Genomic DNA, 230,686 nt, shown 5'->3' with positions numbered 1-230,686 from the left:
GTCCTTACTGATATTATCATTTAGTGTCTTTAGATTTTCCAAAAAGTTCTTTAGAGCTTTTTCATCTAATGATCCATCTTTAAGTATAGTATCTATATTCAAGGGCATATATCCTTTTAAAAGAGCTTCTGATGATATTTTTTTCATAATCGGTGCATTGTTATTCTTATTAATATAATCTACAATTTTTTGTAAGTTCACATTTGTATTAACTATCTCATCGTTTCCAGCAACAACGGGTATTGATATTCTTGCTGGGAACTGATATTTTTTACCATCCTTAGTAAAGCTGTCGTTCAAATTCGACAACAATTTGCCAGAATCAATAAGTGGATTTATAATATCACTCAAATCGGTCAACACACCCTTTTCAATATAAGAGTCAATTGGTAACCCATCAAGTATTAGAATATCTGCACCATTTCCAGTAAATAATTCGGTATTCAAGGTCCGAATATAATCTGAGTCAACTCCACCCTCCTTTGAATTTGCGACTACATAGTTAATCTTTACATCCGTGTTTTTAGTCTGATATATTGCTATCGCCTGACGTATTGTTTTATTTTCTTCCATTGAAAAAACAGTAATTTCTTTTTCCGGAATAGAAGATGCGTCCTTATCATAAACATATTTTTTTATTTTTTGAATACCATCTTGTATTCCTAATAAAGCCACCTCCGAAAAAGCAACGTAATAAACGTCCTGTTCTCCATCTTTTACAACAGTTCCTTTCACATCCATAGAAGGCATACCTAATGAATTAGATGACCCCTCAACTACCTTTTCCCATAGTGACAAATCTTTTGAATAACAATGGATACCATCAGGCCCGACCCCAATTACGTTTCCATTATCCTTTGTAAAAAGCTGTAATGAATCTATCACTCCATCAAAATCTAAAATTTGATCATTATTTTTTGTTTCAGTATTATAACTTACTACTTTTTTATCCTGATTAATCAAATAAACGCAATTTCCAGAAACAGAAAAGGAATTTGGATTAATTGTAACAACTTCATCTATTTTTTCTCCCTTCTGGTTGAAAATGACTAGTGAACTATCCTGTGCGGACTCCTTCATATTAAATATAAAATTACCATTCTTTAATACATTTATTTTACTTGGTATTTTATATGTATTATATTCTCCAACATTTGTTGATTCATTCAGACAAGCCATATCCAAAAACTGACCGGTTCCTTCATTCGTTTTTTTAATTATGTTAGCTTTCTGCTCTCCAGAAATATTCTGAAGACATGCATAATAAGATCCGTCCTGTCCCAAGCATATATCAACCATTATCATTTCAGACGTTTTAGAATTATTTAGCCAATCCAAAGAGGTTTTTTCCCAAGAATCATCTTCTTTCAACAAATAACAGTTATATTTCGTTGTTTCTTTTGCAATATATGTATATAATTCTAGTTGATGTTCTTTATTTTCAACAATTTTGACTACGGTTTCATCTTTTTCTAGTTTAGGCATTTCAATATCATGTTCTATATACCTGCCCTTACTTTTTTGTTTTCCTTTCTTATCTCCTGACTGCTGTGTACTATTTGAGCACGCACTTAGAATCATTGATAATATTACTATGAGTAGTATAAATATACTAAACTTTTTTCTCATGAAATTTTCCTCCTAATTTTTATAATATTAATATTCTTTGATATATTTTATCTTAGCAGGCATATCTCTAAATTTTCTTTAAGAAATTCTATTTTTTCCACCGGCATCTGGTAAAATAAAACCAAAAGTAGCTCCTCCCCCTGGTGTATCTTTCACATAAATTTTTCCAGAATGTAATTCTACTAATTCTTTGGCTATAGTAAGTCCCAGCCCATAATGGTTTCTATCTTTTCGAGCTTTATCCTCTCTATAAAAACATTCAAAAATTTCTTCTTTTTTTGACGATTGTACTCCATTTCCGTGATCTTGTACTTCAACATACAGACTACCTTTTTTGGTATAAGCGCGTAAAATTATTATATCTCCATCTTTGCTGTAAGAAATTGCATTGTCAATTAAAATAACCAAAATTTGTTTTAACCGATATTCATCTCCCCTTACTTTCGGAAGTATTTCATCTGGTAAATCCAACTGTAATCTTTTACCTCTTTCCTTACAAACTGAAACAAACGTATCATACGTAACAATTAAAACATCTTCAATATCTACAAATTCAACTTCCAGTGTCCAATTTCTAGCATTTGCATTAGCAAGAAACAGTAAATCTTCAATAAGTTTGCTCGCACGCTCACACTCATTATTAATAACTGTCACAAAATGCTCTGTTTGTGCTGGTTCCAATTGTATTGCAGAAGAGTTGACCCGGATAACAGCTAATGGTGATTTTAGCTCATGTGATGCTGCTGCTATAAATTGTTTGTGTCTTCTATTATTTTCTTCTACTGGCAAAAGTGCTTTTCCAATAATCCATCGACTTATTAAATAAAATAAAAATATACCAATAGCATCCATTCCCACAAAGAACAGACACTGCCTTTCGATTTCTTTTTTACTTTTTGTTATCTTCTTTAGAACAATAATACTTCTATTTCCATTTTCAGTTGATGTAATATAAATTTGCCCTAAATATCGTTCTTGATCTTTTCCATTAACTTCATATATTTTACTTTGAACTTTATTTTGAGATACAAGAACAACATTCGTATTTACATGTTCTTGGGATGCTTTCTTTTTTAGTTTTTTCACAGCGACAACAAAATCCAATTCTTCATTACGTAATTGATTACATATTAATTTATTTCCATTCGCTTCGATCTGAATAAAAATCTGTTCATTTTCTAGCATTTCCGTAAGCCACGCATCACTAATCACATTTGAACTATCAATCCTCATAATAACTGACCAAAAAATATTTTGAAAAGTCAATCGCTGATTATTGATCATTCTTTGCTCAGTATTTATAAAAATAATAACTAATACAATTGTAAATACTACTCCTGTAAATCCTGTAAATAAAAGTATTAGCTTCTTTTTTAAGGAATTAATCATCCGCATTAATCTCCATTCTATATCCAACACCATGTAACGTTTTAATACTTACTTTTGTATTTAAGGCTTTTAATCTTCTTCGAACCAAAAAAATATAATTATCTATATTACCTTCCTCTACAAAGTTATCCAGTCCCCAAACTCTATCAAGAATTTGTTTCCTTGTTAAAATCTGATTTTTATTTAAAAGAAAATACTCCAATAGCTTTTCTTCTTTTTTAGTCAAAGAAACCTTTATCTGACCACAGGAAGCAATAAATGTATCGGTATTTAGTTCCAAATCCATGTACCTCAATATCTTATACTCTTCCATAACTCTTGGTCTTCTTAAAAGAGCACGGATTCTAGCTAACAATTCTTCCGGATCATAAGGTTTCACTAAATAATCATCTGCTCCGCTATCAAGTCCCTCTATTTTATCCTGTTTGCATCCCATTGCTGTTACCATTATCACAGGTGTCTTCATTTTATTATTTCTAATATTTTTTAGTATCGTCATTCCATCTATACCAGGAAGCATCCGATCCAAAATAATTACATCATGGACTGTATTAGACAAGTAATATTCTGCATCTTCACCATTTGTACAGATATCGACTTCATAACCATCGTTCTTTAAATGTAATGTCACAGCCTCACATAATTTCTCATCATCTTCAATAAACAGTAATCTCATACCTCACATATAATCCAACCACCTCTCAGAAAGGTTGGAATTATTTCCTTTCCCCTAACTTTTTTGTTAGGAACTCTATCATAATTTTATTTTATACATATTTTCTCTAATTAATCTCTAATTAATCCATGAGCAAGATAAAACTAAAAGGATTGGACTCTGTGCAATACAGAATTCAATCCTCATTTGTTGCTCTTCTTTATTTAAAACTGTGAATATATAAACTTTGGTGCAGTAGATAAATCAGCATTCATCAAATATAAATAAATGATAAGCATCAATGCATAAAAATATACGACTCTGCTAAGTACTTGAATCCACTTTTTTTCTCTAATCTTCTTCATAAAATTTGAACAGGCTTTCATTTATCATCACCCAACCCTTTCGTCCAAGATGTATGCCATCTTCAAAAAAATATTTTGTATATTCTTCGCCTGAAAAATCCGCTACGTTTGCATGATATTCTTTACCGATGGAACGAATATTCTCATAAAATTTCTCTCTCGCTTCTTGTGGAAAGGCTGTATAATCATACCAATATCCATTTACAGGAAGAATTACTAACATAGGTTCTATACCAACTTCTTTGCAAACATCCAAGAAACAACGTAAATCTCCATATTCGGGCGATTCCCCATATCCATTCACCTGACCTTGGGATTGATTCTTCTTCTTGGACATAAAAGGTTTTAACGCATTATAGCATTTATCATCCATGTAAAATTCATTCTGATTGTATAACTTACCTTCTTGTTCGGCTTTTTTAAGATTTGCATCCCAGTCAATTACCTTATCATCTTTCCCATTTTTACTTTCCCTATGGTTTTTCCCTGAAATAATTTTCTGAGTCGCCATATGGAACATATCTTTTTCATCAAGAAAAATTTTATAAATTTTGTTAAAGATACTTTCTGTAAATCCTAACTTACAATGCTCAAATTCCTTGCTATATGATTTTACACGCTTTAAAGTTGCCTGATCCACATGTAAGAGTTCCTCTGTGCGGGAAATCATATATTCTTTTGTTTCTTTCGACAACTTGCTGTTTTCCAGCATGTCCATAAAAAATAGTTCTGTAAAACGTGAGGCATAAGCCTTATCCACCACTCCTGTTTTCCGGAACCACTGTGGGGATACTAAAAGTACAGCTTTCCTATTTTGTATCCCTCCTTCAATAGCACTTAATGTTATTGCGTGACACAAAGATTGATAATATCCTGCACCAATCAACATAGGCTTTATCTTAGAATCAGCAAACATCTTGCTAGGGTGATACGGTGTGTCTGTTGCATGCTGAAATTCTGAAGATCCAAACACAACAAGGCTGTCTTTATTTAAATGTCTCGTAATCCCCCATAAAGTTTTGGATTTCGCTTCACTTGTCCATAAACCAAATTCTCTGTCTCCCATACCCTTACTATGTATAAGATAAAAATGACAACCAATAATTGTAACAATTAATAACCCGAATGCTGCTATGAAAGCAATAAATTTCTTCACTCTATTAACTCCTTGCTTTAATCATTGCAATTATCTTATTTGGAGTATTAATTTCTGAACGCTCAATCTCAGAAGGTGAAATGAAAACTCCAAATGTAAGTTCTATTTCTGCTAATAATTCAGCAAATCCTAAGGAATCTAATAAATCTGACTCAAATAACTCAACATCCAAGTCTTCCTTTACAATACTATCTTCACAAACCTTTTCTAACAATTCTAATAATTCTTTTTCCATTTTTATCTCTCCTCTTATTTAATTATTTCTAAAAGTCTGCCTGAAAAAATAAAGAATCCAAACATTACCAATTGAATCGTAATAAACCAGGATACAAACTTATATCCTTTTGAATTTTTATATTTCATATGAAATTTGGATTTCTTCTGATAGATTTCTGTTAACGCCAGAAGCACTCCATGGTAGATTCCATATAGCAAATAGGATGGAGTCAGACCATGCCACATTCCCATAATAAACATATTCACAATAAAACCAAACGAAGCTTTCTGAAGTCTTGTATTGAACCACTTTTTTTTCATGCACGTCATTATAAATCTTGAAAATACAAAATCCCTGAACCAATGTGATAATGAAATATGCCATCTATTCCAAAAATCTGTAATATCTTTACTGATAAACGGAAATTTAAAATTATCTGGTGTACGTATTCCCAAAATGTAACTAGTTCCTACCGCCATCAAACTATATCCGGCGAAATCAAAAAACAAATAAAATCCATACATGTAAGCATATCCAATGATACAATACCACGATTTGTCTGCCATCAGAAATTCCATTAACCTAAAAAAACATGCTGCCAAGATGACTTTATAAATGATGCCAACCAATATTTTTTGGATGCCATCCGCACACTGCTTTAAATATTCTTCTCTCTTACATACCCTTACCCAATCATCATGAAACCTGCGGCTTCGATCAATCGGCCCTGAACTCAATGTTGGAAAAAAGAGAATAAAACTTGCATATTCAAAAACAGCAAGTTCCTTTATTACACCATCGTAAATTTCAATAATAATCTGAACATTCTTAAAGGTTAAATAAGATATCCCAACAAAGCCAAATATATTAATATGTATCAATGTTTCCAACTTACATAAAACTAAAGGTAAAATTGTTAATATCAGAAAAATATGATACAACTTCTGATTCCGTCCATATTTTTTTCTTAAATATAAATATCCAGCTGCGATTGAAAGCTGTAGTATAAAATAAAGAATCAAATATAATAATTGTATCCAGTTTTTGCTAAATATAATAATTACAAATACAATAGAAATTCCAAAAGAATATAATTTTAACGATTTCTCAAAATACCCCATTATAATAGCAGGGATTAATAAAACAATCAGTACCAAAAAAAATGCATAACCCTCAAAAAAATTCATCACATCATTCCCTCTAGTGCTTTCCTATCTGCTTTGCCATTATTTGTTAAAGGTATCTGGTCTAAAAATATAATTTTTTTAGGAATCATATAATCCGGCAGAAATTCTTTCAATTGTTTTTTAATTTGCTGCGATACTTTAAATGGCTGATCTACTTCTTTCCGATAGGATACAAACGCCGTAAGACTTTTCACTTTACCATCTTTTTCATTTGGTAATACTACTACATTCGAAATATCTGAAAGTTTCTGCATATTCCATTCTATATCTTCAAGCTCAATTCTGTATCCATGTAGTTTGATCTGTAAATCAATACGCCCGCAATAGTAAAGCATGCCTTGTTTTAAATAACCTTTATCACCAGTACGATATCCACGGTATTCTACTCCGTTTTTATTGCATTTGAAAAACGCTTTCTCTGTAAGATCAGGTTTTCTATAATATCCACAACTAACGGTATCTCCAATTAAAATTATTTCTCCTTTTTCGTTCTCCTGTGCAAGCGTTCCATCCGGCTTTCGAATTTCTATCCATGTACCTGTTCTGGACCTTCCTACAGGCAAAGGCGATTCCGCTTCATTTAATTCTTCTGTCACAATGACCTCTGTAACTGCTACCGTAGATTCTGTTGGTCCATAGGTATTTACAATGATTGCTTTTGGAAAACGTTCCTTCAGCCTTTTTACGGTTTGATTGGTGAGTATTTCTCCACAAAACAAAAATAATTCCAAATCCGGCATTAAATCCTGATTAAATTTATTGTCTGTAAGACAAATATCTGCAAAAGAAGGCGTCGATACCCATACCGAAACTTGCGACTGACCAAGGGATTCCATAAGTTTTGCATAACTTACCTGCGTTTCCTTATTCAAACACCACAAAGTCCCACCACAGGCAAAACTGGTATAAAGATCCATAACGGATAAATCAAAAGAAAAAGGTGCCTGATTTAAAAAGACTTTTCCCTTTTTTTTATCATAATCATTACCTAAATGAATAGACCATTCCAAATAATGATTCAGACAATTTGCTGTAATTTGAACTCCTTTTGGCTGACCGGTACTTCCGGATGTAAAGATAATATAAAAAATATCTTCACCAGCTACCCGACATTCCTCAGTAATTTCATTCATTTTACTATCAATTACTTTTTCAATCGTAATTCTATTCACAACTTTAATATCATTAATATTACATTCTAATTCTTCAACTGCAAGAACAATTGGATTTTCAATTGTATGTAATATTGACTCTACTCTTGGTTTTGGAGTAGAAATATCAATTGGACAATATGAATGTCCAGATTTAACACATGCTAAAAAACAAATCAACATAAAAGGACTTTTATGTCCAAATACTACGATCGGAGTATTATCACATCCAAACTCCTGTTTCAGATAACTCGCCAAGTGATTTGACTTAGTTTCTAATTCTTCATACGTCAAGCTATTTTCTTGATCTATAATTGCAATCCTATTTGGATGTTCAATTGCATTATTTTTAATATTATTAAGTATATCCAAAATACCATTCCTTTTCCGACATTTTTTCCTGCAATTATACATTATTTTACAACAAACATCAAGTTCTTAATTTATTAATAATTCTTAAATGTGAATTAAGAAAACATAGTACAATGTAACTTCTGGTCAAAAATGTAATTTTTCTAACGCAAAAAAGGTGCCGCATATCAGTGCGGCAACCCATAATCTAAAATCAAATCACTAATATCATTTAAAATAAAATAAAAAACTGCACGTTTATTATCTCCACCAATACATCTCATTCGTAAATATATCTGTCGTTCTTTACCAGCACCACACTTCCTTGTATAGATTATTTCCTGCTTCTTGCCGGTTTCAAGAGCAATTTTACACTTTTTTATAATCTTTTTTTGTTCAACTTCATTAACGTTTCCTAATATCTCATTCTCTTTTCCAATATTTTCTCGGGAAATACCCAGAATTTCATAAAACTCATCATTTCCTCTAACAAACTTAATTGTATTTTGATCTATGACTTCATAAATGCCAATTCCTCCGATAATGCTCTGAAACAAAATCGTAGCCTTTGGATCATTTATTGATAAATCTTCAACATTAATATTTTTGTAAATCCCTTCAAACGATTCAACGAACCATTCAAAAGTTTTATTTTCAGCTAATAATAATTCAAAATCTTGTAGAGGTATTGGTCTTGAAAAAAAGTAACCCTGTGCACTCTCACATCCTATTAATCTTAGATATTCTGCTTGTTCTCTTGTTTCCACACCTTCCGCTATTACAGGAAGTTTTAATCGTCTGGCCATTTGAACAACAGATGCCAAAATGCTGCCGGCACGTGTTGATTCTTCAAAACCATTGATAAACCGCATATCAATTTTTAAGACATCGACCGGGACATCTTTAAGCATATTTAGTGATGAATAGCCACTTCCAAAATCATCCATCAAAATTTTAAATCCACTACATTGCAACTGACTCATTATATAAAGCAATTGCTTTTCATTTTCTGTATACGCACTTTCTGTAATTTCTAATTTTAATAAACAAGGTTCTACATCATATTTTTGTACTAATGATAATAACTCACTGCAAAAATTAGAATCATACAAATGAACGCGGGATACGTTTACTGAAATAGGGTATACTTCTTTTCCTTCGCTTTTCCACAGTTGTATCCTCTTGCATACCGTTTCCCAAACATATGTATCCAATTTCGTTATAAAACCATTATGTTCAAAAATCGGTAAAAATGAACTTGGAGATAACATTCCTTTTTCCGGATGTACCCAGCGTACCAAAGCTTCTGCACTTATTATCTTTCCGGTTGATAAACTATAGACCGGTTGAAAATAAACTTCAAATTGTCTATTTTTTAATGCTGTTTCCATATCATTCAGAATGTTCTGTTCTTCCAACATTTCATTTCTTAACGTTTCATCATAAAATGCATAATGTTTCAAATAATTTCCTTTGACCGTTTTTAATGCCATAATTGCACGATCACACATAAAATTTATTGGTATTTTACGGTCTTCAATCTTATAAAATCCAAGTGCAATATTAATATCAAATTCTAATTGATAAGACTTTAACTGCTCTCTGAACTCACTGACTATAGTATCTGCCTGTTCATCTATATCAGGAAAACACATGGCAAAGACATCTACACTTAATCTGCCAACAGTCCCAAATTCTCTTGGTATTCTTAATTTCAACTGCTGCCCAACAAATTTCAGTAACCGATCACCTTCGTCCATACCAAATAAATCATTTATCATACGGAATCTCTCGATATCAGCACATACAATGATATACTTTCTTCCAGGATTCTCCATAAGCATTTCACGTGTTTTTTGATAAAAGGTATCTTTATTATAAATTCCCGTAAGTACATCTACTTCAGCTCTGTCTTTTAATTTTTGGCGAACTGTAATTTCTGCATCTACTATATTGATCGTCGCGATTACTTTTTCAACTTTTCCATCATCACCCTTAACACATGTTGCAGACAATTCACACCATGTATAAGAACTGTCTATCTTTTTCAACCGGACAAGTGCCTTTGCAAGTTTTCCCGCTTTAATTTTACCAAAAAATTCTTTTTTTAAAGTTAAGATATCGTCAGGATGAACTGCTTTTACATTACCACGATTCTCTAAGATCGACCAACTGTCCAAGTGTCCCATTACCAAATCTTTAAATCCCGGGGAACTATAAAATTTATGCTCTATAAAATTCCATTCAAGTACAAGAGTTCCTGATAATTCAACAATAATATGATAACGTTCTTCCTCTGCTTTTGTCAGACTCCGCCTCTTCTCACTGGTAACAATTGCATTATCAATTCTTTTAATCGTCAAAGAACTGAAGGGTTTTACTATTATATCATCTGCCCCTGCTTCTAAAGCAGAAGCTTCCATTTTTATATCCCTGTTTTCTAACATGGCGATAACTGGTATCCTAGAAATAATTTCATCCTCTTTAATCGCTTGTAAAACTTTAAGTTCATTCTTTTTCTTTCCAGAGACAGCAAGAATGATTACGTCAATTTCCTGTCCTTTACTAGAAAGGATTTCCATTGCCTCAATCCTATTTTCTGTCTGAAAAATATTGTACTCATCCTTGAGTAATATTGAAAGATCAATTCCACTATCTCTTGCCTGATCGATCATTAACATATTTCTTTGTACCAATTACGTCCACCTGCCTCTTCGATATGTCAAACAACTATTTATATTTTATTCTAATACAACAAAATTCGCAACATTTTTATTGAATTTTAGAATTATTTTTTTAAATTATTCCAGAATTTGTAATTGTTTTATTACCTTCTCTATGATAAAATATTGTTTGATATTCAAAATAAATAAATATGAAAGAAAATACAAGGAGAATAACTATGATTATCGAACCAAAAGTAAGAGGTTTTATTTGCACGACAGCTCATCCGACCGGCTGTAAAGAAAATGTAAAACGACAGATTACATATATAAAAAATTTAGGTGAAATTAATGGACCTAAAAAGGTTTTGGTAATCGGAGCTTCCACTGGATATGGATTAGCTTCCAGAATTGCTGCTACCTATTGTTTAAATGCTTCTACTATTGGAGTAATGTTTGAAAAAGAATCGAATGGTAAAAGAACAGCTACTCCTGGTTTTTATAATACAATGGCATTTGAAGAATTTGCTGACCAAGATGGTCATTATGCCAAATCCATAAATGGAGATGCATTTTCTCAAGAAGTGAAAGCGCAAGTAATTGATTTGATAAAAAATGATTGGGGAAAAGTAGATATGATTATTTATAGTCTTGCTTCCCCCAGAAGAACAACTGCAGACGGCACAACTTATCAATCTGTATTGAAAACAACAGATGGTGAGTTCACCAATAAATCATGGAATTTAAAGGATAATACAATCTCAGAGGCTACGATAACAGCTGCTACAGAAGAAGAAGTCCAAGGTACTGTTAAAGTAATGGGTGGTGAAGATTGGATTGATTGGATGAAAGCTTTATCTGATGCTGATGTTCTTGCTGAAAATGCTACTACAATTGCATTCTCTTACATTGGTCCTAAATTGACCTACCCGGTCTATTATAACGGCACTATCGGAATGGCTAAAAAACATCTGCAAGAGTCAGCTTCTTTTATCAATGAAAACTTTAAGTCAAAAGGGTTGCATGCATATATTTCAGTAAACAAAGCACTCGTAACACAAGCCAGCAGCGCTATACCGATCGTCCCACTCTATTTTGCTATCCTTTATAAAGTAATGAAGCAAAAAAATATTCATGAAGGCTGTATTGAACAGATTGGAAGATTACTTCATGAAAAATTATTTTCCGATTCTATCCCTGTTGATGAGGAAGGACGTATCCGCTTGGATGATTATGAAATGAGACCTGATATTCAAGAAGAAGTAATGGATATTTGGAATAAAATAAATTCGGAAAATATTGAAGAATTAGCAGATATTGAAGGTTATTGGGAAGATTTCTATCATATGTTCGGTTTTCATTTCGAAAATATTGATTATAGCGTAGACGTTGAATTATAATTTTCTAACTCCGGGCAGTTTTTGAAAACTACCCGGAATTTTTTTCACACGATACTCTCTTCTTGTTTTTTCTTGTCTTTTCTTTTTATTAATTTAAAAGTATAATAAGTTCCGGCTATATATAGTCCCATAATTGGTATATAATCTCCAAATACTTTTACAAATGAATCTCTATCAACTTTAATCGTAATATCATCCTTTTCATCAACAGCTATACCTGCACTGACTTTTTCTTTATATTCTTTCGAAATTTCCTGTACTTTTTCTTGTCCAATACCACATTGAGGCGTCAATAAAGAACAATGTTTTCCACAGCCATCACAATAAAGACCACCTAAATAATCCTTTAATCCTTCTTCTGTTTCTGAGGAAACATCATGATTCAACGTTGTATCCTCTGTTCCCAAAACCTGAGTTTTGTAATATTCAACAGCCTGTTTCTCCTGACGTCTGCCTTTTCCACATTGGGGTTCCAATAGAGTACACTGTTTTCCACAGCCTGTACATATAAGCCTTCCTAAAAATTCATCTTTGCTTTCTCCTTCTTTTACTGTCTCAGTAAATGTTCTTTTTTCATCTTTTTTCCCTGACTGCTTTTTTGATTTTCCTGTATTTTTATCCCCTTTCATATTTGCTGCTGCCATTGTACTTGGAATATATTTTAATGCAATTCCTCGATCAAACGAAGATTTCACGCCCAATACTGCCATTAATAATGCAATCACCCTGAGAAGCATTGTTCGGATCTTATTCTTATCCTTGACAGCAAATACTTTTCTTCCCATCTGCATTATCATATTCCAATGAAGTCCTAAATGGATTGAAATAAGAATAAAGGCAGTATATGCAGTAATTTTATGCATAAATATCCATGGTGCCTTATCAGTAATCTGAATAAAATTTAATATTTCTCTTGACATAAACAACGAACTTATCATTAATGCAATTATATCAATAACTAATAATAAATTTACAATGATCCAAACCATTTGTACAGAAAAAAAAGATATCCTTTTTAATTGAGCCGGCAGCTGCTTAAACCACTTATAATTTAATATACAATGAAATACAAATAAAACAAATATAGTAATTCCTAATACTTCATGTACGAAATTACCTGTGGCTGAATAACCCATTAAAAAAATCATTAAAACTGTCATTACGATATCTATAGCAATCTTTAGTACTTTATTTTTTGCCATACTATCCCTCCTAATATTGTTTTTGATTTATTATATTAGAAAGTTATGTTTACTTTTTGAAAACTTTATGAATATTTTATTATTATTTAATATTTAATTGTTTATCATTTGCCGCATTCTTAATAACGTTTTCTTTTCAATCCTCGATACCTGAACTTGACTGATTTCCAACTTCTTGGCTACTTCCGCTTGTGTTTTCTCTAAAAAATACCGCATATAAATAATGGTTTTTTCTTTTTCTTCCAGTTTATCCATCAATTGTTGAAGGACCAAATGATTTAATAATTCTTCATTTGGGTTTTTATCTTCTTCAATTTTATCCATAAGACTTATGGCACTTCCATCCCCCTGATAAATTGTTTTCTGCAACGATTCTACTTCTCCTACTGCTTCTAGAGCCATTACGATATCTTCACGTTCCATATTCAATTCTTGCGCTATTTCTTCTAATGTAGGTTCTCTATTTAAAGTTCCATTTAAAGAATCTTTTGTAATTCTGACTTTGTTAGCAATTTCTTTTAGGGAGCGACTTACTTTGATCATCCCATCATCCCGTAAGAATCGTTTCACCTCGCCCGTAATCATTGGAACAGCATAAGTAGAAAATTTCACATCAAAACTCAAGTCAAATTTATCAATTGCTTTCATTAATCCAATGGTTCCAATTTGAAAAAGATCTTCCATTTCATGCCCTCTTCCGGCAAATCTACGAATAATACTTTTGACCAATCCCAGATTATCTTGAACTAATTTATCCCTTGCACCTTTATCTCCTTCTTGTGACCGTTTAATTAGTTCCATTACTTTATCCATTTAATTCGTCTCCTGAAACTCGAAAAGTAGATGAATTTTCTATCTTTTTTTTCATTGTAACGGTAGTTCCTATCCCAACTTCTGATATCACATCTACCTGGTCCATAAAAGCTTCCATAAATGCAAAGCCCATACCAGAACGTTCTAACTCAGGTTTGGTCGTAAATAGAGGCTCCATCGCTTTTTTAATATCTGCAATTCCTTTTCCCTTATCAGAAATACTTACTACAATCTCATCCTCTTGCATAATACATCGAATAAAGATCTTTCCCCTTTTTTTCTCATATCCATGTATAATTGAATTGGTCACCGCTTCTGAAACTGCTGTCTTTACATCCGCAACCTCTTCCACTGTTGGATTCAATTGTGTTAAAAAAGCTGCAACAGCAACTCTTGCAAATCCTTCATTTTCTGATTTGCTGTCAAACTCAATCTGCATTTCATTGGTTTGTTTTGTATTCATATTGACCTCCCTTATTCTCTCCTATATTTGTTTTGGCATTTCATCATAAGTCGTTATGATTTTATTGAGTCCTGATAATAAAAAAATACGTTTCACTCTATCATTTGTATGTACTGCAATCACGTTTCCCCCTGAAAATTTAACCTTTTTGTATCTTCCCATTATAGTACCAATTCCCGAGCTATCCATAAAAACAGTGTCTTGAAAATCAAATATAATACTTTGAATATTTTCACGTTCTATATATCTATCTGCTTCCTTCCTTATCATCTCAGCATTATGATGATCCAATTCTTTTGGGACTCGGATAACCAGCCAAGTTCCTATCACATCAAAATTATTATACATTAAATTTCCTCCTATCATAATTTATATAATTTTAAAAAGACGCCAATTATAATTGACGTCTTTTGTGTGAGTGATCTTTCATCTAGTTCATTTTTAAATTATACAATTATTCAGTCGTCGGTTGATTCATACCATTATCAGGACTACCATTTTGAGCACCGTCCGTTTGTTGATTTTCATTTACCTGCAGCTGACTAATATAATCCTGAGCTGTGGATGCCTCTGCAGTACCCGGCATCAATTCTATTACTTTTTGATAAGTAGCAATTGCCTTTTCTTTGTCCTCTAACTTTCTATACGCTTCTGCCAAATGGAAAATCGCATCTCCCGAAGAATATTTCTCATCGATTGCAATTACCTGTTCTAATTTTGCAGCTGCCAGAGAATAGTCTCTCCGGTAATAAGCAGATTTACCCTCTGTATACAAACTTCCTACCAATTTCTCATTAAGTTCTGATTTAAAAGTCTCATAAATCCCTTTACAAGCCTCTGATAATTGATCCGGGTTAACTGCTGTAAGGGCCTGATATGCTGCATTATCATCTTTTCCCATATATGCATTTAATGCAGTAACGAACTGTTCATATGAAGTAACTACAGCTTCACTATCCTGGGCTTTTTTTAAAGAAGCTTCTGCTTCTTGTTTTGCTTCTTCCACTTTCGCTTTCAGGCTACTGATATTAGCGTTCTTTGATGCAATCTGTTCATTTGCTTTCACAAGTGCCTTGGTCGCATCACTGTTTGAAGATTGCTTAATCGACGGTACAATTAAGAACCAGGCAACACAAAGTCCGATTAATATTCCTATTCCTATATTGACCACTATCGATATTCCTGAAAAATCCTTGAGACCTGTAGGTTGTATAATGACCTCATTCCCATTGACATAAGAAACTTTATCGGATTTTTTCTTAACAACAGAAGCACCTTTATGCATCTGCTCTTTCACTTCTCTTAGATAACGCAGTGTTGTGGTATTATTCGTATCTATCTTAATAGCTGTATTTAAAGCTTTTCTTGCCTTCTCCCACTCTCCTTGTTTCATATACAATAAGGCAATTAATTGATGCCCTTGAATTAACTTTGGATTTAAGGATAATACTTTCTTTAATTGTATAATTGCTAAATCTTCACTTTCCTGTTGACAGTACAACAAAGCCTGATTATACTTCTTTATTGTTTGATTAACAGCATCTAAACGTCCCTGATTTGATTGGACTGCTTTCAAATAATCATCTGCCAAATTATGTTGGGACTGCATGCTCTTACTTATCACCCATTCTCCAAGAGCCTTCACTGTTTCGCCCATTTCATTATAGACCAGCCCTAACAGATTACGGGCCTGGATATTTTCTTTATTATATTTCAAACTCTTCTTTAAAGAAGTAACTGCTCCAGATAAATCACGTACTGTGGCTTTTTCCAATCCCACATTATAGTAATGATTGGATAAGCGTAATATTTTTTTGTAAACAGCTACATCTACCCCACACTCTGTACAAAAATCAGAATCAGTCAATGTGGCTTTGCAATTAAAACAATTCATTTTACTCTCCACCTTACTATTGTTGTGTATGTTTCGTCTCTTTCATAAGTTGTACTAATATATCTGTCATATCAGTTAAATCCTGACTATAAATAATCTCTTCTGCCTCTTCCACTTCCAAGCTTGGATGAAATTTTTTCAATTCTTCTTCAAAATCAATCATGATAATACCTCCTAATAACGCCCTTCAATTCTCCTATCATATAAAGGGAACCAACTGCAAACACAATCCCGTTTTCACCTTTTTTTTCAAGAGCTTTTGAAAATGCTGTTTCTATTTTTCTTTCTGCAATAATTTCTGATTCTGTATATTTGCGAAATGTTGTTTCTAACTCATTCATAGAAGCCGCTCTCTCGTTACTTATCTGCGTGACTATGATACATTCAGGTGAAAGACCCGTAGCAATTCTTTCTATCATTTTTTTATAATATTTATCTTTTAATGCGGAAAACAGTATAATAAGTTTTCTACCTTTTACAAGTTCATTTGCTGTTTCCAGAAATGCTTTTACTCCGTCTTCATTATGAGCTCCATCTAAAATGACTCCATCTAAAACCTGCTCCATCCTGCCTTCCCATTTCACATTTATAATTGCACTTCTTAATTGTTCTGTTGAAATTTCACGCGAAATCTCTAAGGTTTCAAGCGCTTTGATTGCTAAGGCAGCATTCATTACCTGATATTTGGCAACAAATGGCACAGTAATACTAGTACAATAATAACTACTCTGGAAATAAAAATCAATATTTTTTTCAGTAATTTTAGAAATCTTAACAGAATCTTTCGTAATTTTTAAGTTTGGGCTAAGACATTCCTCTGCCTTTCTCTCAATCACCCTGGCTGCCGTTTCATTATTTCCATCAAATATGATTGGAATATGTGGTTTAATGATACCTGCTTTTGCCTTTGCTATTTTTTCAATACTATCTCCTAAAATGTCTGTATGATCTAGACTAATTGATGTAATAATAGCAGCAACAGGCTTTTCTACTGCATTGGTAGCATCTAGTTCTCCTCCTAAACCTGTTTCCAAAACTGCATACTCTACCTTTTCTTTACGAAAAACAAAAAGAGACATGGCGAAAATAAACTCAAAAAAATTAGGATAATGATACCCTTGTTCTTCCATTTTGTTTGCAATTTTTTCTACACTTTGAAAGGCCTCTAAAAAGATTTCTTTCGAAATCATTTCACCATTGATCTTAATTCTTTCACGTATATCCTCCAAATGCGGAGACGTGAATAAACCAACTTTTCTTTCTGTCTGCGATAATAATGATGCTAAATATGCACAGACAGACCCCTTTCCATTCGTCCCTGCCACATGAATGATCTTTAATTTTTTTTCCGGACTGCCTAATTCTTTAAGCAACTGCTTTGTATTGTCTAGAGTATGTTTTTTGGTAAATTTTGAAATTCCCATGATATACTCTACTGTCTCTTCGTAATTCAAAAAAAACACCACTCTTTTGTTTGATAAGATTCTCTTACCATTATAATATAGTAACAATATTATGCAAGCAGTTTCTATTTTTGGATTTTACTTTTTCTCATTCTAATTCTACCAAATATTTCCTCTATCTTCTCTGGTCGACGACAGAAATGAATTCAGGGATTGAAATAATAGAATTTTATATCTTTTACTACTTCAATCCCTGTTCTTAGTCATTTATTTTTTTAATTGTGCTAATCTTTCTTTTATCTCTGCCATCATACTTTCATATTTTGCAAGTTTTTCTCTTTCTTCTTGAATTTTCGCTTCCGGTGCTTTATTCATAAATTTTTCATTACTTAACATTCCATTCACGCGATTTAGTTCTTTGGTCAAACGTTCTTCTTCTTTGGTCAAACGCTCCATTTCTTTTTCAAAATCTATCAAATCTTCCATCGGCATATAAATCACTGCATTAGGAATTACAAGAGAAACTGCATCTTGAGAAATTCCTTCCTTCGTTGATTGAATACGGATTTTGCTCGCTAACATAAGAGATTGATAGCTCTGTTTCATATTTTCTAATACTTCACATGTTACGGTATCTTGCAGTACTAAATATACTTTTGCTTTTCTACTAGGCGGTACATTCATTTCTGCTCTCACATTTCGAATTGCACGAACTGCTTCTTTCACTAATTCTACCGATTCTGATGCTAATGAAAAATTCCAATCTTCTTTGTATTGTGGCCATTGAGAGATCATAATAGACTCTTCTTCGTTCTGCAATGTACAAAAGATTTCTTCTGAGATAAATGGCATAAATGGATGCAATAATTTTAATGATTCAATCAGCACTTTCTTTAATGTCCATAATGCAATATCTGCAGAGTCCTCATTGTACTCCCTTTTATAAAGTCTAAATTTTGCAATTTCTATATACCAGTCACAGAACTCTTCCCAAATAAAATCATATACTTTTTGAACCGCAATTCCCAACTCGAATTTCTCCATATTCTCTGTCACGTCTTGAATCAACTGATTTAATTGAGATAAAATCCAGCGATCCTCAGTTTTTAAATGGAAAAGTTCCGGTTCTTCCAGCTCTTTATCCTGAAGGTTCATCATAATAAAACGAGATGCATTCCATATTTTGTTTGCAAAATTCCGGCTTGCCTCAACTCTCTCATAATAGAAACGCATATCATTTCCCGGTGCATTCCCTGTTACCAGTGTAAGACGTAATGCATCTGCACCATATTGTTCAATAATTTCTAACGGATCAATACCATTACCTAATGATTTACTCATTTTGCGTCCTTGAGAATCTCTTATTAATCCATGGAATAATACAGTATCAAATGGTTTTTTCCCCATATGTTCGAATCCTGAGAATACCATACGGATAACCCAGAAGAACAAAATATCATATCCTGTTACCAGTACATTCGTTGGATAGAAATAGTCTAAATCTTCTGTTTTCTCCGGCCAGCCCAAAGTAGAGAATGGCCATAATGCAGAACTGAACCAGGTATCAAGCGTATCTTCGTCCTGTGTCATATGTTCATTTCCACATTTTGGACAAACGGAGGGCTTATCTGCTTCCTTGGCAACGACAACCTCTCCACATTGCTCACAATAGTAAGCTGGAATTCGATGTCCCCACCAAAGCTGTCTTGAGATACACCAGTCCCGGATATTATCTGTCCAGTTGAAATAACTCTTATCCATTCTTTCTGGTAACAATTGAATATCCCCGGTTTTGACTGCTTCAACTGCCGGTTTGATCAACTCATCCATCTTAACGAACCATTGTTGTTTTACAAGAGGTTCTACCGTTGTATTGCAACGATCATGTGTCCCAACATTATGGGTATGATCTTCTACTTTCACTAATAGACCTAATTCATCTAATTCTTTTATAATAGCTTTTCTTGCATCATATCGGTCCATTCCTTCGAATTTCCCGCCTTTTGCATTGATTGTGGCGTCATCATTCATAACGTTGATTTCAGGTAGATTATGTCTTTTCCCAACTTCAAAATCGTTAGGATCATGAGCCGGAGTAATCTTTACGACACCGGTTCCAAATTCTTTATCTACATAGGTGTCTGCAACTACTGGAATTTCTTTGTTCAAAATAGGCAATACTACCATTTTTCCAATCAGATGCTGATATCTTTCATCTTCCGGATGTACTGCAACTGCTGTATCTCCAAGCATTGTCTCTGGTCTGGTCGTAGCAATTTCCACAAATTCATCCGTACCTGCTACCGGATATTTAATATGCCAGAAATGACCTGCCTGTTCTTCATGCTCTACCTCTGCATCGGAAATAGATGTCTGACATATTGGACACCAGTTTATGATTCTGGAACCTTTGTATATAAGACCTTTTTCATATAATTTCACAAATACTTCTTCTACTGCTTTGGAACAGCCTTTATCCATAGTGAAACGTTCTCTGTCCCAGTCTGCAGAAGAACCGATTTTTTTCAACTGATTAATGATTCGTCCACCGTATTCTTTTTTCCATTCCCAAGCCCGCTCTAGGAATTTTTCTCTTCCTAATTCTTCTTTATCAATGCCTTCTTCTTTCAAGGCCTCTATAATTTTGACTTCGGTCGCAATGCTGGCATGATCGGTGCCCGGCTGCCAAAGTGCATTATATCCCTGCATTCTTTTATAACGTATCAAAATATCCTGCAACGTATTGTCTAACGCATGTCCCATATGAAGCTGCCCTGTGATATTAGGAGGCGGCATCACTATGGTAAATGGTTTTCTGCTTCTATCTACCTTTGCACTGAAGAATTTGTTGTCCTCCCATTTTTTGTATATTCTGTCTTCTAACCCTTGAGGATTATAAGTCTTTTCTAATTCTTTTCCCATGATTCCATTCCTTTCTTTCTTTTTTTGAGCAAAGTGTTTCCTACCTTTGATCTTAATAGGAATTGTATAGCAATTTCCTATATCAAAAAAACGCCCTTTACTTCTGTAAAGGGCGAATATATCGCGGTACCACCTTTTTTATATATTACTTCGTATTAAGTAATATATATCTTAAGAGTCTTTTAACGTTGACAAAGCGTGACTGCCTAATAAAGTTATCTTGTTCAGCAATCCGGTTCAAAAGCTACCTTCCAGATACATTTCTCAAAGATGCCTTTCAGCCGGTGAGCATCTCTCTCTTTTAAGTCTATATCTGTACTCCTCTTTCTCATTACCTTTTCATTTTGAATTACAATCTTAACTTTATATTAGTGAAAAATTTTTGGAATGTCAAGCTTTTTGTTCTAGCTTTCTTAAACATGTTATACAAACTTTTCAAGAAAATCCTCTAGCACTCTTTTTGTGACATATCCTTTATTAACCATTCTCTTTTCTACCTCTATTATGATTTCCGAATTTTTTTTCATAAATGAACGTCCTAATTCATTGTCGAATGCTCTTAGAGCATCTATGCACATTTCAAATAATTCTTCATCATCAAAAGAAATTAACTTACATATTATATTTAACTCTTCCACACTCCTTTGATTATCAAGACAATATACTAATTTTTTCTGCCAATCCAAATCTTTATTTAATACTAATATATTCTTTACTTTATCTCTAATTTCCTTTTTACTACAGTACATATTAGAGTTCTTCTTCATCATCCGAAAATCTTCCAATCATTTCACATAAAGCCGTAAAATCCCATAATTTTTTTGCCTTCCATTACACTTCCATCACATAATCATCTACGATTTTTATGTAAAATTTATCACCAATTTTTACTAAGGAGTTCCACTCGTATAAGTTTCCTAAAAAGTCAATATAAATAGTAATATTCTTTGAACCTTTTTCTCCAATTCTTTGTAAATTTATACTTTTGTTACTAATCATATTATTAATACGTTCTGCTAATTCAGCTTCATCTTCTGAAAAACCAATGATACTATTTATAATATCATTAAATTCTAAATACTCTGTTATGCCAAATCCACATTTAAAGTTGTTTAATAATATGTTGTAAAGGTCTTGTTTATTTACTTGTTGTATATTTTTTAATAACTCTCTATCAACATAGCTAATTTCAACAAGCTCTTCGTATTCCTCCTCATCAAACACTAAAGGAATGTACATATAATCATCTTTCAATAAGTACTCTTTCGTTGGTACTGTGATAATAATGTCACCTGCTTTTCTTATCTCAGAATAATAATACAAATCTGTTCCATAATTTAATTTCAACTCTAACCTATCATTAGCATAAGATATAAATCCTATTAAACTACCATTATGAAAAATTGTATCATTTTTTTTCATTTCTAACCAGTCCTTATAATCTCCAGTTACTTTGTAAATATATTTATCCATAAACTTTCTCCTTATTTTAATGCCGGTATATCGTAAGCGCTTAGTTTCCAAGTTCCATTTATTTATATGTTTCATCTTTTCAATTCTTTTTATTTTTGAGTGCTATTATTTCACCTCTACATATTATATGTTCTTAATTCCATTAACTTTCAAGTGGAATTATTGAGTCTAGGATTTACTACTTTATCAGCTTACGATGGGTTTTATCCCTAGTTGTCTTGGCTTTTAAAAGTATTGGTACTATTTCAGTTTTATTCTTCATCATCTACTATCAATATAATTTTAACTAAAAAAATACCGACACTATTGCAGTATCGATATTTCAATTACAACGATATTTCTTATACTTTAGGTTGAAAGGGGGATAAGGTGGTAAAGATTTTACAAAGTATTTTTAGTTTCTTCAACTAGAATTAACTTTTCAATTTCTCCTGCCACTCTGCCCCCTTTTCCCCTACTCACTACTTTATTTAGATTATGCAGTAAATTATTTATATACTTCTAATCACTTATAACAATCATATTTTTATGCTATTAGATTAAAGCTAATTATGAAGTGACTTTTATATATTTGCTTGGTATATTATCACCTAACCATACTTTATCATTACCTAAATAAAACTTAACTCCTTCATCCCAAGCCCTTTTAGCATCAATTTCAAGAATAATTGGCTTATCATCACGTCTTTTACCAACTTGAAGTGCAGTTTCGATATCATTCGATAAATGAACATATTGTCTTCCTTTTGGTAATAGACCTTTATTCTCTATTGACTCTAAAAAACGCCTTGCAGTTCCATGAAATAATATTACTGGCGGTTCTGAACTTTCTTTTACTATCTTCTTCGGTACAGAATGCCCATATAAAGCTCTAATTTTACCATCAACTAATTCATGTCTCTTCTTATCTGAACTCTCAATTATATGCTCTAAATCTTCTATTGTTACACTTTCCCATTTACTATTTTCTTTTAAAGCAGTCAATAATTGTTCTACACTAACCCACCCGTTTTCATCTAACTCCAATTCATACTCCCAAGGAGCATGTCTAAGAGCGTATGATATCTCCTTACTTAATTGCAAATAGTTAATAAGACTCATCTCCTTTTTTATTCTCTATTGAATTCAATCATTTCACTAATGGCGTCTTCTAACCAAGCCCAAAAATCATTATATTCTTTTCTTTGCTCATAACCTTCTGATGCAAAATCATGTATTATTTGGACTTTCTCACCTTTACCTACTTCAAAGCATGCTATATCATCATTGTCATCTCGTCTTGCAAAAGGTATTAGATTTCTATTAGGGTACCTTTCTGTAACTCCTTTTAACCTATTTAACACCCTTTCTTCATCCATTATATACCACAAATCAAAATCTAATAAATTTAATTCTATTGCTTTGATAAATGAATCTGGATATTGAAACCCATCAATTCCTAATTTCTTTTCTAAAATTTCTATATTCATAATTATTTACCTATCCTTTCCATAGTATCTGCTCCAAATGGATTATTATTTCTAAATGATGATTTTTGCTTTCCAATTCTTAATTCAATTGCCTCTCCCCATGTTTTTGGAACACCCTTTTTAGTTGTAAATCTATCAATTAGATTTTCTGGTAGAAGCTCATTAGCATCATGAATAATCGCTTGTGCATCTATTCCTGCCTCTCTTGCTGCAACTACTCTTGTATTATCTATTGTAGTCAACTTACCATCACTCATTTTAATAACATCAATCGGGTCACCCTTCCAACCATTTGCTTTCATGCTACTAATTATTTCATCTGCACCATTAATTGAACTTTGACTAAATCTTATTTCATTTGCACTTACTGATACAGGTTGTCTAACCCCCTTATTAATATTAGAAGTCCCTTCTGCTGCATCATCAACCTTTGACACCCCTTCCACTATCTCATCTGACTTAGCCAGCGTCTTAGCATACTTCGAAATCTTACCAATTGCAAAATCAATCCCAATCAAATCAGTAACAACATAGGCCGCTGCATAGGCTGTACCTTTTTTATCTAAGGTATCACTTGCCTGCTGGCTGATATTCTCTACCAGACTAAAAGGATCATTCAAATAGCCTTTCAACGTATCTGTCATTGCGTTCGCCTTGTCAATGGTATCAATGGACCATTTGGATGGATGATCCTTTAAAAGATATTCCACCGATGCCGGAATCGCCGGAATATAGGTAATGATGATTGCTCCGATTCCCACAAAGAAATCCTTAACCGCATCCCAGGCTCCTTCCAGTTGTGCCAGCATTGTTTGAACTCGGTCAACACTCCAGTCAGTATAGAACTCAATAACATTGGTATATTTTCCATACATAATAGTGGCCTTGCCACTAAAATAAATATCTTTTGCTTGAAACTCCAACGCCGCCTTTAAAATTTTATCCAAACGACATGACTCAACTTCTATAGCGGTTGCACAAGCAGGCATCTTATTCGTTTTAATATCAAGCAGCGTTTTAAAATATCCGTTTTTCTGATTGGTCGCCTCATCTATGATTGCCATTACAACAACGCCGGCAGCAACTGCGATTTTTCCCGGAATATCTTGTACGACAGACAGGCTGTTCCCATCCAGATCTGCCGGAATATCGTAGAACTGTACCGCCCTCAACTTGATCGTTGCAACATTCGCTGCAAGATCCAGAAAATCAATCCGCATATCCAATTCTTCATTTTTTGGAGCGATGATATCATACATGGATAGGTTATAATCCTTGACGCTATTTTTGATATCTTCTAATGCTGATATCATATCTTCATATTTCTTAAGTATTCTTTCTCCCAGATCATATAAGCTGCTCACCGTTTTGGACTCTTGCCTGCGAAGCTCTTTTTGTACTTTTTTTATCGCATCAGCTGCATCGCTTAATGCATGTATATAGCCTACGGTATAAGTATGAATTCTGTCAAGCTTACTATAATTTATTCTTATGTCCAGTTTCATTTTGCGATCTCCCTTAGATTCTTCTCGGAGTCCGCATCAGTATCTTCAAACATTTTCACGACATCCTCTACCCCTTTTTCATATTGCTCTAATTGCAGCAACAATTTCTTATCAAAGATATCACGCATATTGTCTAACACCGCTATCATGGAATCTGCATAACTGCTGTTAAATTCTTCAAATATTCCCACCGTATCGTTGATATACGATTTGGATGCATTTTCCAGTGCTGCTTTCGCCGCCGGGATCTGACTGGCACTTCTTTTTATTCTTTCCGGATTTATCTTGATAACATCGTTATTTCCCATTGATCACTCCCCCTATTCCTCTTTTTTCCCTTCTTGTATCTTATAAGTTTCTCCTGCCTCAAAACTATTTCTGTTCTGTTCCAATAAAAGCCCTCGTTTTATAAGATAGACAAAAGCTTCTTCCTCCTGATCCGAAAATCCTTTAAAAACTACTTTACTAATTAATTCACCAGTAAATTGAATACAATCTTTTCCCCCAAATGCTCCTATCGGATAGATTACCCCGGCATATGTAAAGTAAGTGTCACTACCTTCATTCAACAAAAACCGATGGATGATATTGACTCTTATTTTGTCCACCTTTTCAATTCCGGGGAAATTTTGAAATTTGTCCTTCTTTAAATCTACAACACTTCCGACCGGTAAAATCTCTTCTTTCAGATCTTTCATGTCTCTTACAAGTTTCCGAAGCTTGTCCTGCTCTATCCGCAATTCTTTATCAGAAAAGGTAAGCACCATACATTGATTATCTGATCTTGTACAAGTAATATTTTTATGGGAAAACACAGATTCATTCCCCTTTAAAAACTCATAGAACTCAATAAGAGCTTCCCTTTCTTTTAAACGGTTTTCAAATAATTCTTTCATCAATTCTTTCTGTTCAGATACTTCCTGTTTTTCCAAAACGTCACGGAATAATTCCTGTTCTATTTCCTTCTTTTCTTCCTGTTTCATAATGATAACTCCCTTTATTATCTTTAGATTCCTGACTCATTCATATCACTGATTAGTTGATTACAATGACTATCAATTGCATTTTTTACTTGTTCCAGTTCGTCGTCAAACTCGGTATTTTCAAAGTCCATATCTGCAAAATCATCTTTATAATCCGTCTGTATTTTACCTACTTGTTGGATCCAGCTGTTTAGCAAAAGTTTCGCTGCACCCTGTTCAATAATTTTAAAATCACTCATTTTGAATCTCCCTTACTCTTTATCAGATCTTTCATCAAAAAAAGCATAGCTATTACGGCTATGCACAAATCTTTAAATGAAATAAATATTTACTCTTTCAAACTTTTCTAACAATTTATGCACCCCTACATAAATGCTATTATAACAGAGTTTCCGATTTCTTCCAGAATAAAATTTTAATACTTTCATATTTCATATTTAGATTCTTTAAAACCTTTTTATCCTAAAAGCAAAGTTTAGATCATAATAACTACAATTGAATTTGTACCATTCTCAAACACAAGAGGGGGGACTGCATATATGAAAAATGTTGACTACTATATGAATTTACACCATTCTCAAACTGATTGAGTGTTGTCAGCTTCGCTGTCAATGTTTGACTACCATATGAATTTACACCATTCTCAAACACAAAATGCAGTGGACTATTATTTTTCGCAGTTTGACTACCATATGAATTTACACCATTCTCAAACTTCTAACATAATTTCTAATACATCTAACAAGTTTGACTACCATATGAATTTACACCATTCTCAAACGCAATGGTAGGCGGTCATCCTAGATTTGCAGTTTGACTACCATATGAATTTACACCATTCTCAAACGATGGCTATATAGATGTAACAGCTAAGAAGGTTTGACTACCATATGAATTTACACCATTCTCAAACAGCAAGAGACCAAAATAACAACATATTAGAGTTTGACTACCATATGAATTTACACCATTCTCAAACGAGTTCCAACTGTTTGTCATGGCCTTCCTTGTTTGACTACCATATGAATTTACACCATTCTCAAACACGAGTTATTGTGACTGAACAAAGAATAAAGTTTGACTACCATATGAATTTACACCATTCTCAAACCGAGTTCACTAGTTGTATAAGCATTTCTGTGTTTGACTACCATATGAATTTACACCATTCTCAAACTGTATTACGCTAAATAAAGGTGTTACACTTGTTTGACTACCATATGAATTTACACCATTCTCAAACTCGTTCATTGCCCATGCAATCGCTAGTGTAGTTTGACTACCATATGAATTTACACCATTCTCAAACCTCAAATCGGCAACAGTGCCACCACAACACCGTAAATTCATATAGCAATTACTAACATTATTTCATAAAAAATAAATTCTTTCAATATATTTCACATAAATCTTTATCTATAATATATCTTACTTCATTATTTAAACTTGAAGATAAATGACTTTCTAAGATAATAAGATTCAATTTTTGATAAGCTGCTTCTCTATATAATTGTTCTAACTCATTTATGGATAAATATGCTTTTATATTTACCAAAACTACAATTTTTTTTCCTAAAATCTGTTGCATTATCTTTATATAATCAATAATTCGCTCAACAAGACTTTCTTGGACTTCTTCAAACTTAACATTTAATAATTTAAAAAGAGCATTAGGCTCCATATCTGCTTTGTAAGTCAATGGATATGAAATAGTATCAATGACCTTTTGAATATATTGAAAAATATCTGCATAGATAGAATTATTTTCTAAAAGAAGTTCTGTATTTATAATTTCTTCCTTCAACCTGCTATACAATTTTGTAATAATATTTTTCTGATTAAAATCCAACTCTAAAGGATTGATAATACAAAATATATTATCCTCAATTTTTAACACTTTCCCTTCCTGCGACAATACAAACCTTCCTTCATTCCCTTCAGATTGTTTTAATAATTCTAAAATAATCTTAGAAAAAATAATTGGATTTTCAATAATTAATAGATTTACTTTGCTTTCTTCCAATTCTAATTGAAAAGAAAAATCTGATGATACTAACTTCATATTACCACTAACCTTTCATCACTGTCTAAAACTTCTGATTTAAAATTGCCTGTAATCATTTCAATTTTAGAGAATTGCTTTTCTGTAATTGTTAAGATTTGAACAAGTCCTTCTAGCGGTTTATTTTTCTTCACATTAGTCACAATAGCGGAGGACACTGTAGTATTTAATGCCAATTTACAATATACCGATTCCTGCATCATAAGAAATCCACTTTTCAGCAGAAATTTACGAAACTTCGTATATTCTCTTTTTTCACTAGCTGTTAAAGTTGGTAAATCAAAGAAAACCATTACTCTCATATATCTATAACTCATTTCTATAAAACCTTATCAATGAAATATCATTTTCATTTAACGCATCAAAAATACTTCTACAATAAATTTTAATTGCATTATTAATATAATTACGTTTTCCATCAATAAATACTTCTTGATTCAATAAATCAACAATTTGCATTTTTTCTTCATTCTCAAATTTATCCGGTCTCATCAATAACACCATTTTATCCACCAAAATCCGATATGGTTCCATTAAATCAGAACCTAAATTAAATTGATTAAACATATTATTATGAAAAAGTCCTAATTGTGTAATATAGCCATTCGCAACTATTTCTCTGTTAAATGTTGACAAAATAATTCCATATCCATAATTAAGTGCTGCATTTAAAGGAATATCCAATGTTCTAGTAAATTCCATACCAAATAAAGCATTAAAATAAACTTTAGCTGCATGTCCTTCTCTATTTGTGGTATCACCTATTTCTACTTGCTTAATATACTGTTTTAATAAATTGTGCTCGTCTTTTCCTTGAAATTCAAGCAATTCTTGTTGTTTCCTAATTTTTTCAGTTACTATTTCAGTCCAGACTAGTTTTTTTATAGCGTCATCCCACTCAATTTGTTTTCGCACTTTCATACTTGTATCATGACTTCCATAATATGAAATTAATTCTGAACAAGGATTACGTTTTTCATCGCAGAAAATAACTTTAACTTTTCTTTTATTTAACTCACATAATAAACTTACCGTAATTGATACAGCTGTTGATTCAATTAACAGCACAGATATTTCACTTAAATGAATTTTCGTAGTAACTTCTTCTTTCCGTATTACAATATAATCCATTTTAAAGTCTAATTTTGCACGATTTGAAATTACTACAATCCGCCAGCTCATACCGTTAGCAGGTCGATTTCCTGCTCAAAAATTCCAGTTGGAGATTGATTTATCAATCTAACCATATTACAATTTGATATTTTTTTACTTGTTTTCATTCCACCTGCATTTGAATCTCCTCCAATTGATTTCAAATTAGCTTTTGTTTCAGGTTTGCATGCAAATAACTTCATTATTTCTCCTATTACTATACACTGTTCTTCTAATGATAACTTAATAAATGTCTCTCTCCCTTTCTCCAATTTTTCAATCTGTCCCGCTGGTCGATATTTATATATAGTATATTTATGCTTTTGAATCAGCATATCATAAATTAATATATTCTTTTCAAAATGAATTTTATCAAATTCAGAAATCATTAAATTTTTTCTTTTATCTTTTCGTTTTGAATTTTTTTCTAAATATTTATATACTTGTTTAAGATATTTAGTATTGTCCTCATCCAAACATAATTGAACTGCACCCTGAAAAATTAATTGGGATCCTGTACTTCCTTTTAAATGCATTGGAAAACCATTCATAACTATATAAGAATTTTTCTTTATTTTGGGAATAATAATTTTTGGTTCCTGTAATTTAAATTCCTCTCTGCAATAATTCAGCAATTTTTCAATATCTTTCTCAAATTCTACTGCTAAATAAAGCGGAACAGTCTCTATCGTTCTTTGAATATTTCCTCTTTTATCTAAAGATTCCACAAGCATAAAGTATTTATTTGTCTTTGTTTTATATCCACCATATATATTTACCTTTAATCGATTATCCTTTTTTATCTGCACAGTAGCACCTTTCAATTTTCCTACCATTTGTTGATTAAACAAACCACCATTTTGACCACTTTTCACAGATAACGCATGTCTGGTAAACAATATATTATTTTTCTTCATTGTTTTTCTAACAAGAGATATCGTCCCGTCTTTTCCTCGTTTCCAGGCTAATTTTTCTTTATCCATAACATCATAAGAAAACATTTTATTTAAACTATATTTTTTATCTTTACTAAATTTTAGCCATTTAAGCGGATTAGACGTGAATTTTGTATGATATACGTTACCTACAACAATATTTAAATATGCATCTTTAGCATGATGATAATCATTAATATCACGTACTTTTAACATATCTAACTCATCTTTCCTGAAATCAGATACTGCCTTCGCTTTTACATATACTATTTCAGCAGTACTATATAAACTTTTTAATAAAGAAGCTGTCACTTTTGTTGCTTGTCTTGTTTCAACTAGCTGTCTATTAATGAATCCAGCCAGTTCTTCATCTGTAAGATTCGTTTTCCGAGTTAATCGATTATATTTTTCTTCTGTAATAAGACCTTTATGTTTTAACTGCCTCCAAAATGGTTCCATTTTCTGCTGGATTTCCAATGGTACAATATCAATATCTTTTTGCCAATTTGCTGTTTTATCTACTAATACCAGATTATTTTGGATACTATCATCTTTCGTCTTTGATTGTGGATAAATATGATCTTTATCATACGTAGTTTTATTATATAACTCATCTAAAGTAATCGACTTTCCCGTATACATACATTTTCCCATTTGAGTATAGTATAGATATAATTTTCTATCCTGAAAATCTCTTTCTTCTCTTTGTTCCAGTTCTTTTATCCATTCTCTTTCTTCATTTTTACAATTTTTATATAATTCAATTAATTTATCCTTTCTAGAAACAGTCCTTTTCTTCTCTTCCGTCCCTCTTGCCATTTCTATAAAAATCTTGGTAGGTTCTTTACCACAAACTTTTTTTATTTCTTCCATAACTCGAACAGCTTGCCATAAAGACCTTTTTACCTTAGGCGATATATACAAATCTCTAATCATAGTTTCATACGAAATAAGTTCAGTTATATTCTGTTCTTTTGCGTTTAACTCTTCTATTTTTACACAATAAGTATAATTTAAGCTCAAAAGTTCCATTAAATTATCATTCGTATTACGTAATGCCTGAATTAAAGTCTGCACTACTCCAGTACGTCTATCCATTCCTTCTACTTCTTGCAAAAATTCCCTAGAAAGCCTACCCCATCCATTATATTTAAGTTTGCATATATTTTTAATCTGCGAATCTGATAATTCTTTTCTATATATATTTTTTATTTTTCTTTGTAAAAGTTCTCTATCATCTCCAAATAAAGTAATCCACAATATAATTTGTTCTATCATAACTTGAATTGACTTATTTTTAATAGAATTTCCAAATATTTCTGTTTTCCCAAAATCAATATATGAAGTTAAAGATGCTTTAAAATCACCATCAAAGCCTGTTAATTCATCATCTTTAAATTCACAACCTTCTGAACGTAAGTAATCTCTTAACTTTTTTCTTGTAACTTTTTTATTCTTTTTAAATACATCTTCAAATACTTTTATCTTCAATTCAATAGGAAGTTTTTCCTGTCTAATCTTTACATTATTTAGCTCATTCCAAACCATAAACTCCATATATAATAATGAATACTTAGGAATAACATCTTTATTTACTAAATAGGTACATTTATTTGTCATTCTTTCAATAAATGCTTCCGCTGAAGATTCAATATCAACTTTTCTTTCAAAATTCCAAGGTAATATTCTTCCTGGGTCTTTTCTTACAATCCAGCAATTACTTCCCTGATTTTTATGAAAATCATTTAATGGCCCGACATAATATGGTATTCTAAACTTAAAAATTTTAATTATTTTCTCTTTAACAGTAATACCTTCATCATCTATTTCATTTAAAAACGGAAGATACGTTGATGCATTTTCTAGAATTATTTCAAGTTCCATTTTATGAACCTGATAAGGTATCACTCCATTCTCTCGGTTAACCTGTAGTCTTAAAAATTCTCCATGTATCATCTTTTCTTCAATTTCTTTTATTGAATTATCATCTATATTTATTTTTTTTAATATCCCTTTAATATAACCGTAAAATTCTTCTTTTTTGCATCTTTTTACACTTTGCTTCTTTCCATTCTTCTTATTCATTCCAATATATGCACAATAATTTGCATTTTCTTCGTTACTACTAAACACTTTCTTATAATCTTCTGATGAACAATTCTCTCTAATTACTTTTTTTAATAATTTTAAATCTTTTTTATGATCATCATATAACTTTACTTTTGCTACAGATAAATAGCATTTCCCATCCACTTCTCCGCCTTCGAGAATTTCCGAAAGTATTGCCCAATCATATATAGCTTTTAACTTGTCCAATAAATAAACTTTATCTTGCAATTCATCTTCTAAAAACTCTCTCTGCTTTTCATAGTCTGCCTCTGCAAAACTAATTTTTTCTATTTCATAATTTTTTAATTCATTATCTTGAAATACTTCTGATAATTTACCTTTTAAACCAGCTAAGAGACCAAAGATTGCTTTTAACTGAATATCAGCTTTGCCAACCGAAAACAAATTTATTAGTTTCAACTTTTTTTCCGTACTATTTATATTATGACTTTTTAACACATTTTCTACTTCAATAATTGAATTACATTCTAATCTAATATCATATTCGTCTTCTAAATATTGTATTAATTGTTTGAATACATTTTCAAAAGAAGTTATATTCCCTAAATTTCCTTCAAAAAGAAAATGCCCCCTGTGTTTTACTATATGGTGTAATGCCAGATATACCAATCTGACATCATAGTTCTTTTGGTTATTCACTAAAAGAGATTTTCTCAGATGATAGATTGTTGGATAACTCTCATGATATTTCTTATCATTAAAATCAGCTTCATAAAATAACGTATTGGTTTGCTTTTCCTCTTTATCACCCTTTAAAAATTTACTATCTTTTAATCTTTGATAAAAACCTGGATCCACTTCACTTATTTCTTCTGCAAATAATTCCTGTAATAATTGAATTCTTTGTATTTTTCTTTGCCCACGTCTTCTCGTTGTTCTATGTAATCTTCTATCCTCTGCTGTATCCGCTTTATCAAATAAACGAATTCCCCACAACGATTTTCCATTCTTCTTTAAAAGATTATAGTTCTCATCTGTCACAGCCCAACCAATAGACTCCGTTCCTATATCCAACCCAACATAATAATCTTTGGACACACTTTTCATAAGATAATCTCTCCTTCTAAACTTCTTTATTCCTTGTTGACATTAAAAAATAAATAGTGTAATATTAAATTGACTCAAATGATTGACTACCATATGAGTTTACACCATAAGTTCAAATAAAAATTTATTCAAATCGCTTTTATAGCTTCCACGTGTGTGGATTTAAAACTTGCAAATGCAAGTTTTTTTATATTCTTATTATATATTATTTATTGTCCAATAATCTGTACTAATCTATTAAAATAAATACTACTCTTTTTATTATAAATAGTCAACACTATTCATATTTCAGAATTTAAGTTTTTAATAAGTTGTGAAATATTCGTTCTATTAACATACTCTATTATTATTTAATTCTTTCTGTTCTACTTTATTACCAAACATTTTATCAATTACTTATTTGCTTGGAATTATAAAAATTGCATCATAAAAAAACGCTTTAGATTTGTTTGAACATTCAAATAAAAGCATAGCTTTTACGGCTATGCACAAATATTCATACTTATATATCTCTTATTTATATTATATCATTTTCTTCATTGATTACTATTTTCTTATTATGCACTTCGATTTCTCCATTATCTTTCATCTTTTTCAGTTCTCTAAAAAGCGAAGGCCGCTGAACGCCAAAATAATCAGCTAATTGCTTTTTACTTATCGGTAATGTTATTGTTTTTGATTTTTGTTCCAGCGATAATGCCAAAAAGTAATCCATTATATTTTCTCTCAAAGATTTCTGCGTATACATAACTATTTTTCTGTTCATTCCCTGAGAGTTTTGAGAAATACTTTTTATGAAATTTATCGTAAAATTATAGTCTTTTAACAGTATTTCTATCTGGGACTTCGAAACGTGTAAAAGCTCACAATTTTCTGTACAGTAAATATTCATTGGATAATGATTTGCAGTGCCAAACAAAAGATTGGCACCAATGATACTGCCTTTATTAAAATTAAAAACAACATTTTCGGAGCCATTTTGCGATAACGAATACGCAACCAGATTCCCCGAAATTACAATATCCATGTTAATACATTTATCGCCTTGATTATATATCGTTTCATTTTTAGAATACTTTTTTATCGTAAATTTAATTTTATTTATTATTGATTCATCAATGTCCTTAAAAAACGGAATATTTTTAATCATCACTTTTATCACCCAAATTTATTATAGCAAAAAGAAACCTATGTGTCTATCTGTGGTGAGTAATTTGCTTTATTATTAATTTAAATAGTAACCGTTCAGCCATGTAATTCATAATTTGCCGGAATATACAAATTTCCCTTGGTGCAAGCACTCAGGTTCAGATTTTAACAACATTTCTGCAGGACTGAACAGTAACTTCAAATAAGATAAAAGGAGTAAATTTTATGGATATTTTTACAATTGCTATTTGGGTATTAACCGTAGGACTATTAATTTTTTCTTTTATAAAAAATAAAAGAAAAACAAAAGATGCTTTGAAGAGAGCATTTTTTATGGGCAGAGGAATGGCTCTTTCCATTTTTGCAGTTATTTTCGCAATTGGAATCATTCTAGCTGTTTTACCACCTGATAAAATATCTGAAATTATCGGGAAACAAAATTTATTTGTAGCAACGATTGCTGCTGCTGTTTTTGGAACAATTACCTTAATTCCTGCATTTATCGCGTTTCCTTTAATTGGCACACTTGCCGGAGCTGGGGTTGGTATCATGCCTTCTGTTGCATTTTTAACGACTCTTACAATGGTCGGTGTCGCAACATTTCCGCTTGAAAAAAAAGAGTTTGGAACAAAATTTGCGGTTACGAGAAATGTACTTAGCTTTTTATTTGCAATTGTTATTGCTATTATTATGGGGGTAATTTTAAAATGAATAAACTTATAAATTTTATAAAAGGGAATTTATTTATGGTCATAGTTGTACTTGCATATATAATTCTAACAATCGTCAATCCACAATTAGGATTACAAGGAATTAAAAACAGCAAATATTACATTATTGAAATGTTAATGATCATGCCTGTTATCTTTGTTTTAACAGCACTGCTTGATACTTGGATTCCTAAAGAAACAATTATGAAATTTTTAGGTAAAGATGCCAAAATCAAAGGCGTTATTTTATCCTTTTTATTCGGTAGTGTTTCTGCCGGTCCTATTTATGCTGCTTTCCCATTCTGTGTAATGCTGCATAAAAAAGGGGCATCCATTAAGAATATTATTATTATTTTAAGTTCATGGGCAGTTATAAAAATCCCAATGCTTTTGAATGAAGCCAAATTTTTAGGTCCTAAGTTTATGATGATTCGTTGGATATTAACAATAATAGCTATTTTAATATTTTCTTGGATTGGATCAAAGATTATAAAAGACGAAGATCTACCACAAGAGAACGAAGAAGAAAAAGCAGAAATTTATATTAATGAAAAAGCCTGCATGGGTTGTACCGTCTGTACAAAAAAATATCCTGAGCTTTTTATAATGGATGGTAAAAAAGCAAGCTTAAAAAAATATGTTATTTATGATTCAGAGCGTTTAAGAGATACTGTCATGTCCTGTCCTGTGAAGGCTATCCAATTAAATAATATCTGATTTCTCCTGAAAACAGACAAAAGTTAAGCCTTGAGACTTCATACTCTCAAGGCTTATTCTGACTTGCTTACTATTTTTTATCTTATACTTCATTTAATCGCTTTTATTACTTTTCAAACTTCTGAAACCTCATAGTTTTTGATTCACTATTACGTTCCTACTCAGCATACAATACCTTCGAACGAAGTTTTATAATATGCTCAAGTTTTTCAAAGACGTTGATACATATCACCTCCAAGATTTCATATATTTACGATTGCTCTATCAATACTCTATATCTATCAAAGTTCTATTCTCCTGTTTAATATGATATCCATTAATAATTCCAGTAAACCATATCACATATAAAATAGTAATACATATAGCTAAAAGACTAAAAACAATACCATAATAATTTCTATTTCTAATTGAATCATCTAAAAGAATAAAATATATTGATATAAACCCATATCCTACAATTTTAATTAATTTAGTTAGAAAATTATTCTTTTTTTTATATAAAAAGTCTTTTAGATGCAACTCTACTTCTCTTAAATAAAATAGACCTGTTATACCAGATAGTAAGTTAAGAATTGTAACAATAAAAATAACAAAAGCAATAATCATTGGTATTATAACAATCAACGCTACATTATTTTCACTGCTATCTAAAACAATATTATTTACTGAAAATTCAAATGCATTTTTAAGACAAAAAATATCTATAATGCTAATAGTAATTATCAAACAAAATAATAATGATTTTTTCATGTTTCCTCCATTTAAGTATCGAATAAATAGTTAATTACCTTACTATTTTTACATGTTTTGTATTGCAATGTCAATCCTTACCATTGTATAAATTTCAATTTACATGTTCTTCCAAATACTTCTTTACAAGCGGTTTCGCCTGCAACATCCATTCTCTGATATTCGCACCGACTCTAAAAAGTTTATTTTTTGCATCCGTTGCTATATCCTGTAATTTTCCATAAATAGGATACTTCGTTTTCATAGAATTGTAGACAGATTTTCTAGCCGGCAATAAGTATTGTGGGTACGAATTCTTTTTATCAGGCAAAAGTGATGCTTTCATCGTACGGCAAGAAGTCATAACATTAACTAATTTAATTGCAGTTTCCTGCTTTTCTTTTTCACTGACAGCCTTATTAATACCTACTACATCTCCATAAAAAAGAGGGATATTTGAATTTTCAGATAAAGATAGTGTCTTAAAATTTACTTGGTCGGCAAATCCTTCCATCTTTGACATAGCTTCTGTATAACCGAGATACGCTTTTCCATGACCTTCTTCAAACCACTTTGCACGAATATAGGCATCACTATTATCGGGCCAATAATTGGCTTGTTCTACACCGGCCATTCGCTGAAGAAGTACAAGACTATTTAATGCATCTGTATTCAAATCCGGTAACTCAGGAAGTGTAGCATAATCCGTATAATTTTGGTTTCTATCAATTAGAGCATCTAAAAACATACATACCTTTGATGTGCCCCCGGACATGTCAATCAAAAGCCCTTCATCAGCCTCCGGTATTAATCCTGTAGATTGGCGTGCTCCAATAGCCTGATACAATTCAGGTACGGTCGATACATGATCTAATGTATTATCCCCAGCCCTTGTATATAGCAGATTTGTACAAACGATTTGTGGAATTGCGTAAATTTTACCATTTACTGTGCATCCATCTAAGGCAAAGGGGAGGATATCCGATCTATTCTCAATGACATTTGGATCTAAAGGTGTTAGATATTCTTTCTCTACAAAATGAGAAAGATAAATCGCATCAAAAACAAATACATCTAAATTTTGAGGCGGGTCAGATTCATAACAATCCCAGCTTACAAAATTCAAATCTACTTGCGGTTCTACTTTTTTCCACTTTTCTTCTAATGCATTTTTAAACCGCTCCAAATCTGGTACATAACCATACAATGCAACATTTAAATTGCTTTTTTTGTTTTCTTCATCCGCAGAACATTGCGTGCTAAAATAGCATAGCCCCCCAAATATTACCAGCACACAAATAATAATTGATATCCTCCTTCTATTTAAAAATTTACCCTTCATAGTTTTTCCCTCCTTTATCATTTTTTAACTGCATCAAATATAATGAACGGTGCCTGCTCTTTTTCGTCTTTCCACTCCTTTACATTATATATTTTTTCTGCTTCTTTTCTGGATTCTTCAGATAAAGCATCTATCGTAGGTTCAAAAATTGTAATATTTTTAAAACCTGCTTTATTCAAAAATGATAAATAAAATTCCCTGGACCAAAAATAATCATCTAATATCAGATCATCACTGCCTGGTATATGTAAATATTGTTGTTTCTTATCTCCATCCTTATATTTAAAGTTCTTCAACCCATTTTGAAATGTTGTGAATTCATATCCTATCGCTTCAGGATTAGAGTCTAGAATAAATAATGTGCCATTTTTCTTTAAAACTCGGAACACTTCCTTTGCAACCTTAAGAATACGTTCCTTATTGGAATTATTAATAAAAACAAAACATATAATCGCACAATCTATTGAGCTGTCTTCTAAAAATGAAAGATCATCATTTGCAATGCATTGATAATGAATATTTTCTTTTGCACGCTCATTTTGCGCAATATTCAGCATTCCTTCTGACTCATCCACAGCTATAACAGAATATTCTTCTTTAATTCCAGCTAATCTGTAAGAGACCTTTCCCGGACCACACCCATAATCAAGAATTGTTTTTATACTTCTGTCTTTCTGAATTTGATCAAACAATGTTTGAAACCCTAAGATGTTCTCTAACATATCATTATATTCATTAAATTTCTTGGTGATTTCTGTTTCTTTCCATGATGTTCCCATTTTCATGCCTCCTTAAGCATTTCACTCCATCTGTTTTTTACAAAATGCTGATAAACAGGATATAGATACTTGTATAAATGAAACTCAATTTTATTGTTATAATATATTCCCTGATAGATTGAAAAAAGAAGCAATAACTGCTTCCAATAATTATCAATTCCAATCTTATTTAACTTTTCTATACTTAATTCTATTTTCTTATTTCTTAAAAGTTCTTCATATTCCAATACAACTTTTAAATCATCCCAATTATTCTTATGAGGCATAGTTGGAAAACAAAACTTTGAAACAGTATCATGAATACTATCTACCAATATTCTTTCTACGTGTTGGTTATCAGGTTCATAAACGTGGGTAGTTGCAATATTATGGTAGTATCTTCCTACCTTTAGCCCCATCTGAGTCGCCAGCATTTCCTGAATAAATGTAAATGAAAAAACGTCACTTACAATTCCTCTGTAAGCATCATTTGCTCTCATATATCCGCAAGTATATAATGCGTTTTTTCTCTGAAAGAATTGAAGTCCGATGGTGCAGGATACATCAATATTGGTCAGATGCAAATCTTCGTTTGCATCAAATATTTGCACAAAACCTCTTTTTGTATCCGGATCTTCTTTAAAAATATCAATCAGTCTGTTCCACTGATTGATTGCATTTGATCCAAAAGTAAAAATTTTAGGTCCATATGCAGTACCTTTCAAAGTTTTACCATCTGCTGAATATTTTTTCATATTACTTGCATAGTAATCAATAAATTCAAGACTGTTGCTTCCCGACAAATACCAAATAGCCTCTGCAAAATTAAAAATTATATTTTCTTTTCTGGCCGGTAAATAGCATACACGCTCAATGGGATTTTCAATTTCAATCGTACAGTTCAATCGTTCTCTGCTTTTATAACCCCGTGGACTATTCTCGAACTCCGGATTACAATAAGTCTCACGCAGATTTTCAATATATGCTTCCTCAAAGTTTTTATATTTCATTGGCTCCCATCTCCTTCAGAAATACATCTAATTCTTCCAAATAATCTTTTTTCTCCCTATAAACAATATATTTGACATCCAATACACTATGTAGCCCTCTTACTAAATAGGCATAATATTCTTCGTTTTCAAAAAGCAGCAAAACTATTTTCTTTTTAAATGCTGATGCCCATCCAATTTCTATATGCGTGCCTGGTGAAGCAGGTATACCCGGAAAAGCAACAAATATATCACAATTTTTAATTTCTTCATAATCAATTTTCGTACATTGTTCCGGAGTCATAAATTCTTTTCCCCAAGCTTCTCGCTGATGAGCATTATGGACAACATGACCCCTTTTTTCAAAAAAGTGAATTAACTCTGTTATCTTGCTTTTGGTACCTGATTCTAATAATGAAGTGTCGTGATTAACCAGACCTTTAAATGGCGCAGCTAAAAAAATTTTTTTACTCATATTGATACACCTCCATTTTTTTTAATTCTAACATAAGTTAATTCTTAATTTCCTTGTTTGTCATTTTTCCCTATAATATTGTAATTATTTCATAAAAATGGAGTGTTTTTTATACTTTTTAAACTATTTTTTCAAAAATTTGTCGATTTCCCATTGTATCGCCATTAAAGAACTTCTTTTATTATCATCCGACTGTAGAATCTGATCTATTTGATTCTCTACCATAATCTTAGTTGTTTTATATTTCGGAAATTTTGGAACTGTCCGGGCATGTTCAATAATCCTGCTCAGCAATACATTATCTATAATTCTTGCTCCTTTCTCTACTTCTTTTTTCAATTCTTCATTAACTACTTCAGATTCTGTCACTTCCTTTAAGACAGAAGCCCCTTGCGAATAGCGGTAAATATCTAATTGTGTTTGAGGGTTATAGGTCAAATATTTGATAAATTTCCAAGCCAGCTGTTCTTTGGTCGTCCTGGCACTGATTCCAATCTGAAGAGTACTGATCTGAGAAATATTATCTCCCTTCGGACCTGCCGGCATTGTAATACAATCCCATTCAAAATTCGAATATTTTTTTACTTTTAATGGATAATCCTGATAGCTCCTAAACTCAGAAAAGGGAAAAGGTCTGAAAGCTACCTTGCCAGAATCAAATTCTTCGGATGTTACTTGATGATTCTGATTCAACTGATTTAACTTGTATACAAATTTGACAGCTTCTACAACATTATCTGATCCTACATAACATTTACTTCCTTTATCCTGAAACAACTTCCCTCCATTGGCAAAAACTGCGTTTTCCCAGGAATAGTCATAGGAGCCAAATTGGTCGACTACACCATCTGCATCTGTATCCTTTGTCACCTTTTCACAGATTTCATAAAACTTATCCCAGGTCCAATCTCTGTCCGGAATTTCTATGCCTTCTGACTTCAATAAGGTTTTATTGGCAAACATAAGTACAGGAACGGTTTCATAAGGCAGTGCATACTGGCTCTCCTCATACCGCCCTTCTCCCAAGACAGAAGAATAGAAAGCTTCTTTTTTGAACCCTTTATCGTTGTTTATAAACTTATCTAAATTTTTCAATACACCAATCGAAGAAAATGTAATAAAATCATCTTCCAATACCATAAAAACATCTGGTTCTTTCCCCAATAACAACTGCTTAGAAAACCATTCCGAATAATCTTCTTTCAAAATCCCCGATGAATAATGAATTTTCACTCCGGGATTTTCCTTCTCAAAGCGCTTAATTGCCGAATCAATAATTGCATAGCAGTTACCATTCGGAACCTCCCAATTACTGCCTGCAAACATGCCAAACTCAAGTGTTACTGTTTCTTTTTCTTTATTCATAAAAATCAGAAACACAATAATAAATCCCACTACTGCAAGAAAGAGGAGTTTTATCCTATGTACTTTAATCATCTTCCTCCTCCTTATCCTGCACGCATAAACCTGTCTGTACCGCCCAAATAGCTAATTGGGTTCTATCTCTAAATTCCAATTTATTCAAACTCTGGCTTAAATAATTTCTAACAGTACCTTCTGAAAGCATAAGTTTTTGTGAAATTTCTTTATTTGACAATCCGTATCCTACCTGACAAATGATCTTCCATTCTGTTTTACTAAGCTGAGAAGTCTTCATATGGTCTACCCCCATAGAATAATCTGCTTTTGCCATCTTGGAGAACCAGTGCAGAACCCTGCTTGCTACATCTGTATTTATCATGGACCCGCCATTGTACACAGTATAAACAGCCTGTACGATCTCATTCATTTTGACTCCCTTTAACAGATACCCGCTGGCTCCATGTTTCAGTGCATTGTAAACATATTCATCATCATCAAACGTAGTCAGAATAATAATTTTTATTTCGGGATAATTTTCTTTTATGATTTGAGTGCAATGCACTCCATCCATTTCAGGCATCCTTACATCCATGAGAATAACATCAGGCTTGCTCTTTCTAACACTTTTAATTACTTCTCTTCCATTTTCAACTGCTTCAGTCACCTCAATATCTACTTTTCCTTCTAATACAAATTTAAGACTATGACGAATTAACTCCTGATCATCTGCAACTAATACTTTAATCATAATTTTCTCCCCACCTTATTGGAATATTTACACTGATTTTAAATCCATCTGTTCCATCATAATTAGTACTGCCACGAAGCATCTCTACTCGTTCTTGAATATGTCTTGTACCAAATCCCGGTTTTATCTTTTTACACCCCCTGCCATTATCTTTTATTATTAATTCCAACATTTCATTTTTTTTGGAAATTTGGATTCTAATTACAGTAGCCTTTCCATGACGAATTGCATTGGTAATTCCTTCTTGAACCACCCGGTAAATTGTTTCCTCTTCATCTGCACTGAATTTTAAGTTTTCTATCGTTGATTCATAAAATATCTGCAAATGAGATACCGAAGTAATATCCTCTATCAATTTTTGAATAGCATTCTGCAAACTATATCGTTCTAATGCATCGGCTCTCAACTCATTCACAGACCTGCGCACATCTTTTATCCCTTGTCTGGCTACCTCTCCTATCACGGAAAGTTGATTCTTCGCCATCAAAGGATCTTCTTCTATCATTTCAACACAGGCATCTAACCCCGCAGAAATCCCGGTAAGGGCATGACCTAACGTATCATGGATTTCCCTGGCCAACCGGTTTCTTTCTCTTGTCTCTCCCAGCTTTTCTGTTTGTATTGCGTAATCTTTCAGTTGTACATTTGCAATTTTTAGTTCCGTATTGGCTTTGGTTATTTCCTGATATAACTCTTTTACTTTATTATTTTCCTCCAATTGTTCTAACATTAGAAATATAATAAAGATAATAAAAATAATAATATTGATCGATATAATAATATTTTTCAAACCTAATAAATACATTTGCACCGATGAATCATAATATCTGATATAGTCATTGATCGAGCACATTCGATACCGGATAGAAAGAAAGTCATAGTCTGCCAGCACAAAAATAATTACAGCTATGATCAAAGCCCATAGCATCCCTTTTTGTTCACGAAGGTTCATAATCACATTCGCGATTACTAATAACATAATTCCATTATAACTCATATTGAGAACTCTCATTATAATAATCGCAAATACAACATCAAAGAGAAAGAAATAAAATGGAATAAATGAGCTGTTACACTTCTTTTTTAATCGTTCCCTGACCCAAAATGATATAGCCCAAATCAGGTAACCTCCTGCAGATATACAAAAAATCCATTCTCGTTTCAAAGGAACCGCATGAATCCTATTGATAAATTCCTCTGCTTGAAAACTTTCACAAATTTTTCCGGTCGTTATGTAAATGATTATGGCAAGAACTAAAACAATAACAAAATTAATTACAATCATTAATAACCTTATAAATTCAAGTTTTTTGTTTTGCATACCTTATACCTCTTTCGTTGTAAACATGCTCTCTTTTGTGTCTTACCTCTATTTTAATATAGATAAGACCTTAAGATAAAGAGAAATAATAATAAAAACGAAAAAATTTACAATTGATATCATTTAAGACAGACATCAAAATCTGATGTCTGCCTTACTTTTTATTGCTTCTTTGTTTTCTTTTTTAATAAATCAATATACACAGCTAATAATATGACTAAGCCTTTTGCAATCAACTGCCAAAAAGAATTTACATTCAAAAGGTTTAATCCATTATTCAAAACACCAATGATAAACACTCCGATTAAGGTTCCTCCAATTTTTCCAATACCTCCTGAAAAGCTAGTCCCTCCAAGAACTACCGCAGCTATCGCATCCATCTCTGCTCCATCTCCTGCCGTCGGCTGCCCGGAGTACATTCTTGCACATATTACGATTCCACTCACCGATGCCAAAAATCCTATTAAAGTATATGTAATCACCTTGACACGACCTATATTAATTCCTGAAAACCGCGCAGCATCTTCATTTCCACCTACTGCATATACATATTTTCCATATCTTGTCTTCCCTAAAAGCAAAGCGGTAAAGACAAAGAACACACCTGTATATATGACCGGTAATGGAATGATACCCAGATATCCTATTCCGATATTATTATATTCCGGGACCATGACCCGGATCGGCATACCGTTCGTATATACATAAGCAGCACCACGGGCTATCTGCATCATAGCCAATGTTACAATAAAAGGGGGCATTTGTGTTTTCGCTATAATGAATCCATTGATAAAACCTAATAAAGTACCAGCTAAGATTCCACACAATACAGCCAGGGGCACAGGAACTCCAGAATTGGCAATAAGCCCCGCACATAAGGTACCTGAAAACGCAAGAATCGAACCTACAGATAAATCAATTCCACATAGTATAATAGCAAATGTCATACCAAATGCCAGATTTGCATTTGTCGTAACCTGCCTAAGTACATTACTAATATTGTTACCGGTCAAAAATACAGAAGACCGTAAAGACATAAATACACACATAATTAATAAGCCGATAAGTATTCCTGCATTCTCTCTAAAATATTGAATCATACTCTCGATTAAGTTTTTTCTAATTACTGATTTTTTTTCCATGATTAATTTCCTCCTGTTGCAAAATACATGAGTTTTTCCTGCGCCAATTCACTTTTCGGCAATTCTCCTGTCACTCTGCCTTCGTTCATAACAATAGCCCGGTCGCTCATATTAATTATCTCCGGAAGTTCAGAAGAAATCATAATGATTCCTACTCCTTGTTCAGCAAGCATACTCATGATTCTATATATTTCCACTTTGGCTCCTACATCAACTCCTCTCGTAGGTTCGTCTAAAATAAGAACTTTGGGGTTCGTTGCAAGCCACTTTGCAATTACAATTTTCTGTTGGTTTCCGCCGCTTAGGTTTTTTGCAATGGTCAAAGGGCTTGGAGTCTTAATACCTAACATTTGTATGTATTTATTCACAATACCATCTCTGGCTTTTCTGTTAGTAAAACAACCCTTCATAATTTCTTTTAAAATCGTTAATGTTGCATTGTATTCAACACTTCGTATTAATATCAGACCTTGCTCTTTTCTGTTTTCCGGTACCAGTCCAATTCCGTACCTCATAGCATCCTTGACATTTTTTATTTTAACTTTCTTTCCATCTATATAAATCTCACCGCTCTCATAAGCATCAATTCCAAAAATAGCCCGTACCGTTTCCGTCCTTCCTGCACCTACCAGACCTGCAATTCCCAAAATTTCTCCTTTTCTGACCGAAAAAGAAACATCTTTTACTTTATTTTTTACAACTAAGTTCTTTACTTGGAATACAACTTCACCAAACTCAGATTTGCTTTTTATAAATAATTCATCTAATTTCCGACCTACCATCATAGAAATCAGTTCATCTTTCGTTGTTTTACATGTGTTTTTCGTCCCAACATAAGTACCATCTCGAATGATCGTAATACGATCTGTAATTTCGAAAATCTCTTCCAGTCGATGGGATATATAAATAATAGAAATCTGCTTTTTTCTTAGTTCCTCTATCGTCTTAAATAACATCTTAACTTCTTTTTCAGTCAAAGATGCTGTTGGCTCATCCATAACCAAAATTTTTGCATTTACAGTTAATGCTTTCGCAATCTCTACCACCTGCTGCTGTGCGATGCTAAGCTCTGAAACTTTGGTATTTCCCGATATCATTAACCCTAAAGACTCCAATACTTTCTCTGCTTTTATTTTTAATTCACCTGTATTTACAAAACATGAATGACCATAAACACTTTCTCTGCCCAAATACATATTTTCTGCAACTGACATTTCAGGTACCAGACATAATTCTTGATGAATCACGCTGATTCCTTGTTCCTGAGAATCTGTAACCCCTGTCATTTGATGTTCTTTTCCACTTATATATATTTTTCCGGCATCTGCTTTATATATCCCTCCTAAGATTTTAATCAGTGTAGATTTTCCTGCACCGTTTTCTCCTAACAACGCATGTATTTCACCTTTTTTCAATTCAAAATGAATGTCTTTTAAAGCATATACACCAGAGAATTGTTTATGAATTCCTTCCATCTTTAATATAGTATCTACCATTTCTTTGAACCCCCTTTACAATTTTGGAAAATGCACGCCCGAAAGCGCGCATTCCAAAATTTGCTCTATTCTGATTTTATTGCCATCCATCTGTTCCATATTCATCCACATTATCTTTTGTAATTAAAACAACAGGAACTGAAATGTTTTTTTCAACTGTTTTGCCTTCCAAAAAGGCATAAGCTGTTTGAGCTGCTGTAGTTCCGATTCCAATAGGAGATTGTGCCGCTGTAGCAGTTAAAACACCATCTTTCACCATTTTTTTTGCATCCGGAGAACCATCTACGCCGTATAGCAATACGTCTTTATCTCTGCCGGCTGCCTGTAATGCAGCTAATGCACCTAAAGCAGTAGGATCATTTAATGCCATGACTACATTTATCTCGGGCTGTGCCTGGATGATATTTTCCATGACCGGCATTGCCTGCTCCAATTGACCTTCTGAAGATTGCTTTGCTACAATTTCATATTCAGATTTTCCTTCAATGGTATCAATAAAACTCTGGGTTCTGTCAATCGCTGACTTAGCAGTTGGGTGCTCCAAAACTGTGATCTTGGCGGACTTTAATTTCTTCATCATATCTTTTGCACATTGAACTCCTGCATCATAATTATCAGATGCGATAATACTTGTCACCAATTCTTCATCATAGACCGGAGCATCTACATTAAATACAGGTATTCCGGCTTCTTTGCAAGCATCTAATGCCGGCTTTATTCCTTTCCAATCTACCGGATTCAAGAATATTGCATCAACCCCCTGTGTAATCAGATCTTCTATCTGACTAATCTGCTTTTCTTGGTCTAAGGCAGGATCTAGTGTTATTAGTTTGTCACCATTTTCCTCAACAACAGATTTAATACCATCGTTTAATGCTACAAAAAACGGATTATTCATTGTCATATAAGTAGCACCAAACACCTTTTTCCCACCTTCTGATTTCACTTGTTCTTTTGACTGCTCTGTTCCTGTACCAGTCGATTCTTTTGTTGTTTGCTCCTTCGTTCCCTGACTGGAACCACAACCTGCAAAAGTTGCTGCTGCCATTACGATTGCAGTGAAAAAAGCAATTCCTCGTTTCATCTTCATTTTCCTTGTCCTCCCAACAAATTATTTACCTTCTTGGTATATCTTAAGTTTATTTTCTTTCACATTTAAAATCCACTATACTTTGTAATAAATATTTCATTACAAATGTCACATTTTCTAAAATCATCCCTGTTTTCTCCTTTTAATTTTCCCGTTTATCTTTCCTTCACAACTTTTTCAGAAAAGGAGTTATTTACAACTTCTTCATATGGCACCTTCTGTTTCAATTCTTCTGCCTGCGTCATTACTTCTTGTAATAATTCAAATGAATCCTTTTTTAAAATTGGATCTTGACTCCATACTCCAATATTCTTATATCTTTGTATAACCGTCTTTAATAAATCAAAATCTGTTTCCGGAAAAGCAGGTGTCACTACTTCTGCAATTTCCTCAGCATCATTCGCTTCCACCCATTTCTGACCTTTATAAAGTGCTTTCGTAAATCTTAATATTAATTCTTGATTCTTTTTTATAAAACTTTTCTTTGCAAAGTAAGCAGTATATGATATATCACCACATTCGGCACCAATTGAAGATACGATATGACCCTTTCCTTCTTTTTCTAACATCGATGCTGTCGGCTCGAACAAGGTAACATAGTCACCGGTACCACTGGTAAAAGCACCTGCCATTAAAGAAAATTGTATGCTGTCATTAAATTTAACATCTTTTGATGGTTCTAAGCCATTTTTACGAAGTACATACTGTAAAGTCATATAAGGGACTCCACCTTTTCTTCCGGGCAATATCGTCTTATCGCGTACCTTTTCCCATGAAAAATCTAGATCCTGTTGACGGGATACTAGAAATGAACCATCACGCTGCGTTAACTGTGCAAATACTTCTGTATAGTCTTCTTTTCCTTCATTATATACGTAAATAGAAGCTTCCGGACCTGCTAATCCAATATCTACATTATTCGATAAAATTGCTGACATGACCTTATCGGCTCCCTGCCCATTCGAAAGTTCCACTTTTATTCCTTCTTCTTCAAAATAGCCTAGATTAATAGCTGCATATTGTGGTGCATAAAAAATAGAATGTGTTACTTCACATAGAGTTAACACATCTTTTTTACCCTGTTTTGCACTACAACTATTCAAAGGCGGGATAATTATGAATAAAATCAAAGTAATCGTATAAAACTTCAAATTTTTTTTCATTGTCTTAACTCCTTGCTATATATAATTTTAATGTCCGTATTTTTTCATTACCACTCTTTGTAATAGTGCAACTGCTTCATACATAAGAGCTGCAACAATAGCCAATATGATAACACTCGTCATAACCAAATCGAGTTGAAAGACCTGGCCCCCATAAACAATTAAATATCCTAATCCTGCTTTAGAGACAAGAAATTCACCGGCAATGACACCGACTAAGGATAGTCCAATATTTATTTTTAATGAATTAAATAAAGTTGCAATATTATAGGGAAATACAATCTTCCTAAAGATTTGAAACTTTGTTGCATCAAAGGTCTGTGCCATCTTTATATACTCTTTGTCTGTATTTTGAAAACCATTTAGCATCTCTAAAACAGTAACAATTAATGAAATTGCAAGTGCCATAAAAATAATGGCTTGCGTGCCTGCACCTACAATGATTATAATAACCGGACCAAGGGCTATTTTGGGTAAACTGTTCAATACTACAAGATAAGGTTCACTTATCTTCGAAATAGTACTGCTCCACCACAAAACAAATGCCAATGCCGTTCCTAAAATCACTCCCAAAATAAATCCTGCTAAAGTTTCATAAACGGTTATACCAATATGCTTTTGCAAGTCATTTTGAGCCATGTTAAGACACGTTTTCCATATCCGTGATGGCTGGCTCAAAACAAAGCTATCTATGATCCCTGCTTGGGCTAAAATTTCCCAAAGTAACAAAAAGCAGACCAGAATTCCAATCTGCCATGCAAGAATCTTTTCTTTTTGACGTTTTATTCGTTTTAAATATTTTATCCTTTCTATCGATATTTGTGGATTATCCATCTAACTTAACTCCTTCCAAATACAATCAAAATACTCACTAAACTTTGGAGTTTTTCTACAATTTAATGGAGTTCTATTCTCTAATCCGAATTCAATCGGAATGATATCCTTGATCACAGCAGGTCTATAACTGAGTATCACTACTCTGTCTGCCATGCTGATACCTTCAGGAATATCATGAGTGACCATTAATGTTGTAACTCGTTCTTGCTTTAAAATCTGATAGATATCATTCGTTACGGTTAATCTAGTTTGGTAATCTAATGCCGAAAAGGCTTCATCTAACAGCAAAATATCAGGATTAATTGCTAATGTTCTGATCAATGCAACTCTCTGCCTCATACCTCCTGATAATTGTGAAGGGTATTTCTCCTTAAAATCATACAATTCATACGTCTTTAATAATTGATTGACACGTTGTTTATTTTCTGATGTTAAATTATTCTGAATTTCAATGCCTAAAACTACATTATTATAAATCGTTCTCCATTCCAGCAAATTGTCTTTTTGAAGCATATAACCTATACGGTTGGAAATTCCCTCTATTTTCTCTCCATTTACAACAATTTCTCCCGATGTTGGCTTCATTAGACCCGCAATAATAGAAAGCAGTGTGGATTTCCCACACCCGCTAGGACCAACAATACTTATAAATTCGCCTTTTTCTACAGAAAAATCAATATATTTTAATGCAGTTATCTCACCATTTTCTGCCTGATATTTTTTTTGTATTCTGTTTACATCGAGAACTGCCAAGTAATCCACCTCATTAATTTTAGAATATCTCTACTTTATTTTATGTCATGCAAATTGATTCTGTGCAGACACTTGAACTCACTTCCTATATAACTCCAAAAAACGGCAGACAAGAATACTCTTCTTGTCTACCGTTTTCTATACTTCATTTATTGGAAGAACAAACTGTACCAAAGTTCCCTGTCCTTCAACACTTGTAATCGAAATATTCCCATTGTGCTTTTGTATAATTTCATTGGCAATATACATTCCCAATCCCATACCGCCAGCTTTACTGTTTCTTGCTGTATCACCTCTATAAAATCGTTCAAATATACGTTCTGCTACTTTCTCTGACATACCTGCACCATAATCTTGAATCTCTATTTTTGCAAAAACATCATCTTTACTGAGAGTTAATCGTATTTTTTCACCATCCATACCATATTTTAATGCATTCTCAATTAGATTTCGTAATACCCGGCTAATTCGTTCCCTATCCCAATTCACAATCATTTGCTCATTTGGAAATTGAATTTGCAATTCATATTGGTTTTTTTCTATTATCATATAATACTCAATCAATATCTCCCTGATCAACTCTGCAATGTCAAATTTTTGCTTATTTAGTACCAAAGTTCCAAGATCTACTTTAGAATATTCTAACAACTCTTTCAAAAGTTTATCCATATAAATTGCTTTTCTATGAATAATATCTGTGTATTTTTTTTGTTCTTCTTCGGTTTCATATATTCCATCTCTGAGCATTTCTGAATAACCAAGGATTGAGGATAGCGGTGTGCGAAGATCGTGTGATATATTAGAAACTAATTCTTTACGATTTTGTTCATATCGTTTTTTTTCTTCGTATTGAAACTGAATTTTTTCAGCCATACAATTAAATTTCCCCGCCATAATTGCCAATTCATCCTGCGCATCCGTATTCATTCTGACATCTGCTTTATCTAAAGTGAATTCACTTAATATATCATACATTTTATACAAACGACGCATTGTCCTGCGGCTGAACAAAAACATACACAAGCCTGTTATAATAACAGTTATAATAAAACCAAATACTGCAATTTTTCCTAATATGCCATGCCCCCTTGCCAAATTAAAAGAATATGACATTGCTTCGAAATCACTGTTTTTTACAAAGCAGATTAAGAAGTGTTCAGAACCGTTCATTTCAAATCCACTACCGATCACACGATATTGACTGGTATCTTGATTTTTCTGTTCAAAAGAATCAAGAAGTTCTGAGACAGAGCCAATAGTAGGAATCCTACTAACTGAAATCCACTCATTTTTAGCTGAAAGCACCGCAAATCTCATATTAAAGAAATTGTTTTCTGCTTCCATCAGTTCCCTTTTGATATTATCCTTTGTCCAATCAGTCTTTTCTTCTTGGTACAGTTGCTGTTTTACAGTATGTAATGCATTTTGCATCTCATTTTCTGTTACACCGCTAAAATATCCGGAATGCAGAATATAATAAACACTGAACATAAAAATAATCACTGACATCGAAATCGACAAAAGAAAAACAATCGATATTTTGGTCTTTAATTTCATTTATTCTCCTCCAAAACGATATCCTATCCCACGGATAGTCTGAATCCACTTTGGAGCTCTCGGATTTTCTTCAATTTTTTCGCGCAATCGACTGATATATACCATAACTGTATTGTCATCCTCAAACATCTCATCCCATACTTGATGATAAATTTGACTTTTCGTAAATACTCTATTGGGATTTTCCATAAAAAACTTTAGTAGTAAAAGTTCTTTTCCTACAAGTTCAACTCTTTTGTTTCCTATCGTTACAAGATAACTATTAATATCCATCTTCAATTCTTTATGCTGTAAGATACGCTGCGCCTGTTTTTTTCTACTCACTTGCCTCCTAAGATGCGCTTTCACTCTTGCCATCAGCTCTCCCGGACTAAATGGTTTTGTGACATAATCGTCAGCTCCCAAACCGAGTCCTAATACTTTATCATATTCTTCCTCTCTGGCACTTAGGTAAATCACGGGTATCTCTGTATCCATATTCCTAATATGTCGAAGTACTTCAAACCCATCCATATCTTCCATCATAATATCAAGCAATATAAGATTTACATTTGTATTCTGCATTATCTTGAGTGCCTCAGCTCCATTTGAACAAGGAATTCCAACAATTCCTTCCCTTTCAAGATACTTAATTAATAAATCTCGTATTTCCTCTTCATCATCAATAATTAACACCATCTGTGTATTCATATGTAACACCTCATATTTAGTATATCATCCTTTTATATCTCGGGCAATATACTCATTCAATAGCGAAAACCGAGAAGATTCCAATAGTTAAAAAGAAATATAAAAATAATAGATATCATTAAAAACGTTAAATCAAACAATCTGATTTTTATTCTTCCCTTTCTTTTAACCCACTCATAAATTACGCAAATACCAAATATAATCACACCTACTGTACCGATGATTGGCATCATTAAATTTAATTTCACATCAAGAGGTATACTATAGCGTAATCTTGTTCCCCATCGGAACATACTGTAAATATAAAAGCCTGCATACATAAATGAAATCAAAGTTATTAGTATATATCTGATTTTATTCCATTTTTCTGTAATTTTTCTCTCTTTTCCTAAACACTTGAACACAAAGCACTTACTTACTCTGAGCACAAAAACCAGAATACAGAAGCTATACATCAGTAATCCTGCTAAAAAGGCAGGCATCTGAACTCCACTGGTCTCATACCATGAAAGCTTTTCATAATACCCATGCCAACTACTATCGGACATTGCCATATTAATCACTTTGCTTCCCTGCGTATGAAATACTACATATTTATCACTATCTTTTATCTTATATTTTAATGGTTCCTGTTTCTTTGCTATAAACTTACAAGCTTTACCCGTAAACTCATCTCTACCGGATATTAGGATTTTTCCGCTCTTCAGTTTTTTTATATTAACTTCTCCGACACCACCAAAAGCGTCACCTTTACATAAGGTCGTCTTAGAATAATCACTTAAACGATAGGTCCCAGCCACTTGATAAGAATCGGTTTCTCCTTTCGCCTCATTAATCTTCTGTTTTGACGACTTCATGTTTAAGTAGGAGACAAAAAATGTCCGGAATTCCTCTGTAATATTATTATTACTTCCTTGATTGACAACTATGAAAGTACCAATATTCTCATCCGGATACAAATCCAATTGAGAAAGAAATCCATCTGGTGCATAACCTCCATGACCAACTAAACGAACTCCTTGTTCTTGATATTCACTGAATCCATAACACATGCCCGGCAATATTTCATCATATTCTGCATGTGTTCTGAGAATATTCTCTACCGTACCTTTATCCAGTATCTGCTGGCCACCATAATTCCCATCATTAAGATATGTCTGGATAAAATGCCCCATATCAGTCAAAGAGGAAATCAAACCTCCTTCTGGATAAAGTTTGAAACATCCTTCCAATGTACTCCTTTTCAATTTATTGTTTATACAATTATATCCTGTCGATAACTTCTCATCTTCCATGCTCATAATTGTATCTTTCATTTTAATTGGTTCTAACAAGTTCTTTGCAATATAATCTTTACAGCTCATCCCACTAACTGCCTCGATAATGCAACCTTGTAATACAACACCATAGCTGCAGTATTCAATATGACTTCCTGGTTCGCTTATCACTGTCAAATGCTTTTGATTCATCTCATTTAACAGATATCCACAAGGCATATCCTGTTTTTTATAGGATAATTCCTTTAATGAGCTACTATCAATCCCTGAAGTATGTGTTAATAAATTTTCTACTGTAATCGGTTTATCATATGGGTTCTTAATCTTTAATTCCGGCAGATAAGAACGTATGTCTGAATCAAGTCTTACCTTGCCCTCCTCCACAAGTTTCATTAAAGCTGTAGAAGTAAATACTTTTGTAATCGATGCAATCCGAAATGTAGTGATATCCTTATCAAAGTCCAATTTAGTATCCACATCTGCGAATCCATAAGACTTCTTTATGAACTCTTTACCATCCTTAACCACCACTACGGCAGCCCCAGGAATATTGTTTTTTTTCATTTCTTTTTCAAAAAAAGAATCCAAAGCAGTTTCCATTTCTTTTTCATTTACTACTTTTTTTCCTTGTGCCAATACTGTTAACTCATTCCTATTAACTAGGAATAACATTATAAAAATAATAACACAAAAACTTATAATCTTTGTTTTAGTCATTTTCATCCTCCTTATAGTGATATATTCACTATAATTGGAGTTTTTAAAATGAGTCATAATGGAATCTTAATGTTTTCTTAAACAGAAGAATTTCCTAAATGTATCTCTTTTCCAATAATTAAACACTTGGAATCCTTCCTATGCCCGATTTCTTCCGTCTTAGCAATAGGAATATTCACATTTTCTACTGTCTGCATCACTAACTCCTGTATTGTTGGAATGCAATTTTGTTCTTCCATGGTAAGAAAAGTACCTAATAAAATTCCTCGAATTTCACGAAAGACGCCCATCTGCTTTAACTGGTTCAGATATGTAGTCATCTGCGCCACTTCTCCTCCTCGGCTCTCAAGAAATAAAATTTTATCTTTAAATTCAGGCATATAAGGCGTTCCAGCCAATTTCAAAAAGCATCTGATATTTCCGCCAATAACAACACCCTGCATTTGTTTCCCTTGCAAAAATTGATACTGAAACTCAAGCAGCTCCTTCTTATCTTGAAAAACCAGCTTACAAAAATTTTTAATCTGCCAACTAAATTCTGAAATCAGGTTTCGAATCTGATATAAATATGAAACCTGTCCTGTCTTTGCATAAATTGCATTGATTATCGTGGTCAAATCACTATATCCCCAAAAAGGTTTGGGATTATTTTTGATCTGTTCAAAATCAAGATCATGGAGTAATTCATTTGCTAAATCGCCCCCTGATATATCAAATATTGCTTTTATCTCTTTCTTTTTATAAAACTTCATCAATGCTTCTGCACGTTCTTTTCCTGTACCACTAAAAACTGAATTCGTTTGAAAAATAAAATCACTGCAAATTGGTTCTAATCCTATCTTTCTCAAACATACAATCAAATTTTCAATTATAGGTCTGTAAACATCCAATATTCCATTGGAACAACATACGATACCGACTTTGTCACCTGGTCTTAACATAATTCTGTCCTTTCAAGGTTGTTAAAATATTAAATTTATAATACTAATGGTAAAAACAAAAGCAGCTGCAACAAAACATAAATTTCCAATTATCTTATTCTCTTTATAAATCCTGATTCCATTTAATAAATTCATAACGCTTAATAATAATAATGTAATATTGTTCGTGTTTTTAATTGGCATTATTTTGAGAAAACCAAACAAAGATAATATAATAATAAAACATGCCAAAATTATATTAATAACAATAATAGCTCTTCCAACTTCTGTCTCATTCTTCCATTTTTCTTTAATCTTATTCATATACTCTCCTTAATGGTTTCCAAATTATTAGTTTATAAATTCCTTTACGTCTGTCAACCATTTTTCTCTAATCGAATTGTCGCTCTTTACAATGCCTCTTATAGGCATCCTATGTACACTCTTAACTCCACAAATTTTGAAAATACAAGTATCCCACAAATTTTCCAATGGATCACCGTAAATTTGTTTTTCTACTTCCTCTGGCGTATTTGATGTATTTATAATATAAGCTGTTTCAGCTTTTAATAATCCTATTGATTTTCCTTCCGGACTATATTTATATGCTACACCTCTTCTAAATACTCTATCTATCCATCCCTTTAAGAGCGCAGGTGGTTGTCCCCACCAATTTGGATGAATTATTGCAATGATATCTGCTTCTTGAAGTTCCTTACAACACTTAACAATATAAGAATCTTGAATACTATTAATTTCCATTTCTTCATATTCGCCTTTTGTTAACACAGGGCTAAAGTTATCTTCATAAAGATCGTGATATATGACTTCATGCCCTTTCTTTAAATATTCTTCTTTTATTACATTTGCTATTGCATGATTAAAACTATTTTTATCAAAATTACAAACTACTATTAGTGTTTTCAATATTATTTCTCCCTTCGATTAAACAAGTGGTGATAATATCAATCTCACTTGTTACCTCATACTCTTAATTTCAAAGACCGTTTTTATATCCGGACGATAATCCTCCAGTCTAATTTCGCAAACCAATTCCTCTACCGCCGAAACAGCAGCCACAATACAGACGATTGCACAAACGATAGGAATTCTAACCACTATTATACCATAAGGGATAAGAAAAAGAATTCCGCCAGTTACTTTATTTGAAATTATATGCAATGACGCAAACCGCCGAAATTTTATAGCGCCTACAGTATATGCAGTAATTCTAATGACCACAATTCCAATAATTGCAATTTGACCCCAAACGGGTATCTTATCAATTAATATTGGAGCAATTTTTATGCCTGCTACTATTATAAATATAAGATCTGCAATGCTATCTATTAAAGCACCTGTCTTACTCTCTGCATTCATCTTTCTGGCAACAGATCCATCTACCAAATCTGTTACACCACAGTATGTGTAAATAACGTAGAACAGAATTGATAATGGGGGCGTAAATAATAGTAAACATGCAGAAACGATTCTGCTAAATGTTAAAATATTAGCTAGATTTTTTCCTTGCAAAATAATATACCTCCCGAATTAAAAGCAAACTCATTTTACCATAATAACCTTATTTCTTCAAATATACTGCTGTAAAAGGTTCTTTAATTATGTTAGCGTAAAATTTTATTCGGATTAATGAAAAATAAAAGACAAGAGAACCCCACTTTGTGATAAAGTATTAAGCGACAAAACTAATACAAACAAAGGATAGGAGTTCTCTATGATTAACAATATAAAATATTTTGAAGAAAAATGCATTAACAAATTTGAAAAACTTGAAGACGAATTTATAAAGAATCTACTGCAGTTTGCAGAGTGTTTGACCGGAATCACTGCCCAGCTCCATAAACTTGGTTTATGTATGATAAAGGGCTCACTTGAAAGTATGGATCAGATGCTACAGAAAAGTCCAAAGAATTTAATACGAAAAGCCTTCCACTGGTAGCCTTCTTGAGATCGAGGCGGGCAGAATTCCAGACACAGAATTAATTACACTCTCGTAAAAACATCTTCAACTATCTTTTTTATTTATAGTATCAATTTGTTGCAACATTTCATTTTTATGAGAAATTATATAAATAAAATCATCAATGGGTAATATCATTTTTGAATAAATTTCTTGCATTCCATATTCTTCTCCTATAAAATCAATAATAGTAACCTTATCTTCAAAACATCCCAGTAAATATTGATTTCCTTCTAAAAAAATCCCTTTATATTTATTCCCTTGATAAAGCTCATCTGCAAAATCCTTTTGCTTTTTCTCATCACTACATTTAACAAAATTAATTGTTTCTTCAAAATTATCACTAGCAATTTCTGAAATTAAAAAATCTTTTATTTTAGTTATTGTATTAATACTATATTTTTTTAGTACATCATTAAATTCTATACTACTCAAAACATTAGCCCTCCTTTATGGGATTGGAACAGGATAAACTGTCCAAACATTTTTTAATTCATCATAAACAATTTTTATATATGTTTCTCCTTTTGTTCCTATTACTTTACCTGTATCAATTATTGCAGAATAAGATTGCTGAGCAGCACTTCCTACTCCATTATCAATAATATCCTTAACCGTTCCATTCTCTAAGGCATCTTTTACTATTTTATTTGCTTCTTCAGGAGTAGCTACAGAAAATTTTCTTGCCCTTTTAGCCGTAGAATTCTTTAAATGTTTATTCTTTATTTCAAACTCATCGATATTACATTTTTTTAGCCACTCTTTCCCTTTATCTAAAAATTTATTAACCTTAGCCGACCTCTCAGTAAAATCATCCGCCGAATTAACACCAACCTTAGCCAACTCTTCTTTTGATGTAATACCAAGTTTTGCTAAGTCCTCCATAGAAGTAATTCCTATCTTCTTCAATTGTTCTACGGATGTAATCCCCATCTTTGCCAGATCATCTGCTGTTACACCTAGCTTCACTAAATCATCAATAGATTTGATTCCTATTTTCGCAAAATCATCAAGCGATTTAACTCCGGCATTTAGTAAGTCATCCACAGATCTGACTCCGGCATTTAATAAATCATCTATTGTATTTATTCCTGCATTCAGAAAGTCATCTGCACAGGTGGCAGTCTTTAGAATAGACGCTGTTTTGGTTCCTTGCGCAGCGATTTTAGCAGCTTTCCCAAGCTTGTCCAATCCTTTAGCTCCTGCTAAAGAACCAATCACATAACTTACTGCAAAAAAGATACCTTCTTCTTCCACCGAGTCCATAGCCTGCTGACCTAACGCCGGAATCCATTGGAAACTGAAGAACACTTTGGTTGTTTCCACACCTTCATGAAAGGTATTGGAAGCCCATTTTGGCGGTGAAATATCTAAAGGCTTACAAGCTCCTACAACTACAGCTGACCCCGCAAATGCGATCAATCCGACAGCCATTTTTCCCAGTCCTTCTACCATATCCCATAGAGCTTTTCCAACGCCTCTTACAATCTGATTAATATGCTTTTTGCCTGTGCCGACAATTCTTTTGAACCATTCAACGTTCCCTTCATATGTCTTAAACAGTTTTCCAGCTTTTGATGCATATGTATCATCCATATTTTCAAAAGGAATAACTTTGCTTTCATGGAAGTTGTCTACATCGTCCATGTTTTGTTTTAATATAGTATAACTACTCAGTACTATAGTATTGAAAATCTCGTCTATTTTAGCTCCGTTTCTTTGCTGCTTTTTGATTTCCTCATCATCTTCATTCCCTGTCAGTTCATTCACACCATAGGCATAACCTTGTGAATTTGCTTGGACTAAGACTTTCAAATTTTGTACAATTTCAACTTGTTGGCTAATCTGAAACTTATTCCATGCAATGTCATTACGGTCTACACGCATCATACTGCTTCTATTCTTAGGTTCCATGATGTTCTGCATGTCGGTGTTGTAACCTTGGAACAAATCATAAAGATTTTTTATCTCATTTTTACATTTCTTAATATCTTTCTCTAAATCCTCTTTCGTATCCAGTATCGCATCAATCGATTTCCCTTCACAATGCGACAACTTCTTACACACATTTTTTAATACAGTTTCCATCGTGGTAACTGCTCTTAAATAAGCATTAAGATCATTTGCGATTTTCTCTGTTTTTTCAAAATATAATTTTAAATCTCTTTGCATAACTCCCCCTTACTCAAAAAGTATTCATAAATTCCCTCATTTTTTATTGACCTTACTATTTTTACATAGACTGGTTTATTATGTCAATATTTTAAATATATTAATAATACTTGATTTTTTGTTTAAGTAACTCCCTAACCATCGTTAGTAAATATACTTTCAAATCCGCTTTTGAAAAAAATTAAAATGATTAAAATCTATTATTAATAAAATCTTAAATAAAATCTGGCTCTACCGTTAACATGATTTTTTTACATAATAGTTGGACTTGGTGCTTTTGGCACTGGTGGCTCACCTCTATTTGAAAATTATCGATGGATGATGATTTTTTCTCTGTTTTCATATTACTATATAATAATAAAAAAGGTAAAAAACAAAAATGGTTATTTTATATCTTTTAGCCAACACATATCATAATTCTTTGCACTATTAGTAGATTTTTATAAAATAAATAACTTTTATTTTTGAATCCTGAAGAAAATAACCTTTAGGGTGCTTAATTAAACATCTGTATAAATAGAGGGAAAGCCAGTGGAATTCATAAAAAAACCTCCACTGGCAATTAATTTACATAAAATATAGTATTGTAATAACTTTTAACTATTCTTGCGGTCGGATCTGGGCATCTCCCATATACATATCTTACTCATTTCACGGAAATCGTCTATACTCCAGTCACAGCATTCCCTTAGAATCCTTAATCTGAATCTTCCTGCTCATCTTCATCAATATCTGAATCTAAATCTTCCTGCGTATCTGACACTGCATTGTCATTATTATCCTCATCTATTTCCGGTTTGGGTTTCTTATTTGGTATCTGCTTGCCTGTAAAATCAATATGGTAATCATCTTTAATAATTAATTCTGAGATAGGAACGAAATCATAGCCCTTTTCCTTTAAAGTATCAATTACATCTTCCAATGCATCTGGTGTATATGTGGCCCCATTGTGCAATAAAATGATCGAACCATTTTTTAAGTTCTTATGCTCACATACCTTTTTGACAATAGCATCTGCCCCATAATCTTTCCAGTCAAGAGAATCCACATCCCATTGTATGGTATAATATTTGCATTCCTCCGCTACCTCCAATAACTGATTATTGTAATCCCCGTATGGAGGTCGAAATGGTAAAGAAGTATAATTAATCTAATACAAAATGAAAAGTATCTTTTATAGCTAATTTATAACATATTTTCATAATAATAATCTGCATATATAAAGATAATTCGATATATACATTTATATCAGCATTCTTAGATGCATAAGCAAGTTTTTTTTGTATATTTTTATATTCGTTATTTTTCAGCAATTCAGCTTCGCACCTATTTAAGATATAATTTTCAAATTCTTTATTCATTTAAAATTTCCTCTTTTCTATTGTAATATAAAAAAAATCATACCAAACACACGTTCCTTTTTCAATGCTATTTTTTGATTTTAAGAAATTCTTAATAGATATGACTCAATATTACTACGTTACATATATTTTAACTTACTATTTATCAAATATTGCTAATTTACTATTTTAATAGTTACAAAATAAATAATACCAACATCTACAACAATAAAAAGCCCCCTTGCGTGGATTACAGGGGGTATAATATTCTATTCATGTAATATTAGCTCATATATCACTTTCTACAAGTCACACTTACGTATAGCCTTTTTAAATATAGCTCTATTAACTAAAACATTTTGACAATTGATAATCTTATATGTATCTGTATCTAAAATTATTGTACTTTTCTTTTTATTAATTTCACATTTTTGTATTAAAAATCTTTTTCCATCTGTTCCAAGAATAGCATATGAGCCGTCATTGAATTCAATATAATCAAACTGCTTTTGAATTCTTGCATAATTATTTCGCTGAGTATAAATATAACTTATACAAATTATAATCGAACATAAAATTATAAAAATCAATATCAGTTTTTTTATATTCCAAAATGTAGTAAATTTTGATGATTTTTCTTTTAACATTTTCTTTCTATTTTTTATAGTTAGCTTGCTTTGAAACGTAATATCCAAACAATATCCAAGACAAAAAATTAATACCCAATGGAAAAATATTAATAAGAACGAAGCTTTTACTTTTATTAAAATACCCCCCCACTCAGTCAAGCCATATGATAATAAATAAAAATTTATTATAAACGGAATAAGTATAAAATAAACACCTTTCAAAATCCAGTTACCTTTTGAACCAACTACAATTATAGTATATATCAAATAAACTATAATCACTGTAAAACCAATAATTAATCTATATATATTTAACTCTACAGAAGTCAACATAAACTCATCCGCTACATTAAAATAATCATAATATCCTTTCAACCAAAAATACTCAAATACTTTTATAATATATGTTAATATTGTAAGAATCCCCGGAATAATCACAACCATTTCAGGAATATGCTTTTTGCAGAATAAATATATTACTGCCAGAATATTTCTTTTAGGTTCTATTTTTTCTTCTTTATCCAACCCCATTTATACACCTCAAAGTCCCTTTTAATCCCATTTCATTATTATCAATAATACTCTATATAATAAAATTAACTTTTTCACCTGTCTCAGTATATACAAAAGCCTTTTGATTATTCTCTTCAACTAATATAATATCTGTTCCAATTGGCATATTAAATATTTCAATAATTGCCGGTTCAATTTCAATAATAGTGCCCCAGTCGCATACAACCATATTTGAAGAATCAGATAAAAATTCATCTGTATCTATATCAGATAAAAATCTCCATCCATTATCAACCTCATTTACAGCCTCTTCTCTAACGCACCATTTTAGTTTCCCTTTTCCCTCAAGGATGTTCTTTGATACAACAGAACCTCCCATTCCCATACTTTCTTTTATCATATTTCCTCCAATAAATTCTTCATTTCATCAGTGCCTCTTTCTTCAAGTATTTTTCTTACATTATAACCAAGCTTATTATTTTCATCAACATTAGGCTTACTTTGCAAACATTTACATATAAATTTAATCCCTTCTGTAGATCTACGCTTTAATACTTCTTGGCATAATGTAAACAAAGCTGTATTTCCAAACTTCTTTTCTTTTTTTGATAAATCAACACCTTTATCAAGAAGCTCATATGCTACATCAACTGCACCAACACTATTAATATTAGCAGCTATATAGTGAAATTCATTACATCCTTCAATAGAGACAATATTAACTTCCGCACCACAATCTAATAAAAATTGAGCTATTTCGAACTTTCTGCTTATTAGAGCTTTTTCTAATAAACTTACCCCATTTTTATCTGGTATATTTATTATATCTGAAATAGTTTTATTTTCCATCTCAATTTTACTTAATAAATCTTCTTTATTTCCAAATTTAATAACTGTATTATAATCTGCTTTAATTAAATCCACTACATCATCTCCTTATTCATATAAATGACTTCTATTCGTACTTGGTAATTCAGGTCGATAATTTGCAGGATCTCTATACCATTTTAAGAACTCCTCCTTGCTGATTATCCCATCCATATACAACTTATGCATATCAGAATACTTTTCACCAGGAATGTGCCCCATATCCCATTGTCCTTTTCTAGGTTTTGATTTATCCCATGTAATCTCCTTACCAGTAGGATCATAAACTTTCCCTGTAACTGGGTCTTTTGCATTCTCCCAAACTTGATCAACTTGACCTTTGCCGTAGCTTGGCCTACTATTTGCATATGGTTTCGGAGTGTTCGTGCCACTCTCAACAAAATCATCTGCAGACTTCACACCAACCTTAGCCAACTCCTCTTTTGATGTAATTCCAAGCTTCGCTAAATCATCCATAGAATTAATACCTATCTTCTTCAATTGCTCTACGGAAGTAATACCCAACTTTGCCAGTTCATCTGCTGATTTCACACCCAACTTAACTAAATCATCGATAGATTTGATTCCGATTTTCACCAAATCATCAAGCGATTTGACTCCGGCATTTATTAAGTCATCCAAAGATCTGACTCCGGCATTTAATAAATCATCTATTGTATTTACTCCTGCATTCAAAAAGTCATCTGCACAGGTGGCGGTTTTTAGAATAGACGTTGTTTTGGTTCCTTGTACAGCAACTTTAGCGGCTTTGCCCAGCTTATCCAATCCTTTGGCACCTATTAAGGAACCCACTGTATAACCCGATGCATAAAATATCCCATCTTCCTCGACAGAATCCATAATCTGCTGACCTAAGGCAGGAATCCATTTTAAACTGACAAACATTTTTGCTGATTCTATTCCCTTTTCATATACGTGAGATGCCCACTTAGGCGGATCCATGTCTAACAACTTGCAGACTGCTAATACTTGAACCGATGCGTCAAATACAAGCAATCCTGCTCCCAGTTTCACCGTACCTTCTAACATATCCCAAAGAGCCTTCCTTGCTCCATTTTCAAAATCAGCTCTTGCCTTTATGACTTTCCCGGCAATTCTAACAAACCATTCTAAATTCCCTTCATATGTCTTTAATATTTTTCCAGCTTTTGATGCATAAGTATCATCCATATTTTCAAAAGGAATTACCTTTGTTTCATGAAAATTATCTATATCGTCCATGTTTTGTTTTAATATAGCATAACTACTCGGTACTATAGTATTGAAAATCTCATCGATTTTAGCTCCGTTTCTTTGCTGCTTTTTGATTTCCTCATCATCTTCATTCCCTGTTAGTTCATTCACACCATAGGCATAACCTTGTGAATTTGCTTGGATTAAGACTTTCAAATTATGTACGATTTCAACTTGTTGGCTAATCTGATACTTATTCCATGCAATGTCATTACGGTCAACACGCATCATACTACTTTTATCCTTAGGTTCCATGATATTCTGCATATCGGTGTTGTAACCTTGGAACAAATCATAAAGATCTTTTATCTCGTTTTTACATTTCTTAATATCTTTCTCTAAATCCTCTTTCGTATCCAGTATCGCATCAATCGATTTCCCTTCACAATGTGACAACTTCTTACACACATTTTTTAATACAGTTTCCATCGTGGTAACTGCTCTTAAATAAGCATTAAGATCATTAGCGATTTTCTCTGTTTTTTCAAAATATAATTTTAAGTCTCTCTGCATGACTCCCCCTTACTCATAATAGTATTCATTAATATTTTCCCTCGTTTTTTATTGACCTTACTATTTTTACATATACTGGTTTATTATGTCAATAATTTTAAAAGCATAATTATATTTAATAAGTATAATAAACACAATACGCAGGCGATTTATTTTTCTATAATAAAATACAAAATATGTCTTACAATTTATTATAGAATACTCTTCCAAATTTCAAATAACTCTATAAATAACTTAACAAAATCAAAAACAACCAGTATTGGAAGTATTGATACAATAAATATAATTAAAGGCAAAAAAATAGCAATTCTGAAACATCTTAGAAGTTCTTCCTTTAAAGGCGGTTTTTGTCCTATATGGAACACTCTTCTTCTGCATATAAATTTTATTCTGTCTATTATTATCATTTTAAACTTCTTCTTTATCCAGATTAGATTGTGTGTAGTTCTTATACCTAAAAACTTAAAATCATAAAATTTATCCAAATTTAACACAAAAAAATGTGTTCTTATTTTACGATTTCCCTTAATTTTTATGTCTTTTTCTTCCACTTCATTAAACTTAATTTCTGAAATATAAATATCAAAACCATCCCAAAGAGATATTCTATCATCCATTAATTCATAAAAAATTCTTTCTTTATACGACTTTGTTAAATTATTAATTTCAAAATCAATTTTACTTATTTTTGTAACTCCTTCGTACAATGCAATGTATCCTTTTATATAACGAATATCCATATCACACTCATTAATTATAAGTATTTCAAGTATTTTTCCGTACTTTTCATCTAACTTTCCACGCCACTCAGTTAATAAACCACTAATATACTTTTTTTCAATAGATTCTAAATTAAATGGTTTATGATAACGCTCTATTTCTTCCTGAGCCTTTTTATCCCCTAGCCTTAGAAGATATCTTATAGCCAATATTATACCTACAATGAAAAATATACTAAAGCCATGAGAAAACAATATTAAAAGTGTACGAAACAAAGTTTCTCTAGCTGATGAAATATTATAACAAAACTTTACCACACAGAAGCAACTAAAAAGCAAAAAGATAATTATATAAAGAGGTTTATATTTTTTCCATATTTCGTCAAATAATTTATTAAACATTTATAATTCCTTTCATATTTATTTTTTACTTTTAAAGTTTAGTTCCGTTATTATAATATTGTCAATACTTTCCAGTAAGTTTATGTAAAAAATTGCAATAAAAAAGAGGTGGATTTCTCCACCCCTTCAAATTATGAATTAAATAATTTATCCCACGTATTAGCACCGCATTCACCATCTACGGTCAATCCACTATCTCTCTGAAATTCTCTGATTGCCTTATCTGTAACGTTTCCACAGTAACCATCTAACGTACTTGTATAATACCCTTTTACTCTCAAAGTGCCTTGCACAAGATAGACATCCCTTGTCTTTTTTCCAAGTTTAACGATCTGAGCGTTTCCATATTTGATACACATTGAACCATAGTAGGTATTATTTAAGTCGAATGTATAACCTAACTCTTTATTATTCATTCGAAACTTCCATATACACAAGGATGCATTTCTGGTTTTTAGACCATATATATTATCCTCTACCAGTAATGCACCAAAATGCTTTTTAATTAACTTGCCATAATGCTTATTAATCCATTTTTGATAGTCCACTACTTCAAATGCAAATTTACCCGGCTCATAGATTGAGCTTTCCGTTTTTACACAAGAAGAATAATCAATCTCTTTCACTTTCAACAAATGAGTCCAGGAATTAGACGTTCTGCTGACTTTAATAGTGCCCCAGTCTATCCCCCTGGCTTCTACTACCATACCATCACCGATATAAACTCCAATATGTCCTCGCTTCCAAACTGCCCAGCCTATATGCGAATCATTGATCTGACTAATAGGTAACCTTTCCTGCGCGGTATCGAAGAAGTTAGAACTTCCCCTTAAGACTCCTGTATACCGGCTTATCAACCCACTGCAATCATTTGCAACTTTTCCTATGTATCTCCTAGCTTTCGCCTTGTAAACTGCATCATACACATTGGGACTTTCTTTCGCCCATAAATTTATTAATGACTCTGTGACTACTTGTCCCTTTGCTCCGTATACATATGGAGTTCCCACTTGATTTACTACAAAATTTACTAATCCTTTCGCTGTTTTATCCATGTTTTATTCCTCGCTTTCTTTCAAGTCTTTTAAAAATGCATCTGCTTGTTTGGCTTTTTCTGAAAAGCTGTTATTTTTCCAGAACCCTACAAGCACGATTGCAAGACTAATAAGATTTTCGATTAATTCACCGATTTCACTTTCCGATACGTTTAATACATCTTTTCCTGCCTGTTTTAAAGCCATATTAAGGATTACTACTACTAACATAAGTGTTCTGATAATGGTTCCTTTTGTAATTTTCATTTTATTTTTCCTCTCTTTCTAAATCTGAAATTCTATGATTTGCTACTTTCATCTGCTCTTCTAATACAAATGTTCGTTCAATGACTGTATTATGCTTATCCACTTTCTTCTCTAATTGCTCAATTCTATATGATGTGAGCCTGCTAGATACGATAATTCCACAGAGTGAACCAAAACCACTCCCACACAAAGTGATAAGTGCTACGACAACACCTTCATTCAATTTAACTCCCTCCTTCCTGATATAACCCTTTATAAATGAACATGTGGATTTCTATTTTATGGTCGTATCCCATGTAACTGCTTTTACTTCATCAATCGTTGTAAGACTGTTCATATAAACTTTCAAATTGTCATACCTTGCTGTTTTTACTTCCATATGTCGTTTTAAATCCAGACCTAACGCAAGCATCTGTTCCGGTGTCCATACTTCACAAATGTCCTGGTTAGCATTTTTCCACTTGATTTCTTCTGTAACTAAATTACTTAATCTTAACTGTGCTAAAGAAACAAGGCCATTGATTCTTGATTGATCTGTGATTTTACAATCATAAGGAAGTTGCGTGACTCCATCAAAAGCACAGGAAAGGAATTCATTTATAATTTTCTGTTCGCAAATAGCACTTAACTCCTCTATTTTATTTGCTTTTACTTCCTCCAGTGTTGGAGTATATGGCGTCGCATCCTGCGCTTTCGGAGCTGTACTTCCATCATTGGAAAACTGTACCCCTCCATCTAAAATTTGATATATCGTCGTAAATTTTTGATAATCACCTAGAAGTTCTTTATTTTCTCTATAAGTATGAAATCCACTTGTATTCTTTGGAATGGTTCCATTCAGCTGCACAATATGTTCATTCACCTTTTCAAATTCAACATCAATAAACTCCTGCAAGTCTAAAAATTTTACTTTGATCATGTCTCACGCTCCTTTTTGCATAAAAATAAGACCTTGAAGGTCTCTAAGTCTTCTGGTTGCTTTCCTTATTTATGAATGCCTGGTATTCCTTACGGATCCGTTCCATATACTAAAGTTCCACGCACAATCGCCGTTGAACCCCCTGCTACGTATGCGCGAAAGACACCACCCGTATTTGAAATCAGCCCTTGCACTTCTACCCCTCCTTGATTGGATGCAAGCGGAGGATAGGAAATCGTCTTAGGCTTATAAGCTGCAGGAACTGTAAAAATATCCGTTGCGACACCATTTTCGATTGCCGTTGTCAGCACAAGATTAAAGTTAATCACAACTAATTTTAATCCCGGATAAAAGTTAGCTTCCATTATTGTGGAACGTCTTGCTGCATGAAATATAATCTGTGAGGTAAAATCAACCGGTGTGATCTTCGAAATGATATCTGTATACAGTTCATTGATCACGCTTGCATCTACAAAATAACCTTGTCCCGTAGTTGCCAGCACTTCACTTTTCGTCATTAACATATTTTCTTTATTTATTTTTTTGAACAATTCCGCATCTAAGCTATCCATATTCGAATTGTTGCTGTCAATTGAAAATTGCTCCGCCGGCTCCGGTTTTAACAAGTTATAATTTGACGTGTATTTCATTTACTCACCTTCCTTTCAAATTTTACCTTCTATTTCCGCTATTTTTTTCATAAGAAAATTAGTCTTATCTAAAAAAGCATTGTAGTTATCCGTTACGGTCCGTGAAAGTCTTGTGATTTTATAATTCTGCTCATTATAATGATTCGATACCGTATACTTTAATTCTGCCAATTCTTTCTCATGCTTAGCAGCTAGTGCTGATAACGTAACCATTCTTTTATTCAATTCATTATAATTATTGATGACCGTAGTCGTAAGATTGGTGACCTTGCCACTCAATGCAGTATTTAACGCATTCATATACTCTTCCAGTGCAATGAGCCCCTTCACTAATTGAAATTGTGAACGAATACTTACAATGTTCACGCCCTGCAGTACTACTTTAAATAATACAAAATCTCCATGAAGCGCAACTGCCGGCGTGCTATTACTTCCCTTAATTGGTACAAGCGTAGTTCCTTCGATTCCTGTCGTTGGATCTTTTGAATACCTTAAGACGATCAGATCCGTTCTATTTACGCCCTGCGTCCCATTTTGAATTTTTACATCTTCATAACTGGCAATAATACTATACCTTCCGCCATGCGATATGACACCGCTTTTAATTCTTACTACATTATCACTTAACAATTCTGTTTCCAGCTTATCTAAAACACTGAGCACATAGTCGTTGGTGCCAACAATTCCTTGATTGATATACATATCATCCACTGACTTGATTTGTGCATATCCTGCTTCACCTGTTATTAGTTTCATTTTTCATTCACCTGCCTTATATTCAATGGACTCGTAGTCTTCATAAATTTTAAGTATTTTCCTAGTTATTTCTGTCTCGATTTTAATTCCTGTCCTATAATCTCTGGCCGATACAGTATCATACAGTCCAATGTCTACGCCTTCTATCTCTACCTCAGCCTTTTCATACTCATAGGATTGCAGCTTTTTGATTCCTTCTGAAATTAGAGCACTCTCATTCTCAGCAGAAGAATAATCATACACATCCGCTATTTCATCCAAGCCAAAATAGTGCTTCGTAGTAGATACCTTTCCTGAACCATCTAAATATAGATGAATCACGGTTCTATCTTTTAATTCTCCTTTTCCAAGACAAATTAAATGATTGACTCTAGCATTGTCTCTTGATACCGAAAGATTGATATTGTAATCACTCGAAAATTCTACTTCATTGGAATAATTCTTTATGCGTTCCATATAAATATGTGCTTTTCCATCTTTTTCATAGCGAATAGACATCCTACGTCCATACTGTTTTAACATACGATCCAGACCTGACAGCAAAGTACAGTGACGGTCAAATTGATAATTGGTTACCGTTAAACTGTTCGTTTCACAAATAAAAAAATCATCCATAGAAAAGGATGATAGAAATACATTTATAATAGAAGAAACATTACCACTAACAATTTTATAATCCGATCCCAAAGGCGGCTCAATAATCTTTTTACTAAGTATGCCTCGAAATGTCGGTCCATGATAGGTGACCGAATCTTTAAAAGTCTCCGACATGATCTTCTTTGCAATACCGCCATATTCCGAACCATAACAGCCAATGATGCCGCCTTTTTCAAAATCTTTTACGCAATCCATGGTTAGTTCAAAGTCCTCCGCTCCTCCTATCTCCATATCAATATAAAAATCATGTAAAAATCCTTGTTCTTTTCTCTTTGGATCAGTATAGATCATCTCCATTTTGGTTCACTCCTCTCATCAAACAAAATCAGGTCAAAACCAAATTCTCTGTTCCAGCTTATCGTAAGATTTCCAGCTGGTATTTTATCGAATAAAGATTCTTCTTTATATCTTTGATTGAACAAACTCAAAGAAGTGGAATCTTCAAAATATTGATAGACCGTCTTATTTCTGGAATCAATGATAATATATTCCCCGCGTTCTAACGTCGCAAATACTTTATAGGTATGCCCGGCTATCAAAATGGTAGGATCACTACACGGACCATATAGAATCATTTTAAAATTTGATGCAGCTAAGGTTTCATTATTTATGATCTCATCTACCTCATTTGCTGCATAGCCTCTTGGATACCCATGTGGATACATACCAAGACTATTTGGTTCTTCGTTTCCAAAATCCCCATAGATAATATTTTTTATATTGCTTATTTTCTCTATGGATTCCATTGTTTGTTGGTCTGCAGTCGATAATGGGGTAAAATAACTCTCCTTCAAGACATATAGAATCTTAAGATTCTCATAGGAAGCATTCTTTAACATTCTGACGTACAGTTTCGTGCCATCAATATGCACGAACTCTTGACTTGGAAACAACAGACAACTTCCATCGTCTCGCACATTGTTATAGTATGCTTCTGATTTAAAAGTTGCATTGATAATAGGTAGCTGTTCCGAATCCGTATAGATCATGGTCGTACCTTTAAACGTCCTAAAATTACTTAACTTCCCTTGTAAATCATTGGAAAGTTCCGCGATCACATTGCTTTGTTTTAACTTCCATATCCCATCGATATCTAGAAATATTTTATCATCAAGATATAATGCACCTGTAAACTCAATCAATATACTGCATCTATCAATTCCGGCTTCCAGATCCGCAAAGGAATAATGGCTTAGATTCTCATAAGTATATTGTGATAAATATTCATACGTATTCGTTACAGCATTCTTATCTGTTCCTCTGATGCTCATCAAATGAAAACTGGTAATACCGCCTTCTGTTCCATAAATTTCAACAATCGCAATGGAATCCTGCGCATTTTCACATACAATCTCATATCCATTGCGTGTTGCGATGTCATTTAATTCTTCGCTAGAAATTTCATTCATTCCGGCAACTAATTGATTACAAGATAAAATTCCATTGCTTTCTTTCCCTAGTTCCTTACAATACGTGATATAGTTGCCTTCTCCAATTTTTAAAAAATCAGAAGGGCGAAAGAGTTCGATTTCTATATTTTTTGTAACTCCCCATACCCCTTCTCTTTTGCTAATATAATCATAATAATCATTGATATGGCAAAGCGGCAAAGAAGAAATCGTATGATTCTTAGAGCCATTTGCAGTTACCACAGAAAATGTGACCTTGCCATCTTCTCCTCTGGAATGAAATAACGCATCTGTATGCCCATTCATTACATATTCTGAAAATAAAATACTGACAGTTCCAATAAATGAAAAAGGATTCTCTTTACACCAGAATGGATCTTCTAGAATAAGCTTTAACGTAAGTTCCATAGAATCAAAGGATTCTTCCCATTCCTCCTTATTGGATTCAATGATATAACAACAAATAAAATATTCTCCAACATACAGTGTGCCTTGTTGTTTCTTTAAGACATCATATTCAAAGACATCGTGCAATTCATTAATGGAAGCGTGATATTCCTCCTTGGTTTCCGCAAATATAGAAAGTTTTATGGTGCGTTCCATGATACCTCGTTTAAAACCTATGATTTTACCACCCATACGTTTATTAACACTGCTTTCATAATTCCATGCATAATCAAATAAGTCTGCAGTCTGTAACATATAAGGCCATGACAGAAAATCTATCTTTTTATTTTTTGAGTTCAGATAATATACATTCACTTTCGATCACCTCAATAATCATTCAAAATTCTTCCAAATTCCCGCTTTCCAATCGCAACACTAAAATTAATTTTAGACGCAGCATTCACAAAGCTTCGTTCCATTCTGTCATAGTCTATCGTGGTATCCCCGGTCTTTTCCATGGTTCGTTCCACTGCATTTGACACATATCGTTCCAGATTGCTTATTGGCAGTACAGCCTCATGCCCTGCTTCACCACCACCTAAAAAAGAGCCATTGCCATATCCGAAAATGGTAGGTCTCGTTAAAATTCCACCTTTTGCATACCAATCTACATTTATTTTTGGGACTCCCGGTAATCCAAGAAATTCTGCCGCCTTTCCTAACGTACCTGCTGTATTAAATGAAATGGAAAAATGAGGCAATTTTATTTTAGGCAGGCTTAAGTCAAATTTAAAAAATCCCTTTATCTTTTCGATCGCACCCTTTACAACATTTTTTATGGATTCAAACTTTTCTTGAAAACTATGAAAAACAGCACTTAGTTTTTTACCAGTCATTTGATCGACCGTTCCTAATGCACTGCTAAAAGCCTGCTTAAATCCACTTGTGAATCCACTTACTTGATTTTTGATGGCCGTAAATATATTGGTAAAAAAGTTCTTCGCATCTCCTAAAGCCGCTTTGGCATAGGTAACTGCACCTTTAAAATCTCCGGTAAACAAGCAGACTACTGCTTTCCCTACATTGGTAACAAAACGAATGACATTTCCAAAAGCTTTTATAAGTGGTGCCATGGAATCGACCGCACCCTTTACAAATCCCATAATTACACTGGCCGCTAACATCAAAACGGCTCCCAGTGTGACTCCAAAAATTGTTAAAATCGGTTTTAAAGCTTGGTATAGATCAAAAAAGGCTTGTCCTACTTCTGAAAGAGCAGGCTTGATCTGAGCCCATGCTGCCATTAACACCTGCTTTATGTTCTCAAACATTCCCTGCCAAAATGCCCGGAATGCTTCTGATTGATTCCATAAGACAACAAAGGCGGCTACCAATCCCCCAATCGCCAATACGATCCATGTGATCGGGCAGGCAAGAAACGCCGCATTTAATCCTGTCTGCGCTATTGTTGCACCACTTGTTGCCGCTGCCTCTGCTGTTTGAGCAGCAGCAACCCCTGTCGTAGCTGCTGCGTTCGTTGTAAGTATGCCATTAAAAAAACTCATTAGGCTCATTAAGGCGCCGACTCCCTGTGAAACTTTACCGATTATGATTAGGACTGGTCCGATTGCCGCAACGACCAATGCCATTTTCAAGACCGTCCCCTGTGTTTTTTCCCCAAGGGAATTCCACCAATTTCCAAAACCTTTTACTTTCTCTGTCGCCTCTTCAATCGCTGGCGTAGCAGAAGTTAATAGGGTATCTCCTACATCTGATAAAACTAACTTGGCATTTTGCATGGCAAGTTCTGCCTCATATCCACCATCTACCAGACCATCAAAAGTACCCTCTACACTTCCATCTGCCCCTTTTATTAGGTTTAACATTTCATTAAATTCAAATCGTCCGCCCTTTATCGCATCTGCCAGATCAGGACCCGCTTTTTGGCCAAATACTTCAATTGCTTTTGACGTTGCACTTGCAATATCCGGACATGCTTTGATCTCTTCCAGCGTCTTCTTAAATTCTACCTTTGCATCTTTCCCCTCGGCACTAAAGTTTGAAATCGCTTTTTTCATACCACTAAAAGCAATTTCCGTATTAACACCTGCTTTTTCCCAAGAAGAAAAGATTGCAATGCTTTCACTGGTATCATAGCCCAAAGCTCTCATTGGTGCTCCATATTTCGTGATGTTCCCGGCCAATGTTTCAATGCTGATTCCAGAGGCTTGCGCAGCCTTTGTCAACGCATCTAATACCGTACTGTATTCCTTTGCGTCTATATTCGCATCCCCCATCGCTCTAGAAACCAACTGTACCGCACTTGTAGCATCTGTATTGTTCACTTCGGCAAACTTAACAAATTTCTCCGTACACGCTTCAAGAACCTGACCGGTAAATCCAAAACGTGTATTGACTTCTCCTAATGTACTTCCGATATCGCCAAAATCTCCGACCACCTTGGAAGCAACTGTTTCATAAGATTGTTCTAATTGCCTGGCACTTTCCCCTGCCGCTCCTGTGGCTTTTATTACATTATGTACTCCATCCTCCACTTCATGAAAGGAGGTAACCGCTGCAACTCCAACACCAACGGTAGCAGCGGTTACACCAAGCATTTTTTTCCCAGTAGATTCTATCTTCTGGCCATACGTGGAAAGCTTTTCTCCTGCAGTACCTAAATGAAACGATTGCTCGCTTATTTTTTTATTCGTAGCTGCTATATCATTTTTAATTGCCTGTTCCTGTGTCTGGGCACGTAACAAATCACTTGTAAGGTTTTTGACTTCCCGGCTGTCTTCTCCGAATATTTTCTTGGCTTCTTCCAATTTTGCATTCGTTAAAGATACTTTCTCTTTACTTTTTTCAAGCTCCTTTGCCAGCAGTGATTGCCTTTGTTTTAATAGATCTGTATTTCTTCCGTTTTCCTTCAGTTTGACCGAATTCAACTTCAATTCATTCTGCAGAGTCTTTAAATCTCCATTCATTTCCTTGATACCACTGGAAAATTCACTGGTGACCGCCTTGAATTCTATTTCTGCTTGATTCTTCCTTGCCATCTCCTACCTCCTTTCTCTTTCCTGCATATAATTGACCCAACTATCAAAAGCTGTTTTGTTTTCTACCACTGAGAGGACAAAAGAATAATCTGCGTTCCAGAAAATATCTTCACTGATCCCTAAAATAAGAACATAATACGTGTAATAATCCTCGACATCTTCCAATACAAATTTAGGGATCTTCACCTTACTTTTCACAGGATGCGTCCATTTTTGAAAGGGTTGACGAAATCCTACTTTTTTTTAGGTGCCACCAGCTCTTGAACCATCTCATTGATGTAATTCATGTTATCCGGTATCGACTCAATGAATTGCATTTCTGTCAAACACTTATCTGCATGTTCAAGATTGGCACATAAATATGCTGTATAAAGAATGGTAATATTATCAAAGAGATCTTTGGGTCCATTCATTATGATCTTATTGAACTTCTCATACATTCCTTTATTTTCATTCTTCAGCTTTAATAAAAGAATAAATGCAAGTGATAACGTAACCTTGCTTTCGTCCGTTAATTCAAATTCAATCACTGTATTTTTAAATTTCTGCATTTCTTACCTCCAAAAAAATGGATGCCTTGGCACCCACTATTCTTTTTCATTTATTTTTTCTATCTCTTTTACTTCCTCAACAAAATTCCCTGCCTTTTGAATTTCGGTAACTCTTTTCTTTGTTAACTCCATCAATTCATTTTCTTTATGTAGTTTTCTTGTTTCCTTATCAATAAACCGATTGATTACTTTTACTTTCATATCATCACCTATACGCTTTGTACTCTTACTAATTCAGGAGTAAAGGCTGTCATCCAAGTTGTTTTCACCGTTTCATCCGTTAATTGAGATACAATTGCTTCATACATTCCATTCCCATGTTCATCCGGCATAAAGCTGATTGTCATTTCAACTTCTGAAACTTCTTCCGAACCATTTTCTATCTTAATGGAAGGTGCTTCTTTTACAACACAATTGGGATATGCCTTTAATTTCTGATTCCCATCTTCATCTTCTACCAACATGACCGTAGAAAATACTTTGTGCACAGAATTTTGTCCGTAAGCCATGACACCGGCTTTTAAATCTGCCAATGCCATACCAAGAGAAGTGGTTCTGACATCATACGGATAGTGCGCACTGATTTTAAGTTCTCCTGTTCCGGTTCCTTTTGTTCTTGTTTTCACCTCAATCCCCCGACACTTTTTTGATACTGTTTTGGAATTAAGACTCTCTTCACATGATCCAACACAATCCGTGGATTCATATGCAGTTTCACCTAGGAATTTCATTCCCATCGTTACTAATTCAAAATCTGAAAATATCATTAAATTACCTCCTCGGCCTTTCTTACTAATCTTGTTATCATTTCATCTCTTAATTCATTTGCAACTGCGTCCACTCCACGCTGCATGAACTGTTGGTTTCCTCGATGTCTTTTCGTGTTCGAACCATCATCCGGAAAATAAAGATAGTTGTAATCCGTTTTTGTCCGGACTACAACGGATAAATTGTAAGTTTCTTTGATAAATGGCTGTGTACTACTTGCCGGAGCTGTTTTTCTTGTTTTCCAGCTTCTGTTCGATTGTGGAAGTCTTGATTCGATGGAACGCATCATTTTTACAGCCGCTTCATTATGAAGATAATCGTTGATCACTCGTTCTGCCCCATCTCCATATTCAATAATCTGCTTTTTTAACAATTCCACATCCTGATCGTTCAATTCAAATGTAGTCCGAATCATTTTAAACACTTCCTTTTTCTGATTTACAGAACGTAATCTCGATGGACTCTACGATTGTATTCGTGTTATTTTTCACACCATAGTGATAAGAAAACTCCTTATCTGCAAGTCTCAGCCCCTTAATTTCCAACAATTTATTGATGATCTCTTTTTCATAATCTTCAGGGATATAGTTCTCTCTTACAAGCACGACTTTGTAATATCGATGATAGTCACATCTTGAAGTGCCTCCCTTACTAAGACTATCTCTTGCCACAACCGTATAATTCCAAATATGGTCTAACGCTTTTAACTCCTCTTCCATGGCAAGTCCATAAAATACATGTTCGCCTATTTCCTCTAACTTTTTTGTTATTTCATTCAGCAATCGGCTGCACCCCCTCCAAATAAAAATAAAGTTCATTCCTAGCCTTGTCATGGTCGATATAGAAAATATCATACAAATAATCGGAAATAATTACTTTGTTACTGTTTGAGATACCATTTACAAACGGGGTCACGATTTTTAAGGATAATGTACTGGACATCTGTTCTGCAAAAATAACATCTGACTGCCTCTTTGATTTTTCATCAAACGCAAGCTTAACAATCAACTCCATGTCAGCTTTTTTCTTTACATTGGTCTTCGCTCTAAAATCTGTTTTCATCATTACTTCTTTATAAATGTGAGCAATTCCGTCTTTATAACTATTCTGGTTTTGCATATTGAGCCACCTCGTTCTTGATCCTTATCTGCATCATTTCTCCGGAATAATTCCTGTCAAATTCATCAATACGATCCCACCACTCATACATGCAGTAATTAAAAAACAGATTTCGTTCTTGACTGCATTTCGTATAATCAAAAGCAGCAACCCCCAGCTTGTGATTCAGCGTAGGAATTGCTGCTTCTACAATATCCCTTATTCTGGAATTCGTTTCATCCTCATTCCAAGTGATTTTTAGTTTCGCTTTTACCAGCTCAACTAACTGTTTCATTTTCACCTCATCCATTCCCTTCTCCTTTCTCAATAATAACTAGTATTCACCATGCTTATACGACCGGTGTTTCATAGTTTTTGACTGTGATATAAGCAGGATCTAGTTTTGCAATATTTAATAAGAGTGCAGCTGTATTATCATACGCTTTCCCCTTGCCATACATTTTAATTTTGAATACTCTCTTATCTTCAAGGAATTTGAAATCATCTGAGTATTCGATCACGCCTTCCTTACTTCCACCAATACCCATAAAATACTCTTCCGGTAAGCAAACAATGGCTTCACCGGTCGCTAACTCATTTGAAATGACCACTTCTGTTGGAAACGGAAAAAGATTATTCACATACGCACCTGCTCCATTTAATACGGTGGTCGCCGGCATGATCTTGGTTAAGTAATCCACTTGATTACAGATCATTAATACCTTTTCAAATTTACGGATCTTCCCTTTTTCTGTTTTTACTAACCCAGCTAATAGAGCACCATATTCCTTTGGTTCAAAAGAAGTGACTGCGACAGGAGCTTTTCTTGGGTATACACCATCTGTAACAGATACTCCTTCATGGATATCCCTGCTCAATCCGATCGGGCAGGATTTTCCGGTACCATCTACAATTGCCTTTTCTAATCCACAAAGCAATGCTTCCTTTAAGAACGTCCTGATATATCCGTCAAGAAATGTCGGTCCTAGATCAAGCATATCTTTTTCGATCACCGTAAAGGCGGTCAACTTACATTGATTGATTTCAATGGTCTTAAAACCGGATGTAATTTCTTGTGTAATGGTACTGTTTAATTCTCCCCATACCGCACTCTGTTTTGAGTGGTCATTCAAAATCCATCGGGTAAGATATTTTACATTTTGGAAATTAATCTTTGATAGTAATGGATGCTCTTCGATTAAATCTTTATAGACATCTTCTATAATGGTACTTGGCATGATCTCATTGCTTAAAAGATTTGTCATTGCCTGTTGTGGATTTGCCTCTTTTCCGGCTTGAATCAACTTTTCATAATATCCATGTTCTTCTTTCGTTAACTGGCGGTATCCTCTTTGTGCCAAAATGGTATGATTTCCACTGGCCTCTTCATAATCCTGTCTCACAGAAGCAACGATTGATTCATGGAACTGCTCCCATGCTTGCTTAATTTCATCCTCGGTTCCACCGCTTAATGCTTTTTGTAACGCTGCTACAGAATCCTGTTGCTGTCTTTTTGTAATTGATAACATATTGTTTCCTCCTATTATTTCAAAATTGCATGAAAAAAAGAGTTAAGCCTTTGCTTACTCTCCGTCACTTTGTCGTCTTCCTCTTTTTCTTTATCATCCTCTTCTTCCTGCTTGTCACCTGGTTCTTCTTCCGGCTTTTTTGGTTCCTCCGGCTCATCATCCGTTGCAGCATCCTCTTTTTCCAATGCTGCCTTAACAAAATTCAGTACACTCCTTTTTGCGCTTTGACTGACTTTATCACTTTTGGTCTCACCGACCACAGACGTTACAAATCCTTTTTCCAGTGCATCGTTTGCTGACAACCAGCTTTCATGATCAAGAAGATTTTTTAACTCTTCCTCACTGATCGTTACCGATTCCATATAAGCATGAATGGATGCCTGCGTAATCACCTCCAGATCCTCTGCTGCTTTCCTTAAATCGTTCGCATTTCCTGCTGTGTAAGTCCAAGCATTATGAATCATAAGCAAGGATGCATTTGACATGACCCTTTCATCACCTGCCATAAATATGACCGATGCAATGGAACACGCAAATCCATCACAAACCGTTTTGATTTTTGCTTTATGTCTTTTGAGCGAATTATAGATTGCTAATCCCTCAGAAACCTCTCCCCCATAAGAATTGATATAGACCTCAATGGTATTCACGTCTAACCCTTCAATTTCTTTGGATAAGTTAAAGCTTGAAACATCACTTTCCGACCAAGGAAAAGAAGTAATATCACCGTAAATTTGAATACTTGCTGCCTTAGTCCCTTCATCAACTGCCATAGAATAATACTTATTCATTCCCCATCTCACCTCCTTCCACCATTTGTTTTAATAACTGCTCGATCTTTTCATAGTTCTTCGTCATAAAATGCTGCCTGCTAAAAGGTGTGTTCAATGCCTCATAACCTAATTCCTCTCTTAATTCGTCAATGCACATAGAACCGCAGGCAATCAACTTATCGATGCTCTGCGCTATTTCGAAAATATCCCTATGATTGATCTTACCGGTATCCATTTTATAAAAACTTCCTTTCACCCAGTTTTCAAAACCAGCACGCTTATTCAAAACCTCCGCTATCATATCCGCTAACGGATCCACCGCAAAGGTCAAAAATACTTTTGTTATCTCATTCATGTTCGTAATATTTCCGCTCATAAGAGTCTGCGGAATCTTAAGGGCTTGTCCTACAATTTCGAACATATCTTTTCTTAATTTAATGAGATCATCTGCATTTTTTGGATTTGACTCTTTAAAAGAGGTAAGCTCATAGCCTTCAAATTCCGGATAAATCGAATACTCATTTTCCATAAAGGTGGCTAATTGCTTTTTTATCGTTTCTTCAAACTCCTTATTGAACTCTTTATCACCGGCTTTTGCACCTTCGATATGTAACTTGAATTTACTGCCATTGCTTTGTTTATAAGATTTCGCTGCAGCGGATATCAATTTATTGTATTCGTTTGACATCCCATTTAACAAACCACCTATTTCCGTGTTATCTAACCGGAACAAATAAACATCATTGGCACCCCATGTCTTGGTAAATGTAAAATTCCCCACCGAAATATTTTGATAACTATTTCCGATGATCGGTCTTTCTTCTTTCACACAATAAGAATCTGCGCAATATAAATTTCCATTTGTTTCTATAACAAGTGCCTCACCTCCTCTAATTACTTTTTCAATTACCTTATGCCAGAATTGACTGCTGCTCTCATTTGGATTTGGAGAAACATTTAAGCAATAATAATCTCTATCCTTTACCGGTGCATGATCCACATAGGTCTTAATCTCGCATTTTGCTATCGCGTTCGCTAAAAGAGAAATACCAGTATAGAGTGCAAGCTCTTTATAATATAATTCAGCCGGTATATCTACAATAATAGAACAAGATCCATGGATTTCCTTCATCGGGAACCACTTCTCTAAAAACGTCATAAATCCCAATCTTTCCACCTCCTTAGAATACCAGGGTCGGTATGTTCGACACTTTTGGTTTTGGCTTTATCTCATTGTCAGCAAGTGTCATCGCGGCAGCGAATGCCATAAATCCATCTGTTTTCCGATAATTTGCTTCTATCTTTCCATACTCATAATTCACTCCATTTTGAACGAGCTTTGTATTATTGGTATACCATCTCATGATAGGAAGATCGCCCCATATGATGTTATGGTTGATAAAAGCAGAATTAATGACCGGCTGCACTTTCATCAGATCGCTCGGCCTGATTCTTATTACATTTTTTCTTTCAAAAGCATCAAAGCCAATTTCCTTTAATGCGGAATTTAATAAGGTATACCGGAAGTTATCAATTGCAATTTTCTTGATATTATATTTAGAACCCATTTCATAAAACCATTCCGCAATCAAGACCGGATTAATGTCCACATCATCCACAAATATCAGATCACCTTTCTTTTCCCAGTCATGTAAAGGTGCTTTGATTCCTGGTAGATCTCTTGATTTTTTACACACAAAGGTTTGTTGAATCGCATAATATTTTCCTTCTACTTTAAACACTAATACGCATCCTACAAAATCATTGGTCTTGGCATAATCAATTCCTCCTACACAATCAAACCCTCTTAAATCAATTACTTCTTTATTCGTCTTTAAAATATCTTCCCATAAGGCAACCTCTAAGTCTTTGTTCCCGATCGGAAAGTTGCACCGCTTTGCCATGAACTCAGGATAATAATTTTGTTTAAATGGCATATCCGTAATTTCTTTTTTTATCATTCTCTTAAGACTGGGAAAATCGTTTAAACTTGGAATGGCTTTTACTAATTTTTCAATATCGTCCCATTCTTCCTGCTTTTCAATCCTGCACCAAAAGACCAAAGTTTGATTGTCCGGATTATATTTACTAAGAATCTCTTTATTTTGTTCTTTCTCTACATCAAGGACACCACCCCTTACATGACCATCTGTTGTAATCGTTATGATTCTTCCATGTATTACCTTTCCAAGACCAGATGCTAACGTATTCATATTGGTATCATCTACATATTCATGTTTCTCATCTAGGATAATGCAGCCGCTTCTTTTGGAATCTTTTCCCCTTTTGGAGGAGGTATTAAATTTCAAGGTCGACTTTGTGACTTTTCCTACAATCTCGACTTTGGTCGCATAATAATGAGATTTCAAAACTTTTATATATTCCTTGTTTTGATTATCTGTGATCACATTGTAGACATCTGTAAAGCTTCGCTTTGCCTGCTCTTCTGAATTGGCCAGCAGATCGATATCATAATTTCGAATTCCATAATAGGGGGATAAAAAATAGAAGCATAAGAAAGAAACAAATCCATTCTTACCACTTCCACGCCCTACCAAGATTCGAATATCATTAAAATAAATATCATCGGTATCTTGAAACTTGACTCCAACAATTAAAGCAAATAAAAAAACTTCCCATTCAATCAACTGATATGGAAAGTACTTTTGTAAGGAAAGACCCTCTTCAATTTTCTGTTCATCGATATAAACATCATCCCGTTCTATAGCCGGAATGACATTGTTAAGAATCATCTGCTCTTGTTCTTTACAATGCTCCACTTCATGTTCAAGAATCCTCTGCATATAAGGATCAATATACTTACTATAATGCTTCAATGGTACCAGCTCCCTGCTCTTCTGGTTTTAATCCAAGAAAAAGCAAAATACTTCTCATTTCTTTTGTGATCTGCCTCTTTTCTTTCAATAATTCAATCTCTAAATCCTTTTCTAATTTGGCATTTATCCGGGCTAAATTGTCATAAAACTTCATGTATTCGTCTACCTGGTCTCTTAGATATTTTTCATCTGTATGGTTTAGCTTTAAAGCCTTTAAAATTGTAGCTTCCGTCTCTTTTCGTAATTCCATTTCTTTGGTCGGTCTTGCCATATTTCCCCTCCTTTTTTCAAGGATTTTTCAGAAATTCATTTTTCTTTGGATGCAAGCCCCCTCCCCGTTGCTTGGTTCCCCAATCAAAATAGGGGTTATGGGGGGACGGGGGTACTATTTACATGATGAAATAATTTTTCACTATAAGCACCTTCTATCTCTTTAAATATCAAATATTGATTGCAGCAATCTCTCTTGATCTCTTTTATGGTAAATACTTTATCTTTAAATAATAGGTCATACCGGAATATCTTCGCGATCCGATACGCATGCCCTGTGAACACTACTTTGTCAGAAAGATTCATTACCACTTCTCCTCATTCCATTGCTCTTTCTTTTTATATTGAAATCTTCCATGTGCTTTATCATGACAGTCATGACATAAAGGAAGCAAATTTTCATAGGTCTTGCCTTTGTATGTATAGTATCGACTGAGCGCAAGATATGGATGTTTCTTTACGAACTGAACATGATGTACGGTCACTGCTTTCTTAATGATCCCCTGCTGCTTGCACCAAACACATTCATTGTGATGCTCCTTTAACACTTCATTCTTTAAACTCATCCACTCTTTACTCTTATAAAATTGATACAGCTTATCGATCTTGATTAATTCAATAATCTCTTGTGTTGTCATTTCGTTATCCTTTATTTTATGGTTCTACATCAAGTTTCTTCTTTCCTCGGTATCGTCAATTTACACCTTGACGTAATCGATAATCCCAAATCATTTGCCGCACTCCTGCATTGTTTATATGCTTTGTCTTGAATTGTGGATAGTTTTGCGATCAAACTAATATCTTCACCTTTTGATGCTCTCGCAAGTTTTTGCGTATACGTTAAATAGACCTGCTTGGATAATAAATAACGAGCAAGTCCATCCACATCTAAATCCGTAAATAGTTCAATCTCAGACAAGCGTTTGGCTGTTTCATGAAATTCCTGTTTTAAACTTTCCGGTAAATAATCCGGAACAACAATTTCCTTTGATTCAATCTTTAATTCTTTTTGTTTTCGTTTCTCAATTTCAGCCTTAGTAAGGTGTTTTTTCCCTTTTGCTTGTAATAACTCAACCGGCTGTCTTTGTCCTGCCATCTACACCACCACTACTTTTTGCGCTTTTTCTCCGGAAAAAGATTCCCACCTGTTAATTATGACATCCACATATTTAGGATCCAATTCACAACAATAGGCATTCCTTCCATTTTGTTCACATGCCATTATTGTGGTGCCGCTGCCGGCAAACGAATCCAGTACGATCTCTCCCGGCTTTGTATTATTTTTTATCTGATAATCGAACAAAAGGATAGGCTTCATGGTTGGATGCTCTACATTTCGGTTCGGTCTATCAAAATTTAATATAGTCGTCTGCGAACGATCATTCTCCCATACATGAGGTGCGCCCGGTTTCCACCCGTACAAACAAGGCTCATGCTTCCATTGATAGTCTTGTCTGCCTAATACCATAGCGTTTTTATTCCAGATCAGGCATTGTCGCACCTTCCAATCCATTTCTAAACATGCACCTCTAAAGTTATAACCTTCGGAATCTGCATGCCATATATAAAAAGCTGCTCCCGGTCTCATCACTTTATCTGCTGCCCAAAAAGAATCCACTAAAAACTTGCGGAAGGAATCACTCTCCATACAATCATTTAGTATCTTCATTGCATCCTTTGTCTTTCCCTCATAAGCTACGTTGTAAGGTGGATCTGTTATAAATAAATCCGCCTGATTATCCCCTAACAGTCTCTTGATTACTTCTTGATTGGTACTGTCACCGCATAGCAACCTGTGCCTTCCTAATTGATAAAGATCTCCCTCTTTAGATTTAGGTTTTTCCGGGAGTTCGATTTCATAATCATCTTCTTTTACTTCCTCCTCTTCGCCAAAAATAAAGTCATCCAATTCTTCCATCTGAAAACCAGTAAGATTTAAATCAAAGTTTAACTCTTTTAATTCTTCAATTTCTAACTTTAACAGTTCCATATCCCATCCGGCATCTAATGCCAACCGGTTATCCGCTAATAGGTAAGCTTTCTTTTGTGCTTCCGTTAGGTCTTCTACAAATAAACAAGGGACTTCCTTTCGTCCCTCTTCTTTTGCGGCCTCTATTCGTGCATGGCCAGCTATGATATTAAATTTTTCATCAATCAATATAGGATTAAGAAAACCAAACTCTCTAATACTTGCCTGCAGTTTTTTTATCTGTTCTGCATTATGCGTTCTTGCGTTTCTCGCATATGGTATTAATTTGTTTATGTTTACATTTTCATATTTTCTCAAATCAGTTTTTCTCCTTAGTATTTTAAATATCATTCGTGGTTTAATGTGCTTAAATACAAATATCATTTACTGATTCCAACTCTTTTTAACTAACTTTTCTATATCTATTCTTATTGCGTCCATTTTTCCACCTCCTTATTTTTTAAATTTTATGATATAATGAATATATAATTTTTTATGGGACTAACTATATGAAGTCAAGTAATAATTGACTATATTTTAATAGTATTCTGTCAGATAAAAAAGCGTACAACAAATAAGGCAACTATCGTTGTCTTCATAAAAATGGATATGGAGACAATTACATTTGAGGAACAAATTTAGTATTATGTTCATCCTATAACGATGTATTGTTAGTGACTTTAGCTCTTGTATTTGATATGATGAAGGTGAATAGGATTTTGATTCATCAGAAAAGAGCATAGTTGCAATGACTTTGACATCGCACTTATCTGTTTTTGTTTTTCTAAGGGTTCCAGCCTTACGAAAAGCATTGGTTACTAAAGGATTAAGAACAATAATATTAAATCCTTTCGAATACAGAAAGTTTGTAGTGTTTGTGCTGTATTGACCTGTTGATTCAAGTCCTATTTTTACGTTAGAGAAATCAGCTTCACTAAGTGCTGAGACAATGGTGTTGTAAAGTATATCGAAACCATCTTTTGAATTGGGAATTCTAAGAGAGTCAGTATAGATAACACCGTCTGAATCAATAATACAGCAATCATGTTTAGATTTGTCTACATCGATGCCAACAAATAATATAAAGAATCACTCCTTTGTATAATATTTACGCTGTGGTTCCGCAAACTCTATGTTGAATGTATCCTTGCTATATATAAAACGTCGTGCGTTATCTAACTAATTAACAAATGAACATATAGCTGTGGTTAGAACCTCAAAAGGAAACAGTCAGCTTATAGGGAAGCTGCTGTAGGTGATTGTACTAATCCACAGCGTCTACATTAGATTATATAGAAAAAAAATCAGAAAGGAAAATATGTAGTGAATTTCCCTATGAGTTCATTATATAAGGTGATTAAATGAAAAATATATATAATATACTTGCCAATATTCTTTGGATTATTGGATTACTATTGTTGATACCATCTCTTTTAGGAATAATAACTTCAACACCTTCTATATTAGATAAAATAATATTTGACTTTCCAACTAAAACGAACTCTGTTGATATATTTTTTAATAGGGTAATTGTCATCAATTTTCTAGCTTATATTTTTTTAATTTTTGTATGTATTTTAAAATGCATGTATCATAAAATGCAACTACCATCATTAAAAAAGGGTAAAGTTTCAATAAAATACATAATGCTATTTATATTTAAGTCACTTATGATCGTTATTACCATAATCATTTTGTTGATTTCATTTTTAGCAACCTTGATAGCTTCAATAAGCCTTTAATTAAAGGTGGCTAAGTTATTTAACTCAGCCACCTTCTTGTACTAGCAAATTGGATTTTCTAAAAATGATGCATAAACCAGCGCAAGTGTTTCAGCCTCACTTTTCGTTGGCAAGTTATCTGCACCTGAAGCACTTAATAACTTCTTTTTCCCATAATCAAAATTTTCGAATACCCAAATATCTATCCCATCTGCTAATTTTTTAAATGCATTCTTGACATTTTCTTTTGATAGATTAAATCTTTCCTTATAAAACATTTTAATTCTATTATTTTTGCTGATTTGATAAAGTTCAGTAATCGTTTCCGAGAAACTGTTCTCAGAATTTTTATTTTGCATATGCGCTACCAACAAATATGCATCTGCATCTGCTAATATATCATCATACCCAAAACCTTTACCATCTGTAGCATTTCCCAGATATTTTCTAAGCCATTTTTCTAAATCCTCATTGTTACCTTCTTTTGAGTAAGCTCCCCAGATTTGTAACAAGTCTAATGGCCAGCCACCTAAATCACCTAAACTATAACCGCCCTTATCGTCTGAAATTCCCCAATGAATATAACCCAAAGCTGTAGCAGACATATGAGCAATGTCCAAATTATTAATTTGACCTTTTATATTAGATTGCTTATCACAAGTAGTTTGACACAGTGCTCTAGCTGTAGTTTCGTCACTGATTAGACCGACTTCTGGCGTATATTTAGTCCATAATCCGTTGTAGTTTTCACTCCAGTATTCAGGTTTTCTCAAATATTCAAGTATTGCTCTTCCAACAACATACTTATATCCTATATATGGATTTAAAATGCCTTCAAAATTTTTCAAACATTCTTTTTCTGTTTTCTTTACCCAATTTAAAAAAAGAGTCTCCTCATCTTGGTATTCACTTTTTTCTGTAACTGTACTACAAGCTGAAATTCTACCACTATATGCAACCTTGTCTAAATCCCAATTACCACCATATCCAGAAATTTCATGAAATTGATCATAGTTCCAATTTGTAGGAATCGGGAAACCTAAATTTCCGCTAAAACCTGTTGACATATCAGAAACAAAACTGGAAACTGCATAACCAACATTAGATACCCTTGTGCATACATTTCTAGATGCATAGATTCCAACAGAATATCTGGAATCAATTGCTTCATTAATACCTTTAAAATATGGAATAATATTGCTATCAATCTGGTAGTCATAGATATCCATATCCACAGCAAAATAAATTATTGTTGACGGAACTCCTTTTCCTAATGCCGCTTTACAAGCTTTCTTACCATGTTCTAATCCCTTAGAATATGTGAACTCGCTTAATTCTCTTCCGTTTTCTTGGAAAATAGGAAAATATTTCAATCCACCGGTTACAATGCGTTCCAATTCCCCATCTCTAATTTCTTTAAAGGAACCACCGGTTAAGTATCTGCCTACAATTTCAAAACCATCTGCCTTCAATTTATTTAATAAAGATATAGTAATTTCAAATCTTGTATCGCAAGCTTTCGCATCTCTATCAGGATTACCTTTACTTGTCAATAAAGCCATCCATGTATTAGTATCAAGCTCCTTTGTAACTGGTATCTTATATTCATTTTGAAATTTAGACAGCTGAGTTTCAAATCCATCATCCCAAGTATTACTCTGCACACATGAGTATTTAATGCAGTTTAGCACCGCTTTCGCAAGCCATACCCATGTTCCATACGAATTTGCATTTCCACTTGTAACTTTCTTTAATTTACTTCTTGTACCATTACCAAAATTCCCTGTTGCTTCATTTGGCGAATATCCTTCTAATGACTGCAATATTTGGATCAATGCTTTATTCATTTCTCTTCCATATAAACCATCACAAGGTATAATACCTGTATAATTTTTATAGTTCTGATTGATTGTTTTTTGAATATTGCGCACTACTTCTGTTCCACCATATGCCTTTAACAAAACAAACTGTTGCATAGATAGCAAAGCTTTCATTACATCTAATGTAACTGTGGAATCTCCCCCAATTCCCATATCAGACTTTAACTCTTTAATAGCTCTACCTGTTTCACTGTAAAAATTTTGTGTTATATGGTTTCCTGTAGAATAACCCTTACACCAAAGTGATCCTTGGATAATTGAATATACATTACTTGTTGATTTATCGCTATTATTTTGTTGCTTAATTCCATTGGGATACTTTTCATTAAATTTTGCTTTTGTTCCATTTCCAAAACTTGCTGCTGTCTGCTGAATTCCCAATTCTATCTGCAATGCGATAATTAAACCGTTAATTGTATTCCATCCAGTATGTCCACTTTCTGTCACTTTCTCAAATCTTGGGTCCCTTCCATAAGTTAAATTCAGCCATTTTTGAGTTTCCAAAACCATTTGATCCATTACAATTTCCTCCTATATATTATTAAAGTATTGCAAAGAATATAAAGCAATTTTTACCTAGGATTCTCATTGCACAACAAAAGCCCTGAAGGAAATCCCTCAAGGCTTCGATGTATTTATATTTTTTGCTGATTATATCATAGCACAATTTAGGCTTGTTCTCACTATCCCATTTTGTACCAAAGTGTACCATTTTGTCCTTTTTTTAGATTTGAATCATATCTTCTGGTAAAACAATACTTTCAATCGCATGATCATGCCACCTATGAATCGTTGTTCTCCCAGCATGTAGTTCTCTTGCAATCATCTCCCAGGTATAGTTTTTCTTGTACCTATACATTAAAACCATCTGTTCATCTATACTTTCCACACCAGATATGACTTCTCTTATCTGTTCCTTTAATTCAAGGAGCATTGTGATCTCTTCGTTTATCTTTTGCTCTAAGTCCATTATCTTATTTATGCATTTCACAAAATGTACTTCATTACTTCGTGTTGTCTGAACTCTATCAATATCAAATATTGGAGATGATATACCATAGGCGATTTGCCTTAAGTTTTCTACCTCCTCAAGGTTTGCCTTTATTCTTTTATCAAGCCAGTAGCTTTGATTTAAATATTCTCTAACATTCATTTGCTGAATCCAATTCTTTTTTTACTAGCTTTTCTATATCTGTTCTTACTGCGTTATATATAATTCCTTCGTACAGCGCCCTAATTTTTATTTCTCTCATTTTTACTCACTCCTTAAAATTCTATATTAATTTTGAATTTATTATTTGTATCAGTGTATCAACTCTTATGTAATATCCAACTGCTCCATAATCGTACTGCCACATTTTTTACATTTAATAATCATAATTTACTCCTTTAAGTAAAAAGGCTTTTCCTTAAACTTCCCATATGCCTTTTCATTGCGGTGTTTACACATTTCATCTGCGGTCAATACCTTAGCCACATCTTTATTTAATCTCTTAATTTTCCTATCAGTTTTATGTATCATTTTATCTCCCTTTCCAACTTCAATTCATAAAGACTTCTGTTTTTATCATCTATGTATGCCGTTGCAAATATTTTTCGGCTATCTCCTCCGAACGTTTCCAATACTTCCGGCAAGTTTTCATTCACTGCATCAAACGTCAATCCCCATCTCTCACACCACTCAACTGCTGCCTTTAGAAGTTCCTTTACCCTGCAAGTCCACAATATGACTGCTGCCCCTTTCTTCTTCTCCTCTTTCAAAAATTCTATTAATTCCTCGTTTGGCTCTCCAAGCTCTGGCCAACTACTAAAACATAAGGTTCCGTCAAAATCTACTGCATATATGTTTCTGTTCATGTTTTTCTCCTCCTAATTCCTCCTAATTGAATGGTAATTCTTCCTCTATTCCATCCGGTATACTCATAAAACCATCGCTGTCCACTTCATTGGATCCAAGACTTTTTGTCTCAGAAGCATTTGCAGGACTTTTACTCTCAGCAAATTCATGCTCTTCTACCACAATATCTGTTGTATATACCTTTTGTCCGTCTTTGTTGGTATAGCTTCCTGTCTGTATTCTTCCTGTTATAGCAATCTTTGTTCCTTTCCGGAGATACGTTTCCGCAAATTCCCCATTTCTCCCGAATGCGACACAATTGATAAAATCTGCAGTTGCTTCACCTTCTCTTTTAAATCTTCTATCAACTGCCAATACATATCTTGCAATTGCCATTGCATTGTCTCCCTGTGAATATCTGACATCAGGATCTCTTGTTAACCGTCCCATTAAAATAACTTTATTCATATTCGTTTCTCCCTATATGTTTTCTATTGTTTCAAGGTCAATTCTTGAAATGACATCCATGAATTTTGTTTCATAATTTTCTTCATTTGGTCTTCTTGTACAAACTGCCAGAGCGCATATTTGGTTCTTCCAGTACATTATTGTTCCATTTTCGTTGACTGCCATTGGTCCAAATGGTTCCGTCTCCTCCTCACGGTTCATTGCAGACAGATCAATCAGGCTCATGAAGATTTCATTAATAAGAACACAATTCCCTTTTTTCATATTCTGTAAGACTCTACATGCAATCTCTTTCTGTTTAACGATTACATTTGTGATTCCAAATTCTGTGTCTGCTAATTTCCAATGACTTTCTAAATTCCAGTTATGATTAAATGGTATTTCATACTGATTTCCTGTTCCTTTGATCGCTTTGAATACCTCTCCTGCTGCCGGAAGTTCTCCTACTATCTCAATTAAAGCAGCCTTGTCTTTGTTTGGGATTTTGTTCTCTTTTATCCTTATGACCCAAAATCCTCCCTCTAAGAATATTTCATCCTGATCACGTCCAACGGTTAATCCTGCTCCCTTCCACGCTTGATTTACTAATCTTTTAAATACTGTTGAATTAAAAAACATCCCTTCTCCTCCTTAAAAATCCCATTTCCTATACTTTAATTTACGTTCATCCCAATCCGGATAAACTGATTGCAGGTATTCTTTCATCATTTGCAGCATCTCTGCCCGAAGTCCTTTATTCCCATTGTCTAGGAGGCCGTGATGGTATCGGCACCCCAAGACTCCGTTCTCTTCCATTCCTAGCCCCATGCTTGATTTTGGTATGTAATGCATAATATCTTTTATGTCATACAGCATCTGACTTGTATTGTTCATGTGATATCTTGCTTTGCAAAACAAACAAGTTCCATCATCTCTGAAATAGATTCTTTCCTGTGTCGGTCTGTCAAATTGTAGAAGCTTTGTATAGTTAGGCATCGACTTCCTCCTGAAGCCATTCCCTTATTTCTTCCTTGTCTATGACAAGAACTTCTGATAAAAACGGGATCCAGTCTTCCAACTCTACCGACTTCAGATACGCAAAACGAGTCTGACTTTTTGGAATTATATGAATTCCTTCTTCCGTATGGATGTCCTGCTGCCTTTGGCTTTCCTCTAGCTCCTGAGATTCTTCAGATTCATTTCCTGCATCCGTTTCTTTGGGTACCTCCAGCTGCTCTGTCTCATGAAATCCTTTCTTTTGTGCTACGTCGCAAACCGGTTCATTCATGTAATTTTCTAAAGCGTTGGATACTTCCAAATCTTCCTCAAACTCTTCTTCGATTTCTTCCTTCTCCTCTGTTTCTTCTTCGACTTCCTCTATGTTTTCCTCAATGGATGGGATATCATCTTTTTTCTCTTCGACCGCTCCTACCGGCTCTTGTTCTAACTTTTCCTCATATACTTCATAATAAGATCTTTCTGCATCCTCACCTTGAAACATTTCTTCAAAACAATCAATTAATTCCCGGTATGTATGTTCTTCCTTATCTTCTCCTCTTGGCATAATAGAAAATCTACTTTCGTTGAACATTACATTCGCTTCTGCCATACGGTAAAATCTGAATTTACTTGGTGCAATTAAGATTCTTACTTGTTGCTCCACCGTTTCCGTTCCAAAAATGACCGGACGTTTTATTGTTTCAAATACATCCTCAAATACTTCTTTTCCTTCCTTTAGAAAGAACTCTTTCAGCATTGCTTTCATCCAGTTCTTTTTTGACAGTTCCATTTGTGATACGTCGCACACTGACATTTGTCCCGGTAACTGCTCTTCCTCTTTTTCTTCCGGGAGCATTTTATTTTTTATCTCCCTGATCTCTTTCACGGTAGCCGTTGTTGGTATTTCTGTAATCAAGTCTTCTGGCATATGAAGCATTTCGATTAACTTTGAACTTCCAAATCCTTCGAATTCTTTTTGAATCTCGATTGAATTTCCACCAACTGAATACTTGTCATTAATGCTCATGAACCTGGATGCCGTTGACCGTTCGATATGAAATGTCTCTTTTGCAAAATCGTAAATATCTATAAAATTCTCCTGCCGGTACCACTTGTTATCTCTTACCTGTTTAAGATAATATCCTATCTTGACAAAGCTTTCTGTAGCTACATCCATTTCATATCTGATATTCTTTTTTGTTTGTAGGTACTGTTCTTTTCCTAATTCCTGCATTAACTTGCCTTCCTTTCCTTTGCCTTATTCTTTTCCAGACGTTCTTTTTTAAATTTTTCTACCAGTCTTTTTACATCATCCAACGGAGCCTTATTATTCAAACCCCGCACTTGAATTATTTCATTCTCTCTAACTTCCATGGTGTAATATGACTTTTTCGGTTCTGCCTTCTTTCGGATGAAGAGTATGGTGGTCTTCCCTTCTACTACTCTTTTTACATAAGTTCCTACACAATGATGTAACTGCTGCCCCTCGTGCCTTATTTCGGTTGCACTCTCCGGCATACGAATCAAAAGATCTTCTGTTTCGATTTCATAGAGTGCTCCCAGCTGTTCCCTCTGCTTTTTGATGATTTGATTGTCGTTGTGTTCTTTTTTCTGTTCTAACTCTTCTTTTCTGAGGTTCGATTCCTCTGTCGCATCATCATGTGCCTGTTTAAAATGTCTTGGGAAAATAACAAACTCATTTCTTAAGTCATACTCTAGCTGAGCTGCCATTTTTAAATAGTCGTGATAATCTCCCACATCAAAGTCCTCATCTTTCATTTGCTCTTTGATATATTTGATCATTTTATATGGTGTGGTATATCTGACATATCTTTGAAAATTATGATGCCTGCTGATTTCTGCAAAGAATCTGATCTGCTCTTGTGTCAACACAGTTCCCATTTCATTTGCCTCCACCGTTACGACATATTCTCTACTTGTCACATCCATCTTACATATTTTGTTTCTTTCATCTTTTGGAAGCCTTAACATCGTTTTTAGATTTTTTGCTTTTAAATCTAAATACTCAATAGTTCTCCTGTCAATCAAAGCTCTTGCCAGTTTATTCAATCCCATTTTGACCAAATATTCTAAACTGGGATGTTCCAAGTACGCTTCCATATAATAACTTGGGAAAAATTCATAGTCCCTATTTTGTCTTATGAATAGCTCCCATGCACTGTACTGCATCCTGCTGCCTTTAAAAATCTGTTTCAAATTCCTGTCATATACAATTGATCTTTTTTCCATCACCTTTTCCTTCCATGAGTTATAATCCTTTTTGCACCACCTTATGATTTGTGTCCCATGGAATTTTGTATATTCGAAGGTCTGCTCTCTTCTAAAATCTTCATCATAAACAGTGCGTATCCCTTCCCAATAAAGTAACTTTGGTCTTTGGTAATCTTCATAATCTTTTTTAATGTCAAAATATCGGACCACATATCCTTCCTTCGTTTTCTGTATGATACTTCCTGCCCCCCAGTCTACAATATGGCCTGCCTTTTTAATTGACTTATAAGTGACCTTACTTTTACAATTGGGACAAATTCCAGTTTGATTGTATTTTGGAGCTTCCACCGGTACGGTCTGCCCACAATGGGTACAAAATCCTTCTGTTACCTTTTTTGCATAATGATAAAGAATATATTTACTTTTTATCATTGCATAGTCATTCAGCCATCTTTCAAAACGTTTCGGAAGTTCCGGCACTTGGTTCATATAGTGATCTATGTAATCTATTTCTTTTTGTCTCCTGGTATTGCATTGGAAAAATCGGATTGATGTATAAGCCGTTTTATATTGATTGTTTATATACGTACAGATCTTTATTTCATCTTTCTCCTCAATCCAGTGTTTTATCGTTGCTCCGTATAGGATGTGTTTCCCATAATCTAAGTGATCTATGGTGGCTGTCCTCCATTTATCGATTGCCGGCTCGTATGTCAGAAAAGATTGCTCCTTTTTTGATAAATAGATCATATACTTTGGACCTCTTCTTCCTTCCAGCATATCTTCTCTTGTATACAAGAATATCTGCATCACTGCCTGTCCATCTAAATTCCTTGATGCGACTCTTATGAACCAATGATAATTGGGTTCCCAAGTATCACTTTGGTCATATCTTTGTATCAAGTACCCTTTGTCTTGTTCTACAACGTTCTTCATCTTATCTGTTGCATTCAGTACTTTAAAGGTCTTTAACTTCTTTTTCTTCATTTTCAGCCACCTACCTTACGTAATATTCTTTTGCCCATTGATAAGTGACCTCATCGGGAATAGGACAGCCCACCATTCCCTGCCTTGGTATGTTATTTTCCTTCATCCACTTACTACATTCTTCCTCAATCTTTTCATAAGTCTTTTTCAAGCAGTCATCAAAACTTTTACCCTTATTTCTTACTTTTCTTGCAAACCCTTCCTCCATGCACTGGCTGACCAAATAGGAAAAATAAACCTCTTTCATGCTTCCCATATTGGTCACCTGTTCTTTTTCTACCGTCAGCTTTCCGACTGCTGCCATGAATGGATCCGTTAGTTCCTCCATGGCTCCAGCGTTATAAGCCTGTGCGATTCCTTCTTCAATGCCATTTTCTTTTGCAAGAATCAATATATTTTTGGTATCTCCTTCTTCTAATAGCCCTGCTGCCGCCCGATTCATTTCTTCTGCTGAATCAAATTCACCAAATACTTCATACATGTTTCCTATCCTCCATTAATCTCTTTATTTCATTGTGCATCCAGACCGAATATTCGTTTCTTCTTTCTTTTATGAACTGAATATCATGCCGGTTCCTGTGCGCTGCCAACTGCTGCCATAGTTCCTTATTCTTCACTTCCTCACCTTTACTGTTCACCCATCCTGTAACCTTCCACTTATCCACATTTCCATGTTCTACGTTGTTGATCATGAACGTGGAATCCGTATGTATCTCAACAAAGCACTCCGCATTCAGTAAATTCAATGCTTTGATACTGGCCAGCAGGGTCGTCCTATGATATGTGGTCTCTTTTTCCTGCTCAAAGATCTCTCGGGTCACTACTTCCCCACTTTTTTTCTTATATTCCACCACAGCTGCATACCATCCCTCTTGGATCCGTGGACCTTTTATTGTTGTCTCTATGAAAATCTTTACCTCATACAACGTTATCCACCTTCCCTTTCCATCCTTCTGTATGTATAATGGCGGTACTTGAATCCTGTCACCGGATTGATTCCCTCAATGATGCTGTTCTTATCTATGTAGTAGCCTTTCTTTTCACGTATCTTTAAGAATTCGCTTGCTTTCATAAGTTTTCGTTCCGGTTCCGGTACGATCAGGTTTCTGCTCCTTGAATACCTTTGCTTCATTCCTTTCGATTCCCGAAATGTCTTGGATGTTTCTTTGATCAAATATTCTGCTAAGTCCTTATAGTCTCCGGTATCATCCAACATAACGAATTTCGGTCTTCCTCTGCTCCAATGTTTCTTTACCAGTTTAGGGGTCGATATCATCCCCTGGGTGATATTTTGAATAATTAAATGATGATGAATTGCTGTATTTAAGTACTCCGTAGCCACGATGTATTTAAACTGCAGGTCCAATTTCTTGTATTCCTTGCGCATTTTGATCAGAAACTTGTTCAGCTCCTTTTTCGCTTCCATTTCTGGAAGACGTTCCTCTTTTTTATAGGTCAGTGTGATATGAAGATCATCTGGGTCAAAATTGGCATTTAATATTCTTCTTAACTTCTTCTCTGCCATCCATTGATTTTGTTTTTCTATCTGCTCTGAGGTAGGCTTTTTCTTTTTCTCTCTTTTTTCTCCCGGTGCTCCATATCTTCCCTTATGTTTTTCTTCTACTTCGATCGTTCTTTTCAATCTGTATGTCAATCTCTCGTACGGCATCTGCTATCTCCTAAAGTTAATATTCTAATCAAGTCTTAAATGGGACAAAAAATCCCCATTTTGTTGACTTTTTGCCCCATAGATGCTATACTTTAATTGGTTTATTAACTATGGTGGCGAAAGTCATCTGCACATTCAATTTGCAGTTGAATGTGCTATTTTTTTCCATATCTTTCTTTTAGCTCTTGCAGTTCTTTTATGGTACCGAGATCCTCGTACTGTCCAAGCTCGTCTACCATGTCTCCGAAATATGTAACATCCCCTCCTCTTTCCATGCCCACAATCCGAAACTCTCCTGCTGTGTGCCCTGGTACTCTATAGCCTCTGCTGCCCGGATTCTTTCGTGTTCTTCTCTCTTGCATCAGTTCCCTCCTAATAATCGTGATCCAACTGCATTTTCTGTTATCTATGCTATACAATTATGAATACACATTCTAAGAATCATGGCGATTATCATAATGATTGATACTGCCTTTTACACGCCTTATCCGCCTTCTGGTTTCTACCGCTTGTCCAATAATTCCTATAAACGAACCAGTTAAGGCAATGATTACTTCTAAATATGTTGCTTCACGCTTGGCTAAGATCAATATGAACGCTGATAGACTTAATGTGGCACCTATGCCTAGTGATATGTTTCCTAGTGTTTTCAATTGATTTCACTCCTCTCGTTTTGTGCTATACCGCTATGATTCCTCAAGATGTTTTAGAAATCTTTTACACACAATTGACTTTTCTAATTCTCACCAATCATGGTAAGGCAATTAAATGACACTTGAATTTGAGATTACGTTGATTGGGGAGAAATGTTTTATTTTTTATATTGCCTTTTGCATATTGACATCTTTCTTTCAAGACTCTACAATATATTGTATAGAGAACGTATTTTCTCACTATATCTATGCATCAGTTTGCCAGAGCTGAAATAACAAAGAAAGGAGAATTACTAATGCAACAAGTTAAAATAACTTTTTCTAATAATGAAACGCTAGTTCTTGAAGAAGGACAACGTATTGCTCCAATTTCTCAACTTATACATAATAGTGAAAATATTACTTCACAACAACCTAGTTATAAAATTGGGTATCATATTTCAGCTGGTTTTATTCCTTCTGTAACAGAATTAATATGTAGTTGCGATTTTTTTCGCTTATTAGAAAACGAAAATAAAATATATAAATCCTCTGCGGTCGTAAGTATTGAGAATTTGTAAAACTATTAATTGTGGTTTGTGATAGACAGGCCACTTTTTTCGTTGTTTAATAAAATTTCCACACTTTTCAAAACATCAGATTCTCCTCCGACTTCATACCTATAATTTCACTGTGCTGTAATTTCTTTTACTCTCCTTTTTTATCAAACTTGTCCATCTTAACCGCTTTAGGCGGTTTTATCTGAACGTATATAACCAATAGCTTTCATTGCCTTATCATTTAATCTAACAGCTATTTCTTCCCTCTCTTTCTCACTAAGGGTATCCATTAAAACTTTTTCACCGCCTATTACTATGTAATTTACAAAGCTAATCAATTCGTTTTTTCTCACCAAATCACCCCCAGTAAAACTTATGCAACACTGATTGTACAAATTGACTATAAACTTTTTCGCATATTATGCGACATATTGACTAAAAAAAATATCATTAACCTCACTAAAAGTTAATTTTAATGCTTTACAAATTAAGTCAGCTTCTTTAATAGTAAATGTTTCTCCGCTATTACTTATTTTTCTATAAAGCGTGCTTTTGTCTATATTAATAATATTTGCAAGTCTTTCCACAGTAAGTCCTTGTTCTACTATCTTACCTTTTAATTTATTAATATTTACCAAATTAAATAACCCCTTTCCATTTTATTCGCACTATATGCGACACTTGAATAATAACTCTGAATTATAATTCTGTCAACATATTTTTGCATAATATGCGATTATTTTTTTGTATTAGGCTTTAAACCGTTGCAACATTGCGACATTTATGTTATTATATTTTTTATGGAGGGAAATAAAATGACTATAGGAGAAAGAATTAAACAAAGAAGAAAAGATTTAGATATGTCTGTAGATCAACTAGCGGATATCTTAGGGAAAAATAGGGCAACTGTGTATAGATATGAAAATGATGAAATTGAAAATTTACCAACTACAATATTGGAACCTTTAGCTAATGCTTTAAGAACAACTCCAGCGTCTTTAATGGGTTGGAATGATGCGGCGCAAGATTCAAAACAATCATATAGCCAAAAATATGATTGCGAAATTAATAAACTTACTAAAAAAGAATTCGATTTATTAATGGAACTAACTTCACATTTTCATATGTTAAACTCAGAAGGTATGGAAGAGTCTGTAAAAAGAATTAAAGAACTAACATATATACCATTATATTGTAAAGAAAAAGAAGGTGAGTAATTAATGAAAATAGCAGCACTATATATTCGTGTTAGTACAGATAAACAGGAAGAGTTGTCACCAGATGCTCAAAGAAGGTTATTATCAGACTTTGCAAAAAAAAATAACTATATTATTGACAATGAATACATCTTTATTGAAAGTGGTATATCGGGTAAGTACGCAGAAAAGCGTCCGGAATTTCAAAAAATGATTGGAATGGCTAAATCAAAAAATCATTTATTTGATGTGATTCTTGTATGGAAATATTCTCGCTTTGCTAGAAATCAAGAAGAAAGCATTGTTTATAAATCTCTGTTAAAGAAAAATGGTATAGAAGTGATAAGTATATCAGAGCCACTTATTGACGGACCTTTTGGCACATTAATCGAAAGAATAATTGAATGGATGGATGAATATTACTCCATACGACTATCTGGTGAAGTAAAACGTGGAATGACAGAAAATGCATTACGTGGCAATATGCAAACCAGACCACCATTTGGCTATATTTTAGAAAATGATAAATTAATTATTGATAAAGAAAACAAAGAATTTGTTAGACTAATTTTTGAACGATATGTTTATAATAGTAAATCATTTTATGGTATCGCTAAAGAATTGAATGCACTTAAAATTACAACAAAAAATGGTAACCCATTTACTTCTAGAGCAATTAAATATATACTAGGAAACCCAATTTATATGGGAAATATTATGTGGGGATTACCTTTAGAACAAAGATCCAAAAGAACTAGAATTGATACTGAAGGTGTAATTATACGTAAAGGATCACATGAACCTATAATATCCGAAGAACTATTTAACTTGGCAAAAGACCGCTTAACTAGAGAATATAAATATAAAGCATTGCCGCCTGAAAGCCAAATACATTGGTTAAGTTCAATGTTACGTTGTTCTTCTTGCGGCCGTACTCTAGTATCTAATGGTGGTAAAACTCCATCCTTTCAATGTAGCGGATACAAAAAGCATCAATGTAATGTATCACATTATGTAAGAGCTGCCCAGATAGAACAAGCTGTCTTAGATAGTTTACTTGATGCTACCAAAAATAAAAATTTTGAATATAGCAATCTAATTATTGAAGATAAGTCATTTGAAATTAAAGTACTTAATGATACATTGAAAAAATGTATTAAAAAAGAGGAGCGAATTAAAGAAGCTTATCGAAATGGTATAGACACATTAGATGAATATAAACAAAACAAATTAATTATTATGAAGGAAAAAGAAGAAATACAAAGTAAAATTGATAATTTAAAAAAGGACTTTTCTGTAACTGATAATGCCGAAATGCATAGAAGGATAGAAAATGTATATAAAATCGTATCATCAGAACTGTCAAGCAGAAATGAAAAGAATAAAGCAATAAAATCAATTATTACTGATATCGTTTTTGATAAACAAAATAAGAGAATTGAGGTTTCTTATTTTTTATCCTAATTTTTATACCCTATTACAATTCGGTGGTCGAAACAAAAACATATCAGTTCCCAAAAGCTCTTTTACTCTCTTATGCGCGACCATTATTTCCCTTTTACATTTTTCTTCACTTATCTGAGACATCTGTTTATGATTTTCACTATGGTTTCCAATATCATGACCTGCCTTAGCAATTGCTTTTACATCTTCGGGATATTCACCTACCCATTCACCGGTCATGAAAAATGTAACCCTTACATTCTTCCTTTTTAAAATGTCTAAAATCTCTTGAGTGTCTTCATTCCCCCAGGGAAATAATAAATTGCGTGAAAAAATTAAAAGTCAATGCTTTAGCTTTTCCTATCTTTCTCTGAGTCGTTTGAGAAATTGTACACTATTTCAATGTTTTTATCTTCATGGACAATTATCTTTTCAATCATATCAATTAGTATCCCTCTATCAATAGCATCCACTTTTTTTGTTTGTAACAATTTTTTTATCCATAAGCTGTATTCTCTTTTTAATCTCTGCTTTTCTAATAGTTTTTGAAGTCTTGACTCCCTTTCCATAGCTTGAAAAATTTGTTTTTCATATCGAAGTTTATTACTAATATATTCGTCTTTAATGAAACGTATCTGATTCTGTTCTTTCACTTCATCAAGAACATCGAAATACTCATCTTTCAACCTTTCAGTTCTTCTTTGATACTTTTTTATATCTTCTTTTGCTAATATTATATCACGTTCTATACTTGAAATATTTTCATTCAATATTGGAAGCCTGGTTACTATAGAATTAATATCTTTTACAGCTTGAATCATTGAATTTAAATCCTTTAAAATAATATACTCTAACACATCTAAACGTATGGTGTGAGATGTACATCCTTTTAAACCTTTTCTTTTCCAATTTCCACAACTATATGTAATGACTCCATTATGATTACATTTTTGTAAGAAACATCCACATGCTCCACACTCTAGCAATCCTGAAAACATTGTAGTTTGAGCTTTTTCTTTCACTTTAAAGTCAAACTCTTTCTGTGTCTTTTTTAATAATAACTGTGTTTTTTCCCAAATATATTTTTCTATGATCGCTTCATGTGTACTTTCTACTCGAATCCAATAATCCTTCTCAACCATTTTGGCCTTTCCTCTAGGTTCTTCCCTTTGCGTTTTCCCTTGGACCATATTTCCAATATACATTTCATTGTTCAGAATATTATGTATTGATGAATAAGTCCAATGTCCAGTATTTTTATGGCTATTTTGATAATGCTCTCCAATACTTTGCTTATATGCTATCGGTGACAGCACTCCTTCGGTATTCAATTGGTTTGCTATTGATTGTTTCCCTTCACCATTTGTATACATATTAAATATTCTTCTTACGATAGATGCCGGATACTCATCGATTTCAAGTTTATGCTTATCTTCTAATGATTTTTTGTAACCATAACACGCATGAGCACCAATAAATTTTCCATCTTCCTGCATATTTTTGAAATTATTAAACACATTTAAAGAAATACTTTCAGAATATTGATTATTATACATTAATTTTGTTTTTATCAGTAAATCTATATCATCTTTTATGCTATCAAAATAATCATTGACAGAGATGAATCTTATCCCTTTAATCTTGAAATCACGTAAGCGTTTCTCAGTTTCTATCGATTCTCTCCCATATCTTGAAAGGTCTTTTACAATAATACAATCTATAACCCCTTTATCAATATCTTTGTCTAATTGCTTAAGACCACTTCTATCAAAGTTCATCCCCGTTTTTCCATCGTCTATATAATAGTTAACTAAATGCAGATCATCCTCATTTTCTACATATTTTGTTAGAAAAGCCCTTTGATTAATAATACTATTAGACTCCTCTTTATACTTGTCTTTATCATCCTTGGAAAGGCGAATATAAATTCCCGTTTTATAAACACTTTTCTTTTCAAATTTTTTGCCCCTTAATAATCTCCCCGTATTATTCATTAAATCTCACTCAACTCCCTGTTTAATCTTCATTGGCGTGTGATTTCACTATTTTTTGTATGAATTCTTCCGTGGTAAACTTGTTTCGATATGTACGTTTTATACTATACTTTTTGACTAATTCCTCTACTGGAATTTTTTTACGTCCTCTTTTTTTCACCGATACCTCAATAATACTACTTTTGTGCTATACTATTTATCACTTTGTAAAAATATACTTTTAATTTAAAATAGCACTGCCAAATAAGACAATGCTATTTTATGAAATATACTTTTATTAATTTAATCTTTTCAGTCATCCTGATCGTCTTCAGAATTATCGTCCCTATTTTCTTGTTCTCTTTCAGCTCTTTCTTGGGCTCTTTCTTGTTCTTTTTCAGCTCTTTCTCTCGCTTTTTCTTGTTCCTTTTCAGCTCTTTCTCTCGCTTTTTCTTGTTCCTTTTCAGCTTTTTCTTTCGCTTTTTCTTGTTCCTTTTTCGCTTTTTCTTTCGCTCTTTCTTGTTCTTTTTTTGCTTTCTCCTGCGCATTTTCCTGTGCTTTTTTTGCTTTCTCTTGCGCTTTTTCCTGTGCCTTTTTTGCTTTCTCTTGCGCTTTTTGTTGTTCCGCATTTATATCTTTAGATGTTTGTGGAGATTTGTCTTCATCGTCTACGTCTTCATCTTTTTCGTCTTCATTTTCGTCTTTTTCATCTTCGTCTTTTTCATCTTCGTCTTTTTCGTCTTCTTTTTCGTCTTCTTTTTCGTCTTCTGTTTCGTCTTCTGTTTCGTCTTCTGTTTCGTCTTCTTTTTCGTCTTCTGTTTCATCTTCCTCTGACAAGTAAGCTTTTTTATTACTTTGAATTTCTTTCATAATTTCTTTTACCGGTTTGGTTAACCATTCTTCCAAAACTATATCGTCCGGATTAGATGAACTAGCAATTAACTTTTCAACAAGATTCAATTTGCCAGGTGTAACACCCATCTCTCTTGCTTTTTTTACACGTTCAAAACCTACACTTGATACTTCTACTTCCACTTCTTCTTCAACTATATTTTCAACAATTTCTTCTATCTTATCTTGAAGTTCTTCCACTAACTCCTCTGATGTTTCGTCATTTTCATTTGATACCGTAATTACAATACCACCATCTAGTGTTTCAGCATCATCTGTTAACTCATCTGTTTTATTATCAGTAGTTGTATTTTGATCAGAATTTGTTTCAGTAGTTGATGTATCCTCTGTAAAATAACCTTCTTCTTTAATTTCTTCAATAGTTTTGCTGATAGCATCTTCAATTGACATATTATTTAAATCTTCAATATTATCCAGAACTACTTGTCCATCGTCATTCACAGACTCAATCTTAATAACACGGCCAAAACGATTAATTGTATACTGAATTGACGGATTGACATCCAGACTTACATAAGAATAAGGTGAATAATATGCCCACGACCCTGTAGCTCCTACGAGTAAAAATAAAACTATTGAAGCAACACTTAAAGCAAGTTTTTTAGAAATATGTAACTTTTTATTTTTCATAACAATTTCATCTCCCATGCTATAATTTTTATTTTTGATTTTTACAATACTGCCATCATCAGATAGTACGGCTGCATATTCATCTTTAATTTCAACCACAACTGATTTCATAACTACATCTCCTCTCTGATGAATCGTAAATATTCAGCCAGTAGAGGATACTCTCCGGATAGTATTTCTACTGCTGCTATTATATATTTTCGATGACGTTCTAATAATTTTCGGGGTACATTCATATTTTTTTGAATTATTTTTATGGGAAGTAGTTTCGTCTTTCTTAATTCATAAATCATAACCGGATGAGATAATAGAAAATTGACTGCCTTAGCACAGGTTGATTTGGTCTTTTGAGCTTGAGGTGAACAGCTTGTCAAATCAAAAAAGGTAAAACCATAATTTTGAAACACCTCATTTACGGCACTTATTTCCAATCGAATGGAATCATCATTTTTTTGTAAAATGTTCTTTGACACTTCGTTATGAATTGCATTTTCCGTGTCATCTTCCGTCGTTTCCGTGTCAAAGACAATCGGATCAACAACAATTTCTTTACTATGTCTTCTTTGTTCTCTTAAAAAATCTATCAATCTTCGTCGAATTACTAATTCAGAAAATTTAAGAAAACTACCTTTATTTAAATTGTATTTATTGGTAGATTCTGCAAAAGCCATAACAGCAATGGACCATTCATCATCACTTTTGGTTACATATTTTTGTGTTACTGCAGATGCACACTTTATAATAAAAAACTCATTTTGTTTTATTATTTGCTCTAACAATTCAGAATTTTTTTGAGAATCGACGATTAAAAGATCTAAATCTCTCATAATCTTATCCTCCTTTCAGCAATATGCTCTAATATATTCTGTCATTATTATATACTAAACCATTTTTTTGTTCAATGGGAGGATTTTTCCATCATTTTTCTATTCAATTTACCGCTTTTTTCATGCTCCCCAGGGTGCATAAAAAATGTGCAAAAGTTATAGTTATTTTTCTATATTTCCAATGAAAAATTGTAGATAATCTTAATCCGATTTCCTTCATACACAAATATCTTATCAATCATATCGATAATTAATTCTCTGTCAAGTTCTGTAATTTTATTATTACGTATTAATTCATTTACCCATGGGCTATTGATATTTTTATTTTTAGTTTTTTCTGCCTTGCCAGCCAAATATTCTTTCTTCTTAACTAGATGTTCTTCTTTTTCTTCATAATCTTTTCGATAAGATAAATATTCTTCTTTCGTTAATAATTCTTCTTTATAATCTTCATATACTTCTTTTTTTAATTTCTTTACTTTAGATAATTCTAAATCTATTTTCCTCTTTTCAGCTTCTGATCCATATATTTTTTCCGACACTTGATTCTGTATTTTATCAGCAATTTGTTGTAAATTTGTAAAAGAGGATATCATCTTATTGAAATCCTCTAATAATATCTGCTCTAATAAATCATGACTAATACGATGGGGCGTACAATTTGTCTTCCCATATTTAGTATAAGTGGAGCATACATAAGATACCCCTTTCATACAATTGGAATCTCTATTTATGCCAGGTTTCACATAAGGTAATTTTTTTCCCAAAGCCCGGCCACAATCACCACATTTTAAAAAACCAGCAAATATACTAACATTACGTTCCATATCAAATTGTTTCACTTCTTTTTTTATTAAACTTTGTACTTTATTCCATATGTCGACATCAATAATAGAATCATGGGTATTTTCTACGATTATCCAGTCCTTTGCATGAACCGGATTTGCCTTCCCTTTCATTCTCCGCTTTGTCTTTCCCTGAACCATATTCCCAATATACATTTCATTTTTTAATATATAATTAATTGTGGAATACGTCCAATAACTGGTGGAAACCAGCTTTTTACAATTAGAATAATGAAATCCTTCAGCCTTTTTATATGCTGAAGGACATAATATACCTTCTTGATTCAATATTTTTGCAATTGCTATTTTCCCATTTCCTTCAATATATAATTGAAAAATTCTTCTTACTACAGACGCTGCATACTCATCAATAATAAGCTTATGATGGTCATGTGGAGATTTTTTATAACCATAACTGGGAAATGCCCCTATAAACTCACCGGCCCTTTGTTTTGCTTTAAAAGCGGTCTGAACCTTAGTAGAAATATCTTTGGCATATTGGGCATTAAATATATTTTTAAACGGAATCAGTAACCCACCATCATCTTTAGAACTATCAAAATTATCATTGACAGCAATGAAACGAATCTCTTTGTCTGCAAAATACCTTTCTAAAAAAAAACCTGTATCTATATAATCCCTTCCAAACCGTGACAAGTCTTTCACGATTACACAGTTGATCCGGCCCTCTTCAATATCATTAAGCATACGTTTAAAATCAGGCCTTTCAAAATTAGTTCCTGAATACCCATCATCAAGATATTCATCATATAAAACAAAATTTTCTTTATCCTTTATATAATTTCTAAGCAACTTTCTTTGGTTCGTTATACTGTCACTTTCATCCTTGTCTCCGTCTTCCCGGGATATCCGCATATACAATGCCGTATGAACTTTTTTTATATATTCTACCTTTTCCAAATGAATCACCTTTATAATAAAGAGTTTTTATCTAATGACAATCTGATTTCGGGAAATTGATGTGACTCTTAATCACTCTCTTTACAAATTCCTCTACAGAATATTTACCCAGATATTCCCTTTCTATTATATAAGTGGTTTGATCATTTCTTTTTTCTTTCTTATTTTTCATTCATTCAACCTCCTTTTTACATCTTATTTAAAAGGAGATTGTCCAAATGCAGAGTTTTTTCTTTTCATATGCGTTTTGTGCTAATATCTATTTGTTTTCTTCTAGTAGTAAAAATCTTTTTATGATATATTGAATCCAACATAGAAAATCTTTTGAAAAATTAAATTTCACTATGAGCCTGATTTCGGAATTCACGCGGTGAATAGCCGATTATTTTTCGAAACAAACGGGAAAAATAATTAGCATCATAAATCCCTACGGCTGATGATACATCACTCATAGATAACGTTTCATCTTTCAAAAATTCTATGGCACGGACAATCCGCAGACGATTAAGATATTCAACTGGAGTCAGCCCTGTTTCCGTTTTAAAAACAGATCTGAAATATCCCGGGCTAATATTATGAATACGTGCATATTCAGTAAAATCAATATGTTCCGCCAAATTATTCTCAATAAATCTTTGGCAATCTGTAATAATATCCCGGCGTGGACTTTCAAGATCTTTAGAATCAGCGAATTGACGCAATCTGGCACGTGAAATAATGATTAATATTAAGTTTAAATAATCTTGTTTTACTTGCTGAAAAGCAAAACCCTGCTCTATTTGCTCATTACGCATCGTTTCCAACATTTTCTGAACCTGCTTAGCATCAGGAACAGATAAATGAATAATGTGCTGTCGATTTAAATCAGCCTGGTAGATAGGAGCCTGCTCTTTCGGTTCTGTCAAATTATTAAGTAAGCCGCCGAATTGTCCATCCCACCAATCAGCAATCTGCTCGGGATAAAATTGACAATTGTACATGCTGACGGGAGTTTCTATTAAATAAGCATGCTCCTGATGCGGTGGAATAAGAAATACGTCACCCGGTATCAGAGGCATAGAAATATCTTTATATTTGTGAATACAAGAACCTTTCGTAATCAGAACAAATTCTTGAAAAGTATGACGATGGGCAGGAACAGATTCCATAGTATGGAATACTTCTAAAGCTATCGCACTTTTGTCTGTACTTTTAAAAGAAACATATGGTATCATTGCTGATCTCTCCTTTAGATTGGCACTAAATATATATCATTTATTAGGAGGTAAATAATATGAAAATTGGTTTTAATGAAGGATGCGACCGTTACTGTAAAGAGCATTCTGTATTAAAGGATTTGGAACTTTGTGAACAATATGGCTTCGATTTTATCGATATTCAATCTGAATGTCTTGAGCGTGATCTTGCTGCCGGAATGTACACGATTGAAGAATTAGGTGAGTGGTTTAAAAATCACCATTTAAGTATGCTTTCCTATAACGCTCTATGCTTCTTCAACATGAAAGAAACACAAGAGGAAAAGGATGCTGTTATGGCCGAATTAGACGAAATCATCCGTCGCTGCCAGATTCTGGATTGCAAAATGATTGTTGTTGTACCAAGCCAAAATATAAAATATCATGCAACAAGACAAGAAATCCGTGAAGATGCAGTAGCCGTAATCAAAGAAATGCTAAAAAAAGTAGAACCTCACGGCATAAAATTATCAATTGAATTCTGTGGCAGCCCTGGAATGACAATCAACCGTTTTGAAGATGCCTATGCAATTGTTGAAGAAATTAATTCTCCTTTTGTTGGAGTAACACTCGATCAATACCATTTTCATGCAATGGCCTCTGACTGGGCTGCACTAGAAAAAGCAGATGGCAAAAAAATCTTCATCTGGCACTTAAATGATATGGAAGATGTTCCTTGTGGCGCAGCATATAATACAGATGAAAAACGTTTATGGCCGGGTGACCCACGAGGATGTCTTGAACACAAACGGTACGCAGATATTTTCAAAAAAATCGGTTTCGAAGGAGACTGCTGTACAATCGAAGTATTTCGTCCTGATTATTATGAACTTTCTCAAGAAGAAAATGTTCGTACTGCAGCAGAAGTTACTCGTGCTCATGTAGAAAAATATTGGGATTAATCCAAAATACGCCCGCGGCATTTAAGCCGTGGGCAATATTTTTTAATTCCCACTTTCTTTACAATTATGGCATTCCTTTTTATAACTATCTTCCGTCATTAGAGATAAAGATTGGATTTTTTCATTCACCATATCCCACATACAATAAGGTAAGTGATCTCTATGCCCTCTATGTATTAGAACACATTCATAACAATTACCATGATGACGACAGGCTTGTGGACAATTACAATGATCAACGCCGCTTTCTTCCACTTGTTTCAAAAATTTCAATTTGTATTTTAATCCTTCTTCCGGTTTTCCCTCTTTTCCTAACTCCAAATCTTTTTTGCATAGTTCATTTCCATCAATTTTCATAAATTTCCTCCTTTATTTATAAAAAACCTTATACAAATCATACTATATTTTCATTATTTTGTATATATTAAAGGATTACCATTTAGGAAGCATGCTAAAAGGACTGAACTTGTGCAAAGCAAGGTTCAATCCTTTATAGTTAGTTATATATTTTTTGAAATTATTTCAAATACTAGTGCACTGATACTCATCGCAACATGAGTCAGCGGCTCTCTCACCTAAAATGAATTTATCTATAGCGTAAGCTATATTACTATTTGTGCAAACCAGGATTTCTGACTTGTCAATTCCTATTATCTTACCTAATTTAACAATAGCTGATCTTTTACTTGTATGAATGGAATGAATCTCCAGACCCTTCTTTTTGTTTAAAGTCACTCTTATATTCTTATACTTTAGTAAGTCCTTTTGTATTTTTATCCTTATATCTTCGGTACTCGTTGTTACTGAAATTCCCACAATTTCATTTTTGTATTTTTTTACAAATTCTTTAAGATTATTTACTTCCTTTATCGCTATTTTCAGTGACGTATCTTTGTATTTATTTTTAACTTCTTTCATATGATTACTTTCTACATAAATCATTCCATTCATAAATACTTCGATTTGTACCTCTTTCATCTTAAAAAGATAATCAAGAATTTGGATAACCACTTCATAATTTAAATTCACAGTTACTATATCCGTTTTACACTTCGCAACTGTAGTAACGGCTCCATTAGAAGTAATCCAATAGGAATTTTCAAATAATCTTTGTATTTTCTTTGGTATATCACTTTTGGGAAGTCCCGTAATCGGTACAACAATAACCCCTTGTTCCATCGTTTTTCTAATTGCTTTTTCATCAACTATTGATATCTCTTGCTTATTATTTAATAGTGTTCCATCTAAATCAATACCTAATAAACGAACTATAGCTGACAATGCTCCACCTCCTTATAATTATATAATTTTCACTCCTTTCACTTACCATATATTTCCTATCTTTTTTGTATGGTATAATATTATTATATTTTTGTCAATACAATTTTTTACAAAATTTATCTACTTAATATTTACTTAATAGTTAATAAGAGCCATTACTCTAAAAGATTTAAAGTAAAAGCTCTATGCTTTATGTAAACATTTCTATAAGTTTACATTTACTCACCTTTATCATCAATTTATCTATTTTGGGATTTATTGCTTTCCATAATGGTCTCTCTACCAAAGAGATACGGATTTTATCTATAGCCATACATACAACAAATATAATTATAATTGCCCCTATCGCATGAAAAACAAGGAATTTGGAATTTAAAAACGTATTATTTCTAAATATATATTTCCAAATATAGTTTCTAACAATCGGATTATCATGAATTAAATAGACACCCAATACGGAACCAGCAAGCCAATTAATAATCCTGTTATAAGAAATATTCATATTCTTAAATGCCAAAAATAATGATAGTGAACACACGACCAACGGCAAACTATGAGCTCCCATAAAATAATTGTAAGAGATAATCCCAAGTTTACTATATATTATTATAGGTAAAATTATAATGATATAACTAAGAACGATCATTATGATATTTAACTTCATATGATTAAAATAATTAGTTGCATTTGGATATAAACGTATATAGGCAGCAATCAAATATAATGTAATAAATAACATAATATTGCTAGACCCAGCAATTGTGAACATAGTAAAGGTAGGTATTAAGATATAAATTGAAAACAATACCATAATACATAGCAAATGCATTCTTTGTGATAATGATTTTATTAATAAGTTAATAAATGGTGATAACATATACAATAATATGTATGCAGACATAAACCAGTACTGTCCACTAAGCGTCGGTAAACAAGCCTTAATCATTTCTTTCATTCCTATATTTCCATGACTTACTACATAATAAATGATTGCTATCCCGATGGAATACAATAAGACTTCTAATTCAAGTTTCAATAATTTTTTAAAATTAAAAGTAGAATTGACTAAGAAATAACCACTAATAAAAATAAAACAGTCAACACCAATTTCTCCAAGCCCTGATGATTGGATAAAAAACTTATTGAATGGTATTGACGCAGCATTTATATTAAAGTCACCATGAACAGAATAATGAGACAATATTATGATTAATATACAAATGATACGTAATAGTTCCAGATTTGAACTCCTCTGTTTTTTATACATATAACCTCCTTCATTGATAAATCAAACTAGCAAAATACTTTTAAGTTATGAAAGAGAATAACAGTATTATATTAACAGGATGTATTAAAATTGTTAAATTTATGAAAATTTATTTTTTATTTTCATCTACCATACTCACTTTCTGTATGGAATCAATTCTATATAGCATTTCTTTTTGTTTCTCACCTTTTTTGTCTAAAATACAACATTTTAACCATTCATCATCTATATCTACTACTTCACATTTAACCTCTGATAATTCGGTATCAATTGCTATGGTACAAACTTTTCCTTTTAACTCAGATATTAATTTAGACATTTCATTTCTCCCGTTTTTTTTCTTTTCCATTTTCTTTATTCGTTTTTCCATTTTATTTATTTTATCTGGGTAAGACCAATAAAACGCTAATATGGCCAAACTAATTAATCCAAACATCTCCAAATAATTTATTCCTCCTTTTCATTACTTCAAGATTTAGTTATTTTAACATATAGCGTTTTAAATTACCACAAAGATTTTGCACACTTAGCATGCTCCCCATGCTGCATCAAAAGATAATGCCACTTTTTTTTCATTTGTTTCCACACAATAAATAGGCAGCTTCTTTTTTCCTGAACTCAACTTTATATTCATAACGGTAGCTGTTGGTATATACAAAAATCCACCAATCAGCATTAAAATAAATAAGGCAAGCAAAGCTGACTTTTTCATATGCTTTTCCATATATTGTTGATTTGCATTTTTATTTTGAGACATAATCATCCCCACATAAACGTTGCTTTATGTAACTATATGTATAATAATTTTAAAATAAAACCGTTTTAGTATAAGAATAATTTACATTGTTTTGTTGATAATAAATTTAGATTTTAATAAATGATACAATAAATACGAATACTGGAGAAATAAAATGTTACTTATAAAAAATGGAAAAATATTAACAATGACTGGAAAAACATTCGAGCCCGGAAGTATAGTAATTGAAAATGGAAAAATTAAGGAAGTAGGAAAAAAACTTAATGTTTCTGTTCAAAAAAATGACGTTGTAATTGATGCCGAAGGTTTATGGGTGTTGCCCGGAATTATAGAAGCTCACTGTCATATTGGTATCACCGAAGAAAAAAAAGGAATGGAAGGTGATGATTGTAATGAAATTACCTGCCCTATTACTCCACAATTGAGAGCACTTGATGGTGTGAACCCTTTAGATCCGGCATTTCATAATGCAATACAAGCCGGTATTACCTCCGTAATGGTTGGTCCTGGGAGCACAAATGTGGTTGGTGGACAATTTATGTTTATGAAAACTCATGGAAGAGTTGTCGATCAAATGACTCTTCTTGAACCTGCTGCAATGAAAATTTCCTTTGGAGAAAACCCAAAAAACTCGTATAAAGATTTAAATAAAGCACCCTCTACACGTATGTCGATTGCTTCTATGCTTAGAGAAGAGCTCTTTCTTGCTTCTCAATACAAAAAACGTAAAGATACTGCAACGGAAAATAACGAAACTTTTGAAACTGATTTCAAATTAGAATCCTGGCTACCTGTTCTAAATAAACAAATCCCCCTAAAAGCGCATGTCCACCGTACCGATGATATATTAACCGCAATAAGAATTGCTAAGGAGTTTGATCTTAGATTAACATTAGACCATTGTTCTGAGGGGCACATTGTTGCAGAACAAATAAAAGCTAGTGGATATCCTGTTATTGTTGGTCCTGGTCTCGCTTACCGAAATAAACTGGAAACTCAAAATGTCGATTTCAAGACTGCCGGAGTTTTAGCCAATCATGGAATTAAAGTTGCAATTACTTCTGACCATCCTGTTACATTAATTCAATATCTCCCTATTTACGCAGGACTTGCCGCAAAAAAAGGGTTAGGAATTGAAGAAGGTCTAAAAGCGATTACCATAAATGCAGCTTCAATTTGTGGTACTGATGATAAGGTAGGAAGCATTGAAGCAGGAAAAGATGCTGACATTGCTATTTTTGACGGAAGCCCCATGGAAGTATTTACACAAACTATTTATACCATTATTGATGGCGCAATCGTTTATCAAAAATCTGATGATGACTCCCTATCATCTGGAACAAACAACTTCTCGGAGGATTATCCACAACCACCAAGTTTCAAATAAAATGGGGGGCATAAATTTTATCTCCCCATTTTATTTAAGGTTTTAATACTACTTTTATACAATCGTCTTGTTTTTTATCAAATATTTGGTAAGCATATTCTCCTTTTTCTAAAGCTAACTTGTGTGTAATGATATCAGTAGCATCAAATTTATTATCTTTAATCAATTTTAAAATCGGATCTACATAGGATTGCACCGGACATTGCCCCAGTTTTAATGTGACATTTCTAGCAAAGAAATCTCCTAAAGGAAAATTATTATATCTGGCTCCATAAACTCCAACAATTGATACCGTTCCACATTTTCGGACTGCCTGAGTAGCAATTTCTATCGCCGATTTGGAACCTCCCTGCATTCTTAACGCTGTTTCTAATAACTCAATTTTCGTCATCTTTCCATCCATTCCCACACAATCAATTACTACGTCTGCACCACCTTGCGTAATCTCTTTTATATAGGCTCCGGCATTATCATATTGTTCAAAATTCACAACTTCTACTCCATAAAATTTTTTTGCATGTTGAAGCCTATAGTCAATATAATCTACAGCAATAATTCGTTCTGCTCCCATAAATGCAGCCCATTTTATTGCTAAAAGACCAACCGGCCCACATCCTAATACAACCACGGTATCGCCACTTTTAACCCCTCCATTTTCCACTGCCCAATAGGAAGTCGGTAATATATCCGTTAAAAATAGAACTTGTTCATCTTCTAACTCCTCCGGTATCAATGTCGGTCCGACATTTGCATAGGGTACTCTAAGATATTCAGCCTGTCCACCGTCATATCCACCGAACGTGTTACCACATCCAAATATTCCGCCAATTTCTCCTTTTGGATTGGAATTATCACATTGACTAAAATATCCGTGCTCACAAAACCAACAATGACCACATGATACTGGAAATGGTACAATCACTCTATCTCCCTTTTTTACTTTTTGAACATCTTTACCGACTTCTTCTACAATTCCCATTGTTTCATGTCCTATGACAAATCCATGAGGCATATTCGGAACCATACCATGCACAATATGAAGGTCGGAACCACAGATTGCTGTAGAAGTTACTCTTACAACAATATCATCACTCTTTTTAATGTTTGGGTCATCTACCTTTTTTACTTTTACTTTTTTGAAACCTTCATAAACAATTGCTTTCATGATTTCCCTCCTTAATAACTAAAATTAGTTTTACCATAGAAATTCAATCTATACAGACAAATAATCCGACAATTGAAGCATGACTCATCTCGCAAGATTATTTGTGCAATAAATCCTGCAAAAAGGAGTGCCCAAAATAGGCACTCCTTTAAGTTTATAATTTATATTAAGTTCCAGGTATTGTTATACAAATAATATGCCTTTTTCCCCGTCTCACAGTATTGCATTAATGGATATTGATTTGATGAACTAAAAAGAAACCTTTGAACGGATCCACGCACTTTTGCCTTATATACGCAAAAAGAGCCATCTCCCTTGGTTCTACTTTTAATAATGTCCATACGTCTTCCATCTGTTAAATCTGTGAGATAAAAACCATCAGTTCGCGCTGCCGGTAAACCTACCGGAAAATTATACGGCGGTGTATAATTAAGACCTGCATGATCACTTTCTACCATGCCGACTTTATTCACATAAATCCAATAAACAGGGTCAAAAGCCGCTTGGATGGAACTATTCCAATTAGAATCTCCTAATCTTAAATTATCACGTGAATTATTTAAATTCTTTAACAATTCATTTGCACTTGAACATATTTTATTGATATCTCTTCCACCACGTATTTCATTTAAGATTTCGCCAATAAAAGTTATAGCTCCATTATAATATCTTGCAAAAACTCCTCCTGGATTTCCATTAATATAAGTCGCATCTTTCATTCCCTCTAAATATCTCTGTAACTCAATATCCGTTTTTGTCCCTGCTAAGCAAGCATTAATTGGTGAACAAATACCTTCACAAAGGGTACTATAACTAACTGAATGGCATCTAGCCTGCCCCGGAGGACAAATGATAGCATCTGTAATTGCCTTTTCAAAATTTTCTCTGCCAGCGATATTTATACCTAATGTCCTGTTATCATAAGGAAAAAATCCGGTAGCAAGTAATGTAATTTTCTTTTTGGTTTCCTCTCTTGCTGCAGGTCCTCTAACCCAATGCTCATACAGAATATCCCTCATACAACTGGATCCTTCAATAAAAAAGGCTTCTCGGTAAAAATTATCATTTCTGGCTCCAACAGTCTCGGTATTGGTATCTGAAAAAATCAAATTAGCTGCTTCTAAATCTCTACCGTCGATATACCGTGCGATTAAACTACCATCGAAAATATGAGTTGTTGTTAATGTTCCATCTCCTGTCACTGCTAAATAATGAAGATCAATATCCTCAAGAGGTTCAAATGCGTCTTTTCCAATCACTTTAATCTCTCTGAAATACATTGGTGGTGGAAATCCTTCCTCCCCTGCTTTAATGAATGGCATTAGGGAATGTATACTCATAATTTTCATCTGATGTCCATTCAAATGACAATTATTGGCTATAATTAAACTACAATCCAGACAATTTACTAACAGTCCCGGCTCTGCCTGATAAGCTGCCTCAAAGCGTTCACTATCAAAGACAGGCAGATCAGATTCATCATTAATTTCAGAATATTTAGGCTCACAATCCTCAGGATAGCTAAACTTTCCAGAATGAAATAGCATCTGCATGGTCCTTGTTGCAATCGTTTCTAAAGTCTCTCCTACACCTTCATAAAAATTCTCTGTAAACAACATAGTATCTGAAAAAATCTCCAATGCTCCTATTGTCGGAAATTTTTCAGGATATGCGGATTCAATGCTCCATGGTTCAATAGGAACTTGATCTATAGAATAAATTTTGTGATAGCTTGCACCGATAAATCCTGTTAAACTACATTTCCAATTTAATTGATCCAGATACCTGCCTAGTGACCTGCCATTTATAGACTGATTCGATAATGGTATTTCAACATCATACTCTCCTGTTTCCTGGAAATTCACATTTATTCCTACTATATTTCCCAAAATCCCATCAGAAGAACAATTGGCACTGATAATTCCATTCACTACATCCGTATAATTCGTTTCATAGTAAAGCTTCACAAATATGGATATATTTGTTACCGCTGATTTTATATAGGCAGCAAGAGATGGATCTTTCATACTGCTGTTTACAACATCTACCCATTCAGGTATTGGAATTGTCTCTTGTGCATTTTTCCGGATATTCACTCCACTTATGCTGTGATCATCAGGAGCATGGTTAAATGTAATCGATTTAATAGAAACAAAACGATATTTAATTTCAGGATCATATGGCGGTGTTGGAGCTGGCGGCTCCTTTGTCTTCGTTTTCACTACTACAACAGTAACTAAAGCGATCAGCACTCCCCCGGCAATATAAAAAGCAACCTCTTCCTTCACAAAGACTCCTGTAATTGCAGGCACGACCAATACCTGAAACCCACTTGTTTTTCCATAAAAGGAAAATAGCAATTGATTTAATGAGCCTTTATCGTAAAGGACCTTCATCATATTTCTTACCTGTGTTTCAGTTAGCGTATTATAAGAAGCTAATAGATCCTGAACTTCCGGTTGCGGCAAAACTTCTTTGACCATAAGATCCATAATTTTCCCTGCTGGTTCTCCATTTTCTAATATTCCTGCTGTTGGTTCCAAACCAGCCTCTGCTTTAATGTATGAAGTAACAGCGCTAACAATTGTCATCACCTGCCACTTTTGAAACTCTGTATATTGTTTGCTACTTATACCATAATCATAGTTTATATTTCCAATATTCTCACTAAATACTGTGTTCTCGATAAAATCCATCTTTGCATCATCAGAAAATGCAATAAAACTTCCTGTCAGGTAATCACATGCTTCCTCTTCCCAGAAACCATAAAGTGCTGCCAAATAATTTTCATAAATGAACGGAGGATTTTCTACATATGCCGTTAACTTTTCTCCCGTCAGTTCTTGTTCAAAGATACTGACATAATCAACATATCCATTCAATGTCGTCTCTGCTCTGGGTCTGCCATTGATCAGAGTATTCCCAATTACAATATTTCCCCATTGCATAGGTTGTGGAACATTTGTAATGCTCTTTTCAACATCCTTGGTTCCATCAATATATAATTTTAATCGATTATCTTTATAGGTCACTGCAGCATCTATCCAGCTATAATCACATATATTGGTTGAAGATATCAGAGATTCAGTTCCCCATTTTACAAATAAAAAATATTTATCATATTGTTTTAAATATTTGACACCTAAGGTAAGTGCACTTTCTGTTCCCATTTCTCCATTCGTTACAATAACAGTTTCTTCATCCATCCCTTTGGTCAAAAATACCTTTGTTAAAATCGTAAACTGATTGCTTGCGAATCCACCTGGATTTACCTTATGGCTATTTGAGGGTAATGCAAAACCATTCCCTTCAAGAGTTAATGTTTTGATTAGATTCTTAATAGAACTTAGGCCGCTTACTAATATTGTCAAATTATTTTTCCCTTTATCGCTTCCCCTATACTCTGTAAAATCAAAACAGAATTCCATCTTTTCTGTACTAATTTTACAATCATATTGATTATTTACAATGTCAGCCTTGGTAAGACAAAAATTATACCCTTTTACCCTCCTAATGTAACCAACAAAATTTTCTCCTATTTTGTAGTAATTCTCATTCGTGTAAGAAGGCGAAATAATGTCTTTCTCGTAGCCCAATACCCCATTCATATAAAAAGATATCTTTCCACCATCATAAGTAATATCAAGTACATTCCAAGTATCCTCTGCGATTACCAAGGTATCTGTACCCGCTGCGATTTCTCCCAATCCGGCAGCTCTATAATAAATATGTCCATCTTCATACCCAATATCAAAGGTTCCTTCCTGTTTAAAGAATGACATATTTAAATCATAACGCCTCATATAAAAAGAGATACTGAACGAAAAAGGATCTCCACCACATAAAGAGTAGCCTTCGACAGGTAGCGAATAGGCATAATCTCCATTTTTCAGACCCAATGCAAAATAACTATGCTTATTTATATTACTCACCCTTTAGCCCCCATTCATAAAACATTTGATTCTTTCTCACACTTTCCTCCTCGTAACACCTGCCTTCAATCATTTTTTCTTTCTGCCAAAGGAAATGATGATTTTGCATCCTATTATCTCCTACAATAAATCCGTTACAAATCATTGTAGTTCCTTGTTCTTCATTCTCGTTATTAACAATAGATAAATCTAAATTGATGACCTCTTTTTCATTTACAGGATATATTGCAGTGATTTTGTTTGGTACTCCCATAAAATCTATAAGCATATCCTCCCCATTTAGATTCCCGGCTGTTTTTATACCCTTTTGAGTCATTAACGGATGTAGTTCCGTACACTTTATAAATCCTCCATTTTCCGTTTCTATACGCAGTAGAGGTTCTTCTTCGATTCCCCGCCAAATATTGGTAACCACTCCAACACTACCGACTCCTGTAGTAAGTTTTTCACCAATTCGGATCCTATTTATCTGCTTGTTACTACCGTCTGCCATTGTTACGATTGTATCTTTCGAAAGACAACCCCAAAGCAGCTTCAGAGGAATTGCTTTACAGATATTACCTATACTTGCAGGCACTGTACTACTAATAATAATATCTCCCTTCTTTCCATCAACCAAATAGAAACCAACGGTCATCTGTATTTGTGCTATATCTTGTAAGGGCAGCCTGGCAGTCGGTACATCATCTTTCCAGTCATAATTCAAACTAAAATCAAAACCATCGGTACTTGGCGTAAATCTTGAAACTATTTCATTTATTCTTCCAGCTGTACTGTACTGTGCCATACCTCTGGAAACTAATTTCAATAGAAATGTAGTAGGGTCAATTTTTTGAAACTTAGCAGTATTAGGCAAAAATTTTACCTTTCCATGAAAATCCAATAAAAGCCTTTGAATCCCATTATAAATTGCTTCAGGATAGCTTCGGTCCACAGACTCTCCAACAAGCGCTTCTCGATTATAGCAGATTATAATCGGATTATTTCCTATCTCACTTTTAGGAAACATTAATTCTACCTTGTCTACAAAATTAATTAATTCCATAACTTCCGAATCTTTACTATAAACTTGGGCTTTTAACAATGGTTTCTCTTCTTCCTTGGGCTTTTCCATCCAGACAACCGTATAATCTACCTGAATTTCTGTAGAATGAAATTCTGACGGATTAAAATCTGTTTCAATTGTAATAATAGTCTTAAATGAATTAGAAGTAGACTGAGATTTACCTGCAACCGGTTGTCCCGCTGTAGTTTTAATATCTAAATGCTCATCAATAAAAGCAGCATCTTCTACTAATGAAGTAATTCCTTCCACTTTTAACATCTTATCATCAAAAGAATAGCTGACTTGGCTGATATCAATTCCATCTACAAAATTCCTTCTTCTTTCTTCCTCTTGAAACAAAGTTTTATAATTCAACCCTAATCCCTGTTCATGCAAACTTTTCGTATCTTCATAAGCTTTAAAAAAACAAGGAAAATTTTCTTTTAAGTTTTCATATCCTCCATAAAGAGAAAGAAAATATTGGTTATGTACCTCATTTGAAAAATCTAAGTTTATGACTTCTCCTGGTTTTCTTATTTCTCCTAACAATTCCTGCCGCTTTTTTAGTATGGAATCTTGTATCATAGATTTCCTTCTTTCCACATACCTGTTTTGCAATCACTCCAGATCAATTCTCTTTATCTTATGCCGCAACTGTACTTTTATACACGAATCACTTACAAATAAACCAACTAAAAAACGTCCACATATTACGATTTAATTAATCGTATATGTGAACGTTATATATTTACAGAAACATAAATACAATTGGCAATGTAATTAAAGATAACAAAGTGGTCAATACAATTCCTCTTGTAGGCAAATCACTATCCAGGTCATATTCATTCGCCAATAACGTAGAAATATTCCCAATAGGCATTCCGGCTAAAATTACGGTAACACCCAAAATGACCGGATTATCAACAAAAGGTCTAATTAGAAATACCAAAGTAATCGGAAGTATTAATAATTTCAGAACAGCTACCTTATATAATTGTATATCTGAAAAAACTTCTTTTAACCTTGTTGCACCTAATGAGATACCAATCGTAATCATAGACAAAGGAATCGTAACACTTCCCAAATAATTAATTGTCGAAACTGCAAATTTAGGAAGTCTTATTCCAAAGGCAAAAATAATAATTGCTGCAATACAGGCAAGAACACCTATATTAAAAATCTTCTTGATCTGAAATTTTTCCCGTCCGCTTTTTAAATCTTTTGTTAACAGAAATATTCCATAAGTATAAACCAGAATATTAAAAGGAATAAGGAATATTGTAATATACAGAAGAATCACTTCTTTTCCATAGATACCGCTAAGTACAGGAATTCCCATAAACCCAATATTAGAAAATAAAATCATTAGATTACTCATTACTTGATCTTTCTTTGGTATTTTCGTTATCTTGGGATAAAAAAGTCCTAGAACTATAAGAATTATATAAATGATTACGGCCAGTAACGTTACTTGCATCATTTCCTTAAACGTCGCGGTTTTCTCATCTCCTAAAACACCAGATATAATTAACGCAGGATTAAACACATTTACAATTAACGTTGAGAGTAATCTGTTTTCCTCAAACTTGACTATTCCTTTACGGTTTAATAAAAAACCTGTCATAATCAATAGAAAAATCACTCCCATTTGGTTTAAAATTACGTTAATACTCATCTGCCTGTCCTTCCTATCTCATTCCTTAATTTCCAAGTACAATTCCTCTTTCGCCATCTACTGTAATAACAGAACCGGATTTCAATATTTGTGTTGCATGTTTCGCACCCAAAATTACAGGAATCTCCAAGCTGAGTCCAACTACTGCAGCATGAGAAGATAATCCATCTCGTTCAACAACAAGTGCAGATGCATTTTTAATATATTGCAACATTTCATTGTTTGTTTCTGAAGCTACAATAATATCACCATTCTTGAATTTCTTTTCTAAATCAGCTATATCATTACAAACACAAACACTTCCACGAGCTACTTTTTTGGTTACTCCTTTGGCAGAAATCAATACATCTCCTACCACTTGAACCTTCATTAGATTTGTTGTTCCGGAAACGCCTAATGGTACTCCGGCTGTCAAAATTACAACTTCACCTTTTTGAACCAATCCGGCATCTTCTGCTGCTGCCATAGCGGCATCAAATAAATCATGTGTATCCTCTTTTTCATCTATGCGTATTGGTGTAACACCCCAGGAAAGATTTAATTGACGTCTTGTTTCTTCTGTTGTACAACATGCAACAATCGGACAGTATGGTCTAAATTTTGATACCATACGTGCGGTACTGCCTGATTTGGTAACCGTAATAATTGCAGAAGCCTTTAAATCAATCGCAGTCATGCATGTCGCATGTGAGATTGCATCTGTTACATCATAACAGGAATGTTCTGAATGTTTATGAAAACGCTCACTATAATTTATGTCTGCTTCTGTATGAAGTGCAATTTTCACCATAGTCTTCACAGATTCAACCGGATAAAGACCGGCTGCTGTTTCACCGGATAACATAATTGCACTTGTGCCATCATAAATTGCATTGGCAACGTCAGTCGCTTCTGCTCTTGTAGGACGTGGGTTCTTCATCATAGAATCAAGCATCTGAGTCGCAGTTATTACTTGTTTTCCTGCTTTATAAACTTTTTTGATGATCTTCTTTTGAATAGCAGGAACTTCTTCTAATGGGATTTCAACACCCATATCTCCTCTGGCAACCATAATACCATCTGATACACGTATAATTTCATCGATGTTATTAACACCTTGTCTGTTTTCAATTTTAGAAATAATCTTAATATTATAACCAGCCTGCATTTCATCAAATATTTTACGGATTTCCAATACATCTTCTGCACTACGTACAAAAGAAGCTGCGATATAATCGTATCCCTGTTCAATTGCAAACACAATATCATTATAATCTTTTTCACTAATGTAAGGCATGGTAAGCTCTACACCAGGTACGTTCACTCCCTTATGATTCGATACCTTACCACTATTTTTTACCATACAGATAATGTCTGTATCCGTTAAAGCAGTTACTTCCATTCCAATCAATCCATCATCAATAAGAATTAAAGAGCCAACAGATACATCCTTTATTAAGTCTTTATAACTAATAGATACGATATCTTTTGTTCCTTCAACATCTCTTACCGTTAATGTAAAAGTTTGTCCTACTTTTAACTCTTCTTTTCCGTTTTTAAAGTTACCCAAACGAATTTCTGGTCCTTTTGTATCTAAAAGAGTAGCAACTGGAAGCTTCAATTCTTCACGGACACGTTTGATTCTTTCTAAACGTCCACCTTGTTCCTCATGATCTCCATGAGAAAAATTGAAACGTGCTACGTCCATACCTGCAAGCATTAAATCTCTAATTACCTGATCAGATTCTGTTGATGGTCCTAGAGTACAAATAATTTTTGTTTTGCGAATTTTTTTCATATATAATTCTCCTTCTGTATTATTAAATATTTTTTTCTTTTTCTAACTGTTTCATTCGAAAACCCGTTTTTTGTAATTCAAGCTCAAAGTCTTGTCTGTTCTTTTGACTAATTGTAGATAAAATAATACCTGCAAAATAAGCATGAATTGCTGCTAAAGCCACAAAACCACATACAATAAGTGTCGGAAAGTGTGGTACCAATCCTGTTTTTACATAGGTTATGATAACAGGTATTACAAAAATGGCAGCCAATAATGCCAGAACATTACCTAAAAATGAGAAAAATCCCATTGGTTTATAACTTCTATATAGTCTTATTATGGTTCTTAGAACCTTTAACCCATCCGAATACGTATTCAGTTTGGAAACACTGCCTTCCGGCCGGTCACGATAGTTGATCACAACGCTTTCAACAAACATATTTTTTTCGACTGCATGAATACTCATTTCAGTTTCTATCTCAAATCCTTTCGATAATACCGGAAAAGTTTTTACAAATAAATAACTAAAGGCACGATATCCTGTCATTATATCTTTAATATCGCTGCGAAACAAATAATTTATACTTTTTCTCACTAAATTGTTCCCAAAATTGTGAAATAACCTTTTGTTTTCATTAAAATAAGTAGAAGACAATCTATCTCCCACAACCATATCAACATTCTTATTTAAAACTCTATCAGCCATTTCCCTTGCGTTATCCGCTGGATATGTATCATCACCATCTGTCATAATATAGCATCTGGCATCAATATCTCGAAACATCCTTCGTATTACATTTCCTTTACCTTGTTGATATTCATAACGAACAATTGCACCTGCTTTCCGTGCTATCTGATCGGTTCCGTCTACTGAATTATTATCATATACATATATAGTGGCTTCTGGTAATGCCTTTTTGTAATCCCTGACTACCTTTTCAATTGTCTTACTCTCATTATAACAAGGTATTAGAATTGCAATATCGTCCATAGTCCCTCCATGTATTTTGTAGATTTTTATCGTTTTGTCTCCTAATAGTTTATCACAATATTCTCAATTCGCAATCATTTTTTCTGCATTTTTTTTATTTTTAACGTTTTACTGGTTTTTACAAAACTGCTATGCTACAATATTAGGGAATTTTACACAAATATGGAAAGGATTTTCTTAAAAAATGAAGCAAATAAAATTATTTATCATAACTACATTGAGTCTATTCATGATCTACATAATTTCACTTACTGTCGTATTTTGTTTTCCTAACCGTTGGATTCAAAATAATGTAGATTCATCTGTTGAAATTTTAACTTCAGAAACAGATTATCCTTCTTATGTCTTTCATTCTGATGCTGTTTCATTCGATAATTTTACAGATAAACTTATTTTACAGAAAGCGATAAAGACACAAAGCAATCCCCTGATCTATGCTATGGATATCGATAACTATGCCAGATATTGGCACGGCTATCATACGCTTACAAGGATATTACTTGTATTTTTCAACATACTTCAGATACGCTATTTATTAATGATGGTTTTTTACCTTTTATTCGGCATTACCTGTATCCTGCTATATAAACGTTTTAAACTGGCAGGTACGATACCATTTATTTTGTCAATGATAAGTATTTATCCCAATACAGTGAATACGTCTCTCCAATTTTCATCTGTATTTTTGTTGACTCTTATATTTACAGATATTATCCTTATTTTCTATGAGAAAATTAATTTAAAAAAGTTGTTGCTATTCTATATTTTTGGTTCTATTACCAACTTTTTTGATCTATTGACTACACCATTATTAACTTTAGGTATTCCTTTACTTTTTGTACTTTTGTTATCGGAAACTCAGCTTAAAAATAAGCTTTTCACGATCTTAAAGCTTAGTATTTCCTGGGCGGCGGGATATGGCTTTACATGGATAGGAAAATGGCTTTTCGGTTCACTTATTTTACAAAAGAATGTTTTTACAGAAGCCATAGAATCCATCTTTATCAGAACTAACGGAACAGAGACTTACTCTTTAGACCGGAAATTCACATATTTGGCAAATTGGCAGAATATTATTCCGCCTTTTTCCCTAAAATATGTTCTGGTTCTTTTCCTATTGTTAGGAATTGCCCTTTGTGTACTTTGCAAAAAATATGCTGCAACACGTAAAGTAATGTTGCAGATTCTTCCGCTTTTAATAGTAGGCGTTTATCCATTCATTTGGTATTATGTATTAGGTAATCATTCACAGGTGCATCATTTCTTCACCTATCGGACACAATTAATATTTTCATTGGCTGTCCTTTTATTCTTTTTCTATCCAATTATCGCCTGGTTAGAAAACTACTTTGAAACCAAAAAATAAGGTGGTATATTCTATGAAAAATTATTTAACTTACAATTGGAAACCTCATATAATATGTTTTAAACTTCCTGCATTTTTATTTTCTTTCCTATTTAGTTTTTGTATGATTTTGGGAAACAAAATTCATTTTTCGGGTAATGTAGGAGACAGTTATACGAAAAACTACTTTGACGATTTTGCTTTTACAGATTTCATCCTTGGATTACTCATATGGATTATAATCTATTTCATATATCAAATTTTAACTCTCATTTTGCAATGGTATCATTCAAAACATTCGCAAGAGCTGGTTTCACTTACTTATAAAAAGCAGCTCAAAATTTGGGGATTCAGTTCTTTGCTCTTATTCCTGGCATGGACACCCTATCTACTAGCTTTGGCACCAGGTTCCGTCTTAGGTGATTCTCTGCTCTCTATCGGGCAGGCTTTGGGCTACGCTCCACTTAATAACCATCATCCTGTTGCTTATACACTATTTGTAAAAATATTCATCAGCATCGGACAGCACTTTCACCATTTAAATCTTGGAGTCTTCCTTTATAGCATTACGCAATCGATTATTATGGCATCTGCTCTTGGCTTCAGCTTATTATGGCTCTATAAAAAAGGAGTACCGAAGTGGTTTTTGATTTTGGCGGGCTGTTTTTATGCTTTCTTTCCGATTTTTCCTGCTTATGCAGTGATTATGTGGAAAGATCCTCTTTTTTCGATTGCTCTTTTTCTTATGAGTCTGCTTCTTTACGATATCGTAGAATCTAATGGTGCTTTATTAGCTACAAAAAAGGGATGGGTTTTATATACTGTCATTACTTTAATCATCAGTTTTTTCCGAAATAATGGAATTTATGTCTGCATTGTTTCACTTATTTTATTAATTTTCATCTACCGAAAGAAATTATGGCGTTTTTATTTAATTGCATTTGCATCACTGGCTCTTACCTTATGGATTCAAGGTCCTCTTTATACTTCATTAGGGATTCAGCAAGAATCCGTAGAGGCTTATGGTATTCCGTTACAGCAAATGGGGCGCGTTGTGGCTCTTAACGGCAAGTTGACAGAGGAACAAAAAGAATTTCTCTTTCAACTTCTACCAGAAGAAACTTACAAAGAGAAATATACTCCATGCTTAGTGGATACTCTCAAATGGGATCCAAATTTTAACCAAAAGTACTTGGAAGAACACAAGGCTGAGTTTTTCAAGACCTGGGCTTCTATGCTTATCCCAAATTTTTCAGAATACGTGAAAGGTTATTGCTTGGAAACGTTCGGTTTTTGGAAAATAGGCGTCCAAAATGACTATGGATATATCGATACGTATATTTCAGAAAATAGCGTCGGTATACATCGAATTGATTTGTTTGAAAAATTCTTCGGAATTCCAATGGAATCTTTCTTTGCAAACTTTAAAATTTATATCGGTTCAGGTACCTTGGCTTTTGTTATGCTATGGTCAGCTTTTTCCTTATGGTCATTAAAACGTTCGAAAGAGATTCTTTGTCTGCTTCCTTCTTTCATTACTTGGCTCGTTATTTTAGTTGCGACTCCGGTTGCTTTTAGTTTGCGCTATGTCTATGTACTGCCTTTGGCGTTGCCTTTATTTATCGTACTGCCTTTCTTTAGAAGCAGAAAAAACAAGAAAAGGGCCCGCACAATTTAAGCGACAACCCTTTTCTTTTTCTTTTAATTCCAAATACGATTCTTATTTACTTTTGATAATGAACATGTAACATTTCATGTGCTCTATCTTTAATAACATTATCATATAAATCAATAACAGCCGGATTACAATCTGAGCATTTGATTTGTTCTGAACCATCTACATCATAAATGCCTTCTGTACGTTTTTTCTTATCTTTCAAATGTGAAAATGGTTGACCTGCACCTGCAATACATCCTCCCGGACAAGCCATAACTTCTACGAAATCATATTTTACTTCACCATTTTGCAGCTTTTTAATTAATGTTTCAGCATTTTGCAATCCACTTACAACTGCTACACGTAATACGCTGTTTCCAAAAGGAACTTCACTTTCTTTTATTCCTTTCATTCCTCTAACACCACTATATTCAATTTCTTTTAAACTTTGATGACTTTTATCTTCTACGACTCTTCGAATAGCAGCTTCCATTACTCCGCCTGTTGCGCCAAAAATGACTCCGGCTCCGGAATATAAGGAGTACGGCATATCTTCTCCCTCAGGATGTAATTCATTGAACACAATACCTGCTTCTTTAATCATATCTGCTAGTTCCTGCGTTGTAATTACATAATCTACATCAGGTCTGCCCTCTGTCATAAATTCTTCTCTAGCTGCTTCTGCCTTCTTCGCTGTACAAGGCATGATTGCCACAGAAACTGTTGTTTTACCATCCTCTTTATCAATTGATCCGTAATAATCTCTTAAAACTGCACCCATCATTTGCATTGGTGACTTACAAGTAGAAACATATTCCATCAACTCTGGATGTTGATTCTCTACATATTTTACCCAGCCCGGACAACAAGATGTAAATAATGGAAATTCATTGTTTCCACTCTCTATTTTTTTAATCAATTCTGCCGCTTCTTCCATAATCGTTAAATCTGCAGTGAAAGAAGTATCATAAACGGCGTCGAATCCGATTTTTCTTAATGCGGCTGTAATTTTTCCAATTAGATTTTTTCCTGGTGCATATCCAAATTCCTCTCCTAAAGCTACACGCACTGCAGGTGCGATTTGAACTACAACACGTTTTTTAGGATCAAAAATTTCTTCCCAGACCTCTCTGGTATTCTTCTTGATTGTAATCGCTCCGGTAGGACATACCGCTGCACACTGGCCACAATTCACACAATTCGTATCTACGATATTCTTTCCAAATGCAGTGCTGACGATCATATTGGAACCACGATGTGCAAAATCAATCGCTCCTACATTTTGAATCTCGTTACACACTCTTACGCAATCCCCGCAAAGAATACATTTGGATGGATCTCTGACAATTGAGTAGGAAGAATTATCAATCGGATCTTGACAGGCAGAATTCGGAAATCTGATGTCTCGAATCCCGAAACGATAAGCCAAATCCTGTAGGCTGCACTTTCCATTCTTGTCACAAACGGTACAATCTCTACAATGTGAAGCCAACAACAACTCTAAAATTGTTCTTCTGTAATGATATAATTTAGGTGTACTTGTTTTCACTTCCATTTTATCTTTTGGCGGTGTAGAACAAGACGCAATGATTCCTCCCCACTGATCTTCCACTACACACATCCTACATGCACCGAACGTAGACAAATCAGAATAATAACAAAATGTCGGCAAATCAATTCCTGCATTTCGGATTACTGTCAGAATGTTTTTTTCATCACTAAAACGCACTTTCATGCCATCTATCATCATATATTTAGACATCTATTTTTCTCCTTTACTTTTATACTTATCTTTTTCCCTAAACTAATTTAATCGCACTGAATTTACAGCTTTCCATACAAGCACCACATTTGATACATTTTGTTTGATCAATTTTAAATGGTGACTTGATCTCTCCGGAGATCGCTTCGACCGGACATTTCTTAGCACATAAACTGCAGCCTTTACACAAATCAGACTGAATTTCATAAGACAGCATAGCGGTACATTGACCTGCCGGACATTTTTTATCCACAACATGTGCGATATATTCATCACGGAAATATTTTAAAGTACTTAATACAGGAGAAGCTGCTGTTTTTCCTAATCCACATAATGCAGTTTCTGAAATTGTATTTCCCAAATCCTCTAATATTTGCAAATGTTCTAATGTACCTCTTCCTTCAACGATATCAGTAAGAAGCTCTAACATTCTCTTCGTTCCTTCACGACATGGTACACATTTTCCACAGGATTCATTTTGAGTAAAATTCATAAAGAATCTGGCAACTTCAACCATACAGTTCTTATCATTCATTACAACAAGACCGCCGCTTCCAATCATAGCCCCAACTTTTTTCAAAGAATCAAAGTCTAATGGAAGTTCCAGATGATCTTCTGTCGGTGTTACACAAAGGCATCCACCACTTGGTCCTCCAATTTGAACTGCTTTGAATTCACCGTCTTTCACACCGCCTCCTACATCAAAGATAACTTCTTTTAATGTAGTTCCCATTGGTACTTCTATTAATCCTGTATTTTGAACATTTCCAGTTAAAGCGAATGCTTTTGTACCATGGTTGTTTTCCGGTCCATAAGTTTTATACCATTCTGAACCTCTTACAATGATCGGAGGTACATTACAGTAAGTCTCAACATTATTTAATACCGTTGGTTTCTCAAAAAGACCTTTTTCAACGGTTCTAGGCGGTTTTACTCTTGGCATTCCACGATGACCTTCAATAGAAGCCGTCAATGCACTTCCTTCTCCACATACAAATGCTCCCGCTCCCTGACTGATTTGTAAATCAAAGCTAAAATCAGAGCCAAGAATATTCTCTCCTAATAATCCATATCTTTTCGCCTGTTCAATGGCTGTTTCAAGTCTTTCCACAGCTAAAGGATATTCTGCACGTACATATATGTATCCATAGTTCGCCCCTGTTGCAATACCTGCAATCATCATCCCTTCAATAACACAATGCGGATCTCCTTCCATCATGCTTCGGTCCATAAATGCACCTGGATCTCCTTCATCACCATTACAGACAACATATTTCACTTCTGAATCTTGTCTTTGTACTTGACTCCATTTTCTTCCGGTAGGGAATCCACCGCCTCCTCTTCCGCGAAGAGAAGCTTTTGTCACTTCATCGATAATTTCTTCTTGTGTCATTTCAAATAATGCTTTTTCAACAGCTGCATATCCACCGATGGCAATATACTCACGAATTGATTCTGCATTTATTTGTCCACAACGTTCTAATGCTACACGGGTCTGTTGTTTATAGAATGGAATCTCATCCTGTTTTTCAAAAACTTTATTTTCTTTGTCATGATATACCAAACGTTCTACAACATCATCGTTTAAGATACTTTTTTCAATGATTTCCTCACAATCATCTACTTTTACCTTTAAATACAACAATCCTGAAGGCTCTATTCTTAATAAAGGTCCCATTTCACAAAAACCATGGCAGCCACTCTTCTTTATGCCAACACTTTCTTCATGGGTTTCCTGTTGTAAAATAACATCGACCTTGATTCCCTTTTCTTCCATTAATACTTTCATTCTGTCATAAATATCTAAAGAACCGCCTGCAACACAGCCTGTTCCCCCACAAATAAGAATTTTTTTATGCTGAAGAGCAAGTGATTTTTGATATTCTGCACGAGCTCTTGTTAAATCTTCTCTCGTATTAATTCTATTATTCATTCGCTTCTTCCTCCTTGATTTTCGCAACTACTTGTCTAACTTTTTCAGGAGTCATGGTTGAATGAACCACATCATTAACTGTACAGACTGGTGCCAATCCGCATGCTCCCAGACATGATACGGTCTCTACCGTAAACATCATATCGTCGGTGGTATGTTTCGTCTCTGACAGACCTAACAATTTTCTGAATTCTTCCAATATAGGAATCGATTTTCTAACATGACAAGCAGTCCCATCACAAATTTTAATAACATATTTCCCCTTTGGTTCCAGTGAGAAATTCTCGTAAAAAGTTGCTACCCCATAAATTTTTGCTTCACTAATCTTAAGTTCTTTCGCAATATAGCACAATACATCTTCCGGAAGGTAACGATATATTTTCTGTACGTCCTGCATAATAGCGATAATTGATGAATCTTTATAATTATAATTCTTCAAAATTTCATCAATTGTCTTTGTTTCTGATTGATTTAGCATTCATATTCTCCTTTTATCTTAATTTTTTAAGTTCATAATTTTAGCTGTTCTTGCGATATAAATAGTAACGTTTTCCCTGGATTGTATTGTAACATGAATGTGAAGTCATTCACAATCATGCATATTTCACAAACTTTTCTTATGTATTTATATTATTTTGTAACTTTTCTACCAAGTTTCTCTTTTTTTATGATAAAATTGCATTTATAATCCCAAAACTTTACCATTTTAAGTAAAAAAAAATGTCATTTTTATATATTGGATTTCATTACCAGAACATGTAATTGCTGTATATCTAAGTTAGACAAACTTTTAACATTGTGATAGAATAGAATTTGGTTTTTTATACTATTTTAAATAGACCTCAAAAAAAGCCTGGATCTTATTTCCATGAATAAGTGATCCAGACTTCTATCTTATTTATTTCTAGCTATATATTCTTTTGTAAGCGTTATTACTTTACCGGATAATAATGTAATCGCAATTAAATTGGGAACTGCCATAAACCCATTTAATGTATCTGCAATATTCCAAACTAGTTCAAGTGACATGGTACAGCCAACAAAAACAATAATAACAAAAACTATTTTATATGTAAAAACTGCTTTTAACCCAAATAGATACTCCACAGCTCTTTCTCCATAATAGGACCAACCTACTAAAGTTGCAAAAGCAAATAGCAGAACACTGATAGAAACAAACTGTGCACCATATGGAATTATTCTGTCAAATGATCTTCCTGTTAAGGCCGTACTATCAAGTAATTTAATATTTTTATCTACTGAGTTCAAAGTATCATTGCGTAATTCAAAAAATTTATCACTTTTTGCATACCTTGCCAAATCTTTTCTCTTCTTCAATGCATTTTGACCTTGTGAAATAATTTTGTTTATACAGTCTTCTGCATTATATAACACATAACGCCCCTCGATCTCGCTGATATTACAGGTCTCCTTCAGATTATTCAGCCCACCTTGGGTAATCAATAAAACATTATTTAATGCCATTTCTCCTGTCTGTGTCGAAACAATTTCTTCCGACTCGGACAAAACCTCACTTGAAATTTGAGAAATATTATTTTTAATACTTGTATAATACTCTGCATATTTATCCTTATCGTACAATCCAGCTGTCAATATTACCAATGCTGTCATTGTGCATACAATCAAAGTATCAACACATACCTGAAAAATCCCCCACATCCCTTGAATGACTGGGTCTTTTACATTAGAAGCTGAATGCACCATAACTGAGGAACCTAATCCGGCTTCATTGGAAAAAACTCCTCTTGATATCCCTTTTCGTACAGCCAGCATAATGCCATACCCCAGAGCACCTCCTCCTGCTGCCTTGAAATTAAATGCTTCGCGAAATATAGAAGCAAAAGCAGCCGGTACATATTGGAACCGTATTACGATTACTGCGAATGCGCCTATCATATAAATTCCTGCCATGAAAGGCACTAATTTTTCCGTCACACCGGCAATTCGTTTTATCCCTCCAATCACAACAAGTGCAACACCTATCATTAGAACTATACCGGTCATAACCGGTGGTACATGAAATACTTCTTTTAATCCTTCTGCAATTGAATTCGCCTGCGTCATATTCCCAATGCCAAAAGAAGCCAGCACACAAAATAATGAAAAAATCACTGCAAGCCATTTACAATGCAAGCCTCTTTCCATATAGACCATGGCGCCGCCAATCCAATCGTTTTTTTCGTTTTTATATCTGTAAAAAATTCCTAACGTATTTTCTGCATAATTTGTCATAGTCCCGAAAAATGCGGAAACCCACATCCAAAAAACGGCTCCCGGTCCGCCTGCCGTTATGGCGGTAGCAACTCCGGCTATATTACCAGTTCCTAATGTCGCTGCTAAAGCAGTACAAACTGACTGGAACTGAGATATGGCATGCTTATCTTCACTTTTTCTAACATCTTTTTTTTTGAAACAGGCTAATATTGTATTATTTATCCAAATCTTTGCATTTGTGATTTGAAATATCCCTGTCCTTATAGTAAACATAATTCCAACGAACAGAAAAAAGACAAGCATGACCGGACCCCAAATGAAACCATTCAATATACCATTAAATTTAGTGATCCAATTTACGATATTGCTCACGAACTACTGTCACTTCCTACTTTTAAAGCTGTGCAATTTTATTTTCAATTTCCACCAACTGCTCTTTTGTAGGAACATATGCAATTTTAATTGGATCTAGTACAATTTCGAATTTGCAGGCTGTCAATTCATCATTTACTAATGTGCTTCCTTGTCCTCCCCAGCCATGTGATCCGAATGCAAATGCCTTTTTATTCTTTGGTGCAAGACCTTTCATATAAGTTAAAAAAGCACTAACGGTTGGTAACATGTTGTTATTTAAAGTAGGAGAACCTACCGCTATATATTTGGCCTTCAGTATCTCTGTCATGATATCTGATATATGATTTTCTTTTAAATCATAAAACTTAGCTGGTATTCCTTTCTTTGCAAAACCTTCAAAAATAGCCTTTGCCATCTTTTCTGTAGAATGCCACATAGAATCATATACTACAATTGCTTTCTCATCCGGAATTTCATTACTATAATATTCATATGCCTTAATAATATCTTCTACATGGCTTCTATAAATAATCCCATGACTAGGCGCTATCATATCGATATCCAGTCCTTTCACTATTTCTAGTGCTTTTCTTGTTTGTGCTCCATATAACATAAGGATATTAGCATAATATTTGATAGCTTCCTGCAAAACTACTTCAAAATCGACTTCATCATCAAAATATTTACTTGATGCTAAATGCTGACCAAATGCATCATTCGAAAATAATATCTTTTCTTCTTTACAATACGTAACCATATTGTCCGGCCAATGAAGCATCGGTGTTGATACAAAAGTCAATGTCCTTTTTCCAATTGACAATTCATCTCCTGCCTTCACTTCCTGATACTTGTAATTTTTTCCGTAATGAGCTTGCAAACCTTTTAATCCGCTAGGGGATGAAGTTATAATCGTTGCATTCTCAGCTACTTTCATTAATTCCGGAATTCCGCCTGAATGATCCATTTCTACATGATTGGATACCAGATAATCAATCTTTGCAGGATCCACAATTTCGGATATACGATCTATCAGCTCTTGTGAAAATGGTTCTTTCACTGTATCTAATAAAGTAATTTTTTCATCCATAATTAAATAAGCATTATACGAACTTCCTCTATTTGTGGAATACCCATGAAAGCTTCTTACATTCCAATCCACTGCTCCTACTGCATATATTCCATCTTTGACTTGTACTATATTCATATTCTACTACCTCCATTTTCTATTTATTTTTTTGGTTAAAAGTGCTAACTTTAAACTACCACATTATTATTTATGGTGCAATCAAAAAATTATAAAAAAGTTTCAGACTTCTATTTCTATATTGGTGAAACGACTCAGGATACGAAATTTTAATTGTTTCAGTTTATTAAATATGTTATGATACTATCCATAGAAAAAATATTTGCATCACAAAATTTTGTTTTGCATTCTTATAAAACAAACGAAATGAGGTATTTATATGGCAAAAAAGAAAATTGTTATTGCTCTTGGACATGATGCATTAGGAACTACCCTCCCTGAGCAGAAAATAGCTACTAAAAAAACTGCAAATGCAATAGCAGACATGATTCAAGATGATTATCAAATTGTGATTACGCATAGTAATGGACCTCAAGTTGGAATGATTCATATGGCTATGGCAGAATTTTACCGCCTTTACCCAAATTATACTGCAACCCCTATGTCCGTATGCTCTGCAATGAGCCAGGGTTATATCGGATACGATTTACAGAATGCAATCCGAACAGAATTATTAAACCGTGGAATTTTTAAGCCTGTATCTACCATTCTGACTCAAGTAAGTGTTGATCCGTATGATGATGCTTTTTATAACCCTTCTAAGATTATTGGACGTCACATGTCCAAAGAAGAAGCAGAACGAGAAGAGCAAAAAGGAAATTATGTAATTGAAGAAGCGGAAGGTTACCGTCGTATTGTAGCATCTCCAAAACCAACAGACATTATTGAAATCGATTCTATAAAAGCATTACTAGATGCAGACCAAATCGTAATTGCCTGCGGCGGTGGTGGTATCCCTGTATTAGAACAAGAAAATAACTTAAAAGGTGCCAGTGCGGTCATTGAAAAAGATACTGCTGCTGCTAAACTTGCACAGCTGATTGATGCTGATATGATGATTATCATGACCACAGTGGAAAAAGTATATTTAGACTATCAGAAAGAAACACAAAAACCTATTGATACACTTACTGTGGAACAGGCAAGAGAATATATCGCCGAAGGACAATTTGGGGCTGGAACCATGCTTCCCAAAATAGAAGCTGCAATCGACTTTATTGGCGATTCTAATACCAGATGTGTTCTTATCACAAAACTTGCAACAGCAAAAGATGGACTTAATGGTAAGACCGGTACACTAATTACAAAGTAAGGGCAAGTTCCCCGTCTGTTTTTTTTTCATGTATTAAGGGAATCTTGGCTCTGGATGCAAAATACATTCAAGTAGACGAAATACAGACGGGGGACTTGCAAAAAACACCAATCAATTCTTTTCAATCTTACTTTTGAATCTAAATAAGATGATAAGATGATTGGTGTTTATTTTATAGAGTCACAGCGCTCTTTTTGGATGAATATGAAGATTTTATCATCTTTCCGTTTACATTACGATAAGCTCTTATCCTATAATAATATCTTTTTTGGGAGTTTAACTTTCTATCGGTAAAGGAAACTGTCTTTCCATTTTTCACTGTCTTTATTTCTTTATAAGTTCCATTTTTACTGTTAGAACGATAAACTACATAACCGCTTGCTCCAGTAACTTTTTTCCAACTCAATTTGATTTTGTCTTTACTTGAAGCCTTGATTGATGTTACTTTAGGTGTTGACGGCACTGCTTTTTTAGATACTACACTAGAATATTTTGAATAATATTTTTTACTTCCTACTGTACGATAAGCTTTAATTTTATAATAGTAAGTCTTACCTGTGGTTAATTTTTTATTGGTATAAGATGTTCGATTCCCGGAAGTTACTGTCTTAATCATCTTATAAGATCCCGTTTTTTTCGTCGAACGGTAGATTTTATAACCACTTGCTCCACTTACTTTCTTCCAAGTAAGTTTAATGCTTCGATAATCTGCAGCTGTCCTTTTAATAATACTAGTCTTTGAAGGCATTGGTCTCGCTGATTTTGCACCGGAATAACTGCCAAAGCATTTCGCTCCACTAATCACTTTATACGCACGTACTTTAAAATAGTATGTTTTGCCTGTCTTTAAACCGGATACAGATCCTGAAGTAGAGCTGCCACCACTCACTGTTTTCACGTGTTTATATTTACCCTTTGGAGATGTAGATTGATAGATATAATATCCACTTGCTCCACTTGCTTTCTTCCATTTAATTTTTATTTTATTATAAGCTGTTGAATAAGCCTTGTTAATTGACACTCTTCCAGGTGTTTTTTGTGTTGGTTTTGCGCTTGCACTTGACGGCATATTTTTAAATACAGGAATTTTAAATACATAGGAATTATTAATGACTCCCATTGATTCATAAGCAACTTTTACATTCTTGCTTTCACTTTCTGCAGCCTGCAGGTTTTGCATATATTGATGCCAATAGCAGCCATTAAAAGAACTGTCTACATCAAACTTCTGTAAATAAAAGGTATCTTGTCCCTGACTGATATAATTTTTCGCTATTTTTTTGGACCCTCCATATAGAGATTTGTATCTGGAATTCCATCCTTCTCTTTTGGCTTCTTTCAATCCATTTTCAATTATTTCAGCTCTTGTTTGTCCATATGCCTCAATATTATAATAATTGTAATAACCTTCATAACCGGGAACTTTACCGGAAATCAAATCTGAGCTGCCTTGCGTTCCCTGTTCTTGGCGAACACGGCTTGCTAATAAATAAGGACTTACATTAATTTCTTTTCCAATTTTCATAAATGCCTGCGCATATGTCATACCACTCTTGACTTTTGCATTCTCCATGAAAGTCCCTTTCAAGATGGATTCTACTCCTGCTTGTGTATGATAATTGGAATTAAATGTCTGTAATTCAAATTGATAAATACCGGTTTCATTTAAAAAATTTCTAGGGTCCATATAATATTTTACAATTGCTGTAGATGCTTGTACCCAATATGGATCACTTTTAATAACCCATTTTCCTGTCCTTTGATTATAATCTCTCGATGCTAATGACTTCCATGAGGCAATATTTTTGTTATCAATCAAATTCCTTGATGGATACATTTCATTGGAAATCACAGTTCCCCAATCCAATCCTGTATTCTGCGCTACAAAGGTCCAATTAGGATGAGCAGAATGGAGCTTTTTTAAATAAGGATGATAACTAGTGGGAAAATATGCCAATATATCGTCAAAGTTTGTCACAGAACTAAGAGAGGCTCTTCCTTGAACTTTTACTTCTGCTAAATTTATTGCTTTTATTTTTTGTAATAATTGATTACGAAAAGAATTAAAATCTGTATCTACAAAAATTAGGTAATTATCTAAAATATACCCTTTTAAAGGTTGTCCATCTTGTGCATAATGAACCTGATACCAAAGAGCTCCATCTACAATTTGAATACCATCAATAAAAATCTGCTGTCCTGAAGCAACTACACTTATCACTTTACTAGAAGGATCTGCAGCTTCATTTATTTCATATGTATCACAATTATATACGGTCCCTCGAACCTCTTTACTTTTTAAAATATTGGATAATTCTTCCTGTGCCGTTTTGAGTAGTGCTTCCATTTCTTCCTTATTATTCTTTTCACTTAAAACGGTCTTTGTTTCATCCTCTTTTGCCAAATTATCTTCATTTTTTATCTCTTCACTTTGTTTCGGATCAGAAATAGAGTCCATAGTCTGCTCTATAGTATCAGCTGAATTATTATCCCCTTGTTCTGATTCCTGCACGGGTTCAGCGTAAACAAATCTCATATTTTCTACGGTTCCTGTCATGAAACTTATAGATAAGGTCCATGCTAAAATAGATAGAAATTTCTTTTTCAATTTAATCCTCACTTTCTATTTGTAGTAAATGCATTATCGCAAATACACAATTTTTAACAATATGATTACATTATGACCTTTTTCAACTCTATAAATATGTTAGTCCTTTTTGCAAAAGTCTTTCCTTAGTATAAAAAACACTCTATAGATAATAACTAAAATTCCTCCTAGAAAAATAAAGATATCTGAAAGATTAAAGATTATATTCTTTAGTCTGCTGCATCTGGAATTAAAGCTAAAATAATCTACTACATATTTTTTCGATATCCGGTCATAAAGGTTACTTAACGCCCCACCTAACATAAAACTTTGACCAAGCTTTAACACCCTCTTTCTCCTTTTCAATAAATTTGAACCAAAATTGACCGCTAATACGGCAACACCCAAAATAGAACCCAGTATCACAAGAAATTGGTTTCTTTCTAAAAAATTGAATATAGCACCTTTGTTATGATATTTATGAAGTATAATTTTGCCCTTACATATTTTCTCCTCTTTATGTAAAACCTTTTTCTCTTCCATATATTTCTTGATGCTGAAATCCAAAATAAAGATACTAAATATAATACCTAAATATATCATGTGACACCCCCTTGTTTTTAAAATTCTAACACAATCTGTCTCTTATGTAAAACCCCAAACTCTTCCTTATTTAAGAATCGTTTCTCTTGATTGACAAAATTATATAAATATTTTAAAATTTACTATATACTTAAATGTCGTTTTTAGTACTTATTTGCAAGAAAATGATGATTAAAAATATGACGTTTTATATTAATAATATCGTATTAAATTACTACGATGAAGGAGAAAAAATGAAATCTAAATTTAAAAATTTAATATCTTCAATAAATAAAGAAAAACTTTATTTGATTAGCAAAATTCTTATGACAACAATAGTTGTAATTGTTTATTTTTTACTACTATTTAATCATGGACTCTCATTCAATGAGCGCAAGATCAGCGCTACTCCATTAGTATTATGTATTATAATTCTGCTTTGGATTAAAAACCCTCTCAATGAAATGTGGAACAAATGGATTGCCAGATTGGGGTTTCTTATAACTCCGTTTGTATGCTATCTGCTCATTGAATTTTTTTATGGAAAATTTATCTTATACATGAAACCTATCTGCATTTTATTTAATTTAATTATTTATGCGTTAATACTCTTTCTACTCTATGTCATTTGCAACAGAACCAAAATCGCTGCGTTAATGCTTTGCTGGATTACTTTTATATTCGGATTTGTAAGCTATAATGTATATGAATTCAGAGGATTCTCTATTGTAGCTTTTGACTTTACTTCAATTAACACAGCTGCAAGTGTTTCGGGAGAATATCAATTTACATTTAGACAAATGGATTATTGCATTTTACTTGCATTTATAGGCTTTTCTGTTTTTTTATGTAAATTGCATAGTTACAAAGGACTTGTGTTAAAAAAGCGTGTAATAGCACTTGTTTTGTGTATGATAAGTATTGGATCATTTGTTAAAATTACATATTTTACTGACTATTTAGAAAAAAAGGGCGTACATGTACGTATGTTTTGTCCTACTAACAGCTACCGGCTGATAGGAAGTGCTTTAACCGTAGTGCTTAGTGGAAAAGTATTGATTATTAAAGATCCTGCCGGGTATGCTCTTAACAAAGTTGAAACTGTTACTGCTCCTTATTTACAAGAACAAAAACAGACTTTTTCAAAGAACACTACAACAACGGAACCAAATCTTATTGTTATCATGAATGAAGCGTATTCTGACCTGAAATCTATTGCTGATTTTAAGGTAAATCAAGATTATATGCCATTTTACAGAAGTCTTTCTGAAAACACAATAAAAGGAAGAGCATACGTATCCGTTTATGGCGGAAATACGGCAAATTCAGAATTTGAATTTATGACGGGCAATACGTTGGCATTCTTCCCACAACGTGTTGCTCCATTACAAATGTATGTTAATGATATCTCTCCTTCTATTAACTATGATTTGAAACAACAAGGGTTTTCTAAAACACTTGCAATGCATCCTTATCATCCTGGCGGTTGGAACCGTAACGCAGCTTATCCGTTACTTGGTTTTGATCAATTTATTAGTGAAAACGATTTTGAGAATCCGGAACTGGTTCGTAAATATATTTCAGATCAAGAAGATTTTAACCGAATTATTGAAGAATATGAAAATTCAAAGAAGACTTCTGACGATCCCTATTATATGTTTAACGTAACTATGCAAAATCATGGAAAGTACACTTATAATTACAATAATCTGCCTCTGGATATCAAAATTACTGATAAGGAATTGTCTGATAATTCTAAATACGGAACGACTGAAGTAGAACGTTATTTAACTTTAATCAAGAAAACGGATGATGCATTTAAAAACCTTGTTAACTATTTTAAGCAAGTTGACGAACCGACCGTTATTGTTATGTTCGGTGATCATCAACCGGCGTTGAAAAAATTTCAAGATGCTTTAATTAAAAGAAATAAAAACGATTCAACACAAATCACTTATCAAGTTCCATTTATTGTTTGGGCTAATTATGATATTGAAGAAGAGCAAGTAGAGAAAACTAGTTTAAATTATTTATCTGCAAAAGTTTTTGATGTAATGAATTTGAAAAAAACTGCATATCAAAATTATTTGTTAGACTTATCGAAAGATATCCCTGCTATTACTGCAAATGGATATTGGGGCGCAGACGGTAAATTTTATCACTTAAATGATAAGTCCTCACCTTATTACAAGAAAATACTAGAATACAAATATGTTCAATATAACGGATTTTTTGATAGGAAAAATAGAGTAGAAGATTTCTTCTTTCTACCTGACGATTAATTAATTTTACAAAAAAGTGAATGTTTGAAATTCTCATTTAATCAAACATTCACTCTTTTTTATTATTACTATCTATTGAATTGCAAGTCCTTGTTGCTGTATTATGTTAGAATTATTCTCTTCTAACTCTAAGCATCCACGCATTGTAATCATAGGTCCACCTGTTTTTTCAATATAATCTTTCGTAATGGTGACCCGGCCAATATTATCATCCTTTGGAATTTCATACATAATATCAAGCATGAAATCTTCTATTATTGCTCTCAAAGCTCTGGCTCCGGTTTTCTTTTCCATCGCTTTTCTGGCAATTGCATGTAGAGCCTCATCCTCAAATATTAATTGCACTTCATCTAATTCTAATAACTTTCTATACTGTTTCAATATTGCATTTTTGGGCTCTTTTAAAATTTTTACATACATTTCTTCTGTTAAACCATCTAAAGAAAATACAATAGGAAGTCTACCCAGAAATTCCGGAATCATTCCGAAATTCTTAATATCCTCAACAGTCACTTTATGCAGAAGATTTCTATCATTATCATATTTATCTTTTAAATCAGCTTTAAATCCCATTGATGACTGTTTGTTCAAACGTTCTTTTATTATTTCATCTAAATCAGGAAAAGCTCCGCCACAAATAAATAATATATTTTTTGTATTTACAGTTGTGAGAGGTACCATTGCATTTTTGCTATTAGCACCTACCGGTACTTCAATCTCACTTCCCTCTAACAGTTTCAGCATTCCCTGCTGTACAGATTCTCCACTAACATCCCTTTGATTGGTATTTTTTTTCTTCGCAATTTTATCAATTTCATCAATAAAAATTATTCCATGTTCAGCTTTTTCTACATCGTTATCTGCTGCTGCCAAAAGCTTAGAAACCACACTTTCTATATCATCACCGATATAACCTGCTTCTGTTAAGGAGGTTGCATCGGTGATTGCTAAAGGCACATCTAACAATTTTGCCAGTGTTTTCACCAAATAAGTCTTTCCACATCCTGTCGGACCTATCATCAGCATATTAGATTTTTCAATCTCTATATCATCCATAGTTTCTACAGCAACTCTTTTATAATGGTTATATACAGCAACCGACATAACACGTTTTGCATAGTCTTGACCTACCACATACTCATCTAATTGTGCTTTGATTTTATGTGGAGCAGGTATAGATTTTATATCAAAAGCAGTAACTTTTTTTTCTTCCTTTGATTTTTTCTTTTTTATTTTTTTATTTCTGGGAATCATATTCTGAAGATCTGATAAGTTGATCATACTTATGTTTGGCATATTACTAAGATTAGAGAGATTCACCATATCATCAAAGTTAATATCTGTATGATTCATTGTATCAAATGTCTTTTGCATACACTCAGCACAAATCTTAATATTATTAGGGATTTTAATCAGTTTCCCGACTTTGCTTTCCGGACGACGGCAGATATAACAAAATTCTTCATATTCATCTGTATCGCCTGTTTTATCTTCTTTCTTATCCATATCATACTTTTCCAATTGTATATTTTCTAAATTCTCTTTAGAAGAATTTTCATTTTCGTTATTAAAATCTGTCATTTCTAATCCTCTCTTTCTCACCCTTGTTCCTTATTATAGCTTACATACTAAAAATCGACAAGTAAAGATTATATAAAAAGCGGAGATATGAATTATTATTCTTAATCTATCTCCGCTGTAATACTTATTTATTCTTTTCGTCCAAGTGTAACATGAATATCTGCCTCTACATATTTTCCATTGTCTGATTTCATAATAACAACATCTACCTTATCACCAGATGCATAATACTTGAGTACTTGAGAAAGCTGTTCCATAGTCGTGACCTCTTTATTATCAACTTTGGTAATGATATCACCTTTTTTCAGTCCTGCCTTTTCTGCTGCAGTACCCTCAAAAACTTTTGCTACGTAAACTCCTATTGGCATATCATATGTTTGGGACACTTCATCTGTTACATCTACACCGGCAATTCCTAAATATGCTGCATCTTTTTTATCAACCTTTTTCTTATTGATCAGATCATCAATAATCGGCTGTGCAGTTGAAATCGGTATTGAATAACCCATACCCTCTACCTCAGTAGATGCGAATTTGATTGAATTGATACCAATCACTTTACCTTGTATATTTATTAATGCTCCACCACTATTTCCCGGATTAATAGCAGCATCTGTCTGAATTAATTCATTCGTAACACTATCCACGGAAACTTGGCGATTCAAAGCACTAATAACGCCTACAGTCACAGATTGTCCATATCCTAATGCATTTCCAATTGCAATTGCAGGTTCACCAACTTTCAATTCATCTGAATTTCCGAATTTTGCAATTTTAATTTTCTTTAATGTATCTTTGTCAATATCTTTTATTGAAACACTTAAAACAGCTAAATCTACATAAGAATCGGTTCCTTTCACTTTTGCTTTTACTGTAGTATCATCGACAAAGCCTACTGATATTGTATTAGCGCCTTCTACTACATGATTATTCGTTACAATATACAATTCACTTTTATTTTGACCTATAATGATACCGGAACCACTACTTTCATATTTGTCCTGCCAGGTCTGACCAAAAAAATCTTGATATTGCTCAGTTCCGACATTTGTAATAGACACTACGGAAGGCATTACTGCACTTACTACTCCTGATACATCTCTAAGAGGCTGAGTCTGCATATTTGAACCAGAGTTCTTCGTATTATCTTTGGAACCATTTGCAGAATCCGTACTCTCATCTAGTGTCTGACCTACTATATCCTGATTGTTCGGAACCTGTGTTGATTCAACCGAATTGCTCTTGCTTTTACTTAAGTATTGATAACCTATGAACAAACTATAAATAGCCGTTACAGTAAGCATCGCTATTAAAATAATAATTATTAGAACTTTTAAATAACCGCCCTTTTTCTTTGGTTCTTCAAAGGAGGGTTCTACATTTGAATTTTGATTCTCTTCAAACATAATTTAAGCTCCCCTTTCTATTTTTACTTAGTTTAGCAAGAAATTGTGTTTATTTTGTGTATATTGTTTTTAATTTTCGTAGCCATTCGGGTTAGTTGACTGCCATCTCCATGAGTCTTCACACATCTGTTCTATCCCACGTTCTGCCTCCCAATTCAATTCGGCTTTCGCTTTAGATGGATCTGCATAACAGGTAGCTATATCACCAGGTCTTCTTGGCTTGATAGCATATGGAATCTTGATACCACTTGCTTTTTCAAAACTTTTAATAACCTCTAATACACTATAACCTTTACCGGTACCAAGATTATAAATCAAGACACCTTTTTTTTCTTTTATCTTTTCTATTGCTTTCACATGACCTAAGGCCAAATCAACTACATGAATATAATCTCTGACACCAGTTCCATCCGGTGTATCGTAGTCATCACCAAATACACCAAGACACTCTAATTTACCAACTGCTACCTGCGTAATATACGGAATTAAATTATTGGGTATTCCTTTAGGATTCTCTCCAATTATTCCACTTTTATGCGCTCCAATTGGATTAAAATAACGTAATAAAATTACATTCCATTCTGGATCTGCGGTATGCAGATCTGTTAATATCTGTTCTAACATTCCTTTGGTCTGACCATATGGATTCGTGATTTCTCCTTTCGGACACTCTTCCGTAATTGGAACAAAAGCCGGACTGCCATAAACGGTAGCAGATGAACTGAATACAATATTTTTCACTCCATGTTCTCTCATAACCTGTAACATAACTAATGTTCCTGTAATGTTATTCTCATAATATTCTAGTGGCTTCTGTACCGATTCTCCAACTGCTTTTAGTCCTGCAAAATGAATGACAGAATCAATCTGCTCTTTTGAAAAAATCTCTTCCAGTGCATCCTTATCGCGAATATCTGCTTCATAAAAAGTTACTTTTTTCCCTGTTAATTTTTCAACTCTATTCAGAGCTTCTTTACTTGAATTATATAAATTATCAATTACTACAACTTCATAACCTGCCTCTAGTAATTCTAAACATGTATGACTGCCGATATAACCGGCACCTCCCGTAACTAAAATAGACATATTTTTTCCTCCAATTGTATTTTTCTCTTATTCAACGGTTACTGATTTTGCTAAGTTTCTAGGTTTATCTACATCACAGCCTTTTCCCAAAGATACATAATAACTGAATAGCTGTAATGGAATAATAGCTAATGAGTTCGTAAAGTAAGAATTCGTCTGTGGAATATAAACTACATAATCAGATGCTTTCTCTACTTCAATATTTCCTTCATTTGTCACAGCCATGACAAATGCACCTCTAGTTCTTACTTCAACAATATTACTTATCATTTTCTTATACAGATCTTCTTGTGTCAAGACTGCTGCAACTAAGGTACCTTCCTCAATTAAAGAAATAGTCCCATGTTTCAATTCTCCAGCTGCATAAGCTTCTGAATGAATATAAGATATTTCTTTTAATTTCAAAGATCCTTCTAATGATATAGCAAAATCTACACCTCTTCCAATAAAGAAAACATCTTTCGCAGCCAGATAACGGTTAGCAAACTTTTGTATTTTTTCTTTATTCGCCAGCAACAACTCAATTTGATCTGGAAGACGTTTTAAATCTTGAATCATGACTTCCATTTCTTCTTCCGATACTGTTTTTCTTATTTGTGAAAAACGCATTGCTAATAAATAAAGAGCAATCAACTGTGTACTATAAGCTTTCGTAGTTGCCACAGCAATTTCAGGGCCAGCCCATGTATACATGACATTATCAGCTTCTCTTGCGATAGAACTTCCAACTACATTTACAATTCCCAAAGTCTTAATACCTCTGGCTTTTGCTTCTCTTAGAGCTGCTAACGAATCTGCTGTTTCGCCTGATTGACTTATTATAATCACAAGTGTTCCCTCATCCAGAATCGGATTCCTATAGCGGAATTCAGAGGCAAGGTCCACTTCAACCGGAATACGTGCCATTCCTTCAAAAACATATTTTCCGGTAACACCGGTATGATACGCAGAACCACATGCTACAATATAAATTTTCTTGATTTTTAATATTTCTTCATCCGTCATTCCTAATTCATTTAATACAATTTTACCATCGACAATATGCGGATCATGTTTTGGGTTCAATGTATCACTAACAGCTTTCGGCTGTTCATACATCTCTTTTAACATAAAATGCTCATATCCACCTTTTTCAGCGGCATTAATATCCCATTCTATTTTCGTTGCATCTTTTTGAATCTCTTCTTGATCTACATTATAAAACTTAATTTCATTTCCAGTTAGACAAGCAATTTCATGATTTTGTATAAAATATACGTTTCTTGTATATTTCAAGACTGCAGGTACATCAGATGCAATTAAATTACCATTTTCACTTGTCCCAACAATCAATGGACTGTCTTTACGAACTGCATATATTTTATCAGGATGATCTTTGAAAATTATCCCTAATGCATAAGAACCTTCTACTCGATTCATAATCTTGCTAATAGCTTCTAATGGGTTCCCATCATAATAATAATCAAGTAATTGAACTAATGTTTCTGTATCTGTTTCTGATTGAAACGTATAGCCCTTATCTTCTAATTTATGTCTAATACGAATATAATTCTCTATGATACCATTATGAACAACCGCAATAGACTGTTCACTGTTCAAATGAGGATGAGCATTGCTATCAGAAGGACTTCCATGAGTCGCCCATCTTGTATGTCCAATTCCTACTGTCCCCTTAAGCATTTCTCCTCCATGGGTCAATTCGCTTAACACTTTCAATCGGCCTGCTGCCTTTTGAATCTGAATTTCCTCTCCATTTGACACTGCCATTCCGGCTGAATCATAACCACGATATTCTAATTTAGATAATCCATCTAACAATATCGGGGCTGCTTGATCCTCCCCAATATATCCTACTATACCACACATAATACTTCCTCCTCCTTAAACAAATTTTACTGATGTTCCCAATAGGTCTGGTTCATCGTACATCTTCTAATCAGTTCCCTGGGCAGCTTGTTATAACTTTTTCCTAGTTTATAACCAAGCCACTTAAATCCACTTTGTAAAATTAAATCTACAATCATCCATGATTTCTTATTTTTATATAAATAATGAGCTGTCTGTCGTACCATTTTTATGCCTTCACTTTCAGAACGTACATTTTCAAACACCTCTGGATGCTCTTTCTGAGAAACAGCTAAATCGAAATTGCGTTTAAAATATTCTATATAACTATAATTATGCGAATGTATTACTTCTGCCTCTGCAACATAGGCAATTTTCATTCCGGATTGTACCATTTTTCCTGCATAAATCATATCTTCATTAAAAATAGTCCTTCTTTCAAAGCCTCCCAGTTCCATATAGATATCTTTGCGATACGCCGCACATACATTTGAACAGAAAAAAGTTTTTATTCCCAGTTCCTCAATATCCTCCAAAGATTTTGTACAACTATTTCCCGGATAATTGAAGTTCCTTGTATATGCTTCTATCATTTTACAATTTATACGAGGAAGCTGCCTTGCATAGGCAGCTCCAACGTCATTGTCATCAAATGCTTTTATTAAATTTTCAACTAAATACTTATTTTTAGGAACCGCATCCTGCGTCATAAACAATATAATATCTGCTTTCGACTTTAAAGCAGCCTCTGCTCTAACAGCACCATGATCGAAATCCTTTTTAAACAAATGAAATACTTTTCGATTCATCTGCTCTGGATAATCCGACTCTTTCCAAAAAGACTCTTCCGTATTCATGATTATAATTTCATTAATCGGATAAGTCTGCTTATCCAATCGTTCTAACAAAGTAATAAATGTTATATCCGGTTGATAGGTAGGAATCACAACATCTACTGTATATTGATTCAAAATATCACTCCTAATTTCGTTTTCACTCCGAAGCACCCGTAGTTGGTTCTGAAGTGTTGGAATCCTTTGTAGTCGTATCAATTTCTTCTGTTTTTGCTCCGGTTTTTTCTATGATTTGATCACTGATTTCTTTCACCGTTGTTGAGGGCTGATAATTTTTTTCACCATATAAAAATTCATGTAGTTTTGATACATTATATTCTAATCCGCAAGGATAAACTGCATCACCTAATGGCTCGTACGGTGGATTAGTTGTTTTAGTAAATGGGAAACCAGTAGTTTCTCCTAAATTATATGACATTGCACCCGCAACTAATTTCAGAATTTCAGCAGGTTCAATACTGCTTCTCACTTCTTCAAGTACAGAATCTGCTATTTTGTTAAGTGTAACCGGATCACTTTTCTTAACCTTTTCGGCTATCTTGCTAAGCACCAAACGCTGTCTTTCTGTTCTTTGGTAATCATTTCCGATTTTACGGATTCTACAATATGCCGTAGCCTGCAAACCGGTAAGATTCTGCAAACCTGATTGAGTCAGATTCGGTGATTGTGCACCGGTTATCTCGCTAGTCTCTACCATATAAGCATTAATCCATTTAACTTCTCCGTCTGTTACGTCGATTTCGACTCCTCCTAAAGCATCAATCACATCAATCAATGCCTTAAAGTTTATTGTAACATAATCTTCAATTGCTAAATCTAAGTTCATATTCAACATACTTACTGCTTTTTCCGATCCACCAATGCAATACGCATAATTTGCTTTATTATATTTATCATCTGGTATCTGCAAATAAGTATCTCTGTAAACGGATGCCAGCTTTACTTCTTTTGTCTTATTATTAATACTTGCAATAATTATCGTATCACTGTTATTTCCTTTACCAAGACTTTCAATATCTCTGCTATCCAACCCAAAAAGTGCAATCGTTTTAAAATCTTCTGTATCTTTTTTGTCTACTTCTTTATTACGTACCAGACCGCCTTTATCAAAGTCAGGATCTTTTTGGTATTTTGATAATTTATTTGCTATAAACCACCCAGCTAATATTAATAATAGTATAATAATTTCAATAATAAATATTATAATTCTTCTCTTTCTTCTCGCCTTTTTACTTTTCTTTTTTCCTTTAATAGGAGCTTCCATCGTATTTCCTTCCTTTCATAACACGTAAATGAACAAACACTAATTATACACTTTCTTATTTCTATTGCGTTGCTGCTCCTTCTGTTAAAGTATCCGGAGTCGTATCTTCTTCCATCTCTTCTGTTTCAACACCTGTTTTATTCATAATGTAATCACTAATCTCTTGTACTGTGGAAGATACCGGATAATTCTCTTCTCCATATAAAAACTTATGCAGTTTTTTTACATTATACGCAAAACCACATGCCACAACATCATCTAAGCCTGTTACCTTTTTATCTGCTATTTTGGTATAAGGAAATCCTGTAGTCTCACCGAATTTATAGGAAGGTGCATCTGTTAACAACTTAAGTATTTCTGTCTGAGATATATTTGTATTTACCATATTCTCTCCAATGACAGAATTTGCTATTTTTGTAAGTGTAACCGGATCACTTTTTTTCACTTTTTCAAAAATTTTGCTGATCACAAGTCGTTGTCTCTCAGTTCTTCTATAATCATCGCCTCCTGTATAACGGATTCTGCAATATGCAGTCGCCTGCATTCCATTCAGATTTTGTAATCCTGTACTAGCTACATCCGGCGTATCTTTTCCAGTAATCTTTCTATTCTCAACCAAATAATTATTTAAATGTTGAATTTCACTTTCTGTAACATTAATTTCTATACCACCTAATTCATCAATAACATCGACTAATGCCATGAAATTAACAGTCACATATTCATCAATAACTAAATCTAAATTCATATTCAACATACTGATTGCCTTTTCAGGACCTCCCAGAAAATATGCTGAATTCGCTTTGTTATAGTCGTCCTCGGGAATTTTAACATAGGTATCCCGATAGACTGATGCCAGTTTAACTTCTTTCGTTTTATTATTAATACTAGCAATAATAATCGTATCACTATGATTATCTTTTCCAAGACTATCATTCTCTCTGCTATCCAAGCCAAAAAGTGCAATTGTTCTAAAACCCTGCGTTTTTTCAACTTCTTCATTCTTATGAACTGCATTTTTATTAAAATCAGGATCTTGCATTCTAGAGAACAACTGCCATAGATATAAAACCACAAGCAGTATTATAACAATAACTATTTCAATAATAAAAATTACAATTCTTCTCTTGCGTCTAGCCTTTTTTCTTTTATTTTTTGCTTGTTTAGAACTAGCCATTTTTATTTCCTCCCGCCAAACTATTAATAGGCATTTTTATTTATAAATCCGGTAAATACAGTTAAAAATAAAATTTTAAAATCAAACCCAATCGTCCAATTCTCAATATAATACAAATCATGTTCAATACGTTTACGAATTGATGTATTGCCTCTCAAACCATTGATTTGAGCCCAACCGGTCATGCCCGGACGTACTTGATGTTTCACCATGTATCTTGGTATTTCTTCTCTGAATTTTTCCACAAACAGCGGTCTTTCCGGCCTAGGTCCTACCAAACTCATATCCCCTTTTAAAACATTAAAAAGTTGAGGCAGCTCGTCGATACTTGTTCTTCTAATAACTTTACCGACCTTGGTCACTCTGGGATCATTTGGTGTTGTCCATGCCTTCTTTTCATGTAATTCCGGCTGGACTTCCATTGAACGGAATTTGTACATATAAAATGAATGATTATGCAGACCTACTCTTTCCTGCTTAAAAACTAATGGTCCTTTTGAGGTCAGCTTTATCAATAAAGCGGTAATTAACATAACCGGTGAAAAAAGCAAAATACAGATAATGGATCCTATAATGTCCATTACTCTTTTTACCATCATATTAAAAGTATTCGATAATGGTACATGTCGAATATTTATTACCGGCAACCCAAGCAGATCTTCTGTATATGGTCTGGTTGGAATAATATTATTATAATCAGGAATGAACTTCGTATGCACACCTGATTTTTCACACTGGGCAACAATCTTTTCTAACTTAAAATACTCCTGAATACTTAAGGTAATGGCAATCTCGTCCAAACGGTTCTCCGGCAGAATCACCAGAAGATTATCAACTCTTCCTATTACCTTGATACCTTTATATACAGTACCTCTTTCTATATTATCATCTAAGATACCTCTGACCTTATAACCCCATTGTGGATTCGACATGATTCGGTCTATATATTCTTCTGCAGCCCGACTGTAACCAACTAACAAGATATGTTTTAAGTTATAGTCTTTCTTTCGCACATTATACAAACATAATCTTATAATATATCTGACAATCATTTCTAACGTAATATTAACACCATAGAAAATGAAAATCATCATTCGCGAAAAATCAGGTTGGTGAATCACATATAATACCACAATAAAAGAAAGCAGTCCCAAGGTATTCGCTTTCACAATATTGCCGAGTTCCACTCTGCGCCCTTGTACCCGCTTTGGCGTATACAAATTAAATGCATAATATAAAATTAAATATCCCGGTATAATCACTAAAAGCGCAGAAAAATAAACCCTTGCTCTTAGAAAACCTAAATGTTCAAAATCAAATATACCACTTTTGAATTTAAGATACCAAGCCAGTACATAAGAAATAATTATAATCACTGCATCAATTACTATATGCACTCGGTTCAAAATTTTTTGATTATCTTTAATCAACAATACTCACCTAAATTCTTTCCATCATACTTGTATATAATACAATAACTCCCAAAAAAGGGCAATTAACATTTTCATCAAATTTCATTAAAACTTTCTTAAAATTTTAAAACAATTTTCCCAAAGTTCCTTTTGAATTTTACAATAATTCCATAAATTTCTTTTTTTAAATGAAATTTTCTTTTTCCTCTCCGACATTTTGAAACCAGTCCTTAGTCCTCTGATATATTCAAAGCCAAGACCTATTCTGATAAAGAAAATAGTTTTAACTATAAATCCTGCAATCAGAAATGGTAGATTTAAAATTATTTGAAACGTCGGCATGTTTTTATAAATAAGATAAATATTATTTCTAGAACTGTTTTTGACTTTAAACTCATTATACCTGGAACCGCTTGTCCCACTACCAACATGATAGACTTTGGCAGTTGGTATATAATAGTTCTCATAACCATAGATTCTGGCTCGATAACCGATATCAATGTCTTCTAAATATGCAAAATGGTCTTCATCAAAATATCCTATCATATCAAAAACCTCTTTACGATAAATAGCGGCTCCGGCACAGGAGGCAAAAATCTTTCCTTCTTTCAAATACTCACTGCTATTTCTTCCTTTTCCCCTCGCATAAGCCCAGCCAAATGCACAATAAAAATCTCCGGCATCATCAACTACAGCTCTATTATTGTAATTTAACATTAAAGAGGCACACGAAAACGCCTTAGGGTAACGTTTGATTCCATCTAATAATTCTTTAACAAAATACTCATGAACCTGCGTATCGTTATTCAACAAAATAACATAAGGTGCTTTTGCTGCTTTTATTCCCATATTAACTGCCTTACAGAATCCAAAATTCTCTCTCAGCTGAACCATACTGATTTCGGGAAATTTTCTTCTTACCAAATCATTACTTCCATCTGTCGAGCCATTATCAACGACAATAATTTCCAAATCAGATAAATTCACCTGTATTTTCAACGAGCGAAGACAATTTTCTATATATTCTATTCCATTATAGTTTGGTATTATAATTGATACTTCCAGCATATTTTCCTCTTTAATTTTCTTTTAATGAATAATTCCATTTTGTCAAGGTTAGATTCGGATTATAATAAGGATCACCTTCTTTCAAAATATGAATCCATCTTTCCCTCATAAATTCAATTTCACTTTGAAATCTCCTTACCTTTTCCTTGGAATCTTCAGCACCTCTGGTTTTTGATTCATAATGATAAGCTTCTACATAAGGATCATAGACTACTAAATAATCTGCTTGTCTCACTTTCAAACAAAAATCCACATCGTTAAAAGCGACCGACAGTTTTTCTTCAAATCCATTTACTTGGTCAAACACCTGCGTTTTCACCATAAGGCAGGCAGCAGTAACTGCACTTAAATTCAGCTGTAATCCTGCTTTATGCATATATCCTGTATGGCTACGGGGCAGTCCTGTAAAGATATGACCTGCAATTCCCCCGATTCCAATGACCGTTCCTGCATGCTGTATGGTATCATCAGGATAAAATAATCTAGCTCCGACAATCCCTACTTCAGGTCGTTGACAATGTCCTAACATTTCTTCCAACCACTGATTTTCAATAATTTCGATATCATTGTTTAATAAAACTAAATATTCTCCATTCGCAAATCTTCTTCCAAAATTATTAATTGCCGAATAATTGAATTCTTTTTCCCATACGACTACTCTTAAATTTTCTTTCTTTTCTAATTCTCTATAATAGGAAAAAGTCCTATCTTCTTCACTATTATTTTCTACAATTATGATCTCATAATTCTTATAATTAGAATTTTCAATGGATTCTAAACACCTATTCAAAATATCAACATTATCTTTATTCGGTATTATAATAGAAACAAATGGATTTCCTGTTACCGGATAGTTCACCCTATAAAATCCTATATCTCTTGTATGACATACGTTTCCTTCAACACCTTGTCTCATTAAATGCTCTTCTATGGCTCGCTTGCCTGCTTCATATGCATACATTTTGCTGGCGGGATTCTCTGCCGTTGAATTTTTGTGAACTCTCCAGTGATATAGTATTCTGGGAATATGTTTTATTAATCTGGCATTTTCAATACAACGGAAAATGAAATCATAATCTTGTGCCCCATCAAATTCTTGTCGGATTCCCCCTACTTGTGCTGCCAAAGATTTTCTTACTACAAAAAAATGGCAGATGTAATTGTTGGAACGTAACAAATCTAAATTGAAATCCGGCTTGAAATGTGGTCTGAAATGTTCTTTTGAATCTTCTGATATTTTGTCTTCATCTGAATATATTACATCAACCTCTATATTCTCATCGATTACTTTGGCTATCTGATACATGGAGTCAAAGGCCAGTAAATCATCATGATCCAATAATCCAATAAATTCTCCTTCCGCCATCTCTATCGCACGATTCGTATTTTCAGATATTCCTGCATTTTCTTCTAACCGTTTATATTTAATTCTTTCATCATGATATGATTTTACTACGTTTTCCACATCTTTTGCAATACTTGCATCAGCAATGCACAATTCCCAGTTCCTATATGACTGTTTTTGCATGCATTCAATAAGTTCTCTTAAAAAATTTTCCGGAGTCTCAAAAGCAGGAACTACTACACTAATATAAGGGTTGGAGTCAAAAGTAGTCTTTTCCTGTTTTTTTAATTCTTCTTCACTGGGCAAATGTTTGACGATCCATGACTCATAGGGTATTTCTTCTATCTGAAATCGTTCATTTAGTTTAACCCAAAATCCTTTTAAACCATAATGGGAAAGATATTTTAAACCTTTTTTTACATTATAAGGAGATAGGCGTCGAAACAACCTACCCCATTCTATACCGTATTCACTTTTTTTCTGGTTCTTATTCGACTTTTCCATGTTCTTTCATCCATTGTTCTGCAAATGCCTGTCTCTCTTCTTTATTTAGCTCAATAAAGTTTTCATATAACATATCCGTAAGTGTCATTTGAGGCAGTCCACATTTATGGCATTCGACCTCTTTTCTTCTTGAAACTTCTCTTACCCATCCACATCGTGGACAAATATATACTTTCATCATATAAGCACCCCTTGTTCTCTTTCATCATTTTCCCCCTCATGATAAATCTTTTCTATTTTAACACTCTGTTTCTATAATTTCAAGACACACAGTCAACTCAAAGTGGTCTTAATGAGAAATCAGATTTTTGAAGAGCCAGATTTGGATTGTAATATGGATCTCCATTTTTTAATATCTCAGGCCATCGTTCTTCAAATAATTCAATTTCACTTTGAAATCTGGCAATTTTTTCTTCCGAATCTTCCTGCCCTCTGGACTTTGATTCAAAATGATATAATTCTGCAAATGGAGTATACACCACTAGTTTTCCTGATTTTCTGACTTTAAGACACAAATCTACATCATTAAAAGCAACTGCCAATTCTTCTGTAAAGCCACCAACCGCTTGGAATACAGATTTTTTGGTCATCATGCAGGCTGCTGTCACTGCACTATAATCCTGACTACAAATAATTCTTGAAAAATAACCATTACTTTCTCTGTCAAACCCAATAAATGTATGACCAGCAATTCCTCCAAATCCAATCACTACACCTGCGTGCTGAATGGTATCATCTTCATAATATAATCTGGCTCCAACAATCCCAACGTCTTTCCTCATAGCAAATCCCAGCATTTCTTCCAAACAATCTTCGTTAATTATCTGAGTATCATTATTTAAAAACAGTAAATACTCGCCGGATGCAAACGTAACGCCGAAATTATTTATTTTTGAATAGTTAAAATCTCCTTCATAAGTAACGATTCTTACTTTTGGATTTGTTTTCTTTAAGCCATCATAAAAAACAAAGGTTTCCTCATTTTCACTATTATTTTCTATTATGATATATTCTAAGTTTTTATAAGTAGATTTTTCTTCAATTGACTTAATACATTTTTCCAAATCATCTATATGATCTTTGTTAGGAATTAAAATTGAAATCAAAGGCTTTTCTTCTAGTATATACTTTGTTCTATACAGACCTAAATATTGCCCCATCTCAACCTTTGCTTTGATTCCCAGGCGGTCAAGATGTGCCTGAACTGCATTTTTTCCTGCCTCAAACGCATACATTTTACTTTCCGGATTTTCTGCTGTTGATTCTGCATGGGAACGCCAATGATATAAAATTTTAGGTATGTGATAAATATTTTGACTGAGTTCAACACAACGCAATACAAAATCATAATCCTGAGCCCCATCAAACTTTGGTTTTAACAACCCTGCCTGTTCTACTATGTTTCTCTTTGCTACAAACAAATGACAAATATAATTCATACTTCTTAATAAATCTAAATTAAAATCTGACTTAAAATGTGGCTGAAAATAATGCTTCCCATCCATAGTAACTTTATCTTCATCTGAATAAAGCAACTCTATATTTTTATCTGTATTTAACGCTTTCACACATTCATATAATGCATCCGGTGTCAGCAAATCATCATGATCTGCAAATGCAACAAAATCTCCTGTCGCAATCTTGATAGCCTCATTGGTATTCTCAGAGATTTTTAAAGGCATATCATTTTTTACAAATTGAATACGGTCATCCTGTTTCGTTTTCTCTTCTAAAAATCCGGTCAAAGGCGAATCAAGTCCACTACCATCTGAAAAACATATTTCCCAATTCGTATAAGTCTGTTCTTGTATCGACTTAATTAATGCATTCAAAAAATGTATTGGCGTTTGATAAAGTGGTATCACAAAACTAAATTTAGGCTGATATGCAAATATCTCTTTCTTTTGTCTCTCAAGCTCTTCTTTAGATGGTACAACTTTTTTCATCCATTTTTCATAATTGACTACACGTCCCCCTGGAGAAAATAACTTATAATTAATTTTCTTAATTAATTCAATGGGACCATTCTTCCTTAAATATCGGATTCCTTTTTGCAAATAATTAGATCCTGCGTATTTCTGCCCTTGTCTGGCAGCAATTAAATTGATTTTTTCAACTGCTTTTTTGTCCTCTTCTAAAAATGCAAGTTGTAAATAGGTTGCTGATTCCTGTTTCACATAAATGGTAAATCCACACTTTGGATTAATATTTTCATTGGGAAACATTTTTAATACATCTCTTCTTATAGAAAAAACCACCCTGCTTATTAATTCCTCTTTTTCATCTTCAAAGACTTTTATAGTCAGGTCATTTTCATAAGCTGCCCAGCCTTTGATAATGCATTCATGGTCCATAATATCGACTGAATCGATACGATATTCCAATTCTTTTATACTCATTCCTTAACCTCCGGCTCAAATCTCCAAGGGTTTTTTAATGACAAATTAGGGTTATAATAAGGATCCCCATTATCAATAAGAGCCCCCCAACGTTCTCTCATTAAATTCACTTCCTCCAGAAATCTTTTTTGTTTTTCCGGAGTGTCATCTTTTCCTCTTGAGATTGATTCATAATGATAACATTCTGCATATGGCGTCATTACAATTAAATACCCTGATTCACGAATACGCAGACATAAATCCACATCATTATATGCAACAGCAAGACTCGTATCAAATCCATTCAGTTGTTCAAAAATACTTTTCTTTACCATCATACACGCAGCTGTAACGACGCTTACATTTTGCGCAAAGAAAAGCCTTCCCATATAACCCGGATCACTTCGCAAGGCTCCTGCGTGACTATGACCTGCCACTTTGTCTTCACCAACACCAAGTATTACGCCTGCATGTTGTATCGTATCATTTGGGTAATAAAGTTTCGCTCCTGCTGCACCAACATCATCTCTTTGTACATACATCAACATTTCATCTATCCAGGAAGGTGAAATTATTTCTGTGTCATTATTTAGAAAGACTATATATTCACCTCTTGCCTGACGAACTCCAAAATTATTAATCTTAGAATAATTAAATGCTTCGTTAAAATAAATCACACGTACATTTTCATATTCTTCCAGTTCTTTATAAAATTCAAATATTGAATCTTCGTCACTGTTATTTTCTACTACCAGAATTTCATAATTCTTATAAGACGATCGAATAAAAATCGAATAAATACAACGTTTTAAATCTTCCATATGATTTTTATTCGGTATAATTATTGAAATCTTTGGATTTCCTTTTATTTCATAATGAATTCGATAAATACTGGGTGAAACAGGCGAAGTTTCAACTTCAGATTCATATCCGTATTGTGCTACACTGTTTTTCACTGCCTTTTTCCCAGCTTCTACGGCATAAGCTTTTGTATCAATACCGGAAGCCACTGATCCTGCATGAGAACGCCAGAAATACAATACTTTTGGTATATGCCATATGCGATCAGCTGACTTCGCCAACCGTAAAACCAGATCATGGTCCTGACTTCCATCATATTCTTTTCGGAATCCTCCTACTTTCTTTAATAGCGAAGATTTAAAAACTGTAAAATGACAAATATAATTGTTCGCTCTTAAGTTATCAATCGAAAAATCAGGTTTAAAGTGATAAAGAACTATATTTCTTAAATCATCTTCAAAGGTCGCTTCGTCCGTATATATAAAATCTGCTTCATGCTCTTGAATTACTTTCATATTCTCAAACAGTACACTTGGATGTAATACATCATCATGATCAAATAATCCAATATACTCACCTGTAGCCATTTCAATACAGGCATTGGTATTCTCCGATATCCCAAGATTTTTTTCTAATTTTTTATACTTAATACGTGAATCTTCCTTGATATATTCACTACACACATGCCCAACAGCAGAATATTCCTGTGTACTTCCATCTGCCAAACATAATTCCCAGTTCGAATATGTCTGGTTCTGTACTGATTCTATCATTTCTCTCAAAAATATCTCTGGTGTATTATATAATGGCACAAGAATACTGAACTTGACCTCTTTGGGGAAAACTGTTTTTTTTTGCTCATTTAATATTTCTTCCGTCCCAAAAATCAGATTCCACTTTCTTTCTAACTCCAAGGCATCCCGCTTTTCCTGCCTTTTCACTAAATATTTATATTTGCATTTATTAAATACTTTTTTAGAAAGCCATAATAAGCCATGCATTTTTATACCTTTCACGGCTTTCTGACCTTGCGACAGTTCTGTAATAATCTGATCATTTAACAACGATACCGACAAATGAACTTTTAAAACAACAGTTCCTGGTTTTATATCTGTGATAATGATCTGTGGGTCTGTTGTATTAAAAAGAAAAAGGTCTTTATCCGTCTTTTCTCCATTTGTCTGATAGAAAGCAGCATACGTAGCAGCACCATCACCAAGTAAGCTGAGAACCCTTACAATACATTTTTGACTTGCCGGATCTATTCTTACTAATTTTGTTTCTTGAGTGACTGGAATTTGGAATTCGATCGATTCCGTCTGCGTCAGCGATTCTCCTATCACAAAAGAGTTTTCTTCACTAACACCATTTCCATTATCAATATAAATACGTATTGCCTGCTTAGTCATTAAAACTTTTTGGGTTTCAATCAGCTGACTTCCAAACCAATTCCCTTTACCAATATCATTGTACATAAGTCTAAGATATTTATGTGAGCCTCTCATGTACTGTTGGAAATGTCCTTCCATTCTGGCATATTGCTGCATTTCATTTTTAGAAATCCCAACTTTAGAAAATAAATCCCGCTCAATTAAAGGTGCACGATGTGTTCCACCATATAAATAATAATATAGAGTCCTATAAACCACGAAGTTAGCAGGAATAAGAAAATCAAAAGTCCACTCATAGTCGATAACATTCCAGCCCGCGTTGATTAGCAGATTACCAAACACCATATCAATATTTGTCACTTTTCCTGCTTCCAGATTGTCAGGAAGTTGAACAAGACCAAATACTTCTTTAAATTCGTTGGAAATCTGGAATCTACTTCCAGAATAAATTCTTTTTAGACAATCACTAAATTCAATTACTCTTTTTTCAATCTCCTCAAAACTTCCTTTTGCTAAAAGTCTATCAAAAATTTCTTCTAGATTTCCCCCTTCAATGAATTCAAAGCAGATACCATCTTCTCTTACTTCACATTGATTTAACTTTATATTCTGTTTCGAAAAAACCGGTTCTAACTTATCTTTCCAAACCGGTAGTTGATTCAAATGTTCCTTGGCTTCCTGCGTTTGTGGGACTTTCATTACATATTTTAATCCATCTTCCACAATAATCTCTGTACGGATAGAAAACTTCTTATCCCTCTCATTAGAGTACTTTGAATAAATCACTTTCTTCATTTACTCTTCCTCCTTTCCTAATTCAGCTAATACTAAATAAGAATTCGAAAATAAGGGAAATAGTCCATCTCGAATTAAACTATTAAATACTTTTGTTTCATCGAACAAAACCATACGCTCCCGATCAAAATTATTCATATTGTTATTTAATTCTCCCTCTTTTGGTAGAAAATTATCAGAATAAATAGTCATCGGAAGTTTGTAATCCGGATATGGATAATAAAATTCCTGCCTTCCTAACCCAGCCTCTTTTAAAATAGATTCTAATTCCACTTTAGAAAATGTCTTAACTCCACAGGACGTTGTATAACCTTCCAACCCTTCAAAAAAAGTACCGAAATGATCTTCTTTACAACCAGCCCAATATTTCAATCCAAGTCGGTTTTCAATGGCGATCACTAATTTACCGTTTTTGTTTAAATGTTTCTTTATTTTTTTCAAGAAATCTACATAAGGGTTTTCCGTCTGAATATAAGCTTCTCCATATTCAAAAACGCCTATTAATGTAATGTAATCAAATTTTTGTGTCAACCCTGCTTCTACATCCTGAAAGTTGCCAAGTAAGATTTCAATATTATCAAACTTTTTATTTCGGTTCGCATTAATCAAACTTCTTTTTTGAGAAAGCTCAATGCATTTCACTTCCAAAGCCTTTTGAGCCAAAGCGCCTGTAATCGCACCGCACCCCGAACCAATTTCCAGTACTTTGTCCGTCTTTTGAATCGGAAGCCAGCTTACAATGTTTTGCCGTATATGAGATAGATGATACAAAACGGCCCAGTCTTTGCTTTGATAAATAACCTCATTGAGTTCTTCTTCTTCGTGATCCTGTACTAATTTTAATAGTACATCCTCAATTTCGCCATCACTATATAAATCTTTTCCCGAATAATGATCATAATTCAAAGTTACATTTCCAATTTTGTTATACATTCTGTTCCCTCTATCTTTTTCTCGGGCTGACACTGCCTGACCCTTTACTTTATACGATCTGAATTTTAGAATTCATATCATAAAAACCAACTGAATTCTTGTCTGCAATTACTGTAATGCTGCATATATCATATAACCGATGATATACCGTGAAATTTTCTCTTTCATAGCCTGTACATCCTAAGGATAATAAGTATTCTCCACCTTGCAGATCCATATTCTGTTCAAACGATATTTCAATGACCTGCTCTTTTTCTTTCAGATTCACAAATTTCTTTTCAACCATCGTATTAGTTCCGGTTATTTCGGTCCCTTTCATATCTTTAATCGAAAATGCAAAAATGGGATCCTGTACCAGTTCATGAAAGATTACTTTCATTTTCACAGTAAAAGGTTCACCCTTCATAATATTATTTGTAATCGTACCGGCTTGATCCATAATTCCATAATCAATGATTTCTGCTAATTTAGTTCCATATTCTTGTCTTCTTTGATTGTTTAACAGCTTACGTGCCCAGCTGTCCTCAGCAAATGCTTTCTCATCCACCGGTGTCATAAGTTCTTTTTCTTCATCATATTGATTTACTAATACTTTTTTGTAAATATCAATCATCTCTTTGGGGTCACCCTCTGCTGTTTTGATGCCTTTATTCAGCAAAATGACACGGTCACAATAACGGCTGATACTGCTTAAATCATGGCTGACAAACAAAATCGTTCGTCCCATTTTCTTAAATTCTTCAAACTTACGATAGCATTTAGCCTGAAAGAAAACATCTCCTACTGAAAGTGCTTCATCAACAATTAGAATTTCCGGTTCAATATTAATGGCAACAGCAAATGCCAATCTAACAAACATACCACTTGAATACGTCTTAACCGGCTGATATACAAAGTCTCCAATATCTGCAAACTCAAGGATATCATTCAGCTTTTCATCCACTTCTTCTCTGGAAAAACCTATCATCATACCGTTCATATACACGTTCTCAATTCCGGTATATTCCATGTTAAAACCTGCCCCTAATTCTAACAAAGCAGAAATACGTCCATCAATTATCACATTACCAGAGGTAGGATTCAATACACCTGTAATGATTTTTAACAAAGTAGACTTTCCGGAACCATTGGTTCCGATAATACCGATAGTCTCACCTTTTTTTATTTCTATATTTACATCATTTAATGCTTTATGCTCCTGATACTTTTTTTTCCTTGTGAAACCAAGGGACTCTTTGAGGCGGTCAGAAGGTTTTTGATAAAGCTTATATATTTTTGATAAATGTTCTACTTTAATTACTGTCTTTTCCATCCCTATTCTCTCTTTCTAAGGTATCTTCTTTTATAACATTCATGCACTCAATTCTGCAACTTAAATTTTCTTAATTTATAGTCACAGTTCAGCCGTGCAGAAAAGGCACATTATGAATGACATGGCTGAGCTGTAACAATTTATAGTATATCTGCAAAATGAGTTTTTAATTTTTTAAAAGTCCGCGTTCCAAATAGAAACATAAGGATAGTAAAAATCCAAAAATAAGCCGTAAGTAACGGTCTCTCCCAAAACCATACTTTAAATAGTGTTGCTTCTCGATAGCCATAGATAATATAATACATGGGATTTAATTTAAAAACATATTCTATCCACGGATGCTTAACCATCTTATCTTCCAGAACAGATAATTGCCACATAATAGGAACCATCCACACTCCTACCTGGAATATAATATTTATAATCGGATTCAAATCCCGGAAGAAAATAACAATAGCACTGGTAGCATAGGAAATTCCCAACACTAATACAAATGCACAAAAAGTATAATAAAAAATCTGCAAGGTATACAAATCAGGAAATCTCCCGTAACCTGCCAATATAACAAGCATAACTCCTGCAAAAAAAACATGAACAAATATAGCAGACAAAACTTTAACGATAGGTAACACTTTTATTTGAAATACTACTTTTTTAACTAAATAATTATATTCTAGAAGAGCATTCGTACCTCCAGTCAAGGCATCTTGAAAGAAAAACCAAGGTACAATTCCCGTAACCAGCCATAAAACATACGGAAATTCAGAAGATTGTCGTGCTGCCGGCATTGCGACTTGGAATACGAACCAGTACACCAGCACCGTAACAACTGGCTGTATAAACGCCCATATGGTTCCCAGATAAGAGCCGGCAAATTTTCTTTTAAAATCATTTTTTGCTAAATTCCCAATTAATTTTCTACTATCATAAACCTCTTTTATCGAATGTAAGAATTTATTGTCTGTCATTCTAAATACTCCTTTAGATTCCTATTTTTCCACATAATTCAATTTAGTATATCATTTTCGTTAGTAAGATTCAACTAGTAACAGACAAAAACGGGCAGGATAGAAAAAGCTCATTGAATAAGTTTCTATAAAACAAAAAAGGCTAAGATGAGTTTCTTCATCTTAACCCTATTTATTTCCTAATATATCAAATGTCTCTCAGTTATCTTTATATCGCCCTTACGATACAGATCTTTAACAGACTTTTCATCTATTTGTTCTATAATATTTAAATATTCTTCCAAATCACTTCCCTGCATAGTCATCTCAACATAAGCCTGACCAAACTTCTTTGGCTCTTTATCTAGTAGTTCTGAATATTTATCTAAAATTCCATTTTTTATCTGCTTTAAATTCTGGCTGTTAAAACAATCAAAAATTCTTTTTTTATACTCTGCTAATTCCTGATTATAATATAAAATGCAAGGTTCTAACCCATCCACATTTACTTCAGCTTTATTTTGAAATAGCGAAGATGCAATAATTGATAACAATACAAATTTATTCGTAATACTAAATTCCTGATTCGAAAAATCAAACTGAATACAACCTATTTGGTAATTCTCATAATTCTTCAAAATATTTTGCTGATTCGTTAATAAAAATATATCTTTTTCTTCATAGAATTTCTTTATCTGGTATTTTCTGTCTTTTTCATTGTTTATAAAATGATAAAACATAAAATCCCTCAGTGTCTTTATATTCCCATTAATAAATAAATAACTATTTTCAAATGTAATTAAGTTCACAAAAAATGCTAAAAAATCTTCATAAGTAACCTTATCCAAGTCGCTTTTATAATCTTTATAATTATAACTATTACTAAAATCAGAAAATCCCATCATCTTGTTTCTAGTTTGAAATGCAATATCCTTTATTTTCTTATTAAAATCACTTCTGGTTTTCTTAACGGCATTTTCAAATATTCTCTTATCTACCGGTAAGCGATATATGATATCTAACAACATCTGCATGTCCTCATCCATTTCTTCTTTTGATGTTTTCATTGAAATATGAATCACATTTTTAGATATCGTCCCATCTACCTTTAAGCCCGGTTCTTCATTAACAATTTCTTTTATATAATTTAAAAATATACAAACACAAGATGTATTAATCTCCACTTCCTTCTGATTATCTGAATTCCAGATTTTCTTTATACAATATCCGGCTCCAATTCCTAAATTAATATATATATCTCTTCCATTATAGTTATGTTCATTGATAGTAAATTTTAAATGGTTCATGTCGTTTAAACTCATGATACTCCCTCCTTATATGTAAATAATCATTATGCGCTTTTATACTGTTATCATTTTAATACATTTGTAATATCTTTTCACATTTTCTTAATAATGTCAATCGCATTAGCGTACTACTTCTTGACTTTTTTTATCCAACTATCACAAATCTCATATTTTGTTCGCTTAGTATTAAATCTTTTTAACATATTTGTTACATATGTAATACAAAAGAATGAATATTATATATATTAATAGATAGAAAAATAGTAAATAAAACGCATATTCTTATAAAGATAAAAAAAGCCCTCTGTTTCAATACTATTCAAAGTATTGAAATAGAAGGATAATGGTATGTAACTGATCTAAAAACGTCTAATACATAACTCTATTTTTTTTAAAATCTGAAGTAATGATTTTTTGTTTCTTTTTTTCTTCTTCGTCTTCTATATAAACCAAATGACTTTCTGTGATTTTTAATTTCCCCATATTGTATAATTCTTGCGCTGACTTATTATCTATGTTTTCGATTATATTTAAAAACTCTTCTAAATCACTTCCCATCATCGCCATTTCAACAAAAATCTGATTATACAATTCTGGCTTCTTATTTAGTAATTCGGAATATTTAATTAAAATTCCACTTTTTATTTGTTGTAATTTTTCGGTTTTACAACATCCATTAATTTTATCCTTGTACTTAAGTAAATCTTGATTATAGTACAATATGCTGGAATCATATTCATCAACACATAATTCTGCTTTTTCTTTAAATAAGCAGGATGATATAAGCGATAACAGAACTAATTTTTTCGTTGTGTCAAATTCCTTATTTAAAAAGTCAAATCGGATACATCCAGCCTTAAAATTTTCACGGCTCTTACATAAAAAATGCTGATCAATAAGTAATGTAAGATCCTTACTCTCAAATAACTTCTTCACATTATATTCTCTACCATTTTCATATTTTATGAAGTTGTAGAATATATAGTTCTCTATTGTTTTTATATTACCGTTTATAAACAAAAAACTATTTTGTATTGTTATCAATTTTTCCATATAAACTAAGAAATTTTCAAAAGTTACCGTATTCATTGCTTCAGTAAACTCTTTATAGTTGAACCCTTTATTTAAATCCGAAAATTCCATCAGCCTATGTTTAGCTTGATATACTGATTCTCTGCTCTTAATCCTGAAATCATTACGAGTTACTTCTACTGCTTTTTGAAACATATCATATTCCAATGGTATTCGATAAATAATATCCAACAATTCCTGCATATCTTCATCAATATCTCTTTTATTTGTTTTCATGGAAATATGAATCGCATTTTTCGTAACAGTTCCACGTATCATTAGACCTGGATCTTCATTAACAACCTCTTTTAAATAGTTTAAGAATATATGTGCACATGACATATTTAACTTTACTTCTTCCTGGGTATCAAGATCCAGAGTATTATTTATACAATAACCTGCTCTAATGCCAAGATTGATATAAATAGCGTCACCGCTAAATATATGTTCTTTAACTTGAAATTTTAAATGATTGGTTTCATATAAACTCAATTTAATTCCTCCTTTGAATCATATACCCCCCCTTTGTATACAACTAATTTGTTTTAATTCTACAAGGAAGCATTTTCTCATAATTATATGATTATGTCAACTGTTGTAATGAACTACTTTTGTTTTAGTTTCCATATTTTGTCAGTCTTTTTACGTGTGCAGCAAATATCATTGCACATTTCCATATAAATCCTTCTAATTCTACAGTAAAAAACAAATTATTACTAACTAATTCAGGATAGTTGTATTTTTGAAAAAATGTGTTAAAATCAATGAAGGAAGATATCACTAAATGATTAGGAGGATTCAACTTTGAATTTATCATCTCTAAAAAAAAGAACATTGAATGTCATCTGTAAACCTTATTTTCCAATCATAGTTTTTGGAATTATTGTTTTTGTTTTGCATCTCATTATAGACACTAATTATGGAGATGATTTAATTTTTATGCATTCTCTCGATGAATTGTCATTAACAGAATTTTTAAAAGCTAGATATCAGACCTGGTCCTCAAGAATTTTTATTGAAGCAGTTTTAGTAACTTTGGTAAAAATGCCGATTTTATGGAAATTACTAGATACAATTGTGTGTATTCTTATTATATATACTTTGTCAAAATTATTTGCTAAAAGGAATATATTACAATGTAACATTATAATATGCTGTTTGTTCTTTATGTATCCTTTCTTACATATGAATACTGCAGGCTGGATGGCTACTACTATAAATTATCTATGGCCATTAGGATTTGGACTAATCTCCTTCCTTCCTATAAAGAAAGTATTTGATGGTGAGACCTTTCACATATGGGAATACCCGTTATATAGTATTGCGTTGTTCTATGGTGCTAATTTAGAACAAATGTGTGCCATTATTTTTGGAATTTATATCTCATTTACATTCTTCTTCTTTTTGAAAAAGAAAAGAAATGTCTATATCTGGTTTCAAACCGCATTAAGCTTCCTTAGTCTTCTTTTCATTATGTTGAGTCCGGGGAATAAAGTTAGATACCAGACTGAAGTTGATGTATGGTTTCCTGATTTTAATCAGCTTTCTTTTTTCAGAAAACTTGAAATGGGATTCTCCTCTACACTGTTTCATTATATAATGACGCCAAATGTATTCTTTGGGGTTTTTTGTACCATAGTGTTATTCTTTATTCTACTTAAATACAAAGACAGATTTCATCGCACCATTGGATTTATCCCCGTAATCATTAGCTTAGTGTTTGGAGTTTTTGGAAATATTTCCGGAGGTATTTTCCCCGGAATCGGTAATACTATTTCCAGTCTCACAGATCATGGAACGGGAATCTTACTGACTTCGATTAAAAGCTGGGGGCCGGATTTTATATTATGTCTTGCCTGTATTCCGCTAATTTATTGTGTATATCATATTTTTGACGACAGGCTGCAAGGGTTTTTCTCTATATTTATATTGGCTGTAGGCTTTTGCTCCCGCCTTATTATAGGATTCACTCCTACAATCTGGGGGTCAGGTGAACGTACGTATCTGTTTATGTATGTTTCTATTATTATTGTTTTAATTTTACTATATAATCAAATAAGTAATTCAAAAAGCAAAAAACATAAGGAATTTTTTGAAAATATTATTTTTATTGCAACAGGATTGTCTTTCTTTAATACGTTTTTCTTAATTCATTAAATTATTACCATGCAGAAAGGAATCAATATGAAATTACGAAATAGAATCACACCAAAGACCCTACGTATCTTTTTTTTACTTGGGGTTCTTGGATGTTTAGGTGTACTTGTTATATCCTATATACATCCCAAAAAAACTCTTTTTGCCGCGCAGACACTTTCTTCCTTAAATGAAGAAAGTTATTTTTCTGAGCCGGTCAGCAACAATACAAAATATGACCTTGAGCTAAGCGCTAACAACGTACCTGTAGAATTTATTGGTTTTTATATGGCGACGGATACACGGGTAGTAGAAAAGGGAACAATTCATTATCATTTAATTGAAAAATCTACATCAAAATCAGTTTACTCCGGTGAGGTTACTTTAGCTGGCGTCGGACATAACAGCTTTTTACTTCTTCCATTCCTTGTAAAGGAACCATTGAATGGAGCATATCAATTACAACTTACTTTCTCCGATATAGATTCTGCAAATCCGCCGGCATTTTGGATTACACCCGAGAAGTACCATGATATTTCCTGTCAATGTAATGGAGAAAAATTGAATGGAAACTTGATATCTATTATTTATAATCATAATACTACCAGACCTCTTGTCTGGGACTGTATTTTTACCTTATGTGTTCTGGGAACTGTTTTCTGTCTGCTTCCTAAGAATCCACGAAAGGAGAGAAAAACAAAATGAAATTACATACTAAGCTTTCTCTATGGCAAAAAATTATTATTATAATTATAACCGGACTTCTTTTCAGTTTTATACTTGAAGCTTCCATCTTTAATTTAGATGTGATACAAAACGGAAGCAATTCTGTTAAAGTTACAAAAGAAGATTCTAATATGACATTATTAGAAACCTATGCATTTCAGACTTATACCATTTCTTTCTCAAAACCTGTATATGCCAAAAAGTTATTCCTAAAACTGGAATCAAAGGGTGAATCTTTCGAATATATCGTTTATGGCAATGTTTTATCCAACTATGGTTCAGAACAAGACTTGAGCCAAATAAAAGATACTTATTATCCACAACTTTCTAAAAGTTGTATTAATCTTAATAAACATATTAAAAAATTGAGTATTCAAGTTCCAAAAGCTGCAAAAGCATCTTTTGACTCGATCACTCTTGATACCTCTTTTCAACTGAATCCTTATCGCATCTTTTTTATATTTGTATGCTTCTTTCTTTTATTTTTCCTTATTTTCTGCAAGGAAGTATTTGAAAAGAATCTCTCTATTGGATTTGGAATCATTGGAATCATAATTGGATTTACTATGATTTTATTTATCGGTACAAAAACACCGGGATGGGATGAACAGATTCACTTTAAGTCATCCTATTTAGAAGTATTTGGTTCCTATACAAGTTCCACTGCATTAATGCGCGATTCTACAGTACCCAATTTTAATAGCTACGAAGAGCGGAACGAAGTATCTGGTTATTTAAAGAGTTTATCTACAGATTCACCCAGTATTTCCATTGATAAGTTTGTTTCCTATAATCATCGTGCTTATCTTGGACAGTCCGCCTTTTTACTAATTGGAAAGTTTCTACATCTGCCTGCGGATTGGTTTTATATGTTTGGAAAACTTGGTAACCTTTTGGTTTATATTCTCTTATTAGGAATCAGCATCCGTATTGCCAAAGCCGGTAAGGTATATATTTTAGCAGTCGGTCTTTTACCGACTTCACTCTTTTTGTCTTCCACATATACGTATGATTCTTTTATTACCGGTTTCATAATACTTGGTTTTGTCTTATGGTTAAATGAAATGCTTACCCCAAAAGAAAAAGTCGTATGGTGGAAGATGCTCCTGACAATTTTGTGTTTTTCTTTGGGAAGCTTTTCCAAGGCAATATATATTCCACTTTTGTTATTAATATTATTGCTTCCAAAAGAAAAGTTTGAAGACAAAAAGCAAATGCTTATTTTTAAAATCGGAATCATAATAACTTTTATAGTTGTATTAAGTACGTTCCTCCTGCCTGCTCTACAAACTAGTGTAAGTGCAGCAGCCACGGGTACTGGGTCCAGCGGTGGACTTGGTAGTGATGACCGGGGTGGTGCAACTGATATTGCAAGTCAGATGTCTGTTATTTTCAATCATCCATTGGAATATACGAAATTGTTGCTTTCTAGCATTTTTTCTACTTTCGGAGACTATATATTTAGGGATGCTTCTATCTTTTTTGCACACGCAGGTTATATACCAATGCCTTTAACATTTATTCCTGTAATTTTACTCTGTGTTGTAGCATTTGTAAGACCAAAAAATGAAAAAAGTTTTACTCTGTCAAAGTTTCAGCGTTCTTACCTTGGTTTTCTGATTTTCGGAATCGTATGCTTGATTTGGACCTCCATGTATCTTGCCTTCACTCCTGTGGGGGAATTTAAAATAAATGGAGTTCAGGGACGTTATTATATTCCTTTATTCGTTCCACTCTTAGTGTTTTTACGAAATGAGAAAATACGCTGGAATATATCTGAACAAAGTTTTCATAGGCTTATTTGCGGAGTTCTGGCCTTTTTAAGCTTATCTGGAATTTATTCAAACTTACTAATTAACTGCATATAAAAAAGAGCGTCGTACTTAAAGTACGACGCCCTTTTTTCATATAATTATTTTGTTAATCCATAGTAAGCTGCTATCGCTTTTGCATTGGAAATTCCAATTTTCTTTAATTTTGAATCGCTGTTTAAGAATCTGGAAAAATCACTGGAATCCATAAAAGCATTTTCTACAATAATTCCAGGGAAACCTTTCGCAACGCTACCTCGGATTACTGCATAATAGTCTTGACCCGGATAATCGTTTGATGCTCTTGTATAAACACCCCATTCACCAATTCCTATATCACTCTTAAGCTGTGAGATAACCTTTTTAGCCAAAGCTTTACTTTCCGAATTATATCCGTTATTTAATGTTATAAAGGCTCCAACACCTGCAGCTGTATGACTAACGGATGCATTGAAATGCTGTGAAACAAAACATGTTGCACCCTTTTCCTGCGCAAACTCCGTACGCTCTGCAAGCGTAGGATAAACATCGGTAGTCCTTGTCATATAAACTGCTACACCACTATATTTTTCTAACTCAGCTTTGGTATATTTTGATACTTTAAGATTTATATCTTTTTCATATACACCGTTATATACAGCTCCGCTATCATATCCTCCATGCCCCGGATCTAACACAACAACGATACCTTTATTAACAGTGACTGTACACTTTGCTATCCTTCCGTTTGCCGTTTTTGCAGTAATAACTGCTGTCCCTTGTGATACAGCTTTAATTTTTCCCCTTTGATTTACCTTTACCACATTTTTATCGGAAGAACTCCATCTAACTGTCTTCGTGGTTGTTTTTGAAGGCGAAACAGATGCTTTTAAAGTCTTAGTTTGACCTGCTTGCAGACTAATCGAAGATTTGTTCAACTTTACTCTTTTTGCATTTGTAAATTCTACTGCACGACTGTAGCTGCTCTTTGCCTTACCGGTTACCGAAACAATTTTATAATAATAGGTAGTTCCATTCTTCAAATCTGTATCCGTATAAGAGTTTGAAGATACCGTAGCTATTCTTTGATAACCGGAAGACTTATTAGTCGAACGATAAACTCGGTATGTTTTTGCAGCTTTGGGTTTTGTCCAGGAAATAACTGATTTTTTATTTCCTCCGCTTCTCGTAATTATTTGAGTAACTTTATTAGGCTTTGGTGCTGAATATACAACACTACTTGCTTTTCCTCTTACACCACTCTTGATTGCATAAACTTTATAAAAATAATGAACACCTGTTTTCAATCTTCCAACTTTGTATGAGGTTGTTTTTGAAGAAACAGTCGCTACTTTCTTATAACCTGACTTCTTATTTGTTGATTGATAAATTGTATATTTTGAAGCGCCCGATACTTTATTCCAGGATATTTTGACTTTATTATAAGAAGCACTTTTTGCTTTTACTTTAGTCGGTTTTTTAATTACGGCTTTCACATAAGACGCTTTGCTATTATAACCACCTATTTTTGATGCATATGCTCTCACCTTATAATAATATTTACTTCCATTTTGTAAACCGGAATCTACATATTCTGTAACATTAGAAACTGTTTTAATTCTTTTATATCCTGTGTTTTCTTGATTTGAACGATATATCTTGTATCGAGTCGCTCCATTCACTGCACGCCAGGAAATCTTCACTTTATTATAATTAATACTTTTAGCTGTAATCTTCGCCGTCACTTCCGGTTTAGGCGCCCGATAGACAGCGGTACTGAACGAACTTTCTGTACCTTCAGAAACAGATTTGACTTTAAAATAATAAGTCGTACCTGTAACTAATTTTTCACTTGTATAATAATTATTAGAAGTAATTCCTATCTTACTATATCCACTATCTTTATCCTTAGAACTATAGATTTCATAAGCTTTCGCACCCTCTACACTACCCCATGTTAGTTTTAAAGACTGATAATTAACATTTGATGTTTTTACATTTTCAGGAGTCAACAAAACAACAACTTTAATTGATGATAAAGGAGAGCCTGCTTTTGATGCAACTACACTTCCACTCGTAAGGGCATAATTCCCTTCAACTTTCTGTTCGTCTTCTGTTTTGGATATTACCATTCCTCTGTTTCCAGCTGCATTCAATGTTCCACCTTTTAAAATCAATGTTCCATTATTCTCAATAACGACTCCGTCATCAAAATTGTTTATTAAACTTCCATTCCCTTCTATCGTTAACGTCGCATTTTCTTCTACGATAATTACAGGTGTCTCTTTTCCGGCTTCTAATTGGTATGTATTTAAGTTTAATATAATATTCTTTTGAGATGGAATTGTTATACTATTATTAACTACCGCATTCTCATTCAGAGTGACTGTAGTAGCTGTATCAGCACCAGCTTCATTAATAGAAGTTTGTAGTGAAGTAATGATACTGCTTTCTCCTACTTCCATTTTGCCAGCTTTTACTTCATCCTGCTCCTCTGTTTGTTGAGCAGATTCCTCTGGTGTCTGTTCTTGTCTTTCTGTCTCGCCCATTACACTTTCAGGCTGTTGTTTCTCATTTACTACAGTTTGATTTTCATTGGATGTCGTTTGTATATTACCTACAGCAACTGCTCTAGTATCTACGCCCAATAAAGTCATCAAAACTGCCAATAAAAAAGCAATTACTCTTTTCTTCATTCTTGTACTCCTTTTTAGTCTCTACCTAATGTATAAGTGTTTTTATTCTCGTGTATTTTCAGAAACATTTGTGGCTAATCTACCTGATCCATTGTCTGATCTGGTGTCTGATCCGGAGTTTCTTCGCTTACACTTTTTCCATTCTCTACATTATCAAGAATCTCATCCTCTGTCAATGCTCGGTAGACATTTAAAGTATAAGTTTGAATTACTCCCGATGGTGAAGTTACTTTTATAAGGATTATATTATCACCATGATCCAGTTTTTCTTTCTGTTCTAATTCTACAACACTTTCTTCGTTCATAGGTTGTGCACTGAACATAAAAGTTTCTACTTCATATGGAACCTTTATAGAATATTCATAAGTATTTGGATTAAAATCAGGTTTCAATTTCCCATTTGCTACCAAAAGTTCATACAGCCTCGCATCCGACGGTTCTGAACGATTTACAACTACTTCAACTGCTGAACTTTTGGATAGTAATTGAACAGCTTCTGCATTTTCTGCTCCTTCCGCTTTTATATCATAAAGATTTAAATTGCTTATACCCAATTCAAGGGCTCGGAACTTCAACTCATAAACTTCTTCTGTAGCACCTTCAGGATATGTATCTGTTATTTTTACCGTTCCTCCTGTTCCTACGATAGAATCTGTGTTGCTCGAAACAAATTCTATCACATCCGAATTATAAGACAGATATGCATGAAGCATACTGATCGGCTCAGGACTCTCAATTTTTATTTTCACTGTAAATTCATCCAGGCGCTTTGCTGTTCCATCTATCGTTTCTACATAGATGGAGGCCTCATGTGCGCTTCCATTTATTACTACACCAAATACACCTCCGATAAGAAGCAATACACTTAGAATGGCAGCCATTGCATACTTATTTGATGATCCTTTTCTTCTAAACAATGCCCAATTCATATTAATTCCTCCTTAATTAGCCATTCTGGTAACTGTTATCGTATAGGTTCTACTACTACCATTTCCAGCTGTGCAGACAATATAAAATTTTCTACTGTGACCTGCTGTTAAACTGGTAATGTCTTTCGTTCCGGTACCAGAAACACTTTGAGCGTATTTACTCACTGCACTTGCACTTATATTAATTGTATTAACACCACTTGGAACTACCATATTATAAGATGTCTCATTATAAGCAAATGTTTTATTAAATGATAAACTTTGTGATCCATTTTTTACTACTAATGATTTTAAATAACTATTCGGATTACCTGCTTTTACCGGTAACGGACTTGGTGAAGCCGGCATATTATTATAGACCGGAATATAAAATACAATCGTATCATTTAAAATTCCATAATTACTATAAGCTTTGTAAGTTGTACTTGATTCACTTGTTGGCGCCTGTACATTCGTCATATATTGATGCCAGTAATAATACGGACTATTAACTACACTAAATTTTTGGAAATATAGTGTATTCTGTTTCTTTTGTATATAAGAAGCTCCAATATATTTGGCTCCTCCAACAATCGACTTATATGGTGTATTCCATGGTCTGTCATAGGTGGTTCCACTTTTTGCATACGCTAATCCATTGGCAATTGCACCGCCGCCAGGACTATCATTTGCAGCAATATTAAAATAATTATAATATCCTTCATATCCCGGATAAGTACCACTTACTGATCCACTTCCTGTAAGGCCTAATTCCTGTCTGGCACGTGCTGCCAAAAAGTATGGGCTCACTCCGGCCTGCTGTCCTGCCTCCATAAAAGTAGTATTATAATATTTACTATAGTGTCTTCCACCTTCTACATAACTAAAAGTACCATTCATAAATGTATCTTTCAGAATAGTAGAAACTACACTCTTTGATTGTGCAGAATTGTATGCCAAAGATTCAAATTGGAATATCTTTGTTGCTGTAAGTGCATTTCTAGGGTCCATATAATATTTCACTACATTTTCAGCTGCAGTATACCATGTTGTTCCATCGCACAATTTGTAAGTATCCGTAGCCCAGGAATATGCATTTGATGCGGTAGACAAATATGAGAACGGTGCACTATAGGTACCGCTGATACCATTTGAAGGTGCTGTGGACGAAATTGTATTTACACCTACCTTGGTTTCATTATAAATGACAGTATCCCAGGAAAGACCTGTATTAATAGGTACGAACCTCCAGTTCGGATAAGACTGATGTAAATTCTTTAAAAGTGGCTTATAACTACTTGGAAATCCTGCGATCGATGCATCAAAACCTGTATCATCTGTAATTGACACATGCCATGATAATATGTACCCCGTTAGTGTTTTTCCTGAAACTGAATATTGACATCTATACCATTTAATTCCTCTCACAGTTACAGAACCCATGATAGTCAGTGCAGTTCCTTGCTTTAAATATCCTCTTTGAGTTGATATCCCTGATGCAATTCTTCTTCCAATTGTATTCGCTTTCGTATAACCTGTTTTTAACGGATAGCTTGTACTTGCTGTTGAAATAAGCTGAGTCACTCTACTTGATGGTACATAGCCTGTAATAATTTTTCCATTTACATAGGCATTTACTTTTGTCCAATAAGTTTTATACACTTTCAAACTACCGCGAATGATAAGCTGATCATATGCAGAAATAGTTGCCAGTTTTGTATCATAATTATTAGCAGATTTATACATATACATTCTTACTTTAGCTTGTCCTAATTGATACTTAGTAGTTCTGGCTTTTACAGAATAAAAACTTAAATACGCATAATGCATATAACCTTTAATTTTTTTCCCGTTTCGTTTCACATAAATACGGTACCATCTAGTCTTACCACTGTATTTTTTGTCTATCACCTTTACTGTCGTATTCCTAGGAAGCAGACCAACTGCTTTTGACCTGGTGGTCGTGGATTTTCTGACATATACATAGGATCCTTTTACTTTTGCATATCTTTTCACGTATTTTGCTTTTGTAGTTGAGGATTTCTTAGTTACAGTCTTACTAGTCGTAGTCTTCTTTATATAAGAAGCCGCTACATAACCTGTCTTTCTCTTCCCTTTTACCGTTGCAGTTATCTTATACCATAACATACCTCTTCGGTCTTTCTTTGAAGAAGATATACTGACATTAGTTCCTTTGGGCAACTTTCCAATAATAGAAGAACTGGTAGAATAGCTTCTCCTTAAATTCAGAACACTGGCAGTCACCTTACCGCGTGATGCTGCTCTGACCTGATATGCCGGCATGCAAAGACTTAATACTAATAGAAAAAGTATCAGCCACATCTTATTAACCCCTAATAATGATTTGCCCCTCGCATACTTCTTCTCCATGCAAATGCCTCCTTACTGCCCATAAAATTTATCGACATTTTTTTATATTACGTTAACAATTATAACAAATTTTTATAAATTAATCAATAAATTCGCTATATTTTGACAAATTTATGTCTAAAATTGGAATTTTATGTAAACAGTGTTACAATATGTACAAACTTTTGGTTGTAAATTATCACCAATGCTTATATAATATATTAGATACTGATTACTAATAATAAAATTGCAAAGGGGAAATTTAATGAACAATGTAATGACTAAAACGAAAAAGGCTTTTTTAGCTCTTACGGTTTTAATATTTGCTGCCGTTCTGGCACCAATTACAATTTCAATGGGTAAATCCTATGCTTCTGCATATTCCATAAGAGTTAACAAAGCAACAAATGTAGTTACTATTTACAATAGCTCCGGTGCTGCAGTGAAAGCTATGATTTGCTCAACCGGAGAGGCTACACCAATCGGAACTTTTCGTATACAAGAAAAGTACCGATGGCATGAACTGATGGGACCTTGTTGGGGACAATACTGCAGCCGGTATAGACCGGGTATGTTATTTCATTCTGTATACTATTGGACCAACGGTGATCCTTCATCCCTAGATTATGATGCATGGGATAAACTTGGCACAACAGCTTCACATGGATGTATCCGCCTCACGACTGCAGATGCCAAATGGTTATATGACAACTGTTCTTACGGCACGACCGTCAGCATCTTCTATGGTTCATCTGCTGATGATCCTCTTGGAAAACCAGTTGTAATAAAAGTTTCACAAGGCGCATGGAATGGATGGGATCCGACCGATCCAAACAGTAGTAATCCATGGCATGCCGCAAGACCATCTATTAAGGTAAGAAATACTAAAATTCAATATGGATCAAATTTTAACCCAACATCAACAATCACCGCATATGATAGTGCAGGAAATGATGTTACCTCAACCGTTTCTATCTCAGGTGCAAATAAAGTAAAGACCAAAAAATTAGGTAAAAAGTTTAAAGTTACATATTCCGTAACAGATGCCCTGGGACGTACTGCATCAAAGGTAGTTACATATAAAATCGTAGATTTAAAGAAACCGATTATAAAAGGGTTCAGCACAAAGAAAAAGAATAGAGAATACAATTCTTTATTCTATTATAAGAAGAAAGTGTCTGCTAAATCTTATGCAGGTAAAAATTTAAATAAAAAATTATTAGTTTATGTAAAAATGCCACATTCTTCTAAATACATAAAATTACGTGGAAAAGCGATTTATCTTAACAAATTAGGAACCTATACCTTTAAATATAAGGTTAAAAACCCTAAAAATAAGAAAACTGCAGTAAAATATAGGAAGATCAAAGTAAATGATAACAAAAAACCACAAATCTTTGGTATGACATCTACTAGAACGGTAAATTACAAAACTACGATCAACTTGAAATCCGGTTTATATGCTAAATTACGTTCAGGTAAAAAGTTCAGAAGTAGTATAATACTCAAGATCAATACTCCTAACGGTAATAAAGGTACGTATAAATACTCTAAGATTAAGACTGCATTCACCTTTAATCAGTTGGGCAAATATAAATTCACATATATTGCAAAGAATCCTAGAAGCGGCAAAACCTTAACCTGTTATCGTTATGTTACGGTCGTAGATCCTGTAACCATTACAGCTAATAATGTAACAAGCGGATTAGATTTATACAATCCTAATACCAATACAATCCAGCCTATTAATTATAATGTCTTAAGTTTAGCTACAGCATCCGGATTAAAGAGTGGTAACTTGACTGGTTTGATTAAGATAACCTCAGTTAAAAATCCATTAAATCAAAATGTTGCAGTCTCAAACGGACTAGTTACATTAGATAAAGCAGGCATCTATACAGTTACCTATCAAGTATCTGGAACTAACCTAAGAACAGCTACGAAAACAATTACAATAAAAGTAATTAACAGTAAAGTTGGTTCAACTAATGTTCCAAATAACAAACAGACAGATGATACTCAAACACCGGATACAGGCTCTAATCAGACACCTGACATAGAGAATGCCCAGACGCAGGATAATGTAAGTATACAATCTTCGGATACAAACTAAATAAATTCTATAAAATTTGAAATAACCCATACAAGAGCAAAAATACTCCTGTATGGGTTATTTCTTTATCAATAAGTGTATGCATGATTTTAAACTTGGGGAAAAAATGAAAAACGGCATAGTCGATAATCACGACTTTGCCGAATTTTTTAAGTATTATATAATAATTCAAGCTTACCAATGCAAAATTTTTTGATTCTATCAATCATTTTTTGATATCGAAGAATTTTCTTAAAGTATTCAATTACGATGGATATAGCAATTGAAATTAACAATAATACTGCAATAATCAATATAAAATGCTGAAATGAATATGTAAAGTCTTTTAAATAATAAGCTCTTATAAATGTATGTACTAAAAAAATGTTCATCGAATGCTTCCCAATAAATTTTAGAATAGTGCCTAAAATCGGAAGTTCCGTAATAAATTCATAACTAAAATATATAACTAGTATTGGTATAATACCTAATTTAATTTCCCAAAATTGTTTCATCGGAAGCTGCAAATAAGCTTTATAACTAATGCAAATAAGAATACTTAATACTACAAATTTAATTACTTTATTTATATAAAAATTTTTTACAATCTTAAATTCCTTTAGTCTTCCAAGAATATTATACTCTGCAATAATCATTCCCATTATAACAAGAAATAAATACGATTTAAAATCAGTTCCGGTATGTTCAAGCTTAAGAACTCTTGGAAGACCTATGCATAATACAAGTGTTAATATATAACCAAATTTCTTAAAAGCAAAATATATGATAGGTACAAAAACAATTATCATTATTGCAGCACTCATATACCACCATGTCCCATTTAATTGCTTTATGCCAAATAATTTACCCAATCCCAAAAAATCTACTACCATTGACATAACACCTGTCGTAAGATTTTTATTAAAATATATATCAGTAGTTCGTTGATCTATGAACTGGCAGACAATACTTGAAAGAATAAAAACAAACCAATAGCCTGATAGTACAGATATCAACCGGGTGGTTAACCACTTTTCAAATTGAAATCCTACTTTTACCTCATGTTTTCCTATCGTATTCTTCAAGGATAATGCTAAACCATAACTACTGACAAAAACAAATAAACTTACACAAATTTTAAAAAATAAAGCGATATCTACTACAAAATCTTGCGTAAACGGTGCAAAATTTACTATTTGATCTTTAAATAATGTTGTGACTCGGAAATTGTGATGTGTAAGCATAAACAAAATACTAATTCCCTTAATTGCCAACGTATCATCTTTCGAAAAAGTCATTTCTATTTCCTCAACTCACCTTTTTATTCATATTCTTTTATTACATACGTGGGTACTAATTTCTGGATCTCTTTTTTAATTTCATTGTTTTCATTTTTAACAATTTCTTTCAACTCTTCAAGCTTCTCAAAAAATTCTTTTTCATCAAATTCAATTGGCTTTCCGATATGAATCAACTTATTTTTCGTATCCTGCATTCCTTCTTCTTCCATTAAAAGTTCTTCATACAGTTTTTCACCCGGGCGTAAACCGGTAAATTCTATTTTAATATCTTCACCAGGAATATAGCCTGATAAACGAATCAAGTTATTAGCCAGTTCTAATATTTTAACAGGTTCTCCCATGTCTAATACAAAGATTTCTCCACCTTTTGCATATGCTCCTGCTTGTAATACTAAAGAAACTGCTTCCGGAATCGTCATAAAATAACGGATTATATCTGGATGTGTAACAGTAACAGGTCCACCTTCCTTGATTTGCTTTTTAAATAAAGGAATTACACTTCCGTTACTACCTAATACATTACCAAAGCGTACTGCAACAAATTCAGTAGTACCTCTTTTGTTATAAGATTGAACAATCATCTCACACATACGTTTAGAGGCGCCCATTATATTGGTCGGATTCACTGCCTTATCTGTTGAAATCAAGACAAACTTTTCAACACTATGAGTAACAGCAGCCTCTGCAGCAATCCAAGTGCCAAAAACATTGTTTTTGATCGCTTCATTCGGACTCACTTCCATCAATGGTACATGTTTGTGTGCTGCTGCATGATATACAATATTAGGTTTATATATCTCAAATATACTATTGATACGGCTAGAATTTCTAATAGAAGCTATTAATACGACCAAGTCTAATTTAGGGTATTTCTTAATTAATTCCTGTTGAATGTCATATGCATTATTTTCGTAAATATCTACAATAATTAATTTTTTGGGATTTTGTGTGGCTATCTGCCGACATAATTCACTTCCGATAGATCCCCCTCCACCAGTAACCAAAACAACTTTGTCCTCAACATACTTCATAATAGAACATAAATCAACCTTAATCTGCTCTCTACCTAGCAAATCAAGTACATCAACTTTTCTAAGGGTACTTACACTTACTTCTCCATTTACTAATTGATAGATTCCCGGAAGCGTCTTTAACTCACATTTCGTTTCTTTACATATATCCAAAATTTCTTTAATCACTTGTTTGGAAGCTGATGGCATTGCTATTATTATTTCATCGATCCGATAAGATGCTACCATTTCAATAATTTCTTCTCTTCCACCGGCAACCTTTACTCCGTGAATATAATTTCCGACTTTTAAATGGTCATCGTCAATCACACAACAAACGTTTTTTTGCAAGTAGTGACTTGTATTCATTTCTTTGATTAACGCATTTCCTGCATTTCCTGCCCCAATAATCATTACATTTTTTCTCATTGCCCTAACTGTTCTTCTCTGTATTACAGAGCGCAGGACCCGGTAAGAAAATCTGCTTCCAATGATTAATATCAACAAACACATACCATACAATAAATAGTAGCTTCTTGGTACTGCATAATAATTCGGATGATTAGCTGCTAACATTCCCACTGTTTGTATTAAAGATGAAATAATACAAGCAGAAACAATATTTGCCATTTCTGTCGCACCTGCATATGTCCATAAACTGTGATATAATCGGAACAAATAAAATATAATAAGTGTAACTACTATATTAAAAGGTAAATATTTCAGCATGGTATCCATGTATTCTGTTACACTATAAGAATATTGTAAATCAAAACGCAATAAAATCGCAGCTATTGAAGCTATAACAACCGAAACAATATCACAGAGTATTAAAAAAATTCTCCTATACACTAATACCTTACTTCTAATTTGTCTTTTCATTTTCTTTTCCTTTTGTTTATAATCAATTTCTTATTCTTCTATTGATAAAGTACTTTAATATTCTAGCATATGTTAAAACTACTGTAAACCTTCATACTTGTTCTAGTTATACTGAAAATGCTCCATATTTGCTACAGAAGGCGGCTGTATCACTTGTAACACGATATCCGGCTTCGTTTCTTTTACATAATCATAGACCGATTTATCTGTAAAATGACGCAAATCGATAACATCAATTTGACCTACGCAAGTAGAAAGGAAGCTTTCCAACGGTAATACATATGAGTCTTTAATAATTAATATCTTCTTATTATCTTTTACTAAATTATTTTTGTGAATAACTAGTGGATAATCACTACCAGTATATACAGCATAAGCAATGTCTCCAAAATAATTTTTTTCTTTTATTCTGTTCATATCAAAAATTGCCTGTTCGAAAGTGCCTTCCCGATAAACTCGGGAATAAGGTAGTTCTAATGACATGTTGGTCTCAAATTTGGGATAGATCAAACTAATATCATCAATACCAGCATAGTAAATTCCAGTTCTTTTACCACAGCTTCCTAGAAACCAATCTTTATAGATTTTCTTCTCAAAATTATTAATATTTGTTTTTTCTTTATCTATCTTAAAACCATAATTTTTGTTCAGTTCCTCTACGATTTGAGTATATGCAAAAAAAGCACCTTCTATATTCCAATGATGATCTGTCTTAAAAAATAAAGAATCATAATCTAAATTACTCTTATTAATATTTTCTCTTAAATCGAGATAATTTACTCTATTTTTATCAAATTCATTTAAAAGTTTATCAGCATTTTCATTGGAATGATCTTCTATCCCTTCAGGCAGTTCCTTATCGTATTTATTGATGGAACAGGGCGTTTGAATCCACAAAAACGGAATTTCCTTGTCGTCTAAAAAACGATTTAAATTGACTACATTCTCTGCCTGCTTAGAAATATCTGCTTTTCCATAAACTTCAACCAAACGACCATTATTTAATTTTATTCTATTATTAAAACTTCTTCTTCCAATCAATTTGGCCATGTATCCATCTGCGTTTATCAAAGTATGCTGTCCTGCAAAATTTGTATTATAAGTTGTTTCGAACGATTGAAATTTTTCTTCTAATGTTTTACCCTGTACATTTTCAAATGAAGATAATACATTTTTTAAATTCAAAAAACTTACACCAATTATGATAATTAAGAAGAAGAACATTAATAACCTGTTTTCTTTCATCTTTTCCATTTCGCACCTCTATATTTGTTATTAAAAGTTAAAGTAAATAAATGGATTGTGTGTATTTACTACTAATTCCGCAATCACTACAATAAATATAAAACTGTATACGATGGGCATTGCAATTTTATAGATTTTAATTGCTTTTTCTTTATTACTGATTTTTTCTACCAGCCATTTAAATATTGGTGTCGATAAAAGGAAAGCAAAAACAAAGTAAATGAAATATTCTTTAAAATAAAATAACGCACTTGAGTCAAATATCTGGTTTCCGGAAATCCCAAACATAGTTTTTAAAAAATAAACTCCCTGATGAATGGAATTGGAACGGAATAAAACCCATCCACATATTACACAGATAATTGTAAAAAGCTGATAAGTTATTTTAGAAACCTTATATTTAAATCGCTCAGGATAGCCGGAAAATTTCTCAAATGCAATTAAAACAAAATACATAAGTCCCCATGCAATAAACGTCCAGTTCGCGCCATGCCATACTCCTGTTAAAAACCAGACTGCAAATAAATTGCGAAACAAAAGTAACTTAGATTTTACTCTGGAACCTCCAAGCGATATATAAACATAATCTCTAAACCAAGTGCCTAAAGAAATATGCCACCTTCTCCAAAATTCGGAAACAGACTTTGAAATATATGGATAATTAAAGTTTTCTTCAAAATGGAACCCAAACATTAGCCCCAATCCAATCGCCATCTCTGAATATCCCGAAAAATCGAAGAACAATTGCAAAGAGTATGCAACCGCACCGAGCCATGCAAATGATATGCTTAATGTTCCTGCTCCAGCTATTGCAAAAGCTTTGTCAGCTACTATTGCAAGCGTATTTGCAATTAAGACTTTTTTTGCTAATCCCTCTAAAAACCGTTTTACCCCAAATGCAAACTCATCAAGTTTTTCTTTCCGGTGATTAATTTCGTAAGCCACTGTTTCATATCTAACAATCGGTCCAGCAACTAATTGAGGAAATAAAGCCACATACAAACCAACATTCAATGGGTTTTTTTGCACTTCTCCACGTTTTCTATAAATATCAATTACATAAGACATTGCCTGGAAAGTAAAAAATGAAATTCCAATGGGCAATGCAATATTGGTCTGTGGAATTCTTCCTTCCACTATTAAATTTAAATTGCGTATAATAAAATTAAGATATTTAAAGACTATCAATAACCCAATATTAAACAAGACTAAAATTACCATTAATATTCTAATTTTAAATTTATCATCTCGATATTTATCTACTAATAAGCCTAATATATAGTTTAAAAGTACCGATGTCAGTAAAGCGAAAACAAATTTTGGTTCTCCCCATCCATAGAACAATAAACTAACAAAAAACAAAAATACATTTCTCATCTTTTTGGGCAATAAAAAATAAATACCTAATACTGCCGGCAAAAATATAAATAAAAATAACTTACTCGAGAATACCATGTTTCAATTCCTTTCTCAACTTTACTTTCTATTTTTAATTAGTAAAATTAAATTTTTAAAATCAGGCATATAAAGTACAATTGTTGAGATACATACTGCAATCATTCCAATAATATAATAGTTGTTCCCAATAAATAATAAAAAAGTACTTATAGCAGCAATTAAGGAAACAATACCAAATCTTCCTTTTATTTTCAACAGATCCATTTTGGTGGTAATTGCTACAATAAGAATAACGGATACGATGTATCCAATTAAAGTTGCAGCAGAGCAGCCTTTAATACCGAATTTATCAATAAGTACATAGTTCAATACTACGTTTACTATCACTCCAATGCACAAGGAGCCCGTGATCATATATGTCTTTTTCACTACCAAAAGCTGATTACTTGCGACTTGAAACACCATTAATAGTAAAGGTGACAAAAACAAATATGGAAATACAACTCCCGCTTTTTCAAAATCCCCTGAGAAAAATAATTGAAATACCCAATTACTCATTGGTGTAACGATAGCGAACATGATTAATGATATAACGCCAAGGTATTCAAAAATTTTTGATGTCATTCCCACTTGATCGTCGTCTTTCATAGTAGAAAAAGCAAAATACTGCCAGCCTCCTGCGAAAGCTGAATAAATAAGCTGACTTACTGATGCTACACGCAGACCCATGGAATATATCCCTTGTTGCCCAGCACCTAATACATTCATTATGATAATCTTATCAAAAGAACTGAATACCCAATATATTAAAAAAACCGGTAAGGTAGGCAGTCCAACACGTAATAACTCTTTTGCAACCGGCTTGTCATATTTTTTGAAACTAAAATGTTTATAATTTATTTTTAAGAAGAAAGCAAATATAATTATTGATGCAATCAAATTTGCATAAATCATTCCATTATATCCGAAACCTTTTTGCAACAAATAAATGGCTAATAAATAATATCCCAAAGAATTCAGTAACCCTGAAACTACATATATTTTCCTCTTATTTTGTATCCGTGTTGGCGCTGAAATAATATTTCTATTTGCCATAAAAAATATTCCAACAGCTGACATAATAACAATGTTAATACAATTATAATTTCCAAAAAATATTTTTGAAAAAGCAGCCCTAAATAGTATCATGAAAAACATAACAATCATTGAGGCAATGAATACGATAACCATTGCCGAAGAAGTGACCTTTGCTTTATAATCTTCACTATCTTTTTCAAAATATTCTCGGAACATAGAATCATAAACACCTAAAACAGCGAATGCTGAACCAAAATTGATAATTGTAATGAACATATCGAAAACACCAAAATCAGCCGTATCTTTCAATATTTTTGCTAATATTGGCAACATGATCAATGGTACAATTTTATTTAGTATATTAACAAGCCCATATGCTAAAAAGTTTTCAATAAATAACTTTAATTTCTTCATTTCTTCTAATATTGATTAATTATATTAATTATGTAATTAATCTCCTCCTCTTTCAATCCGTAATACATCGGAAGACTAATTACTGTTTTTGCAAGTTCTTCCGAAATCGGGAGTGAACCTTCCTCTATTCCCAAACTTAAATAAGACTCCTGCATATGAATTGGTATAGGGTAGTGAATTGTAGTTCCGATTCCATTTTGATTTAAGTATTTTTCAAATTCATCTCTATTTTCTGTACGAACGACAAATACATGCCAAACTGAATATTTTTCATCATAAACTTTTGGCATAATAATTTTATTATTCTGAATGCCATCCAGATACATGGAAGCTATTTCATTCCTCTTATGATTCCATTTATCTAACTCATGTAATTTAATACGTAAAAAAGCAGCCTGTACTTCATCTAATCGAGAATTATTTCCTTGCAGAATATGATGATATTTTATTTTGGAACCATAATTTCCCAACGCTCTAACTTTTTCAGCAAGCTCCTCATCATTCGTAACAACAGCACCACCATCGCCTAGTGCACCCAGATTCTTTCCGGGATAAAAACTAAATCCTGCCGCATCACCTAAACTGCCTGCTCTTTTTCCTTTATATAATGCTCCATGAGCCTGAGCACTATCTTCAATTACTTTCAAACTGTATTTTTTTGCTATCTGATTTATTTCATCCATATCTGCTATAGATCCATACAAATGTACAGGAATAATAGCTTTGGTCTTATCCGTTATTTTTTCCTCAATTAACTTCGGATTTATTAAATAGCTGTCATTTTCAGGTTCGACCAATACCGGCACTGCACCCGCATAAGAAACTGCAAGAGCTGTTGCAATAAATGTATTAGAAGGAATGATGACTTCATCACCATTTCCTATATCATACGCTTTCAATATTAAATATAATGCATCCAGACCATTTCCACATCCGACACAATATTTTGTACCACAATAATTCGCGTATTCTTGTTCGAATTTTTCAAGTTCTTCTCCTTTAATAAACATATTTTTTTCCAATACTCTTTGAAAAGAACCTATCATTTCATCTTTTATCTCATTATGCATTGTCTCAAAAGAAACAAATGGAATTTTCATATCTTCACTTCTCTCTCTTTTTTAGATTTTCAATTGCTTTTCAATCTGAGCATACCATGTATCATAATCACTATCTTCCCAAGGCATACCTCTTTTAAAAGTATATCTCCATGGGTATACTTTTTCACCTGTAAAACGATTCTTTATTTTGGATATATCTGAGATGACTTTTGCCGGATTCCCTCCAACAATAGAAGTTTCTTTCACATCTTTGATAACAACGGAACCTGCAGCAATAAGAGTATCCTTTTCAACCGTTACTCCAGGGAGTAATAAACTACCGGTCGCAACAATAGCAAATGATTCAATGTGCACGCCAAGCATAACTTCTGATGGTGGTGTTGGATCATTCATCAGGACTGTATAAGGGAAAATCCAAACAAAATCATCTATTACTGATTTTTGACCAATATGCACATTACTATGAGCTCTTACATAATTTCCAATTTCACAATCCCCTTGAATATCAGATAAAGTACCGAAGCTTACATGATTTCCAATTTTGGCTTTTTCACGAATGGTAACATTATGTCCTGTCTGAAAATGATCTCCAATCGTTGAATCTCCATAAATAATGGTTCCGCTTCTGATTATTGCATTCTCGCCAATTACTAGTGGATGTTTGCCGGGATTTCTAGTCTTAAAGAAATCCATCTGATATTCTCCTAAAATGCAATTAGCACCTACCATAGTTCCTTTTTTTAAAGTTACATTATCTCTAATAATACAATTATAATCAATAAAAACATCGTCCTCCAAAACAACATTTTCACCAAGTATTACTCCTTCTTTGACTATTACGTTGTTACCTTTTTTTACCACGAAACGGCCTCCTCTCAAATGTCTGATTCATCATCAAATGTCTTTTTTGCTTCATTTACGTAAAAATCATAATTTCTAATATAATCATTTTCATCATAATGTTCAGATGCCAATACCAATAATACTGCACCTTCAGAGAAATCATACATTTCCCTCCAAACCATAGGTCCAATATACAAACCTTCTGATTTATCATTTAATTCAACTGTACTTTGATCATTCGGAATTTTTAAACGGATTTTTACAGACCCATTGACACAGATTAGAACCTGATGCAATTTTTTGTGTGAATGAAATCCTCTTGTCACATTTGATTCTACATTTGTAATATAGTAAATCCGTTTCACTTCAAATGGTATATCATTCGTTGCTTCAATAGGAGTCAAATGTCCATATTGATCTTTTATGCATCTGAATTTTAACATTCCCGTATTATACATGTTTCTTCCTTTCTACACAAACTAACATTGCGCTTTCTTAATTAATCTCTTGTTCTGAACCTTCTTTTTCTTATACCAATACACCCATTTTGTAACTACATCAATATGTGAAATATAATAAAACAACCCTAATTTACTTCTATCCCCAAATTGCCGTATATTACGAAATTCTAACATACGCCGAGTACTCAATGTAAATTTATTTTTATTCTTCAATAAAATTTCATTAATTAATATTTCTTCATCTTTGATTAATAGTGGATGTCTCTTTTTGCTGTTTGATACACCACCCCATCGATATAAGATTGTGATTTCATCAAGAAACCCAATTTTTTCATTAGCCATTAACAATTTTATATAATATGGCCAGTCTTCCAAAAGTCTCATTCTCTCATCAAACTTCCCATACTTCTCAAAAACATTTCGATGGTAATAAGTAACGGAACCACTAATTACATTACGATTACAGATTAAATTTAATGTTTTCTTTCTACTTTTTTCAATAATCCGTTGTTCGACTTTTGAAGGTAATATAAATAATTCTTTTTCATTTTCTTCATTAATACACATTCTTTTTGCTGTCAAAACTAAATAATTACTATTTTGAAAATGTTTTACAATCGTTCGAATGGTATCTTTATTGTAAAAGCAGTCTCCACATGCTAAGTTACACATAATCTGTCCTGTCATAATATCTATAACTTTGTTTAAATGTTTAACTGTCCCAATATTCTCTTCATTGTGGTTAATAATTACTTTTATCCCTTGCTCTTCTAACCTTCTTTTTTGTTTTTCTATCAACACTTCATCATAATTTTTTGAACAGTCGTCACTAATAATAACTTCCATAGAAGGATAGGTTTGTTTTAAAACAGAATCAACCGTCTTTTTAAGAAATGTGCTATTATTATAAATTAAGATTGGAATAGAAACTAAGATATCTTTAGACATATTTCTCTCCTAACTTTCAATTTGCTTTCACTGGGGGACTTCTCTTCTAAACGAATCAATGCTAAAGCTCCGAAGAACACAAGCATATATGGTACTTTCAGTATATAAGGCCTTTGATAAACGGATATTAAAAATATACTGCTAAAAATAATCGTATTGTAATTTAGTCCTCCATACAAAATTGCAACTCCTGCTAGCCATGCCATAATAATAAGAAACCCTAATACTCCATGGTTGTATATTAAATTTTTATAAGAAGCACTGCCATACATCTGATCATTCTTCTCTGAAGCTTCATAACCATTTCCTATCCAAAAATCGCTATTTTTATCTTCTATAAATTTTTCAAACACGTTATTGAACCCCTCATTTGTCCTGTTATTTTTAATAACAGCACTGCTTTGGAAGTCAAACCTGTTCTGTATCAATTTTATATACTTATTATTTGACTTTATATTAAAAAATAATACGATAACCGCAATTGCCAAAATACAGACACGTATTGTCTTTTTGAATCCATTGAAATACGCCTGCTGCATGATCATAATAAAAAGAAGAAGATAAAATGCCAAAGAAAGTGACAAAATACCACCTAACAATAGTATGACATTTCTGATTGATTTTTTGAACCTCAATCCTTCTGCTGCTAAGATTATAGCACAGAACGTTCCAACTACCCCGGGTTCATCGAAAATTCCACATAATCGGATTTCTTTCGCTGAAGGATTGACTATCAATAATCCTCCAAAATATTGTTCATAATATTTTCCAGTCGCGACCTTCACTATATGCTCTGACTCAAGAATATTCATTGGCATGGAAACACCTATGCTTTTCAAAATAAAGTAAATAATACTTGGTAAAATAGCGATTGCGAACAACCATGCAAAGATACGAAAAGCTTCCGCCTGTGTCTCCTTATCCAATAAGATAAATAAACAAATCGTACTTATAATACACAAACTCCCTATACTAAATCCAGGAGTCGTTAATGTTCCAATATAATATTGCCACACGCATATAAATAAAAACACTCCACAGATAAACAGATTTTTCATTTTGACCGTTTCTCCCAAGTAATAAATCATAACTGCCATCGCAATCAGATTTAAAATAATCATAATGTTTATCAATGGTGTCAAAATGCCTTTATGATAGGTTGTCCAAACAAAATATGGTTCCATAAGTATAATTGCATTCACTGCAATTAATAGTGAAAATAAACTTTTTAATTTTATATTTGGTATTTTAATTATTTCATCCAATTTCATATGAAACTTCCTTTTCTATCGAAGAATGTTATATCCATCCTGTTAAACTCTTCATTACAAATATCACCTTGTTTCCTAATATAGCTTTTTTAAGTTTCGGATGATTCATTATGTTGTATACACCTCTAATTGAATTTGCATGTTGAAAAAGAGTTAGGATTTCTTTATCTTTCTGACTTATCTCTCCCTCAAAACAACGTTGTAATTCTATTGCTGTCTTGCTTCGAGCCTTTTTATATTTTTTTGTTACCATTCGCTTGTATTTGTCATGAAGCTTCTCATGTAAAGCCATACTTTTTGCGCCTACAACATTATTCTGGTGTTGTCTATATAAGATATAAGAATTTTTATCATAAATAATTTTACCGGATAAATTTGCAACAAGCATGACCCATACATCATGTATTCGCAATTCTAAAAACTCTTGCGACGGTCTATGCTTTTGCTGAATCAGAATATTTCTCAAATTTTGGTTCATGACCATTGTGCATCCGGCAATATAATTTGCAAAGATTACATTTTCTAACTTATGTTTTGGTTCCGTTTGATAACGAGTTTTTATTTTTTTACCATCTTCATTTACTAAGGTTTGATTAGAAATATATAATCCCGGTGCTTTTGTCTCCAGTTTTTCTAACTTAGTAATTGCCACTTCCATTTTATTTTGCAGCCAAATATCGTCTTGATCACAAAAAGCATAATAATCTGCATCCGGCGACTGGTACAATAATTCCATAAAACTATTTCCAACACCCATATTTATCCCTGTAAGCAACCTCAGTTTTCCGGCTTTCTCATATTCCTTCAGAATACTGGTCGTACCATCCTTTGAACTATCATCTCGTACAATTAAGCTGATATCCACATTTTTTTGTACCAATACACTATCTATTTGTTCACGTATATATTTTTCACCATTATACGTACTCATTAATACTGCAACTGATTTATTCATAGAATTCCTTTCAATCTGTATCTTTCATACTTTGAATCATTCTTTCAAAAGCCTCTTCTAACCCAACACTTGGCTGCCATCCCAGTCCATTTATTTTTTTACTGCTGATGCAGGTCCTATTAACTGGATTATAGCCATGTTTCGATTCGTCTTCTAATTGAATTTTCACCTCAAACTCACCATTCGCATATCGATCAACAAGCATTTTTGCCATATCATAAATTGAAATTGCAGTTTCCTCATTTGCGACATTATAAGCTTCTCCTTCTTTTCCGTCAAGAAGTACTAATAATATAGCTGTGATTGCATCTTTGGTATAACAATAGTTTCTTGTCGTTTCTCCTTTTGTATGCAAAATAATATCTGATTTTTCCAGAGTGCACTTTGCAAACTGTGCGAACACCCTGTTGTCTTCTTTACTTACGCCGGGACCAAAAGTCTGTGTCAATCGGATGACCTTTATCGGAACTTGATATTCGCTCATATAGGATACTGCCAGACATTCGCACATTCTTTTTCCTTCAGAATAGCTGCTTCTGGGCGTTAATGGATTTAAATAACCTAAATCTTCCTCCATAATTTCCTTCTTTTGCGTTATACCATAAACTTCCATGGAAGACAGATAGACGCAGCCTTTACAAGCTGTATTTTTTGCAAATTCAAAAATATTATTGCACCCTTCAATACTGGTATAAATCGTTTCTACCGGCTGTTCCACAAAACTCTTTGATGATGTCATACTGGCTCCATGTATAATATAATCAATAGACTCTTGAATATCCAATTTATCTTGAATATCCTGAACTATAAAATTCAAATTATCGTTTTTATCAATTTCTGAGAAAACTTTCTCTGCTTTTTCTTTACTTCTTACTAAAGCAAATACTTTCAAATTTAAATCTCGAATTTCATTAGCCAACATCAATGTTCTAACAATTTGACTTCCAAGCAATCCTGTTGCACCGGTTATTAATATTCTTGTGTCTTTGAATTTATCCCATTTCAGCATTGAAGATGAAACTATGTTTTCTATATCTTCTTGTAAAATTTTGTCTTGAGATATCAGCATACGATCACTCCTTTTCTAGCCAAAAATTTGAGAATTCTCTTTTGCATCCAGAATTGCTTTTAATAAATAATAATCTACCGGATTTGTAATTTTAATATTCTCACTGTTTCCTTCAACTGTGATCAGTTTGTAACCATAATGATGCATAATAGACGCTGTATCAATAAAATTTTTCTTACCTTCCTTTATTGCCTTTTGATGTGCGTCATATACATCCTTTAGAATGAAGCATTGCGGTGCTTTCGCCATCTTACATTTAGAGCGTTCATAAATATCCGTCACGCAATTCCCATCATTTTCCAGTACAATCGTTTCCACTGCAGGTACAACGGTAATTCCGCTTCCATGTTCTTTTACAGATTTGATATTTCTTGTTATCAAATCCTCATCAATGATTGGGCGCACTCCATCGTGTACCAAAACGGTAGAATCTTCTGGAACTTCTTGCATTAACTTATGAATACCATTGTATATGGATTCCTGTCCGGTCTCCCCACCTTCTACAATCCATTTTATTTTCTCCAAGCCATTCTTTTTTATTATTTTTTTTAGATATTCAATCCACTCTTTTAAACATACTACAATAATACCATCAATATCTTTGTGGTTTTCGTAATGTTCTAATGTATATATGATAATGTCTTTTCCATACACTTCCAAAAATTGCTTAGGCCTGGTCTTGGTATTCATTCTTGCTCCCGTACCACCGGCGAATATTAATGCATAATTCATACAAACCTCCATTACTGTTCATGATTACAATCAAATGCTACACATAAATGTTTTTCCCTTTTATCTTCTGGAGGAATTTCCATATAATCTCCATACAGATTAGATAAATATTTATCTATATCATTCGGAATATAAACTTTTATCCCTTCAAATTTCCCTTCTTTTACCGGAAAGAAAACATCTTTATGCAGCATTTCTCCGGAGTAATGCATTCTACCCGAAGCAATCGTCATATACTTCGTTTCCTTTCCCTGTACAAATTTATCAAAAATAGCAAACCACTTTTCCGCACTCAGAAAAGAAAAGCACATTCCTACAAACAATCTATTTTTATAATATTTTTTACTTTCTTCGTTACTATTCATATAATTGGCTAAATAAGGATTTTGATTTTTGTACCAAAAAACACTATATGATGCAAACTTTAATACATTAGAAATAAAACCTTTGCACTTTCGCATTATCTTATTATTGGGAACATAATCAATTGGTGTCAGATCAATATAAATACAATTTGGATATTTTGCGCCCGCACTCAACATATTGACATACGTAGTTCCTTTACGCATGATCCTTGCTAAATAGCAGTTAGCTCCCTGCTTTCTTCCCGGGGCCAGCAAATAATACCGATCACCTAATTCTTTATTAAAAATTTTCAATAATTTATTATAGTCTTTTCTTGAAATCATCATATCCAAATCATCATCCCAAGGAATGAAACCATTATGACGGACAAGACCTATTGCACTGCCTCCTCCTACCATAGGTTTGATAGAATATTTATCACATACTTCCATAATATCTTTTAAACACTCTAAAAGACATGCATGAAGTTTGCTTAAATCTTCTTCACTCAACATATGTAATTCATCTGTCGCATTACTCATTTGTGATAATCTTTTTTTGGATACAAACATTTTGCTTCTCCTTACTCTTTTACCATACGGAATTATTTGTGTTTAAACCTATTTTTCGGGCAGGACTACTCATAACAATAACACGTTCATCTAATTTATTAACTACCGATGAACCTATTCCCACTACCGCATAATCTTCAATTTCAATCTCATCTTTAATGGTAGCACCTATCCCAATAAAAACTTCATTTCCAATTTTCACCGTTCCACTTACACTTACAGATGGGCATAACATACAATGATTTCCTAATTCACTGTCATGGCTGATAGTATTATTTGCATGTATGATACAATTATCCCCTATCTTTACATTCGGTCCAATATAACAGTTTGGGAATACAATGATCCCTTTTCCAAACTGTGTCAAATCTGATATATGAGATACACTTTTTGCAATGATATTTACTAAGGAATACCCTGCCTGTTCTACTTTCTCTTGTAAGATACGTCTGATATGAGGTTCCCCGGATGCTATAACAAATCCCACTTTATCTTCTTTAAATAACTCTACAACCTGTTGGAATGTAAATACATTACTTCCATTGATCTCTTCAATAGCCCCATTGTCATCTACAAAGATAAAGCGATCCCATTTATCCTCCACTTTATTGATACTTTGAGCAAGATCCATCACTTCTTTACCAAGACCTCCGCAACAATAAACTGCTAATATTCTCATTTTAGTTTTCTCCATTGATATATTTTAGAAAATCTTTTACACTCTTGATATCATCTACTTCATCAAAACCAATTTCACAATTAAATTCATTTTCAATTTCAGTTACCAATTGAACATGGGCTAAAGAATCCCATTTTTCTTCATTCTCACGTACTAACTCCATAGAAACATCTTTTTTGTCCATTTGCAAAATATCAGCTACAATTTCAATTAATCTTTCTTCCATTACATGACCTCCACTAATTCTATCATTCCAATATTTTTTTCGTATAAAAAAGCAACTCTTTTTCCTTCAATAGCTACTGCCTCTTTGGGCTTTTGTAATAATACATATTTTTGTTTCTTTAATGAATCAATTGCTTCTTCTATTTTTTCCACTTCATAACAGATATGATATGGTGTATTTCCAAGCTTCTTAATTAATCCTGAAACTGTTGAATTTTCATTAATTGGTGAAACTAATTCTACGCGGTAACCATCTTTTATTAAAAAACAAATATAAATACCACGTGCTTCATCATTAATGATCTCTGTTTCTTTTACATATCCAAGTGCTTCAAAAACTTGAATAGAATCTTCTATATTTTTTACTAAATACCCGATATGATGTATATTTTTCACTCTATTCACATCCATTCACATAAAATGTTCTCTTACTTTTTGTATCCAAATTCAACCTATACTCTTTTAGTGTCTCATTTGCTGTTAGAATTTCATATCCTAAATTTTCATATAAAGTTTCTACCGGTTTACTCTTTTGCGTATAAACATATTTTGCATTTATTTCCTTATAACCAAATTTTTTCATGTCATTTTCAACATAATCAAGAATATAATTTTCTATTAAACGTCCCATGACTCTACAACTCATAGTAAACATAATAATATATGCTTGTCCATTTTCTGTTTTAGTAATAACCAATGAAATAATCCCGTTATCTCCAAATTTATCTTTACAATTAAACAAATAAAAGCGATAAGTATCATCATCAAGCATTTCTTTTATTTCCTGTTCGCTATATCGAATCGTAGTCAGGTTAAACTGATTTGTTTTATTAATGAGCTGATTTATTCTCTCTATATGATCTTTTGGATCTTCTATCAATCCAACCTGGCATTCCAGACTTTTTAAATAATCTTCAAAACTTAAGGTCTGTTTTAAAGAATTTCTTGCAACATTCTGTAAATAAATTTCAGTTTTCTTTTTATCTTCTGAAGTTAGATTTAATTTCCAAAAATAATTGATATAGACTTCTTCAATAAATTTTTCATAAGCATCTATTTTAGTCGGAAATTCCGGAACAATGACATCCGGCAGATTTTCCTTTACCATTTCTCTTTCCACCGGATTGTCATCAATAAAAACAATGGAATCCAAGCCAACATTTAATTCATTTGCTATCTCATTAATATTTTGGCTTTTTAGCTCCCAATTTATTTTCTTTAAAACAAAATCATCCCATTTTAATATCATATTCGGATTTTTATCAAATACTTCTTTTGCATCTTCCAAATTGTTCTTTGAAGCGATACATAACACAACACCGGTATCTTTAATTTTGGAAAATTTCTTCTGGGCTTCTTGAAAAATCATACCCATACCACTATCAGAGATTTTGACTCCCAAAGCTCCTTCTTCACCTACGACTCCACCCCAAAGGGTATTGTCTAAATCAAGTATAAGAACTTTTTTATTTTTATTACTATATGCCTTTAGCCACAGTTGAATATTGTCTGCTATATATTGTTGTCCTATATTGGAATGTTTGATTTTACCAAGATACCACGATTTTGTAGAAAAAAATTGTTCCTTTCCAAGTCTGTTGCATAAAGTACGTATGTCAAATTGATAAACATTATTATTCTCTTTCGAAAAACTGTTCAATCTATGATTCCACTCGGATTCAATCTCTGCAATTTCTATTGAATCCTCTATCCCCAGCAAATAATCGCTAGAACAAATGCCATTAGATATCACATAAACTGTATCCTCTGTCATAATTGCTTCTATTTTTTGAAACCAGTTATTAATTACATCAAATGGATTGGTATTTTCTTCTGTCTCTACTGTTATCAAATTTTCTAAATCTATAAGAAAAAAAATAACATTAGGTTGGAAATGGTGTAATGCTGATTGTTTATTATATAAACTCTCAAAAATATTTCCATAACCTTGATTTTGGAATATATTTTGTACTTTACTCAATTTACGTACAATGGGATCTATGTTAATATTTGATAAAACCGCTATTTTCATAAATAACTCCTTTTATGCTAATCTATCTTTCCTTTTGCCTTTGCAGGATTTCCATATGCTAATGTATTTTCTTCTATATCTGATACTACATTAGACCCAAAACCGATAAACGCATTATCACCTATCGTTAATAAGTTTTTAATACTGGATGTTCCTATCCAACAATTTTTTCCAATTTTTGTACTGCCGCCTACACAGGTCTCGGCAACAACAACTGTATTACTTCCTATTTCTACATTATGTGCAATATGACATAAACTATCAATTTTTGAATTAAATCCAATCACAACATTTTGCATCACTCCTCGGTCTATGTTAGTATTGACTCCAACTTCTACATTGTCTTCTAAAATTACACTTCCTAAATGTACCACTCGTTGATATAATCCTTCTTTTGTTTTTAAAAAGCCAAATCCTTCTTCCCCTATGATTGCACCTGACTTTATCAAACAATTTTTTCCTATTACAACATTATCTGCTATCACTACATTATGATAAATTCTCGTATTATCTCCAATGAAAACATTTTTTCCTATTACACAATTATAACCTATGGAAACGTTCTGCCCTATTTTTGCAGTTTCATCTATGATACTATTTACCCCTATTTCTGCTTGTGTTTTACTTGAAAAAAATTCTTCTAAAATATAAAAAAATGCTCGGTGTGGATCTTCTACCTTTATATAATTCTGGCATTCTATCTCGTCTTCAATCTGAGGTAATATAATTAATTTATAATTACCTTTTTCACTTCTTTTGATATACTCTATACTACGAGCCCATGTCATTGTATTTTCCTGATAATAATCCAGGCTGGAATAACCTGTGATTTCCTCTTCTTCATTCCCGTAAAATTGGTATTCTTCTCCTTTTACTTCCAAGAAAATAAGAAGATCTTTCAATTTAATAACACCCTTATTTATCATACTTAAGCATTCCTTTCTATTTCTTAATGCTCCTCACCATTTGAAATGCCTCTGCTGCCGGCAAACCTACTCTGGCACCATGCATACTATCCCATAAGTTTACATATTTTAGAGACCTTGGATGAGGAAATTCTCTAATTTCCGTATTATACGCAAGTATTGCTTCTTCTTTTAAATGACTATACTTTTCAATGGACTCAAAAACATTGGGCAAAAATACTTCTGCCTGAAACGGCCCTGCCCATTCTGAAGAAGAAGGCACTTGATAACAGTATACTTCTTTCACACATTGAGTATGCAGGGGTCTTACTGCTACTAATGTAGATTCATATACCATTTTGTGATCTTTATTGACATCACCGAAATGATGCGTGTAAACAATATCAGGCTGCAATTCTCTTACTGCATTTTCTATAACTCCATTAATTTGAACATGAGGAATCGAATCCAACTTCATATCAGGTAACTCTCCAAAAATCACTTTTTTTACTCCTAACAATTCATTGGCCTTTATAGCTTCTTCCTTTTTCATAGCTATTTTTTCGGTCTCGCCAGGGTATTGCATGGAACACCCTTCGGTAACAATCAATGTATATACCTTATGACCTTGATCTGCTAATTTTGCTATGGTTCCACCCATTCCATAAATTTCATCATCCGGATGTGCTGCTATTACTAATATATTACTCATTTCCTTTAAATTCCTCCATAGTTGCCTGACCTTCCTGTGCAATCCCTTCACGTTTAAAAACTACTCGGAAGGTTTCGATTACAATCTTTAAGTCTAGTATAAAACTACAATGATCTACGTACTTCTTATCCCATTTAAACTTGCTTTCCCAAGTCTGGTTATTTCTTCCTTTGACCCCGGCTAATCCTGTAAGTCCGGGTCTGACATTATGTCTTCGATGCTGCTCTTCATTATACAAGGGAAGATATCTTACCAATAATGGACGAGGGCCTACAAAACTCATTTCACCTTTTATTATATTTATCAACTCAGGTAATTCATCTAAACTGGTAGAACGTAACATCTTGCCAAATTTCGTAAGACGTTCTTCATCTGAAAGCAGATTGCCATGTTCATCTTTTTGGTCAGTCATGGTTCTAAACTTATATAAAACAAATAATTTTTCTTTATAACCCGGTCTTTCCTGTTTAAAAATCACAGGAGTACCAAGTTTAACTCTGACCAGAACCGCAAGCACTATATATACAGGTACTAATAAAATGCCTGCTGGCAGTGCGACAATTAAATCTAAACATCTTTTCACATACTTTTGGTATATACTCTGCTTTTTCATTTTTTTATACCCACAAACCTTTTATAATTTTACAAATTCTTTCTAATTCATCATTCACCATCTTAGTATCACTCGGCAGACAAACTCCGTTTTCAAAGAGCTTTTCTGCAACTGAGCCATGATCAATATAATCATATGCTTCAAAAAATGGCTGCATATGCATTGGTTTCCAAATTGGTCTGGATTCAATATTCTCTGCTTCTAGTGCCAAAATAATATCAATCGGTCTGATTTTCCCTGACAATTGAATACAAGTCAGCCAGCAATTTGAATTCTCCCACTCGTGCACAGGCATAAATGTTAAGCCTTCTAAATCTTTAAGTTCATTTTTGTAGTAATTATATATATATTGTTTCTTTTTGATTCTATCATTTAATACTCTTAATTGACCCCTGCCAATTCCTGCTGCCACATTACTCATACGGTAATTAAATCCAATTTCCTTATGTTCATAATGTCTTGCAGGTTCGCGGCTCTGTGTAGCCCAGAAGCGGATCTTAGCGATTTTTTCTTTCGCATCTTCTCGGTTAGAGACCACCATACCTCCACCGGACGTAGTAATAATTTTGTTTCCATTAAAACTATATACTCCAAAATCACCAAATGTTCCTGTGTGCTTTCCCCTTATCGTCGTTCCTAAACTTTCTGCAGCATCTTCTATTATTGGTACATTATATGCTTTACATATCGAAACAATTTCATCCATATTTGCTGCCAAGCCATATAAATGAACAACTAAAACTGCTTTTACATTTGGAAATTTTTCAAAAGCCTTTTTCAAAGCTTCTGGAGACATATTCCATGTATGCTCATCACTATCTATAAATACCGGTATTGCATTCTGGTATATAATTGGATTTGCTGTTGCAGAAAAAGTCAGGCTTGGACAAAATACAATATCACCTTCCTCAACACCAACAGCTTTTAAAGCCAAGTGGATAGAAGCCGTGCCTGCACTAAGTGCTGCCGCATCTTTGCTGCCAACTATGGACGATAATTCTGTTTCGAACTTATTCACATTCTCTCCTAATGGTGCGATCCAATTGGTATCAAATGCTTCTTGTACAAATTTCTTTTCATATCCTTCCTCACTCATATGAGGAGAAGAAAGAAAGATTCTTTCAACCATTTTTTATTTCCTCTTTTCTGATATTAATCTGCCTTATTCATAACAACACCTATAATAGGTGTGGAAGCATTTTCCAGTTTTCTTTTGCAATCCACTGCCATTTTGTAAGGTACGACATAAGGTTCTAATACCATAATCATACCATCGCATACATCCGCAATCTGTACTGCATCCATAAACTCATACAATTGTGGTGTATCTACGATAATATAATCATAAATCTGTTTCAATTGCGCCATAATATCAACAAATTCGAAACTTGCTAACAAACCTGTGATACTTTCACACTTTCCACCAGCCAAATATTCAAAATGCTCCTCATGCACAATACATTCTTGCAGTTCAACTGACCTTGCAGTCACCTCTGCAATTCCTTTTTGGTTTCCTTTTGCATTCCTAATATCCAAATCTAGATATAGAACTTTTTTGTTATCTTCCGTAATAGAAGAAGCAATTTTTTTTGCAATCGTAGTCTTTCCTTCCAGTAACATGCAACTGGTAATCCCAAATATTTTCATATCTTTTTTGGAATAAATCAGTGCTTTCACTGAATTCACTACTTCTTTATTTTTTCTTGATACTTTTTCTTTGTTTCTAAATATACTCATAATAGTCTGCACTCCATCTTAATAATGAAAACGTCTTTTATATCTAAAAAAACATCTTGATACACCTTGTTTTCTGGTTTCATCCATTATTTCACCTATAACAGGTACTTGCAAATATCTCTCAGTCTCAGTCTTGTTTTTAATACTACTATCAAAAATATATATTAAAACATAAATACCACTCATAAGAACAAATCCTATGAATGCACCTATAACAATATATTTTCCGATATTTGATTCTAAAATTTGCTCTCCTTCAGCCGGACGAATTCCGGTACCAAGTGAAGCCTCTTCTGACGCAGACATTTGTTCATATACATAGGCTTTATCAATTATAGAGATATTATTATTCCCGGTAACTGACTTTAATTTTTCAATACATTTGTCCGTATAAATATCTACAATTTTTTTTGCATCTTTTTTCTTGTAATAATTAAAATCAATGGATATGACCTGATATCCTACACCGTGGTTATATAATCTTAATTTGCTGATAAACTCTTTATATTGCATTTCCAAATCACATGTTTCTATTACTGATTGAACCACATCATTACTGATCATAATACCGGTATAATCCATAGCTACGCCTTCTTGCTCCGGCATGTTTTCCAAATTATTTTTCACGTATATCATAGAACTAGCGGTATATAAATTGCTTTTCGGTTCTTCAATGACCTCTCTTGAAGTCTGTAAAGCCATAAAAGCTGCACCAATCAAACCGGTCCCCAAAATAATCCATGCCAAATTTTTCATTAAATATTTAAATAATTCACTCAAATCAATCTCTCTAATTGGATATTCAAACTTACTCATAATTCCTCCTTATTTTAACATCTTACATACTAACACATAAATTACCATATTTCAACATTTTCCACTATACTCAGGCTCTCTAGCGTAAAGACCTTCCCCACATAATAACCAGAATCCAAAAACCGTTATATACTGGAACGGAACCAACATCATTTCAGAAATTGTACCTAGGAAAAATCCAACAAAAAATAAAAAGCAAAATACGGAAATAGATGTTTTTTCTAAATACATTCTTCTTAACAAAAGAATTCCTAAATATACTGTCAGTAAAAAATATAATATCATTGCAGGAATACCGTAATCATATCCGATTTGAATTAAATTATTATGAGCATGTCCAAATCTAATTCCATCTATTGATTTTATATTCTGTTTCTCATGCCCAAATTTATTCAATTTAGTTGAATAAAGACGATAACAGCCAATTCTGCCACTAGTTATACTATACATTCCAGGAATATTTTGTATTTCCCTAAAAAAATTGGAAAGTATATTCTCTTCCTTTGTTTTCGCTACAAATTGCTCTTTATCCTGGACCAAATTCTGTTCTTCTTTATCTTTGGCATATACAACCGTATTCATTCCAATAAAACTATCTCTTTTTTCAAACGTATCATTTTTAAATTTTATTGGATGATCTACAACTTGAGGCATAATCTGAAAAGCTTTTTGCAGAGTAAAGCAAATGAAAATAAACATTAAAATGCTGCTGCCGGTCAAAATAAATAATCTCTTGCCCATTTCTTTATTTAAACAAAATACTCTTTGAACTACTCTGAAAATAAACCAGATCAAAATCGGTATTAAACAAGCAATTAATGAAGTTCTGGCTTTTGCTATTAATAGCAGATATACGCAAGATGATAAACCTGCCAAAGATAAAAGCAGCTTTTTGTATGAGATACTTCCTTGAAAATATTGATCAATTTCATACAAAAAGATGACTACCACTATAATTAAGAACATGCCCAATTTATTTGGATTATTAAATGGTCCCATATACCGATAAGCAGGATCATAAGTACGAAATAATATTGAAAAAATTAAAGATAAAAAGTAAAACAATTTTATACCGCCAAATATACCCTGCCAGATAAATTCCTTATCCTGGTAATTGTGCATCACAAAAAAGAACATCGTAAATCCGATTAATAAAAGCCAGCCCAAATAAGGTTCTTGCTTTTTGACCAAGAAGTCTGAAAGAATTAAATAAGAACAAAATAGTATCCATAAGATTCCATAACTGAGTCTCCACCTTACAATTTTAAGCTGTGAAGGTAATGATATGAAAATTAAAATCAAAAATAGTACACTTCCATATGCCATCGCATATTTATGATTAATATCATCATGACCGACCACTGAATAGATACAACCTATTAGACTAATAATCGCAACGCATAATATTATGCAGATTTTTTTAACTGTTTTATTTAATTTATTGGATATCGGAATAAATGGCGAAAGTATTATAATATATCCTCTTTGTAAAAGCTCCATTTTTAACTGCCTTTCTACAATCCTGCCTTTAATATTGCATCACAAGTCCTCTTTCGATTATTATGATCAATATAAGGCAGATACTCTTCTCTTAACTTTGCATACTCTTCTTTCTCTTTAAATTCTCTCGTTATCATTTCTTCTATCCTGGCAAGTAAATCTTCTTGCTTATAGGATACATCACCAAATAATTCTGTTTCCAAATCGAAATAACTTCCTTGAGAATAATTATATTCATTAAAATCAAACTGATAAAATAAAGCCGGTTTTCCTTGATAGTAGACATCCCAGATTGCACTTGAATAGTCCGTTATCATCAAGGAACAACGCATAATCAATTCATTCAGAGGTTCCTCACCAAATGGAATTAAATGAATATTTGGATGTGTACTGGAGAATTTACCTATAAAACGTCTTAATTGTGGATGAATATAAAAATTAAGATGAAGATTATTTTGTTCTAATATTGTATAAAGTCGTTCAGAATTTAGTAAGTGCATATATTGCAGAAAATATTCACTCTCTTGAAATTCTTCGTCTGAAACCTCCTCTAAATCTCTTCTCCATGTTGGCATTAGGAGAATTTCACGGCAGGTATCTGATTTATCTTCAATCAAATCCCAGCGTGCCAGGCCTGTTACTGCAACTTCATTTTCGTCATATTCAAATTTATCTAATATAATACCTTTTTCAATAAATGAAGATGTTATAAATAAGTTCGTTCTGCTGTTTCGATTGCTTTTAATCATAAATGGCAACTGCTTGAATGCAATAACTCCGTGCTGTAAAAATACCGAAGGGGTATTATCCAGTCTTCTTCTAATTGAAGTAGCGTTACTGCGTCTGACATAACTATGACTCTTTGTCTCTGATGAGACTAGTAGTTTTGCCCCCTGCAGATAAACCATATGTTTAATACTTAAATAATTTAATACTCTATTTCCATATTGTTTTACATTTTCATATTGCGACGAATTATAGTCAATCACAAAATAAATTTCTTTCTTCATATATTTTTCCATACCATTTTCCATACAGTATTGGAAAAAGTAAAACCCGTTTTCTTGTGCCGCCTCACAATATTTTTCATAAACTAGCATTATATTTTTTTGTTCCATTTTTTTCTTTAAAATTCTAAAAATAACTCTGGCAATTCTTTCTTTCAATCGAAATGCAAATTTGTCATATGGCGCAATCTTTCTGCAATCAAAAGCCAGATTGCTGCTTACTGTTGTGTAAGGGAATAATATATTTTCTTCATCTATTTTATAATGGATTGGTCGGAATAATTTTTGGAATTTTTTATTAATACGTTTGTTTTTTGTGTTTAAAAACAAGTCATAAACAAAACCGTCTTTTTCTACAAGTAGAAATATATCTATGTAATCTGAAGTAAATTCAAATTCTGATAAATCTAATTCTCCTGTAATGTAAGTGACCGTATCTTTTTGCTTCACTTTGCAATTAAATTTAATCCCATTTAAATCGACTGCTTTGGTCAATCTACGTCGTCCTATCATTCCAATCGGTTTCATGCCACAGTCTTCTAATTCAGCATTTATTTTTATCCTTCCACCGGAAATCGTAACTTTCCTAACTTCTCCCTGGACAAACTGTGTGTAAGACTTAAATTTATAATTCACATCAAATAAAAGTGTATTATATCTATTATAATACCCATACATACACCAACAAACCTTTTCAAATTCCCCATCACCGAAATAACCAATCAATGATTCGCTTTTGTTTCGCAGATCTACTTCTTTATCTTTTGATTCCTTTTTCATGGAAAATAGGAAGCTCTCTTTCTTCTTTAATCCTAATATGTCTACCGACCATTTAGAATACTGAGATTTGAAAAATGTTTTTACAAACTTATTTAAGTCAACCGTTATCGTTCCACTAACTACCTGATTAAAGTCAATCGTCTCTGTCCATAAGATATCTCCGTTTTTTTGAGAAAGTAATAATTCTAATTTATCAAAACCGGAAAGTTCATCACCTTCAATTTCAATTGTTATGTTATTATCTTGAATTACTGTATTTTTCAAAAATAATTTTTCTTTTTTTGCTGTTCTGATTTGGGTTTCAAGTTCTTTGTAAAATTTTTTTTGATTCTGATGTCCTAAATCAACTGTTACATTATCCTTTTGTTCCATTTTTCTTTCATCCTTTTCTTATATACAAATTTAGTATGATCACTTCCGCTCCAATTAAGATTATACTTAATAATATGTATCCCAATTTTGTAAAATAAGGTTTCGCTAGTTTATCATAAACTTTAAATGCCAAATCGCCTTTTAATTCCTTTCCATTAAGCAATGCTTGTCCACCTTTTACTATATGGTAACCTTCCCCAAAAGAGCATCCACCTAACCCTAGTGAATTTTTTTTCGTTGCATTATATGAGCAGATTATAATTTTGTATTTCTCTTCTTTTTTGGGCTTTACTGTTTTGAATTTCATCTTTGCGTAGCCTGATTCATCTAAATCAGCTGCTGAAATTATATTTTCTGATAATAAATCGCCATTGTTCTTCAATAGTTCTACTTTATATTGTGCATTTACATTTTTATTTTTATTTACAAATTTAATTTCAATATACCGAAAATCTTTACTGGCATTAAACGTCTGTATAAAAGTATCACCTTTTTTTATACTTCTTATAAGAGGACTTTTGACCATTTTTTGCTTCACACAATAATTATATACCAATTTCTTCGTTTTTGTATATTTTGTGAAATTTATTCCAATTAAAATCACACTAAAAACAATGCCAAACACACCTAATATTACCACTTTCTTTCTAACTGTTTTCGGTACACGTAACACTTTTTTGCTTTTAGCAATAGGTATTTTACAATTTATCTGCTCTTGACCTTTTATTTTATAAACCACCTCTTGACCTAAAATCATAAGTATATGCATAATCAAAATTAGAAATACACTATATCTTGGTCTTACTTCCCAAAAAATATAAAATAGTACTGCACCAAAAATTGAAAGAAACATAATACTGAATATATCAATTTGTTTTTTTAATATCTGATAAAACAGACCGGTTAATAACAACACCATCATTAAACATTGGAAACTCTGACACCAATAAATAAAGACTCTGTTATGTTCCACCATATATTTCAATACCAAAGAGTCATTATTCAACCCCTTAATATACATTTTAAAAGCATGCGTCCCACTGGACCATGTCAAACGAATTTTGTTTTTAACTAAGTGAAATATGCCACCGGGGCCCAATTGTACAACCCTTTTTTTGATTTCTTTTATATTACCTGCTGTTTTTTCTTCCTTAGTACCTAAACTTTGTGTATAGGACCAATCTTCTTCATTCCATCTGCCTTCTCCCTTCACTCCCATCATTACATAATGTGTCCAAGGGAACATCTTAGCCTCTGTATCGAAATGGACATATTGCTTCTGATATACTTTATAACTTGAAATTGCAACTATCATTCCAAATACGATAATAATTGTATACTTTAAAAATTCTTTAAAATTTTCTTTCAAAAATAAATAGATAATTACTGCAAACCCAATGATAAATACAGTGGCTCTTAGTTTTAGCCCCCAACCAACTGTCAGCCCAAGAAGGAAATATAAGAAATATTTTATCAAACTTTTATCTTCTTTTTCTTTGATCAAAACAATAAAGTAAATGATAAGCATAATAAATGGGATGCAGATCGTGTCAGAGTAAAAATACGGAACATAAAAATATAATGCCGGATTAAATATACAGGTCAAAAGAAAAAATATTGCTATGTTTTTTCCTTTTAATTTACACAAAATTAAATATCCAACGAATACAGATAGTGTAATTAGTAAGCCATTAAAAATACCTCCCAAAACTGCAAAATCTTTAATTCCCAGAAAAGAACCTATACGAAACAATTGATATAACACAAGAAGAAATGGAATTTGATGAGAGTAAGAAGAAAAATATCCAGTATTTGTTATTTCTCCGTTCTTCTTCAGCATATTAACAGCTTCTGCATAAACATTAGCCAGATCAGATAATACAATCGGCTTTAAATCCCAAACAATCCATATTTGTATCCCAAAAAGGATTACTAATGAAATAACTGCCAGTAGATTTAAAATCTTATTTGAACAATCTAAAATCTTTTTAAATAGAATGATGAAAGTTATTTCACCAAAAATTACAACCAATCCCAACACGATTACACTATAATGATATTTATTTGACTCATACGAATGAAAAAAAGAACAAGCTGTAATATAAGCTATTATGACTGCTAATATACACATCACAACATGATAGCCTTTTAATTTAAACCCTGTCATATGTTCTCCCTTATCCAGAAACTATAAAACCTTTCTTTTAAGATATTCATAGATTCTTTTGCTATTGTAATTATCCCGATAAGCAAAAAAACTATCTCTCATTTCTCTATACTTATCTTTCTCTTTAAAATTATTCTCTATATAATCATTTAAAACTTGAATCAATTCATCAGCTTTTGTAACACGCTCTCCAAAAAGTTCTTTTGTCATGTCCATATAACTTCCATGAGTTATTTCATACTTCTCATAATCAAACTGGTAAAACACAACTGGTTTTTCTAAATAATAAACATCCCAGGCAACACTAGAATAATCTGTTATTAAAAGAGAACATTTCATCATTAATTCATTTAATGGCTCTTGTCCAAACGGAATTAATGTTACATTTGGATTATTCACTTTGAAATTCTCCATATAGTCTCTAAACTTGGGATGTATATAAAATACGAGACGAATCTTATTCTTTTTTAAAGAATTCATTAATTTTTGATTATTTAATAAATCCGTATAGTTTTTAAAATAATCACTTTGTACAAATACTTCATCTTCTACTTCTTCTATCCACGAGCGCCATGTAGGCATAAGTAAAATTTGTTTATCATTTGGATTTGCTTTATTTTCCAGAACATCCCATCTGGCAAAACCGGTAACCGGTATATTCTCAGGGTCATAGTCAAAATTGTTATGAATAATATTTTTTTCATACTCAGAAGTTGCTATAAAATATGTCATAGGGCTGGAACCATTTTTACCAAATAACGGATGGACCCGTTTAAAAGCCGTTACCCCATGCTGCAAAAAAGCAATCTTAGTATTACGAACGGTAGATTTTAAGAAACTAAATTTTGACCTCCATGCATAACCATGATTTTTTGTATCTGATGATATAAACAATTTTGCAGCTTTATAATATAAACAATGTTTAAAACTCATAAATGGAAGAACCTGTTTTCCATATTGTTTGACATTCTCGTAATCAGGTGCTTCTTTATCTATAACATAAAAAATATTTTTCTTTTCTTTTTCAGGAAGCTGCTCCATACAATATTGAAAAAAATAATACCCATTATCCTGAGCCATAACACTGAACTTTTCAAATACGAGCCAAATATTTCTTCTTTTCCAATAAGGTTTTAATAAGTAATAAATAAAAAGTACCATTCCTTCTTTTATCCTAGTATTCCAACCATCGTACTTGCTCTTTTCCCGATAGTGTAAAACAAGACCACCGTCTCTTGCAAAGTAAGGAAAAACTACATGACCATCTTCCGTATAATATGATGTATCAAATAAAAAGAATTTCAAACGAAGTTTCTTTTCTTTATGCTTTATTTTTATTTCATGGCGAACCCCATCTTTTTCTATTAAAATATAAGCATCCCAATAAAGTTGTACAAATTTAATTTGACTTAAATCGATGGAGGCAGACAATTTAATCTTATCCTCCCCTTGCTCATTTACTGTATAATCCATAGATTCAATTTGTTTCTCTACTTTACTACGATATCTTAAATAAACATCTTTTATTTGAAAACCACATAATTCCAAATCTGCTTCCAAAGTAAGGTGACTTCCCTTTATTTTTAATTTCTTCAATCGTGCAGCTAACTTCTCTCTCATTGCTTCCATTCTATCAACAATGCTTAATTTCAAATCACCATTTGGATAATCATAATAAGGCATTATCACTTTGGAGTTTTCTTCTTCATCTAACAATATGGCTTCTCCATAAAATGCTGTTTTATTATATTTATCTGATTTTTGAATTGGATTATTTTTAATAAAGTTAATATTCTTTAAGTATATTATTTCAGGATTTTTATCTTGTTGCTGTACTTGAAGACAGATTAACATCCTAATATTATGTTTAAAATCTTCTGATAGATCTATATCATTTAAATTCAAAACTATTAATCCGGATTCCCTCTCACCTTTCGTAAGCTGACGACTCCAGAGCATATCATTATTTGAAACGCAAAAGCCAACTCGGACCTGTGTAAGATTTTCCTGTATTGGTTCTGTCATTGTAATATGCAATTGATTCTCTTTGACATCAGTAGATACAATCTCAATCCAATCTTCACTGGGGTTTGAATTAACATTTGTTTCCTTTTTTAGCATTTTTTCACTCCTTATTACATTTGTTTTGGATAATTGGGGTCGACTTTTAAATTTGGTAGACACCGCTTAATTCCTCTGATCCGTAAATCGTTTATTACTTTTCGATTCTTCATTTTTCTAGCAACAAGCTCCAAATAAGTATTTACAATATTTCGATAAATAACGATATAGGTAAATTTATCATTATACTCTTCATACATCCATTGATTCAGCTCATCATGAAACCACTTTCTTTCCAGCACTACAACACTTTCTTCTTCTGCTGCTTTTTTTGCAAGATCATCTAACTGCTCTTTCGATTGAATGCCATTTGGATATAGAATTTTTCTATTTTTTTCTCTATTATAAGAATAGTCTTCTATACTAATATCTGATCTATCTTCACCAAAAACAATATCTAATAAAATTTCTGATGCATCCAAAGTATCATACTGTACAAATTTTTCATAATAATCATCTGAAGCTGATTCTGAATGAATCACTTGTTCTGAAACCAAAAGCTGCGCCAATTCTTCTAATTCGTAGACTTTGGTAAAAGGAAGAGATTTCGCCTCAAAGTAAGTTCCTCTGTCTGCCATATATTGTTCATAATCATACATAAATAAGATGATAGGTTTTCTGGTTATGGAAAAATCAAAAAATACACTGGAATAATCTGTTATTAACGAATCTACTGCATTTAAGAATTCGTAATTATCTACATTTGATGGAAATGGGAAAATATGTTGATACGTTGAAATACTTACATTCTGTCTTACGATAGGATGTAAATTTACATATAATATCTGATTGTCCTTTAATTGTTTATCCAAAACATCCAATATCTTTTTTACATCTTCTTCATAGGATGTTGTTGCAATATCTTTGTTGTTTTTTCCTCTCCAAGTAGGCATATAAGCATATACCGTTTTCTCTTCTAAACCGAGTTTCTTTCTTACCTGTCTTCCTCTTTCCTTATCAAGGAAAATACTGTTCCGAGGATAGCCACATAAAATAACTTTACCGGTATATAAATCTGTTAAGTTATAATCTGTCATCATAGCATCTTTGGTAAATTCGTTAGGGAACATTAAATAATCTGCCTGCAGAAAATTATGTTGTACATTGTACATAGACTCAATCCCACGTTTCATATTTTTGCCTAACGTTTTCAGGGGTGTTCCATGCCAGGTCTGCAAATAGATTTGTTGATCCTTCTTAATGAAATAAGAAGGAAAAGAACTGTTATTTATAAGATATTTGCAGGTAGCCATAGCTTTCTGATACCTGCGCGAATTTATTTTAACTAATTTTATATCGAGATTATTCTTTTTAATAAAGTCTTTGTGCACTTTGTAATCACTGGTACTATAATAAATGTCAAAACTGCCTCGTTCCATTAATTCTTTTAACATATAAAAAGGAGAATCAGATATAGTTCTCCCATGAAAGGATTCAAACAAAACTTGATTCTCTCTTACTTTTCCGTGTTTATAATACCATGCATAAATGTATTTAGCATGGTATTTTTTTTGAAATAATTTTTCACAATATCGTTTTATCTTTTTTAAAACCTCTGTAATATGACTCACGTCAATTCAACTCCTTGTAAGAATTTCTTCTTTAAATCTAACTCATAAATTCCTCATATGCAGCTAATACCTCTGCCGGTTCTCCCTGCATTTTTAATTCTCCTTCATGAAGCCAAAGAAGACTGGTACACAGTTCTTTTAATGTATCTGCCGAATGAGATACGATCAACACAGTTCTATTGCTATCAGAAATTAATTCTTTCATTTTTTTATAACTTTTCTTTTTAAATTTGGCATCTCCTACGCTTAATACTTCATCTATCAGCATTATGTCTGATTCTAATATTGCAGTAATTGCAAATGCCAACTTCGAATACATACCGCTTGAATACGTTTTTACCGGTAAATCTATAAACTTTCCTATCTCAGCAAATGCAATGATCTCCTGCATCTTCTCCTTTACCTGCTGTTCACTGAATCCTAAAAGCATTCCGGATAACATGATATTTTCTCTGCCTGTCAGCTTTTTTTGAAAACCAACGCCAATAGACAATAAAGATACTGATTCACTTTCTAACTCTATTGTTCCTGAATCCGCAGAAAAAATTCCAGCAATCGCACGAAGCATCGTAGATTTTCCACTCCCATTCTTACCGATTATTCCCATGATTTCACCACGTTTCACATTAAACGAAACATTTTTGACTGCTTCATGAACTTCTACTTTGCTCTTTTTTAATTGTAACAAACTTTTCTTTATCGAAAACGATTGTATACATTTATAACTGATACATAAATCTTTTACTTGAATTGCATAATTATTATCCATCTTATATCACCTTAACATAACTATTTTCATATTTATAAATAGTACGGATCCCCAATGCAGAAAAGGCCAGCCCTACTATAAACCATGCTAAAACTATCTTAATGTCCATTCCTTTATTATATAACAAAACATTTCTACATTCCTGAATCAAACAGGCACTTGGGTTTAATTTTAATAATAAATAGCTCAAAAGCGGCTCAAGCTTAAGCTTGCTTTCCAGGGAATAAAAAATTCCTGACAGATAAAATACCAAACGTAATAAAATCTGAATCACATTCTTTAAATCTTCAATAAAGACACCCAAGTGAGCAACTATCGTAGATATTGCAAAAGTTATTAAAAATAATGTAAGTAAAATTGGTATGAAATATAGATAATTCCAAGTTACAGGTACTCGATAGACTATCATCATAATAACTACCAGTGAAAAAGAAATAAACATTTTAAACGCATATTGCATCAGAGTACTTAAAATCAACATATATTTTGGAATGTATACTTTTGATACGATCGCACTATTCGCTGATACAATTTTTACACTATCTGTAATTGTTTTATTAAAGAAATTCCAAATACTCAAACCGATAAATACAAAAACCTCAAAATAATTAAGTTTACTGGAACCAATCACTTTTGCAATGAAAACATAAATCATCATGAACATTAACGGATCAAGAATCCACCACAACCAGCTTAAACGTGAACTTGCAACTTCGGACTTTAAACCTGATTTCGCAGAATACTTCGTATAAGCCCAATATTTTTTCACATCATTTAAAAATCGTTTCATAATCTCCTCCGGATATTACTTATTATTTAAATCATTTTTTATTTGAGTCGTTGAAATTTCCGGAGTTCTTGAAAGATAAACAACTTCACATGAACTTTTTAGGAAATCAAACTTTCCTTCCCAGTCATCTCCCATGACAAACGTATCGATATGATACTCTTTGACATCTGATATTTTTTGTTCCCAATTTTCTTCCGGAATCACCAAATCCACATAGCGTATTGCTTCCAGGAGACGCTTTCTTTCCTCAAATGTAAAATAACACTTCTTTTGCTTCATATTCCAATTAAATTCATCGGTAGAAAGTGCAACTACCAGATAGTCACCCAATTGTTTTGCTCTCTGCAGCAAATTTATATGACCATAATGCAGCAAATCAAAAGTTCCGTAAGTAATTACTCTCTTCATAAACTTCCCCTTACCTTTCATCAATATGAGACTGATCCTGCTCAAGCAGCTTATCCAGTTGAGCCTTGTCCAAACCTTCTGTGCTCTCTTCCATAAATAATACCTTAAACGTCATGAATATAATTTTTATATCTGTAAATATAGAGTAATTTTCTATATACATCAAATCCATCTTCAGCTTGTCATAAGCAGTCGTATTGTATTTCCCATATACTTGTGCATATCCGGTCAAGCCGCCTTTAACTTTCAGACGATATGAAAACTCAGGAATACTTTTTTGATATTTTTCTATGATTTCAGGACGCTCAGGGCGAGGTCCCACTAAACTCATATCACCATTTAAAATGTTCCACAATTGAGGAAGTTCATCAATTCTGGTAGCCCGAATAAACTTCCCTACAGGTGTGATTCTTGAATCATTCTTGACCGCCAGCTTTGCAACACCGTCCTTTTCAGCATCTACTATCATACTTCTGAATTTGTATACAAAAAAATGTTTACGATTCAAAGTTACACGCACTTGCTTAAACAAAACAGGACCACCGTCATATAGCTTTATCACTATCGCTGTCACCAACATAATCGGAGATGTAAGTATTAAAATCAAAGATGATACTATAATATCAATTAAACGTTTTATAATTTTCTGTTCGAACGTCAAGCCAGTATTTCTTGATAACAATAGTGGTGTATCAAATAAATGCAAAGATTCTGAATTTTTTAAAATTATATCAGATATCTTTGGTGTTGTATAAGTACGAATGGAATACTGATAACAATATTTCAGTATTCGATTTCTCATTTTTGCATGTATGTCACATAAAATGACACCTTCATAATCAAGAATTAATTCTTCAATTTTATCAAGGCCTACATCTAAATTAACCTGCTCATTAATGATATATTTATCTTTTCTAACAAACATTTTTTGAAGTAATGGTCCCGGCGGATGATCTTCAAATATTAAAAGCATCTTTCGAGGAGGAAAAATTTTATAAAACAGCATATCAAATAACTGAGTACCCAAGACTATTAAAACCACATCAATTACCAAAATAAAGGACATGATAACAGCCAGTTCTCCTATTTGTTTCAACCTGCCCGATAGTAATACGATCTGAATCAGCACAACAATATTGATACAAATGCTTGACAGAATTTGAGAAAAGATAATATTGGTTTTTTTCAAATAACCAATCTTCAACCCGCCAAAAGCCGCGAAAAATATAATCAGCAGGATAATATAAACCGCTATCATCAGCCAATTTCCTTTTTCAATAAAGGGCTTTCGAATTTGAGGATTAAAATATTTATACCATACATAGGCAAAAACAATAGTCTCACATGAAATCATCCATAGAGCAGCTATAAATCTCAGTATTCTTTTATATTGTTCATAATCTTTTCTTTCCATGTTTCTCACAGTCCTTATTTATTGCAAATACTTAACTTTCTAACATTGCACTTCGAACTATTATACTACAATTATTTTACAAATTAAAGAAAAAATAATATTTTTGTCTATTTTATTCTTTCATAAATTATATTTAAAGATGTTTCTGTAGCTTTTCCATAATTCTCAACATATTTATTTTTAAAGTTTCTTGTACTTTCTAAAGCTTCTTTTGATGGCATGTTTTTCACTAATTTTAACAATTGTTCTTCTGTTATGGAGCCTCCTGGCAATTCCTTCCTGATATCAAAATACAAACCACGTTTTTTTGTGTACTCTTTGTAATCATAAGCATAACAAAGCATAGGCTGTCCTAATATAGCATAATCAAAGAAAATGCTTGAATAATCTGAAATTAATATGTCTGATGCAATCATTAAGTCATTTAGGAAAGGATATGCTGAAACATCATAAACAAACCCATTTACCCCCTCTAAGTCCATACTTTGTAATGCTTCATAATGAACTCGGAGTAATATTACCCATTCTTCCTCTAATTCCTTTTTCCAATCAGCAAAACATACTGGTGCCTTAAATACACACTTTAAAGCCTCATTTTTCTCATATTCTCGAAACGTGGGTGCATACAAGATCACTTTTTTTCCATTAGGAATTCCCAACTTAGCTTTCATTTCCCTTTTTTGCTCTTCCGTCACATATGCCAATACATCATTTCTTGGAAGCCCGCATTTTACACACTTTTTTAAATCAATTTCAAAAACTCTTGAAAATATTTCTGCTTCATATTGACTCTGACAAGTAAGCACATCCATATTCCATGTATTTTTGCTTCGGAAAGAAGTATTATCCTCTCCAATATCGGTTCCCATTTTCTTTATTGGGGTTCCATGCCAGGTATTATAAAAAAAAGTGTGTTTCCCTGTAAAACCAAGCCCTCGCTCAATAGAAGAATTGGTAATCCAGCAACGAGCTTTTAATGCGGTTACAAAGTATTTTAAAGTATCTGCCTTTATCATTCTTCCCTTTGGAACAGAAAATTTTTCAGGATTCTGAAAAGCCCAGACCAAATCGTATTTTTCAAATCGTTTATCCTGTAACATGCCTTCATATATGGCCCTAGGGCTATCATCAAACTTTTTTCCTCCGAACGAAACAAACAGAATAAGATTTTCTTCTGTCCTGATAAATTTTTTTAGTATGTTCAAAAAAAAGCTTCCTGCATAATAATAGATACGATAAATCGGTTTACAATATTTTACAATTGACATTAGATACTTTTTCATGTTAATGACAGCTCCTTATTATATATCTCTTTCATACGCTTCTTAACATTTTGAATGTCATATTTAACCACCTGATCCTGATTATATTCACCCATTTTTCTTCTAAGCTTTTCATCATTCACTAATATTTCTATCGCATGTCTAAACCCCTTTACATCGGTAGGCGCAAGTGTATACCCGCCCTTTTCATTTTCAATTAGATCCTGATTGCCACGAACTTTCGAAGTAACAACAGAAAGACCTTTTGCCATAGCTTCCATCAACGCAACAGACAAACCTTCTTGAAACGACGGAAATGCAAAGATATCACACACTTCATATATTTTTGCAACATCTTGCCGATATCCCAGAAAACGGACCTGTTTTTCTAAATTTAATTCAATCACTAAATGCTTCAACTTTTCTTCTAAGTCACCATGACCGCAAATTAGATACGTAATTCTTTTATCATTTAATCCTTTTAAAGCTTTAATAATAGTCGCATGATTTTTTCTAGGTATTAATTCACCTACTGATAAAATACAAACCGAATCTTTTAAAATACCAAGTTCTTTTCTAAATTCATTTTTATCCGAAATTTCTTTTTTCATAAGTTTAGTCGAATCAATTCCAACTCCAGGCACATATTCTATCCGCCTTGCATGGAAATTCTGTGCCCTTTGATAATCTTCTTGATTTATCGTAATCTGAACATCAGTAAAATATGATAATACCCTTTCTACAGGATAGTAAATCATCCAATTTAAAAAGGAAGCACCTTTGAAAAAATGAAATCCATGAGCTGTATAAATTATCTTTGTACCGGATTTTCTTGCTGCCCTTCCTGCCAGTCTGGCCATTGCGCCTCCCATTGGCGTATGACAATGAATTAAATCAAATTTTTCTTCACAAATCAGATTGCACAGACTTTTATAAACTTTAATATTTTTTATACTGAATGGAGAGCGTACAAAGTCTATTTGATGCCGTATAATCCCGGTATTATCTAAACGTGAATTATCCGTTCCATAAGAAACCATATTATAATTGGTCGCATAATGGATTTCAAATCCTTTTGATTGAAGATATTTCACATTATTCATTTCAAATTGTGGAATAAAACCACTTACTGTGGTTACTAACAATACCTTTTTCATTTATATCCCTACTTTACTTACAATCTTTTCTTATCTAATATATACTTTAATATTTTCTTGCTTGTATCCGGTCCGTCTAAATAATTATACGTCTCACGGAATGCCTGATAGCGTTCATCGTATACAAATTTATTTTCAAGTCGTTTTATTTCATGATATAGTTCTTCTTCCGTTTTGACAATATCCCCCGGAAGATTTTCGATATTTAAATAGAAATCTCTCACACTATTCTTATATTCTTCAAAGTCATACATAAAGAAGATAATCGGTCTTTTCAAATTTGCATAATCAAAAAACACACTAGAATAATCTGTAATTAATAAATCACTTATGATATAAAGTTCATTTATGTCATCAAATTCTGAAACATCATAAACAAAACCTTTATATTGGGAAAAATCAAATAGACTAGTCACAAAATAATGAGTTCGAAACAAAATAACATAATCTTCATTAAACATCTCATACATTCGCTCAATATCAAAGCCTAATTGAAATTTGCATCCCATATCTTTTGTATGTTGGTTATCTCGGAATGTCGGAGCATATAAGATTACTTTCTTTTCTTTCGGTATCTGCAACTTTTCTCTTATATTTTGAACTTGATCATTTTGAAATTTAAACAAAAAATCATTTCTTGGATAACCTAATTCTATTATCTTCTTTTTATCTTTTCTTAAATCAAAAGCAGAACTGATTTTCTCCGTATAAAAAGAAGAAGGAGACAAAAAATATGATACTCTTCTTCCCTCTTCTCTATAATCTTCTTTCATCTCTTTTAAAGACATGATATTATTTCCTTCCACCATAATATCACATCCTAATCTTTTCAACGGTGTACCGTGCCATGTCTGAATATAAACTTGATTTTTCTTTGGTAGTAGACATTTTCTAGTTCTTGAATTTACTACCCAGTATTTAGCTTTTGCAAATGCCTGATAATAATCCCTGCTTCCAAATTTAATCACTTTTGTATTGGGGTTATTTTCTAAAAATAAGTAATTTTCCGGTTCACGAAAAATCCATAAGAAAGAAAAGCCTTCATATTCTTTGTTACGTATCATTTCTTCATAGATTGCTTTTGGACTACAAGCATATTTCCTACCTTGAAATGCTTCAAAGATAAAGGTCTTTTCATCAGTCTTCGTACTTAAACATGCTGTTTGATAACGGAACTTCCACCAATTGCGTATCATGAATTTAGAAAATTTACGTATTTGTTTGTTTTGATTAACAACTTTATAGAGTTGTGTCTTTATATATGACATAAGAATTCGTACACCCCAGCTTTTCGTATTTATATTCTAAAAATTCTGCATCATATTCCCATTGAATAGGAACAACAAGATACTTGTATTTTCCTTTTCTTACCTTTTTAATTAATACTTTTAAATCAGGAGGAGTATCTGCATTCAATTGTTCGTAAATTGTTAAAGTGCTTTTCGATGCACTTCCTCTTGCTGCATTACGACCATAAGCCTGAATAATCTCTCCTGTGTACTGCCTTAAATAACCTGATATTGGAAGAGGTGCTGCCATTTTAGGATTTTTATCATCTTCTAAAATAATATCTGCTACTTCGACAACCTCATTTGGTATTTTATATAAATTTTTTGGATACGAAAATAATTCTGTATTAAGTGTAATTCTTCCACACAATATTATAATAGCGATAATAGCAAGCTGCGTGAGTACTTTCTTATACTGTTTTTCCTGCAAGTTAACTGTTTGAGTACTTGCATATGCTATAACCGCAATAAATGGCAAAGTCCAAAACACTCTCCAATACACATCCCATCCTACTAAATAACCTCCGATTATTTGTGCTGATATTGGATTAAATATAATAAATAGCAGAAATAAAGAAGGATATACGAAGTAGTATCTCGCCTCTTTTTCTTCTTTTTTTAATGCAATATATAATAATGCAACAAAGAACAAAGAAAAGTACATACCGGTACCACAAAATGATTGATACACACTTTTCACCAATCTCAATACTTCTATCATGAGTAGTCTCCTTACTTAATCAATAAATACAATATCCCACATATTACACACGGAATACAACATACTATTGTTTTCACTAACGTAATAAACTTCTTATTAAAAACCGCATAGAATAAAACAAAACTTCCTAATACAACCGGTGCTAATACTACGCCCATAGAAGATACTAAGGTTGCCGCTACCATCGTGTTAAATATCAAAAACCATTCCATTAAACTTTCTTTTTGCTTCACAATTCTTATAAACAAACAGAGTAAAAGTGGCAAAATAACATTGGCTAAAACCGCTTTTCCCTGCCATATTCTAACTAATAGAAATGTAGATGTTGTGTAAACCGATTGATAACCAAATAAATTCAAAGCACAAACAAATAACATAAATATGCCTATTTTTGACCAATCATTTTTCCATATTTCTTTTCCTATCAGAAAAAACACGCAATAAGTAAAACCAATTAAAATCATCGGTAAAAAAGTATGAGCCAAAATGGTTGGATGCATCTGCGATAATTTTGCGACTGATGCGATGAAAATCGGGAATGGTGCCAGCATATGTCTGGCTGGATACCCCCCAAATTCTTTTCCTGTATTATGACTATACTTATACATAGTATCTGTAGACCATGTAGTAACTGCTGTTCCAATATAAGTAGCATCATCATCATCTATATGTTGGAAATATCCAACGAATCCCATTTGCATTAAAATTAATCCTATTGCAATGATAATCCTAAAATCCATCTTTTTCATCTGTCTGATCGTTTCATGAAATATAGATACGAATTGGCCATTTATAATCCCTACTAAAACAGATATGCCTGATAATGCAGAAACTGCAATTCCCCAGGCATATGCTAATACATGAAATTTCCAATGTAAAAAGATGATAGGAAGTGCTATTATTTGAAACATCATAAGCATTCCTATTAACCCACTGACATAAGCTAATAAGATACTTTCTTTATCACTTTTCAAAAACCTGATAACCAATGTTCCAATTAAAACCGGACAAATGACTAATAATAAAAGTAGTATTAAAATACTGATTCCCATATCTTTCTCTCTATCTTTTCAAAATTTATTTAGTCTGATTTCTTTTCTTTCGATATTCTTTGAAACTATCCCATTTCTGATCCTTATCTGAGATAATTAACTCCATATCTTCTGGAATTGGCCATTCTATACCAATTGTCTCATCATCCCATGAAAGGCCACCTTCATCGTTCGGACGATAAAAATCTGTACACTTATATGCAAATTCAGCAGTATCAGACAATACTACAAATCCATGTGCAAAATTCTTTGGGATAAAAAATTGCTTTTTATTTTCCGCTGATAATATGACTCCATACCATTGTCCAAACGTTTTTGAACCTTCTCTTAAATCAACTGCCACGTCAAAAACTTCTCCTTTGATTACACGGACTAATTTGTCCTGTGGAAAATTGATTTGAAAATGAAGTCCACGTAGTACTCCTTTTTTAGACATTGACTGGTTATCCTGTACGAATTCCATATCAATTCCGGCTTCTTTATAATCTTTATAATTATATGTTTCCATAAAATACCCACGTTCATCTCCGTACACTTGAGGCTCAATCACCTTAAGGCCTTCAATATCACATGTTGTTACTTTAATCTGTCCCATATTTATTCTCCTAATTTTTTTAAATTCCTCTTTTATAGACCTTCTGCTACATCAATTAAATATTGACCATATTCTGTTTTAATTAAAGGCTGAGCAAGTTTAATTAATTGATCCTTATTGATAAACCCCTTCTTATAAGCAATCTCTTCAATACACGAAATATAAAGACCTTGTCTTTTTTGGAATGCAGCCACAAAATCAGCTGCCGCTAACAAATCATCATGATTTCCTGTATCCAGCCATGCAAAACCACGTCCAAGTGTTTCCACCTGAAGTGTACCTCTTCTTAGATATTCATTATTTACACTTGTTATTTCAATCTCTCCTCGGGCAGAGGGCTTCACATTTTTGGCTATCTCTACTACATCATTATCATAAAAATACAATCCGGGCACTGCATAATTTGATTTAGGATTTTCCGGCTTTTCTTCAATAGATAATGCTTTTCCATTCTCATCAAATTCAACGACTCCATATTCTCTTGGGTCTTTTACATAATATCCAAATATCGTCGCACCTGTTTTTCTTTCAGATGCTCTTTGTAAAACTTTTGAAAAGCTTTGTCCATAAAAGATATTATCACCTAATATCAAGGCAACACTGTCATCTCCAATAAACTCTTCTCCAATAATAAATGCATCTGCAAGTCCTCTCGGCTCTTCTTGAACTGCATAAGACATGCGTAATCCTAACTGCTCTCCTGTTCCCAGTAATTCTTCAAAAGTAGGCAGATCCCGCGGAGTTGAAATTATTAAAATATCTTTTATTCCCGTTAACATTAAGATAGACAAAGGATAATAAATCATTGGCTTATCATAAACGGGTATAATCTGTTTGGAAATCGCTTTTGTTAGTGGATATAACCTTGTACCTGATCCCCCTGCTAAAATAATCCCTTTCATTTTTACCTCCAGTACTCTTAATCATACATTTCTGTATAATATTTTTGATAATCACCACTTGTTACATGTTTCATCCATTCTTCATTCTCAAAAAACCATTTGATTGTTAATTTAATACCTTCTGCAAACATGGTTTCCGGATACCAGCCTATTTCTGCCTTGATTTTATCAGGTGCTATCGCATACCTTCTGTCATGCCCTTTTCTATCTTCAACGTAAGTAATCAAATCCTTACTTACCAGCTCCCTGCGTGGATCTCCATTTGGGAGCATTTCATTAAGTGTATCTAATATTATATGAATGATCTCTATATTTTGCTTTTCATTATGACCACCAATATTATAGGTCTCACCTATGCGTCCTTTTTCCTGAACCATGTCGATCGCCTTTGCATGGTCATCTACATATAACCAATCCCTTACGTTTTTCCCATCTCCATATACAGGAAGTTTTTTCCCTTGCAATGCATTATTAATAATAAGGGGAATCAATTTTTCTGGAAATTGGTAAGGTCCATAATTATTACTGCAGTTTGTTATATTGGCCGGAAATTTATAAGTGTCAATATATGATTTCACTATCATATCAGAAGAAGCCTTACTTGCTGAATAAGGACTATGTGGATCATAAGGAGTTGTTTCATAAAAGTATTCTCCTTCATGTTCTAAAGAACCATACACTTCATCTGTTGAAACATGTAAGAACTTCTTTCCGGATTTAAAACCGTCTTCTGTTTCCCACGCTTGTTTTGCACAATTTAATAAAACCAAAGTACCAAGAACATTTGTCTGAACAAATACTTCCGGATTCTTGATGCTTCTATCTACATGGCTTTCTGCTGCAAAATGTACAACTCTATCAATATCATATTCATTAAAGATCTTTGTGATTGCTTCTTTATCACAAATATCTGCTTTTACAAATGTATAATTATCTCTATCTTCAACAGCTTTCAAATTTTCTAAGTTTCCTGCATAAGTCAAAGCATCTACATTGATGATCCTAATCTCATTATCATATTTACGAAACATGTAATGAATATAATTCGAGCCTATGAATCCAGCTCCTCCTGTTACAAGATATGTTCTCATAATAATCTCCTTTAATCGTTGAATCTAATTTTAATTTACAAAATAACTCTAGTTTGTAGTTATTATATCATTATTTGATTTTTTTTCCAATAAAATCTTTCTTGAAATAAAATTCCATACCATGACCACAGCAGTTGCAAATATTTTTGCTATCATTTCATGAATAGCAAAACGTTCCACAGCTAATATTTCAATACCGTTATTAATCAAAAGTCCAATTACACTTAAAATTATAAAAATAGTAAACTCTCTTTTTTTTGACATATCATCTCTACTGTCAAAAACATATTTCATACTTGCGATATAATTAAAAATTACTGATATCGTAAATGCAAAGGTATTAGCAAACAAGTAATGTATATCCAATATTTGATTTAATAGACCAAATAAACCATAATCAATAGCAAAAGCAATTGCTCCTACAATACCAAATTTCATGAACTGCGTAATTAACTTTCTCATATTCTCCTCTTCTTTCACTTAAAATGACACTACAGTATTAATGAAATCTTTTCATATTAGTAATGTTGTTCTTTTTACCATGATTCATACTGTATATTCTTATTAATCCTGTAAAATCCTGTAAATTGCTATGTTATTTTGTTACTATCTTCTGATTTGGCATATACTTTTGTTAAAATCTTTGCAAACCACCGGGGCCAAAAACAACAAAACATTTTATAATCTTCCTTAGTGCGGGTATTTTCTTTTATAATCTCTGTTGTGGTAGATTCTTCATGTACTCGATGCATCATCAAATCTTTGTCTATATAAACGAACTTACCTTTTTGTTTGGAAAGCTGCTCCCAAGCATACCAATCTACATTGCTCTTAAAATCATTCGCAAATAGCGGAGTTTCTATCGCATCTTTTCGAAAAGTTACGGAAGGACAGCAGATAGCATTCCCTATTCCAAGTATTCTTCTTCGAACAAACCTGCTCTTTTGAAATAACTTTATTTTTAACGGTGTTAAAAGTAATCGTTTTATTTTTAAATTGGTATTTGTTCTTATAATACCCATCTTACGTTCTTCATGATAATCGGTAAATGCAATGATAGTAGAATCATCGACATCATCTAAAACTTTTTTTACAAAATCAGGTTCATACGTATCATCCTGATGAGCAATTGTGACATATTTTGCTTTTCCTGTATTTAATGCAAAATCAAAATCATAACCAATTCCCTTTTTGATTCCATGATTTTCTACTAACTTTAACCCGTATTTTAATGCAGTCTTTTTTATAAAATCATTGGGTGTAGAAGTTATGATAATAATCTCTGTTTTTATTGTCTGCGCTAAGAGAGACCTTATACAGGTCTCTAAGTAATCGGATTCCCTATAAGCACACACAACAAAAATATGCTGTTTCATTGTTCTTCCCCTTCTATCTCTTCTTTTCCAACTACTGATTGCTCACTAGTCTTATTCATTGTCTGAGCTACAGCAATTTCCTGAGTCAGTTCCTTTATTTCCCCATCCAGCTGAGACAATTTAATTGTCACATAAAAATTTCTTATTAATAGAACAAAAATCATAAAAAGAAAAATAAAATTTACAGTCGAATAAATCCCAAGTACACTTGCACAATAATCTGCAATTTTAGGGAATATACTAATTAGTAGGACAGCTCCGGCAAATATAATCCAAAATATGGAGTCTTCTATCTGCATCTTGGCTTGTCTTATTTTTCTTAAAATAAAAAAAGAAGTACAAAACGAAACAAATATTAAAACTACACGAAATAATATGGTCATCATAATTCTTACACCTCACTATCTTGTATATAAGATGTGGTTCGTTTTCGAAACCCTTGAATCACTAAAATAGAAATCGCCATACGCACCATATATGCCAATGATCTTCCAAAATTAAAATAGCTTTCTCCTGCTACCCTTTCATCCATTTCTACCTGAACTTCCTTGACTTTGACATCACTCTTAATTAAATATGAAATTGTATCCGGTTCCGGCCCATAATTCATGTTCAGAGCAAATTCTTCAATCATCTTTTTATTCAGCATCCGCATGCCGGAAGTGGGATCTTGAATAGACTTACGTGTGGTAATTATCATAGCAATCGATATCAAAAAATTACCCAGCATTCTTAAAGACCTTGGTCTTTTTCTGGTCACAAATCTTGAACCTATGATAATATCATAACCTTTTTGCATTTCTTCATACAATGATTCTATGTACTCGGCACGATGCTGTCCATCTGCATCATATTGAATGGCGCAATCATAACCCATATGATATGCATATTTCAATCCTGCCTGAAAGGCTCCTGCTAAGCCCAAATTAATTTGTAGATCTATTAAATTATAGTGATTCTCTCTACAGATATCTGCAGTTCTATCTTTTGAACCGTCATTCACTATTACATAATCGTATTGTGGATAATTCTTTATTAAATTATCCACAACACGTTTAATATTTGCCTCTTCGTTATATGCAGGTATAATAATCAGTATTTTACTTCTCATTTTTTCTCCATCCGTTCTTAAAGCGTTTTCATATAGTTTGAAATCGCTTCTTTCCATGGTGCAAAAGAAAAATCACCAGTAAGTTTGAACATATAATTCTCTAAAACTGAATAAGCAGGTCTGGCTGCCGGCGCCCCAAACTCTTCCGTTGAGATTTCTTGAACTTTCGTCTCTTTTCCAGCCAGTCTAAAAATTTCTTTAGCAAAATCAGCCCAACTACACATTCCTTCACACGTACCATGAAATATTCCATAATTTTCAGTAGGAATTAAATATGCGATTGCCTTGGCCAGCTCTGTTGCACTGGTCGGGCTACCAAACTGATCTCCAACTACTTTTACGGATTCGTTTGTTTCTGACAACCTCAACATAGTCTTCACAAAATTTTTACCATCTCCATAAAGCCAGGCAGTACGAATAATGAAAAATTCTTTTGCAAACTGTTGTACAAATTTTTCTCCAGCTAATTTGGTCTTTCCATACATTCCCTGTGGATTTGTTTCATCAAATTCCAAATAAGGTCTGTCACCATTCCCATCAAAAACATAATCCGTAGAAACATGCATCATTTTAGCACCTGCCTTCGTAGCAGCTATGCTTAAATTTCTGGGACCTATTGCGTTAATGCGATAAGCACTATCCTGTTGTGTTTCACATGCATCTACACCTGTATGCGCTGCGCAGTTTATAATTACATATGGCTTTATTTCTTCTACCAGTTTGATCGTATCATTAATATTGGTAATATCCAACTCTGCCACATCTGTATTAACGATATCAAATTCTGTACTTCCTGCATATTGTTTATTTATTGCTCTGCCTAATTGCCCATTACTACCTGTTACTAGGATTTTTTTCATTTTTACTGCTCCTTCTTTGCTAAACGATTTAGTGCACTAAATACTGCACGAATGGATGCTCTTGTTATATTTGAACTAACGCCTACTCCAAATGTGGCATTGCCTGTTTTTCTATCTAAGATTTGTATATAAGCAGCTGCCTTTGCATGTGATCCTTCACCCATAGCATGTTCCGTATAGTCCAGAACTTTTGTATCTATACCTGTTTTTTTGCGTATTGCTCTTTTAACAGAATCTATCGGACCATTTCCTACCGCTTCTACAGATATTATCTCTCCCTTATATTTAAAAATAAGATCGGCATGAGTATCTGTATCCCCTACATCTTCGACTTTTACTTTCACAAATTCAAATGGTTCGTTAATGTGTAAATACTCATTTGCAAACACATCCATGATCTGTTCGGGTGCAACTTCTCCTTGTTCTTCAGAAATTTTCTGAATAACTGCTGCAAATTCTTTATGCATTGCTTTCGGAAGCTTATAACCATAATAGCTGTCCATTACAAATGCTACGCCGCCTTTTCCGGACTGACTATTTATTCTTACAATCGGTTCATATTCACGTCCTACATCACTAGGATCAATCGGTAAATAAGGTACTTCCCATATTTTGCTCTTACGTTCTTTTAATGCACGTACGCCTTTATTAATAGCATCCTGATGCGATCCCGAAAATGCAGTAAATACTAATTTTCCTGCATAAGGATGACGGATATGTACCGGTATTTTACAGCATCTTTCGTATATTTCAACAATTTCATTGATATGATCAAGTTCTAACTCCGGGTCAATTCCCTGAGAAAACATATTATAGGCTACTGTTAATATATCTACATTCCCTGTTCTTTCGCCATTTCCAAATAAAGTTCCCTCTACTCTGTCAGCTCCTGCTAGTAACGCAAGTTCAGTAGCTGCAATTCCTGTCCCCCGGTCATTATGTGGGTGAACACTAAGAATAATGCTATCTCTATCTTTAAAATTCCTGCTCATCCATTCAATCTGATCTGCATAAGCATTCGGTGTTGTCATTTCTACCGTAGCCGGCAAATTAATGATCAGCTTATTATCCGGAGTTGGCTGCCATTCGTTTTGTACTGCTGTACAAATATCCAACGCAAAATCTACCTCTGTTCCGGTAAAACTTTCCGGTGAATATTCTAATATGATTTTCCCCGGAAAATCTTTTGCATATTTTTTTACAAGCCTTGTTCCTTCTATGGCTATTTCTTTAATTTCTTCTCTATTTTTATTAAATACAACATCACGTTGTAATGTGGACGTCGAATTATATATATGAACAATGACTTGCTTAATTCCTTGAATTGCTTCAAATGTTCTGGCAATCAAATGTTCTCTGCATTGTACCAATACTTGAACCACTACATCGTCAGGAATCATGTTTCTATCAACTAATTCTCTTAAAAAGTCATATTCAATCTGTGAAGCTGCCGGAAAACCAATTTCGATTTCCTTAAAACCCAGCTTTAATAACAATTGAAACATTTCAATTTTCTCTTCTACTACCATTGGTTCAATCAATGCTTGATTTCCATCACGCAAATCAACACTACACCAAATCGGAGCCTTCTGTATCTCTTTATTTGGCCATTCTCTTTTCGGATAGTTTAATACGGGTACTCTTTTATATCTTTTATAGTTTAACATTTTACTTTCCTCCATCTGCACATTTTCTATTTATCAATTTATTCCATTTGTGCCTTGGAGTCGATAGATTACGCTATATTTAATAATTATAAACAATTTATTGCGAACTATTTTAGCCCCATTCTTCTTTCATTCCTTTTCACGTAAATTCAGTATCCTAATAAAATTAGGATACTGTGAATCCGATTATAACATTATGATACTAATTCGTCAATCCGGGTTATTCGCCCAGACCACTTTCTATTTCTTCAATCAATGCTTTCAGTGCTTCTTTTTCATCTTCTCCTTCACAAATCAAAGTAATTTCATCACCACATTTTACACAAGCACCTAATACACTTAATACACTTTTTGCATTTGCTGTATTATTTTTATATTCAAATGAAATGTGTGATTTAAACTTCATAGCTTCTTTACACAAAATCCCTGCCGGTCTAAGATGCAAACCAGTTGGATTTTTGATTAATACTTTCTGACTTACCATTTGTCTCCCTTTCCTCTAAAGCATGGTCTTCGAAATAAGTTCTGCCAACTTCTTTGCTTCTTCTTCAATAACATTCTGATCTTTTCCTTCAATCATAACTCGAACTAATGGTTCGGTTCCTGATGGACGAATAAGCACACGACCTGCTCCTGCAAATTTATCTTCCAGTTTTTTGATAGCTTCTGCAATTTCAGGATATTCCATATACTGCTCTTTTTTATGTGTTGGTACTTTTGCATTCACTAATGCCTGAGGCAGAACCTCCATAATAGAAGCTAATTCTGATAATGGCTTTTTCGTATTTACAATAACATCTAACAGGTGAAGAGCACTCAATAACCCATCGCCGGTAGTATTTTCGTCCAAGAATATAATATGTCCTGACTGTTCACCGCCTAAACTGGCATTTATTTCAAGCATCTTTTCCAGTACATATCGATCACCTACTTTTGTCTGTTCGATATTAATATCTTGTTCTTTTCCCATAATAAAAAAACCAAGATTGCTCATTACTGTCGCTACAATCGTATTGTTCTTTAATTTCCCCCTCTCCTTCATATATCGGCCGCAAATAGCCATCAACGTATCTCCATCTACAATATTTCCGGTCTCATCTACTGCGAGCATTCGATCTGCATCTCCATCAAACGCAATACCCAGTGCTGCATTTTCAAATACCACCCTGGCCTGCAGCTCCTGCATGTGGGTAGAACCACAGTTCGCATTAATATTTGTTCCATCCGGATCTATATGAATTGCTATTACATCCGCTCCCAAATCATTTAAAGCCTCTACTGCTGTATAATATGCAGCCCCTTCGGCACAGTCTATTACAACTTTCAGCCCTTTTAAATCTACAGGCACTGTCCGTTTAACAAATTCGATATAAGCATCTCTTGCATCTAATTTATATTCAACTTTACCGACCCCTGATCCTATCGGAATCTGCACATCTTTCATTTTACTTGCAATCAGCGCTTCAATTTCATCTTCTAACTGGTCTGATAATTTATATCCCTCTCCATTAAAAAACTTTATTCCATTGAACTCCATTGGGTTATGGGATGCTGAAATTACAACTCCGGCATCTACTTTATATTTTCTAGTCAGATAAGCCACTGCAGGTGTAGGAAGTACACCAACATAAACTGCATTTGCTCCCACCGAACAAATCCCTGCCATAAGAGCATTTGCTAACATTCCACCGGAAATTCTAGTGTCACACCCCACAATTATAGTCGGTTTATGAGCTTTTTCTTTCGTCAAAACATAGGCACCGGCTTGACCCAACTCCATAGCCAATTGTATTGTTAATTCTGAACTCGCAACACCCCTTACGCCGTCTGTTCCAAAAAGTCTTCCCATTATAATATCCTCCGTCATTCATTATTATTTGTATCTGTATTTAGATTATCATTATTATTATTTCCTGCATCTCCCTCTTGTTCCTCACTCCCCGATTCCTTATTATCAGCACTATTATTAGCACTATCATCTGAACTATCAGGTTTCTTATTATCGGCCTTATCTTTCTCTTCTTTGTTGGTATTATTTTCTATATTATCTTCTGTCGTTTTTTTTTCCTTCAGTTCAACAGTTATTGTCAAATTTCCAATAACACTAAAACCATCTGGGACTGTGACCTGAATATTAACATCTTTGGTTCCAACATTCATATTATTTAAATCAATTTCTGATTTTAATGAATCAACCTTTAAAGAATCCAAATCTTTTTTCAAACCTTGTATCTCAATTTCGACAGATTTATTAGAAGTATATTCCATGTCCAGACCACTTGCAAGATTCTGAATCTTAATATTTTTTAAAGGAATCTTGAATTTTTTAGTAATAAGTTTTTCTATTAATAAGGTGACTGCTACTTTCGATTCATCTTCATCAACCAACTGTACGCCTTCCGGTAAATATTGACTAATATCAACCACTTTTTCTATATTACCACTTGCACCTGCAACACTTAATTCCGCACTTGGCACTGCTATGGAAGCAGCATTCTGTAATGCTTCAGATGTACCTTTAATATTAATTGTCTTAGGCTCAAATTCCATTCCTGTATAACGATAACCTTCAGCAACATCACCTTCTATATTTAATTCTAATGGAAGAGCTTTGGTTTTCAGTATTTCAACTCCTACTAAAACCTCATTAGAATCAAAACTTACTAGCTGAGACGTATCAATCATATTTCCATCTGCATCATATAATTCAGGAGTCACACTTTTTTGTATTGACGTATCAAGACCTGATATATCTACTACAACCACTACTTTTTTGATTTTATTTACAATACTCTCTGGTCCTATTACTTTCAATTTATTCTGAGACAGGGTTACTCCGCCTAACGCATAACCCTCACCAGTATCTCCTGTTGTCTTCGTATTTATTGCAAACTGCTTGGTAATAACATCTTCGATGCTGACACTCATATTATAAATATTCTGCCTTATTTTAATATCTCTATTTGATTGCAGGCATGATACTTGAATTGGCACAAGCTGCTCATCCATCGCTATATTTTTCATATTGGCAACCGCTGTAAAATCTTCATTCTTTAGATTATCAACTACAGATCTCTTACCTTCT

The 230,686-nt window shown here is 33.2% G+C and carries 214 protein-coding genes, 1 pseudogene, 1 CRISPR repeat array and 1 other annotated feature (2 of these 217 cut by a window edge); of the genes and pseudogenes, 17 read left to right on the top strand and 198 right to left on the bottom strand.

The window, feature by feature from the left end:
* From DWV06_RS17295 to DWV06_RS17260, 8 genes are all read right to left on the bottom strand, one after another.
* On the bottom strand, nt 1-1,629 hold the 5' portion of the coding sequence (locus DWV06_RS17295; protein ID WP_115483454.1) for an ABC transporter substrate-binding protein. The gene continues 591 nt to the left of window position 1, outside the view; only the first 1,629 of its 2,220 coding nucleotides appear in the window; its start codon is at nt 1,627-1,629; its stop codon lies off the left edge, out of view.
* A gap of 78 nt (nt 1,630-1,707) precedes the next feature.
* On the bottom strand, nt 1,708-3,018 hold the full coding sequence (locus DWV06_RS17290) for a sensor histidine kinase (protein WP_162300672.1): 1,311 nt from the start codon (nt 3,016-3,018) through the stop codon (nt 1,708-1,710).
* Complete coding sequence (locus DWV06_RS17285; RefSeq protein WP_115483452.1) at nt 3,011-3,694, bottom strand: response regulator transcription factor; 684 nt, start codon at nt 3,692-3,694, stop codon at nt 3,011-3,013. The genes DWV06_RS17290 and DWV06_RS17285 overlap by 8 nt, the downstream gene beginning before the upstream one ends.
* Before the next feature lie 330 nt (nt 3,695-4,024).
* Entirely contained in the window at nt 4,025-5,194 is a 1,170-nt protein-coding gene (dltD, locus tag DWV06_RS17280; protein ID WP_115483451.1) for a D-alanyl-lipoteichoic acid biosynthesis protein DltD, read from the bottom strand.
* Nucleotides 5,195-5,198: 4 nt separating this feature from the next.
* Entirely contained in the window at nt 5,199-5,429 is a 231-nt protein-coding gene (gene dltC, locus DWV06_RS17275; RefSeq protein ID WP_115483450.1) for a D-alanine--poly(phosphoribitol) ligase subunit DltC, read from the bottom strand.
* 14 nt (nt 5,430-5,443) lie between these two features.
* Entirely contained in the window at nt 5,444-6,598 is a 1,155-nt protein-coding gene (gene dltB / locus DWV06_RS17270) for a D-alanyl-lipoteichoic acid biosynthesis protein DltB (RefSeq protein WP_115483449.1), read from the bottom strand.
* On the bottom strand, nt 6,598-8,121 hold the full coding sequence (gene dltA / locus DWV06_RS17265) for a D-alanine--poly(phosphoribitol) ligase subunit DltA (RefSeq protein WP_162300671.1): 1,524 nt from the start codon (nt 8,119-8,121) through the stop codon (nt 6,598-6,600). Before dltA ends, dltB begins: the two co-directional genes overlap by 1 nt.
* 167 nt (nt 8,122-8,288) lie before the next feature.
* Nucleotides 8,289-10,796, bottom strand: coding sequence for an EAL domain-containing protein (locus tag DWV06_RS17260; protein WP_115483447.1), 2,508 nt, complete (start codon nt 10,794-10,796; stop codon nt 8,289-8,291).
* A gap of 206 nt (nt 10,797-11,002) precedes the next feature.
* Here DWV06_RS17260 and fabV point away from each other — a divergent pair, with 206 nt between their 5' ends.
* On the top strand, nt 11,003-12,163 hold the full coding sequence (gene fabV, locus DWV06_RS17255) for an enoyl-ACP reductase FabV (RefSeq protein WP_115483446.1): 1,161 nt from the start codon (nt 11,003-11,005) through the stop codon (nt 12,161-12,163).
* Nucleotides 12,164-12,207: 44 nt separating this feature from the next.
* Here fabV and DWV06_RS17250 read toward each other — a convergent pair whose 3' ends face one another.
* The 21 genes from DWV06_RS17250 to DWV06_RS17155 all read right to left on the bottom strand — a co-directional run bounded on the left by DWV06_RS17250 (nt 12,208) and on the right by DWV06_RS17155 (nt 34,766).
* Nucleotides 12,208-13,365 (bottom strand): DUF4405 domain-containing protein, encoded by a 1,158-nt coding sequence (locus DWV06_RS17250; RefSeq protein WP_115483445.1) that lies wholly within the window; start codon nt 13,363-13,365, stop codon nt 12,208-12,210.
* 93 nt (nt 13,366-13,458) lie between these two features.
* Nucleotides 13,459-14,178, bottom strand: coding sequence for an RNA polymerase sporulation sigma factor SigF (gene sigF, locus DWV06_RS17245; protein ID WP_115483444.1), 720 nt, complete (start codon nt 14,176-14,178; stop codon nt 13,459-13,461).
* Entirely contained in the window at nt 14,171-14,641 is a 471-nt protein-coding gene (spoIIAB, locus tag DWV06_RS17240; RefSeq protein ID WP_115483443.1) for an anti-sigma F factor, read from the bottom strand. Before spoIIAB ends, sigF begins: the two co-directional genes overlap by 8 nt.
* Before the next feature lie 21 nt (nt 14,642-14,662).
* On the bottom strand, nt 14,663-14,989 hold the full coding sequence (locus tag DWV06_RS17235) for an STAS domain-containing protein (RefSeq protein ID WP_115483442.1): 327 nt from the start codon (nt 14,987-14,989) through the stop codon (nt 14,663-14,665).
* A 106-nt stretch (nt 14,990-15,095) separates the two neighbouring features.
* Nucleotides 15,096-16,535: a tetratricopeptide repeat protein gene (locus DWV06_RS17230; RefSeq protein WP_115483441.1), complete on the bottom strand. Its 1,440-nt coding sequence runs from the start codon at nt 16,533-16,535 to the stop codon at nt 15,096-15,098.
* Nucleotides 16,536-16,551: 16 nt separating this feature from the next.
* The gene (locus DWV06_RS18660) at nt 16,552-16,698 is read right to left on the bottom strand and encodes a hypothetical protein (RefSeq protein ID WP_193726037.1); all 147 of its coding nucleotides are present in this window, start codon (nt 16,696-16,698) and stop codon (nt 16,552-16,554) included.
* On the bottom strand, nt 16,691-17,989 hold the full coding sequence (locus DWV06_RS17225) for a bifunctional folylpolyglutamate synthase/dihydrofolate synthase (protein ID WP_115483440.1): 1,299 nt from the start codon (nt 17,987-17,989) through the stop codon (nt 16,691-16,693). The genes DWV06_RS18660 and DWV06_RS17225 overlap by 8 nt, the downstream gene beginning before the upstream one ends.
* A 216-nt stretch (nt 17,990-18,205) precedes the next feature.
* Complete coding sequence (locus DWV06_RS17220) at nt 18,206-20,860, bottom strand: valine--tRNA ligase (RefSeq protein ID WP_115483439.1); 2,655 nt, start codon at nt 20,858-20,860, stop codon at nt 18,206-18,208.
* Nucleotides 20,861-20,965: 105 nt separating this feature from the next.
* Nucleotides 20,966-21,201 (bottom strand) — a binding site (T-box leader).
* 81 nt (nt 21,202-21,282) lie between these two features.
* Nucleotides 21,283-21,630 (bottom strand): hypothetical protein, encoded by a 348-nt coding sequence (locus DWV06_RS17215; protein ID WP_193726036.1) that lies wholly within the window; start codon nt 21,628-21,630, stop codon nt 21,283-21,285.
* Between the two features lie 61 nt (nt 21,631-21,691).
* Nucleotides 21,692-22,333 (bottom strand): hypothetical protein, encoded by a 642-nt coding sequence (locus DWV06_RS17210; RefSeq protein WP_115483438.1) that lies wholly within the window; start codon nt 22,331-22,333, stop codon nt 21,692-21,694.
* A gap of 549 nt (nt 22,334-22,882) precedes the next feature.
* Entirely contained in the window at nt 22,883-23,425 is a 543-nt protein-coding gene (locus tag DWV06_RS17205; RefSeq protein WP_115483485.1) for an RNA 2'-phosphotransferase, read from the bottom strand.
* Between the two features lie 17 nt (nt 23,426-23,442).
* Nucleotides 23,443-23,802 (bottom strand): SMI1/KNR4 family protein, encoded by a 360-nt coding sequence (locus DWV06_RS17200; protein ID WP_115483437.1) that lies wholly within the window; start codon nt 23,800-23,802, stop codon nt 23,443-23,445.
* A 2-nt stretch (nt 23,803-23,804) separates the two neighbouring features.
* The gene (locus DWV06_RS18725) at nt 23,805-25,307 is read right to left on the bottom strand and encodes a hypothetical protein (protein WP_205027782.1); all 1,503 of its coding nucleotides are present in this window, start codon (nt 25,305-25,307) and stop codon (nt 23,805-23,807) included.
* Complete coding sequence (locus DWV06_RS17190; protein ID WP_115483436.1) at nt 25,304-25,615, bottom strand: hypothetical protein; 312 nt, start codon at nt 25,613-25,615, stop codon at nt 25,304-25,306. The genes DWV06_RS18725 and DWV06_RS17190 overlap by 4 nt, the downstream gene beginning before the upstream one ends.
* 12 nt (nt 25,616-25,627) lie before the next feature.
* Entirely contained in the window at nt 25,628-26,290 is a 663-nt protein-coding gene (locus DWV06_RS17185) for a DUF4176 domain-containing protein (RefSeq protein WP_115483435.1), read from the bottom strand.
* 23 nt (nt 26,291-26,313) lie between these two features.
* Nucleotides 26,314-26,529 (bottom strand): hypothetical protein, encoded by a 216-nt coding sequence (locus tag DWV06_RS17180; protein WP_115483434.1) that lies wholly within the window; start codon nt 26,527-26,529, stop codon nt 26,314-26,316.
* A 308-nt stretch (nt 26,530-26,837) separates the two neighbouring features.
* A CRISPR array of direct repeats spans nt 26,838-27,599; the repeat unit is 36 nt; unit sequence GTTTGACTACCATATGAATTTACACCATTCTCAAAC.
* An 81-nt stretch (nt 27,600-27,680) separates the two neighbouring features.
* Entirely contained in the window at nt 27,681-28,352 is a 672-nt protein-coding gene (csn2, locus tag DWV06_RS17175) for a type II-A CRISPR-associated protein Csn2 (protein WP_115483433.1), read from the bottom strand.
* Nucleotides 28,349-28,654: a CRISPR-associated endonuclease Cas2 gene (gene cas2, locus DWV06_RS17170; protein ID WP_115483432.1), complete on the bottom strand. Its 306-nt coding sequence runs from the start codon at nt 28,652-28,654 to the stop codon at nt 28,349-28,351. Before cas2 ends, csn2 begins: the two co-directional genes overlap by 4 nt.
* Nucleotides 28,655-28,658: 4 nt before the next feature.
* Complete coding sequence (gene cas1 / locus DWV06_RS17165) at nt 28,659-29,534, bottom strand: type II CRISPR-associated endonuclease Cas1 (RefSeq protein WP_115483431.1); 876 nt, start codon at nt 29,532-29,534, stop codon at nt 28,659-28,661.
* Nucleotides 29,531-33,616, bottom strand: coding sequence for a type II CRISPR RNA-guided endonuclease Cas9 (gene cas9, locus DWV06_RS17160; RefSeq protein WP_235828993.1), 4,086 nt, complete (start codon nt 33,614-33,616; stop codon nt 29,531-29,533). The genes cas1 and cas9 overlap by 4 nt, the downstream gene beginning before the upstream one ends.
* A 517-nt stretch (nt 33,617-34,133) precedes the next feature.
* Nucleotides 34,134-34,766 carry a Crp/Fnr family transcriptional regulator gene (locus DWV06_RS17155; protein WP_115483430.1) on the bottom strand — a complete coding sequence of 211 codons (633 nt, stop codon included), beginning with the start codon at nt 34,764-34,766 and terminating at the stop codon, nt 34,134-34,136.
* Between the two features lie 224 nt (nt 34,767-34,990).
* On the opposite strand from DWV06_RS17155, the gene DWV06_RS17150 reads away from it, so the two are divergent.
* Together DWV06_RS17150 and DWV06_RS17145 are read left to right on the top strand one after the other, a co-directional pair.
* The gene (locus DWV06_RS17150) at nt 34,991-35,476 is read left to right on the top strand and encodes a permease (protein WP_115483429.1); all 486 of its coding nucleotides are present in this window, start codon (nt 34,991-34,993) and stop codon (nt 35,474-35,476) included.
* The gene (locus DWV06_RS17145; protein WP_115483428.1) at nt 35,473-36,192 is read left to right on the top strand and encodes a permease; all 720 of its coding nucleotides are present in this window, start codon (nt 35,473-35,475) and stop codon (nt 36,190-36,192) included. The genes DWV06_RS17150 and DWV06_RS17145 overlap by 4 nt, the downstream gene beginning before the upstream one ends.
* A 264-nt stretch (nt 36,193-36,456) precedes the next feature.
* On the opposite strand, the gene DWV06_RS17140 is transcribed toward DWV06_RS17145, so the two are convergent.
* From DWV06_RS17140 to DWV06_RS17040, 21 genes are all read right to left on the bottom strand, one after another.
* Nucleotides 36,457-36,942: a hypothetical protein gene (locus DWV06_RS17140; protein WP_115483427.1), complete on the bottom strand. Its 486-nt coding sequence runs from the start codon at nt 36,940-36,942 to the stop codon at nt 36,457-36,459.
* Between the two features lie 94 nt (nt 36,943-37,036).
* The gene (bcmE, locus tag DWV06_RS17135; protein WP_115483426.1) at nt 37,037-38,263 is read right to left on the bottom strand and encodes a thiamine pyridinylase; all 1,227 of its coding nucleotides are present in this window, start codon (nt 38,261-38,263) and stop codon (nt 37,037-37,039) included.
* A 17-nt stretch (nt 38,264-38,280) separates the two neighbouring features.
* The gene (locus DWV06_RS17130) at nt 38,281-39,042 is read right to left on the bottom strand and encodes a class I SAM-dependent methyltransferase (RefSeq protein ID WP_115483425.1); all 762 of its coding nucleotides are present in this window, start codon (nt 39,040-39,042) and stop codon (nt 38,281-38,283) included.
* A gap of 2 nt (nt 39,043-39,044) precedes the next feature.
* On the bottom strand, nt 39,045-40,031 hold the full coding sequence (locus DWV06_RS17125; protein ID WP_115483424.1) for a thymidylate synthase: 987 nt from the start codon (nt 40,029-40,031) through the stop codon (nt 39,045-39,047).
* A complete protein-coding gene (locus DWV06_RS17120) occupies nt 40,021-40,485 on the bottom strand; it encodes a nucleoside 2-deoxyribosyltransferase (RefSeq protein WP_115483423.1) in 465 nt (154 codons plus the stop codon). Before DWV06_RS17120 ends, DWV06_RS17125 begins: the two co-directional genes overlap by 11 nt.
* A gap of 123 nt (nt 40,486-40,608) precedes the next feature.
* Nucleotides 40,609-41,922, bottom strand: a complete 1,314-nt coding sequence (locus tag DWV06_RS17115) for an ABC transporter substrate-binding protein (protein WP_235828992.1) — start codon at nt 41,920-41,922, stop codon at nt 40,609-40,611.
* The gene (locus DWV06_RS17110) at nt 41,915-42,595 is read right to left on the bottom strand and encodes a response regulator transcription factor (protein WP_115483422.1); all 681 of its coding nucleotides are present in this window, start codon (nt 42,593-42,595) and stop codon (nt 41,915-41,917) included. The genes DWV06_RS17115 and DWV06_RS17110 overlap by 8 nt, the downstream gene beginning before the upstream one ends.
* Nucleotides 42,588-43,916 (bottom strand): sensor histidine kinase, encoded by a 1,329-nt coding sequence (locus DWV06_RS17105; protein WP_115483421.1) that lies wholly within the window; start codon nt 43,914-43,916, stop codon nt 42,588-42,590. Before DWV06_RS17105 ends, DWV06_RS17110 begins: the two co-directional genes overlap by 8 nt.
* A 161-nt stretch (nt 43,917-44,077) precedes the next feature.
* Entirely contained in the window at nt 44,078-45,040 is a 963-nt protein-coding gene (locus DWV06_RS17100) for an ABC transporter permease (protein ID WP_408608169.1), read from the bottom strand.
* Between the two features lie 20 nt (nt 45,041-45,060).
* The gene (locus tag DWV06_RS17095; RefSeq protein ID WP_115483419.1) at nt 45,061-46,554 is read right to left on the bottom strand and encodes a sugar ABC transporter ATP-binding protein; all 1,494 of its coding nucleotides are present in this window, start codon (nt 46,552-46,554) and stop codon (nt 45,061-45,063) included.
* 76 nt (nt 46,555-46,630) lie between these two features.
* Nucleotides 46,631-47,644, bottom strand: coding sequence for a sugar ABC transporter substrate-binding protein (locus DWV06_RS17090; RefSeq protein WP_205027781.1), 1,014 nt, complete (start codon nt 47,642-47,644; stop codon nt 46,631-46,633).
* 155 nt (nt 47,645-47,799) lie between these two features.
* Nucleotides 47,800-48,807 carry an ABC transporter substrate-binding protein gene (locus tag DWV06_RS17085; RefSeq protein WP_115483418.1) on the bottom strand — a complete coding sequence of 336 codons (1,008 nt, stop codon included), beginning with the start codon at nt 48,805-48,807 and terminating at the stop codon, nt 47,800-47,802.
* Between the two features lie 27 nt (nt 48,808-48,834).
* Entirely contained in the window at nt 48,835-49,641 is an 807-nt protein-coding gene (locus tag DWV06_RS17080) for an ABC transporter permease (RefSeq protein WP_115483417.1), read from the bottom strand.
* Nucleotides 49,642-50,397, bottom strand: coding sequence for an ABC transporter ATP-binding protein (locus DWV06_RS17075; RefSeq protein ID WP_331463344.1), 756 nt, complete (start codon nt 50,395-50,397; stop codon nt 49,642-49,644).
* 138 nt (nt 50,398-50,535) lie between these two features.
* The gene (locus DWV06_RS17070; RefSeq protein ID WP_115483415.1) at nt 50,536-51,954 is read right to left on the bottom strand and encodes a sensor histidine kinase; all 1,419 of its coding nucleotides are present in this window, start codon (nt 51,952-51,954) and stop codon (nt 50,536-50,538) included.
* Nucleotides 51,955-52,644, bottom strand: a complete 690-nt coding sequence (locus DWV06_RS17065) for a response regulator transcription factor (RefSeq protein WP_115483414.1) — start codon at nt 52,642-52,644, stop codon at nt 51,955-51,957.
* Between the two features lie 56 nt (nt 52,645-52,700).
* Nucleotides 52,701-54,638: a serine hydrolase domain-containing protein gene (locus tag DWV06_RS17060; protein ID WP_162300670.1), complete on the bottom strand. Its 1,938-nt coding sequence runs from the start codon at nt 54,636-54,638 to the stop codon at nt 52,701-52,703.
* Between the two features lie 77 nt (nt 54,639-54,715).
* Nucleotides 54,716-55,579: a S66 family peptidase gene (locus DWV06_RS17055; protein ID WP_115483412.1), complete on the bottom strand. Its 864-nt coding sequence runs from the start codon at nt 55,577-55,579 to the stop codon at nt 54,716-54,718.
* Between the two features lie 21 nt (nt 55,580-55,600).
* Nucleotides 55,601-55,882 carry a DUF3953 domain-containing protein gene (locus tag DWV06_RS17050; RefSeq protein WP_115483411.1) on the bottom strand — a complete coding sequence of 94 codons (282 nt, stop codon included), beginning with the start codon at nt 55,880-55,882 and terminating at the stop codon, nt 55,601-55,603.
* A 27-nt stretch (nt 55,883-55,909) separates the two neighbouring features.
* Nucleotides 55,910-56,485: an NAD(P)H-dependent oxidoreductase gene (locus tag DWV06_RS17045; protein ID WP_162300669.1), complete on the bottom strand. Its 576-nt coding sequence runs from the start codon at nt 56,483-56,485 to the stop codon at nt 55,910-55,912.
* 51 nt (nt 56,486-56,536) lie between these two features.
* Entirely contained in the window at nt 56,537-57,091 is a 555-nt protein-coding gene (locus DWV06_RS17040; RefSeq protein WP_162300668.1) for a CDP-alcohol phosphatidyltransferase family protein, read from the bottom strand.
* Nucleotides 57,092-57,293: 202 nt separating this feature from the next.
* On the opposite strand from DWV06_RS17040, the gene DWV06_RS17035 reads away from it, so the two are divergent.
* The gene (locus DWV06_RS17035; RefSeq protein WP_115483408.1) at nt 57,294-57,518 is read left to right on the top strand and encodes a hypothetical protein; all 225 of its coding nucleotides are present in this window, start codon (nt 57,294-57,296) and stop codon (nt 57,516-57,518) included.
* Between the two features lie 66 nt (nt 57,519-57,584).
* On the opposite strand, the gene DWV06_RS17030 is transcribed toward DWV06_RS17035, so the two are convergent.
* The 50 genes from DWV06_RS17030 to DWV06_RS16790 form a co-directional block, all read right to left on the bottom strand.
* The gene (locus DWV06_RS17030; protein ID WP_115483407.1) at nt 57,585-57,974 is read right to left on the bottom strand and encodes a hypothetical protein; all 390 of its coding nucleotides are present in this window, start codon (nt 57,972-57,974) and stop codon (nt 57,585-57,587) included.
* Nucleotides 57,975-57,989: 15 nt separating this feature from the next.
* Entirely contained in the window at nt 57,990-59,711 is a 1,722-nt protein-coding gene (locus DWV06_RS17025) for a hypothetical protein (RefSeq protein WP_115483406.1), read from the bottom strand.
* 697 nt (nt 59,712-60,408) lie between these two features.
* Entirely contained in the window at nt 60,409-60,804 is a 396-nt protein-coding gene (locus tag DWV06_RS17020; RefSeq protein WP_147289879.1) for a polysaccharide deacetylase family protein, read from the bottom strand.
* 52 nt (nt 60,805-60,856) lie between these two features.
* The gene (locus tag DWV06_RS17015; RefSeq protein WP_115483404.1) at nt 60,857-61,072 is read right to left on the bottom strand and encodes a hypothetical protein; all 216 of its coding nucleotides are present in this window, start codon (nt 61,070-61,072) and stop codon (nt 60,857-60,859) included.
* A gap of 281 nt (nt 61,073-61,353) precedes the next feature.
* On the bottom strand, nt 61,354-62,211 hold the full coding sequence (locus tag DWV06_RS17010) for a hypothetical protein (RefSeq protein ID WP_115483403.1): 858 nt from the start codon (nt 62,209-62,211) through the stop codon (nt 61,354-61,356).
* 52 nt (nt 62,212-62,263) lie between these two features.
* Entirely contained in the window at nt 62,264-62,593 is a 330-nt protein-coding gene (locus DWV06_RS17005; RefSeq protein WP_205027780.1) for an immunity protein Imm33 domain-containing protein, read from the bottom strand.
* Nucleotides 62,590-63,117: an ankyrin repeat domain-containing protein gene (locus tag DWV06_RS17000; protein ID WP_115483402.1), complete on the bottom strand. Its 528-nt coding sequence runs from the start codon at nt 63,115-63,117 to the stop codon at nt 62,590-62,592. Before DWV06_RS17000 ends, DWV06_RS17005 begins: the two co-directional genes overlap by 4 nt.
* 12 nt (nt 63,118-63,129) lie before the next feature.
* Nucleotides 63,130-64,827, bottom strand: a complete 1,698-nt coding sequence (locus DWV06_RS18720; RefSeq protein WP_205027779.1) for an HNH/ENDO VII family nuclease — start codon at nt 64,825-64,827, stop codon at nt 63,130-63,132.
* Nucleotides 64,828-65,018: 191 nt separating this feature from the next.
* Nucleotides 65,019-65,756, bottom strand: a complete 738-nt coding sequence (locus DWV06_RS16990; protein WP_147289878.1) for a hypothetical protein — start codon at nt 65,754-65,756, stop codon at nt 65,019-65,021.
* 323 nt (nt 65,757-66,079) lie between these two features.
* A complete protein-coding gene (locus DWV06_RS18715) occupies nt 66,080-67,003 on the bottom strand; it encodes a peptidoglycan-binding domain-containing protein (RefSeq protein ID WP_205027778.1) in 924 nt (307 codons plus the stop codon).
* 3 nt (nt 67,004-67,006) lie between these two features.
* Nucleotides 67,007-67,249 (bottom strand): phage holin, encoded by a 243-nt coding sequence (locus tag DWV06_RS16980; RefSeq protein ID WP_115483400.1) that lies wholly within the window; start codon nt 67,247-67,249, stop codon nt 67,007-67,009.
* 1 nt (nt 67,250) lies between these two features.
* Nucleotides 67,251-67,472: a hypothetical protein gene (locus tag DWV06_RS16975; protein ID WP_115483399.1), complete on the bottom strand. Its 222-nt coding sequence runs from the start codon at nt 67,470-67,472 to the stop codon at nt 67,251-67,253.
* Between the two features lie 51 nt (nt 67,473-67,523).
* Nucleotides 67,524-68,168: a DUF4376 domain-containing protein gene (locus DWV06_RS16970; RefSeq protein WP_115483398.1), complete on the bottom strand. Its 645-nt coding sequence runs from the start codon at nt 68,166-68,168 to the stop codon at nt 67,524-67,526.
* Between the two features lie 89 nt (nt 68,169-68,257).
* Nucleotides 68,258-68,818, bottom strand: coding sequence for a hypothetical protein (locus tag DWV06_RS16965; RefSeq protein WP_115483397.1), 561 nt, complete (start codon nt 68,816-68,818; stop codon nt 68,258-68,260).
* Nucleotides 68,819-68,833: 15 nt separating this feature from the next.
* A complete protein-coding gene (locus DWV06_RS16960; RefSeq protein ID WP_115483396.1) occupies nt 68,834-69,574 on the bottom strand; it encodes a hypothetical protein in 741 nt (246 codons plus the stop codon).
* 3 nt (nt 69,575-69,577) lie between these two features.
* A complete protein-coding gene (locus tag DWV06_RS16955; protein ID WP_115483395.1) occupies nt 69,578-70,528 on the bottom strand; it encodes a Gp37-like protein in 951 nt (316 codons plus the stop codon).
* A complete protein-coding gene (locus tag DWV06_RS16950) occupies nt 70,519-72,402 on the bottom strand; it encodes a hypothetical protein (protein ID WP_115483394.1) in 1,884 nt (627 codons plus the stop codon). The genes DWV06_RS16955 and DWV06_RS16950 overlap by 10 nt, the downstream gene beginning before the upstream one ends.
* A gap of 11 nt (nt 72,403-72,413) precedes the next feature.
* Nucleotides 72,414-75,086: a phage tail tape measure protein gene (locus DWV06_RS16945; RefSeq protein ID WP_115483393.1), complete on the bottom strand. Its 2,673-nt coding sequence runs from the start codon at nt 75,084-75,086 to the stop codon at nt 72,414-72,416.
* A gap of 3 nt (nt 75,087-75,089) precedes the next feature.
* Nucleotides 75,090-75,284, bottom strand: coding sequence for a hypothetical protein (locus DWV06_RS16940; protein WP_115483392.1), 195 nt, complete (start codon nt 75,282-75,284; stop codon nt 75,090-75,092).
* A 35-nt stretch (nt 75,285-75,319) separates the two neighbouring features.
* Entirely contained in the window at nt 75,320-75,637 is a 318-nt protein-coding gene (locus DWV06_RS16935) for a hypothetical protein (RefSeq protein ID WP_115483391.1), read from the bottom strand.
* Between the two features lie 36 nt (nt 75,638-75,673).
* Nucleotides 75,674-75,838 (bottom strand): hypothetical protein, encoded by a 165-nt coding sequence (locus tag DWV06_RS18475; protein ID WP_155522647.1) that lies wholly within the window; start codon nt 75,836-75,838, stop codon nt 75,674-75,676.
* Between the two features lie 8 nt (nt 75,839-75,846).
* The gene (locus DWV06_RS16930; RefSeq protein WP_115483390.1) at nt 75,847-76,404 is read right to left on the bottom strand and encodes a hypothetical protein; all 558 of its coding nucleotides are present in this window, start codon (nt 76,402-76,404) and stop codon (nt 75,847-75,849) included.
* A complete protein-coding gene (locus DWV06_RS16925; RefSeq protein WP_115483389.1) occupies nt 76,404-76,820 on the bottom strand; it encodes a hypothetical protein in 417 nt (138 codons plus the stop codon). Before DWV06_RS16925 ends, DWV06_RS16930 begins: the two co-directional genes overlap by 1 nt.
* Nucleotide 76,821: 1 nt before the next feature.
* Nucleotides 76,822-77,187, bottom strand: coding sequence for a hypothetical protein (locus tag DWV06_RS16920; protein WP_115483388.1), 366 nt, complete (start codon nt 77,185-77,187; stop codon nt 76,822-76,824).
* Nucleotides 77,177-77,524, bottom strand: a complete 348-nt coding sequence (locus tag DWV06_RS16915; RefSeq protein ID WP_115483387.1) for a phage head closure protein — start codon at nt 77,522-77,524, stop codon at nt 77,177-77,179. The genes DWV06_RS16920 and DWV06_RS16915 overlap by 11 nt, the downstream gene beginning before the upstream one ends.
* Nucleotides 77,508-77,813, bottom strand: a complete 306-nt coding sequence (locus tag DWV06_RS16910; RefSeq protein WP_115483386.1) for a hypothetical protein — start codon at nt 77,811-77,813, stop codon at nt 77,508-77,510. Before DWV06_RS16910 ends, DWV06_RS16915 begins: the two co-directional genes overlap by 17 nt.
* A 40-nt stretch (nt 77,814-77,853) precedes the next feature.
* Nucleotides 77,854-79,032 carry a phage major capsid protein gene (locus tag DWV06_RS16905; protein WP_115483385.1) on the bottom strand — a complete coding sequence of 393 codons (1,179 nt, stop codon included), beginning with the start codon at nt 79,030-79,032 and terminating at the stop codon, nt 77,854-77,856.
* 14 nt (nt 79,033-79,046) lie between these two features.
* The gene (locus DWV06_RS16900; RefSeq protein ID WP_115483384.1) at nt 79,047-79,823 is read right to left on the bottom strand and encodes a head maturation protease, ClpP-related; all 777 of its coding nucleotides are present in this window, start codon (nt 79,821-79,823) and stop codon (nt 79,047-79,049) included.
* Entirely contained in the window at nt 79,816-80,964 is a 1,149-nt protein-coding gene (locus tag DWV06_RS16895) for a phage portal protein (protein ID WP_235828998.1), read from the bottom strand. The genes DWV06_RS16900 and DWV06_RS16895 overlap by 8 nt, the downstream gene beginning before the upstream one ends.
* A 22-nt stretch (nt 80,965-80,986) precedes the next feature.
* Complete coding sequence (locus tag DWV06_RS16890) at nt 80,987-82,642, bottom strand: terminase large subunit domain-containing protein (RefSeq protein WP_115483382.1); 1,656 nt, start codon at nt 82,640-82,642, stop codon at nt 80,987-80,989.
* On the bottom strand, nt 82,629-82,913 hold the full coding sequence (locus DWV06_RS16885) for a hypothetical protein (RefSeq protein WP_115483381.1): 285 nt from the start codon (nt 82,911-82,913) through the stop codon (nt 82,629-82,631). The genes DWV06_RS16890 and DWV06_RS16885 overlap by 14 nt, the downstream gene beginning before the upstream one ends.
* A 95-nt stretch (nt 82,914-83,008) precedes the next feature.
* The gene (locus DWV06_RS16880; RefSeq protein ID WP_115483380.1) at nt 83,009-83,218 is read right to left on the bottom strand and encodes a hypothetical protein; all 210 of its coding nucleotides are present in this window, start codon (nt 83,216-83,218) and stop codon (nt 83,009-83,011) included.
* Nucleotides 83,218-83,550: an HNH endonuclease gene (locus DWV06_RS16875; protein WP_115483379.1), complete on the bottom strand. Its 333-nt coding sequence runs from the start codon at nt 83,548-83,550 to the stop codon at nt 83,218-83,220. Before DWV06_RS16875 ends, DWV06_RS16880 begins: the two co-directional genes overlap by 1 nt.
* Nucleotides 83,551-83,579: 29 nt before the next feature.
* Entirely contained in the window at nt 83,580-84,008 is a 429-nt protein-coding gene (locus DWV06_RS16870) for a phage terminase small subunit P27 family (RefSeq protein ID WP_115483378.1), read from the bottom strand.
* Nucleotides 84,009-85,199, bottom strand: coding sequence for a site-specific DNA-methyltransferase (locus DWV06_RS16865; protein WP_205027777.1), 1,191 nt, complete (start codon nt 85,197-85,199; stop codon nt 84,009-84,011).
* Between the two features lie 219 nt (nt 85,200-85,418).
* Nucleotides 85,419-85,949: an IS110 family transposase gene (locus DWV06_RS19135; protein WP_268877882.1), complete on the bottom strand. Its 531-nt coding sequence runs from the start codon at nt 85,947-85,949 to the stop codon at nt 85,419-85,421.
* 715 nt (nt 85,950-86,664) lie between these two features.
* Entirely contained in the window at nt 86,665-89,001 is a 2,337-nt protein-coding gene (locus DWV06_RS16850; RefSeq protein WP_115483376.1) for a glycoside hydrolase domain-containing protein, read from the bottom strand.
* Between the two features lie 205 nt (nt 89,002-89,206).
* On the bottom strand, nt 89,207-89,635 hold the full coding sequence (locus tag DWV06_RS16845) for a DUF1492 domain-containing protein (protein ID WP_115483375.1): 429 nt from the start codon (nt 89,633-89,635) through the stop codon (nt 89,207-89,209).
* A 228-nt stretch (nt 89,636-89,863) separates the two neighbouring features.
* Nucleotides 89,864-90,004 (bottom strand): hypothetical protein, encoded by a 141-nt coding sequence (locus DWV06_RS18470; protein ID WP_155522646.1) that lies wholly within the window; start codon nt 90,002-90,004, stop codon nt 89,864-89,866.
* A complete protein-coding gene (locus tag DWV06_RS16840; RefSeq protein WP_115483374.1) occupies nt 90,001-90,339 on the bottom strand; it encodes a Cof-type HAD-IIB family hydrolase in 339 nt (112 codons plus the stop codon). Before DWV06_RS16840 ends, DWV06_RS18470 begins: the two co-directional genes overlap by 4 nt.
* Nucleotides 90,340-90,361: 22 nt before the next feature.
* Nucleotides 90,362-90,787 carry a single-stranded DNA-binding protein gene (locus tag DWV06_RS16835; protein WP_115483373.1) on the bottom strand — a complete coding sequence of 142 codons (426 nt, stop codon included), beginning with the start codon at nt 90,785-90,787 and terminating at the stop codon, nt 90,362-90,364.
* Nucleotides 90,788-90,799: 12 nt separating this feature from the next.
* On the bottom strand, nt 90,800-91,405 hold the full coding sequence (locus DWV06_RS16830) for a hypothetical protein (RefSeq protein ID WP_115483372.1): 606 nt from the start codon (nt 91,403-91,405) through the stop codon (nt 90,800-90,802).
* A 12-nt stretch (nt 91,406-91,417) separates the two neighbouring features.
* Nucleotides 91,418-91,762 carry a hypothetical protein gene (locus DWV06_RS16825; RefSeq protein WP_115483371.1) on the bottom strand — a complete coding sequence of 115 codons (345 nt, stop codon included), beginning with the start codon at nt 91,760-91,762 and terminating at the stop codon, nt 91,418-91,420.
* Nucleotides 91,755-92,999: a hypothetical protein gene (locus tag DWV06_RS16820; RefSeq protein ID WP_115483370.1), complete on the bottom strand. Its 1,245-nt coding sequence runs from the start codon at nt 92,997-92,999 to the stop codon at nt 91,755-91,757. The genes DWV06_RS16825 and DWV06_RS16820 overlap by 8 nt, the downstream gene beginning before the upstream one ends.
* On the bottom strand, nt 92,999-94,984 hold the full coding sequence (locus DWV06_RS16815; RefSeq protein WP_115483369.1) for a PcfJ domain-containing protein: 1,986 nt from the start codon (nt 94,982-94,984) through the stop codon (nt 92,999-93,001). The genes DWV06_RS16820 and DWV06_RS16815 overlap by 1 nt, the downstream gene beginning before the upstream one ends.
* A gap of 10 nt (nt 94,985-94,994) precedes the next feature.
* Nucleotides 94,995-95,465, bottom strand: a complete 471-nt coding sequence (locus DWV06_RS16810; protein WP_115483368.1) for a Cas9 inhibitor AcrIIA9 family protein — start codon at nt 95,463-95,465, stop codon at nt 94,995-94,997.
* Nucleotides 95,458-95,910: an RNase H family protein gene (locus DWV06_RS16805; RefSeq protein WP_268877880.1), complete on the bottom strand. Its 453-nt coding sequence runs from the start codon at nt 95,908-95,910 to the stop codon at nt 95,458-95,460. The genes DWV06_RS16810 and DWV06_RS16805 overlap by 8 nt, the downstream gene beginning before the upstream one ends.
* A gap of 2 nt (nt 95,911-95,912) precedes the next feature.
* Nucleotides 95,913-96,653 carry a rolling circle replication-associated protein gene (locus DWV06_RS16800; protein WP_115483366.1) on the bottom strand — a complete coding sequence of 247 codons (741 nt, stop codon included), beginning with the start codon at nt 96,651-96,653 and terminating at the stop codon, nt 95,913-95,915.
* A gap of 155 nt (nt 96,654-96,808) precedes the next feature.
* A complete protein-coding gene (locus tag DWV06_RS16795; RefSeq protein WP_115483365.1) occupies nt 96,809-97,015 on the bottom strand; it encodes a hypothetical protein in 207 nt (68 codons plus the stop codon).
* A 72-nt stretch (nt 97,016-97,087) separates the two neighbouring features.
* A complete protein-coding gene (locus DWV06_RS16790; RefSeq protein ID WP_115483364.1) occupies nt 97,088-97,306 on the bottom strand; it encodes a hypothetical protein in 219 nt (72 codons plus the stop codon).
* A 296-nt stretch (nt 97,307-97,602) separates the two neighbouring features.
* Between DWV06_RS16790 and DWV06_RS16785 the strand changes: the two genes are divergently transcribed.
* Nucleotides 97,603-97,866, top strand: coding sequence for a hypothetical protein (locus tag DWV06_RS16785; RefSeq protein ID WP_115483363.1), 264 nt, complete (start codon nt 97,603-97,605; stop codon nt 97,864-97,866).
* Nucleotides 97,867-98,033: 167 nt separating this feature from the next.
* Here DWV06_RS16785 and DWV06_RS18465 read toward each other — a convergent pair whose 3' ends face one another.
* The gene (locus tag DWV06_RS18465) at nt 98,034-98,198 is read right to left on the bottom strand and encodes a hypothetical protein (RefSeq protein WP_155522645.1); all 165 of its coding nucleotides are present in this window, start codon (nt 98,196-98,198) and stop codon (nt 98,034-98,036) included.
* 66 nt (nt 98,199-98,264) lie between these two features.
* Complete coding sequence (locus tag DWV06_RS16780) at nt 98,265-98,483, bottom strand: helix-turn-helix domain-containing protein (protein WP_115483362.1); 219 nt, start codon at nt 98,481-98,483, stop codon at nt 98,265-98,267.
* A 177-nt stretch (nt 98,484-98,660) separates the two neighbouring features.
* Between DWV06_RS16780 and DWV06_RS16775 the strand changes: the two genes are divergently transcribed.
* Nucleotides 98,661-99,062, top strand: a complete 402-nt coding sequence (locus DWV06_RS16775) for a helix-turn-helix domain-containing protein (protein ID WP_115483361.1) — start codon at nt 98,661-98,663, stop codon at nt 99,060-99,062.
* Between the two features lie 3 nt (nt 99,063-99,065).
* The gene (locus DWV06_RS16770) at nt 99,066-100,505 is read left to right on the top strand and encodes a recombinase family protein (RefSeq protein ID WP_115483360.1); all 1,440 of its coding nucleotides are present in this window, start codon (nt 99,066-99,068) and stop codon (nt 100,503-100,505) included.
* A gap of 21 nt (nt 100,506-100,526) precedes the next feature.
* On the opposite strand, the pseudogene DWV06_RS16765 reads toward DWV06_RS16770, so the two are convergent.
* The 7 genes and pseudogenes from DWV06_RS16765 to DWV06_RS16735 all read right to left on the bottom strand — a co-directional run.
* Nucleotides 100,527-100,793, bottom strand: a pseudogene (locus DWV06_RS16765) (polysaccharide deacetylase family protein); the annotation flags it as partial.
* A 41-nt stretch (nt 100,794-100,834) separates the two neighbouring features.
* Nucleotides 100,835-102,478 carry a recombinase family protein gene (locus tag DWV06_RS16760; protein ID WP_115483359.1) on the bottom strand — a complete coding sequence of 548 codons (1,644 nt, stop codon included), beginning with the start codon at nt 102,476-102,478 and terminating at the stop codon, nt 100,835-100,837.
* 291 nt (nt 102,479-102,769) lie between these two features.
* Nucleotides 102,770-104,110, bottom strand: coding sequence for an anti-sigma factor domain-containing protein (locus DWV06_RS18460; RefSeq protein ID WP_155522644.1), 1,341 nt, complete (start codon nt 104,108-104,110; stop codon nt 102,770-102,772).
* Between the two features lie 2 nt (nt 104,111-104,112).
* Nucleotides 104,113-104,826 (bottom strand): hypothetical protein, encoded by a 714-nt coding sequence (locus DWV06_RS16745; protein WP_115483358.1) that lies wholly within the window; start codon nt 104,824-104,826, stop codon nt 104,113-104,115.
* A gap of 170 nt (nt 104,827-104,996) precedes the next feature.
* On the bottom strand, nt 104,997-106,592 hold the full coding sequence (locus DWV06_RS16740; RefSeq protein WP_235828991.1) for a recombinase family protein: 1,596 nt from the start codon (nt 106,590-106,592) through the stop codon (nt 104,997-104,999).
* A 31-nt stretch (nt 106,593-106,623) separates the two neighbouring features.
* The gene (locus DWV06_RS18655) at nt 106,624-106,764 is read right to left on the bottom strand and encodes a hypothetical protein (RefSeq protein WP_193726034.1); all 141 of its coding nucleotides are present in this window, start codon (nt 106,762-106,764) and stop codon (nt 106,624-106,626) included.
* A gap of 160 nt (nt 106,765-106,924) precedes the next feature.
* Nucleotides 106,925-107,806 (bottom strand): AraC family transcriptional regulator, encoded by an 882-nt coding sequence (locus DWV06_RS16735; RefSeq protein ID WP_115483357.1) that lies wholly within the window; start codon nt 107,804-107,806, stop codon nt 106,925-106,927.
* A 59-nt stretch (nt 107,807-107,865) separates the two neighbouring features.
* Here DWV06_RS16735 and DWV06_RS16730 point away from each other — a divergent pair, with 59 nt between their 5' ends.
* A complete protein-coding gene (locus DWV06_RS16730; protein ID WP_115483356.1) occupies nt 107,866-108,729 on the top strand; it encodes a sugar phosphate isomerase/epimerase family protein in 864 nt (287 codons plus the stop codon).
* A 42-nt stretch (nt 108,730-108,771) separates the two neighbouring features.
* Here the strand turns inward: DWV06_RS16730 and DWV06_RS16725 are convergent, their stop codons facing one another.
* From DWV06_RS16725 to DWV06_RS16705, 5 genes are all read right to left on the bottom strand, one after another.
* Nucleotides 108,772-109,086 (bottom strand): LPS biosynthesis protein, encoded by a 315-nt coding sequence (locus DWV06_RS16725; protein WP_115483355.1) that lies wholly within the window; start codon nt 109,084-109,086, stop codon nt 108,772-108,774.
* Between the two features lie 165 nt (nt 109,087-109,251).
* Complete coding sequence (locus DWV06_RS16720; RefSeq protein ID WP_115483354.1) at nt 109,252-110,010, bottom strand: HAD hydrolase family protein; 759 nt, start codon at nt 110,008-110,010, stop codon at nt 109,252-109,254.
* A gap of 190 nt (nt 110,011-110,200) precedes the next feature.
* Entirely contained in the window at nt 110,201-111,277 is a 1,077-nt protein-coding gene (locus tag DWV06_RS16715) for an acyltransferase family protein (RefSeq protein WP_115483353.1), read from the bottom strand.
* Nucleotides 111,278-111,386: 109 nt separating this feature from the next.
* Nucleotides 111,387-111,719 (bottom strand): hypothetical protein, encoded by a 333-nt coding sequence (locus DWV06_RS16710; RefSeq protein ID WP_115483352.1) that lies wholly within the window; start codon nt 111,717-111,719, stop codon nt 111,387-111,389.
* Nucleotides 111,720-111,803: 84 nt separating this feature from the next.
* Nucleotides 111,804-112,034 (bottom strand): hypothetical protein, encoded by a 231-nt coding sequence (locus DWV06_RS16705; protein ID WP_115483351.1) that lies wholly within the window; start codon nt 112,032-112,034, stop codon nt 111,804-111,806.
* Between the two features lie 154 nt (nt 112,035-112,188).
* On the opposite strand from DWV06_RS16705, the gene DWV06_RS16700 reads away from it, so the two are divergent.
* Nucleotides 112,189-113,421 (top strand): amidohydrolase, encoded by a 1,233-nt coding sequence (locus DWV06_RS16700; RefSeq protein WP_115483350.1) that lies wholly within the window; start codon nt 112,189-112,191, stop codon nt 113,419-113,421.
* 34 nt (nt 113,422-113,455) lie between these two features.
* Here the strand turns inward: DWV06_RS16700 and DWV06_RS16695 are convergent, their stop codons facing one another.
* The 6 genes from DWV06_RS16695 to DWV06_RS16670 form a co-directional block, all read right to left on the bottom strand.
* Nucleotides 113,456-114,586: a zinc-dependent alcohol dehydrogenase gene (locus DWV06_RS16695; protein ID WP_115483349.1), complete on the bottom strand. Its 1,131-nt coding sequence runs from the start codon at nt 114,584-114,586 to the stop codon at nt 113,456-113,458.
* A 161-nt stretch (nt 114,587-114,747) separates the two neighbouring features.
* Complete coding sequence (locus DWV06_RS16690) at nt 114,748-118,518, bottom strand: LamG-like jellyroll fold domain-containing protein (protein WP_115483348.1); 3,771 nt, start codon at nt 118,516-118,518, stop codon at nt 114,748-114,750.
* Complete coding sequence (locus tag DWV06_RS16685; protein WP_115483347.1) at nt 118,511-120,148, bottom strand: Hint domain-containing protein; 1,638 nt, start codon at nt 120,146-120,148, stop codon at nt 118,511-118,513. The genes DWV06_RS16690 and DWV06_RS16685 overlap by 8 nt, the downstream gene beginning before the upstream one ends.
* Before the next feature lie 163 nt (nt 120,149-120,311).
* Entirely contained in the window at nt 120,312-121,238 is a 927-nt protein-coding gene (locus DWV06_RS16680; protein WP_115483346.1) for an AEC family transporter, read from the bottom strand.
* A 25-nt stretch (nt 121,239-121,263) separates the two neighbouring features.
* Entirely contained in the window at nt 121,264-123,015 is a 1,752-nt protein-coding gene (gene pyk, locus DWV06_RS16675) for a pyruvate kinase (protein WP_115483345.1), read from the bottom strand.
* Between the two features lie 22 nt (nt 123,016-123,037).
* On the bottom strand, nt 123,038-123,988 hold the full coding sequence (locus DWV06_RS16670) for a glycosyltransferase family 2 protein (protein ID WP_115483344.1): 951 nt from the start codon (nt 123,986-123,988) through the stop codon (nt 123,038-123,040).
* Nucleotides 123,989-124,172: 184 nt separating this feature from the next.
* Between DWV06_RS16670 and DWV06_RS16665 the strand changes: the two genes are divergently transcribed.
* Both DWV06_RS16665 and DWV06_RS16660 read left to right on the top strand, forming a co-directional pair.
* The gene (locus tag DWV06_RS16665; RefSeq protein ID WP_147289876.1) at nt 124,173-125,354 is read left to right on the top strand and encodes a hypothetical protein; all 1,182 of its coding nucleotides are present in this window, start codon (nt 124,173-124,175) and stop codon (nt 125,352-125,354) included.
* 13 nt (nt 125,355-125,367) lie between these two features.
* The gene (locus DWV06_RS16660; RefSeq protein ID WP_115483342.1) at nt 125,368-127,011 is read left to right on the top strand and encodes a DUF6020 family protein; all 1,644 of its coding nucleotides are present in this window, start codon (nt 125,368-125,370) and stop codon (nt 127,009-127,011) included.
* Nucleotides 127,012-127,057: 46 nt separating this feature from the next.
* Here DWV06_RS16660 and DWV06_RS16655 read toward each other — a convergent pair whose 3' ends face one another.
* The 5 genes from DWV06_RS16655 to DWV06_RS16635 form a co-directional block, all read right to left on the bottom strand.
* Nucleotides 127,058-128,752, bottom strand: a complete 1,695-nt coding sequence (locus tag DWV06_RS16655) for a 2Fe-2S iron-sulfur cluster binding domain-containing protein (RefSeq protein ID WP_115483341.1) — start codon at nt 128,750-128,752, stop codon at nt 127,058-127,060.
* Nucleotides 128,753-128,789: 37 nt separating this feature from the next.
* A complete protein-coding gene (locus DWV06_RS16650; RefSeq protein ID WP_115483340.1) occupies nt 128,790-130,685 on the bottom strand; it encodes an NADH-quinone oxidoreductase subunit NuoF in 1,896 nt (631 codons plus the stop codon).
* Nucleotides 130,678-131,163, bottom strand: a complete 486-nt coding sequence (locus DWV06_RS16645) for an NADH-quinone oxidoreductase subunit NuoE family protein (RefSeq protein WP_115483339.1) — start codon at nt 131,161-131,163, stop codon at nt 130,678-130,680. The genes DWV06_RS16650 and DWV06_RS16645 overlap by 8 nt, the downstream gene beginning before the upstream one ends.
* A gap of 416 nt (nt 131,164-131,579) precedes the next feature.
* Nucleotides 131,580-133,292 carry an alanine/glycine:cation symporter family protein gene (locus DWV06_RS16640; protein WP_115483338.1) on the bottom strand — a complete coding sequence of 571 codons (1,713 nt, stop codon included), beginning with the start codon at nt 133,290-133,292 and terminating at the stop codon, nt 131,580-131,582.
* A 22-nt stretch (nt 133,293-133,314) separates the two neighbouring features.
* Nucleotides 133,315-134,478 (bottom strand): FprA family A-type flavoprotein, encoded by a 1,164-nt coding sequence (locus DWV06_RS16635; protein ID WP_115483337.1) that lies wholly within the window; start codon nt 134,476-134,478, stop codon nt 133,315-133,317.
* A 259-nt stretch (nt 134,479-134,737) separates the two neighbouring features.
* Here DWV06_RS16635 and arcC point away from each other — a divergent pair, with 259 nt between their 5' ends.
* Nucleotides 134,738-135,670: a carbamate kinase gene (gene arcC, locus DWV06_RS16630; RefSeq protein WP_115483336.1), complete on the top strand. Its 933-nt coding sequence runs from the start codon at nt 134,738-134,740 to the stop codon at nt 135,668-135,670.
* 172 nt (nt 135,671-135,842) lie between these two features.
* Here arcC and DWV06_RS16625 read toward each other — a convergent pair whose 3' ends face one another.
* Both DWV06_RS16625 and DWV06_RS16620 read right to left on the bottom strand, forming a co-directional pair.
* On the bottom strand, nt 135,843-138,278 hold the full coding sequence (locus DWV06_RS16625) for a hypothetical protein (protein ID WP_115483335.1): 2,436 nt from the start codon (nt 138,276-138,278) through the stop codon (nt 135,843-135,845).
* Nucleotides 138,279-138,377: 99 nt separating this feature from the next.
* A complete protein-coding gene (locus tag DWV06_RS16620) occupies nt 138,378-138,860 on the bottom strand; it encodes a signal peptidase II (RefSeq protein ID WP_115483334.1) in 483 nt (160 codons plus the stop codon).
* Between the two features lie 233 nt (nt 138,861-139,093).
* Between DWV06_RS16620 and DWV06_RS16615 the strand changes: the two genes are divergently transcribed.
* On the top strand, nt 139,094-141,121 hold the full coding sequence (locus DWV06_RS16615) for an LTA synthase family protein (protein WP_115483333.1): 2,028 nt from the start codon (nt 139,094-139,096) through the stop codon (nt 141,119-141,121).
* Between the two features lie 72 nt (nt 141,122-141,193).
* On the opposite strand, the gene clpX is transcribed toward DWV06_RS16615, so the two are convergent.
* The 18 genes from clpX to DWV06_RS16525 form a co-directional block, all read right to left on the bottom strand.
* A complete protein-coding gene (gene clpX / locus DWV06_RS16610) occupies nt 141,194-142,627 on the bottom strand; it encodes an ATP-dependent Clp protease ATP-binding subunit ClpX (protein WP_334294010.1) in 1,434 nt (477 codons plus the stop codon).
* A 203-nt stretch (nt 142,628-142,830) separates the two neighbouring features.
* Complete coding sequence (locus tag DWV06_RS16605) at nt 142,831-144,108, bottom strand: S1C family serine protease (protein ID WP_115483331.1); 1,278 nt, start codon at nt 144,106-144,108, stop codon at nt 142,831-142,833.
* Between the two features lie 69 nt (nt 144,109-144,177).
* Complete coding sequence (gene galE, locus DWV06_RS16600; RefSeq protein ID WP_115483330.1) at nt 144,178-145,194, bottom strand: UDP-glucose 4-epimerase GalE; 1,017 nt, start codon at nt 145,192-145,194, stop codon at nt 144,178-144,180.
* Between the two features lie 27 nt (nt 145,195-145,221).
* Entirely contained in the window at nt 145,222-147,060 is a 1,839-nt protein-coding gene (glmS, locus tag DWV06_RS16595) for a glutamine--fructose-6-phosphate transaminase (isomerizing) (protein ID WP_115483329.1), read from the bottom strand.
* Between the two features lie 26 nt (nt 147,061-147,086).
* Nucleotides 147,087-148,010 carry a glycosyltransferase gene (locus tag DWV06_RS16590; protein WP_115483328.1) on the bottom strand — a complete coding sequence of 308 codons (924 nt, stop codon included), beginning with the start codon at nt 148,008-148,010 and terminating at the stop codon, nt 147,087-147,089.
* Nucleotides 148,011-148,032: 22 nt separating this feature from the next.
* Entirely contained in the window at nt 148,033-149,157 is a 1,125-nt protein-coding gene (locus DWV06_RS16585; RefSeq protein ID WP_115483327.1) for an LCP family protein, read from the bottom strand.
* A gap of 61 nt (nt 149,158-149,218) precedes the next feature.
* On the bottom strand, nt 149,219-150,334 hold the full coding sequence (locus DWV06_RS16580) for an LCP family protein (RefSeq protein ID WP_115483326.1): 1,116 nt from the start codon (nt 150,332-150,334) through the stop codon (nt 149,219-149,221).
* A 23-nt stretch (nt 150,335-150,357) separates the two neighbouring features.
* Nucleotides 150,358-151,764 (bottom strand): undecaprenyl-phosphate glucose phosphotransferase, encoded by a 1,407-nt coding sequence (locus DWV06_RS16575; RefSeq protein WP_115483325.1) that lies wholly within the window; start codon nt 151,762-151,764, stop codon nt 150,358-150,360.
* 87 nt (nt 151,765-151,851) lie between these two features.
* Nucleotides 151,852-152,814: a glycosyltransferase family 2 protein gene (locus DWV06_RS16570; protein WP_115483324.1), complete on the bottom strand. Its 963-nt coding sequence runs from the start codon at nt 152,812-152,814 to the stop codon at nt 151,852-151,854.
* Between the two features lie 10 nt (nt 152,815-152,824).
* Entirely contained in the window at nt 152,825-154,663 is a 1,839-nt protein-coding gene (locus DWV06_RS16565) for a glycosyltransferase family 2 protein (protein ID WP_115483323.1), read from the bottom strand.
* Nucleotides 154,647-154,844 (bottom strand): DNA-directed RNA polymerase subunit M, encoded by a 198-nt coding sequence (locus DWV06_RS16560; RefSeq protein WP_115483322.1) that lies wholly within the window; start codon nt 154,842-154,844, stop codon nt 154,647-154,649. The genes DWV06_RS16565 and DWV06_RS16560 overlap by 17 nt, the downstream gene beginning before the upstream one ends.
* 97 nt (nt 154,845-154,941) lie before the next feature.
* The gene (locus DWV06_RS16555) at nt 154,942-157,062 is read right to left on the bottom strand and encodes a glycosyltransferase family 2 protein (protein ID WP_115483321.1); all 2,121 of its coding nucleotides are present in this window, start codon (nt 157,060-157,062) and stop codon (nt 154,942-154,944) included.
* Nucleotides 157,059-160,028: a glycosyltransferase family 2 protein gene (locus tag DWV06_RS16550; protein ID WP_115483320.1), complete on the bottom strand. Its 2,970-nt coding sequence runs from the start codon at nt 160,026-160,028 to the stop codon at nt 157,059-157,061. Before DWV06_RS16550 ends, DWV06_RS16555 begins: the two co-directional genes overlap by 4 nt.
* Nucleotides 160,029-160,961, bottom strand: a complete 933-nt coding sequence (locus tag DWV06_RS16545; RefSeq protein WP_115483319.1) for a class I SAM-dependent methyltransferase — start codon at nt 160,959-160,961, stop codon at nt 160,029-160,031. It abuts the gene before it with no gap.
* A gap of 49 nt (nt 160,962-161,010) precedes the next feature.
* On the bottom strand, nt 161,011-162,273 hold the full coding sequence (locus DWV06_RS16540; RefSeq protein WP_115483318.1) for an ABC transporter ATP-binding protein: 1,263 nt from the start codon (nt 162,271-162,273) through the stop codon (nt 161,011-161,013).
* A gap of 140 nt (nt 162,274-162,413) precedes the next feature.
* Nucleotides 162,414-163,241 carry an ABC transporter permease gene (locus DWV06_RS16535; protein WP_115483317.1) on the bottom strand — a complete coding sequence of 276 codons (828 nt, stop codon included), beginning with the start codon at nt 163,239-163,241 and terminating at the stop codon, nt 162,414-162,416.
* A 179-nt stretch (nt 163,242-163,420) separates the two neighbouring features.
* Nucleotides 163,421-164,542, bottom strand: coding sequence for a hypothetical protein (locus DWV06_RS16530; RefSeq protein WP_115483316.1), 1,122 nt, complete (start codon nt 164,540-164,542; stop codon nt 163,421-163,423).
* A gap of 354 nt (nt 164,543-164,896) precedes the next feature.
* Nucleotides 164,897-166,090, bottom strand: a complete 1,194-nt coding sequence (locus DWV06_RS16525) for a hypothetical protein (RefSeq protein WP_115483315.1) — start codon at nt 166,088-166,090, stop codon at nt 164,897-164,899.
* 312 nt (nt 166,091-166,402) lie between these two features.
* Here DWV06_RS16525 and DWV06_RS16520 point away from each other — a divergent pair, with 312 nt between their 5' ends.
* Genes DWV06_RS16520 through DWV06_RS16510 form a run of 3 tightly spaced genes read left to right on the top strand, consistent with a single transcriptional unit; the run spans nt 166,403 to nt 170,328 of the window.
* Nucleotides 166,403-167,755, top strand: coding sequence for a DUF6056 family protein (locus DWV06_RS16520; RefSeq protein WP_115483314.1), 1,353 nt, complete (start codon nt 166,403-166,405; stop codon nt 167,753-167,755).
* Between the two features lie 27 nt (nt 167,756-167,782).
* Nucleotides 167,783-168,439 (top strand): hypothetical protein, encoded by a 657-nt coding sequence (locus DWV06_RS16515; RefSeq protein ID WP_115483313.1) that lies wholly within the window; start codon nt 167,783-167,785, stop codon nt 168,437-168,439.
* On the top strand, nt 168,436-170,328 hold the full coding sequence (locus DWV06_RS16510) for a DUF2142 domain-containing protein (protein ID WP_115483312.1): 1,893 nt from the start codon (nt 168,436-168,438) through the stop codon (nt 170,326-170,328). Before DWV06_RS16515 ends, DWV06_RS16510 begins: the two co-directional genes overlap by 4 nt.
* A gap of 44 nt (nt 170,329-170,372) precedes the next feature.
* Here DWV06_RS16510 and DWV06_RS16505 read toward each other — a convergent pair whose 3' ends face one another.
* From DWV06_RS16505 to DWV06_RS16495, 3 genes are all read right to left on the bottom strand, one after another.
* The gene (locus DWV06_RS16505) at nt 170,373-172,946 is read right to left on the bottom strand and encodes an N-acetylmuramoyl-L-alanine amidase (RefSeq protein ID WP_115483311.1); all 2,574 of its coding nucleotides are present in this window, start codon (nt 172,944-172,946) and stop codon (nt 170,373-170,375) included.
* Between the two features lie 74 nt (nt 172,947-173,020).
* Nucleotides 173,021-173,875, bottom strand: coding sequence for a cadherin-like beta sandwich domain-containing protein (locus DWV06_RS16500; RefSeq protein WP_115483310.1), 855 nt, complete (start codon nt 173,873-173,875; stop codon nt 173,021-173,023).
* A 12-nt stretch (nt 173,876-173,887) separates the two neighbouring features.
* Nucleotides 173,888-176,245, bottom strand: coding sequence for an SH3 domain-containing protein (locus DWV06_RS16495; RefSeq protein ID WP_115483309.1), 2,358 nt, complete (start codon nt 176,243-176,245; stop codon nt 173,888-173,890).
* A gap of 244 nt (nt 176,246-176,489) precedes the next feature.
* On the opposite strand from DWV06_RS16495, the gene DWV06_RS16490 reads away from it, so the two are divergent.
* Nucleotides 176,490-178,337: a L,D-transpeptidase gene (locus DWV06_RS16490; RefSeq protein ID WP_115483307.1), complete on the top strand. Its 1,848-nt coding sequence runs from the start codon at nt 176,490-176,492 to the stop codon at nt 178,335-178,337.
* Nucleotides 178,338-178,486: 149 nt separating this feature from the next.
* Here the strand turns inward: DWV06_RS16490 and DWV06_RS16485 are convergent, their stop codons facing one another.
* From DWV06_RS16485 to DWV06_RS16240, 50 genes are all read right to left on the bottom strand, one after another.
* On the bottom strand, nt 178,487-179,614 hold the full coding sequence (locus DWV06_RS16485) for an acyltransferase family protein (RefSeq protein WP_115483306.1): 1,128 nt from the start codon (nt 179,612-179,614) through the stop codon (nt 178,487-178,489).
* 23 nt (nt 179,615-179,637) lie between these two features.
* Nucleotides 179,638-181,509 carry a polysaccharide biosynthesis protein gene (locus tag DWV06_RS16480; RefSeq protein ID WP_115483304.1) on the bottom strand — a complete coding sequence of 624 codons (1,872 nt, stop codon included), beginning with the start codon at nt 181,507-181,509 and terminating at the stop codon, nt 179,638-179,640.
* A 102-nt stretch (nt 181,510-181,611) separates the two neighbouring features.
* A complete protein-coding gene (locus DWV06_RS16475; RefSeq protein ID WP_115483303.1) occupies nt 181,612-182,763 on the bottom strand; it encodes a DHHW family protein in 1,152 nt (383 codons plus the stop codon).
* 21 nt (nt 182,764-182,784) lie between these two features.
* Complete coding sequence (locus tag DWV06_RS16470) at nt 182,785-184,209, bottom strand: MBOAT family O-acyltransferase (protein ID WP_115483301.1); 1,425 nt, start codon at nt 184,207-184,209, stop codon at nt 182,785-182,787.
* Between the two features lie 21 nt (nt 184,210-184,230).
* Nucleotides 184,231-185,643, bottom strand: coding sequence for an oligosaccharide flippase family protein (locus DWV06_RS16465; RefSeq protein ID WP_115483299.1), 1,413 nt, complete (start codon nt 185,641-185,643; stop codon nt 184,231-184,233).
* Between the two features lie 5 nt (nt 185,644-185,648).
* Nucleotides 185,649-186,743: a DegT/DnrJ/EryC1/StrS family aminotransferase gene (locus DWV06_RS16460; RefSeq protein ID WP_115483297.1), complete on the bottom strand. Its 1,095-nt coding sequence runs from the start codon at nt 186,741-186,743 to the stop codon at nt 185,649-185,651.
* A gap of 21 nt (nt 186,744-186,764) precedes the next feature.
* A complete protein-coding gene (locus DWV06_RS16455) occupies nt 186,765-187,565 on the bottom strand; it encodes an acyltransferase (RefSeq protein WP_115483296.1) in 801 nt (266 codons plus the stop codon).
* Nucleotides 187,566-187,579: 14 nt separating this feature from the next.
* Complete coding sequence (locus DWV06_RS16450; RefSeq protein WP_115483295.1) at nt 187,580-188,005, bottom strand: sugar 3,4-ketoisomerase; 426 nt, start codon at nt 188,003-188,005, stop codon at nt 187,580-187,582.
* 21 nt (nt 188,006-188,026) lie between these two features.
* On the bottom strand, nt 188,027-188,956 hold the full coding sequence (locus DWV06_RS16445; protein WP_115483294.1) for a glycosyltransferase: 930 nt from the start codon (nt 188,954-188,956) through the stop codon (nt 188,027-188,029).
* Nucleotides 188,938-190,227, bottom strand: coding sequence for a hypothetical protein (locus tag DWV06_RS16440; RefSeq protein WP_115483293.1), 1,290 nt, complete (start codon nt 190,225-190,227; stop codon nt 188,938-188,940). The genes DWV06_RS16445 and DWV06_RS16440 overlap by 19 nt, the downstream gene beginning before the upstream one ends.
* A 28-nt stretch (nt 190,228-190,255) precedes the next feature.
* Nucleotides 190,256-191,182 carry a glycosyltransferase family 2 protein gene (locus tag DWV06_RS16435; protein ID WP_115483291.1) on the bottom strand — a complete coding sequence of 309 codons (927 nt, stop codon included), beginning with the start codon at nt 191,180-191,182 and terminating at the stop codon, nt 190,256-190,258.
* Nucleotides 191,183-191,192: 10 nt separating this feature from the next.
* On the bottom strand, nt 191,193-192,251 hold the full coding sequence (locus DWV06_RS16430; protein WP_115483290.1) for an NAD-dependent epimerase/dehydratase family protein: 1,059 nt from the start codon (nt 192,249-192,251) through the stop codon (nt 191,193-191,195).
* A gap of 15 nt (nt 192,252-192,266) precedes the next feature.
* Nucleotides 192,267-192,983, bottom strand: a complete 717-nt coding sequence (locus DWV06_RS16425) for an IspD/TarI family cytidylyltransferase (protein WP_115483289.1) — start codon at nt 192,981-192,983, stop codon at nt 192,267-192,269.
* 11 nt (nt 192,984-192,994) lie between these two features.
* Nucleotides 192,995-193,900: a LicD family protein gene (locus tag DWV06_RS16420; RefSeq protein ID WP_115483288.1), complete on the bottom strand. Its 906-nt coding sequence runs from the start codon at nt 193,898-193,900 to the stop codon at nt 192,995-192,997.
* 19 nt (nt 193,901-193,919) lie between these two features.
* Entirely contained in the window at nt 193,920-194,579 is a 660-nt protein-coding gene (locus tag DWV06_RS16415) for an acetyltransferase (protein ID WP_162300666.1), read from the bottom strand.
* A 1-nt stretch (nt 194,580) separates the two neighbouring features.
* Entirely contained in the window at nt 194,581-194,805 is a 225-nt protein-coding gene (locus DWV06_RS16410; RefSeq protein WP_115483285.1) for an acyl carrier protein, read from the bottom strand.
* Nucleotides 194,805-195,200 (bottom strand): VOC family protein, encoded by a 396-nt coding sequence (locus DWV06_RS16405; protein ID WP_235828990.1) that lies wholly within the window; start codon nt 195,198-195,200, stop codon nt 194,805-194,807. The genes DWV06_RS16410 and DWV06_RS16405 overlap by 1 nt, the downstream gene beginning before the upstream one ends.
* A gap of 1 nt (nt 195,201) precedes the next feature.
* A complete protein-coding gene (locus tag DWV06_RS16400; protein ID WP_115483282.1) occupies nt 195,202-196,836 on the bottom strand; it encodes an HAD-IIIC family phosphatase in 1,635 nt (544 codons plus the stop codon).
* 17 nt (nt 196,837-196,853) lie between these two features.
* Nucleotides 196,854-197,762 (bottom strand): UDP-3-O-(3-hydroxymyristoyl)glucosamine N-acyltransferase, encoded by a 909-nt coding sequence (locus DWV06_RS16395; protein ID WP_115483280.1) that lies wholly within the window; start codon nt 197,760-197,762, stop codon nt 196,854-196,856.
* 16 nt (nt 197,763-197,778) lie between these two features.
* Entirely contained in the window at nt 197,779-198,453 is a 675-nt protein-coding gene (locus DWV06_RS16390) for a PIG-L deacetylase family protein (protein ID WP_115483279.1), read from the bottom strand.
* Nucleotides 198,446-199,066, bottom strand: a complete 621-nt coding sequence (locus DWV06_RS16385) for a sugar transferase (RefSeq protein ID WP_115483277.1) — start codon at nt 199,064-199,066, stop codon at nt 198,446-198,448. Before DWV06_RS16385 ends, DWV06_RS16390 begins: the two co-directional genes overlap by 8 nt.
* Before the next feature lie 4 nt (nt 199,067-199,070).
* Nucleotides 199,071-200,195, bottom strand: coding sequence for a DegT/DnrJ/EryC1/StrS family aminotransferase (locus DWV06_RS16380; RefSeq protein ID WP_115483276.1), 1,125 nt, complete (start codon nt 200,193-200,195; stop codon nt 199,071-199,073).
* 23 nt (nt 200,196-200,218) lie between these two features.
* On the bottom strand, nt 200,219-200,803 hold the full coding sequence (locus DWV06_RS16375; RefSeq protein WP_115483275.1) for a CpsD/CapB family tyrosine-protein kinase: 585 nt from the start codon (nt 200,801-200,803) through the stop codon (nt 200,219-200,221).
* An 18-nt stretch (nt 200,804-200,821) separates the two neighbouring features.
* Nucleotides 200,822-201,619 carry a Wzz/FepE/Etk N-terminal domain-containing protein gene (locus tag DWV06_RS16370; protein WP_115483274.1) on the bottom strand — a complete coding sequence of 266 codons (798 nt, stop codon included), beginning with the start codon at nt 201,617-201,619 and terminating at the stop codon, nt 200,822-200,824.
* A gap of 51 nt (nt 201,620-201,670) precedes the next feature.
* Nucleotides 201,671-203,119, bottom strand: a complete 1,449-nt coding sequence (locus tag DWV06_RS16365; RefSeq protein ID WP_115483273.1) for an O-antigen ligase family protein — start codon at nt 203,117-203,119, stop codon at nt 201,671-201,673.
* Nucleotides 203,120-203,133: 14 nt separating this feature from the next.
* Nucleotides 203,134-205,278 (bottom strand): CDP-glycerol glycerophosphotransferase family protein, encoded by a 2,145-nt coding sequence (locus DWV06_RS16360; RefSeq protein ID WP_115483271.1) that lies wholly within the window; start codon nt 205,276-205,278, stop codon nt 203,134-203,136.
* A gap of 7 nt (nt 205,279-205,285) precedes the next feature.
* A complete protein-coding gene (locus DWV06_RS16355) occupies nt 205,286-207,445 on the bottom strand; it encodes a glycosyltransferase family 39 protein (protein WP_115483270.1) in 2,160 nt (719 codons plus the stop codon).
* Nucleotides 207,446-207,466: 21 nt separating this feature from the next.
* Entirely contained in the window at nt 207,467-209,566 is a 2,100-nt protein-coding gene (locus DWV06_RS16350) for a CDP-glycerol glycerophosphotransferase family protein (protein WP_115483269.1), read from the bottom strand.
* Nucleotides 209,567-209,580: 14 nt separating this feature from the next.
* The gene (locus DWV06_RS16345) at nt 209,581-211,137 is read right to left on the bottom strand and encodes a CDP-glycerol glycerophosphotransferase family protein (RefSeq protein ID WP_162300665.1); all 1,557 of its coding nucleotides are present in this window, start codon (nt 211,135-211,137) and stop codon (nt 209,581-209,583) included.
* A 37-nt stretch (nt 211,138-211,174) separates the two neighbouring features.
* On the bottom strand, nt 211,175-211,906 hold the full coding sequence (locus tag DWV06_RS16340; protein WP_115483265.1) for an ABC transporter ATP-binding protein: 732 nt from the start codon (nt 211,904-211,906) through the stop codon (nt 211,175-211,177).
* 1 nt (nt 211,907) lies between these two features.
* Nucleotides 211,908-212,696, bottom strand: a complete 789-nt coding sequence (locus DWV06_RS16335) for an ABC transporter permease (RefSeq protein ID WP_115483264.1) — start codon at nt 212,694-212,696, stop codon at nt 211,908-211,910.
* 15 nt (nt 212,697-212,711) lie between these two features.
* Nucleotides 212,712-213,104: a glycerol-3-phosphate cytidylyltransferase gene (tagD, locus tag DWV06_RS16330; RefSeq protein WP_115483476.1), complete on the bottom strand. Its 393-nt coding sequence runs from the start codon at nt 213,102-213,104 to the stop codon at nt 212,712-212,714.
* Nucleotides 213,105-213,114: 10 nt separating this feature from the next.
* Nucleotides 213,115-214,518, bottom strand: a complete 1,404-nt coding sequence (locus DWV06_RS16325; protein WP_115483262.1) for a sugar transferase — start codon at nt 214,516-214,518, stop codon at nt 213,115-213,117.
* A gap of 107 nt (nt 214,519-214,625) precedes the next feature.
* Entirely contained in the window at nt 214,626-215,801 is a 1,176-nt protein-coding gene (locus tag DWV06_RS16320) for a CDP-glycerol glycerophosphotransferase family protein (RefSeq protein ID WP_115483261.1), read from the bottom strand.
* Nucleotides 215,798-216,937, bottom strand: coding sequence for a glycosyltransferase family 4 protein (locus tag DWV06_RS16315; RefSeq protein ID WP_115483260.1), 1,140 nt, complete (start codon nt 216,935-216,937; stop codon nt 215,798-215,800). Before DWV06_RS16315 ends, DWV06_RS16320 begins: the two co-directional genes overlap by 4 nt.
* 17 nt (nt 216,938-216,954) lie before the next feature.
* Nucleotides 216,955-218,205 (bottom strand): CDP-glycerol glycerophosphotransferase family protein, encoded by a 1,251-nt coding sequence (locus tag DWV06_RS16310; protein ID WP_115483258.1) that lies wholly within the window; start codon nt 218,203-218,205, stop codon nt 216,955-216,957.
* The gene (locus DWV06_RS16305) at nt 218,177-218,947 is read right to left on the bottom strand and encodes a hypothetical protein (RefSeq protein ID WP_115483257.1); all 771 of its coding nucleotides are present in this window, start codon (nt 218,945-218,947) and stop codon (nt 218,177-218,179) included. The genes DWV06_RS16310 and DWV06_RS16305 overlap by 29 nt, the downstream gene beginning before the upstream one ends.
* Before the next feature lie 11 nt (nt 218,948-218,958).
* Complete coding sequence (locus tag DWV06_RS16300) at nt 218,959-219,999, bottom strand: DUF6077 domain-containing protein (protein WP_115483255.1); 1,041 nt, start codon at nt 219,997-219,999, stop codon at nt 218,959-218,961.
* 25 nt (nt 220,000-220,024) lie between these two features.
* Nucleotides 220,025-220,594, bottom strand: a complete 570-nt coding sequence (rfbC, locus tag DWV06_RS16295; protein WP_115483253.1) for a dTDP-4-dehydrorhamnose 3,5-epimerase — start codon at nt 220,592-220,594, stop codon at nt 220,025-220,027.
* A gap of 32 nt (nt 220,595-220,626) precedes the next feature.
* Nucleotides 220,627-221,496, bottom strand: coding sequence for a glucose-1-phosphate thymidylyltransferase RfbA (gene rfbA, locus DWV06_RS16290; RefSeq protein WP_115483251.1), 870 nt, complete (start codon nt 221,494-221,496; stop codon nt 220,627-220,629).
* Between the two features lie 17 nt (nt 221,497-221,513).
* Nucleotides 221,514-222,587 carry a dTDP-glucose 4,6-dehydratase gene (gene rfbB, locus DWV06_RS16285; RefSeq protein ID WP_115483250.1) on the bottom strand — a complete coding sequence of 358 codons (1,074 nt, stop codon included), beginning with the start codon at nt 222,585-222,587 and terminating at the stop codon, nt 221,514-221,516.
* Between the two features lie 48 nt (nt 222,588-222,635).
* Nucleotides 222,636-223,049 carry a GtrA family protein gene (locus DWV06_RS16280; RefSeq protein ID WP_115483249.1) on the bottom strand — a complete coding sequence of 138 codons (414 nt, stop codon included), beginning with the start codon at nt 223,047-223,049 and terminating at the stop codon, nt 222,636-222,638.
* A 128-nt stretch (nt 223,050-223,177) separates the two neighbouring features.
* The gene (locus tag DWV06_RS16275; RefSeq protein WP_115483248.1) at nt 223,178-223,963 is read right to left on the bottom strand and encodes a glycosyltransferase; all 786 of its coding nucleotides are present in this window, start codon (nt 223,961-223,963) and stop codon (nt 223,178-223,180) included.
* Complete coding sequence (locus tag DWV06_RS16270; RefSeq protein ID WP_235828989.1) at nt 223,960-224,349, bottom strand: DUF2304 domain-containing protein; 390 nt, start codon at nt 224,347-224,349, stop codon at nt 223,960-223,962. Before DWV06_RS16270 ends, DWV06_RS16275 begins: the two co-directional genes overlap by 4 nt.
* 5 nt (nt 224,350-224,354) lie before the next feature.
* Nucleotides 224,355-225,074 (bottom strand): glycosyltransferase family 2 protein, encoded by a 720-nt coding sequence (locus tag DWV06_RS16265; protein ID WP_115483474.1) that lies wholly within the window; start codon nt 225,072-225,074, stop codon nt 224,355-224,357.
* A gap of 17 nt (nt 225,075-225,091) precedes the next feature.
* Nucleotides 225,092-225,934, bottom strand: a complete 843-nt coding sequence (rfbD, locus tag DWV06_RS16260) for a dTDP-4-dehydrorhamnose reductase (RefSeq protein ID WP_115483247.1) — start codon at nt 225,932-225,934, stop codon at nt 225,092-225,094.
* A 2-nt stretch (nt 225,935-225,936) separates the two neighbouring features.
* The gene (gene leuA, locus DWV06_RS16255) at nt 225,937-227,601 is read right to left on the bottom strand and encodes a 2-isopropylmalate synthase (RefSeq protein WP_115483246.1); all 1,665 of its coding nucleotides are present in this window, start codon (nt 227,599-227,601) and stop codon (nt 225,937-225,939) included.
* A 220-nt stretch (nt 227,602-227,821) separates the two neighbouring features.
* Complete coding sequence (locus DWV06_RS16250; protein WP_115483245.1) at nt 227,822-228,085, bottom strand: HPr family phosphocarrier protein; 264 nt, start codon at nt 228,083-228,085, stop codon at nt 227,822-227,824.
* Nucleotides 228,086-228,100: 15 nt separating this feature from the next.
* Complete coding sequence (gene glmM / locus DWV06_RS16245) at nt 228,101-229,450, bottom strand: phosphoglucosamine mutase (protein WP_115483244.1); 1,350 nt, start codon at nt 229,448-229,450, stop codon at nt 228,101-228,103.
* A gap of 14 nt (nt 229,451-229,464) precedes the next feature.
* A protein-coding gene (locus tag DWV06_RS16240) for a CdaR family protein (RefSeq protein ID WP_115483243.1) crosses the window boundary here: on the bottom strand, nt 229,465-230,686 show its 3' portion. It continues 212 nt past the right edge of the window; 1,222 of the gene's 1,434 nt are visible here — the last part of the coding sequence; its start codon lies beyond the right edge, outside the window; its stop codon occupies nt 229,465-229,467.

This window comes from Anaerosacchariphilus polymeriproducens (assembly GCF_003363435.1).
GTDB lineage: Bacteria > Bacillota > Clostridia > Lachnospirales > Lachnospiraceae > Anaerosacchariphilus > Anaerosacchariphilus polymeriproducens.
This window is presented reverse-complemented; position numbering and strand designations above follow the sequence as displayed.

What these genes read in the sequence shown, in the direction of transcription:
- DWV06_RS16680 (WP_115483346.1), bottom strand. Translation starts at nt 121,238, where the DNA reads ATGAGTATTAACGTAATTTTAAACCAAATGGGAGTGATTTTTCTATTG.
- DWV06_RS16350 (WP_115483269.1), bottom strand. Translation starts at nt 209,566, where the DNA reads ATGCTAAAAAAGGAAACAAATGTTAATTCAAACCCCAGTGAAGATTGG.
- DWV06_RS16580 (WP_115483326.1), bottom strand. Translation starts at nt 150,334, where the DNA reads ATGGCTAGTTCTAAACAAGCAAAAAATAAAAGAAAAAAGGCTAGACGC.
- DWV06_RS16410 (WP_115483285.1), bottom strand. Translation starts at nt 194,805, where the DNA reads ATGGAAGAAAGATTAATTGAAATTGTAGCTGATATTTTGCAAATGGAC.
- DWV06_RS16475 (WP_115483303.1), bottom strand. Translation starts at nt 182,763, where the DNA reads ATGGAAAAGATGAAAGAAAACAGGTTATTAATGTTCTTCTTCTTAATT.
- DWV06_RS16430 (WP_115483290.1), bottom strand. Translation starts at nt 192,251, where the DNA reads ATGCTGATATCTCAAGACAAAATTTTACAAGAAGATATAGAAAACATA.
- DWV06_RS16440 (WP_115483293.1), bottom strand. Translation starts at nt 190,227, where the DNA reads ATGAAATTGGATGAAATAATTAAAATACCAAATATAAAATTAAAAAGT.
- DWV06_RS16770 (WP_115483360.1), top strand. Translation starts at nt 99,066, where the DNA reads ATGAAAATAGCAGCACTATATATTCGTGTTAGTACAGATAAACAGGAA.
- DWV06_RS16360 (WP_115483271.1), bottom strand. Translation starts at nt 205,278, where the DNA reads ATGGAACAAAAGGATAATGTAACAGTTGATTTAGGACATCAGAATCAA.
- DWV06_RS16620 (WP_115483334.1), bottom strand. Translation starts at nt 138,860, where the DNA reads ATGATATATTTAGGTATTATATTTAGTATCTTTATTTTGGATTTCAGC.
- DWV06_RS18470 (WP_155522646.1), bottom strand. Translation starts at nt 90,004, where the DNA reads ATGATACATAAAACTGATAGGAAAATTAAGAGATTAAATAAAGATGTG.
- DWV06_RS16915 (WP_115483387.1), bottom strand. Translation starts at nt 77,524, where the DNA reads ATGCAAAACCAGAATAGTTATAAAGACGGAATTGCTCACATTTATAAA.
- DWV06_RS17110 (WP_115483422.1), bottom strand. Translation starts at nt 42,595, where the DNA reads ATGATTAAAGTATTAGTTGCAGATGATCAGGAGTTAATTCGTCATAGT.
- DWV06_RS16970 (WP_115483398.1), bottom strand. Translation starts at nt 68,168, where the DNA reads ATGATCAAAGTAAAATTTTTAGACTTGCAGGAGTTTATTGATGTTGAA.
- DWV06_RS16960 (WP_115483396.1), bottom strand. Translation starts at nt 69,574, where the DNA reads ATGAAACTAATAACAGGTGAAGCAGGATATGCACAAATCAAGTCAGTG.
- DWV06_RS16375 (WP_115483275.1), bottom strand. Translation starts at nt 200,803, where the DNA reads ATGAGTATATTTAGAAACAAAGAAAAAGTATCAAGAAAAAATAAAGAA.
- DWV06_RS16270 (WP_235828989.1), bottom strand. Translation starts at nt 224,349, where the DNA reads ATGATGACCATATTATTTCGTGTAGTTTTAATATTTGTTTCGTTTTGT.
- DWV06_RS17120 (WP_115483423.1), bottom strand. Translation starts at nt 40,485, where the DNA reads ATGAGTAAAAAAATTTTTTTAGCTGCGCCATTTAAAGGTCTGGTTAAT.
- DWV06_RS16450 (WP_115483295.1), bottom strand. Translation starts at nt 188,005, where the DNA reads ATGTATAATACGGGAATGTTAAAATTCAGATGCATAAAAGATCAATAT.
- DWV06_RS16445 (WP_115483294.1), bottom strand. Translation starts at nt 188,956, where the DNA reads ATGTCTAAAGATATCTTAGTTTCTATTCCAATCTTAATTTATAATAAT.
- DWV06_RS16300 (WP_115483255.1), bottom strand. Translation starts at nt 219,999, where the DNA reads ATGGGAATCAGTATTTTAATACTACTTTTATTATTAGTCATTTGTCCG.
- DWV06_RS16485 (WP_115483306.1), bottom strand. Translation starts at nt 179,614, where the DNA reads ATGACTTTTTCGAAAGATGATACGTTGGCAATTAAGGGAATTAGTATT.
- DWV06_RS17005 (WP_205027780.1), bottom strand. Translation starts at nt 62,593, where the DNA reads ATGATAAAAGAAAGTATGGGAATGGGAGGTTCTGTTGTATCAAAGAAC.
- fabV (WP_115483446.1), top strand. Translation starts at nt 11,003, where the DNA reads ATGATTATCGAACCAAAAGTAAGAGGTTTTATTTGCACGACAGCTCAT.
- DWV06_RS16660 (WP_115483342.1), top strand. Translation starts at nt 125,368, where the DNA reads ATGAAAAATTATTTAACTTACAATTGGAAACCTCATATAATATGTTTT.
- DWV06_RS18720 (WP_205027779.1), bottom strand. Translation starts at nt 64,827, where the DNA reads ATGCAGAGAGACTTAAAATTATATTTTGAAAAAACAGAGAAAATCGCT.
- DWV06_RS16670 (WP_115483344.1), bottom strand. Translation starts at nt 123,988, where the DNA reads ATGGACGATATTGCAATTCTAATACCTTGTTATAATGAGAGTAAGACA.
- DWV06_RS17080 (WP_115483417.1), bottom strand. Translation starts at nt 49,641, where the DNA reads ATGGATAATCCACAAATATCGATAGAAAGGATAAAATATTTAAAACGA.
- tagD (WP_115483476.1), bottom strand. Translation starts at nt 213,104, where the DNA reads ATGAAGAGAGTAATTACTTACGGAACTTTTGATTTGCTGCATTATGGT.
- DWV06_RS17015 (WP_115483404.1), bottom strand. Translation starts at nt 61,072, where the DNA reads ATGAATAAAGAATTTGAAAATTATATCTTAAATAGGTGCGAAGCTGAA.
- DWV06_RS16335 (WP_115483264.1), bottom strand. Translation starts at nt 212,696, where the DNA reads ATGAAACGATTTTTAAATGATGTGAAAAAATATTGGGCTTATACGAAG.
- rfbB (WP_115483250.1), bottom strand. Translation starts at nt 222,587, where the DNA reads ATGAGAACATATCTTGTAACAGGAGGAGCTGGATTCATAGGCTCGAAT.
- csn2 (WP_115483433.1), bottom strand. Translation starts at nt 28,352, where the DNA reads ATGAAGTTAGTATCATCAGATTTTTCTTTTCAATTAGAATTGGAAGAA.
- DWV06_RS16530 (WP_115483316.1), bottom strand. Translation starts at nt 164,542, where the DNA reads ATGAGTTTAAACGACATGAACCATTTAAAATTTACTATCAATGAACAT.
- DWV06_RS17010 (WP_115483403.1), bottom strand. Translation starts at nt 62,211, where the DNA reads ATGGGGTTGGATAAAGAAGAAAAAATAGAACCTAAAAGAAATATTCTG.
- DWV06_RS17095 (WP_115483419.1), bottom strand. Translation starts at nt 46,554, where the DNA reads ATGGTAGATACTATATTAAAGATGGAAGGAATTCATAAACAATTCTCT.
- DWV06_RS17220 (WP_115483439.1), bottom strand. Translation starts at nt 20,860, where the DNA reads ATGGGAAAAGAATTAGAAAAGACTTATAATCCTCAAGGGTTAGAAGAC.
- DWV06_RS17250 (WP_115483445.1), bottom strand. Translation starts at nt 13,365, where the DNA reads ATGGCAAAAAATAAAGTACTAAAGATTGCTATAGATATCGTAATGACA.
- galE (WP_115483330.1), bottom strand. Translation starts at nt 145,194, where the DNA reads ATGTCTATTTTAGTTACGGGAGGTGCCGGTTATATCGGCAGTCATACA.
- DWV06_RS16265 (WP_115483474.1), bottom strand. Translation starts at nt 225,074, where the DNA reads ATGAGAAGTAAAATACTGATTATTATACCTGCATATAACGAAGAGGCA.
- DWV06_RS18460 (WP_155522644.1), bottom strand. Translation starts at nt 104,110, where the DNA reads ATGAAATCAGTTGTGGTTGAAATTAAAGATGAATATGCAGCCGTACTA.
- DWV06_RS16650 (WP_115483340.1), bottom strand. Translation starts at nt 130,685, where the DNA reads ATGAATAATAGAATTAATACGAGAGAAGATTTAACAAGAGCTCGTGCA.
- DWV06_RS16460 (WP_115483297.1), bottom strand. Translation starts at nt 186,743, where the DNA reads ATGAAAATTCCATTTGTTTCTTTTGAGACAATGCATAATGAGATAAAA.
- DWV06_RS16840 (WP_115483374.1), bottom strand. Translation starts at nt 90,339, where the DNA reads ATGAACAGAAACATATATGCAGTAGATTTTGACGGAACCTTATGTTTT.
- DWV06_RS16835 (WP_115483373.1), bottom strand. Translation starts at nt 90,787, where the DNA reads ATGAATAAAGTTATTTTAATGGGACGGTTAACAAGAGATCCTGATGTC.
- DWV06_RS17060 (WP_162300670.1), bottom strand. Translation starts at nt 54,638, where the DNA reads ATGACTAAAACAAAGATTATAAGTTTTTGTGTTATTATTTTTATAATG.
- DWV06_RS16820 (WP_115483370.1), bottom strand. Translation starts at nt 92,999, where the DNA reads ATGCAGGAATTAGGAAAAGAACAGTACCTACAAACAAAAAAGAATATC.
- DWV06_RS17050 (WP_115483411.1), bottom strand. Translation starts at nt 55,882, where the DNA reads ATGAATAAGATTAAAGAAAAATGGAAGAATGAGACAGAAGTTGGAAGA.
- pyk (WP_115483345.1), bottom strand. Translation starts at nt 123,015, where the DNA reads ATGAAAAAAATTCGCAAAACAAAAATTATTTGTACTCTAGGACCATCA.
- DWV06_RS16825 (WP_115483371.1), bottom strand. Translation starts at nt 91,762, where the DNA reads ATGCCTAACTATACAAAGCTTCTACAATTTGACAGACCGACACAGGAA.
- clpX (WP_334294010.1), bottom strand. Translation starts at nt 142,627, where the DNA reads ATGGATAAGAAAGAAGATAAAACAGGCGATACAGATGAATATGAAGAA.
- DWV06_RS16275 (WP_115483248.1), bottom strand. Translation starts at nt 223,963, where the DNA reads ATGAAACAGCATATTTTTGTTGTGTGTGCTTATAGGGAATCCGATTAC.
- rfbA (WP_115483251.1), bottom strand. Translation starts at nt 221,496, where the DNA reads ATGAAAGGGATTATTTTAGCAGGGGGATCAGGTACAAGGTTATATCCA.
- DWV06_RS16760 (WP_115483359.1), bottom strand. Translation starts at nt 102,478, where the DNA reads ATGAATAATACGGGGAGATTATTAAGGGGCAAAAAATTTGAAAAGAAA.
- DWV06_RS16540 (WP_115483318.1), bottom strand. Translation starts at nt 162,273, where the DNA reads ATGGAAAAGACAGTAATTAAAGTAGAACATTTATCAAAAATATATAAG.
- DWV06_RS16955 (WP_115483395.1), bottom strand. Translation starts at nt 70,528, where the DNA reads ATGGAGATGATCTATACTGATCCAAAGAGAAAAGAACAAGGATTTTTA.
- DWV06_RS16400 (WP_115483282.1), bottom strand. Translation starts at nt 196,836, where the DNA reads ATGAAAATAGCGGTTTTATCAAATATTAACATAGATCCCATTGTACGT.
- DWV06_RS17235 (WP_115483442.1), bottom strand. Translation starts at nt 14,989, where the DNA reads ATGTATAATAATTTTGATGTGATAGGAACTTGGCTGGTTATCCGAGTC.
- DWV06_RS16785 (WP_115483363.1), top strand. Translation starts at nt 97,603, where the DNA reads ATGCAACAAGTTAAAATAACTTTTTCTAATAATGAAACGCTAGTTCTT.
- cas1 (WP_115483431.1), bottom strand. Translation starts at nt 29,534, where the DNA reads ATGAGCTGGCGGATTGTAGTAATTTCAAATCGTGCAAAATTAGACTTT.
- DWV06_RS17145 (WP_115483428.1), top strand. Translation starts at nt 35,473, where the DNA reads ATGAATAAACTTATAAATTTTATAAAAGGGAATTTATTTATGGTCATA.
- DWV06_RS16730 (WP_115483356.1), top strand. Translation starts at nt 107,866, where the DNA reads ATGAAAATTGGTTTTAATGAAGGATGCGACCGTTACTGTAAAGAGCAT.
- DWV06_RS18660 (WP_193726037.1), bottom strand. Translation starts at nt 16,698, where the DNA reads ATGATTGATTTTGAAGAAGAATTGAAAAAATTTCATCCAAGCTTGGAA.
- DWV06_RS16945 (WP_115483393.1), bottom strand. Translation starts at nt 75,086, where the DNA reads ATGGCAAGGAAGAATCAAGCAGAAATAGAATTCAAGGCGGTCACCAGT.
- glmM (WP_115483244.1), bottom strand. Translation starts at nt 229,450, where the DNA reads ATGGGAAGACTTTTTGGAACAGACGGCGTAAGGGGTGTTGCGAGTTCA.
- DWV06_RS16355 (WP_115483270.1), bottom strand. Translation starts at nt 207,445, where the DNA reads ATGACAGGGTTTAAATTAAAAGGCTATCATGTTGTGATGTGTATATTA.
- DWV06_RS17190 (WP_115483436.1), bottom strand. Translation starts at nt 25,615, where the DNA reads ATGGGAAATAACGATGTTATCAAGATAAATCCGGAAAGAATAAAAAGA.
- DWV06_RS17085 (WP_115483418.1), bottom strand. Translation starts at nt 48,807, where the DNA reads ATGAAAAAAAATTTGAAGTTTTATACGATTACTTTGATTTTATTCATA.
- rfbD (WP_115483247.1), bottom strand. Translation starts at nt 225,934, where the DNA reads ATGAAAAAAATCCTAGTAACAGGTAGTAATGGGCAATTAGGCAGAGCA.
- DWV06_RS16470 (WP_115483301.1), bottom strand. Translation starts at nt 184,209, where the DNA reads ATGGTATTCTCGAGTAAGTTATTTTTATTTATATTTTTGCCGGCAGTA.
- DWV06_RS16775 (WP_115483361.1), top strand. Translation starts at nt 98,661, where the DNA reads ATGACTATAGGAGAAAGAATTAAACAAAGAAGAAAAGATTTAGATATG.
- DWV06_RS16480 (WP_115483304.1), bottom strand. Translation starts at nt 181,509, where the DNA reads ATGAAAAGACAAATTAGAAGTAAGGTATTAGTGTATAGGAGAATTTTT.
- bcmE (WP_115483426.1), bottom strand. Translation starts at nt 38,263, where the DNA reads ATGAAGGGTAAATTTTTAAATAGAAGGAGGATATCAATTATTATTTGT.
- DWV06_RS16735 (WP_115483357.1), bottom strand. Translation starts at nt 107,806, where the DNA reads ATGATACCATATGTTTCTTTTAAAAGTACAGACAAAAGTGCGATAGCT.
- DWV06_RS17285 (WP_115483452.1), bottom strand. Translation starts at nt 3,694, where the DNA reads ATGAGATTACTGTTTATTGAAGATGATGAGAAATTATGTGAGGCTGTG.
- DWV06_RS16800 (WP_115483366.1), bottom strand. Translation starts at nt 96,653, where the DNA reads ATGCCGTACGAGAGATTGACATACAGATTGAAAAGAACGATCGAAGTA.
- DWV06_RS16880 (WP_115483380.1), bottom strand. Translation starts at nt 83,218, where the DNA reads ATGAATCTTTCTGACAAAGTAGTGTTCACAGGGCATGCGTATCGGATC.
- DWV06_RS16390 (WP_115483279.1), bottom strand. Translation starts at nt 198,453, where the DNA reads ATGAGTAATATATTAGTAATAGCAGCACATCCGGATGATGAAATTTAT.
- DWV06_RS16585 (WP_115483327.1), bottom strand. Translation starts at nt 149,157, where the DNA reads ATGGAAGCTCCTATTAAAGGAAAAAAGAAAAGTAAAAAGGCGAGAAGA.
- DWV06_RS17215 (WP_193726036.1), bottom strand. Translation starts at nt 21,630, where the DNA reads ATGATGAAGAAGAACTCTAATATGTACTGTAGTAAAAAGGAAATTAGA.
- DWV06_RS17150 (WP_115483429.1), top strand. Translation starts at nt 34,991, where the DNA reads ATGGATATTTTTACAATTGCTATTTGGGTATTAACCGTAGGACTATTA.
- rfbC (WP_115483253.1), bottom strand. Translation starts at nt 220,594, where the DNA reads ATGGGACAGATTAAAGTAACAACATGTGATATTGAAGGCCTTAAGGTG.
- DWV06_RS16810 (WP_115483368.1), bottom strand. Translation starts at nt 95,465, where the DNA reads ATGTATGAAGTATTTGGTGAATTTGATTCAGCAGAAGAAATGAATCGG.
- DWV06_RS16555 (WP_115483321.1), bottom strand. Translation starts at nt 157,062, where the DNA reads ATGAGTATAAAAGAATTGGAATATCGTATCGATTCAGTCGATATTATG.
- dltC (WP_115483450.1), bottom strand. Translation starts at nt 5,429, where the DNA reads ATGGAAAAAGAATTATTAGAATTGTTAGAAAAGGTTTGTGAAGATAGT.
- DWV06_RS16910 (WP_115483386.1), bottom strand. Translation starts at nt 77,813, where the DNA reads ATGGATGAGGTGAAAATGAAACAGTTAGTTGAGCTGGTAAAAGCGAAA.
- DWV06_RS17125 (WP_115483424.1), bottom strand. Translation starts at nt 40,031, where the DNA reads ATGAAATATAAAAACTTTGAGGAAGCATATATTGAAAATCTGCGTGAG.
- DWV06_RS18725 (WP_205027782.1), bottom strand. Translation starts at nt 25,307, where the DNA reads ATGAAACTGGACATAAGAATAAATTATAGTAAGCTTGACAGAATTCAT.
- DWV06_RS16510 (WP_115483312.1), top strand. Translation starts at nt 168,436, where the DNA reads ATGAAATTACATACTAAGCTTTCTCTATGGCAAAAAATTATTATTATA.
- DWV06_RS16895 (WP_235828998.1), bottom strand. Translation starts at nt 80,964, where the DNA reads ATGACGTTTTTAGAGAAGTGGTTCCCGATGAAGGAAATCCATGGATCT.
- DWV06_RS16535 (WP_115483317.1), bottom strand. Translation starts at nt 163,241, where the DNA reads ATGACAGACAATAAATTCTTACATTCGATAAAAGAGGTTTATGATAGT.
- DWV06_RS16905 (WP_115483385.1), bottom strand. Translation starts at nt 79,032, where the DNA reads ATGTTATCAATTACAAAAAGACAGCAACAGGATTCTGTAGCAGCGTTA.
- DWV06_RS16565 (WP_115483323.1), bottom strand. Translation starts at nt 154,663, where the DNA reads ATGGAAAAGTCGAATAAGAACCAGAAAAAAAGTGAATACGGTATAGAA.
- DWV06_RS17105 (WP_115483421.1), bottom strand. Translation starts at nt 43,916, where the DNA reads ATGCAAAACAAAAAACTTGAATTTATAAGGTTATTAATGATTGTAATT.
- DWV06_RS16685 (WP_115483347.1), bottom strand. Translation starts at nt 120,148, where the DNA reads ATGATACAAGATTCCATACTAAAAAAGCGGCAGGAATTGTTAGGAGAA.
- DWV06_RS16815 (WP_115483369.1), bottom strand. Translation starts at nt 94,984, where the DNA reads ATGAAGAAAAAGAAGTTAAAGACCTTTAAAGTACTGAATGCAACAGAT.
- cas9 (WP_235828993.1), bottom strand. Translation starts at nt 33,616, where the DNA reads ATGAAAAGTGTGTCCAAAGATTATTATGTTGGGTTGGATATAGGAACG.
- leuA (WP_115483246.1), bottom strand. Translation starts at nt 227,601, where the DNA reads ATGTTAAACTATAAAAGATATAAAAGAGTACCCGTATTAAACTATCCG.
- DWV06_RS16310 (WP_115483258.1), bottom strand. Translation starts at nt 218,205, where the DNA reads ATGTCATATATAAAGACACAACTCTATAAAGTTGTTAATCAAAACAAA.
- DWV06_RS16925 (WP_115483389.1), bottom strand. Translation starts at nt 76,820, where the DNA reads ATGATTCGGACTACATTTGAATTGAACGATCAGGATGTGGAATTGTTA.
- DWV06_RS16315 (WP_115483260.1), bottom strand. Translation starts at nt 216,937, where the DNA reads ATGAAAAAGGTATTGTTAGTAACCACAGTAAGTGGTTTTATTCCACAA.
- DWV06_RS16635 (WP_115483337.1), bottom strand. Translation starts at nt 134,478, where the DNA reads ATGAATATAGTACAAGTCAAAGATGGAATATATGCAGTAGGAGCAGTG.
- DWV06_RS16385 (WP_115483277.1), bottom strand. Translation starts at nt 199,066, where the DNA reads ATGAAAAAGCAGAGTATATACCAAAAGTATGTGAAAAGATGTTTAGAT.
- DWV06_RS16500 (WP_115483310.1), bottom strand. Translation starts at nt 173,875, where the DNA reads ATGAATTGGGCATTGTTTAGAAGAAAAGGATCATCAAATAAGTATGCA.
- DWV06_RS16570 (WP_115483324.1), bottom strand. Translation starts at nt 152,814, where the DNA reads ATGCTGGAAGTATCAATTATAATACCAAACTATAATGGAATAGAATAT.
- DWV06_RS16545 (WP_115483319.1), bottom strand. Translation starts at nt 160,961, where the DNA reads ATGTATAACAAAATTGGAAATGTAACTTTGAATTATGATCATTATTCG.
- DWV06_RS16325 (WP_115483262.1), bottom strand. Translation starts at nt 214,518, where the DNA reads ATGGAAAGAAAAGATTATGAACAATATAAAAGAATACTGAGATTTATA.
- DWV06_RS16965 (WP_115483397.1), bottom strand. Translation starts at nt 68,818, where the DNA reads ATGAAATACACGTCAAATTATAACTTGTTAAAACCGGAGCCGGCGGAG.
- DWV06_RS16900 (WP_115483384.1), bottom strand. Translation starts at nt 79,823, where the DNA reads ATGAATAAGTATTATTCTATGGCAGTTGATGAAGGGACTAAGGCAGCA.
- DWV06_RS17200 (WP_115483437.1), bottom strand. Translation starts at nt 23,802, where the DNA reads ATGAATATAGAAATTTTAGAAAAGAAATTAGGAATTGATGGGTTTCAA.
- arcC (WP_115483336.1), top strand. Translation starts at nt 134,738, where the DNA reads ATGGCAAAAAAGAAAATTGTTATTGCTCTTGGACATGATGCATTAGGA.
- DWV06_RS16505 (WP_115483311.1), bottom strand. Translation starts at nt 172,946, where the DNA reads ATGAAGAAAAGAGTAATTGCTTTTTTATTGGCAGTTTTGATGACTTTA.
- DWV06_RS16665 (WP_147289876.1), top strand. Translation starts at nt 124,173, where the DNA reads ATGAAGCAAATAAAATTATTTATCATAACTACATTGAGTCTATTCATG.
- DWV06_RS17025 (WP_115483406.1), bottom strand. Translation starts at nt 59,711, where the DNA reads ATGCAAAGAGATTTAAAATTATATTTTGAAAAAACAGAGAAAATCGCA.
- DWV06_RS17230 (WP_115483441.1), bottom strand. Translation starts at nt 16,535, where the DNA reads ATGAATTGTTTTAATTGCAAAGCCACATTGACTGATTCTGATTTTTGT.
- DWV06_RS18715 (WP_205027778.1), bottom strand. Translation starts at nt 67,003, where the DNA reads ATGGATAAAACAGCGAAAGGATTAGTAAATTTTGTAGTAAATCAAGTG.
- DWV06_RS16560 (WP_115483322.1), bottom strand. Translation starts at nt 154,844, where the DNA reads ATGATGAAAGTATATATTTGTCCACGATGTGGATGGGTAAGAGAAGTT.
- DWV06_RS17210 (WP_115483438.1), bottom strand. Translation starts at nt 22,333, where the DNA reads ATGGATAAATATATTTACAAAGTAACTGGAGATTATAAGGACTGGTTA.
- DWV06_RS16745 (WP_115483358.1), bottom strand. Translation starts at nt 104,826, where the DNA reads ATGAGAGATTTAGATCTTTTAATCGTCGATTCTCAAAAAAATTCTGAA.
- DWV06_RS16645 (WP_115483339.1), bottom strand. Translation starts at nt 131,163, where the DNA reads ATGCTAAATCAATCAGAAACAAAGACAATTGATGAAATTTTGAAGAAT.
- DWV06_RS16715 (WP_115483353.1), bottom strand. Translation starts at nt 111,277, where the DNA reads ATGTATAAAAAACAGAGGAGTTCAAATCTGGAACTATTACGTATCATT.
- DWV06_RS17180 (WP_115483434.1), bottom strand. Translation starts at nt 26,529, where the DNA reads ATGAGTGATTTTAAAATTATTGAACAGGGTGCAGCGAAACTTTTGCTA.
- DWV06_RS17185 (WP_115483435.1), bottom strand. Translation starts at nt 26,290, where the DNA reads ATGAAACAGGAAGAAAAGAAGGAAATAGAACAGGAATTATTCCGTGAC.
- sigF (WP_115483444.1), bottom strand. Translation starts at nt 14,178, where the DNA reads ATGGATAAAGTAATGGAACTAATTAAACGGTCACAAGAAGGAGATAAA.
- DWV06_RS17140 (WP_115483427.1), bottom strand. Translation starts at nt 36,942, where the DNA reads ATGAAAAAATCATTATTATTTTGTTTGATAATTACTATTAGCATTATA.
- cas2 (WP_115483432.1), bottom strand. Translation starts at nt 28,654, where the DNA reads ATGAGAGTAATGGTTTTCTTTGATTTACCAACTTTAACAGCTAGTGAA.
- DWV06_RS16615 (WP_115483333.1), top strand. Translation starts at nt 139,094, where the DNA reads ATGAAATCTAAATTTAAAAATTTAATATCTTCAATAAATAAAGAAAAA.
- DWV06_RS16365 (WP_115483273.1), bottom strand. Translation starts at nt 203,119, where the DNA reads ATGGAGCTTTTACAAAGAGGATATATTATAATACTTTCGCCATTTATT.
- DWV06_RS16380 (WP_115483276.1), bottom strand. Translation starts at nt 200,195, where the DNA reads ATGGTTGAAAGAATCTTTCTTTCTTCTCCTCATATGAGTGAGGAAGGA.
- DWV06_RS16795 (WP_115483365.1), bottom strand. Translation starts at nt 97,015, where the DNA reads ATGCAAGAGAGAAGAACACGAAAGAATCCGGGCAGCAGAGGCTATAGA.
- DWV06_RS17115 (WP_235828992.1), bottom strand. Translation starts at nt 41,922, where the DNA reads ATGATTAAAGTACATAGGATAAAACTCCTCTTTCTTGCAGTAGTGGGA.
- DWV06_RS17090 (WP_205027781.1), bottom strand. Translation starts at nt 47,644, where the DNA reads ATGAAGATGAAACGAGGAATTGCTTTTTTCACTGCAATCGTAATGGCA.
- DWV06_RS16425 (WP_115483289.1), bottom strand. Translation starts at nt 192,983, where the DNA reads ATGAATTATGCATTAATATTCGCCGGTGGTACGGGAGCAAGAATGAAT.
- DWV06_RS16695 (WP_115483349.1), bottom strand. Translation starts at nt 114,586, where the DNA reads ATGAAAGCAATTGTTTATGAAGGTTTCAAAAAAGTAAAAGTAAAAAAG.
- DWV06_RS16705 (WP_115483351.1), bottom strand. Translation starts at nt 112,034, where the DNA reads ATGTCTCAAAATAAAAATGCAAATCAACAATATATGGAAAAGCATATG.
- DWV06_RS16495 (WP_115483309.1), bottom strand. Translation starts at nt 176,245, where the DNA reads ATGGAGAAGAAGTATGCGAGGGGCAAATCATTATTAGGGGTTAATAAG.
- DWV06_RS16980 (WP_115483400.1), bottom strand. Translation starts at nt 67,249, where the DNA reads ATGAAAATTACAAAAGGAACCATTATCAGAACACTTATGTTAGTAGTA.
- DWV06_RS16725 (WP_115483355.1), bottom strand. Translation starts at nt 109,086, where the DNA reads ATGAAAATTGATGGAAATGAACTATGCAAAAAAGATTTGGAGTTAGGA.
- DWV06_RS16935 (WP_115483391.1), bottom strand. Translation starts at nt 75,637, where the DNA reads ATGCAGAAATTTAAAAATACAGTGATTGAATTTGAATTAACGGACGAA.
- DWV06_RS16845 (WP_115483375.1), bottom strand. Translation starts at nt 89,635, where the DNA reads ATGAATGTTAGAGAATATTTAAATCAAAGCTACTGGCTTGATAAAAGA.
- DWV06_RS18475 (WP_155522647.1), bottom strand. Translation starts at nt 75,838, where the DNA reads ATGAAAGTAAAAGTAATCAATCGGTTTATTGATAAGGAAACAAGAAAA.
- DWV06_RS16340 (WP_115483265.1), bottom strand. Translation starts at nt 211,906, where the DNA reads ATGGATAATAATTATGCAATTCAAGTAAAAGATTTATGTATCAGTTAT.
- DWV06_RS16465 (WP_115483299.1), bottom strand. Translation starts at nt 185,643, where the DNA reads ATGAAGAAATTAAAGTTATTTATTGAAAACTTTTTAGCATATGGGCTT.
- DWV06_RS16550 (WP_115483320.1), bottom strand. Translation starts at nt 160,028, where the DNA reads ATGAAGAAAGTGATTTATTCAAAGTACTCTAATGAGAGGGATAAGAAG.
- DWV06_RS17155 (WP_115483430.1), bottom strand. Translation starts at nt 34,766, where the DNA reads ATGATTAAAAATATTCCGTTTTTTAAGGACATTGATGAATCAATAATA.
- DWV06_RS18655 (WP_193726034.1), bottom strand. Translation starts at nt 106,764, where the DNA reads ATGAAAAATAAGAAAGAAAAAAGAAATGATCAAACCACTTATATAATA.
- DWV06_RS16395 (WP_115483280.1), bottom strand. Translation starts at nt 197,762, where the DNA reads ATGATAAATAAGGGTGTTATTAAATTGAAAGATCTTCTTATTTTCTTG.
- DWV06_RS16435 (WP_115483291.1), bottom strand. Translation starts at nt 191,182, where the DNA reads ATGAATAAATCAGTTGCAGTATTAATGAGTACGTATAATGGTGAAAAA.
- DWV06_RS16250 (WP_115483245.1), bottom strand. Translation starts at nt 228,085, where the DNA reads ATGGTAAGTCAGAAAGTATTAATCAAAAATCCAACTGGTTTGCATCTT.
- DWV06_RS16490 (WP_115483307.1), top strand. Translation starts at nt 176,490, where the DNA reads ATGAACAATGTAATGACTAAAACGAAAAAGGCTTTTTTAGCTCTTACG.
- DWV06_RS16320 (WP_115483261.1), bottom strand. Translation starts at nt 215,801, where the DNA reads ATGAAAAAGTATCTAATGTCAATTGTAAAATATTGTAAACCGATTTAT.
- DWV06_RS16280 (WP_115483249.1), bottom strand. Translation starts at nt 223,049, where the DNA reads ATGAGAAAGTTAATTACGCAGTTCATGAAATTTGGTATTGTAGGAGCA.
- DWV06_RS17035 (WP_115483408.1), top strand. Translation starts at nt 57,294, where the DNA reads ATGATTAACAATATAAAATATTTTGAAGAAAAATGCATTAACAAATTT.
- DWV06_RS16930 (WP_115483390.1), bottom strand. Translation starts at nt 76,404, where the DNA reads ATGATATTTTCAGATTTTGAATTAGTAACGATGGGAATGAAATTCCTA.
- DWV06_RS17065 (WP_115483414.1), bottom strand. Translation starts at nt 52,644, where the DNA reads ATGAATACACAGATGGTGTTAATTATTGATGATGAAGAGGAAATACGA.
- DWV06_RS16305 (WP_115483257.1), bottom strand. Translation starts at nt 218,947, where the DNA reads ATGATAGAAGTATTGAGATTGGTGAAAAGTGTGTATCAATCATTTTGT.
- DWV06_RS16885 (WP_115483381.1), bottom strand. Translation starts at nt 82,913, where the DNA reads ATGGCAAGACCGACCAAAGAAATGGAATTACGAAAAGAGACGGAAGCT.
- DWV06_RS16655 (WP_115483341.1), bottom strand. Translation starts at nt 128,752, where the DNA reads ATGTCTAAATATATGATGATAGATGGCATGAAAGTGCGTTTTAGTGAT.
- DWV06_RS16370 (WP_115483274.1), bottom strand. Translation starts at nt 201,619, where the DNA reads ATGAGTAAGTTTGAATATCCAATTAGAGAGATTGATTTGAGTGAATTA.
- spoIIAB (WP_115483443.1), bottom strand. Translation starts at nt 14,641, where the DNA reads ATGAATACAAAACAAACCAATGAAATGCAGATTGAGTTTGACAGCAAA.
- DWV06_RS16415 (WP_162300666.1), bottom strand. Translation starts at nt 194,579, where the DNA reads ATGAGAATATTAGCAGTTTATTGTTGCGGAGGTCTTGGTAAAGAAGTG.
- DWV06_RS16515 (WP_115483313.1), top strand. Translation starts at nt 167,783, where the DNA reads ATGAAATTACGAAATAGAATCACACCAAAGACCCTACGTATCTTTTTT.
- DWV06_RS17130 (WP_115483425.1), bottom strand. Translation starts at nt 39,042, where the DNA reads ATGGGAACATCATGGAAAGAAACAGAAATCACCAAGAAATTTAATGAA.
- dltB (WP_115483449.1), bottom strand. Translation starts at nt 6,598, where the DNA reads ATGAATTTTTTTGAGGGTTATGCATTTTTTTTGGTACTGATTGTTTTA.
- DWV06_RS16830 (WP_115483372.1), bottom strand. Translation starts at nt 91,405, where the DNA reads ATGTTTTTTAATTCAACAGTATTTAAAAGATTAGTAAATCAAGCGTGG.
- DWV06_RS16605 (WP_115483331.1), bottom strand. Translation starts at nt 144,108, where the DNA reads ATGTTTGAAGAGAATCAAAATTCAAATGTAGAACCCTCCTTTGAAGAA.
- glmS (WP_115483329.1), bottom strand. Translation starts at nt 147,060, where the DNA reads ATGTGTGGTATAGTAGGATATATTGGGGAGGATCAAGCAGCCCCGATA.
- DWV06_RS16875 (WP_115483379.1), bottom strand. Translation starts at nt 83,550, where the DNA reads ATGACAACACAAGAGATTATTGAATTAATCAAGATCGATAAGCTGTAT.
- DWV06_RS17070 (WP_115483415.1), bottom strand. Translation starts at nt 51,954, where the DNA reads ATGAAATTAAAGACCAAAATATCGATTGTTTTTCTTTTGTCGATTTCG.
- DWV06_RS16700 (WP_115483350.1), top strand. Translation starts at nt 112,189, where the DNA reads ATGTTACTTATAAAAAATGGAAAAATATTAACAATGACTGGAAAAACA.
- DWV06_RS17290 (WP_162300672.1), bottom strand. Translation starts at nt 3,018, where the DNA reads ATGATTAATTCCTTAAAAAAGAAGCTAATACTTTTATTTACAGGATTT.
- DWV06_RS16870 (WP_115483378.1), bottom strand. Translation starts at nt 84,008, where the DNA reads ATGGCAGGACAAAGACAGCCGGTTGAGTTATTACAAGCAAAAGGGAAA.
- DWV06_RS16420 (WP_115483288.1), bottom strand. Translation starts at nt 193,900, where the DNA reads ATGTTTGTATCCAAAAAAAGATTATCACAAATGAGTAATGCGACAGAT.
- DWV06_RS17055 (WP_115483412.1), bottom strand. Translation starts at nt 55,579, where the DNA reads ATGTTAAGACCAGGTGACAAAGTCGGTATCGTATGTTGTTCCAATGGA.
- DWV06_RS16850 (WP_115483376.1), bottom strand. Translation starts at nt 89,001, where the DNA reads ATGGATCAAATGGTTTTGGAAACTCAAAAATGGCTGAATTTAACTTAT.